Source organism: Streptomyces sp. NPDC052101, from assembly GCF_040680235.1.
GTDB lineage: Bacteria > Actinomycetota > Actinomycetes > Streptomycetales > Streptomycetaceae > Streptomyces.
The window spans coordinates 1-181184 of the sequence record NZ_JBFAWH010000015.1 but is presented as its reverse complement, the minus strand read 5'-3'; the positions used below and the strand labels follow the sequence as shown (position 1 = coordinate 181184).

General features: G+C 71.3%; 161 protein-coding genes, 2 tRNA genes, 2 pseudogenes and 1 riboswitch. Of the genes and pseudogenes, 97 read left to right on the top strand and 68 right to left on the bottom strand.

The window, feature by feature from the left end:
• A partial coding sequence (locus tag AB0L75_RS26290; RefSeq protein WP_365185234.1) for a DEAD/DEAH box helicase occupies positions 1-2018 on the bottom strand: 2018 nt, incomplete at its 3' end.
• 403 nt (positions 2019-2421) lie between these two features.
• Between AB0L75_RS26290 and AB0L75_RS26285 the strand changes: the two genes are divergently transcribed.
• Positions 2422-3159, top strand: coding sequence for a ferritin-like fold-containing protein (locus AB0L75_RS26285; RefSeq protein WP_365185231.1), 738 nt, complete (start codon positions 2422-2424; stop codon positions 3157-3159).
• A 126-nt stretch (positions 3160-3285) separates the two neighbouring features.
• On the opposite strand, the gene AB0L75_RS26280 is transcribed toward AB0L75_RS26285, so the two are convergent.
• From AB0L75_RS26280 to AB0L75_RS26265, 4 genes are all read right to left on the bottom strand, one after another.
• Positions 3286-3552, bottom strand: coding sequence for a hypothetical protein (locus tag AB0L75_RS26280; protein ID WP_365185228.1), 267 nt, complete (start codon positions 3550-3552; stop codon positions 3286-3288).
• Positions 3553-3724: 172 nt separating this feature from the next.
• Positions 3725-3952, bottom strand: coding sequence for a DUF3107 domain-containing protein (locus AB0L75_RS26275; protein WP_365185227.1), 228 nt, complete (start codon positions 3950-3952; stop codon positions 3725-3727).
• Between the two features lie 189 nt (positions 3953-4141).
• Positions 4142-4783: a TetR/AcrR family transcriptional regulator gene (locus tag AB0L75_RS26270; protein ID WP_365185224.1), complete on the bottom strand. Its 642-nt coding sequence runs from the start codon at positions 4781-4783 to the stop codon at positions 4142-4144.
• A 180-nt stretch (positions 4784-4963) separates the two neighbouring features.
• Positions 4964-5185: a hypothetical protein gene (locus AB0L75_RS26265; RefSeq protein ID WP_365185221.1), complete on the bottom strand. Its 222-nt coding sequence runs from the start codon at positions 5183-5185 to the stop codon at positions 4964-4966.
• Positions 5186-5479: 294 nt separating this feature from the next.
• On the opposite strand from AB0L75_RS26265, the gene AB0L75_RS26260 reads away from it, so the two are divergent.
• The 12 genes from AB0L75_RS26260 (at position 5480) to moeZ (ending at position 20654) form a co-directional block, all read left to right on the top strand.
• Positions 5480-6511, top strand: a complete 1032-nt coding sequence (locus AB0L75_RS26260; RefSeq protein ID WP_365185218.1) for an alpha/beta hydrolase — start codon at positions 5480-5482, stop codon at positions 6509-6511.
• Between the two features lie 7 nt (positions 6512-6518).
• On the top strand, positions 6519-8219 hold the full coding sequence (locus tag AB0L75_RS26255) for a DUF3152 domain-containing protein (protein WP_365185217.1): 1701 nt from the start codon (positions 6519-6521) through the stop codon (positions 8217-8219).
• A gap of 56 nt (positions 8220-8275) precedes the next feature.
• On the top strand, positions 8276-8371 hold the full coding sequence (locus AB0L75_RS26250) for an Ms4533A family Cys-rich leader peptide (protein ID WP_365185215.1): 96 nt from the start codon (positions 8276-8278) through the stop codon (positions 8369-8371).
• A 193-nt stretch (positions 8372-8564) separates the two neighbouring features.
• Entirely contained in the window at positions 8565-10283 is a 1719-nt protein-coding gene (locus tag AB0L75_RS26245; RefSeq protein WP_365185212.1) for an ABC transporter substrate-binding protein, read from the top strand.
• A gap of 4 nt (positions 10284-10287) precedes the next feature.
• Positions 10288-11346, top strand: coding sequence for an ABC transporter permease (locus AB0L75_RS26240; protein ID WP_365185209.1), 1059 nt, complete (start codon positions 10288-10290; stop codon positions 11344-11346).
• Positions 11343-12341, top strand: coding sequence for an ABC transporter permease (locus AB0L75_RS26235; RefSeq protein WP_365185206.1), 999 nt, complete (start codon positions 11343-11345; stop codon positions 12339-12341). The genes AB0L75_RS26240 and AB0L75_RS26235 overlap by 4 nt, the downstream gene beginning before the upstream one ends.
• Positions 12338-13930, top strand: a complete 1593-nt coding sequence (locus AB0L75_RS26230; RefSeq protein ID WP_365185204.1) for an ABC transporter ATP-binding protein — start codon at positions 12338-12340, stop codon at positions 13928-13930. Before AB0L75_RS26235 ends, AB0L75_RS26230 begins: the two co-directional genes overlap by 4 nt.
• Before the next feature lie 201 nt (positions 13931-14131).
• Positions 14132-15838, top strand: coding sequence for a DUF3492 domain-containing protein (locus tag AB0L75_RS26225; protein WP_365185202.1), 1707 nt, complete (start codon positions 14132-14134; stop codon positions 15836-15838).
• On the top strand, positions 15838-17316 hold the full coding sequence (locus tag AB0L75_RS26220) for a hypothetical protein (protein ID WP_365185199.1): 1479 nt from the start codon (positions 15838-15840) through the stop codon (positions 17314-17316). The genes AB0L75_RS26225 and AB0L75_RS26220 overlap by 1 nt, the downstream gene beginning before the upstream one ends.
• A gap of 393 nt (positions 17317-17709) precedes the next feature.
• Positions 17710-18675, top strand: coding sequence for an NAD-dependent epimerase/dehydratase family protein (locus tag AB0L75_RS26215; protein ID WP_365185197.1), 966 nt, complete (start codon positions 17710-17712; stop codon positions 18673-18675).
• Positions 18663-19412: a spherulation-specific family 4 protein gene (locus tag AB0L75_RS26210; protein ID WP_365185194.1), complete on the top strand. Its 750-nt coding sequence runs from the start codon at positions 18663-18665 to the stop codon at positions 19410-19412. Before AB0L75_RS26215 ends, AB0L75_RS26210 begins: the two co-directional genes overlap by 13 nt.
• Before the next feature lie 63 nt (positions 19413-19475).
• Entirely contained in the window at positions 19476-20654 is a 1179-nt protein-coding gene (gene moeZ, locus AB0L75_RS26205; protein ID WP_365185192.1) for an adenylyltransferase/sulfurtransferase MoeZ, read from the top strand.
• Positions 20655-20754: 100 nt separating this feature from the next.
• Here the strand turns inward: moeZ and AB0L75_RS26200 are convergent, their stop codons facing one another.
• The 3 genes from AB0L75_RS26200 to AB0L75_RS26190 all read right to left on the bottom strand — a co-directional run bounded on the left by AB0L75_RS26200 (position 20755) and on the right by AB0L75_RS26190 (position 27000).
• A complete protein-coding gene (locus tag AB0L75_RS26200; protein ID WP_365185190.1) occupies positions 20755-22314 on the bottom strand; it encodes an alpha/beta hydrolase in 1560 nt (519 codons plus the stop codon).
• 133 nt (positions 22315-22447) lie between these two features.
• The gene (locus AB0L75_RS26195; protein ID WP_365185189.1) at positions 22448-23992 is read right to left on the bottom strand and encodes an alpha/beta hydrolase; all 1545 of its coding nucleotides are present in this window, start codon (positions 23990-23992) and stop codon (positions 22448-22450) included.
• Positions 23993-24186: 194 nt separating this feature from the next.
• Positions 24187-27000, bottom strand: coding sequence for a lysylphosphatidylglycerol synthase domain-containing protein (locus AB0L75_RS26190; RefSeq protein ID WP_365185186.1), 2814 nt, complete (start codon positions 26998-27000; stop codon positions 24187-24189).
• A gap of 186 nt (positions 27001-27186) precedes the next feature.
• On the opposite strand from AB0L75_RS26190, the gene AB0L75_RS26185 reads away from it, so the two are divergent.
• The 6 genes from AB0L75_RS26185 (at position 27187) to AB0L75_RS26160 (ending at position 38199) form a co-directional block, all read left to right on the top strand.
• Positions 27187-27573 (top strand): MGMT family protein, encoded by a 387-nt coding sequence (locus AB0L75_RS26185; protein ID WP_365185184.1) that lies wholly within the window; start codon positions 27187-27189, stop codon positions 27571-27573.
• A gap of 257 nt (positions 27574-27830) precedes the next feature.
• Complete coding sequence (locus AB0L75_RS26180; RefSeq protein ID WP_365185182.1) at positions 27831-31280, top strand: ATP-dependent DNA helicase; 3450 nt, start codon at positions 27831-27833, stop codon at positions 31278-31280.
• A gap of 115 nt (positions 31281-31395) precedes the next feature.
• Positions 31396-35019, top strand: coding sequence for a UvrD-helicase domain-containing protein (locus AB0L75_RS26175; RefSeq protein WP_365185180.1), 3624 nt, complete (start codon positions 31396-31398; stop codon positions 35017-35019).
• A gap of 53 nt (positions 35020-35072) precedes the next feature.
• On the top strand, positions 35073-36476 hold the full coding sequence (locus tag AB0L75_RS26170) for a dipeptidase (RefSeq protein ID WP_365185177.1): 1404 nt from the start codon (positions 35073-35075) through the stop codon (positions 36474-36476).
• A gap of 153 nt (positions 36477-36629) precedes the next feature.
• On the top strand, positions 36630-37574 hold the full coding sequence (gene nudC / locus AB0L75_RS26165) for an NAD(+) diphosphatase (RefSeq protein WP_365185175.1): 945 nt from the start codon (positions 36630-36632) through the stop codon (positions 37572-37574).
• A gap of 10 nt (positions 37575-37584) precedes the next feature.
• Positions 37585-38199 (top strand): class I SAM-dependent methyltransferase, encoded by a 615-nt coding sequence (locus AB0L75_RS26160; protein WP_365185172.1) that lies wholly within the window; start codon positions 37585-37587, stop codon positions 38197-38199.
• A gap of 48 nt (positions 38200-38247) precedes the next feature.
• On the opposite strand, the gene AB0L75_RS26155 is transcribed toward AB0L75_RS26160, so the two are convergent.
• Positions 38248-38490, bottom strand: a complete 243-nt coding sequence (locus AB0L75_RS26155; protein ID WP_365185169.1) for a mycoredoxin — start codon at positions 38488-38490, stop codon at positions 38248-38250.
• A gap of 183 nt (positions 38491-38673) precedes the next feature.
• Between AB0L75_RS26155 and AB0L75_RS26150 the strand changes: the two genes are divergently transcribed.
• The 5 genes from AB0L75_RS26150 (at position 38674) to AB0L75_RS26130 (ending at position 42565) form a co-directional block, all read left to right on the top strand.
• Positions 38674-40869, top strand: coding sequence for an ATP-dependent DNA helicase UvrD2 (locus tag AB0L75_RS26150; RefSeq protein WP_365185167.1), 2196 nt, complete (start codon positions 38674-38676; stop codon positions 40867-40869).
• 164 nt (positions 40870-41033) lie between these two features.
• Positions 41034-41354: a hypothetical protein gene (locus tag AB0L75_RS26145; RefSeq protein ID WP_365185164.1), complete on the top strand. Its 321-nt coding sequence runs from the start codon at positions 41034-41036 to the stop codon at positions 41352-41354.
• 171 nt (positions 41355-41525) lie between these two features.
• Complete coding sequence (locus AB0L75_RS26140; RefSeq protein WP_103817702.1) at positions 41526-41894, top strand: WhiB family transcriptional regulator; 369 nt, start codon at positions 41526-41528, stop codon at positions 41892-41894.
• Positions 41891-42214 carry a hypothetical protein gene (locus tag AB0L75_RS26135; protein WP_365185161.1) on the top strand — a complete coding sequence of 108 codons (324 nt, stop codon included), beginning with the start codon at positions 41891-41893 and terminating at the stop codon, positions 42212-42214. The genes AB0L75_RS26140 and AB0L75_RS26135 overlap by 4 nt, the downstream gene beginning before the upstream one ends.
• Positions 42215-42352: 138 nt before the next feature.
• Positions 42353-42565 (top strand): hypothetical protein, encoded by a 213-nt coding sequence (locus AB0L75_RS26130; RefSeq protein WP_365185159.1) that lies wholly within the window; start codon positions 42353-42355, stop codon positions 42563-42565.
• Between the two features lie 157 nt (positions 42566-42722).
• On the opposite strand, the gene AB0L75_RS26125 is transcribed toward AB0L75_RS26130, so the two are convergent.
• The gene (locus AB0L75_RS26125; protein ID WP_365185157.1) at positions 42723-44078 is read right to left on the bottom strand and encodes an AarF/ABC1/UbiB kinase family protein; all 1356 of its coding nucleotides are present in this window, start codon (positions 44076-44078) and stop codon (positions 42723-42725) included.
• Positions 44071-45282 (bottom strand): TOMM precursor leader peptide-binding protein, encoded by a 1212-nt coding sequence (locus tag AB0L75_RS26120; protein ID WP_365185154.1) that lies wholly within the window; start codon positions 45280-45282, stop codon positions 44071-44073. The genes AB0L75_RS26125 and AB0L75_RS26120 overlap by 8 nt, the downstream gene beginning before the upstream one ends.
• Positions 45283-45707: 425 nt before the next feature.
• Between AB0L75_RS26120 and AB0L75_RS26115 the strand changes: the two genes are divergently transcribed.
• The 4 genes from AB0L75_RS26115 to AB0L75_RS26100 all read left to right on the top strand — a co-directional run bounded on the left by AB0L75_RS26115 (position 45708) and on the right by AB0L75_RS26100 (position 49687).
• The gene (locus AB0L75_RS26115; protein WP_365185151.1) at positions 45708-46304 is read left to right on the top strand and encodes a M48 family metallopeptidase; all 597 of its coding nucleotides are present in this window, start codon (positions 45708-45710) and stop codon (positions 46302-46304) included.
• A gap of 129 nt (positions 46305-46433) precedes the next feature.
• Entirely contained in the window at positions 46434-48221 is a 1788-nt protein-coding gene (locus AB0L75_RS26110) for a TerD family protein (RefSeq protein WP_365185149.1), read from the top strand.
• 12 nt (positions 48222-48233) lie between these two features.
• Complete coding sequence (locus AB0L75_RS26105; RefSeq protein WP_365185147.1) at positions 48234-48914, top strand: AIM24 family protein; 681 nt, start codon at positions 48234-48236, stop codon at positions 48912-48914.
• A gap of 17 nt (positions 48915-48931) precedes the next feature.
• Entirely contained in the window at positions 48932-49687 is a 756-nt protein-coding gene (locus tag AB0L75_RS26100; RefSeq protein WP_365185145.1) for an AIM24 family protein, read from the top strand.
• Positions 49688-49751: 64 nt separating this feature from the next.
• Here AB0L75_RS26100 and AB0L75_RS26095 read toward each other — a convergent pair whose 3' ends face one another.
• Positions 49752-50273: an NUDIX hydrolase gene (locus AB0L75_RS26095; protein ID WP_365185143.1), complete on the bottom strand. Its 522-nt coding sequence runs from the start codon at positions 50271-50273 to the stop codon at positions 49752-49754.
• Entirely contained in the window at positions 50270-51709 is a 1440-nt protein-coding gene (locus tag AB0L75_RS26090) for a zinc-dependent metalloprotease (RefSeq protein WP_365185141.1), read from the bottom strand. The genes AB0L75_RS26095 and AB0L75_RS26090 overlap by 4 nt, the downstream gene beginning before the upstream one ends.
• 191 nt (positions 51710-51900) lie before the next feature.
• Here AB0L75_RS26090 and AB0L75_RS26085 point away from each other — a divergent pair, with 191 nt between their 5' ends.
• The 4 genes from AB0L75_RS26085 (at position 51901) to AB0L75_RS26070 (ending at position 55038) form a co-directional block, all read left to right on the top strand.
• Positions 51901-53013 (top strand): SDR family oxidoreductase, encoded by a 1113-nt coding sequence (locus AB0L75_RS26085; protein ID WP_365185138.1) that lies wholly within the window; start codon positions 51901-51903, stop codon positions 53011-53013.
• Positions 53014-53126: 113 nt separating this feature from the next.
• Entirely contained in the window at positions 53127-53588 is a 462-nt protein-coding gene (locus AB0L75_RS26080) for a molybdenum cofactor biosynthesis protein MoaE (protein ID WP_365185136.1), read from the top strand.
• A 129-nt stretch (positions 53589-53717) separates the two neighbouring features.
• Positions 53718-53891 carry a hypothetical protein gene (locus tag AB0L75_RS26075; RefSeq protein WP_365185133.1) on the top strand — a complete coding sequence of 58 codons (174 nt, stop codon included), beginning with the start codon at positions 53718-53720 and terminating at the stop codon, positions 53889-53891.
• Positions 53892-53940: 49 nt separating this feature from the next.
• A complete protein-coding gene (locus AB0L75_RS26070) occupies positions 53941-55038 on the top strand; it encodes a PDZ domain-containing protein (RefSeq protein ID WP_365185130.1) in 1098 nt (365 codons plus the stop codon).
• A gap of 78 nt (positions 55039-55116) precedes the next feature.
• On the opposite strand, the gene AB0L75_RS26065 is transcribed toward AB0L75_RS26070, so the two are convergent.
• On the bottom strand, positions 55117-55659 hold the full coding sequence (locus tag AB0L75_RS26065; protein ID WP_365185128.1) for a PPA1309 family protein: 543 nt from the start codon (positions 55657-55659) through the stop codon (positions 55117-55119).
• 164 nt (positions 55660-55823) lie between these two features.
• Between AB0L75_RS26065 and AB0L75_RS26060 the strand changes: the two genes are divergently transcribed.
• The 4 genes from AB0L75_RS26060 to AB0L75_RS26045 all read left to right on the top strand — a co-directional run bounded on the left by AB0L75_RS26060 (position 55824) and on the right by AB0L75_RS26045 (position 61118).
• Entirely contained in the window at positions 55824-58757 is a 2934-nt protein-coding gene (locus AB0L75_RS26060) for a UPF0182 family protein (protein ID WP_365185386.1), read from the top strand.
• 41 nt (positions 58758-58798) lie between these two features.
• A tRNA-Met gene (locus AB0L75_RS26055) sits at positions 58799-58872 on the top strand.
• A 203-nt stretch (positions 58873-59075) separates the two neighbouring features.
• Complete coding sequence (locus AB0L75_RS26050; protein WP_365185125.1) at positions 59076-60896, top strand: tetratricopeptide repeat protein; 1821 nt, start codon at positions 59076-59078, stop codon at positions 60894-60896.
• A 148-nt stretch (positions 60897-61044) separates the two neighbouring features.
• Positions 61045-61118: transfer RNA gene (locus AB0L75_RS26045), tRNA-Met, on the top strand.
• A gap of 126 nt (positions 61119-61244) precedes the next feature.
• Here the strand turns inward: AB0L75_RS26045 and AB0L75_RS26040 are convergent.
• Entirely contained in the window at positions 61245-61661 is a 417-nt protein-coding gene (locus AB0L75_RS26040; RefSeq protein ID WP_365185122.1) for a Fur family transcriptional regulator, read from the bottom strand.
• Between the two features lie 155 nt (positions 61662-61816).
• Here AB0L75_RS26040 and AB0L75_RS26035 point away from each other — a divergent pair, with 155 nt between their 5' ends.
• Positions 61817-63268 (top strand): catalase, encoded by a 1452-nt coding sequence (locus tag AB0L75_RS26035; protein ID WP_365185121.1) that lies wholly within the window; start codon positions 61817-61819, stop codon positions 63266-63268.
• A gap of 167 nt (positions 63269-63435) precedes the next feature.
• On the opposite strand, the gene AB0L75_RS26030 is transcribed toward AB0L75_RS26035, so the two are convergent.
• Together AB0L75_RS26030 and hisN are read right to left on the bottom strand one after the other, a co-directional pair.
• Complete coding sequence (locus tag AB0L75_RS26030; RefSeq protein WP_365185119.1) at positions 63436-63840, bottom strand: CBS domain-containing protein; 405 nt, start codon at positions 63838-63840, stop codon at positions 63436-63438.
• A 145-nt stretch (positions 63841-63985) separates the two neighbouring features.
• Positions 63986-64786 carry a histidinol-phosphatase gene (hisN, locus tag AB0L75_RS26025; protein WP_365185116.1) on the bottom strand — a complete coding sequence of 267 codons (801 nt, stop codon included), beginning with the start codon at positions 64784-64786 and terminating at the stop codon, positions 63986-63988.
• A 186-nt stretch (positions 64787-64972) separates the two neighbouring features.
• On the opposite strand from hisN, the gene AB0L75_RS26020 reads away from it, so the two are divergent.
• Complete coding sequence (locus tag AB0L75_RS26020; protein WP_365185114.1) at positions 64973-65596, top strand: TetR/AcrR family transcriptional regulator; 624 nt, start codon at positions 64973-64975, stop codon at positions 65594-65596.
• A 60-nt stretch (positions 65597-65656) separates the two neighbouring features.
• On the opposite strand, the gene AB0L75_RS26015 is transcribed toward AB0L75_RS26020, so the two are convergent.
• From AB0L75_RS26015 to AB0L75_RS26000, 4 genes are all read right to left on the bottom strand, one after another.
• Complete coding sequence (locus AB0L75_RS26015; RefSeq protein ID WP_365185111.1) at positions 65657-65980, bottom strand: multidrug efflux SMR transporter; 324 nt, start codon at positions 65978-65980, stop codon at positions 65657-65659.
• Positions 65981-66064: 84 nt separating this feature from the next.
• Positions 66065-67075 (bottom strand): ribosome small subunit-dependent GTPase A, encoded by a 1011-nt coding sequence (rsgA, locus tag AB0L75_RS26010; protein WP_365185109.1) that lies wholly within the window; start codon positions 67073-67075, stop codon positions 66065-66067.
• Positions 67076-67085: 10 nt separating this feature from the next.
• On the bottom strand, positions 67086-68402 hold the full coding sequence (gene aroA, locus AB0L75_RS26005; protein ID WP_365185108.1) for a 3-phosphoshikimate 1-carboxyvinyltransferase: 1317 nt from the start codon (positions 68400-68402) through the stop codon (positions 67086-67088).
• Positions 68403-68477: 75 nt separating this feature from the next.
• Positions 68478-69200, bottom strand: coding sequence for a M50 family metallopeptidase (locus AB0L75_RS26000; protein ID WP_365185105.1), 723 nt, complete (start codon positions 69198-69200; stop codon positions 68478-68480).
• A gap of 49 nt (positions 69201-69249) precedes the next feature.
• Between AB0L75_RS26000 and AB0L75_RS25995 the strand changes: the two genes are divergently transcribed.
• The 10 genes from AB0L75_RS25995 to AB0L75_RS25950 all read left to right on the top strand — a co-directional run bounded on the left by AB0L75_RS25995 (position 69250) and on the right by AB0L75_RS25950 (position 79293).
• Positions 69250-70065, top strand: a complete 816-nt coding sequence (locus tag AB0L75_RS25995; protein ID WP_365185103.1) for an SOS response-associated peptidase — start codon at positions 69250-69252, stop codon at positions 70063-70065.
• Position 70066: 1 nt separating this feature from the next.
• Positions 70067-70696 (top strand): alpha/beta family hydrolase, encoded by a 630-nt coding sequence (locus tag AB0L75_RS25990; RefSeq protein WP_365185100.1) that lies wholly within the window; start codon positions 70067-70069, stop codon positions 70694-70696.
• A 256-nt stretch (positions 70697-70952) separates the two neighbouring features.
• Entirely contained in the window at positions 70953-71648 is a 696-nt protein-coding gene (gene sigR, locus AB0L75_RS25985; protein WP_365185098.1) for an RNA polymerase sigma factor SigR, read from the top strand.
• Positions 71645-71947 carry a mycothiol system anti-sigma-R factor gene (gene rsrA / locus AB0L75_RS25980; protein WP_365185095.1) on the top strand — a complete coding sequence of 101 codons (303 nt, stop codon included), beginning with the start codon at positions 71645-71647 and terminating at the stop codon, positions 71945-71947. Before sigR ends, rsrA begins: the two co-directional genes overlap by 4 nt.
• Before the next feature lie 131 nt (positions 71948-72078).
• Complete coding sequence (locus tag AB0L75_RS25975; RefSeq protein WP_365185093.1) at positions 72079-73377, top strand: HD-GYP domain-containing protein; 1299 nt, start codon at positions 72079-72081, stop codon at positions 73375-73377.
• The gene (locus tag AB0L75_RS25970; RefSeq protein WP_365185090.1) at positions 73374-74666 is read left to right on the top strand and encodes a metal-dependent phosphohydrolase; all 1293 of its coding nucleotides are present in this window, start codon (positions 73374-73376) and stop codon (positions 74664-74666) included. The genes AB0L75_RS25975 and AB0L75_RS25970 overlap by 4 nt, the downstream gene beginning before the upstream one ends.
• 100 nt (positions 74667-74766) lie before the next feature.
• Entirely contained in the window at positions 74767-75747 is a 981-nt protein-coding gene (locus tag AB0L75_RS25965; protein ID WP_365185088.1) for a hypothetical protein, read from the top strand.
• A gap of 151 nt (positions 75748-75898) precedes the next feature.
• Positions 75899-76549 carry a peptide deformylase gene (gene def, locus AB0L75_RS25960; RefSeq protein ID WP_365185085.1) on the top strand — a complete coding sequence of 217 codons (651 nt, stop codon included), beginning with the start codon at positions 75899-75901 and terminating at the stop codon, positions 76547-76549.
• A gap of 291 nt (positions 76550-76840) precedes the next feature.
• Positions 76841-77926, top strand: coding sequence for an epi-isozizaene synthase (gene cyc1, locus AB0L75_RS25955; RefSeq protein ID WP_365185383.1), 1086 nt, complete (start codon positions 76841-76843; stop codon positions 77924-77926).
• Positions 77923-79293 carry a cytochrome P450 gene (locus AB0L75_RS25950; protein ID WP_365185083.1) on the top strand — a complete coding sequence of 457 codons (1371 nt, stop codon included), beginning with the start codon at positions 77923-77925 and terminating at the stop codon, positions 79291-79293. The genes cyc1 and AB0L75_RS25950 overlap by 4 nt, the downstream gene beginning before the upstream one ends.
• 89 nt (positions 79294-79382) lie before the next feature.
• Here AB0L75_RS25950 and AB0L75_RS25945 read toward each other — a convergent pair whose 3' ends face one another.
• The 7 genes from AB0L75_RS25945 to nagB all read right to left on the bottom strand — a co-directional run bounded on the left by AB0L75_RS25945 (position 79383) and on the right by nagB (position 87367).
• Positions 79383-80396 carry a ribonucleotide-diphosphate reductase subunit beta gene (locus AB0L75_RS25945; RefSeq protein WP_365185080.1) on the bottom strand — a complete coding sequence of 338 codons (1014 nt, stop codon included), beginning with the start codon at positions 80394-80396 and terminating at the stop codon, positions 79383-79385.
• Complete coding sequence (locus tag AB0L75_RS25940; RefSeq protein WP_365185077.1) at positions 80396-82759, bottom strand: ribonucleoside-diphosphate reductase subunit alpha; 2364 nt, start codon at positions 82757-82759, stop codon at positions 80396-80398. Before AB0L75_RS25940 ends, AB0L75_RS25945 begins: the two co-directional genes overlap by 1 nt.
• Positions 82760-82883: 124 nt before the next feature.
• Positions 82884-83026: riboswitch (cobalamin riboswitch) on the bottom strand.
• Positions 83027-83061: 35 nt separating this feature from the next.
• The gene (locus AB0L75_RS25935; RefSeq protein ID WP_365185074.1) at positions 83062-83568 is read right to left on the bottom strand and encodes a GNAT family N-acetyltransferase; all 507 of its coding nucleotides are present in this window, start codon (positions 83566-83568) and stop codon (positions 83062-83064) included.
• Positions 83569-83641: 73 nt separating this feature from the next.
• Complete coding sequence (gene mctP, locus AB0L75_RS25930) at positions 83642-85261, bottom strand: monocarboxylate uptake permease MctP (protein ID WP_365185071.1); 1620 nt, start codon at positions 85259-85261, stop codon at positions 83642-83644.
• Positions 85258-85521 (bottom strand): DUF3311 domain-containing protein, encoded by a 264-nt coding sequence (locus tag AB0L75_RS25925; RefSeq protein WP_365185069.1) that lies wholly within the window; start codon positions 85519-85521, stop codon positions 85258-85260. Before AB0L75_RS25925 ends, mctP begins: the two co-directional genes overlap by 4 nt.
• A gap of 140 nt (positions 85522-85661) precedes the next feature.
• Positions 85662-86426, bottom strand: a complete 765-nt coding sequence (locus tag AB0L75_RS25920) for a GntR family transcriptional regulator (RefSeq protein WP_365185067.1) — start codon at positions 86424-86426, stop codon at positions 85662-85664.
• Between the two features lie 155 nt (positions 86427-86581).
• On the bottom strand, positions 86582-87367 hold the full coding sequence (nagB, locus tag AB0L75_RS25915) for a glucosamine-6-phosphate deaminase (protein ID WP_365185065.1): 786 nt from the start codon (positions 87365-87367) through the stop codon (positions 86582-86584).
• Positions 87368-87488: 121 nt separating this feature from the next.
• Between nagB and AB0L75_RS25910 the strand changes: the two genes are divergently transcribed.
• Complete coding sequence (locus AB0L75_RS25910) at positions 87489-88118, top strand: TetR/AcrR family transcriptional regulator (protein ID WP_365185063.1); 630 nt, start codon at positions 87489-87491, stop codon at positions 88116-88118.
• A 316-nt stretch (positions 88119-88434) separates the two neighbouring features.
• Positions 88435-89910, top strand: coding sequence for a PAS domain-containing sensor histidine kinase (locus AB0L75_RS25905; protein ID WP_365185060.1), 1476 nt, complete (start codon positions 88435-88437; stop codon positions 89908-89910).
• Positions 89911-90147: 237 nt separating this feature from the next.
• Here AB0L75_RS25905 and AB0L75_RS25900 read toward each other — a convergent pair whose 3' ends face one another.
• Together AB0L75_RS25900 and AB0L75_RS25895 are read right to left on the bottom strand one after the other, a co-directional pair.
• Entirely contained in the window at positions 90148-90405 is a 258-nt protein-coding gene (locus AB0L75_RS25900; protein ID WP_003992873.1) for a WhiB family transcriptional regulator, read from the bottom strand.
• Positions 90406-90738: 333 nt separating this feature from the next.
• Positions 90739-91707, bottom strand: coding sequence for a diacylglycerol kinase family protein (locus tag AB0L75_RS25895; protein ID WP_365185058.1), 969 nt, complete (start codon positions 91705-91707; stop codon positions 90739-90741).
• 151 nt (positions 91708-91858) lie between these two features.
• Between AB0L75_RS25895 and AB0L75_RS25890 the strand changes: the two genes are divergently transcribed.
• Positions 91859-92305 (top strand): hypothetical protein, encoded by a 447-nt coding sequence (locus tag AB0L75_RS25890; RefSeq protein ID WP_365185057.1) that lies wholly within the window; start codon positions 91859-91861, stop codon positions 92303-92305.
• 11 nt (positions 92306-92316) lie between these two features.
• Here the strand turns inward: AB0L75_RS25890 and AB0L75_RS25885 are convergent, their stop codons facing one another.
• From AB0L75_RS25885 to AB0L75_RS25875, 3 genes are all read right to left on the bottom strand, one after another.
• Entirely contained in the window at positions 92317-93468 is a 1152-nt protein-coding gene (locus AB0L75_RS25885; RefSeq protein ID WP_365185055.1) for an RNA polymerase sigma factor SigF, read from the bottom strand.
• Positions 93465-93881 carry an anti-sigma regulatory factor gene (locus tag AB0L75_RS25880; RefSeq protein ID WP_009190566.1) on the bottom strand — a complete coding sequence of 139 codons (417 nt, stop codon included), beginning with the start codon at positions 93879-93881 and terminating at the stop codon, positions 93465-93467. The genes AB0L75_RS25885 and AB0L75_RS25880 overlap by 4 nt, the downstream gene beginning before the upstream one ends.
• A 322-nt stretch (positions 93882-94203) precedes the next feature.
• Positions 94204-94464, bottom strand: a complete 261-nt coding sequence (locus AB0L75_RS25875) for a UBP-type zinc finger domain-containing protein (RefSeq protein WP_365185051.1) — start codon at positions 94462-94464, stop codon at positions 94204-94206.
• Between the two features lie 62 nt (positions 94465-94526).
• Between AB0L75_RS25875 and AB0L75_RS25870 the strand changes: the two genes are divergently transcribed.
• Entirely contained in the window at positions 94527-96122 is a 1596-nt protein-coding gene (locus tag AB0L75_RS25870) for a Na+/H+ antiporter (protein WP_365185048.1), read from the top strand.
• Positions 96123-96143: 21 nt separating this feature from the next.
• Here AB0L75_RS25870 and AB0L75_RS25865 read toward each other — a convergent pair whose 3' ends face one another.
• The gene (locus AB0L75_RS25865) at positions 96144-97043 is read right to left on the bottom strand and encodes a pyridoxal-phosphate dependent enzyme (RefSeq protein WP_365185046.1); all 900 of its coding nucleotides are present in this window, start codon (positions 97041-97043) and stop codon (positions 96144-96146) included.
• Between the two features lie 211 nt (positions 97044-97254).
• Between AB0L75_RS25865 and AB0L75_RS25860 the strand changes: the two genes are divergently transcribed.
• The 4 genes from AB0L75_RS25860 to AB0L75_RS25845 all read left to right on the top strand — a co-directional run bounded on the left by AB0L75_RS25860 (position 97255) and on the right by AB0L75_RS25845 (position 101100).
• Entirely contained in the window at positions 97255-98661 is a 1407-nt protein-coding gene (locus AB0L75_RS25860) for a family 2B encapsulin nanocompartment shell protein (RefSeq protein ID WP_365185043.1), read from the top strand.
• Between the two features lie 112 nt (positions 98662-98773).
• Entirely contained in the window at positions 98774-99913 is a 1140-nt protein-coding gene (locus tag AB0L75_RS25855; RefSeq protein WP_365185040.1) for a family 2 encapsulin nanocompartment cargo protein polyprenyl transferase, read from the top strand.
• A gap of 240 nt (positions 99914-100153) precedes the next feature.
• Positions 100154-100738: a dihydrofolate reductase family protein gene (locus tag AB0L75_RS25850; protein WP_365185039.1), complete on the top strand. Its 585-nt coding sequence runs from the start codon at positions 100154-100156 to the stop codon at positions 100736-100738.
• 29 nt (positions 100739-100767) lie between these two features.
• A complete protein-coding gene (locus tag AB0L75_RS25845; protein WP_365185036.1) occupies positions 100768-101100 on the top strand; it encodes a DUF952 domain-containing protein in 333 nt (110 codons plus the stop codon).
• Positions 101101-101117: 17 nt separating this feature from the next.
• On the opposite strand, the gene AB0L75_RS25840 is transcribed toward AB0L75_RS25845, so the two are convergent.
• The 3 genes from AB0L75_RS25840 to AB0L75_RS25830 all read right to left on the bottom strand — a co-directional run bounded on the left by AB0L75_RS25840 (position 101118) and on the right by AB0L75_RS25830 (position 102884).
• Positions 101118-101882: a VOC family protein gene (locus AB0L75_RS25840; protein ID WP_365185034.1), complete on the bottom strand. Its 765-nt coding sequence runs from the start codon at positions 101880-101882 to the stop codon at positions 101118-101120.
• A 146-nt stretch (positions 101883-102028) separates the two neighbouring features.
• On the bottom strand, positions 102029-102445 hold the full coding sequence (locus AB0L75_RS25835) for a VOC family protein (protein WP_031163324.1): 417 nt from the start codon (positions 102443-102445) through the stop codon (positions 102029-102031).
• Positions 102446-102485: 40 nt separating this feature from the next.
• Positions 102486-102884 carry a helix-turn-helix transcriptional regulator gene (locus tag AB0L75_RS25830; protein WP_365185030.1) on the bottom strand — a complete coding sequence of 133 codons (399 nt, stop codon included), beginning with the start codon at positions 102882-102884 and terminating at the stop codon, positions 102486-102488.
• A 158-nt stretch (positions 102885-103042) separates the two neighbouring features.
• On the opposite strand from AB0L75_RS25830, the gene AB0L75_RS25825 reads away from it, so the two are divergent.
• Both AB0L75_RS25825 and AB0L75_RS25820 read left to right on the top strand, forming a co-directional pair.
• Positions 103043-104197, top strand: a complete 1155-nt coding sequence (locus AB0L75_RS25825) for an inorganic phosphate transporter (protein WP_365185027.1) — start codon at positions 103043-103045, stop codon at positions 104195-104197.
• A 16-nt stretch (positions 104198-104213) separates the two neighbouring features.
• Complete coding sequence (locus tag AB0L75_RS25820) at positions 104214-104438, top strand: hypothetical protein (protein ID WP_365185024.1); 225 nt, start codon at positions 104214-104216, stop codon at positions 104436-104438.
• Positions 104439-104492: 54 nt separating this feature from the next.
• On the opposite strand, the gene AB0L75_RS25815 is transcribed toward AB0L75_RS25820, so the two are convergent.
• The 4 genes and pseudogenes from AB0L75_RS25815 to AB0L75_RS25800 all read right to left on the bottom strand — a co-directional run bounded on the left by AB0L75_RS25815 (position 104493) and on the right by AB0L75_RS25800 (position 106342).
• Positions 104493-104837, bottom strand: coding sequence for an ANTAR domain-containing protein (locus AB0L75_RS25815; RefSeq protein ID WP_365185022.1), 345 nt, complete (start codon positions 104835-104837; stop codon positions 104493-104495).
• Positions 104838-104931: 94 nt separating this feature from the next.
• Complete coding sequence (locus AB0L75_RS25810; protein WP_365185021.1) at positions 104932-105144, bottom strand: hypothetical protein; 213 nt, start codon at positions 105142-105144, stop codon at positions 104932-104934.
• A 176-nt stretch (positions 105145-105320) separates the two neighbouring features.
• Positions 105321-105635 (bottom strand): annotated as a pseudogene (locus AB0L75_RS25805) (GNAT family N-acetyltransferase); the annotation flags it as partial.
• Positions 105632-106342 carry a YbaK/EbsC family protein gene (locus AB0L75_RS25800; RefSeq protein WP_365185019.1) on the bottom strand — a complete coding sequence of 237 codons (711 nt, stop codon included), beginning with the start codon at positions 106340-106342 and terminating at the stop codon, positions 105632-105634. The gene AB0L75_RS25800 and the pseudogene AB0L75_RS25805, both read right to left, overlap by 4 nt.
• Positions 106343-106392: 50 nt before the next feature.
• On the opposite strand from AB0L75_RS25800, the gene AB0L75_RS25795 reads away from it, so the two are divergent.
• Positions 106393-107211, top strand: coding sequence for a class I SAM-dependent methyltransferase (locus tag AB0L75_RS25795; RefSeq protein ID WP_365185017.1), 819 nt, complete (start codon positions 106393-106395; stop codon positions 107209-107211).
• Positions 107212-107387: 176 nt separating this feature from the next.
• Here the strand turns inward: AB0L75_RS25795 and sodN are convergent, their stop codons facing one another.
• A complete protein-coding gene (sodN, locus tag AB0L75_RS25790) occupies positions 107388-107783 on the bottom strand; it encodes a superoxide dismutase, Ni (protein ID WP_020123534.1) in 396 nt (131 codons plus the stop codon).
• Between the two features lie 144 nt (positions 107784-107927).
• Here sodN and sodX point away from each other — a divergent pair, with 144 nt between their 5' ends.
• Positions 107928-108362 carry a nickel-type superoxide dismutase maturation protease gene (gene sodX, locus AB0L75_RS25785; protein WP_365185014.1) on the top strand — a complete coding sequence of 145 codons (435 nt, stop codon included), beginning with the start codon at positions 107928-107930 and terminating at the stop codon, positions 108360-108362.
• On the opposite strand, the gene AB0L75_RS25780 is transcribed toward sodX, so the two are convergent.
• The gene (locus AB0L75_RS25780) at positions 108266-108895 is read right to left on the bottom strand and encodes a CGNR zinc finger domain-containing protein (protein ID WP_365185011.1); all 630 of its coding nucleotides are present in this window, start codon (positions 108893-108895) and stop codon (positions 108266-108268) included. The genes sodX and AB0L75_RS25780 overlap by 97 nt on opposite strands.
• Positions 108896-108995: 100 nt before the next feature.
• Between AB0L75_RS25780 and AB0L75_RS25775 the strand changes: the two genes are divergently transcribed.
• Positions 108996-109754, top strand: coding sequence for a class I SAM-dependent methyltransferase (locus AB0L75_RS25775; RefSeq protein WP_365185009.1), 759 nt, complete (start codon positions 108996-108998; stop codon positions 109752-109754).
• Positions 109755-109867: 113 nt separating this feature from the next.
• On the opposite strand, the gene AB0L75_RS25770 is transcribed toward AB0L75_RS25775, so the two are convergent.
• The 3 genes from AB0L75_RS25770 to AB0L75_RS25760 are packed head-to-tail and all read right to left on the bottom strand — an operon-like array spanning position 109868 to position 112622.
• Positions 109868-110620 carry an amino acid ABC transporter ATP-binding protein gene (locus AB0L75_RS25770; protein ID WP_365185381.1) on the bottom strand — a complete coding sequence of 251 codons (753 nt, stop codon included), beginning with the start codon at positions 110618-110620 and terminating at the stop codon, positions 109868-109870.
• 50 nt (positions 110621-110670) lie between these two features.
• On the bottom strand, positions 110671-111621 hold the full coding sequence (locus tag AB0L75_RS25765) for an amino acid ABC transporter permease (RefSeq protein WP_365185007.1): 951 nt from the start codon (positions 111619-111621) through the stop codon (positions 110671-110673).
• 47 nt (positions 111622-111668) lie between these two features.
• Positions 111669-112622 (bottom strand): ABC transporter substrate-binding protein, encoded by a 954-nt coding sequence (locus AB0L75_RS25760; RefSeq protein ID WP_365185004.1) that lies wholly within the window; start codon positions 112620-112622, stop codon positions 111669-111671.
• Positions 112623-113182: 560 nt separating this feature from the next.
• Here AB0L75_RS25760 and AB0L75_RS25755 point away from each other — a divergent pair.
• The 4 genes from AB0L75_RS25755 to AB0L75_RS25740 all read left to right on the top strand — a co-directional run bounded on the left by AB0L75_RS25755 (position 113183) and on the right by AB0L75_RS25740 (position 116447).
• On the top strand, positions 113183-114406 hold the full coding sequence (locus AB0L75_RS25755) for an NADP-dependent malic enzyme (RefSeq protein WP_365185002.1): 1224 nt from the start codon (positions 113183-113185) through the stop codon (positions 114404-114406).
• Between the two features lie 166 nt (positions 114407-114572).
• Positions 114573-115538: a zinc-binding dehydrogenase gene (locus AB0L75_RS25750; RefSeq protein ID WP_365184999.1), complete on the top strand. Its 966-nt coding sequence runs from the start codon at positions 114573-114575 to the stop codon at positions 115536-115538.
• Positions 115539-115671: 133 nt separating this feature from the next.
• On the top strand, positions 115672-115881 hold the full coding sequence (locus AB0L75_RS25745) for a helix-turn-helix domain-containing protein (RefSeq protein ID WP_037674056.1): 210 nt from the start codon (positions 115672-115674) through the stop codon (positions 115879-115881).
• Entirely contained in the window at positions 115881-116447 is a 567-nt protein-coding gene (locus tag AB0L75_RS25740) for a Clp protease N-terminal domain-containing protein (RefSeq protein WP_365185378.1), read from the top strand. The genes AB0L75_RS25745 and AB0L75_RS25740 overlap by 1 nt, the downstream gene beginning before the upstream one ends.
• 82 nt (positions 116448-116529) lie before the next feature.
• Here AB0L75_RS25740 and AB0L75_RS25735 read toward each other — a convergent pair whose 3' ends face one another.
• A complete protein-coding gene (locus tag AB0L75_RS25735) occupies positions 116530-117615 on the bottom strand; it encodes a helix-turn-helix transcriptional regulator (RefSeq protein ID WP_365184996.1) in 1086 nt (361 codons plus the stop codon).
• A 1-nt stretch (position 117616) separates the two neighbouring features.
• Positions 117617-118558: a DUF4097 family beta strand repeat-containing protein gene (locus AB0L75_RS25730; protein WP_365184993.1), complete on the bottom strand. Its 942-nt coding sequence runs from the start codon at positions 118556-118558 to the stop codon at positions 117617-117619.
• A gap of 173 nt (positions 118559-118731) precedes the next feature.
• On the opposite strand from AB0L75_RS25730, the gene AB0L75_RS25725 reads away from it, so the two are divergent.
• The 8 genes from AB0L75_RS25725 to fxsT all read left to right on the top strand — a co-directional run bounded on the left by AB0L75_RS25725 (position 118732) and on the right by fxsT (position 130871).
• Complete coding sequence (locus tag AB0L75_RS25725; RefSeq protein WP_003992906.1) at positions 118732-118911, top strand: DUF6104 family protein; 180 nt, start codon at positions 118732-118734, stop codon at positions 118909-118911.
• A 114-nt stretch (positions 118912-119025) separates the two neighbouring features.
• Positions 119026-119457 carry a CU044_2847 family protein gene (locus AB0L75_RS25720; RefSeq protein ID WP_365184990.1) on the top strand — a complete coding sequence of 144 codons (432 nt, stop codon included), beginning with the start codon at positions 119026-119028 and terminating at the stop codon, positions 119455-119457.
• Complete coding sequence (locus AB0L75_RS25715; protein WP_365184989.1) at positions 119454-121697, top strand: trypsin-like peptidase domain-containing protein; 2244 nt, start codon at positions 119454-119456, stop codon at positions 121695-121697. The genes AB0L75_RS25720 and AB0L75_RS25715 overlap by 4 nt, the downstream gene beginning before the upstream one ends.
• A 185-nt stretch (positions 121698-121882) precedes the next feature.
• Complete coding sequence (locus AB0L75_RS25710) at positions 121883-122902, top strand: MoxR family ATPase (protein ID WP_365184987.1); 1020 nt, start codon at positions 121883-121885, stop codon at positions 122900-122902.
• Between the two features lie 7 nt (positions 122903-122909).
• Complete coding sequence (locus AB0L75_RS25705; RefSeq protein WP_365184984.1) at positions 122910-126152, top strand: SAV_2336 N-terminal domain-related protein; 3243 nt, start codon at positions 122910-122912, stop codon at positions 126150-126152.
• 91 nt (positions 126153-126243) lie between these two features.
• The gene (locus AB0L75_RS25700) at positions 126244-126522 is read left to right on the top strand and encodes a hypothetical protein (RefSeq protein ID WP_365184983.1); all 279 of its coding nucleotides are present in this window, start codon (positions 126244-126246) and stop codon (positions 126520-126522) included.
• The gene (locus tag AB0L75_RS25695; RefSeq protein ID WP_365184981.1) at positions 126519-127796 is read left to right on the top strand and encodes an HEXXH motif-containing putative peptide modification protein; all 1278 of its coding nucleotides are present in this window, start codon (positions 126519-126521) and stop codon (positions 127794-127796) included. Before AB0L75_RS25700 ends, AB0L75_RS25695 begins: the two co-directional genes overlap by 4 nt.
• Positions 127797-127871: 75 nt before the next feature.
• Positions 127872-130871, top strand: coding sequence for an FxSxx-COOH system tetratricopeptide repeat protein (fxsT, locus tag AB0L75_RS25690; RefSeq protein ID WP_365184978.1), 3000 nt, complete (start codon positions 127872-127874; stop codon positions 130869-130871).
• A gap of 176 nt (positions 130872-131047) precedes the next feature.
• Here the strand turns inward: fxsT and AB0L75_RS25685 are convergent, their stop codons facing one another.
• The 4 genes from AB0L75_RS25685 to AB0L75_RS25670 form a co-directional block, all read right to left on the bottom strand.
• The gene (locus AB0L75_RS25685) at positions 131048-134848 is read right to left on the bottom strand and encodes a multifunctional oxoglutarate decarboxylase/oxoglutarate dehydrogenase thiamine pyrophosphate-binding subunit/dihydrolipoyllysine-residue succinyltransferase subunit (protein WP_365184975.1); all 3801 of its coding nucleotides are present in this window, start codon (positions 134846-134848) and stop codon (positions 131048-131050) included.
• 303 nt (positions 134849-135151) lie between these two features.
• Positions 135152-136267: a HAMP domain-containing sensor histidine kinase gene (locus AB0L75_RS25680; RefSeq protein ID WP_365184972.1), complete on the bottom strand. Its 1116-nt coding sequence runs from the start codon at positions 136265-136267 to the stop codon at positions 135152-135154.
• Positions 136264-137004: a response regulator transcription factor gene (locus tag AB0L75_RS25675; protein WP_365184970.1), complete on the bottom strand. Its 741-nt coding sequence runs from the start codon at positions 137002-137004 to the stop codon at positions 136264-136266. The genes AB0L75_RS25680 and AB0L75_RS25675 overlap by 4 nt, the downstream gene beginning before the upstream one ends.
• 113 nt (positions 137005-137117) lie before the next feature.
• Complete coding sequence (locus tag AB0L75_RS25670; RefSeq protein WP_365185375.1) at positions 137118-137795, bottom strand: spermidine synthase; 678 nt, start codon at positions 137793-137795, stop codon at positions 137118-137120.
• A gap of 526 nt (positions 137796-138321) precedes the next feature.
• Here AB0L75_RS25670 and AB0L75_RS25665 point away from each other — a divergent pair.
• The 10 genes from AB0L75_RS25665 (at position 138322) to AB0L75_RS25620 (ending at position 148953) form a co-directional block, all read left to right on the top strand.
• Positions 138322-140547: a glycoside hydrolase domain-containing protein gene (locus AB0L75_RS25665; protein WP_365184968.1), complete on the top strand. Its 2226-nt coding sequence runs from the start codon at positions 138322-138324 to the stop codon at positions 140545-140547.
• 9 nt (positions 140548-140556) lie between these two features.
• Complete coding sequence (locus AB0L75_RS25660; RefSeq protein ID WP_365184966.1) at positions 140557-140964, top strand: hypothetical protein; 408 nt, start codon at positions 140557-140559, stop codon at positions 140962-140964.
• Complete coding sequence (locus tag AB0L75_RS25655) at positions 140961-141713, top strand: hypothetical protein (protein WP_365184964.1); 753 nt, start codon at positions 140961-140963, stop codon at positions 141711-141713. Before AB0L75_RS25660 ends, AB0L75_RS25655 begins: the two co-directional genes overlap by 4 nt.
• A gap of 57 nt (positions 141714-141770) precedes the next feature.
• Positions 141771-142298: a hypothetical protein gene (locus AB0L75_RS25650; RefSeq protein ID WP_365184961.1), complete on the top strand. Its 528-nt coding sequence runs from the start codon at positions 141771-141773 to the stop codon at positions 142296-142298.
• 217 nt (positions 142299-142515) lie between these two features.
• Positions 142516-143391 carry a rhomboid-like protein gene (locus AB0L75_RS25645; RefSeq protein ID WP_365184959.1) on the top strand — a complete coding sequence of 292 codons (876 nt, stop codon included), beginning with the start codon at positions 142516-142518 and terminating at the stop codon, positions 143389-143391.
• Positions 143392-143520: 129 nt separating this feature from the next.
• Complete coding sequence (lon, locus tag AB0L75_RS25640; protein WP_365184956.1) at positions 143521-145941, top strand: endopeptidase La; 2421 nt, start codon at positions 143521-143523, stop codon at positions 145939-145941.
• Between the two features lie 94 nt (positions 145942-146035).
• Positions 146036-146986, top strand: coding sequence for a serine/threonine-protein kinase (locus tag AB0L75_RS25635; RefSeq protein ID WP_365184953.1), 951 nt, complete (start codon positions 146036-146038; stop codon positions 146984-146986).
• A 191-nt stretch (positions 146987-147177) separates the two neighbouring features.
• Entirely contained in the window at positions 147178-147774 is a 597-nt protein-coding gene (locus AB0L75_RS25630; protein WP_365184950.1) for a hypothetical protein, read from the top strand.
• Positions 147775-147937: 163 nt separating this feature from the next.
• Positions 147938-148372, top strand: a complete 435-nt coding sequence (locus AB0L75_RS25625) for a hypothetical protein (RefSeq protein ID WP_365184947.1) — start codon at positions 147938-147940, stop codon at positions 148370-148372.
• A gap of 47 nt (positions 148373-148419) precedes the next feature.
• Positions 148420-148953, top strand: a complete 534-nt coding sequence (locus AB0L75_RS25620; RefSeq protein WP_365184944.1) for a hypothetical protein — start codon at positions 148420-148422, stop codon at positions 148951-148953.
• Position 148954: 1 nt separating this feature from the next.
• Here AB0L75_RS25620 and AB0L75_RS25615 read toward each other — a convergent pair whose 3' ends face one another.
• A complete protein-coding gene (locus AB0L75_RS25615) occupies positions 148955-151315 on the bottom strand; it encodes a SpoIIE family protein phosphatase (RefSeq protein ID WP_365184942.1) in 2361 nt (786 codons plus the stop codon).
• A 138-nt stretch (positions 151316-151453) separates the two neighbouring features.
• Positions 151454-152287 (bottom strand): lysozyme, encoded by an 834-nt coding sequence (locus AB0L75_RS25610; protein ID WP_365184939.1) that lies wholly within the window; start codon positions 152285-152287, stop codon positions 151454-151456.
• Positions 152288-152525: 238 nt separating this feature from the next.
• On the opposite strand from AB0L75_RS25610, the gene AB0L75_RS25605 reads away from it, so the two are divergent.
• A complete protein-coding gene (locus tag AB0L75_RS25605) occupies positions 152526-153017 on the top strand; it encodes a MarR family transcriptional regulator (RefSeq protein WP_365184937.1) in 492 nt (163 codons plus the stop codon).
• Positions 153018-153134: 117 nt separating this feature from the next.
• On the opposite strand, the gene AB0L75_RS25600 is transcribed toward AB0L75_RS25605, so the two are convergent.
• A complete protein-coding gene (locus AB0L75_RS25600; RefSeq protein ID WP_365184934.1) occupies positions 153135-153923 on the bottom strand; it encodes a protein phosphatase 2C domain-containing protein in 789 nt (262 codons plus the stop codon).
• Between the two features lie 500 nt (positions 153924-154423).
• On the opposite strand from AB0L75_RS25600, the gene AB0L75_RS25595 reads away from it, so the two are divergent.
• Genes AB0L75_RS25595 through AB0L75_RS25575 form a run of 5 tightly spaced genes read left to right on the top strand, consistent with a single transcriptional unit; the run spans position 154424 to position 161036 of the window.
• Entirely contained in the window at positions 154424-158206 is a 3783-nt protein-coding gene (locus tag AB0L75_RS25595; RefSeq protein ID WP_365184931.1) for a nitrate- and nitrite sensing domain-containing protein, read from the top strand.
• Positions 158203-158700 carry a roadblock/LC7 domain-containing protein gene (locus AB0L75_RS25590; RefSeq protein WP_365184928.1) on the top strand — a complete coding sequence of 166 codons (498 nt, stop codon included), beginning with the start codon at positions 158203-158205 and terminating at the stop codon, positions 158698-158700. Before AB0L75_RS25595 ends, AB0L75_RS25590 begins: the two co-directional genes overlap by 4 nt.
• The gene (locus AB0L75_RS25585) at positions 158697-159104 is read left to right on the top strand and encodes a DUF742 domain-containing protein (RefSeq protein WP_365184925.1); all 408 of its coding nucleotides are present in this window, start codon (positions 158697-158699) and stop codon (positions 159102-159104) included. Before AB0L75_RS25590 ends, AB0L75_RS25585 begins: the two co-directional genes overlap by 4 nt.
• Positions 159085-159747 (top strand): ATP/GTP-binding protein, encoded by a 663-nt coding sequence (locus AB0L75_RS25580; protein ID WP_365184923.1) that lies wholly within the window; start codon positions 159085-159087, stop codon positions 159745-159747. The genes AB0L75_RS25585 and AB0L75_RS25580 overlap by 20 nt, the downstream gene beginning before the upstream one ends.
• Positions 159748-159782: 35 nt before the next feature.
• A complete protein-coding gene (locus AB0L75_RS25575) occupies positions 159783-161036 on the top strand; it encodes a styrene monooxygenase/indole monooxygenase family protein (RefSeq protein ID WP_365184920.1) in 1254 nt (417 codons plus the stop codon).
• On the opposite strand, the gene AB0L75_RS25570 is transcribed toward AB0L75_RS25575, so the two are convergent.
• From AB0L75_RS25570 to AB0L75_RS25555, 4 genes are all read right to left on the bottom strand, one after another.
• Positions 161009-162058, bottom strand: a complete 1050-nt coding sequence (locus AB0L75_RS25570) for a C40 family peptidase (RefSeq protein ID WP_365184918.1) — start codon at positions 162056-162058, stop codon at positions 161009-161011. The genes AB0L75_RS25575 and AB0L75_RS25570 overlap by 28 nt on opposite strands.
• 99 nt (positions 162059-162157) lie before the next feature.
• A complete protein-coding gene (locus AB0L75_RS25565; protein WP_365184915.1) occupies positions 162158-162472 on the bottom strand; it encodes a hypothetical protein in 315 nt (104 codons plus the stop codon).
• A gap of 4 nt (positions 162473-162476) precedes the next feature.
• Complete coding sequence (locus AB0L75_RS25560; RefSeq protein WP_365184912.1) at positions 162477-163130, bottom strand: helix-turn-helix domain-containing protein; 654 nt, start codon at positions 163128-163130, stop codon at positions 162477-162479.
• A gap of 148 nt (positions 163131-163278) precedes the next feature.
• Positions 163279-164217, bottom strand: a complete 939-nt coding sequence (locus tag AB0L75_RS25555; protein WP_365184910.1) for a diiron oxygenase — start codon at positions 164215-164217, stop codon at positions 163279-163281.
• A gap of 122 nt (positions 164218-164339) precedes the next feature.
• On the opposite strand from AB0L75_RS25555, the gene AB0L75_RS25550 reads away from it, so the two are divergent.
• Both AB0L75_RS25550 and AB0L75_RS25545 read left to right on the top strand, forming a co-directional pair.
• The gene (locus tag AB0L75_RS25550; RefSeq protein ID WP_365184908.1) at positions 164340-165449 is read left to right on the top strand and encodes a ferritin-like domain-containing protein; all 1110 of its coding nucleotides are present in this window, start codon (positions 164340-164342) and stop codon (positions 165447-165449) included.
• 48 nt (positions 165450-165497) lie between these two features.
• Positions 165498-166316: a hypothetical protein gene (locus AB0L75_RS25545; protein WP_365185372.1), complete on the top strand. Its 819-nt coding sequence runs from the start codon at positions 165498-165500 to the stop codon at positions 166314-166316.
• Positions 166317-166339: 23 nt separating this feature from the next.
• Here AB0L75_RS25545 and AB0L75_RS25540 read toward each other — a convergent pair whose 3' ends face one another.
• The 5 genes from AB0L75_RS25540 to AB0L75_RS25520 form a co-directional block, all read right to left on the bottom strand.
• A complete protein-coding gene (locus AB0L75_RS25540; protein WP_365185369.1) occupies positions 166340-167797 on the bottom strand; it encodes a penicillin-binding transpeptidase domain-containing protein in 1458 nt (485 codons plus the stop codon).
• 23 nt (positions 167798-167820) lie between these two features.
• Positions 167821-169182: an FtsW/RodA/SpoVE family cell cycle protein gene (locus AB0L75_RS25535; protein ID WP_365184905.1), complete on the bottom strand. Its 1362-nt coding sequence runs from the start codon at positions 169180-169182 to the stop codon at positions 167821-167823.
• Between the two features lie 176 nt (positions 169183-169358).
• Positions 169359-170609 (bottom strand): HAMP domain-containing sensor histidine kinase, encoded by a 1251-nt coding sequence (locus AB0L75_RS25530; protein ID WP_365184902.1) that lies wholly within the window; start codon positions 170607-170609, stop codon positions 169359-169361.
• Positions 170606-171361 carry a hypothetical protein gene (locus AB0L75_RS25525; RefSeq protein WP_365184900.1) on the bottom strand — a complete coding sequence of 252 codons (756 nt, stop codon included), beginning with the start codon at positions 171359-171361 and terminating at the stop codon, positions 170606-170608. The genes AB0L75_RS25530 and AB0L75_RS25525 overlap by 4 nt, the downstream gene beginning before the upstream one ends.
• Before the next feature lie 126 nt (positions 171362-171487).
• Positions 171488-171997, bottom strand: a complete 510-nt coding sequence (locus tag AB0L75_RS25520) for a protein phosphatase (RefSeq protein ID WP_365184898.1) — start codon at positions 171995-171997, stop codon at positions 171488-171490.
• 97 nt (positions 171998-172094) lie between these two features.
• Here AB0L75_RS25520 and AB0L75_RS25515 point away from each other — a divergent pair, with 97 nt between their 5' ends.
• Positions 172095-172898, top strand: coding sequence for a nuclease-related domain-containing protein (locus tag AB0L75_RS25515; RefSeq protein ID WP_365184896.1), 804 nt, complete (start codon positions 172095-172097; stop codon positions 172896-172898).
• A gap of 40 nt (positions 172899-172938) precedes the next feature.
• Here the strand turns inward: AB0L75_RS25515 and ligD are convergent, their stop codons facing one another.
• On the bottom strand, positions 172939-173820 hold the full coding sequence (ligD, locus tag AB0L75_RS25510) for a non-homologous end-joining DNA ligase (protein WP_365184894.1): 882 nt from the start codon (positions 173818-173820) through the stop codon (positions 172939-172941).
• 62 nt (positions 173821-173882) lie between these two features.
• On the opposite strand from ligD, the gene AB0L75_RS25505 reads away from it, so the two are divergent.
• A complete protein-coding gene (locus AB0L75_RS25505) occupies positions 173883-174932 on the top strand; it encodes a Ku protein (RefSeq protein ID WP_365184893.1) in 1050 nt (349 codons plus the stop codon).
• Positions 174933-174986: 54 nt separating this feature from the next.
• On the opposite strand, the gene AB0L75_RS25500 is transcribed toward AB0L75_RS25505, so the two are convergent.
• Complete coding sequence (locus AB0L75_RS25500) at positions 174987-176246, bottom strand: MFS transporter (RefSeq protein WP_365184890.1); 1260 nt, start codon at positions 176244-176246, stop codon at positions 174987-174989.
• Between the two features lie 135 nt (positions 176247-176381).
• On the opposite strand from AB0L75_RS25500, the gene AB0L75_RS25495 reads away from it, so the two are divergent.
• The 3 genes from AB0L75_RS25495 to AB0L75_RS25485 all read left to right on the top strand — a co-directional run bounded on the left by AB0L75_RS25495 (position 176382) and on the right by AB0L75_RS25485 (position 178890).
• Positions 176382-176765: an ArsR family transcriptional regulator gene (locus tag AB0L75_RS25495; RefSeq protein ID WP_365185367.1), complete on the top strand. Its 384-nt coding sequence runs from the start codon at positions 176382-176384 to the stop codon at positions 176763-176765.
• 637 nt (positions 176766-177402) lie between these two features.
• A complete protein-coding gene (locus tag AB0L75_RS25490; RefSeq protein WP_365184887.1) occupies positions 177403-178035 on the top strand; it encodes a hypothetical protein in 633 nt (210 codons plus the stop codon).
• Positions 178036-178296: 261 nt separating this feature from the next.
• Positions 178297-178890: a hypothetical protein gene (locus tag AB0L75_RS25485; RefSeq protein WP_365184884.1), complete on the top strand. Its 594-nt coding sequence runs from the start codon at positions 178297-178299 to the stop codon at positions 178888-178890.
• 14 nt (positions 178891-178904) lie between these two features.
• Here AB0L75_RS25485 and AB0L75_RS25480 read toward each other — a convergent pair whose 3' ends face one another.
• A complete protein-coding gene (locus AB0L75_RS25480) occupies positions 178905-179894 on the bottom strand; it encodes a PIN domain-containing protein (RefSeq protein WP_365184883.1) in 990 nt (329 codons plus the stop codon).
• 354 nt (positions 179895-180248) lie between these two features.
• Here AB0L75_RS25480 and AB0L75_RS25475 point away from each other — a divergent pair, with 354 nt between their 5' ends.
• Positions 180249-180686 carry a hypothetical protein gene (locus AB0L75_RS25475; protein WP_365184880.1) on the top strand — a complete coding sequence of 146 codons (438 nt, stop codon included), beginning with the start codon at positions 180249-180251 and terminating at the stop codon, positions 180684-180686.
• A gap of 383 nt (positions 180687-181069) precedes the next feature.
• On the opposite strand, the pseudogene AB0L75_RS25470 reads toward AB0L75_RS25475, so the two are convergent.
• Positions 181070-181184, bottom strand: a pseudogene (locus AB0L75_RS25470) (IS5/IS1182 family transposase); the annotation flags it as partial.

The window sequence follows — 181184 nt, the reverse complement described above, 5'->3', positions numbered from 1 at the left end:
GTCGTGGCCGTCTTGCGGGTGCGGCGCGGCTTGGTCTCCGTGCCTTCGGCGGTGTCCACGGCGGCCTCGGCGGTCGCTGCGGTCGTGGCCGTCTTCCGGGTGCGGCGCGGCTTGGCCTCGGCTTCCGGAGCCTCGGCGGACTCGGCCGTGGCGACGGCCGTCTCCGCGGCGGGCGCGGCCGTCTTGCGGGTACGGCGGCGCGGCTTCGCCTCCGGTGCTTCCACGGTCGCGCTGTCCGACGCCGTCACGGCCTCCGCCACCGGCACGACCGTCTCGGCCACGGGCTCGGCGGCAGGCGCGACCACCGTCGGCTCCGCCGTCTTGCGGGTGCGGCGGCGGCGCGGCTTCTCCGGCGCGTCCAGCGCGGCCGGGTCCTCCACCGTCTCCACCGCGTCCACGGCCTTGTCCACCGTCTCGACGGCGGCCTCGGCGGCCGGCACCGGCTGTGCCGAGACCCCGCTGCGGGTACGGCGACGGCGGCGCAGGGTGCGGGGAGCCGTCGCGGACTCCTCCGCCGGGCCGGACTCGGCGTCCGGTGCCGGAGCCGTCGTAGCGGCCGGGGCGGTGGTGGCGTCCAGCAGGGCGCCACCGCGCGTGCGACGACGACGGCGCGGCGTACGGGACGAGGTCTCGCGCTCTGCAGTGGCGGCGCCGGACTCGGCGCGGCCACCGCGCCCACCACGGTCACCGCGGTCACCGCGACCGCGGCCACGAGCACCACGCCCGCCGGTCTCGCCCAGGTCCTCCAGCTCCTCCGCGTCCAGACCCGCACGGGTCCGCTCCGAACGCGGCAGGATGCCCTTGGTGCCCGCGGGGATGTCGAGGTCGGAGAAGAGGTGCGGGGAGCTTGAGTACGTCTCCACCGGGTCGTTGAAGTCCAGCTCCAGCGCCTTGTTGATCAGCTGCCAGCGCGGGATGTCGTCCCAGTCGACGAACGTGATCGCCGTACCCTTGGCGCCCGCGCGGCCCGTACGGCCGACGCGGTGCAGGTACGTCTTCTCGTCCTCGGGGGACTGGTAGTTGATGACGTGGGTCACGCCCTCGACGTCGATGCCGCGCGCGGCCACGTCGGTGCAGACGAGGACGTCCACCTTGCCGTTGCGGAAGGCGCGCAGCGCCTGCTCGCGGGCGCCCTGGCCGAGGTCGCCGTGGACCGCGCCGGAGGCGAACCCGCGGCGCTGCAGCTGCTCGGCGATGTCGGCGGCCGTGCGCTTGGTACGGCAGAAGATCATCGCCAGTCCGCGGCCGTCGGCCTGCAGGATGCGGGCGACCATCTCCGGCTTGTCCATGTTGTGGGCGCGGTAGACGAACTGCTTGATGTTCGCGACCGTCGCGCCCTCGTCGTCCGGCGCGGTGGCACGGATGTGCGTGGGCCGCGACATGTAGCGGCGCGCGAGGCCGATGACCGCGCCCGGCATGGTGGCCGAGAACAGCATGGTCTGCCGCTTGGCCGGCAGCATGTCGATGATCTTCTCGACGTCGGGCAGGAAGCCCAGGTCGAGCATCTCGTCGGCCTCGTCGAGGACCAGGCACTTGACGTGCTTCAGGTTCAGCTTCTTCTGGCCCGCGAGGTCCAGCAGTCGGCCCGGGGTGCCGACGACCACGTCGACGCCCTTCTTCAGGGCCTCGACCTGGGGCTCGTAGGCCCGGCCGCCGTAGATCGCGGTCACCCGCACGTTACGGACCTTGCCGGCCGTCAGCAGGTCGTTGGTGACCTGGGTGCACAGCTCGCGCGTGGGGACGACGACGAGGGCCTGCGGGGCGTCGGTGAGGGCCTCGGGGGCGGCGCGGCCGGCCTCCACGTCGGCGGGGACGGTGACGCGCTCCAGGAGCGGGAGACCGAAGCCCAGCGTCTTGCCGGTGCCGGTCTTGGCCTGGCCGATGACGTCCGTGCCGGACAGGGCGACGGGGAGCGTCATCTCCTGGATGGGGAAGGGAGTGATGATGCCGACGGCCTCCAGGGCCTCGGCGGTCTCGGGGAGGATTCCGAGTTCTCGAAACGTCGTAGTCAGGGTCATGCCTCTTCTGTGTACGCGGCGCGAGGCGAGCGAGGGGGTCATGACTGACCGTGCCGGGGACGTCGGCTGCCGTACGGGCGAACCACTCGGGCAAGCCGTAAAGCACGGGACCTCTGCCGACGCTCTAGCGCTCGTACCGCTGAGGGTCCCTCCTGTTGTCGTACGGTCGTCGCCGTACGGCCAGGGAGGGCTGTCGGGTCGGAGCCGATCGGGCCACCGACCGGGCATCCTCATGCGTGCGCCCTGTCGGGAGACGTCGAACACCGTCAACGCACTCTGGCAGGCGCATTACCACCATACCCCGGATTCACGCACATGCGATGGCCGAATTGGTCACGTCATGGTGGTCACACTGATCCACCAGCATCTTCCGAGGTCGCGCAAGCGGGCTATTGTGCGCCTCATGACTAGCTCTGACAAGCCTGAGAACACCTCCGCGGCGCCCACGGGTGTCGCCGCCCAGGACTGGGCGCAGGCCTCCGCCGACCCGCAGTACCGCGCCGCCGTCGTGGACCTGCTCGGCGCCCTCGCGTACGGGGAGCTGGCGGCGTTCGAGCGGCTCGCCGAGGACGCGAAGCTGGCGCCGACCCTCGCGGACAAGGCGGAGCTGGCGAAGATGGCCTCGGCCGAGTTCCACCACTTCGAGCGGCTGCGGGACCGGCTGACCGAGATCGGCGAGGAGCCGACGGCCGCGATGGACCCGTTCGTCGCCGCGCTCGACGGCTTCCACCGCCAGACCGCGCCCTCGGACTGGCTGGAGGGCCTGGTCAAGGCCTACGTCGGCGACTCGATCGCGAGCGACTTCTACCGGGAGGTCGCGGCCCGGCTCGACTCCGACACCCGGGAACTGGTTCTGGCCGTTCTCGACGACACCGGGCACGCCGGGTTCGCGGTGGAGAAGGTGCGGGCCGCCATCGACGCCGAACCGCGCGTGGGCGGCCGGCTGGCGCTGTGGGCGCGGCGGCTGATGGGGGAGGCGCTCTCGCAGTCCCAGCGGGTGGTCGCCGACCGGGACGCGCTGTCCACGATGCTCGTGGGCGGGGTGGCCGACGGGTTCGACCTCGCGGAGGTCGGGAGGATGTTCTCGCGGATCACCGAGGCGCACACCAAGCGGATGGCTGCGCTGGGCCTCGCGGCCTGAGAGCGGGGGCGCTCGGTGGGGGTGGGTGCGGTGAGTTGTGCGGCTGCGGGTCCGTTGGGTCCGGTCGCGGAGTTCCCCGCGCCCCTGGGGGTGTTGACCCTTGCGTCGGCCGCGAAGGTGCCGTCCCTACGCCGTGGCTGATCGGCGCAGGCGGCCTGACGGGCGCAGGAGCAGCGACAGGGACGCGGCGGAGATGATCGCGGCGCCCGGGAGGCTCAGCCAGGCGGGGCCGGGGCCGAGCGCGGTGTGGGTGACGAAGTCGCCGAAGAGGGCGCCCGCGACGCCCGTCGAGAGAACCAGCGGGCGGGCCGGAAGCCGGTGGGGCAGGCGGTACGCCGCCGCCCAGGCCAGGATCAGACCGAGCACTGCGGATCCGAGTGCTTCCAGGATCATGTCGGGGGTCCCTCCCACGGCCGGTCTGCCCAGATGCGGTCGTAGCCCGTCATACCCGTGACCTGCGGACTGCAATCCTCCGCTGTGCAGGAGTTGTGCTCCGTCTGTGTGCACAGTCCACACAGAAGGGCCCGGCGGCACACAGCCGCCGGGCCCCTCTCACGACCTCGGCCTACAGCGCGCCGAAACCCACCTTGCGGACAGTCGGCTCGCCGATCTCCACGTACGCCAGGCGGTCCGTCGGCACCAGGACCTTGCGGCCCTTCTCGTCCTCGAGGCTCAGCAGCTGCGTCTTGCCGGACAGCGCGTCGGACACCAGACGCTCCACCTCCTCGACGCTCTGACCGCTCTCCAGAACGATCTCGCGGGGCGCGTACTGCACGCCGATCTTGACCTCCACGGCTTTGTCCCTCCGACGGCCAGTGATGTGCGCGATCTTCCGCGCCGTACCCAGCACACATTAGTCCGGTGAGGGGACGTACACGCTGCGGGCAGGAACGCCGTCAGCGAACAGCGCACGGGAACAAATGGCCGTCGGTGGGGTCGTAGGTGTCGTAGGACCTGCCGTCTTTGGCGCCGTCCGGATGTGTCAGTGGTGTTCGCTGCCGTGCAGCGGGAAGCCGGCGATGCCCCGCCAGGCCAGCGAGGTCAGCAGTTGCACCGCCTGGTCGCGCGGCACGCTCCGGTCGCTGTGCAGCCAGGAGCGGGCCACCACCTGGGCGAGACCGCCGAGGCCGGAGGCGAGCAGCATCGACTCCGCCCGCGACAGGCCGGTGTCCTCGGCGATGACCTCGCAGATCGCCTCGGCGCACTCGTTGGTGACCTTGTCGACGCGCTCGCGGACCGCGGGCTCGTTCGTCAGGTCCGACTCGAAGACCAGCCGGAAGGCGCCGCCGTCGTCCTCGACGTACGCGAAATAGGCGTCCATGGTGGCCCGGACGCGCTGCTTGTTGTCGGTCGTCGACGCCAGTGCGCTGCGCACGGACTGGATCAGCGACTCGCAGTGCTGGTCCAGCAGGGCGAGGTACAGGTCGAGCTTGCCGGGAAAGTGCTGGTAGAGCACCGGCTTGCTCACGCCGGCCCGCTCGGCGATGTCGTCCATCGCCGCCGCGTGATAACCCTGCGCGACGAAAACCTCCTGTGCTGCACCCAGCAGCTGGTTCCGTCGAGCGCGGCGTGGCAGACGGGTGCCACGCGGGCGTGCCGCCTCAGTTTGCTCGATGGCTGTCACGCCGCCTCCCAAAGTCGTCCATATCGCGGTGTCAGCCGCGCGGCCATCGTACTTTTCGGTAACCGTGGTGTGCGCGGTGCGAGCGCAGAATTTCACGTACCGGACGGCGGCGAAAGCGGCAGTGCCCCCTCGTGCGGCCGCGGAGCGCCGTCGGGCTGCGGCCGTGGGACATCGTCGAGGTCAGCGGTAGTCGTCCTCGTCGATCGAGACCACCCGCGCCTGCTCGACCAGATCGGCCACGTTCGCACGGTCCGGGTCCACGTTCGTCAGCGGGTCGTCCTGGTCCGGTGAGAGGTCGGTGTGCTGTTCCGCGGCGTCCACCTCGGGGGCCTCGACGTCGATCTCGGCCGGGTCGGCCTCCGGGTCCTCGGTCGCGTAGGGCTCTGTGGGGTCATAGGCCATGGTGGGCTCCCTTCCTACGAACGTCCCTGGAAGCAGCAGGGGCCACTGCGGGTGCCCTGTGTACGAGCCTAGGAGACACCAGATCCGGACGCCATGCCGTCACGCCCGTTCGTTGCCCTTGTTCACCGATGTCTACCGATGTTCACCGTTGTCCACCGGTCTCCACCCGTCTCCGCCGGTGCTCACCGGTCGATCACGGTTCGCTCTCAGTCGTCCGGTTCACCCGTCACCCACGGTTCACTCTGTGACGGCCGACACACGGATCCCGGCGTGATCACCTCATAACATTGCCGCATGTCTTCGACCGAGTCGCCGTCCGTGCCGGCCGCCAGTGTGCTTCCGAGGGTGGCGCCCGTCCGGGTCGGCGAGGGCGAGCGGCTGCGGTCCGTGGGGCTGCCCGGAGTCACCCTGTCGATCCGTTCCCGCCGTCCCGCGCGCGAGGGCCTGCCGCCCGCGCTGTACGTCCATGGGCTCGGCGGTTCCTCGCAGAACTGGTCGGCGCTGATGGCCGAGCTGGACGACATCGTCGACAGCGAGGCGCTCGATCTGCCCGGCTTCGGCGACTCCCCGCCCCCGGACGACGGGAACTACTCCGTCACCGGGCACGCGCGTGCGGTGATCCGCTATCTCGACGCGGCCGGCCGCGGCCCGGTCCACCTGTTCGGCAACTCGCTCGGCGGCGCGGTCACCACGCGCGTGGCCGCCGTCCGACCCGACCTCGTCCGTACGCTCACCCTCGTGTCGCCCGCCCTGCCGGAACTGCGCATCCAGCGCACCGCGGCGCCGACCGCGCTGCTCGGTGTGCCCGGCGTCGCCGCCCTGTTCACCCGGCTCACCAAGGAGTGGACGGCCGAGCAGCGCGTGCGCGGCGTCACGGCGCTCTGCTACGGCGACCCCGCGCGGGTGTCGCCCGAGGCGTTCCAGGACGCCGTCGAGGAGCTGGAACGGCGGCTGCAGCTGCCGTACTTCTGGGACGCGATGTCCCGCTCCGCGCGCGGGATCGTCAACGCCTACACGCTCGGCGGACAGCACGGGCTGTGGCGCCAGGCCGAGCGCGTGCTCGCGCCGACCCTGCTCATCTACGGCGGCCGCGACCAGCTCGTCGGCTTCCGCATGGCAGCCCGTGCCGCCCGCTCCTTCCGCGACTCCCGCCTGCTGTCCCTGCCGGATGCCGGGCATGTGGCGATGATGGAGTACCCGGGCGTGGTGGCCACGGCGTTCGGTGAACTCCTCACGGACGCCGGGGAGTCGGGCACGGATGCCGAGAGCGACGTCACCGACGTTTCTGACGTCTCCGATGTCACGGCCCCGGGCGCGGGGGGCTGAGGCCCGCGTGGGACGCCACAGCCGCCGCGGTCCGGCCCCCAAGGACGACTCCGCGGACATAATCGCCAGGCGTACACGACAGCGGGGCCCCCGCGAGGGCGACGCCAGGGACATCTCCGGGAAGGGGAGCGGACCTGGGGCGCTGTACGGGGATGGGGCGTACGGCGAGGAGGCGTACGGCCAGGGACCGTATGGGCAGCGCACGCAGGGCCGGCAGGGGCCTGCGGGTGCTCCGGGTGCTCCTGGGGTTCCAGGCGCCATGTCCGCGCGAGGCGGGCAGCCGCTGTTTCCGGGGCAGCGACAGGCGCCGATGGGCGGTGCCGGTGCCGCCGGAGGTGCACCGCGTGGCCCGCAGGCGCCGTCGGCGTTCCCGGACGGTACGCCCGCTCACGGGGTACCGCGCTTCGCCGACGGCACTCCGGCACACGGCGTGCCCCGTCTTCCTGATGGCACGCCGGCGCGCGGCGTCCCGAGGCTTCCCGACGGCACCCCCGTGCACGGTGTGCCCCGAGTGCATGGCGGGGCCGGTGCTCGTGGTGGGCACCCCGAGGTGCGGGAAGCCGGTGGTGGTTGGGGCGAGTTCGCGGGGGCGGCCGGGGCCGGTGCTGTGCTTCCGCGGCAGCGGCCGGCGGGTCCGGGCCCGGGCCCGGGGCAGGGCCAGAAGCCGGGAGTCGGGCCTCGGCAGGACTACCTCGACGCCTTCACCGACGCGCACGACGGCGCTGTCGGCACTGTCGGTGCCGTCGGCGTCGATGACGACATCGACGTCTTCGCGCCCCGCACGGGCAGGCCCCGCCCCGGCGGGCAGCACCCGGCCGACGCGCCGGAGGCGGACGGCGCCGCCGCGCCCCCCGCCGGCCTGCCGGGGCAGCGTTCGGGCGGCCGGTCCGTGGAGCCCCCCGGCGCCCCGTCCGCGCAGCGCCCCGGTGGCAAGGGGCGGGCCTTCACCGGTATCGCGGCGGCCGCCGTCACCACCGTGCTCGCGGTGGTCGTCGCCGGGCAGGTGGCCGAGTCGCGGGACGGCGGCGGCACGCAGTCGCGGTCCGCGCCCGACCAGGCCCGTGACGCGGGCGGCCCGGCGCCGTCCGCCTCACCCGGCCCGGTCACGCTGTCGTACGAGCAGAAGATGGACCGGAAGTACCCGCTCGGCGTCACGCTGAAGGGCTCGGGGAAGTTCGACGCCGTCCCGGGCTTCGACAAGGCGCCTGGCAAGGGGCAGAAGTACACCTACCGCGTGGATGTCGAACAGGGACTGGGCCTGGACGGCGGGCTGTTCGCCGAGGCCGTGCAGAAGACCCTGAACGACGACCGCAGTTGGGCCCACGCCGGCGCCCGCACCTTCGAGCGGATCTCCTCCGGCAAGCCCGACTTCGTGATCACGCTGGCGAGCCCCGGTACGACCGCCACGTGGTGCGCCAAGTCCGGGCTGGACACCACGGAGGACAACGTCTCCTGTGACTCCGCTGCCACCGAACGAGTGATGATCAATGCATACAGGTGGGCCCAGGGCAGCAAGACATACGGGGACAAAATGTATGCCTACCGACAGATGTTGATCAATCATGAGGTCGGCCACCGACTCGGCCACGGCCATGTGACGTGCCAGAAGAACGGCGAACTCGCCCCCGTCATGCAGCAGCAGACCAAGTTCCTGGACCATGACGGAATCCACTGTCTACCCAACCCCTGGCCGTATCCCAAGAGTTGACAGACGCCGCTCACGTCACATTGACATGAGCCCTGAGTTCGTTCATATTTCTGCGCATGTGGTCTAGTCATGCCGTCAGTGAGAGCGCAGCCATCGAGCTGGCGCTCTTCGGTGTGACCGCACTCTGCGTGGCCGACATCGACTGTCGCTGACGCCGCCTCCTCGGCGTTCGCGTCGCGACCCTTTTCTCCTTTCCGTCCGTGACCGTGTCACGGGCTTTTCGACGACCCGGCGCCGGGGCCGACGTCTGCTCGCAGTCGTCTCACTCCTCGTCCACTTGTCTCATGTTCCGAGACATCCCTCCTCGAGAAATCCTCGACAGTTCCCCGAGAGGTCGTCATTCCGATGCGTCAACCGTCCGTCATAGCGCGCCGCGTGGCAGCGGCATCCGTCAGCCTGGTCGTGGCAGCGGGCGCCGCCGCCTGCGGCCCGAAGGACAGCGATGCCAAGGGCTCCGGTGGCGACTCCACGCCCCACAAGGGCGGCACCCTCACGGTGCTCAACTCCGAGCCGCAGACCGACTTCGACCCCGCCCGCCTCTACACCTCCGGCGGCGGAAACGTCCCTTCGCTGGTGTTCCGCACCCTCACCACGCGCAACCGCGAGAACGGCGCGGCCGGTTCCAAGGTCGTCCCCGACCTCGCCACCGACACCGGCCGGCCCGACAAGGACGCCACCGTGTGGACGTACACCTTGAAGAAGGGCCTCAAGTACGAGGACGGCACCCCGATCACCTCGGCCGACATCAAGTACGGCATCGAGCGCTCCTTCGCCCCCGAGCTGTCCGGCGGCGCACCCTATCTGCGCGACTGGCTGGTCGGCGCCGCCGACTACCAGGGGCCGTACAAGGACAAGAAGGGCCTCTCGGCGATCGAGACGCCGGACGCGCGCACCATCGTCTTCCACCTGAACAAGCCCGAGGGCGAGTTCCCGTTCCTCGCCACGCAGACGCAGTTCACCCCGGTGCCCAAGAGCAAGGACAACGGCACCAAGTACGAGGAGCACCCGATCTCGTCCGGCCCCTACAAGGTCGTCAAGAACGAGAACGACGGCGAACACGTCCTCCTCACGCGCAACAAGTACTGGTCGGCGGCGACCGACGACGAGCGCAAGGCCTACCCCGACACCGTCGACGTCCTCTCCGGCCTCGACTCCTCCGTGATCAACCAGCGGCTGTCCGCGTCTCAGGGAGTGGACGCCGCGGCCGTCACCACGGACACCAACCTCGGACCGGCCGAACTCGCCAAGGTCAGCGGCGACAAGGAACTCGCCGCGCGCGTGGGCACCGGCCACTTCGGCTACACGAACTACATCGCGTTCAACCCGACCGTGAAGCCGTTCGACAACCCGAAGGTGCGGCAGGCGATCGCGTACGCCGTCGACCGTTCCTCGGTGGTCAACGCGGCCGGCGGCAGCTCGCTCGCCGAGCCCGCCACCACCTTCCTGCCCAACCAGAAGTCCTTCGGCCACACGCCGTACGACCCGTTCCCGGCCGGCGCCTCCGGCAACCCGGCCAAGGCCAAGGAACTGCTCGCCCAGGCCGGTTACAAGAGCGGGCTCACCATCACGCTGACCCATTCCAACGCCAAGAACTTCGAGACCAGCCCGGAGATCGCGACCGCCGTCCAGGACGCGCTCAAGAAGGCCGGGATCACGGTCAAGCTCCAGGGCCTGGAGGACAACGACTACAAGGACAAGATCCACAGTGTGAAGACCGAGCCCGGCTTCTTCCTGGCGCACTGGGGTGCCGACTGGCCCTCCGGCGGTCCCTTCCTCGCCCCGATCTTCGACGGCCGGCAGATCGTCAAGGACGGCGCGAACTTCAACACGGGGCTGCTCGACGACAAGTCGGTCAATGACGAGATTGACGCGATCAACAAGTTGACCGACCTTGACGCGGCCGCCCAGCGATGGGGTGCACTGGACAAGAAGATCGGCGAGAAGGCCCTTGTCGTCCCGCTGTTCCACCCGGTCTACAAGCGCCTGTACGGCTCGGACGTCAAGCACATCGTCATCAGCGACTGGACCGGCGTGCTGGACATCTCCCAGGTCGCGGTGAAGTGACGCCGTGAGCGAGGCACTTGTCGCCGTCGAGGCCGCCGGGGCGGACACCGCCGCCCCGGCGGCCTCGGGGGCACGTCAGTTCTGGCGGCGGCTGCGCGCGCAGCGCGCCGCCCTGGTCGCCGCGGCCGTCGTCGCGCTGCTCGTCCTGATCGCGCTCGCCGCGCCGCTGCTCACCGCGCTGGAGGGCCAGGACCCCACCACCTACCACCCGTCCCTGATCGACTCGGCGCGCGGCGGCGTGCCCCTCGGCTCCCTCGGCGGCCTCGGCGCCGACCACTGGCTGGGCGTCGAACCGCAGACCGGACGCGACCTGTTCGCCCGGCTCGTCTACGGGGCGCGGGTGTCGCTGGGCGTCGCGCTCGGTGCCACGGTCCTCCAGGTGGTCCTCGGCGTCACCATGGGCGTGGCGGCCGGCCTGGGCAACCGCCGGGTCGACCAGGTCCTCAGCCGGATCACCGACATCTTCGTCTCGATGCCGCTGATGGTCATGGCGCTCGCGCTGCTGGCCGTCGTGCCGGGCGGCTTCCCGCGGCCCGTCCTCGTCGCGCTGATCATCTCCCTGGTCTCCGGCTGGAGCACGACGGCGAAGACGGTGCGCGCCCAGACCCTCACCCTGAAGAACCTCGACTACGTCGCGGCGTCCCGGCTCAGCGGCTGGAGCACCTGGCGCACCGCCGTACGCGAGCTGCTGCCCGGGCTCGCCGCGCCCGTCATCACGTACGCGGCGCTGCTGATCCCGTCGAACATCAGCGCCGAGGCCGCCCTGTCCTTCCTCGGCGTCGGCGTGAAGCCGCCGACGCCCTCCTGGGGGCAGATGCTCACCTCCGCCGACGTCTGGTACCAGGCGGCCCCGCAGTATCTGCTGCTGCCCGCCGCGGCCCTGTTCGTGACCGTGTTGGCGATGACCGTCCTCGGCGACGGCGTCCGCGTCGCCCTCGACCCCCGCGCGGCCTCCCGCCTGCGCATCGGCACCGGCCGCAAGCGCGAGGCCCGCGCGGAGACCGCCGTACCGCAGGCCGGCGTGGCGGACGCGGCCGTGAAGAACAAGGAGGACCGGGCATGAGCGGCCTCACCGGCTTCGTCCTGCGCCGCGTCATCGGCGCCGTGATCACCCTGTTCGCGCTCTCGGTGATCATCTACGTCGTCTTCTACGTCACCCCCGGCAACGTCGCCCAGATCACCTGCGGCCCGCGCTGCTCGCCGGCCCAGGTCCACCAGGTGGCCCAGCAACTGCACCTCGACGACCCGCTGTACGTGCGCTACTGGCACTTCCTGCAGGGACTCTTCGTGGGCCAGGACTTCTCCACCGGCACGTCCGTCGAGCACTGCACGGCGCCCTGCCTCGGCCAGTCGTACCAGACCGACCAGCAGGTCACCGCCATCATCCTGACCAAGCTGCCGGTGAGCTTCTCGCTGGTGCTCGGCGCGATGGTGATCTGGCTGGTGCTCGGCGTCGGCACCGGCGTGCTGTCCGCCTGGCGGCGTGGCCGCTTCACCGAGCGTCTGCTGACCGCGATCACGCTGGCGGGCGTCGCCACGCCCGTCTTCGTCATCGGACTGGTCCTGATGATCGTCGTCTGCGGCGAACTGCAGCTCCTGCCCTTCCCGCAGTACGTCCCCTTCACCGACGACCCCGAACAGTGGGCATGGAACCTGCTGCTGCCCTGGCTCTCCCTCGCCCTCGTCGAGGCGGCCAACTTCGCCCGGCTGACCCGGGCATCGATGCTGGAGACGCTGGCCGAGGACCACATCCGCACGTTCCGCGCATACGGCGTCGGCGAGCGGGCGGTGATCGCCCGGCACGCGCTGCGCGGCGCGACCGCCTCCGTCATCGCGCTCAACGCGGTCACCTTCGGCTCGGCCGTCGGCGGTGCCGTCCTCACCGAGACCCTCTTCGGCCTGCCCGGCGTCGGCCAGGAGCTGGTGCACGCGGTGAAGGTCGTCGATCTTCCGGTGGTCGTCGGCATGGTCCTGGTCATCGGCTTCTTCGTGGTCCTCGCCAACGCCGTCGCGGATGTCCTGTACGCGGTGGCCGACCGACGGGTGGTACTGGCATGAGCCTGGTCGAAGTCAAGGACCTGACGGTCGGGTTCGGCTCCCTGCGGGCCGTGGACGGACTCTCCTTCAGTCTGGCGGAGGGCGCCGCGCTGGCCCTCGTCGGCGAGTCCGGCTCCGGCAAGTCCACGGTCGCGGGAGCCCTGCTGGGCCTGCACCGGGGCACGGGGGCCCGGGTCACCGGCTCGGTGCGGGTGGCCGGCACGGACGTACAGGCGGCCCCGGACGAGGAGTTGCGGCGGCTGCGCGGGGCGAGGGCCGCCATGGTCTTCCAGGACCCGCTGTCCTCGCTGGACCCGTACTACGCGATCGGCGACCAGATCGCCGAGGTCCATCGCGTGCACACGCGCGTGTCCCGTCGCACGGCACGCGCGCGTGCCGTGGAGGTGCTGGAGCGGGTGGGAATTCCGGACGCGGTACGGCGGTCCCGGTCCCGGCCGCACGAGTTCAGCGGCGGCATGCGCCAACGCGCCCTGATCGCCATGGCGCTCGCCTGCGAACCGGATCTGCTGATCGCCGACGAGCCGACCACCGCCCTCGACGTCACCGTCCAGGCGCAGATCCTCGACCTGCTGCACACGCTGCGCGAGGACACCGGCATGGGCCTGCTGCTCGTCACCCACGACGTGGGCGTCGCCGCCGAGAGCGTGGACGACATCCTCGTCATGCGGCACGGCAGGGCCGTCGAGCACGGCCCCGTCGGCACGGTCCTCGCGGCGCCCGCCGAGCCGTACACCCGCGAACTCCTCGACGCCGTCCCGCGCGTGGACGCCCGCCGCACCGGCTCCAGGGCCACCGACGAGGTCGTGCTGGAGGCCACCGGGGTGCGGCGCGAGTTCGGGCGCGGCAAGCGGGCGTTCACGGCCGTGGACGACGTCTCGCTGACCGTCCGCCGCGGCGAGACCCTCGGCGTGGTCGGCGAGAGCGGCAGCGGCAAGACCACGCTCGGCCGGATGCTGGTCGGGCTGCTGGAGCCGACCGCCGGAGCGATCCGCTACGAGGACCGCCCGCACACCGGCGTGAACCCGGCCATCCAGATGATCTTCCAGGATCCCGTCTCCTCCCTCAACCCCCGCCGCAGCGTGGGCGAGTCCATCGCCGACCCGCTCCGCGCGCGTGGCGACCATGACGTGGAGCGCATCCGGGGGCGCGTGACGGAACTGCTGGAGCGCGTGGGGCTCGACAGGTCGCACTACGACCGCTACCCGCACGAGTTCAGCGGCGGCCAGCGCCAGCGCATCGGCATCGCCCGCGCGCTCGCCGCCGAACCGCGCGTCATCGTCTGCGACGAGCCGGTCTCCGCGCTCGACGTGACCACGCAGGCGCAGGTGGTCGAGCTGCTCGGCGAACTCCAGCGGGAACTCGGCCTCGCGCTGGTCTTCATCGCCCACGACCTCGCCGTCGTACGGCAGGTCAGCGACCGGGTCGCGGTCATGCGGCGCGGCCGGGTCGTCGAGTACGGGCCGGCCGACGAGGTGTACGACAGCCCGCGCGAGCCGTACACCGGACAACTCCTGGCCGCCGTACCCGCGCTCGACCCGGAGCTGGCGGCCCGGCGGCGCGCGGCCCGCCGTGAACCGGCCGTGGCGTAACGTTTTGTGCTCGGCCGATCGCCGTGTGAATCCCTAGCGCGGCCGAACGCGACCCGCACGCGAAAGTTACGTCCGTTCACCCCTTTTGGTGGCGCGATGGACAACCGTCCGTCGCGCCACCGCCTTGTCCCCTTACGTTCGTCCCGCTGTGAGCCGCCGGGACAACGGCGGCTCCCCAGACGGGAGATCGGGGGTGCACACGTGCGCATCGGACTGCTTACGGAGGGTGGCTACCCGTATGTGAGCGGTGACGCCGGACTCTGGTGCGACCGGCTCGTGCGCGGGCTCGAACAGCACGAGTTCGACCTCTACGCGCTCAGCCGCAGCCGGCGCCAGGAGGAGGACGGCTGGGTCCCGCTCCCGCCGCAGGTCGGCCGGGTGCGTACGGCGCCGCTGTGGACGTCCGAGGACGACGGGGTCGCATACGGGCGGCGCGCGCGCCGGCGCTTCGCCGAGTGCTACGGCGAACTCGTCGGGGCGATGTGCGCCGGGACCGGTGTCGATGCCTCCGCCGAGGGTGGGGCCACCGATCTGCCGGACCGTTTCGGCAGCGCGCTGTACGGACTCGCCGAACTCGCCCGCGAGCAGGGCGGACTGGTCGGCGCCCTGCGCTCGGACGCGGCCGTACACACCCTCGAACGCGCCTGTCGCGCCCCCGGCGCACTGCGCACGGCGCGCGAGGCGCGCGTACCCGACCTGCTCACCGTCACCGCACACCTCGAACGCGCCCTGCGCCCCCTCTCGCTCGACTGGTACGGCGACGACGGCCTCGGCGCGGCCGACCTCTGCCACGCAACCGCCGGAGGCTCCACCGCCCTCCCCGGGCTGCTCGCCCGGCACTTCTGCGACGTGCCGCTGCTCGTCACCGAGTACGGCGTACAGCTTCGCTCGCACTACCTGGCCCTCGGCCCCGACGCCGCCGCCCCCGCCGTACGCGCGCTGCTCGGCGCCTTCCACGGCCGGCTCGCCGCCGAGGTCTACCGGCGGGCCGAGATCCTCACGCCCGGCAACGCCCACGCCCGCCGCTGGCAGGAACGGTGCGGCGCCGACCGGGCCAGGATCCGCACCGTCCACCCGGGCATGGACGCCGCCCGCTTCGCCGAGGTCGGCGAGGCCCCGGACCGCGCCGCCCCGGACACCCTGGTCTGGGTCGGGCGCGTCGAACCCGCCAAGGACCTGATCTCGCTCCTGCATGCCTTCGCGGAGGTCCGCAAGGAGGAGCCGAGGGCGCGCCTCAGGATCGTCGGCGCCCCCTGCGGACCCGAAGGCGCGGCCTACCTCGGCCACTGCCGGGCGCTCGCCGCACAGCTCTTCCCGGACGAGGCGGAGGGCGTGCACGCCGTCGGCGACAACCCGGTCTCCTTCGAGGAGATCGGCAGCCCCGAGGCCCCCACGCTGCCCGACGCGTACGCCGCCGGCGCGGTCGTCGTGCTCTCCAGCGTCGTCGAGGGCTTCCCGATCGGCCTCATCGAGGCCATGTTCTGCAGTCGGGCCACAGTCTCCACCGACGTCGGCGCGGTGGTGGAGGTCATCGGGGGCACGGGGCTCGTCGTACCGCCGCGCAATCCGCGGGCGCTCGCCGAGGCGTGCGTGGCGCTGCTGCGCGACCCCGAGCGCCGTGAGCGCCTCGGCGCCGCCGCGCGCGCCCGCGCGCTCGAACTGTTCACCGTCGAGCAGAACATCGCGGCATTTCACGGCATTTACCTACAGATCGTTTCGCACTGTCCGGTCCGCCGGGTCGTCCTCGACGAGGCCGGCGCGCCCCTGCCGTTCGCCGCCCCCGCCGAGTCCCGCGTCCCCGGCCGCTGGACCGGCCCCACGGCCCGTGTCCTGCCCCGGACCGTCCCCGGCTGGGCCGCGGCCCCACCGGTACGCGCGACACCACTGGCCGCCGCGGAGGGGGCGTGATGAGCGTTCGGGACGACCGTGTCGACGGCAACCGCCTCGACGGAGACAGGGACAAGGGCCAGGACAGGTACAGGGGCGGAGACGGGAACGGCGCGGTGAGCGGCTTTAGCGAACGGGGCACGTCGGGCGCGCTGGACCTGCCCGGGATGCCGAGTGGCGCCGAGCCCTGGGACTCACGGCTGGGAGAGTGGGGCGAGAGGGAGCGGGGCGGCGAGGGGGTCGCAGAGGGGCAGCGACGGCAGGGCCCCGGACCGCTCGCCGCGCGCGTGGTAGCCGATGCGGAAGCGGAACCGTACGCCTCATGTCCGGTCAACTCACCATTCGGCAAGGGCGATTCGGGTGTCCCCGAGGCGGGCAAGCGACGCGTGGCCGCACCCCGGCGGGGGGCCGCCGACCCCGTGAAGGCGCTGCTGCACCGGCATCGTGAACTGTGCGAGCGGGCCGTGGACCCCTTGGAGATCGCCGCCGGACTGGAGGCGCACGGCGTCACCGACCGGACCGCCGCCCGCTTCCGCCATCGCGACGTCTTCTCGCTCGCCGAGGAGCTGTACGCGCGCGTGCCGCGGGGTGGCGAGCAGGGCGCCACCACCGAGCCCCTGCCCGTGCCTCGCGTCCGCGCGGACCGGATCCTGCTCACCCTCCTGCCCGGCGCCCTCGGCGCGGCCACCGTGGCCGGACTGCGTCTCACCCACGGCCACCCCCGTCTCCTGGTCGCCCTCGCCGGCGTCCTCGCCGTCGCCCTCGCCACGCGTGCCCCACTGCGCCGCGGCCCCCTCGCCGGCCTGCCCGGCACACACGCGTGGCGCACGGCGAACGGCACGCGCGCGTGCACTCTCTGGCTGCTCGGTTACGCCCTCCTCGGCGACGGCCTTCTGCGTGCCGTCGTGACGGGCGGCCCCGACGCGCTGCCGACCGGCGCCCCGGACGGCGCCTGGCCCACCGCCACCGCTCCCGTCCTGGCCCTCACGCTGGCCTGCGCCCCGGCCGCCTGGTGCGCCCAGCTGCTCACCGCGGGCGCCCGCCGCAGGCTCGCCGGCAGCCGGGGCTTGGAGGACTTCACGGCCGCCGCGAGGCCGTTGCTGTTCGGCACGTTCGCCCTGTTCCTGGGCGCGCTCACCGCACTGCTCCTGCTGTGCGGCACCGTCCTGCACGAACCCGTGGCCTACCCGCAGACCCTCGCCCTGGGCGCGCTGCTGCTGCTCGCCCGCCTGCTCACCGTGCACCACCACCGGCACGCCCCCGCCGTGGTGCTCGGGGCCGCGGCGGCCACGGAGGCGGTGGCCGTCGCGGCGCCGCTGGCCGCGAGGCTGCCTGGCTGCGCCGTCCTGGCGACCCCCGTACGGGCTCTCGTGAACGCCTGGGGCGAGGCCGCCGTCCCGGCCCTCGCCTGCGGCGTCGCGGCGCTGGCCCTGCTGCTCCACGCCGGCCGCACCCTCACCCAGGCCTCGGCACACGCGCCCACGGGAGCCTCCGAGTGAACCTTCCGCCACCGGCCCGAGCCAGCGCCGGACGCGACCGCACCACCCCTTTTGCGCGACCGCACCACCCTTTTGAAGGAGAAGCCAGATGACCACCTCCCGACCCGGAGCGTCCGGAGCCCCCGGAACCGCCGGCGCGTGCGCAGCCGCCGCAGCCGCGGGCGCAGGAGCCGCCGGGACCGCCGGAGCCGGAGTCCGGGGAATCACCGGATCCGCCGGCACCGTAAGAACGGGTGGACCCACCGCAACCGCCTGCCCCACCACACCCGCCGCCCCGGCGAGTCACACGGGCCCGGCCAGTCCCGCCAGTCCCCATGGCATCAGTCCCAGTGGCCCCGTCAGTCCCACCGGCCCCGCCGGTCACGCCCGTGCCCACACCCCGGGAGCCGTCCGATGAGGGTTCTGCTGATCGGAGCCAACGGATACATCGGCCGCTTCGTCGCCGACCGTCTGCTCGCCGACCCGGCCGTCCAGCTGACCGCGCTAGGCCGCGGCGACGACGCCGACGTCCGCTTCGACCTCGCCAGCGGCAGCCCCGGCGCGCTCACCCGCTTCCTCGACGCGGTGCACCCCGGGGTCGTGATCAACTGCGCCGGCGCCATCCGCGGCGGCGCCCGCGACCTCACCCGGCACAACACCGTGGCCGTCGCCACCGTCTGCGAGGCCCTGCGCCGCAGCGGCTGCGGCGCCCGTCTGGTGCAGATCGGGTGCAGCGCCGAGTACGGGCCGAGCCAGCCCGGCTCCTCCACCGCCGAGGACGCCGTACCGCGCCCCGGCGGCCCGTACGGCGTCAGCAAGCTCGCCGCGACGGAACTGGTCCTCGGCTCCGGTCTGGACGCCGTCGTGCTGCGCGTCTTCTCACCGGCCGGCCCCGGCACCCCGGCCGGCTCCCCGCTGGGCCGCCTCGCCGAGGCCATGCGCCGGGCCATGCAGTCCGGCGACGGCGAACTCAAACTCGGCGGCCTCGGCGTCCAGCGCGACTTTGTCGACGTACGCGATGTCGCCCGCGCCGTGCACGCCGCCTCGCTCTCCGCCGCCCAGGGCGTCATCAACATCGGCTCCGGCCGCGCCGTCCGCCTCCGTGACGCCGCCGCCGTTCTCGCGCGCGTGGCCGGGTACGGCGGCGCCCTCCACGAACTCGACGCCCCGCCCGGCCCGCTGCGCGGCGCCATCGGCCACCCGCGCCCCGACTCCGACCACGCGGCCCCGGTGGCGTACCCGTACCCGTACCCGGACGGCTGCGGCAGCTGGCAGCAGGCAGATGTGCGCACCGCGCGCGACCGGCTCGGCTGGCGGCCCCGTATCAACCTCGAGGAATCCCTGGCCGATATCTGGATGGAGGCGGCATGCCGCATCTGACCAGCACCACAGCAGGCGTCACCAGCACCGGCCTGCGCACCGCCCTCGGCGTCCCCGGCTACGCCCACCCGCTCGTCGCCCCCGCCCAGTGGGCCGAACTCGCCCGCCCGGGCACCCCGCTGGACTGGGTGGTCCTCAACGTGGCCGCGGGCCCCGGCACCCGCCCGGACCCGCACTGCCTGGAAGCCGCGGGCCGACTGCGGGGCGCGGGTGTCCGCGTCCTCGGCCACCTGGACCTCACCCATGGCGCCCGCGCCTTCGCCGACCTGCTGTCCGACGCCCACCGGTACCTCGACTGGTACCGGGTCGACGGCTTCCTGCTGGATCGTTGTCCCACCGGCCGCACCGCGCTCCCCGAGGTCCGCCGTGCGGTCACCACGCTCCGGGCGATCAGTGACACCGCCCACATCGTCCTCGGCCACGGCAGCCATCCGCACCCCGGGTACGCGGAGAACGCCGACCAGCTGGTGACCTTCTCCGGCCCCTGGTCCGACTACCGCTGGTCCCAGGTCGCCGAATGGACCGCCGACTATCCGCCGGATCGCTTCTGCCACTTCGTGCACAGCGTGCCCCGCGGCCATCTGGAGGAGGCGCTGCGCATCGCACGCTGGCAGGGAGCGGCGACGATCTACTTCACCGACCGCACGGATCGTGGCGGCCGCACCGACCCCTGGGAGACGATGCCCGGCTACTGGGACGAAATCGTCTCGCGTATCGGAACAGGTGTCTCGGAATGAAGAAGGCCGTGGCAGTGTTACGTGGAGAACAACTGTAGTGATTGACCGATCAACGGAGTCCCCGTGTCGCTGCCACCCCTGGTTGAGCCAGCTGCTGAGCTCACCGTAGACGAGGTCCGCAGGTACTCCCGCCACCTGATCATCCCCGACGTCGGGATGGACGGGCAGAAGCGGCTGAAGAACGCCAAGGTGCTGTGTGTGGGCGCCGGCGGCCTGGGCTCGCCGGCGCTGATGTACCTGGCCGCCGCGGGCGTGGGCACCCTCGGCATCGTGGAGTTCGACGAGGTCGACGAGTCGAACCTGCAGCGTCAGATCATCCACAGCCAGTCCGACATCGGCCGTTCCAAGGCCGAGTCCGCCCGTGACACCGTCAAGGGCATCAACCCGTACGTGGACGTGGTCCTTCACGAAGAGCGGCTCGAGGCCGAGAACGTGATGGACATCTTCAGCCAGTACGACCTGATCGTCGACGGCACGGACAACTTCGCCACCCGGTACCTGGTCAACGACGCCTGCGTGCTGCTGAACAAGCCGTACGTGTGGGGCTCGATCTACCGCTTCGACGGCCAGGCCTCCGTCTTCTGGTCCGAGCACGGCCCCTGCTACCGCTGCCTCTACCCGGAGCCCCCGCCCCCCGGCATGGTCCCCTCCTGCGCCGAGGGCGGCGTGCTCGGCGTGCTGTGCGCGTCCATCGGCTCCATCCAGGTCAACGAGGCCATCAAGCTCCTCGCGGGCATCGGCGAGCCGCTGGTCGGCCGCCTGATGATCTACGACGCCCTGGAGATGCAGTACCGCCAGGTCAAGGTCCGCAAGGACCCGAACTGCGCGGTCTGCGGCGAGAACCCGACCGTCACCGAACTCATCGACTACGAGGCCTTCTGCGGCGTCGTCTCCGAGGAGGCCCAGGAGGCGGCCGCCGGTTCGACGATCACTCCCAAGCAGCTCAAGGAGTGGATCGACGACGGCGAGAGCATCGAGATCATCGACGTCCGCGAGCCGAACGAGTACGAGATCGTCTCCATCCCGGGCGCCAAGCTGATCCCGAAGAACGAGTTCCTCATGGGCGCCGCCCTGGAGACCCTCCCGCAGGACAAGAAGATCGTCCTGCACTGCAAGACGGGTGTCCGCAGTGCGGAAGTCCTCGCGGTCCTGAAGTCCGCGGGCTTCTCCGACGCCGTCCATGTCGGCGGCGGCGTCATCGGCTGGGTCAACCAGATCGAACCCCACAAGCCGGTCTACTGAGCCGGTTCCCCGGTGCGGATGGCGGGGGCCTCGGGCGCGGACGGCGCCCGGGGCCCCGTCCGCGTCAGGGGCCCGGTCCTCGCCAGAACCCCCTCGCTCGTCAGGAGCAGACCGTGCCGTCTCTCGGTATCGTCCCGTCCAGCAGGTAGGTGTTCACTGCCGAGTCGACGCAGTCGCTGCCGTTGCCGTACGCCCCATGGCCCTCGCCCTTCCAGGTGAGTTCGATGCCGATGTCCTTGCCCAGACCGTCGGCCATTCTGCGGGCGCCCTCGTACGGCGTCGCTGGGTCGCCGGTGTTGCCGACCAGCAGGATCGGCGCCGCTCCCGGTGCACTGACCTGTGGGGTGTCGAACTGGCCGGGCACCGGCCAGTCATGGCACCAGCCGGCCGTGTCCCAGCCCAGGTAGTCCCCGAACACCGGCGAGAGCTGCTCGAACCGGGCCAGCCGCTGCTTCGTCTCGGAGAGGGTCGGCCGCTCCTTTTCGTCCAGGCACGAAATCGCCCGCTGGGCGTGGGACCTTGTGCCGTAGTGGCCCGAGGGGTCACGCTCGTTGTAGTCGCCCGCGAGCGCCAGCAGCGGTGAACCGTCGCCCCTCTCTGCAGAGTTGAGCGCGCCGGTCAGCCGCGGCCAGGTGGCCTTGCTGTACAGCGGCAGGATGATCCCGGTGACCGCGAGGCTCTCGGTCAGCTTCCGCCCGGACTCGGCCGGCAGTGGTCGCGCATCGATCCGCTTCAGAAGTGCTGCGATCTTCCGGGAGCCCTGTGCGGGGTCCTGGCCGGTGGATTTCAGGTAGTCGTCGAGGGCCCGTTGGAAGCCGCGGGTCTGGTTCTCGGCATGGCCCACCGTGTCCGCGGTCGGGTCGACCACCGCGTCGAGGATCATCCGCCCCACCCGCTGCGGGAACAAGTGGGCGTACACGCCGCCGAGTTCGGTGCCGTAGGAGATGCCGAAGTAGTGCAGCTTCTCGTCGCCGAGGACCTGGCGCATCAGGTCCATGTCGCGTGCGGTGTCGGTGGTGGACACATGAGCCAGCAGGTTTCCCGCGGCCTTCTGGCAGCCCTTCCCGAAGCCGGCGGCGTCCTGCAGGAACGCCTGCTCCTCCTGCGGCGTGTCCGGTGTGGCGTCCACGCCCTCGGCGGCCTCGATCTGCCGGTCGTCGCGGCAGCGGATGCCCTCGCTGGCGCCGACCCCGCGCGGGTCCCAGCTCACCAGGTCGTAGCGCTCATGGAGGTCCGCGGCGGTGTTCGCGTAGTACGGGAGCGTCGACACGCCCGAGCCGCCGGGGCCGCCGAAGTTGAACAGCAGCGAGCCGATGCGGTTCCCGCCCGTGGCCTGCGCGCGGATCAGCGCGAGGCCGATCGTCGCGCCGTCCGGCTCGGACCAGTCCAGCGGCACCTTGAGCGTTGCGCACCGCCACTCGCCGCTCGGTGCGGGGGAGCCTCCCGTGGCCTTGCAGCCTTGCCAGTCGAGGCGCTGGGAGGTGAGAGAGGCGGGCAGGTCTGTCGCCGGGACCGGCGGGGGAGCGGTGCTCGCCCCCTTGCCCTCGCCGCCCCCGCGTCCTTTTCCGCCGCCGCGCCCGTCGTCCGACGAGCCGCCGCCGCAGCCGGCCACCAGCAGCGCCGCGGCCACGACGGCCGTCCAGCGCAGGAATCGCCTCATACGCACCCCCCTCACAGGCCCCTCGCGTCGTGCCGCGCCGGGCGTTCAGGCCATGGTAGGTGCACCGGGCTGAGCCCGTTTCGGCCTGTGGATAACCTTCTGACCTGCGATTTCTTCACGGCGTTGGGGTGTTTCAGGAGCAGACCGCGCCGGCCTTCGGCGCCGTCCCGTCCAGCAGGTAGCCGTTCACCGCGCTCTGCACGCACTTGTTCTTGCTGTCGTACGCACCGTGCCCCTGGCCCTTGTACGTCAGCTCGACGGCGACGCCCTTGCCGAGTGCCTCGACCATCTTCTTCGCGCCCTCGTACGGGGTGGCCGGGTCGCCGGTGTTGCCGACGACGAGGATGGGCGCCGAGCCGGACGCGCTGACGTCGGGATGATCGGCGGCGCCTGGCACGGCCCAGTCGGTGCAGCTGACCATGCCCCAGGCCAGGTAGTCGCCGAACAGCGGGGAGGCGGCGCGGAACTCGGGCAGCTTCTGCTGGACGTAGTCGGCGGTGTAGCGGGGTTTCTCGTCGGCGCAGTTGATGGCGGTGTTCGCCGCGGTGATGTTGCTGTACTCGCCGTTCTCGCTACGGCCGTTCATCGAGTCGGACAGCAGCATCAGGATCTTGCCGTCGCCCTCGTAGGCCTGCTCCAGGCCCTCGGTGAGGTACTCCCAGAAATCCTTGGAGTACAGGGACTGTGCGATGCCGTTGGTCGCGGCGGTCTCGGTGAGCTGGCGCGGCGGGATGCCGGGAATCGGCTTGTTCTCCAGGCCGGTCAGCAGCTTCGCGATGCGGTTCTTCACATCCTGTGCGGTGCTGCCGATCGGGCATTCGGTGGTCTTCGAGGTGCAGTCCTGGGCGAAGTTGTCGAGCGCGAGCTGGAAGCCCTTGGCCTGTCCGAGCGCGCTCTGTTCGGGGTTCTGCGTGGGGTCCACGACGGCGTCGAGCACGGCCCGGCCGACGTTCTTGGGAAACAGGTGGGCGTACACGCCGCCGAGTTGGGTGCCGTAGGAGATGCCGAAGTAGTGCAGCTTGTCGTCGCCGAGGACCTGGCGCATCAGGTCCATGTCGCGGGCCGCGTCCGTGGTGGCCACGTGCGACAGGACCTTCTTGGAGTTCTTCTCACAGGCCGCGTTGAACTGCTTGGTGCGGTTCAGCAGCGCGGTGCGCTCGGCACTGTTGTCGGGGGTCGCGTCCTGCTGGAAGTACAGGTCCAGCTGCGAGTCGCTCTCGCACTCCACCGGCGCGCTGCGGCCGACCCCGCGCGGGTCGAAGCTGACCAGGTCGTAGCGGGTGCGCAGGGCGGCGTAGTCGTCGCTGAACGCGGGCAGCGTGCTGACGCCGCTGCCGCCGGGCCCGCCGAAGTTGAACACGAGCGAGCCGATCCGCTTGCTCGCGGGGCCGCTGGCCTTGGCGCGGATCAGGGCGATGCCGATCGTGTCGCCCTTCGGCCTGCTCCAGTCCAGAGGAGCCTTCATGGTGGCGCACTGCCATGTGCCGCCGCCCGGCAGCGGGGAGGGGGCGCTGCCGCCGCCCTCCGCCTCGGACGGGGCCGCGCAGTCCTTCCAGCCCAGCTTCTGCGCCGCCAGGTCGCCGTCCTTGGTGCCGTCGCCGCATCCGGCCAGCAGGGCGGACAGCAGCACGGCGGCGGCGGTCAGGGCGGAGGCGCGCAGCCGGGAGGGATTCGCCATGTCCCCATCGTGGGGGTGTGCACGCCGGTGCGCGCGGGGCGCGGGCCGTACGAGGTACGCCCACTGCTGCCGTGAGAAGGCGCGCACCGCTGCCCTGAGCAGGCGCGCGCACCTTCTGCCACGACCAGGCGCGCACCTCCTGGCACGACCTGGCGCATGCGCCCCCTGTCATGGGGATGGGCGCGCGCCCCTGCCTACAGGGCTCCCTTGCGGGTGAGGTGGTTGAAGGCCAGCCAGCCCGGGAGCACCGGCAGCCACAGTGTCAGCAGGCGGTACAGCAGCACGGCCGGGGCGGCGACTTCCTTGGGCAGGCCGAAGGCGATCAGACCGAGCGTGAGGCTCGCCTCCACCGCGCCCACGCCGCCCGGGGTGGGAGCCGCGGACCCGAGCGCGTTGCCGGCCAGGAAGACGACGGCGACGCTGGCGATGCTGAGTGAGGTCGTGCCGTCGCCGAAGGCCCGGATGGAGGCGTCCAGGCACATCACGAAGCAGGCCGTCAGCAGGAGCATGCCGCCGATGCCGGTGACGAGCTTCTGCGGCCGTTGCAGTACGTCGAGCATGCGCGGTACGACCCCGGCGAACAGTGACCTCACGCGCGTGACGACGAATTTCCGCAGGAACGGCACCGAGGTCACCACGAGCACCAGCACCGCCACCGTCAGCAGACCCGCGATGACCGTACGGGAAGGCGACAGCGACGGCGTCTTCTCGGTGCCGGTCAGATAGCCGAACGACAACAGCATCAGGATGTGGCAGCCGAGCCCGAACAGCTGCGACGCGCCGACGCTCGCCACCGCGAGCCCCGGGCGCACGCCGGTGCGCTGCAGGAAGCGCGTGTTGAGGGCCACACCACCGACCGCGGCCGGCGCCACGATCTTCACGAAGGACCCGGCGACCTGCGCCGCCGCCGTCCGCAGGAACGGCACCCGCTCCGGCACGAACCCCAGCAGCGCCATCGCGGCGGCGACGTAGCTGAGCGCGGAGAACAGCACCGCGGCGATCACCCAGCCCCACTGGGCCTGCGCGAACAGCGTGCCGAACTCGATGTGGGTGAGCTGGGTCAGCAGGTAGTACGCGCCGATCGCACCCGCGATGAAGCTGATGAGCGTGCGCGGCCGCACCCGCTCCAGCCGGGCCGGCTCCACGGGGGCCTGCGGCCTGATTCGCAGCACCTCGTGCCGGATCTGGGTGAGCAGGTCCTCCTCGCGGGCCTCTTCGAGGGCTTCGTCCATGGCCTGGCGCTCCGCGCGCTGCTCGGCGCGGACCGTCTGCTTGTCGGGCTTTTCGAGGGCGGGCCGGCTGGTCTCGGAGGCCTCCTCCGGACGGGCCTGCTTGGCCTGCCGCGACGCCTCCAGGACCGCTTCGCGTTCGCGTTGGGCGCGTTCCCGGGCCAGTCGGCGCAATGTCGCGCGCGTGGCGCGCGTCAGTGCGATCGGCTGGAGCATCGGCAGACAGTCGGCGACGGCGTCGGGGCCGAGCACGCCGACCGCCGAGGCCACCGCCCGCTCGGCACCCACCCGCAGGCCGAGCGTCGTGACCAGCTGTGCCACGTCCATGCGCAGCAGCAGCTCGCCGGCCGCGATCTCGCCGCCACGCAGCTCGGTGAGGATCACCCTGCCGGAACGATCCACCAGAATCGCGTCACCCGCGAGCCTGCGGTGCGCGATGCGCCGCGACTGCAGCGCCTGCACCTGGTGCCAGGTGTTGCGCAGCAGCTCGTCGGTGATGTCCTCGTCGGACAGCGAGTCCAGCGTGCGCCCGCCGGTGTGCTCGTAGACGAGCATCACGGCGTCGGGGCCGAGTTCGGAGGTGGCGATCAGCTTGGGCGCGTGGGCGCCGGCCGCGATCGCCGCGTACGCCAGCAGCGCCTCCTGTTCGAGCGCCTGGCGCAGCGACTGGAGGCTGGAGCGGGTGGCGAAACCGCGCAGGGTGAGATTGCGCCACGCGCGGTAGAAGAAGCCCTGGGCCTGCTGTTCCCGGTCCACGACCGTGACGTCCAGCGGCGGGCCGTCCTCCAGGGTGACGAAGTAGCGCCGGCCGCGGTCGCCGTTCTCCGTCTCCACGGCCTCCTCGCGGGCCGCGCTGACGGGGTGGAAGCCGACATGGCGCAGGCCCGCCATCAGGGTCTGCCCGGTGGGGCGGACGTTGGGGGAGCCGACCGCGTAGAGCGTGCCGTAGGCGACGGTCCAGCCGATCAGCACCGTCAGGATGATCGAGAACGGGGTCGTGTAGCCCGTGACCAGCATCGAGAACGCGTCGAGCAGCAGCACGATCCACAGCACCGCTCGCCATCTCGGTCTGCGGGACATGCCGACGGCCGTCATATAGGCGATGACGGGTGCCAGATAGCCGTGCACGGGGTCGGTCAGGACGTGGATGTCGCCCGGCGAGGGCTGGGTGAGCGCCTCCTGGATCGAGTCCGGGGCGGCTCTTGCGACCCACAGGTCGGTCGCGAGGGTCACTCCGTGGGCGAGAACGGCCGCGAGGACGCCGTCGGCGATGCGCAGTCCGTCTCGTTTGATCAGCCGTTCGATCGCGAAGGCGACCGGGACGAGCAGGATCGCGATGCTGGAGGCCAGTCCGGCGAACCTGATCAGCAGGTCGGGGGCCTGTCCGGTGCCCTTGTTGATGTCCTGTTCGAGGCCCGAGGTGGTGCCGTGCGCGAACGCGGCGATCGCGAGCAGTACGACGATGGCGAGCAGGCCCACCAGGCACCGCATGAGATCGGAAGGGCGGTGCACGCGCGCGGGGAGCAGCGGTTCGTCGCCCTCCACGGCCTCGGCGTGCGGATCGTCGTCCGCGCCCGGACCGTGATCAGGGGGCTTGTTCTCCTGGACGTGCGCCCCCTCGGTCTCGTCGTGGTCGTGCTCAGGGCTGTCGTGCCCACGTGGACCGGTGTCTTCCCGCCGCGTGTCGCCGCCTGTGCCCGGGCCGTCGGCGGTGTCGGGGCGCGCGGCGGCGTCAGGGGTGCCGGCTCCGCCCTCGGGGTGCACGCCCTGCTGCTTCATGGTCTCTTCTTGGTCTCGTATCACCAGTCACCGCCCGCACGATGGTGGCATGTCCCACCGACACACGCGGCCATCAGGGTGCGGATGCGCGGGCGCACAGTCTGCCGGAAGCGCCGTTCCGGGGCGAGAGGGCCGTATGTCGCGGTCCGCGCCGCGATGTCGGTGGGGTGCGGCAGGATGGGACGAATGAGCGAGCAGAGCCCTGCCGAGGACACCCGCGAGGAGTACGCGGACGCGCTGCCGGAGTACGCCGAGCGGGTCCTCGACGTGGCGGAGCGCATTCCGCCGGGGCGGGTCATGACATACGGCGATGTCGCCGAGTGGCTCGAGGAGGGCGGTCCGCGCCAGGTCGGCCGGGTGATGGCCCTCTACGGAGGCGCAGTCCCGTGGTGGCGCGTCGTACGAGCCGACGGGGTGCTGCTGCCCGGTCACGAGCTGAGAGCGCTCACCCACTACCGCACCGAGGGCACGCCGCTGAAGACGGCGGCCAGCAGTGCCGAGGGCCATCTGCCGCGACTCGACATGCGGCGGGCCCGTTGGGACGGCGGGGCGGGCGCGGAAGGTCACACCTGACAGCTTCCGCCATCGGATGCCCTCGGGGAGAGCCCGTGGCCCGTACGGGTGACATCGGGGACGTCCGTGGCATGACGTACGTTCGTGAGGTGTGGGATGCGCGTGGCGCGAGCGTCGTGAGGTAAGAAGCGGAAGCCCCGCTTCCGTCCGGTGCGGCGGCGTAGCGTCGGCGGCACGTGTCCCCCTCACCCCGCGGCCACCGTCACGCACGCGTGACCGCCCGCCCACCAGCACAACCACCAGGACCGGCCAACCACGTGAGCTCCTCTTCCTCCACCAGGCGCCTGCCGCACCCCCCGGTGCGGCAGGGGGGCCGTGGCGCTTACCGACTGGTCCGTACCCCGCCGGCCGCCATGGACCCCCCTCCTGTGGACGCGGCGCAGCGCACCGTGGTTGATCACCGGAGCGGACCCCTCCTTGTCCTCGCCGGTCCCGGCACCGGCAAGACCACCACCCTCGTCGAGTCCGTCGCCGCGCGGATCGCCCGCGGCGCCGACCCCGAACGCATCCTGGTGCTGACATTCAGCCGCAAGGCCGCCGTCGACCTGCGCGACCGCATGGCCCTGCGCATGGGCGCCGCCCGCGCCCCCCGGGCCACCACGTTCCACTCGTACTGCTACGCCCTGGTGCGCGCCCACCAGGACAGCGGCCTGTTCGCCGAGCCGCTGCGCCTGCTCTCCGGCCCCGAGCAGGACGTCGCCGTCCGCGAGCTGCTCGCCGGACACCCCGAGCTGGAGCGGCTCGGGCTCACCCCTGTGCGCTGGCCGGACGAGCTGCGCGCCTGCCTGACCACGCGCGGCTTCGCCGACGAGGTCCGCGCGGTCCTCGCCCGCAGCCGCGAGCTGGGCCTCGGCCCCGATGCCCTGGACGCCTTCGCCCGCCGTATCGGCCGCCCCGACTGGCGCGCCGCCGCCGCGTTCCTCGCCGAGTATCTCGACGTGCTCGACCTGCACGGCGTGATCGACTACGCCGAACTGGTCCACCGCGCGGTCCTGCTCGCCCGCCGCCCCGAGACCGCCGCACGACTCGCCGCCCAGTACGACGCCGTGTACGTCGACGAGTACCAGGACACCGACCCCGCCCAGGTACGGCTCCTGCACGCGCTGGCCGGCGGCGGACGCACCCTGGTCGCCTTCGGCGACCCCGACCAGTCGATCTACGCCTTCCGTGGTGCCGACGTGAACGGCATCCTCGACTTCCCGGCGGCCTTCCCGCGCCCGGACGGCCGCTCCGCTCCCGTCCAGGTGCTGCGCACCTCCCGCCGCTCTGGCGCCGCCCTGCTGGCCGCCACCCGCCTGATCACGCAGCGCATGCCGCTGCCCCGGCTGCCCGCCGACAAGGCCCGCGCCCACCGCGAGCCGGTCGCCGTACGGGACGGGGGCCGCGTCGAGGTCTACACGTACCCGACGGCTGGTACGGAATTGGACAACATCGCGGACATTCTGCGCCGCGCGCACCTGGAGGACGGCATCGCGTGGAGCGACATGGCCGTCCTCGTCCGGGCCGGATCCCGCACCCTGCCGACGCTCCGCCGCGCCCTCACCGCGGCCGGCGTCCCGCTGGACATAGACGGCGACGACCTGCCTCTGCGCCACGAGCCCGCGGTGGCCCCCCTGCTGACGGCCCTGCGCGCGGTGGCCACTGCGGAGGCCCGCAGGCACGAGGAGAGCGCAGGCGCGCTCGCCTCAAACGCGGGCGCGCTCGACTCATCTGAGGAAGTCATCCCTTCCGGGGCACTTGAGAGAACCACCACCTCCGAAGAGGCTGCCGCCGCGGACGCCGTTCCCGAGGATGCCGCCCCTCAAGACGCCGCAGAGCCGGTCCCGGACACCTCCTGGCTCGACACCGAGACCGCGCTCACCCTGCTCGCCTCCCCCCTCGCCGGCATGGACCCGGCCGATCTGCGCCGCCTCGGGCGCGCCCTGCGCGAGGAGGAGCGCGCGGCGGGCAACCCGTTGCCGCCCCCCTCCGACGCGCTGCTCGCGCAGGCGCTCGCCGAACCCGAGCGCCTGGCCGTGCACGACCCGGCGTACGCGCGCGGGGCGCAGCGCCTCGGCGCGCTGCTCCGCACGGCCCGCCGGTGCCTGGCCGGCGGCGGTACGGCCGAGGAGGCGCTGTGGGAGCTGTGGCAGGGCACGCCGTGGCCCGCGCGTCTGGAGCGGGCCGCCCGGCGCGGCGGCGCGGCCGGCCGCAACGCTGACCGGGACCTGGACGCCGTGTGCGCGCTGTTCGCCACCGCCGCCCGCGCGGAGGAACGCACCGGAGGCCGTGGCGCCCTGAACTTCCTGGCGGAGACCGAGGCCGAGGACATCGCCGCCGACACGCTCACGCGCCGCGCGGTACGCCCGGACGCCGTCCGCCTGATGACCGCGCACCGCTCCAAGGGCCTTCAGTGGCGGCTGGTCGTCGTCGCCGGCGTCCAGGAGGGCCTGTGGCCCGACCTGCGCCGCCGCGGCTCCCTCCTGGAGGCCGACCGCATCGGCAGGGACGGACTCGCCGAACCGCTCACTCCGGGGGCGCTGCTCACCGAGGAGCGCCGCCTGTTCTACGTCGCCGCCACGCGCGCGTGCGAACGCCTCGTCGTGACCGCTGTGAAGGCGCCTGCCGACGACGGTGACCAGCCCTCCCGCTTCCTGACCGAACTCGGCGTCGAACCCCGGGACGTCACCGGCCGCCCCCGGCGCCCGCTGTCCGTGGCCGCGCTCGTCGCCGAGCTGCGCGCCACCACGGTCGACCCGCGCGCGTCCGCCGCGCTGCGGGAGGCCGCCGCCCGCCGGCTGGCCCGGCTCGCCGCCCTCGCCGACGAGGACGGCCGCCCGCTGGTGCCGTCCGCGCACCCCTACCGCTGGTGGGGCATGTACGACCCGACCGAGAGCAAGGTGCCGCTGCGTCACCGCGACCGTCCGGTCGTGCTCTCCGGCAGCGCCCTCGACCAGCTCGCCAACACCTGTGCGCTGCAGTGGTTCCTGGGGCGCGAGGTGAAGGCCGACGCCCCGGCCACGACCGCGCAGGGCTTCGGCAACGTCGTCCACGTCCTCGCCGACGAGGTCGCCTCCGGCCGTACCCCGGCCGACCTCGACGTCCTGATGGAACGGCTGGACTCGGTGTGGAACGCGCTCGCCTTCGACGCGCCCTGGAAGTCGCAGCAGGAGAAGGACAACGCGCGCGTGGCGCTCGAACGCTTCCTGAACTGGCATGTGCTGGACCGCACCGGGCGCACCCCGGTGGCGAGCGAGCAGGACTTCGACGTCACCCTCGGGGCGGGCGACTACGAGGTGCGCATTCGCGGTCAGATGGACCGCGTGGAGGCGGACGGCGAGGGCCGTGCCTACGTGGTCGACTTCAAGACCGGCAAGCAGGCTCCCAGCGCCGCCGAGGTGGCCCGCCACCCCCAGCTCGCCGTCTACCAGCTCGCCGTTCACGAGGGCGCCGTCGACGAGGCCTTCGACGGCGTACGTCCCGAACCAGGCGGCGCGGACCTGGTGCATCTCAGGCAGGGCGCCGCCAAGCGCGACGGAGGCGACGTTCTGCCCAAGGTGCAGACCCAGGAGCCGCTGTCGGGGGAGTGGGTCGGCGAGCTGCTGGCCACGGCCGCCGGCAAGGTCCTCGACGAGCGGTTCGCGCCGAACACCGGCCAGCACTGCACGCACTGCGCGTTCCGCGCCTCCTGCAGCGCCCGGCCGGAGGGGCGGCACGTGGTCGAGTGAGCCACCGGCAGGTGCCGAGTGACGTACGGCACCACAGCCGCTGACCTGCGCTTCTGCCACCCCGGACGGCCGATGTGGGCTCGGCTGTCAGTCCTCGCCGCTAGCCTTTTCCGACATGCCCGCCCGTATCACCGACCCCGAGCAGCTCAAAGAGCTTCTCGGCATCCCGTTCACCCCGGAGCAGACGGCCTGTATCACCGCGCCGCCCGCCCCGCAGGTGATCGTGGCCGGAGCCGGATCGGGCAAGACCACCGTGATGGCCGCGCGCGTGGTCTGGCTGGTCGGCACCGGCCAGGTCGCCCCCGAACAGGTCCTCGGCCTGACCTTCACCAACAAGGCCGCCGGTGAGCTGGCCGAACGCGTCCGCAAGGCACTGATCAAGGCCGGCGTCACCGACCCCGACGCCATCGATCCGGACAACCCGCCCGGCGAGCCGGTCATCTCGACGTACCACGCCTTCGCCGGCCGGCTGCTCACCGACCACGGCCTGCGCCTCGGCCTGGAGCCCACGTCACGGCTGCTCGCCGACGCCACCCGCTACCAGCTCGCCGCGCGCGTGCTGCGCGAGGCCCCCGGCCCCTACCCCGCGCTGACCCGCTCCTTCGCCGATCTCGTCAGCGATCTGCTGGCCCTCGACTCCGAACTCGCCGAACACCTCGTCGACCCCGAGGAGCTGCGCGCCTGGGACGCGGACCTGCTGCGCACCCTCCAGAACGCCAAGCTCACCAACGCCGACCTGCGCAAGGTGCCCGAGACGGCCGCCGCCCGCCGTGAACTGGCCGACCTCGTCCGGCGCTACCGGGCCGCCAAACGCGAGCGCGACCTGCTCGACTTCGGCGACCAGATCGCCCTGTCCGCCCGGCTCGCCGGTATCCCCGAGGTGGGCCGGCTGCTGCGCGAGGAGTTCCGCGTGGTGCTCCTGGACGAGTACCAGGACACCTCCGTGGCCCAACGCGTCCTGCTGGCAGGCCTGTTCGGCGGTGATACGGGCCATTCGGTGACCGCGGTCGGCGACCCCTGCCAGGCCATCTACGGCTGGCGTGGTGCCTCCGTCGCCAACCTGGACGACTTCCCCGCGCACTTCGCGCACGCCGACGGCCGCCCCGCCACCCGGCAGGCGCTCAGCGAGAACCGCCGCAGCGGCGGCCGCCTCCTCGACCTCGCCAACGGGCTCGCCGAGCCGCTGCGCGCCATGCACGCGGGCGTGGAGGCCCTCCGCCCGGCTTCCGGCGCCGAGTACGACGGCACGGTCCGCTGCGCCCTGCTGCCCACCCACGCCGAGGAGATCGACTGGATCGCCGACTCTCTCGCCCACCTCGTGCACACCGGCACGGCCCCCGGTGAGATCGCCGTACTGTGCCGCACGGCGACCGACTTCGCCGAGATCCAGGGCGCCCTCGTGGCCCGCGACATCCCCGTCGAGGTGGTCGGCCTGTCCGGGCTGCTGCACCTCCCCGAGGTCGCCGACCTCGTCGCCGTCTGCGAGGTGCTCCAGGATCCCGGCGCGAACGCCTCCCTGGTGCGGCTGCTGACCGGCCCGCGCTGGCGCATCGGCCCCCGCGACCTCGCCCTGCTGGGCCGCCGCGCCCGCCTGCTGGTCGCCCACGCGCGCGTGGACGACACCGACGACCCGGACCGCCGGCTCGCCGCCGCCGTCGAAGGGGTCGACCCGGCCGAGGTGATATCGCTCGCGGACGCCCTCGACACCTTCCTGGAAACGCCCATGGACGGCGAGGGGGATGACGACGGGCTGCCGTTCTCGCCGGACGCGCGCGTGCGCTTCGCACGCCTGGCCGCCGAGCTGCGCGACCTGCGCCGCGCGCTGTCCGACCCGCTGATGGACGTCCTGCACCGCGTCCTCGCCGTCACCGGCCTGGAAGTGGAGCTGTCGGCGTCCCCGCACGCCCTGGCCGCCCGCCGCCGCGAGACCCTGTCCAACTTCCTGGACGTCGCCGCGTCCTTCGCGGCGAGCGACGCCGAGGCCACCCTGCTCGCCTTCCTCGGCTTCCTGCGCACCGCCGCGCAGTACGAGAAGGGCCTCGACAACGCGCTGCCCGGCGGCGAGAACACCGTCAAGGTGCTCACCGCCCACAAGTCCAAGGGCCTGGAGTGGGACGTCGTGGCCGTGCCCGGACTCGTCAGGGGCACGTTCCCCAGCGCACAGGGCCGCGAGAAGTGGACCGCGCAGGCCAAGGTGGTGCCGCACGCCCTGCGCGGCGACACCGACACGCTGCCCGACGTCGACGGCTGGGACGCGCGCGGCATGAAGGCCTTCCACGAGGCCATGAAGGACCACCAGCACACCGAGGAGCTGCGCCTCGGCTATGTCACCTTCACCCGCCCTCGCTCCCTGCTGCTCGGCTCGGGCCACTGGTGGGGGCCCAGCCAGAAGAAGCCGCGCGGCCCCTCCGACTTCCTCAAGGCCCTGCACGACCACTGTGCCGCCGGACACGGCGAGATCGAGGCGTGGGCCGAGGAGCCCGCCGAGGACGCGGAGAACCCCGCCCTGCACACGGCCGCCGCCGACGAGGTGTGGCCGCTCCCGCTGGACCCCGCCGCCCTGACCCGCCGCCGCGCGGCCGCCGAGACCGTTCTCGCCCACCTGGACGCCCTCGCCGCCGAGGACACCGGCCGGCCGCCGGCCGCCCACGACCCCGCCGCCCTCGACGACCCTGACTGGCCCGCGCCCCCGGGCGACACCCCCTACGGCGACGAGGCGTACGACGAGCCCGACGCGGACTTCCCGTACGACCACGGTCACGACGCGGACTTCCCGTACGACGAGGACCCCTTCCGCGACGAGGAACCGTACGACGACGGCCGCCCCTTCGGCGACGAGGAACCGCCGTACGACGCGAACGCCCTCACCCAGGACACCCTCGGCCAGGACACCCTCGGCCAGGACGACCCCGCCTCGGACGCGCCCGCCGACTGGGACACCTGGAGCGCCGACCGGCCCACGGTCCCGCACCAGGCCCCCGCCCCGCGGCACCGCCCCCGCCCCGCCGAACCGCAGCACCCCACCGACCTCACCCCCGAGGAAGCCCGCACCATCGCCTCCTGGGACCGTGACCTCGACGCGCTCACCGGAGAGCTGCTGCGCGCCCGGCAGGCCGTCACCGACGTGCCGCTGCCCGCCACACTGACCGCGTCCCAGCTGATGCGCCTGGCGGAGGACCCGGACGGGCTCGCGCAGGAACTCGCGCGCCCCATGCCGCGCCCCCCGCAACCGGCCGCGCGCCGGGGCACCCGATTCCACGCGTGGGTGGAAGCCCGTTTCGAGGAAATGACACTGCCCCTGCTGGAACCGGACGAGCTGCCCGGCAGCGACGCAGAGATCGCGGACGAACACGACCTGGAAGCCCTGAAGGAGGCCTTCGAACGCAGCGACTACGCCCGGCGCACCCCCTACCGGGTCGAGGCCCCCTTCCAGCTCACCCTCGCCGGCCGCGTCGTACGGGGCCGTATAGACGCTGTCTACAAGCACGGCGACGGCGACGCGGCGACGTACGAGATCGTCGACTGGAAGACCGGCCGCACCGGCACCGCCGACCCGCTCCAGCTCGCCGTGTACCGGCTCGCCTGGGCCGAGCAGCAGGGCGTGCCGCCCGAGTCGGTCACGGCCGCCTTCCTGTACGTCCGCAGCGGCGAGGTCGTACGACCGACGGACCTGCCGGACCGGGCCGCTCTGGAACGGCTCCTCACGGAAGACTCCGAAGTGGCACACCAGACACCCTGAGTGTGACGAACCGCCCGCCGAGGTTGTCGGTGCGGGCCGATAGGCTCGTGAGCATGAGCCAGACCCCGGACAGCGCCGTCCGCACGTACATCGAGCAGCACCGCGCCGCCTTCCTCGACGACCTCGCGGCATGGCTGCGCATCCCCTCCGTGTCGGCCCAGCCCGACCACGCGCCCGACGTACGCCGCAGCGCCGACTGGCTCGCCGCCAAGCTCAAGGAGACCGGCTTCACGACCGTCGAGGTCTGGCAGACCCCGGGCGCCCCGGCCGTCTTCGCCGAGTGGCCCTCGGACGACCCCGAGGCGCCCACCGTCCTCGTCTACGGCCATCACGACGTGCAGCCCGCCGCCCGTGAGGACGGCTGGGACAGCGACCCCTTCGAGCCGGTCGTCCGCGGAAACCGCCTCTACGCGCGCGGGGCGGCCGACGACAAGGGCCAGGTGTTCTTCCACACACTCGGCGTCCGCGCCCACCTCGTCGCCACCGGTCGCACCGCCCCCGCGGTCCACCTGAAGCTGCTGATCGAGGGCGAGGAGGAGTCCGGCTCCCCGCACTTCCGGGGCCTGGTGGAGGAGCGGGCCGGGCGGCTCGCCGCCGACGCCGTGATCGTCTCCGACACCGGCATGTGGTCCGAGGACACCCCGACCGTCTGCACCGGCATGCGCGGCCTCGCCGAGTGCGAGATCCGGCTGTACGGCCCCGACCAGGACATCCACTCCGGCTCATTCGGCGGCGCCGTACCCAACCCGGCCACCGCGGCCGCCCGCCTGGTCGCCGCCCTGCACGACGAGCACGCACGCGTGGCGATCCCCGGCTTCTACGACGGCATCGTGGAGCTGACCGAGCACGAGCGCGAGCTGTTCGCCGAGCTGCCCTTCGACGAGCAGCGCTGGCTCGGCACCGCCAAGTCCCGCGCCACCCACGGCGAGGCCGGCTTCAGCACCCTCGAACGCATCTGGGCCCGCCCCACCGCCGAGGTCAACGGCATCGGCGGCGGCTACCAGGGCCCGGGCAGCAAGACGATCATCCCGTCCTCGGCCATGGTGAAGCTGTCCTTCCGGATGGTCGCGGGCCAGGAGCCCGAGCACATCGAGAAAGCCGTGCGCGCCTGGGCCGAGGAGCAGGCGCCCGCCGGGATCCGGCACGAGATCAGCTTCGGCGCGGCCACGCGCCCGTGCCTGACCCCGCTCGACCACCCCGCGCTGCAGTCCGTGGCCCGCGCCATGGGCCGCGCCTTCGAAAAGCCGATCCGCTTCACCCGCGAGGGCGGCTCCGGACCCGCCGCCGACCTCCAGGAAGTCCTCGGCGCCCCCGTGCTCTTCCTGGGCATCTCCGTCCCCTCCGACGGCTGGCACGCCCCCGATGAAAAGGTCGAGCTGGACCTCCTCCTCAAGGGCGTCGAGACCAGCGCCTACCTGTGGGGTGACCTGGCCGAGCATTGGCGTCCCACGCCCTGACCGGCAGGCGCCGTACGGAAGGGCACGGCGCGCGGGGCACACTGGACGGACCGCCCCGCCCGCCCCGACCCGCCCGGCCCGGTGCCTCCCGCCGTACGTCCTGCCGAACCGCCCGTCGAACGAACCGCTGCACTGGGGGAGTTGGAAGCACCCGTGACCACCTGGACCGACGACACAGCCGATCGACCCATCTCGCTGACCGCCCCGAGCGGCATCGACCGCGCCGCCCACCACCGGCTCGACGAGGCCTGGCTCGCGGCGGCGTGGAGCCACCCCACGACCCGCTGCTTCGTGGTCTCCGGCGGCCAGGTACTCATCGACGAGACACCGGACGGCCGGACCGAACTCGTCATGACCCCTTCCTTCGAGGCCCCGCTCACCGAGGCGCACCGCTACTTCCTCGGCATCGACGACGAGGGCGTCAGCTACTTCGCGTTGCAGAAGGACTCGCTGCCCGGCCGCATCGACCAGTCGGCGCGCCCCGCGGGGCTGCGGGAGGCGGGCCTGCTGCTCTCACCGCGCGACGCCGGGCTCATGGTGCACGCGGTCGGCCTGGAGAACTGGCAGCGCACCCACCGCTTCTGCTCCCGCTGCGGCGAGCGCACGGTCATCGCCGCCGCCGGCCACATCCGCCGCTGCCCGGCCTGCGGCGCCGAGCACTACCCGCGCACCGACCCGGCCGTGATCATGGCGGTGACCGACGCGGACGACCGCATCCTGCTCGGCCGCCAGGTCCACTGGCCCGAGGGCCGCTTCTCCACGCTCGCCGGTTTCGTCGAACCCGGCGAGTCCATCGAGCAGGCCGTGCGCCGCGAGGTCGCCGAGGAGGTCGGCGTGACCGTCGGTCCCGTGGAGTACATGGCCAGCCAGCCCTGGCCGTTCCCGTCGAGCCTGATGCTCGGCTTCACCGCCCGCGCCACCTCCACCGAGATCGACGTCGACGGCGACGAGATCCACGAGGCCCGCTGGTTCTCCCGCGAGGAACTCCACGAGGCCTTCGAGTCCGGCGAGGTGCTGCCGCCCTACGGCATCTCCATCGCCGCCCGCCTGATCGAGAGGTGGTACGGCAAGCCGCTTCCGACGCGCAGCTTCGTCTGAGGCGGCCCGGGTGGCGGGCGACCCGTACTGGAACCACAACGTCCACTACCACCGGGCCGTGCTGGCCGCCGTACCCGACGGCTGCCGCACGGCCCTGGACGTCGGCTGCGGCGACGGCCTCCTGGCCCGCAAGCTCGCGACCAGGGCGGCAACGGTCACCGGCGTGGACCGCTCGCCGGAAATGATCCGCCAAGCCCGCACCCGGCAGCCCGCGAATGTCACCTACGTGGAGGCCGACTACCTGGACAGCGCCGTGCTGCCTGAGGGGGCCTATGCGTTCGTCAGCGCGGTCGCGGTCGTGCACCACACCCGGTTCGAGGACGCGATCAGAGCCCTGACCAGGCTGGTCGCGCCCGGCGGCCGACTGGTCGTGGTCGGCCTCGCGTACAACCACACCGTGCTCGACTGGCTGATCAGCGGCTGCGGGCTGCCCGTGAGCAGGCTGCTCACGCGACTGCGTGGCGGCAAGCGCGGCCCGGCCGGCATGCCCGTGGAGGACTCGACCATGCACTGGGCCGAGGTCCGCGAGGCCGCCCACCGCCTGCTGCCCGACTCCCGCTTCCGCCGTCGGCTGCTGTGGCGCTACGTGGTGGTGTGGGACAAGACACGGCAGGGCGGCCCCTGAGGGATCAGGGGCCGCCCTGCCGTGGTCACCGCGGAAACCCGCGGAGCGTCACGCGGCGAGCTTCTGCTTCACCTGGGCCAGCGACGGGTTCGTCAGCGTCGTACCGTCCTCGAAGAGCACGGTCGGCACCGTCTGGTTTCCGCCGTTCGCCTTCTCCACGAAGGTGGCGGACTCGGGGTCCTGCTCGATGTTGATCTCGGTGTAGGCGATGCCCTCCCGGTCCAGCTGGCTCTTCAGCCGCCGGCAGTAGCCGCACCAAGTCGTGCTGTACATCGTCACAGTGCCCTGCATGTCTCTCGCGCTCCTCAGGCAGCTCGAAAACGTCGTCCGGGGAAAGAACGTACGCGACCCGTCCGACATTCCCGCCCGGGGTATCCACAGGTGGCTGTGACACCTGCCGCATTCGTACGACTATCGGTGCCCGCCTGTGGACAACCGACACGGCGGTCCCAGGCGACCTGGCAGCATGGCGGTGTGACAGCAGCAACGCACTCCACCCTCTTCCCGCAGGCACCGGACTCGGCCGACGCGGTGCTCGAAGGGCTCGACCCCGAGCAGCGCGCGGTCGCCACCGCCCTGCACGGCCCGGTGTGCGTCCTGGCCGGAGCGGGCACCGGCAAGACCCGGGCGATCACGCACCGCATCGCCTACGGAGTGCGCGCCGGCATCCTCCAGCCGTCCAGCGTGCTCGCCGTCACCTTCACCAACCGCGCCGCCGGGGAGATGCGCGGCCGCCTGCGCCAGCTCGGTGCGCAGGGCGTCCAGGCCCGCACCTTCCACTCCGCCGCCCTGCGTCAGCTGCAGTACTTCTGGCCGAAAGCAATTGGTGGCGGCATGCCTCGGCTCATCGACCGCAAGATCCAGCTCGTCGCCGACGCGGCCGCGACCCTCGGCACCCGTCTCGACCGGGGCGAGCTGCGAGACGTCACCGCCGAGATCGAATGGTCCAAGGTCACCCAGACCATCCCCGCCGAGTACCCGTACGCGGCTGCGAAGGCCGGCCGCGAGGCCCCACGCGACCCGGCCGAGATCGCCCACCTCTACGCCGCCTACGAAGACCTCAAGCGCGCCCGCGCGGTGATCGACTTCGAGGACGTCCTGCTGCTGACCGTCGCCATCCTGCAGGACCGGCACGACATCGCCGAACAGGTCCGCGCCCAGTACCAGCACTTCGTCGTCGACGAGTACCAGGACGTCAGCCCGCTGCAGCAGCGGCTGCTGGAGCTGTGGCTCGGCGACCGCGACAACCTGTGCGTCGTCGGCGACGCCAGCCAGACCATCTACTCGTTCACGGGAGCAACGCCCGACCACCTCCTCGACTTCCGCACCAGGCACCCCGGCGCCACCGTCGTCAAACTCGTCCGCGACTACCGCTCCACCCCCCAGGTGGTCCACCTCGCCAACGGCCTGCTCGCCCAGGCCCGCGGCCGCGCCGCCGACCACCGGCTGGAACTGGTCTCCCAGCGCGCCCCCGGCCCCGAGCCGGTCTACACCGAGTGCGCAGACGAGCCCGCCGAGGCCGAAGGCGCCGCCCGCCGCATCCGCGAGCTGATCGACGCGGGCGTCCCGGCCGCCGAGATCGCCGTCCTGTTCCGTACGAACGCCCAGTCCGAGACCTACGAGCAGGCTCTCGCCGACGCCGGCGTCCCCTACCAGTTGCGCGGCGCCGAGCGCTTCTTCGACCGGCCCGAGGTACGCAAGGCCGGCACCGCCCTGCGCGGCGCGGCCCGCTTCGGCGGCAACGACTCCCTGCTCGACGAAGCCGTGGATCTCCCCTCCCAGGTGCGTGCCGTGCTGTCCGGTGAGGGCTGGACCACCGAGCCCCCGGCCGGCTCCGGCGCCGTCAGAGAGCGCTGGGAGTCCATCGCCGCCCTGGTCAACCTCGCCCACGACCTCGCCGCCGCCAAGCCCGGCGCCACCCTCGGCGACTTCGTCGCGGAACTGGACGAGCGGGCGGGTGCCCAGCACGCCCCGACCGTCCAGGGCGTCACCCTCGCCTCCCTGCACGCCGCCAAGGGCTTGGAGTGGGACGCCGTCTTCGTCGTCGGCATCGCCGAGGGCATGCTGCCCATCACCTATGCCAGGACCGACGAGCAGATCGAGGAAGAGCGCCGCCTCCTCTACGTCGGCGTCACCCGCGCACGAGAACGGCTCCAGGTCTCCTGGGCCCTGTCCCGCTCGCCGGGCGGCCGCCCCAGCCGCCGGCCGAGCCGCTTCCTCGACGGACTGCGCCCCGGCACCACCCCCACCGTCGGCCGCGCCGGCACCGGCGCCACCGGAGGCGTCGAGCGCGGGACCCCCGGCGGCACCGCAGCCGTTCCCCGGCGCGCCCAGCGCGTCCCTGCCCGCTGCCGGGTCTGCGGCCGCACGCTCACCGACGCGGGCGAGATGAAACTGATGCGCTGTGAGGACTGCCCCTCGGACATGGACGAAGGACTCTACGAACGACTGAGGGAGTGGCGGGCGGTGCAGGCCGCGCAGAGCGGACAGCCGGACTTCTGCGTCTTCACCGACCGCACCCTGATGGCCATCGCGGAGGCGCGGCCCGAGAGCCCCGCCGACCTCTCCCGCATCCCCGGCGTCCTCAGCCGCAAGCTGCGCAGCTACGGAACCGACGTTCTGGCCATCTGTGCAGGTCAGGAAGGTGGGGAAGCCGATGAGGACGACTGATGCGAACTCGTCGAAAAAATAGTTTGCGCATGCCCCGGCAATCCCCATAGGTTCTAGGCACGGAAGCAACGGCCTTCTCCAAGGCCCCGATTCCGTGTTCTACTTGCATATCCGAACGGACTGGCTCACCCCAGTCCCCAAGACGCCGAGAGGAGGCGAGTCCAGTGATCAGCATCAACACCAGCACCATCAGCACGGCCAAACTGACCGATCGCTCGACCGTCTCCACGTGCATGCTCGGCGCCTCCCACCAGGGCACCGGTCTGTCCGGCATTCGTGCCGTCCGTCCGGCGTCCTCCCTTGCTCTCTCGGGCCTTCCCGTCCTGGAGCGCAATGAGCGACCGACCAAGGCACTGGAAGCGGTAGGGGCACAGGCACAGGCCTATGCCTTCGCGGCGGCCGGTGCCGGATTCCGGAAGCAGACGACGCAGCACCACCTGATGTGGGCCTTCCGTGGGCCAAAACCCTGGAGTGATCCAGCCTGATCCGATCAGGCCGGCGCCTTCAGGGCCGCGGAACCCCATCCGGGATCCGCGGCCCTTCTGTTTTCCCTCAACAGGGACGACGAAGCGAAGGGGCCTCGGGACAAGAAAAGAACCCGGTACCAGCCGACACCCGGTCAACCGGCCGGAACGACCAGACGAGGAAGACCAACCGTGCAACTCGAAGCGCACGCCCCGTCCGTACCGCCTTCACAGACGATCCCCCCGCCCGGCCTCACGGAGGACTCCACCTTGACCCCCCTCACCGCGCTCACCGCGCTCGACGACGCCATCGAGAACCTCGGCGTACCCGTCCCCTGCCGCTCCTACGACCCGGAGGTCTTCTTCGCCGAGTCGCCGGCGGACGTCGAGTACGCCAAGTCCCTCTGCCGCACCTGCCCGCTGATGGAGGCCTGCCTCGCCGGCGCCAAGGAGCGGCGTGAGCCCTGGGGCGTCTGGGGCGGCGAGCTGTTCGTCCAGGGTGTCGTCGTCGCCCGGAAGCGGCCGCGTGGTCGCCCGCGGAAGAACCCGGTCACGGCATGAACACCGCAGGAACGATCGATCGCCCCCTCACGCACGACCCCAAGAAGCAGGCCCCGATGAAGCCGTCCACCAGCGAGCCCGCCGGCTCCGCGACTCCAGACGTCACCACCACCGGCGCGACCGAAGCGCGCCAGAACAGGACCCGAGAGATGCAACTCATGCAAGAAGCCCTGGCTCGTGCGCATATGCACGAGCGACTCCATGACTCCGAGCGGGAACGCCGGGCCGTGCGCCTGGTGGTCGCCCAGCGGATGCAGCGCCGGGCCGAGCGCGCCTCGCTGCGCGCCCGCCGCGCGCTCGCCATGGCGGTCATGCAGTAACGATCAGACCAAAAGAAGCAGTGGCCTCCCGGCCCGGGAGGCGAAGCTTTCCGCGTGGGGGCCGGTCCGGCCGAACGGACCGGCCCCCACGGTGCGTTGTGCACGGCGATCCGCCGTCGGCGGAGTTATCGTCACCAGGTGACGAGTCTTCCCGGAGGAAGTGATCAGGGCGGCTCCACCGCGGAGCGCCGCGTGCTCGTGTGTGCCCGCTGCGGCACCCCCGCCGACGACCCCCAGCCGGCCACCTGGACCTGCTCCGTGGAGAACGGCACCCGCCAGTACTTCTGCGATGTCTGCTCCCGCGAGAATCTACGGGCGATCGAGGGGCGGCTGGACTCGGCGTGGTGGTGAGCCGCTTCTCCGGGGCCCTCCCCCTCCCCCCCCCGCCCCACCCCTCCCCACTTTCAAGACACCGCAGCGCACGCTTCAAGGCGCCCCGGCCCATAGCTCCCCGGCACCCGAGCCGTAGTTCCCCGGCACCCGAGCCGTAGTTCCCCGGCGCCCCGGATCACGCCTCCGCGGCTGTCTCCTCCTCCGCGACGAAGCCCGGTAGCCACTCCTCCAGTTCCTCGCGCAGGCGTACCGTGGCGCTCAGCTGGCACAGGACGCCGATCGTGCTCAGTGTCACCCGGTGTATCAGCAGGTAGGCCGGCGGCAGGTTGAGGCGCTTGCCCAGCTGGTAGGCGGGGGAGCGGGGGTCGGCGATGCGGGTGGCCTGGCTGCGCATCCAGGTGCGGGTGAAGGTGAACGCCTCGACCCGGGCCGGTTCGATGATCGGCAGCAGGTAGTCGAGGACCGCGTCCGGGTCCAGCTCTATGGACTCCTTCACGAAACCTTCGGCACAGAGGAGTTCGTAGACCGTCTCGGCCTCGCCGTCCAGCGTCATGCGCAAGGAGGTGCCGATCGGCGTCGGCAGACCGCCGGGCAGCCGGTCGACTGTACCGAAGTCCAGGACGCCGAGGCGCCAGTCGTCCTCGCCGTCGGGGCCGCCGGGCAGCAGCCGGAAGTTGCCGGGGTGCGGGTCGGCGTGCAGCAGGCCGGTGCGGGCCGGTCCCGAGAAGAGGAACCGGGCCAGGAGCTGTCCGGCGCGGTCGCGCTGCTCCGGGGTGCCGTCCGAGATCACCTCCGACAGGGGGATGCCGTCGATCCACTCGGTCACCAGGACCTGCTCGCACTGGTGCACGACCGCCGGGACCACCACGTCCGGGTCGTCCGCGAACTCCTCCGCGTGAGCGGACTGGGCCTGCGCCTCCAGTGCGTAGTCCAGCTCCTCGGAGACGCGGTCCTTCAGCTCCGAGATGAGCGGCTTGATGTCCATTCCGGGAATCAGCGGCCCCAACAGGCGGGCAAAACGGCTCAGTTGGCCCAGGTCGGAGAGGAGGGCCTCGCCGGCGCCCGGGTACTGCACCTTGACCGCCACCTCCCGGCCGTCGTGCCACACGGCCCGGTGCACCTGTCCGATCGAGGCCGCGGCGGCCGGTTTGTCCTCGAACTCCTCGAACAGATCGTGCCAGTCCGGACCCAGCCGCTCCTCGAGCACCGCGTGCACCGTGCGGGTCGGCATCGGTGGTGCCGCTTCCTGGAGCTTGGTGAGGGCCGCGCGGTAGGGACCGGCGACCTCCTCGGGCAGCGCGGACTCGAAGACGGACAGGGCCTGCCCGAACTTCATCGCACCGCCCTTCAGCTCGCCGAGCACCTTGAACAGCTGCTCCGCCGTGCGCTGTTGCAGCTCTCGGCCGACGATCTCCGCGGACTCGCCCACGATCCGCTTGCCCAGCCCCCAGGTCGCCCGGCCGGCGATGCCGAGCGGGAGCGCGGCGAGCTTGGCGGTACGGGTGACCGCCTTCCGGGGAAGATCAGACATGCGCCCTCCAAGTCCCAGTCGGCCGCGCCGGGCCTGCCTTGCATCGCTCCGTCGACGGCCGTTGCACCGCCATTGTCTCGCGCGGTTCGCCGTCGGTTGAGGAGTGCTCCGCTTTCCCTCTCTCCGCTGCTCCGCACCCGCATCCCGGATGCGGCCGGACCGGTCGCGCGCGCCAGTCCAGGCCGGGCATGGACACCTCCCAGCGGGTGCCCGCGCTGGACGGCGACCGGCCGTCGAGGAAGGCCAGCGCATGCGCCGCGACCAGCCCTGCGACCGCGGTGGCCAGCGTCAGATCGCAGGCCCCGACCCGGCGGGCCCTGGAGCACCGCCACTGCGCGGTGAGCCGTGGCCAGGCCGGGTCCTGGTCCCCGCGGTCGAGCCGCAGACAGCCGGCGCACGCCGACTCGCCGGGCAGGACGAGCGGACCGACCACGCCGGTGCCCTCGACGACACCGGCGTAAAGGTGCGGTGTTCCGGAGGCCAGGAGCGGCTCGGCGTCGGCCGGGTCGGGTGCGTGCACGCTCACGTCGTCCCGGGGAGTGAGGATCACCAGGGAGAGTCCGGCGTCCCGGGCGCCGGACCCGGGGGAGTGGGCGTGGCGCGGTGGGCGGTCGGGTGCCGCGCGGCGCACGGCGGCCTGCGCCGCGGCGTCCCGGCGCTCGCCTACCGACTCGGCGGGCAGTCCGCCCGGGGCCACGTCCCACGGTTCCACGCGTCCCGTGTCGCGCACGTCGACCTCGCCGACGCTGGCGCCGGACAGCACCGACGCCAGCACGGCGCCGACCCGTCCCGCGCCGCGCACCTGCACGCGCAGTGCGCGGCGGGCGGCCAGCCGGGCGAGCGCGCCGCCCGGCTCGGCGGTGGTCAGGGTCAGTGCGGCGAGGTCGGGGCGCAGCCGCTCAAGGACGTGGTCCTTCGTGCGCAGTGCGTCCGCGGCCGGGCCGCCGCCGCGCGCATCGTCGACCAGGCCCGCGTGGGTCAGCCGCTCCAGCAGGGCGTCGACCCGGTCGGCCGGCAGGTCCATGCGGCGGCCCTCCTCGCGCAGCAGCGGCAGTCCGCGCGTGCCGTTGAGCAGGTCCAGGAAGCCGCGCGTCGCCGGGTCCATCGGGCCCAGCGTCACCGCGTGCGCCGGGGTCATCCCGAACTGCACGGTGTCGCGATCACGCCAGCCGCGCCGCAGCGCGGGCTTCATCACCGGATGCATGACTGTCCCCCGTATCCGTTGACAGCATCCTCGGAACATTCGGAACAACTCGTCGTCGGTGGAGCCGGTCATGCTCCGCCGACGCCTGCCAGCATGCCGTGCCTGCCGGTCCGGTGCCGAGAGTTATCCACAGCCTGGGGGTATTTGTCATATAAGTCGGTCGGATAAAGCCCGACAAAGCGGTTGGGGTGGACCGGTGAGTCGTTCGAGCGAAGTCGACAAATCGGCTGCGCCGGCGGCATATCGGTGGGCGGAGTTGAGGTGCCGAAAGGGTAAAGGGCGACCAAACCGGTCGAGCGGAGCCGGGTAAACCGGATGTGCGGATCAGTCGGAGGAATCATAGGAATCAAACGCATGGTGGGGGATCGGCATCGAACCGTTCCGGAGCCGGGACTTTGGCCGTGCCCAGCGGGTAACGTCGGGGCGTGCCCGCCGACCCACCGCACCGCGCCGGAGATCCGCAGCGCAGCACGACGAGCCAGCCGCCCGGCGGCTCGCGGGCGAGCGCGATCGAGGTCCGCAGGAGTGCCCGGCGCCGCCGGACGGTCTCCGCGTACCGCGAGGGCGATCGCACCGTCGTGCTGATCCCCGCCCGGATGTCGAAGGCGGAGGAACAGCGCTGGATCACCGTCATGCTCGACAAACTCGCTGCCCAGGAGAGCAGGCGGGTGCTCGGCGACGCCGAACTGGCCGAACGGGCCGAGCGGCTGTCGGCCCAGTACTTCGACGGCCGGGCGCGCCCCGCCTCCGTGCGGTGGGTCACCAACCAGAACACCCGCTGGGGTTCGTGCACCCCGGCCGAAGGCAGCATCCGGCTCTCGCACCGGCTGCAGGGAATGCCCGAGTACGTCGTCGACTACGTCCTCTGCCATGAGCTGGCCCATCTGCTGGTCCCCGGTCACGGGCCCGACTTCTGGCGGCTGCTGGAGGCGTACCCGCGCACCGAACGCGCCCGCGGCTACCTCGAAGGGGTCGTCGCCGCGGAACGTCTGCCGCATCTGCCCGGTGCGCGCGCGGAGTGAGCCCGCCGCCGTCCGTCCGCCTCCGGGCGCGGTTGTGTACCGGGTCTGTACCGGCTGCGCCCGATGTCGGACTTTGCCGTTAGCCTGGCGCGACGCACTCACATTCGGGATGGGGGACGGTCGTAACGCATGGCCAGGGAATTCCAACGCGGCCACAAGGCCAGGATCAGTGACCTGACGGCGGGCACGGATCTGTACGTAGGCGTGCAGATCTCCGCCCCCGGGCTGACCTTCGACATCAGCTGCTTCGGTCTGGACGCCGACGAACGCCTCTCGGACGACCGGTACTTCGTCTTCTTCAACCAGCCGAAGTCGCCCGAGGAGTCCCTCCAGTTGCTGGGTACCCAGGCGGGCGACACGGAGTCGTTCCGGGTCACCCTGGACCGGATCCCCCCGCACATCCGCAAGTTGTCCTTCACGGCGACCGTCGACGGCGCCGGGCAGATGTCCCAGATCGCCCCCGGCTATCTGCGGATCGTCGCGGGCGGCGAGGAGGTCGCGCGCTACTCCTTCAACGGCGCGGAGTTCTCCACCGAGCGGGCCGTGATGCTCGGCGACATCTACTTCAAGGACGCGTGGCGGTTCGCCGCGGTCGGGCAGGGCTTCGACGGCGGTCTGGAGGCGCTGCTGAAGAACTTCGGCGGCGAGGTGCTGGAGGAGGAGGCGCCCGCCGCCCCGCAGCAGCCGCAGGCCGGCGCCGCGCCCGGCTTCGCCCCGCCCGCCCAGGCCACGGCCCCTCCCGCGTTCGCCACGCCGGCCGCCCCGGCCCCGGCCCCCGCGCCTGCACCCGCCCCGGCGCCCCAGCCCCCCGCCCAGGGCTTCGCCCCGCCCGCCGGTGGTACGCCTCCGCACGGCTATGCGCCGCAGCCGGGTGCCACGCCCCCGCAGGGCTTCACGCCGCATCCCGGCCAGACCCCGCCCGGCCAGACTCCGCCCCTGGCCCCCACGCCGAACGTGCACGCCGCGCCGACGGTCATCGCCCCCCTGGCCCCGCCCGCCGGCGGCACCGTCCATCCGCCCGCCCCGGCCCCCGCGCCGTACGGCCAGCCGCCCCAGCAGCCCCACTCGCCCTACGGCCAGCCGCCCCAGCAGCCGTCGTACGGCGGCCAGCCCGGCGCGCCGATGCCCCCGGGCTACGGCCAGCAGCCGCCGCCCTACGGCGGCCAGCCCGCCGCGCCGATGCCGCCCGGCTACGGGCAGGTCCCCGGCCAGCAGCCCGCCGGCTACGGAGCGCCGCAGGGCGCCCCGCAGGGCGGTGCCGGAGTGGGCGTCGCGCTGGAGAAGTTCAAGGAGAAACCCACCGGGCAGCGCTGGACGCCGCAGAACAAGAAGCTCATCCGCGTCGACCTCGGCATCGGAGGGCAGCCCGTGCTGGCCAAGCAGGGCAGCATGGTGCTCTACCAGGGCAAGGTCGACTTCAGCTACAAGGGCGCCGGTTTCGCGGGGCGGATCGTCGGCAGCGCCACCGGCCAGGAGATGCAGCTGATGCGCTGCACCGGCAACGGACAGGTGTTCCTCGCCGAGAACTCCACCCACCTGCACCCGGTCGAGCTTCAGGGCGACGCGATCTGCGTGTCCGCGGAGAACGTCCTCGCCTTCGACGAGAGCCTGCAGTACGAGGTCCGCCGTATCGAGGGCCACGGCATCCCCGGTGGCGCGCTGTTCACCATGCAGTTCCAGGGCACCGGCACCATCGTCGTCAAGACGCACGGCACGCCCGTGGTCCTGCCGGTCACGCCGACCACCTTCGCCGACTGCAACGCCATCGTCGCCTGGTCGGCCGCCTCCCAGGTGATCGTCTCCAGTCAGGTCCGCATGCGCCGCAACGCCTACCCGGGCGACACCGGCGAGAGCGTCAACCTCCAGTTCCGGGGCGCACCCGGCAACTTCATCGTCGTCCAGCCGTACGAGGTCTAGAGGGAGCCCGTCATGAACCAGCCGCTCGCGGGCTACGCCCCCGCACCCGTCACCGCCCGCATGGACAACCACGGCAACAACATGCTGAAGGTCGCCATGCAGACCGGAAACGACCTCCTCGCGCGCGTGGGCTCGATGGTCGCCTACGAAGGCTTCATCCAGTACGAGCCCAACCCGCCGGCCGTCCGCCAGATCGCCCGCGACTGGATCACCGGCGAGGGCGCGCCCCTGATGAAGTGCTCCGGCGACGGCCTGCTCTACCTCGCCGACTACGGCGCGAACGTCGTCGTGATCAACCTCAACGGCGACGGCATCTCCGTCAACGCCACCAACCTGCTCGCCTTCGACGCGCACCTCAGCTGGGGTGTGGAGCGGGTCAAGGGGCTCGCCAAGTTCGCCGGGCAGGGCCTGTGGAACACGAGGATCTCCGGGCAGGGCTGGGTCGCGCTGACCTCCCGGGGCACGCCGATCGTCGTCGACTGCGGCGGCGGCGAGGACGAGACATACGTCGACCCGGACGCGCTGGTCGCCTGGTCGCCGAACCTGAAGGTGAAGGGCAAGCGCAGCTTCAAGGCGCAGTCGCTGATCGGCCGGGGCAGCGGTGAGGCCTACCAGATGGCCTTCTCCGGCCAGGGCATCGTCGTCGTCCAGCCCAGTGAGGACAGCACCGACCGCATCCGGATCCGGGGCTGAGGGGGAGCCAGAAAGCCATGCAGAGCCCGCTTTTCGCGCACAACGACGTCCAGACCCAGGAGCGCTGGAGCCTGCAGAACGCGCAGCTGCTCCGCGTCACCCTGGAGGGCCATGACGACATCCTCGCCCGCAAGGGCACCATGGTCGCCTACCAGGGCCTGGTCGAGTTCGACGCCGAGTACCGCAGCAACAACCAGGCACGCGCGCAGGCGTACACCGGCGAGGGCCTGGACCTGATGCGCTGTCACGGGCAGGGCACGGTGTATCTCGCCAACCTCGCCCAGCACGTGCACCTCATGGACGTCGAGCAGGACGGGCTGACCGTCGACAGCTCCTACGTCCTCGCGATGGACTCCTCGCTGCACTACGAGGTCGTCGCCGTCGACAGCCTCTACGGCATCTCCGGCTCCGGGAAGTACCAGCTGAACATCACCGGGCGCGGCCGAGTCGCCCTGATGACCTCGGGCGCGCCGCTGCTGATGCAGGTCACCCCCGACCGGTACGTCAACTGCGACGCGGACGCGATCGTCGCCTGGTCCACCGGGCTGCGCGTCCAGATGCAGGCCCAGACACATTCCTCCGGAGTGTGGCGCCGGCGTGGGAACACCGGTGAGGGCTGGGAGCTGAGCTTCATGGGGTCCGGGTTCGCGCTCGTCCAGCCCAGTGAGCTGCTGCCGCCGCAGAACGCGGTGATCGGGCAGGGCCTCGCCGCCCAGTTCGGCATGGGCCAGCACGGGGCGCGGGCGCAGAACCAGGGGAACGTCTGGAGCTGAGCGTCCAGTAAGCCAACGTAAGGGGCGCCCGTCCAGGCGGGCGCCCCTTACATATGCCTCGGGGTCACAGGCGCGCGCGGGTCGCTTCCAGCAGGCGTACGACCGACTCGTCGGCTACGTCCGCCACCTCGTCGTAGGCGAACCAGCGCAGGTCGAGGGACTCGTCGCTGATCGCCTGCTCGGCTCCGGCCGGGGCCAGGACCGCGTACTGGACGTCGTAGTGCCAGTGGCACGGTGCCGGGATCGGATGCCGGTCCAGGCGCACCGGGCCGCCGGGCAGCAGCGTCAGCCCGGCGATCCCGGACTCCTCGGTCGCCTCACGCAGCGCCGCCGCCTCCAGCGTGCCGTCCTGCGGCTCGCAGTGGCCGCCCATCTGCAGCCACATCCGCAGCTTCCTGTGGAGGGTCAGCAGCACCCGCTCGCGCGAGGGATCGATCACCAGGGCGCTCGCCGTGACATGGCCCGCGTGGCAGGCCTTCCACATGCCGTCCGGGTGGGCCGCCAGATGATCCAGATAGGCCTGGCGCAGCTCGTCCTGGCCCTCGTACCCCTTCAGCACGAGGACCGCGTCGTCGTACAGGCTCACTCGGCTTCGTCGCCCTTTGACTCGTCGTCCTTCTTCAGGTTCGGCTTCTCGGCGGAGCCGCTCGCGGCCTCGCCGAGCATCTTGTCCAGCTCCGAGAAGTCCAGCTGCTCGCGGTGGACGAAGCCGTCCGGGTCGTCCAGGTCGCCGGCCGTCGGCAGCATGTCCGGGTGAGCCCACAGGCCGTCCCGGCCGTCGACACCGCGCGCGTCCGTGAGCGAGGCCCACAGACGGGAGGCGTCACGCAGCCGGCGCGGGCGCAGCTCCAGGCCGATCAGCGTGGCGAACGTCTGCTCGGCGGGGCCACCGGTGGCGCGGCGGCGGCGCAGGGTCTCGCGCAGGGCGTCGGCGGACGACAGACGCGGCTTCGCGGCTGCGTGGACCACCGCGTCCACCCAGCCCTCGACGAGCGCCAGAGCGGTCTCCAGACGGGCCAGGGCAGCCTTCTGCTCGGGCGTGTCCTCCGGCTGGAACATGCCCTGCTGGAGGGCGTCCTGCAGCTGCTCGGGGTTCTGCGGGTCGAACTGGCCGACCACGTCCTCCAGCTTGGCCGTGTCGACCTTGATCCCGCGCGCGTACCCGTCGACCGCGCCGAACAGGTGCGAGCGCAGCCACGGCACATGCGTGAACAGGCGCTGGTGGGCCGCCTCGCGCAGGGCCAGGTAGAGCCGGACCTCCTCCTGCGGCACGCCGAGGTCCTTGCCGAAGGCCTCCACGTTGGCCGGGAGCAGCGCGGCCTTGCCGGCCGGGCCGAGTGGCAGGCCGATGTCCGTGGAGCCGACGACCTCGCCCGCGAGCACGCCGACGGCCTGCCCGATCTGGGTGCCGAACATGGCGCCGCCCATCGAGCGCATCATGCCGATCAGCGGGCCCGCCATGGCCTGCATCTCCTCCGGCAGGACGTCGCCCATGGCCGCGCCGACCCGCTCGGCGACCGGGTCGACCAGCTCCTGCCAGGCGGGCAGGGTCGCCTCGACCCACTCCGCGCGGGACCAGGCCACCGCCGAGGCGGAGCCCGACGGCAGGGACGTCGCATCGTCCAGCCACAGGTCGGCCAGGCGGACGGCCTCCTCGACCGCCTTGCGCTCGGTGGGGCCGACGCTGGCGTCCTTCGTGCCGTCCGGGGTGCCCTGGGCGACCGTCTGGCGGGCGATCTGCTTGGCCATGTCCCAGTTCACCGGACCGCCCTCGTAGGAGAGCATCTGGCCGAGCTGCTGGAACGCGGCGCCCAGGTCGGTGGGGTTCAGGGAACCGAACATCGCTGCGAGCGGATTGTCGGCGCCGGGGCCGCCCATCCCTCCGGCTCCGGGCAGGCCGCCGAAGCCGAACGGGTTGGCCGGTCCCTGCCCACCACCGCTCTGCTGGTCCTTCTTCTTGCCCTCGTCGCCGTCCTCCGGCTCCTCCGGCGGAAGGCCGAAACCGAATGGGGTGTCACTCACGGGATTCCTCGGCTGGTAAGGCCGCCGGTTCTCTCCGGCGGCGCGGCTGCCCGACAACACCACCAAGCGTAGACACCCGGACCCGATCGGGCCTCGGTGCTTCGCCCACGCAAGGCCTGCGGCAGGATGGATGCACCTGGTACGTACGCGTCACTCGCGCTCGTACTGAAGACAACCGCTGGAGACGCCCGGTGAGTTCCCCAGATCCGCAGGTTCGCGCAGCGCGAAACCCTTCAACCCCGCCCGCCCTGCGCGGACCCGTCGTCGCGGTCACCGGCGCCGCCACGGGGGTCGGCGCCCTGCTCACCGAGCGGCTCGCCGCCTGCGAGGAGATCAAGCAGGTCGTCGCCATCGACGAGCGGCGCGGGGAGTGCGCCGCCGCCGCATGGCACATCCTCGACGTGCGCGACCCGGCCATCGCGGACAAGCTACGGGGCGCCGACGTGGTCGTCCACCTCGCGCTCGACCTCGACCTGGAGACCGACCCGGCGGCTCGCACCGCGTACAACGTCCGGGGGACGCAGACCGTCCTCACGGCCGCCGCGGCGGCCGGCGTGCACCGGGTCGTGCTGTGCACCTCGGCGATGGTCTACGGCGCGCTGCCGGACAACGAGCTGCCCCTTTCGGAGGACGCCGAGCTGCGCGCGACCGCCGAGGCGACCGGGGTCGGGGACCTGCTGGAGATCGAGCGGCTGGCGCGACGGGCGCCGCGGGCGCATCCGGGGCTGAACGTCACCGTCGTACGGCCGGCCGTGCTGGTCGGAGGCACGGACACCGCGCTGACCCGGTACTTCGAGTCGCCGCGGCTGCTCGTCGTCGCCGGGTCGCGGCCCGCGTGGCAGTTCTGCCACGTCGAGGACCTGTGCAGCGCTCTGGAGTACGCCGTCCTGGAGAAGGTCGACGGAGAACTGGCCGTGGGCTGCGACGGGTGGCTGGAGCAGGAGGAGGTCGAGGAGCTGAGCGGGATCCGGCGGATGGAGCTGCCGTCGGCGGTCGCGCTGGGCGCGGCGGCCCGGCTGCACCGGATCGGGCTCACGCCGTCTCCGGCGGGAGACCTGGCCTACACGATGTATCCCTGGGTGGTCAGCGGGAGCCGGCTGCACGACGCCGGGTGGCGGCCGCGGTGGACCAACGAGGAGGTGCTCGCGGAGCTGCTGGAGGAGGTCTCCGGACGGCACACGGTCGCCGGGCGGCGGCTCGGCCGCAAGGACGCCACGGCGGCGGGCGCCGCGGGAGCGACGGTCGCCCTGCTGGGCGCGGCGGCCGTCGTACGCCGGGCTCGCAAGGCCCGGCGGCGGGCCTAGGCCGACAGGACGGTGCCCGTAGAAGTGCCTGTAGAAGACTCCAAACACGTCCACGCGCGTGCCTGGTGAATCTCGTATTCCCCGCTGTCACACGCGTGCGGCACGATGGGGGCATGGCACAAGCGAACGAGCACCCCGGTGAGCAGGCGGCGCAGGACCCGATCAAGCTGATCGGAGTCCGGGAGACCGCGCTCTCCGTGGACGAGGTGTTCCAGGCCGTCGGGGACGACGCGGCGGGGGGCATCGCGCTGTTCGTGGGGACGGTGCGCAACCACGACGCGGGAGCCGACGTGGACGCGCTCGGGTACTCCTGCCATCCCAGTGCCGAGGCCGAGATGCGGCGGATCGCCGAGAAGGTCGTGGCCGAGTACCCGGTGCGGGCGCTGGCCGCGGTGCACCGGGTGGGAGACCTGCGGGTCGGGGATCTCGCCGTCGTCGTGGGCGTTTCCTGTCCGCATCGCGCGGAGGCCTTCGACGCCTGCCGCAAGCTGATCGACGACCTCAAGCACGAGGTGCCGATCTGGAAGCACCAGAAGTTCTCCGACGGCACCGAGGAATGGGTCGGGGCCTGCTGAAGTCCGTCACCCGGAGCACTCCCGTCCCCCCGGTTGCGTAACCGGCCCCCTCGCGTGAGCGTTGTCAGTGCGGATTGTTAATCTGCTGATCAGTCAGTTGCGGACGCTCACGGCGTTGGGAGGTCGGCAATGGGGGCGCTTGTCTGGCTGCTGATTCCGCTTGTGGCCGCGATCGGCGGCGGGCTGTGGGGCAGCTGGGCCAACCGGACCCGCAAGGTGCGCGGCGACGGTCCCGAGCTGGACGGCTATGCCCGGTTCCGCGAGGCCATGGAGAAGTCCCGCACGGGTGCCGGCGGCGCGTGACGGGGTGCCCTGACGGTGCGCTGACAGAGGCGTCCCGTACTGTCGTGGCATGCCACGCCGCACCGCGACGATGCTCGCCTCCACCCTGATGCTGATCGCGCTCCTGTGCGCCGGAGTGCTCATCCCCGTGCCGTACGCGGAGATGTCTCCCGGCCCGACCGTGAACACACTGGGCAACCACGAGGGCGAGCCGGTGCTGCAGATCACCGGGCACCAGACGTACAAGGCCGACGGCAACCTGAACATGACGACGGTCCGGGTGACCAGCGCGGACTACCGGATGAACCTGGTGGAGGCGGTCTACGGCTGGCTCGACCACGACGCCAAGGTCATCCCCCACGACACGCTCTACCCGAACGGCACGACGGAGGAGCAGTCCACGCAGCAGAACGCCGAGGAGTTCAGCCAGTCCCAGGAGAGCGCCAAGGTCGCCGCCCTGAAGGAGCTGGGCATCCCGGTGAAGTCCTGGGTGATCGTCTCCACCGTGGTCAAGAACTCACCCGCCGAGGGCAAGCTGCACGCCGGTGACGTGATCAAGGCCGTCGACGGTACGGCCGTGAAGCAGCCCTCCGACGTCGCCAAGTTCGTCACCAAGCACAAGCCCGGCCAGAACGTCGTCTTCACCGTCGTCCCCGCCAAGGAGCAGGCCGCCGCCGAGAAGGCGCACAGGACGGCGACGAAGACGCAGGACGTCACCCTCACCACGACCACCTCCGACGACAGCGGCGCCAAGCGCGCCATCGTCGGTATCTCCGCCGGGACCGACCACACCTTCCCGTTCACCATCGACATCAAGCTCGCCGACGTCGGCGGCCCGAGCGCCGGCCTGATGTTCGCCCTCGGTATCTACGACAAGCTGACCCCGGGCAGTCTGACCGGCGGCAAGTTCATCGCCGGTACCGGCACCATCGACGACAACGGCACCGTCGGGCCGATCGGCGGCATCGAGATGAAGACCGTCGGCGCGCGCGACCAGGGCGCCCAGTACTTCCTGACGCCGGCCGACAACTGCGCGGCCGCCGCCCAGGACACCCCGAGCGGTCTCCGGCTGGTGAAGGTCAAGACGATCAAGGACGCGCTGGACGCGCTGAAGGACATCCGCAGCGGGAACACCGCGGCGCTGCCCCAGTGCACCACCAAGGGCTGAGCGGCCCATGACACGGCTGGGGGCGCCCCTTGGTGCAGGGGCGCCCCCAGCGCCGTGTCCCAGGGCAAGGGCCGGTCGTCAGGCCTCGAACGTCGCCGCCAGGGCCTGGGCCAGGCCGGGCACCAGGTCCGGGCCCGTCAGGACCTCCGTCGGGGAGTCCTTCTCACGCAGCCGCAGCGCCGACTCGCGGCCGCCGTCGCGCAGCACCGCGACCGTCATGCGCACCTCCTGGCGCTCGGGGTGCTCGGCCACCCACTTGGCCAGCTTGGCCTCGCTGAGGTTCTGCGGGACCTGCGCCTCGGCGGACGGCGGCAGCATCATGCGCTCCACCGAGAGCGCGCAGCCGGCCACCGCGTCGGGCCAGGCGATGGTGCCGAGGAACTCGTCCAGCGGCTTGCCGGACGGTAGCTCGTCCTGCTCGATCGGGGTGAGACCGGCGGACTCGGACCCGGCCTCAAGGCCCAGCTGGGCCGCGAGCGCGGGTTCCTGAGCCCGCAGCCGTGCGGTGTCGACAAGGGCGAAGAGGCGAGCGGGCTGGTCCCAGCCGAGGCCGGAGACGTACTCGTCGATCTCGAGTACGGCCCGGGTGAGCGGGCTCGCTGCCATGGGAGTGTTGGACATGGTCACAATCCTGCCTCGTTCACCGCCGTAATCGGGAACCGAGCACAGCGTGAGTAAGTTGCATAGGTGTGGGTCCGCGATCACGGGGGGCCACGGCGGGTCCGCGAACACGAGGGCCTGACGGATCGACAGCGAACTTCGAGGTGCGCACCTTGGCTTTCCAGATGCCGGACCGCGGCGGAGGCCCGACGGGGCCGCGGATCAGAGCGGGCCGCCCGTCCCGGCGGGTCAGGTCCCTGCTCATGACACTGGGTGTCCTGGCCGTCCTCGGCATGGCGTTCACCATGTTCGCGGGCTTCTGGACGGACTGGCTGTGGTACCGGTCGGTGCACTACTCGTCCGTGTTCACGACCATGCTGTGGACCAAGATCGGCCTCTTCTGCGTCTTCGGCCTGCTGATGGCGGTCGCGGTGGGGGTCAACATCTGGCTGGCGCACCGGCTGCGGCCCCCGTTGAGCGCCATGTCCATGGAGCAGCAGAGCCTCGACCGCTACCGGATGGGCATCGCGCCGTACAAGAAGTGGCTGCTGCTCGCCGTCACCGCGCTCGTCGGCCTGATCGCGGGTGCCTCGGCGGCCGGCCAGTGGCGGACCTGGCTGATGTGGGTCAACGGCGTGCCCTTCCACCAGAAGGACCCCCAGTTCCACCTCGACATCTCGTTCTACGCCTTCGACCTGCCCTGGTACCGCTTTCTGCTCGGCTTCGGCTTCGCCGCCGCCGTCCTGTGCCTGATCGCCGCCGCGCTCACGCACTATCTGTACGGCGGGCTGCGCGTCACCAGCCCCGGCGCGCGGGCCACCGCCGCCGCGACCGGGCATCTGTCGGTGCTGCTCGGCATCTTCGTCGCCCTGAAGGCGGTCGCCTACTGGCTCGACCGGTACGGCCTGGCCGTCAAGTCCAGCGACTTCAAGGCGACCGGCGAATGGACCGGCCTGCGCTATGTCGACGCCAACGCCTATCTGCCGGCGAAGACGATCCTGTTCTGCATCGCCGTCATCTGCGCGCTGCTCTTCTTCGCCACGCTGTGGCGGCGCACCTGGCAGCTGCCGGTCATCGGCTTCGGCCTGATGGTCCTCTCGGCGGTCCTGATCGGCGGCCTGTACCCGGCGATCGTGCAGAAGTTCCAGGTCCAGCCCAACGAGCAGGCCAAGGAAGCCCCGTACGTCCAGAAGAACCTGAAGGCGACCCGTGAGGCGTACGGCATCGACGACGCCAAGGTCACCGAGTACTCCGGTCAGTCCACGACGAAGGACAAGACCAAGCTGCGCGACGCCGCGAACGACGCGGCGAGCATCCGGATCCTGGACCCGAACATCGTCTCGCCGACGTTCCAGCAGCTGCAGCAGATGAAGAACTACTACGGCTTCCCGACCAACCTGGACGTCGACCGGTACACCAAGGACGGCAAGGACCAGGACACGGTCATCGGCCTGCGCGAGCTGAACCTGGACGGCATCCCGAAGAACAACTGGATCAACGACCACTTCCGCTACACGCACGGCTACAGCGCGGTCGCCGCCAAGGGCACCGAGGCCGACGACCAGGGCCAGCCGGTCTTCACCGAGTCCGACATGCCGTCCACGGGCGACCTGCCCCCGTACGAGCAGCGGATCTACTACGGCGAGAAGACCACCACGTACTCCATCGTCGGCGGCCCGCAGAAGGAGATCGACTACTCCGACAACAACGGCGAGAAGACCACCAGCTACACCGGCAAGAGCGGGGTGAACCTCGACAACCCGCTGAACCGGGCCGCGTACGCGGTGGCGTTCAACGAGCCGCAGATCCTCTACTCGGGCGCCATCGGCAAGGGCTCGCGGATCCTGTACAACCGCACGCCCAAGGAACGCGTCGAGGCCGTCGCCCCCTGGCTGACCATCGACGGCGACGCCTACCCCGCGGTCGTGAAGGGCCGCGTCCAGTGGATCGTCGACGCGTACACGACGTCGAACAGCTACCCCTATTCCTCCCGTACGACCCTGGGCGACACGACCGCCGACTCGCTGACCGCCGCCAACAACAACCGCGCGGTGGTGGCCCAGCAGAACCAGGTCAACTACATCCGCAACTCGGTGAAGGCGACCGTCGACGCGTACACCGGCGACGTCAGGCTGTACCAGTGGGACACCCAGGACCCGGTGCTGAAGACCTGGATGAAGGCGTTCCCGGGCACGGTGAAGCAGAAGAGCACCATCTCCCCGGAACTGCTGGCCCATCTGCGCTACCCGCAGGATCTGTTCAAGGTCCAGCGCGAGCTGCTCACCCGCTACCACGTGACGGACGCGCAGACCTTCCTCACCGGCAGCGAGGTGTGGCAGGTGCCGGACGACCCGACGAACAAGTCGGGCAACGCGGTGCCGCCGTACTACCTGAGCATGAAGATGCCCGACCAGCCGGCGCAGGCGTTCTCGCTGACCACGACGTTGACGCCCAACGGCCGGGACAACCTCAGCGCCTTCATGGCGGTCGACTCCGAGGCGGGCACCAGCGACTACGGCCAGATCAGAATCCTGAAACTGCCGACGAGCAAGACCGTGGGCGGCCCCAAACAGGTGCAGAGCCAGTTCAACTCCAACTCGCAGCAGAACATCGCCGAGTTCGTCCGGCTCATCAGAGGCGGCGACTCGGAGATCGAGTACGGCAATCTGCTGACCGTCCCGCTGGACGGAGGACTGCTCTATGTGGAGCCCGTCTACGTGCGCGGCGGTGAGCTGAAGTATCCGCTGCTGCGCAAGGTCCTGGTGACCTACGGCGGCACCACCGCGTTCGAGAACACCCTGGGCGAGGCGCTCGACAAGGTCTTCGGAACATCGGGCAGCACCACCTCGCCACCGGAGACCGGAACCACCAATCCGCCCACGTCCACCAATCCGACCGTCCAACAGGCCCTGGACGACGCCCAGAAGGCGTTCGACGCCGGCCAGAAGGCCCTGCGGGGGCCGGACGGGCCGGACTGGACCGCGTACAGCAAGGCCCAGAAGGACCTGAAGGACGCCCTGCAGCGGGCACGGGACGCGCAGGCCAAGGCCGGCCAGTCCGGCAGCGGCAAGAACGCCGGCGGCGGCTCCGGGAAGGGCAGCGGCCAGAAGGGGAATTGATCAAGCACATGCCGCGCCGTGGTACTGTTATCAGGCAACGGCGCGGGGTGGAGCAGCTCGGTAGCTCGCTGGGCTCATAACCCAGAGGTCGCAGGTTCAAATCCTGTCCCCGCTACTGCGATCGAAGGCCCGGATCCCAAGGGATCCGGGCCTTCGTGTGTGCGAACTCATGTACAGAGAGGAGGGACGGCCACGCCGCCGTGGGGAGTTGAGGGGTGTGTGTTTGACTTGTCTCCCTGTGGGCATGTCGACAAAACGCTGAAGTGACCTCACGGGCTGCGGTATACCGGGTGTACCCAGGTTGCAGGTGGTGCGACGATGGACGTTATGGGGGACAAGGCAACTCTGTTCGAGTCGGGGCGATTTGTGCAGCCTTCCGATGAGGAGCCGACCCGGGACGAGTTGAGCGACATGGCGGACGCCGCCGAAGAGGTACGCCTCGGGCTCGCCGCGCAGAGCGGCGACGCCGAGGCGGCGAGCGTCCTCGGAGCCATGCTGCTGCGCCGTGGCGACCTCGACGGAGCCGAAACCCATCTGCGGGCCGCCACCGCGGCCGGTGACCGGGCCGCCGCCAACAACCTCGGTGTCCTTCTGCATCAGCGCGGCTACCCCGAGGAGGCCGCCGGCTGGTGGCGTATCGCCGCCGTCGCCGGCTCGGCCGCCGCCGCGCACGCGCTGGGCCGCTACCACCGCGAGCGCGGGGACGAGCCCGCCGCCGAGTACTGGCTGCGCCAGTCCGCCGAGCAGGGCCATGTCCTCGGCGCCTACGCGCTCGCCGACCTGCTGGAGCACCGTGGGGACGTCGGCGCCGAGCACTGGATGCGGGTGGCCGCCGAGCGCGGACACCGGGAGGCCGCCTACCGGCTGGCGCGCGCGCTCGACCGTCAGGCCGGACCCGAGGACGAGAGTGGCCCTGACAACGCTGTCGCCGAGGCCGAGCAGTGGTACCGGCAGGCCGCCGCGCGCGGCCACCGGCGTGCCGCGCTGCACCTCGGCGCGATCCTGGAGAAGCGCGGGGAGCTGAAGGAGGCCGGGCGCTGGTACCTGACCTCCGCCAAGGACGGCGAGGCCCGCGCCGCCTGCGCGCTCGGCTTCCTGCTGCGCGACGCCGGGGACACCGAGAGCGCGGCCGTGTGGTGGCTGCGGGCCGCCCAGGACGGCGACGGCAACGCGGCCAACGCGCTCGGCGCGCTGCACGCCGAGCGCGGCGAGACACAGACCGCCGAGCGCTGGTACCGGGCGGCGCTGGACGCCGGCGACGACAACGGCGCCTACAACCTCGGGCTGCTCTGCGCCGAGCAGGGGCGGACCGCGCAGGCCGAGCAGTGGTACCGGCGGGCGGCCTACGCCGGGCACCGGGAGGCCGCCAACGCGCTCGCCATCCTGCTGCTCCAGGGCGGCGACACCACCGGCGCCGAGCCGTGGTTCTCCAAGGCCGCCGAGGCCGGCAGCGTGGACGCCGCGTTCAACCTCGGGATCCTCTACGCCGGGCGCGGCACCGGGCCGGAGGCGGAGATGGCGCTGCGCTGGTACGAGCGGGCGGCGGCCGCCGGGCACACCGAGGCTGCGCTCCAGGTCGGCATCGCCCGGCTGCGCGAGGGGGACGAGCAGGAGGCCGAGCGGCATCTGCGGTGTGCCGCGGGCGGCGGCAGCGCGGAGGCCGCGTACCGGCTGGCGACGCTGCTCGACGCGCGCAGGCCACCGGAGCCGGCGCATGAGCTGGGCGAGATCGTGCACGAGAAGACCGAGTGCGAGGAGTGGTACGAGCGCGCGGCCACGCAGGGGCACCGGCGGGCGCAGGTGCGGGTCGGCATGCTCGCGGCGGCCCGGGGGGACGTGGTCGAGGCGGCGCGGTGGTACCGGGCGGCCGCGGAGGCCGGCTCGCGCAACGGCGCCTTCAACCTCGGGCTGCTGCTGGCACGGGAGGGCAGCGAGCCGGAGGCGGCGGTGTGGTGGACCCGCGCCGCGGACGCCGGGCACGGCCGGGCCGCGTTGCGGCTGGCTCTGGTCTACGCGCGTCGTGGAGAGCTGGCGGAGGGACAGCGGTGGGCCGACAGGGCCGTCGCGCTCGGGCCGGCGGAGGTCTCTGAGCGGGCGGGGCGGTTGCGGGACGCGCTGCGGGAAGAGCTGTCGGCGTGACGCCGCGCTGGGCCTCGGCGGATTCTTTCCCACCCGCCCACCCGCCCACCCGCCCACGCGTCTCGCTCGGTCACAAGTGACCCTGGCCACGTGGCCCCCAACTGATTTGCTTCCCTGTGCCGCCCTCGCGTAATGTTCAGTTCACCGACGCGGGGTGGAGCAGCTCGGTAGCTCGCTGGGCTCATAACCCAGAGGTCGCAGGTTCAAATCCTGTCCCCGCTACTGAAGGCCTAGGGCCGGAATCCAGAAATGGGTTCCGGCCCTAGGTGCATTCAGGAGCAGATGCGTTCAGGGGCAGAGGAAGAGCAGAAAAAAGGGGGGCTTGCGCCCCCCTCGTTCAGCAGCCTGTCATGAGCCCGTGCAGTTCGGGCACAGGCCGCGGTACGTGACCTCGACATCCGACACCGTGAAGCCGAAGCGCTCCGTGTCGGGGAGGTCGGCGAGCGGGTTGCCCGTGGGATGGACGTCGCGGATCGCGCCGCAGCGGGCGCAGACCAGGTGATGGTGCGGCCGGTGCGCGTTCGGGTCGTAGCGCTTGGCGCGTTTGTCCGTCGCGACTTCCAGCACCTCGCCGAGCGAGACCAGCTCGCCCAGGGTGTTGTAGACGGTCGCCCGGGAGATCTCGGGCAGCTTCGCGACAGCCCGTGCGTGGACCTCGTCGGCCGTCAGATGGACGTGCTCGCCGTCGAGGACCTCCGCTACGACGCGCCGCTGCGCGGTCATCCGCCATCCGCGTCCACGCAGCCGTTCCAGAAGGTCGCTCATGGCTACCAGCCTAACAGCAAGGGGGACCAGGACGGGAATGGGTGTGAGATTGGATCTGCATTTGACTTAGAACTTGTCCAATGTAGGATCCAGAACGGCTTTGGCCATAGGGCAGGACTGGGACAGGACAGTCAGCAATGACGCAGGAGGCGCACGTGACGCAGGGACCGCTCACCACGGAGGCCGGTGCACCGGTCGCCGACAACCAGAACAGCGAGACGGCGGGCGTCGGCGGGCCGGTCCTCGTCCAGGACCAGCTGCTGCTGGAGAAGCTGGCCCACTTCAACCGCGAGCGCATTCCGGAGCGGGTCGTGCACGCCCGTGGCGCCGGCGCGTACGGCACCTTCACGGTGACCGCGGACGTCACGCCGTACACCCGCGCGGCCTTCCTCTCCGAGGCCGGCAAGGAGACCGAGGTCTTCCTGCGCTTCTCGACGGTGGCCGGCAACCTCGGCGCGGCGGACGCCGTCCGTGACCCGCGGGGCTTCGCGCTGAAGTTCTACACCGAGGAGGGCAACTACGACCTCGTCGGCAACAACACTCCGGTGTTCTTCATCCGGGACGCGATCAAGTTCCCGGACTTCATCCACACCCAGAAGCGCGACCCGTACACGGGCAGCCAGGAAGCCGACAACGTGTGGGACTTCTGGTCGCTGTCGCCGGAGTCGACCCACCAGGTGACCTGGCTCTTCGGTGACCGCGGCATCCCGGCGTCGTACCGGCACATGGACGGTTTCGGCTCGCACACCTTCCAGTGGAGCAATGAGGCCGGCGAGGTCTTCTGGGTCAAGTACCACTTCAAGACCGACCAGGGGATCAAGAACCTCACCGCGGAAGAGGCCGAGGCGCTCGCCGGCAAGGACCCCGACTCGCACCAGCGGGATCTGCGTGAGGCGATCGAGCGGGGCGAGTTCCCGAGCTGGACCGTGGGTGTGCAGATCATGCCGGCGGCCGACGCGGCGACGTACCGCTTCAACCCGTTCGACCTGACCAAGGTGTGGCCGCACGCGGACTACCCCGTCATCGAGATCGGCAGGCTGGAGCTGAACCGCAACCCGCGGAACGTCTTCGCCGAGGTCGAGCAGTCGATCTTCAGCCCCGCGCACTTCGTGCCGGGCGTCGGCCCCTCGCCCGACAAGATGCTCCAGGGCCGGCTCTTCGCCTACGGCGACGCGCACCGCTACCGCGTCGGCATCAACGCCGACCATCTGCCGGTGAACCGTCCGCACGCCACCGAGGCGCGTACGAACGCGCGGGACGGCCACCTCTACGACGGCCGACACGGCGGGGCGAAGAACTACGAGCCGAACAGCTTCGGCGGGCCGCGGCAGACCGGCCGTCCGCTGTGGCAGCCGACCGGCGTCGACGGCTGGACAGGCAACCACCCGACACCCGTGCACGCCGAGGACGACGACTTCGTGCAGGCGGGCAACCTCTACCGGCTGATGTCCGAGGAGGAGAAGGAGCGTCTGGTGGCCAACCTCGCGGGCGCGATGGCGCCCGTCTCGCGCGAGGAAATCGTCGAGCGCGCGATCGGCAACTTCGCGGGCGCCGACGCCGACTTCGGCAAGCGGCTGGAGGCGGCGGTGCGGGCGCTGCGCGGCTGAGCCGGCGGTAGTCAGCAGCGAGCCTGCGACACACCCGTGCCCCCGGTGCCTCAAGGGCCTGGGGCCCCGGGCCGGACCCCACGGTGCTCAGGGGTCCGGCCCGTCCGTCTGCTCATAACCGGCTCATAACCGGCTCATAACCGGCTCAGAACCTGCTCAGGGCTGGCTCAGGACCGGCTCAGCGCCGGTGCGGGCTCGCGGGCCGGGGCCCAGCAGCGGATGATGTCGCGCACCGAGACGATTCCCGCCACCTCGCCGCGGTCGAGGACGACCAGATGCCGGAAGCCGCCGTGGGCCATGGCGCGGGCGGCCTGCTCCAGGGTCCAGGTGGGGGCGGCGAAGACGACGTCGGTGGTGGTGTGGGCGTGGGTGCGTTCCGTGTCCGGGTTCTGGCCGAGGCCGACGGAGTTGAGGATGTCGCGTTCGGTGAGGATGCCGATCCCGCCGGCGTCCGGGTCGAGGACGACGGCGGCGCCGATGCGGCGGGCGGACATCAGGGCGGCTGCCTGGCGGAGGGTGTGGGCGGGTCCGACGGTGAGGACCACCGTGCTCATGGCGTCACGTACCAGCATGGATGGGGCCACCTCCTCGGAATCCACGGAACCCGCGGATTCACAAATTCACAAGTGGGGGTGGGCTCAGAGTGCCAGGTAAAGGACGGGTCAACAAGGGGGCGCGCAGTGCCAGTTGAGGGCGTATCGGGAGTACTCCCGTGTCTCAGCGCCCCTGGTTGAGATACCCCAGCAACTTGTCGTGCAGCAGGCCGTTGGACGCCGCCGCGTTGCCGCTGTGCGGACCGGGGGTGCCGTTGAGGCCGGTGAAGGTGCCGCCGGCCTCCGTGACGATGATCGCGTTGGCCGCCATGTCCCACAGCGACAGCTCCGGTTCCGCGCAGATGTCCACGGATCCCTCGGCGACCATCATGTACGGCCAGAAGTCGCCGTACGCGCGCGTGCGCCACACCTGGCGGGTGAGGTCGAGGAAACCGCCCAGACGGCCCTGCTCCTCCCAGCCGGAGAGGGAGGAGTACGCGAAGGAGGCGTCCGCGAGTTCGCCGACGCGGGAGACATGGATGCGGCTCGCGGAGGTCAGACTGCGGCCGGTGAACGCGCCGTGGTCCTTCGCGGCCCACCAGCGGCGGCCGAGGGCAGGGGCGGAGACGACACCGACGACGGGCTGGAAGCCGTCCTCGCCCGCCTCCATCAGGGAGATGAGCGTCGCCCAGACCGGGACGCCGCGGACGTAGTTCTTGGTGCCGTCGATGGGGTCGATCACCCAGCGGCGGGGGCCGGTGCCCTCGACGCCGTACTCCTCACCGAGGATCGCGTCCCTGGGGCGGGCGCGCTGGAGCTGGCCGCGGATGAGTTCTTCCGCGGCCTTGTCCGCTTCGCTCACCGGGGTCATGTCCGGCTTCGTCTCCACCTTCAGGTCGAGGGCCTTGAAGCGGTCCATGGTGGCGGCATCGGCGGCGTCCGCGAGGACGTGGGCGAAGCGCAGGTCGTCGAGGTAGTCCGGCATGAGGGCACGGTATCTGCCTGGCGGGTGCGGGAGCCACCAGGCGGGGTGTGTCGCCTGCCCGTGCATGCGGGGTGCCGCTGTCCGCGCCGCTCTCGGCGTAAAGCGCGCCCCCGAGCCACGCGAACCCTTGACAGTGCATACAAGCGCGTCAAATCTGGGCGCAGAGTCGCTCTGTCCAGGGAGGCGATGATGCCTGCAGCCCGGGAGTCCCTGCTGGACGCCGCCTATACGGCCCTCGTGCGCCGGCCGTGGTCCGCGGTGCGGATGGTCGATGTCGCCGCGGCGGCCGGAGTGTCCCGGCAGACCCTGTACAACGAGTTCGGCAGCAAGGACGGGCTGGCCCGGGCGCTGGTGCGGCGGGAGGCCGACGGCTATCTGACCGGGGTCGAGCGGGCGCTCGCCGCTCCGGGGGAGCCGGGGGAGCGGCTCACGGCCGTGGTCGAGTGGACCAGCTCCGCCGCCCGGGAGAACGCGCTGGTACGGGCCATGCTCACCGGTTGCTGGACCGAACGGCTGCCCGCCCCGCCGCTCGCCGCCGTGCCGTCCGCCTCCTCGGTGCCGGCGCAGCGCCGCGCGGACGGGCCGCTGCCGACGCCCCGCGACTTCGTGCGGATGGTGCGGGACCGCGCGGTCAGCGCCCTGACCGGTCCCACCGCCACCCCCGTCGACACCGCCGAGCTGACCCGCCCCTGCGAACTGGTCGTACGTCTCGCGCTGTCCTGTGTCGCGGCGCCACCGGCGGAGGGCGGCGGCATGGCGGACCTGGTCAAAGCGGTCGTCCCCGCGGTCGCCCCTCCTCGGACGGCGTGATCCACGCGCTGTCCCCGGCCCCCGTATCCGCTGCTTAACCAGCCGGCCCACCCGTCGGGCCTAGTGCGTCGAGCCCGACAGCTGCAGTCCGATCACGCCGACGATGACCAGGCTGATCGAGACGATCTTCAGGGTGGAGACCAGGTCGCCGAGGAAGACCATGCCGTAGATCGCGGTGCCGGCCGCGCCGATGCCGGTCCACACCGCGTAGGCGGGACCGACGTCGAGCTTCTTCAGGGACAGGGTCAGCAGGCCGAAGCTGCCGAGGGCGAACGACGCGAAGGCGATCGTCGGCCAGAGCCGGGTGAACCCGTGCGAGAGCTTCAGGCACACGGCGAAACCGGTCTCCAGAACTCCGGCCACGATCACCAGCAGCCACGCCATGCGCTGTCCTCCCGTTGATCCGGATCTCCGGTTCGGTGCGATTATGCACTTACCGGCGTGTCACCCGGCCAAACAACGCGATGGTCAGTCGCCGTCCCTGCGCTCCCGCGTGGCCAGCAGCCGGCGCAGCGAGTACAGCCGCGCGGGATCCGCGTGCCCCTCCTCGACCCACGCGTCCAGCGCGCAGTCCGGCTCGTCGTGGCTGCACGCGCGCGGGCAGCCCTCCGTGCCGGGTTCGAGGTCGGGGAAGGCGTGGATGACCCGCGACGGGTCGATGTGCGCGAGGCCGAAGGAGCGGACGCCCGGGGTGTCGATGGCCCAGCCGTCCGTGCTCGTGAGCGGCAGCGCGAGAGCCGAGGTCGTGGTGTGGCGGCCGCGGCCCGTCACCGCGTTCACACGGCCCGTCGTACGCCGTCGGTCCTCGGGGACCAGCGCGTTCACCAGCGTCGTCTTGCCGACGCCGGAGTGGCCGACGAACGCGGTGATACGGCCGTCCAGATGCTCCCGCACCCGGTCCGCCGCGTCCCCGTTCTCCAGCTCGTCGCGGCTGGTGACGACGTACGGGATGTCGAGGGCGCCGTACAGCTCCAGCATCTTGTCCGGCGGGGCCAGGTCCGACTTGGTCATCACCAGCAGCGGCTCCAGGCCGCCGTCGTAGGCGGCGACCAGACAGCGGTCGATGAGGCGGGGGCGCGGCTCGGGGTCGGCGAGCGCGGTCACGATCGCGAGCTGGTCGGCGTTGGCGACCACCACCCGCTCGTACGGATCGTCGTCGTCGGCCGTGCGGCGCAGCACCGAAGTGCGCTCTTCGATCCGGACGATCCGGGCCAGGGTGTCCTTCTTGCCGGACAGGTCGCCGACCAGGGCCACCCGGTCCCCGACCACCGCCGCCTTGCGGCCCAGCTCGCGGGCCTTCATCGCGATCACGATCCGGTCCTCGACCAGACAGGTCAGCCGGCCGCGGTCGACCGTGAGGACCATGCCCTCGGCCGCGTCCTCGTGCTTGGGCCGGATGCTCGTACGCGGCCGGTTGCCCTTGCGGTTGGGACGGGTGCGGATGTCGTCCTCGTCGGTGTGCTTGCCGTAGCGGCGCATGGCGTGTCCCCTACTGCCCGAGCATCCCGGTCCACAGTTCGGGGAAGTCCGGCAGGGTCTTCGCCGTCGTGGCCACGTTCTCGATCCGGACACCCTCGACGGCCAGGCCGATGATCGCGCCGGCGGTCGCCATGCGGTGGTCCTCGTAGGTGTGGAAGACACCGCCGTGCAGCGGGCGCGGGCGGATGTGCAGGCCGTCGGCGGTCTCGGTGACATCACCGCCCAGCTCGTTGATCTCCTTGGTGAGCGCGGCCAGCCGGTCCGTCTCGTGCAGCCGCAGATGCGCCACGCCCCGCAGGGTCGAGGGAGAGTCGGCGAGGGCCGCGACGGCCGCGATGCCGGGGGTCAGCTCGCCGACGTCGCCCAGGTCCACGTCGATGCCGTGGACGGCGCCCGAACCGGTGAACTCCAGCCCGTACTCGGTGAGTTCGCAGATCCCGCCCATCTCGGTGAAGATCTCCCGCAGCCGGTCACCCGGCTGGGTGGTGCGCTCCGGCCAGTCCGGGATCAGCACCTTGCCGCCGGTGACCAGGGCCGCCGCCAGGAACGGCTGGGCGTTGGACAGGTCCGGCTCGATCGTCAGGTCCCGGCCGAGCAGCGCGCCCGGCGTCACCCGCCACACGTTGGGCTCGCCGCCCGACTCCGGGGTGTCCACCTGGGCGCCGACCGCGCGCAGCATGTCCACGGTCATCCGGATGTGCGGCAGCGAGGGCAGGGACGCGCCGGTGTGGCGGACCTCGACACCCTGGTTGAACCGCGGGCCGGACAGCAGCAGTGCCGACACGAACTGGGAGGACGAGGACGCGTCGATCGACACCGGCCCGCCGTCCAGCGCCCCGCCGCCGTGCACGGTCAGCGGCAGCGCGCCCCGGCCGTCGTCGTCGATCCGGGCGCCGAGTGTGCGCAGCGCGTCGATCACGCCGTTCAGCGGGCGCTCGTACGACCGCGGGTCCCCGTCGAACCGGATGGGGCCGTCGGCCAGCGCGGCCACCGGGGGCAGGAAGCGCATCACCGTGCCGGCGTTGCCGACGTCGACCGTGGCCGGGCCGCGCAGGCCCGTCGGCAGCACCCGCCAGGCCTCGCCCGTGCCGTCGGGGCCCACCCCTTCCTCGATCTCCACGCCCATGGCCCTGAGGGCACCGGCCATCAGCAGGGTGTCGCGGGAGCGCAGCGGGCGGCGCAGCCAGCCGGGCTCGGAGGCGAGGGCGGCCAGCACCAGCGCACGGTTGGTGACCGACTTGGACCCGGGCACGTGGACCGTCGCGTCGACGGCTCCGCTCGCGTGCGGGGCGGGCCAGAGAGCGGGAGGGGCGGTATTCGGGGCCATAGGGCCACTTTATAAGGAGGGCCGGGGGGCCGTTTTTGTCTGCGGCCGAGTGGGGGCCGGTCGCTCCCCCGAGTGTCATGCCTGCAGCAGCCAGCCGCCCCCGCCGATCAGCGAGCACAGGGTCACCGCGTGGAACAGGAACAGCCACAGTCCCGCCGGTACATGCGTGAGCCGGGACAGCTGGTCCGCGTCCGAGTCGCCGGCGCCGCCCCGGGACCGCTTCATCTGCAGCTCGAACGGCGGCCGTACCCCGCCGAACAGCAGGAACCACACCACCGCGTACGCGAACGCCGCCTGCACCTGGGGTCCCGCCAGCCAGGACACCAGCAGGAACGCGCCCCCGGCCAGCACCACGGTCAGGACGCCGTACGCGTTGCGGATCATCACCAGCATCGCCACCAGCAGGGCCGTCGCCGCCCACAGCAGCAGTGTGATGCGGCCCGCGGCCAGCAGGGCGGCGCCGCCGAGGCCCAGCAGCGAGGGCGCCGTGTAGCCGGCCGCGGCGGTCAGGATCATGCCCAGCCCGTACGGCTTGCCCCGGCTGAGCGTGAGGCCGCTGGTGTCGGAGTGGAGCCGGATGCCGGTGAGCTGCCGGCCGGTGAGCAGCGCGATCAGTCCGTGGCCGCCCTCGTGCGCGATGGTGATCGCGTTGCGGGATATGCGCCACACGGTGTGCGGGACCACGACGGCGAGCGCGGCGGCCAGCGTGGCGAGCACCACCCACAGATCGGGGTCGGGCTGGGTGCCGGTGAGCCGGTCCCAGAGGTCGGGCAGCGCGAGGGCGGCGAGGCTGTCCATGTCCGGTATGGCTCCCTGTTGTCGTACGGAGTCTGGCAGTGTGACATGTATGTGCGGACGGTATGCATCCAGTCGTAGGCCCGAGGATCTCGCAGGAGTCTTCGAGATCGAGAAGTGGGAGCCCGAGGAGACCCTGGAGCCCGACTACAACGTGGCTCCGACCAAGGAGGTCTACGCCGTCCTCGACCGTCCCGTGAAAGACGCGGACTCCCCGCGTCCGGTTCGCCAGCTGCGCAGACTGAAGTGGGGCCTGGTGCCCTCCTGGGCCAAGACGCCCGAGGGTGGCGCCCGGATGATCAACGCGCGCGCCGAGACCGTGCACGAGAAGCCCGCCTACCGCCGTGCCTTCGCCGCCCGGCGCTGCATCCTGCCCGCCGACGGCTACTACGAGTGGGTCACCGGCAAGGACGAGCGCGAGCTGGAGGTCGAGGGCAAGAAGAAACGGCCGCGCAAGCAGCCGTACTTCGTGCTGCCGGCCGACGGCTCGGTGTTCGCGATGGCCGGGCTGTACGAGTTCTGGCGCGACCGGACCCTGCCCGACGACCACCCGCAGGCCTGGTGGGTCACCTGCACGGTGATCACCACGGAGGCCGAGAAGACCCCGCTGGCCGTCGCCCCCGCCGAGGGCCCGCACGTCCTGGCCGACATCCACCCCCGGATGCCGCTGATGCTCACCCCGGACCGCTGGGACGCCTGGCTCGACCCGGGCCGCACCGACCCCGACGAGCTGCGCGAGCTGCTGGCCCCGCCGCCGCCCGGCCTGATGCGCGCCTACCCGGTCGCCACGGCCGTCAGCAACGTCCGCAACAACGGCCCGGAGCTGCTGAAGGAGCTGGCGGCGCCGGAAGAGGGCACACTCTTCTGACGTGACCACAGAGATCGTCGGTACGGACGCGGGGGATGCCCGCATCACCTGGCACCGGGCGCGCAAGGCCCGGCTGGTGCTGGCCGCGGGCCATGGCGCCGGCGGCGGCATCGAGGCCCGTGACCTGCAGGCCCTCGCCCGGACGCTGCCCGCGCACGGGGTGAGCGTCGCCCTCGTCGAGCAGCCCTGGCGGGTCGCGGGCAAGAAGCTCGCGCCCGCGCCGAAGACCCTGGACACCGGCTGGCGCGGGGTGTGGCCGGCGCTCGCGAAGCCGGGGCTGCCGGTGATCTCCGCCGGCCGCAGCGCGGGGGCCCGGGTCGCCTGCCGTACGGCGGCCGAGCTGGGCGCGCACGCCGTGCTCGCGCTGAGCTTCCCGCTGCACCCGCCGGGCAAGCCGGAGAAGTCCCGCGCCGGGGAACTGCTCGGGGCGGGGGTGCCCACCCTGGTCGTACAGGGCGGCAACGACCCCTTCGGGAAGCCGGCGGAGTTCCCGGCGGGCGACTTCGAGTTGGTCGAGGTGGCGCACGGGGATCATGGCTTCGCCGTGCCCAAGCGCGCGGAGATCACCCAGGAGCGGGCCCTGGAGATCATCACCGAGGGTGTCGCGGAGTGGATCGTGTCACTCGGGTGACGGCAGGGAATGCTCCGCGGCGGACCACTGTTGTGGCGGACAGAAGTGCTGAGGCCTCGGCACCGACGTCGTAGGGAAGGAAGTCCGCCGCATGGGTTCGACCGTCTGCCCGAGCCGCAGCAGCCGCCTTGACCTGGACTGGTCGGTACTGCACGCGCCCAAGACCGCGCCAATTCGAGGGGCGGCGGGCACGGGTCGTGTTCTATCCTCCGAATCGAGTGGGACCGGTCTCGGTCCTGCCCGGGATCTTGAGGAGGTGGGTCCGGTCACCGGTACCGACGCAGGGACCGACAACGGCCAGGCGGAGCAGCCCGAGGGCCAGGGTGTGAGCGCGGAGGCGACTTCCGAGTCCACCGCGGAGCGCAGTGCGCGCTTCGAGCGGGACGCGCTCGAATACCTCGACCAGATGTATTCGGCCGCGCTGCGCATGACGCGCAACCCGGCCGACGCCGAGGACCTGGTGCAGGAGACCTACGCCAAGGCGTACGCGTCCTTCCACCAGTTCCGCGAGGGCACCAACCTCAAGGCGTGGCTGTACCGGATCCTCACCAACACCTTCATCAACTCCTACCGCAAGAAGCAGCGCGAGCCGCAGCGCTCCGCCGCGGAGGAGATCGAGGACTGGCAGCTCGCCCGCGCCGAGTCGCACATGTCGACGGGTCTGCGCTCCGCCGAGTCGCAGGCGCTCGACCACCTGCCCGACTCGGACGTGAAGGAAGCGCTGCAGGCGATCCCCGAGGAGTTCCGCATCGCCGTCTATCTCGCGGACGTAGAGGGCTTTGCGTACAAGGAGATCGCGGACATCATGGGGACACCCATCGGTACGGTGATGTCCCGGCTGCACCGGGGCCGCCGTCAACTGCGCGGCATGCTGGAGGACTACGCCCGTGAGCGCGGGCTGGTACCGGCGGGCGCCGGAGAGTCGAACGAAGCGAAAGGTTCGGGCTCATGAGCTGCGGAGATCCGCACGAGACGGACTGCAGTGAGGTCCTCGACCACCTGTACGAGTTCCTCGACAGCGAGATGCCGGACGTCGATCGCGACAAGTTCCAGCACCACTTCGAGGAATGCTCTCCGTGCCTGGAGAAGTACGGCCTGGAGCAGGCCGTGAAGAAGCTGGTCAAGCGGTGCTGCGGGCATGACGACGTGCCCTCTGACCTGCGCGCGAAGGTCATGGGGCGGATCGACCTGATCCGCTCCGGCCAGGCCGTGCCGGAACACGACGTCACCGCCACCTCCCCGGAGGCGTGACCGCCGCGCCTCGGGGCAGCCGACCGCCGGGTCATCACCCGAATGTGCTAATCCTCAGGTCATAAGCCCCATGGCCCCCGATCCCCGCCCTAGGCTCCGAGCCTCGACAGGGACGGTCGGGGAGGGGCGCGATGGAGGCGGTACCGGCGCGGGCACGCGGCTATGTGGCCGGAGTCTCCCTGCTGGCCCTGCTCTGCCTCCTGCCACTGCCGACACTGCGCACCCCGTGGTGGGCGCTCGGCCTGCTCTGCGCGCTCTACGCCGTCTGCGAGCACGTCGTACGCCGCCGCTTCGGCGGCACCTTCTACCCCGTCCTGCTCGCCGGGGCGTTCCTGCTGCCCCCGCCGGCCGCCGCGCTCGTCCCGCTGCCCGCGGCCCTGCTCTCCCCGGTCGGGCACGGCCCCGCGCTGCCGCGGCGCATCTGGCGGGCCGCACGGCTCGCGCTCGCCGTATGGGGCGCGGCCCGGGTGCACTGGGCGTTCGGCGGCCGGGACGCGGTCGTCGGCTGCGACTTCCCGTACGCGCTGCTGCCCGCCTGCGCGGCCGTCCTCGCCTTCTGCCTGGTCCTCACCGCCCTCGACGGCGGCATCCGCGCGGTCGCCCAGGGCGTCCCGCCGCGCCGGGCCTGGCGCGGGCTGCTGTCCCGCTCGCTCGCGCCGGTCGCGGTGCACGGACTCGCCGGGCTGATGATGGCCGTGCTGTGGCGCAGCCCGTACGGCCCGGTCGCAGCCCTGCTCGTGCTGCTGCCGATGTGCGTGTCCTGGTGGATCTTCGCCCAGTACCACCGCGAACGCGCCGCCCACCAGGCCACCATCCGCGCCCTCGTGCAGGCCGTCGACATCAAGGACGGCTACACCCGCGGCCACAGCGAACGCGTCGGACAGGCCTCGGTGATGATCGCCCGGGAACTCGGCATGGACGACGACCGCGTCGAGACGCTCCGCTTCGCCGGCATCCTGCACGACGTCGGCAAGCTCGGTGTCCCCACCCGGCTGCTGCGCAAGGACGGCCCGCTCACCCCCGAGGAACGCCGGATCATCGAACTGCACCCCGAGTACGGCCATGAGATGGTCCGCGGGATCTCCTTCCTCGGCGAGGCCCGCGCCGCGATCCTGCACCACCATGAGCGCCTCGACGGCAGCGGCTACCCGTACGGCCTGGTCGGCACCCAGATCCCCGAGTGCGCCCGCATCGTCGCCGTCGCCGACGCCTTCGACGCCATGACCTCCACCCGCTCCTACCGCAGGGCCCGGCCCGTCGAGGCGGCCGTCACCGAGCTGGAGCGCTGTGCGGGCTCGCAGTTCGACCCGCGGATGGTCGGCGCGCTCGCCCGTGCGCTCGGCCGCTACGGCTGGCATCCCGCGGTCACCGCCGACGAGCCCCCGTACGAGGCGCAGGGCCGGCAGCCGGCCACCGGGGCATCCCGGTGACCGCCCTGCGGATCGTCCACGGCGCCGCCGCCCTCGCCGCGGCCGGCGCCCTCGCCATCACCCTGTGGACCGGCCTGGAGGACCGGGGCGTCGCGCTCGCCTTCGGGGTGCTCACCGCCGTCGGCGAGCTGACCCGGTGGAACGGCGCCCAGGTACGGCAGGCCGCGCCCCTCGCCACCGCCGGCTCGCTGTCGTACGCCCTGCTCGGAGCGGACGGCGGGCGGCCCGCGCAGCACGCCCCGGCGCAGATCGTCACCGTCGTCCTCGCCGCCGCCCTGCTCGGCGCCGTGCCGCACATCTGGTCCGGGCGCACCCCCACCCTCGATCACCTGGCCCGCCGCGTGCTCACCGTCGGTTTCACCGCCGTCTGCTTCCAACCCCTGTACGACCAGGGCCTGTTCGCCTCCTGGGGCGGCCCCGCCTACGCCCTCCTCCTGGTCACCCTGCTCGGCCTCGCCGCCCTGTGCGACGCGGTCCTGGCCGCCGTGCTCGCGCACTCCCGCACCCGCTGGCCCTTCGGCCCGCTGCTGCGCGAGGAGCTGCGCGGGCTGCTCGGCATCGGCTCCGCGGTCTGTGCGACCGGCGCGGTGATGGCGCTCGCGGTCGCCGTCGCCGGGCTGTGGGCGCTGCCCGTGTTCTGTCTGCCGTTGCTGCTCACCCAGTGGTCCGTGCGGCGTTACGCGGCCGTCCGCGCCACCTACCGGCAGACCATCGCCTCCCTCGCCCGCGCCACCGAGATCGCCGGCTGCACCCCCGCCGGGCACGCCCGCCGCGTCGCCGTGCTCAGCCTCGCCGTCGGCCGGGACCTCGGTCTGACCGAGGGCGAACTGACCGTCCTGGAGTACGCGGCGCTCATGCACGACATCGGCCAGCTCAGCCTGGTCGACCCGGTCCCGGCCGGCGCCACCGCCGGCCTGCCGCCGGCGCAGCAGCGGCGGATCGCGCTGCTCGGCGGGGCCGTCGTCCGGCAGACCGGGGTGGCCGCGGCCGTCGCCGTGATGGTGGAGCGGCAGGCGGACCCCTACCGCGAACAGCCCCTCGCCGCACGGATCATCCGGGCTGTGAACGCCTACGAGGAGAAGAGCCGGGACGCCGGCCCCGAGGGGCCCCTGCGGGCGCTGGAGGAGCTGCGCCTCGGCACCGCCGATGACTACGCCCCGGGAGTGGTGGAGTCCCTCGCCCGGGTGCTGGCCCGGCCACGGTCCTGGCGGGAGAGCGCGCCGGTGGTGGGCGACGGGAGAGGCACGCCACTGTCTGACCCCGCCCGCCGCTGGGTAACCCATGGGTAATGAGCGCCTTTCCCGCCGTACGTGGTTGGATGCGAGGGAGAGGGTGTCCGGGGGCACAAGCCAGCCCACTGTGCGGAACTGGAACTGGCAGGCGGGAATCGTGAGGATCTTCGGCAAGGGACGGCACCGGCCCTCCGCCTCCTGGCGGCAGGCCACCGACCGCGCGTTCACGCTGATCGGCGACGGCCGGTACGAGGACGCGGGCGAGCTGCTGACACGGGCCGCCGACCTGGAGCCCTGGCTGTCGGAGTCCTGGTTCAACCTCGCCCTGCTGCACAAGTTCCGGCACGACTGGGAGCAGGCCCGCGCGGCCGGGCTGCGCGCGGTCGCGCTGCTCGACCGGGAGACCGGGGCGCCCGACTGGTGGAACGTCGGGATCGCCGCCACCGCGCTGCAGGACTGGCCGCTGGCCCGCCGTGCCTGGCAGGCGTACGGGCTGAAGGTGCCCGGAGGCGCCACCGTCGCCGCGGAACCGGCCGGCATGGAGCTGGGCAGCGCGGCCGTACGGCTCTCCCCGGAGGGCGAGGCCGAGGTCGTCTGGGGCCGCAGGCTGGACCCGGCGCGGATCGAGGTGCTGTCCATCCCGCTTCCCTCGTCCGGGCGGCGCTGGGGCGAGGTCGTGCTGCACGACGGCGTCCCGCACGGCGAGCGCACGACGTCCGCCGGACACGCCTACCCGGTCTTCGACGAGATCGAGCTGTGGGCGCCGTCGCCGGTGCCGACCTGGGTGGTCCTGCTGGAGGCGGCCACGGAGGCGGACCGGGACGCACTGGAGCAGCTGGCGGCCGACGCCGGGTTCGCCGCGGAGGACTGGTCCTCCTCGGTGCGGCTGCTGTGCCGGACGTGTTCGGAGTCCCGGATGCCCTCGGACGAGGGCGACGGGGTGCACCTGGATCCGCACGACCACAGTGAGCCCGGGCATCCCGGGCCGCTGGGGCACCGCACGGACGGGCAGCTGTGGGTGCCGGAGCGGGAGTGCGGGGTGGCGGCGCCGGCTTCGCTGGTTCGTGGGTTGCTGGATGGATGGGTTGCCGACAGCCCGGACTCGCGTGATTGGCGGGATCTCGAAGAGGTGTGCTGAGGCCGTCTGCCGACTGCGGGTGCGTTGGGGCTGGTCGCGCCCACGCGGCGGAGCCGCATATCGACACAGCCCCGCGCCCCTTCAGGGCGCGCCCCGTACCCTGTATCAGCAACTTCACCACCTGTTTTTCTGAGGAAGGCGTACGTCGGTCATGGCGCAGCAGGACACCGATCAGCAGCACCCGGGCGTGCTCCCCGTCGACGACGAGGGCTATGTCGTCGACACGGAGGACTGCGAGGAGCGCGAGGAGGCCTGGCGGGAGCGCGGGACCTCGCGGCCGATCACGGTCGTCGGCAACCCGGTGCTGCACAAGGAGTGCAAGGACGTCACCGAGTTCGGTGAGGAGCTGCGGCAGCTGGCCGCCGATATGTTCGCCTCGCAGCGCACCGCCGAGGGCGTGGGCCTGGCCGCCAACCAGATCGGTGTCGACCTGAAGGTCTTCGTCTACGACTGCATGGACGACGAGGGCGTCCGGCACGTCGGCGTCGTGTGCAACCCGAAGCTGGTCGACCTGCCCGCCGACAGGCGCCGGCTGGACGACAGCAACGAGGGCTGCCTGTCCGTGCCGACGGCGTACGCGCCGCTCGCCCGTCCCGACTACGCCGAGGTCACCGGCCAGGACGAACAGGGCAACCCGATCAAGGTCCGCGGCACCGGCTACTTCGCTCGGTGTTTGCAGCACGAGACCGACCACCTCTACGGCTACCTGTACATCGACCGGCTGTCCAAGCGTGACCGCAAGGACGCGCTGCGTCAGATGGCCGAGAACGAGCCACGTTACCCGGTGGTCGCCAACGACTAGCCACCACAGGGCACTTGGGGCGCCCGGCCGGGATCACCCCCGGTCGGGCGCCCTTCGTATGCCGCCGTCTCGCTCGCTCGTGCGTCGTACAAACAGTCCCTTCTGTGTGCGTTGTGATCCTTAATCGGTCAGCCAAGGGGAGATTCTCGGCACCTTGGGGTAGTGAGTGAAGCAAATCCGTTCCCATGGCGGTCAGTTGTGGTGCTGAATGGGGAGGGCGGGGATACGCAACGGCGCACGCCCGGCACACCGGAGGGGTGTGCGCTCCAGGCGGCTGAGAGGGGTTTGTCCGTGCAAGCTTTCCCACACAGCACCACCGCGACGCCGACGGCGGGCGTAGTGCCACCCTCACTGGCACTCCCGGTGATCGAGTCCGCCTTTCCTCGGCAACTGCACCCGTATTGGCCGCAGCTCCAGGAGAAGACCCGTCTGTGGCTGCTGGAAAAGGGGTTCATGCCGGCGGACAAGGTGCATGAATATGCCGACGGACTTTGCTACACGGACCTCATGGCGGGCTACTACCTCGGCGCCTCCGAGGAGGTCCTGCAGGCCATCGCCGACTACAGCGCATGGTTCTTCGTCTGGGACGACCGCCACGACCGCGACATCGTCCACGGCAGGGCGGGCGAGTGGCGGCGGCTCAGGCACCGCCTGCACGCGGCCCTCGACGCACCCCGGCACCATCTGCACCATCCCGACCCGCTGGTCGCGGGGTTCGCGGACAGCGTGCTGCGGCTCTACGGCTTCCTGCCGCGCACCTGGAACCAGCGGTTCGCCCGGCACTTCCACACGGTGATAGAGGCCTACAACCGCGAATTCCGCAACCGCACCGCGGGATACATACCCGGCGTCGAAGAATATCTCGCCCTGCGCCGGCACACCTTCGCGCACTGGATATGGACGGACCTGCTGGAACCGAGCGTCGGCTGCGAACTCCCGGATGCTGTACGGAAAACACCGGCCTATCGTCGCGCGGCTCTGCTCAGCCAGGAATTCGCCGCCTGGTACAACGATCTGTGCTCGCTGCCGAAAGAAATAGCGGGCGATGAGGTCCATAATCTCGGAATCAGCCTCATCACTCATTCCGGGCTGAGTCTCGAAGAAGCGGTGGACGAAGTGAGGCGCCGCGTCGAGGACTGCATCAGTGAATTCCTCGAAGCCGAGCAGGACGCCCTGCGATTCGCCGACGATCTCGCCGACGGCACGGTCCGCGGAAAGAAACTGAGCGCCGCGGTGCGCGCCTGCGTCGGCAATATGCGCAACTGGTTCAGCTCCGTCTACTGGTTCCACCACGAGTCCGGCCGCTACATGGTCGACACCTGGGACGACCGGTCCACGCCCCCGTACGTCACCAACGAAACGGCTGGTGAGAAATGACCGTCGAGTCTGTGCAGCCCCTGCCCCCCGAGGCCACCGAACTGCGTGAACCGCCCCTGGCCGGCGGCGCCGTGCCGGGTCTGGGCCACGGCCTGAAGCTGGTCCGAGATCCGCTCGCCTTCATGTCCCGGCTCCGCGAGCACGGCGACGTCGTACGCCTCAAGCTCGGCCCCAAGACGGTGTACGCCGTCACCACACCCGCGCTCACCGGCGCACTCGCGCTCAGCCCCGACTTCAAGATCGACGGACCCCTGTGGGAGTCCCTGGAAGGGCTGCTCGGCAAGGAAGGCGTGGCCACCGCCAACGGGCCCCGGCACCGGCGCCAGCGCCGCACCATCCAGCCCGCCTTCCGGCTCGACGCGATCCCCGGCTACGGGCCGATCATGGAGGAGGAGGCCCATGCGCTGACCGAGCGCTGGCGGCCCGGCGAGACCATCGACTGCACCTCCGAGTCCTTCCGTATCGCCGTCCGTATCGCCGCCCGCTGCCTGCTGCGCGGCGACTACATGGACGAGCGCGCCGAACGGCTCAGCATCGACCTCGCCACCGTCTTCCGCGGCATGTACCGCCGGATGGTCATCCCGCTCGGGCCGCTGTACCGGCTGCCGTTCCCGGCCAACCGCGAATTCAACCGGTCCCTGGCCGATTTGCATCTACTGGTCGACGAGATCGTCGCCGAGCGGAGGGCATCTGGTCAAAAGCCGGACGATTTGCTGACGGCATTGCTGGAGGCGAAGGACGACAATGGCGACCCCATCGGGGAACAGGAGATCCACGATCAGGTCGTCGCGATACTCACCCCCGGCAGCGAAACAGTGGCGTCCACGATCATGTGGCTGCTCCAGGTTCTCGCGGAACACCCGGAACACGCCGAGAAGGTACGGACCGAGGTCGAATCCGTGACGGGTGGTCGACCGGTCGGATTCGAGCACGTCCGCGCGCTCAGGCACACCAACAATGTCGTCGTCGAGGCCATGCGGCTCAGGCCCGCCGTATGGATATTGACGCGGCGCGCGGTGACCGACACCGAACTCGGTGGCTATCGCATTCCGGCTGGGGCGGACATCGTCTACAGCCCGTACGCGATCCAGCGCGACACCCGCTCCTACGACCGGCACCTCGACTTCGACCCCGACCGGTGGCTGCCGGAGCGGGCCAAGGAGGTACCGAAGTACGCCATGAGCCCCTTCAGCGTCGGAAACCGCAAGTGCCCCAGCGACCACTTCTCCATGACCCAGCTGAGCCTGATCACCGCCGCGATCTCGGCGAAGTACCGCTTCGAGCAGGTCAGCGGGTCGAACGACACGACCCGCGTGGGCATCACACTGCGCCCCCACGACCTGCGGCTGCGGGCGATGCCCTGGTAGGCCACCTGTTACCGGCGCGTGCTCAGGAGGCCTGCGGGCCCCGGAACACGCGCCGGTAGGCGTTCACGGCACGGTGTACGGAAGGCGACTCAGAAGTCCTCGTCCAGGTCGACCGTGCCCTCGACCGCGACCTGGTACGCCGACGGGCGGCGCTCGAAGAAGTTCGTCAGCTCCTGAACGCCCTGCAGCTCCATGAAGGAGAACGGGTTCTCCGAGCCGTACACCGGGGCGAAGCCGAGACGGGTGAGCCGCTGGTCGGCGACGCACTCCAGGTACTGCCGCATCGACTCGGTGTTCATGCCCGGCAGACCGTCGCCGCACAGGTCGCGCGCGAACTGCAGCTCGGCCTCGACGGCCTCCTTCAGCATGTCGACGACCTGCTGCTGGAGCTCGTCGTCGAAGAGGTCCGGCTCCTCCTTGCGCACGGTGTCGACCACGTCGAACGCGAAGGACATGTGCATGGTCTCATCGCGGAACACCCAGTTGGTGCCGGTGGCGAGACCGTGCAGCAGACCCCGGCTGCGGAACCAGTAGACGTACGCGAACGCGCCGTAGAAGAACAGACCCTCGATGCACGCGGCGAAGCAGATCAGGTTGAGCAGGAAGCGACGCCGGTCGGCCTTCGTCTCCAGCCGGTCGAGCTTCTCCACCGAGTCGATCCACTTGAAGCAGAACTCGGCCTTCTCACGGATGGAGGGGATGTTCTGGACCGCGTCGAAGGCGGCGGCGCGGTCGTCCGGGTCCGGGAGGTAGGTGTCCAGCAGGGTCAGATAGAACTGGACGTGCACGGCCTCCTCGAAGAGCTGCCGGCTCAGGTACAGCCGCGCCTCGGGGGAGTTGATGTGCTTGTACAGCGTCAGGACCAGGTTGTTCGCCACGATCGAGTCGCCCGTCGCGAAGAAGGCCACCAGTCGGCCGATCAGGTGCTGCTCGGCCGGGGTCAGCTTCGCGAGGTCGGCGACGTCCGAGTGGAGGTCGACCTCCTCCACGGTCCAGGTGTTCTTGATCGCGTCCCGGTAGCGCTCGTAGAAGTCCGGGTAGCGCATGGGGCGGAGAGTCAGCTCGAAGCCCGGGTCGAGCAGATTGGCGTTACGGGTAGTCATTACTGGCAGGCCTCGCAGGACTCGGGGTTTTCCAGGGAGCAGGCGACGGCGTCGGGCTCGGCGACCTGCTGGACGGGGATGGCGGCGGGAGTCTGCGCCTGGGCGGCACGAGCGATCCGGGTCGCCGGGCGGGAGCGCAGGTAGTACGTCGTCTTCAGGCCGGACTTCCAGGCGTACGCGTACATCGAGGAGAGCTTGCCGATGGTCGGCGTCTCCAGGAAGAGGTTGAGCGACTGCGCCTGGTCCAGGAACGGGGTGCGGGCCGCCGCCATGTCGATCAGGCCGCGCTGCGGGATCTCCCACGCCGTGCGGTACAGCGCCCGCACCTCCTCGGGGATCCACGCGAAGTCCTGCACCGAGCCGTTAGAGTCGCGCAGCGCCTCGCGGGTGCGCGCGTCCCACACGCCGAGGTCCTTCAGGTCCTGCACCAGGTACGAGTTGACCTGCAGGAACTCACCCGACAGGGTCTCGCGCTTGAACAGGTTCGACACCTGCGGCTCGATGCACTCGTACACGCCCGCGATGGAGGCGATGGTGGCCGTCGGGGCGATGGCCAGGAGCAGCGAGTTGCGCAGGCCCGTGCCGGCGATGCGCCTGCGCAGGGCGTCCCACCGCTCGGGCCAGGTCAGCTCGACGCCGTAGTGGTCGGGGTGCAGCACACCCTGGGCCGTACGGGTCTTCTCCCAGGCCGGCAGCGGGCCGTTGCGCTCGGCGAGGTCGGCGGAGGCCTCGTACGCGGCGAGCATGATCCGCTCGGCGATCCGGGTGGACAGGGCCTTGGCCTCGGGCGAGTCGAAGGGCACACGCAGCTTGAAGAAGACGTCCTGCAGCCCCATCGCGCCGAGGCCCACGGGACGCCACTTGGCGTTGGACCGTCCCGCCTGCTCGGTCGGATAGAAGTTGATGTCCACGACGCGGTCGAGGAAGGTGACGGCGGTGCGGACGGTCTCGTCCAGCCGTTGCCAGTCGATGTCCCCGCCGGCCACGAAGGAACCGAGGTTCACCGAGCCCAGGTTGCAGACCGCGGTCTCCCCGTCGTCCGTGACCTCCAGGATCTCCGTGCAGAGGTTGGAGGAGTGGACCACATGGCCCGGCAGGGCCGTCTGGTTGGCGGTGCGGTTGGCGGCGTCCTTGAAGGTCATCCAGCCGTTGCCGGTCTGTGCGAGGGTGCGCATCATCCGGCCGTACAGCTCACGGGCCGGCAGGGTCTTCTTCGCGAGGCCCGCTGCCTCGGCCTTGCGGTAGGCGGCGTCGAACTCCTCGCCCCACAGGTCCACCAGCTCCGGCACGTCGGCGGGGGAGAAGAGCGACCACTGCCCGTCGGCGTTGACCCGACGCATGAACTCGTCCGGGATCCAGTGCGCGAGGTTCAGGTTGTGCGTACGGCGGGCGTCCTCACCGGTGTTGTCCCGCAGCTCCAGGAACTCCTCGATGTCGGAGTGCCAGGTCTCCAGGTAGACGGCCGCCGCTCCCTTGCGCCGGCCGCCCTGGTTCACGGCGGCCACCGAGGCGTCCAGGGTCTTCAGGAACGGGACGATGCCGTTGGAGTGCCCGTTGGTGCCGCGGATCAGCGAACCGCGGCTGCGGATCCGGGAGTACGACAGACCGATGCCGCCGGCGTGCTTCGAGAGCCGGGCCACCTGGTGGTAGCGGTCGTAGATGGAGTCCAGCTCGTCCAGCGGGGAGTCGAGGAGGTAGCAGGACGACATCTGCGGGTGCCGCGTGCCGGAGTTGAAGAGCGTGGGGGAGGACGGGAGGTAGTCGAGGCGGCTCATGAGCCCGTAGAGCGCCGCGACCTCGTCGACGGAGCGAGGGGTGTCGTCCTCGGCCAGGCCGCTCGCGACCCGCAGCATGAAGTGCTGGGGCGTCTCGATGACCTTGCGGGTGAAGGGGTGCCTCAGGAGGTAGCGGCTGTGCAGCGTGCGCAGGCCGAAGTAGCCGAAGCGGTCGTCGGCCGCCCGGTCGACCAGGGCGTCGAGGCGGGCCGCGTGCAGCCGCGCGAACTCCGCGGTGCGGTCGGCGATCAGGCCCTCGCGGTGGCCCACCGCGACGGACTCGGTGAAGGACGTCACGCCCTGCGAGGCGGCCTCGGCGCGGATGGAGGTGGTCAGCAGCCGGGCGGCCAGCTTCGAGTAGGCGGGGTCCTCGGAGATGAGCCCGGCGGCGGCCTCCGTGGCCAGCTCGCGCAGCTCCGACTCGTCCGCGCGCGCCGACCGGCCGCGCAGCGCGGCGGCGGCGACCCGGCCGGGGTCGGCGTCGGGGAGGTCGGCGGTCAGCTCGGTCAGGGTGCGCAGCAACGCGGCACCGGGACCGTCGGTGTCCAGGCCGCTGGCTGAAACCGGATCTGCTGGCGCGATGGTCACGTGGGGCTCTCCCTCGCTCGGCACGGGGGCCTTGCGGAGGGCAGGGGGCAGTCACGAGCGCACGCGGCGTCGCGTCCACCGGCCCACTCCACGAGGCCCGGACGTCAGGGCACACCGGCCGGACGGCCGGGTGCGCGCTGTCGGCAGGTCCTCGGACTGACACGAGCGTGCGGATGCACGCAAGTACACCGTTGCGGGACAGTTCCGGATTCGCACCGGATTCCCCTGCGGCGACAGCGAGGACGAGCATACATCTAGTGCCGGGCTGTCGTGTCACCCCCAGATGTTGTGTCGCACTGGTCTCAGAGCGTCAACTCATAGGTGAGCAGAGTGATGTCGGGCTGCCCGGGCAGCGGATTCCAGTCCCGCCCGGGAGTACGAACGAAGCCGAGGCGTTCGTAGATGCGGTGGGCCGCGTGCATGGTGCGCTTGGTCGACAGAACGATCCGTACGCAGCCGTCGACGGACCGCGCCCTGTCGACGCAGGCTCGCACGAGGCCCTCGCCGACTCCCCGGCCGCGCGCTGCCCGGTCGACGGCCAGCATCCGTATCTCGGCCTCTTCGGGGCGGGCGATGTCGGCCATGGGACCGCCCGACGGCACGAAGGTCACACCGCCGAGCGCCCTACCGTCCTCGACGGCGACCAGCACATCCGCGTCGGCGGCGCGCTTCGCCACGTCCCTCAGCTTGCCGAGGTACCAGTCGCTCTCCCCGAAGTCGAGGAGGCCGTCCCGGAGGTAGGCCTGGGCGGTGATCTTGCCCAGGGTCTCGTAGTCGTCGGGGGTCACCTGCCTGATCACGAAGTCCATGGCACCGAGTGTGCCGGACAGGCACGACAACGGGCCGCCGGATCAGCCTCCGACGGCCCGTGATCAGGACACCTCAGTGGCCGGCGCCCACCGGCAGCTCGGTCGTGACTCCAGGGTCGCCCACGTCCGCCGTGTAGTCCTCCGGCTTGGTCTCGTCGATGCCCTCGGGGGCGTTCGCGGCCTTCAGGACGAAGGTCAGGACCACCGTCACCGCGGCGTTCAGCACGAACGCGGTGAGGCCGATGTAGCCGATCTCGCCGATGCCGGGGATCTGCTTCGCCGAGCCGCCGAAGTGCTTCTGGGTCGGGGAAGCGACGCCGTACGCGGCGATGGTGCCGTACGCCATGCCGACCGCCCAGCCGGCGAGCAGCGCCCAGCGGTGGAACCAGCGGGTGAACAGGCCGCCGACCAGGGCCGGGAAGGTCTGCAGGATCCAGATGCCGCCCAGCAGCTGGAAGTTGATCGCGACCGTCTTGTCCATGGTGAGGACGAAGACCAGGGCGCCGACCTTCACCAGCAGCGAGACCAGCTTGGAGACCTGGGCCTCCTGCTTCGGCGTGGCGTCCGGCTTGATGAAGTCCCGGTAGATGTTGCGCGTGAAGAGGTTCGCCGCCGCGATCGACATGATCGCCGCCGGTACGAGGGCGCCGATGCCGATCGCCGCGAACGCCACGCCCGCGAACCAGTCCGGGAACATGTCCTCGAACAGCTGGGGAATCGCCAGCTGCCCGTTGGTGACCTTCACGCCGGCCGCGATCGCCATGAAGCCCAGCAGGGCCAGCAGGCCGAGCATCAGGGAGTACAGCGGCAGGATCGTGGTGTTGCGGCGGATCACGTCACGGCTCTTGGAGGAGAGGGTCGCGGTGATCGAGTGCGGGTACATGAACAGCGCGAGCGCGGAGCCCAGCGCCAGCGTGGCGTACGTCCACTGGCCCGCCTCCGGCGGCACGAGCGCGCCGCGCGGCTTGCCGGTCGCCGGGTTGACCTGGCTGAAGGCGTGGCCCGCCTTGGCGAAGATCTCGTCGAACCCGCCCAGCTTGATCGGGATGTAGATGATCGCCACCGCGATGACGATGTAGATCAGCGCGTCCTTCACGAACGCGATCAGGGCGGGGGCGCGCAGACCGGAGGAGTAGGTGTACGCGGCCAGCACACCGAAGGCGATGAGCAGCGGCAGGTCCCGTACGAACCAGTTGCTGGCGCTGTCCCCGCCGACCCCCATCACGTCCAGCACCGCCTGGATGCCGACGAGCTGGAGCGCGATGTACGGCATCGTCGCCAGGATGCCGGTCAGGGCCACCGCGAGCGACAGGCTCTTGGAGCCGAAGCGGCCGCGCACGAAGTCCGACGTCGTCACATAGCCGTGCTTGTGGGACACCGACCACAGGCGGGGCAGGAACGTGAAGATCAGCGGGTAGACGAGGATCGTGTACGGCACCGCGAAGAAGCCGGACGCGCCCGCCGCGTAGATCGCCGCCGGTACGGCGACGAAGGTGTACGCCGTGTACAGGTCGCCGCCGAGCAGGAACCAGGTGATCCAGGTCCCGAACGAGCGTCCGCCCAGGCCCCATTCGTCCAGCGAGTGCTCGTTCTCGGCCCTGCGCCAGCGTGCGGCGAGGAAGCCCATGACCGTGACGGCCAGGAAGAAGAAGATGAAGACGCCGAGCGCGACGCCGTTGACGCCGTTCTTCACCGCGCCTCACCGCCCTTCCGGGGGCCGCGGGCGCGCTGGTCGCGCTGCCACAGCTTGTACGCGGTCATGGTGAGCGCGGTGGAGATCAGCACCCAGAGCATCTGGTACCAGTAGAAGAACGGGATCCCGATGAACGCGGGGTCCGTCTTGGCGTAGGAGCCGACCCAGAGCATCGCCACGAAGGGCGCGACGAGACACAGGCCGATGATCACGCGGACCGGTGTCACCACCGGTGGTCTCACTTCAGGTGCTTCGGACATGCCACGGCTCTCCGTCCCCTCGCTGATCACCTGGGTAATGCGCAGGCAATCTAGGTGACGGTGTCGCGACAGCGGAAGACCTCGTCCGTATATCGGTATATCGATTCAGCGAACGCCACCGGCCCTGCCCGTCGCGGGACTTACTCGGTCGGCCGCTTCAGCCGCGCGACGAACTTGTAGCGGTCCCCCCGGTACACGGACCGCACCCACTCCACCGGCTTGCCCTCGCGGTCCAGGGAGTGGCGGGAGAGCATCAGCATCGGTAGGCCCACGTCGGTGCCGAGCAGGCCCGCCTCGCGGGGGGTGGCCAGCGAGGTCTCGATGGTCTCCTCGGCCTCGGCGAGATGGACGTCGTAGACCTCGGCGAGGGCGGTGTAGAGGGACGTGTACTTCACCAGGGAACGGCGCAGGGCCGGGAAGCGCTTGGCCGACAGATGGGTGGTCTCGATCGCCATCGGCTCGCCGTTGGCCATGCGCAGTCGCTCGATGCGCAGTACGCGCCCGCCGGCGCTGATGTCGAGCAGCCCGGCGAGCCGGTCGTCGGCGGTGATGTAGCCGATGTCCAGCAGCTGCGAGGTCGGCTCCAGGCCCTGGGCGCGCATGTCCTCGGTGTAGGAGGTGAGCTGGAGCGTCTGGGAGACCTTGGGCTTGGCGACGAAGGTGCCCTTGCCCTGGATGCGTTCGAGCCGGCCCTCCACGACCAGTTCCTGCAGGGCCTGGCGGACGGTGGTGCGGGAGGTGTCGAACTCGGCGGCCAGGGTGCGCTCGGGCGGGACCGGCGTGCCCGGAGCCTGCGTCTCCGTCATGTCGAGCAGGTGCTTCTTCAGGCGGTAGTACTTGGGCACGCGCGCCGTACGGACGGTCGTCCCGGCCTCGTTCTCCGCACTGCTGACGTCGGTGCTCATGCTCCGCCTTCCCGGCTCCGGATGCCGAAAGCGACCGACTGGCATCGGCCACGGCTCACATCGTGGCACGGCTTCGGGGCTCAGGAGTCCACCCGCACGCTCCGTGATCTCCTCTGTATACCGTTGCCACCAGGGTTGGTCTAGTCCATCTGGGACTAGATCCCCTGCCAGTCCGGCTTGTTGTCGTAGGTGTGGCGGAAGTAGTCGGCCAGCTTCAGCTTGGACGCGGCCGCCTCGTCGACGACCACCGTGGCGTGCCGGTGCAGCTGGAGCGCGGAGGCCGGGCAGACGGCCGCGACCGGTCCCTCGACGGTCGCCGCGACCGCGTCCGCCTTGCCCTCGCCCGTCGCCAGCAGCACCAGATGCCGGGCATCCAGGATGGTGCCGATGCCCTGGGTGACGACGTGGTGCGGCACCTGCTCGATGTCGCCGTCGAAGAAGCGGGCGTTGTCGACGCGGGTCTGCTCGGTCAGCGTCTTGATCCGGGTGCGCGAGGCGAGCGAGGAGCACGGCTCGTTGAACCCGATGTGCCCGTCGGTGCCGATCCCGAGCAGCTGCAGGTCCACCCCGCCGGCCTCGGCGAGCGCCCGGTCGTACGCCTCGCACGCCGCCTGGATGTCCTTTGCGGTGCCGTCGGGTCCGAGGAACGCGTCCATGCCGATGCCGAGCGGCTCCAGCACCTCCCGGCGCAGCACCGAGCGGTAGGACTCGGGGTGGTCGGCGGGCAGTCCTACGTATTCGTCCAGCTGGGCTATGCGGGCCCGCGTCACGTCCACGGCGCCGGAGCGCACCTTCGCGGTCAGCGCCTGGTAGATGGGCAGCGGGGTGGAGCCGGTGGCCACACCGAGCAGGGCGTCGGGCTTGCGTCGCAGCAGCTGGGCCATGGCCTCGGCGATCAGCTCGCCGCCCGCCTCGGCGTCCGGAACGATGACAACTTCCACGCTGGGCCTGCCGTTCTGAAGTGGGCTCTGTGCGTCTCTATGTGGTTTAGACCAATCTAGCAGAATCGGGTTCACGCGGCGCCCTTCCTTATTTCCCTAAGGGTCGCTATAAAATGGCTGCATGGTGAGCGGTCAGGACATGAGTACACGGGCCGGAGTCTCCAGGACGCGCGGCCGGCCGCGCTCCTTCGATCGGGCCACGGCGCTGGAGAAGGCGCTCATGGCCTTCTGGGAGCACGGCTACGAGGCCACCTCGGTCTCCGACCTCACCCGGATCATGGGCATCGGCGCCCCCAGCCTGTACGCGGCCTTCGGTGACAAGCGGACCCTGTTCGAGGAGGTCGTCCGGGTCTACACCGGTACGCACGGCGCCTTCGGGGACCGCGCGCTCGCCGAGGAGCCCACCGCCCGGGCCGCGATCGAGCGCACGCTGCGCGAGGCCGCCGCCGAGTACACCGACCCCGCGCACCCGTACGGCTGCCTGGTCGTGCACGCCGCCACCAACTGCACCAGCCCCGAGGTGGAGCGGCTGCTGCGCGAGCGGCGCAACGCGAGCATCGCCGCACTGGAATCCCGTATCAGGGCGGATGTAGCGGCCGGACTGCTCCCCTCCGGTACCGATGCCGCCGCCCTCGCCCGGCATGCCGGCGCCATGATCCAGGGCATGTCCCAGCAGGCGCGCGACGGAGCGAGCAGGGAGGAACTGGAGGCACTCGCGGAAATTGCCATGTCCATCTGGCCCCGTGGCTGACCGAGGCGGGCTAGGCTGCGTGGCATCGGGTGCCATCACTCGTACATGCCGACAAGGCCGTGGACACACCCTTGTGGTCTAGTCCACAATCAAAGTGAACAAGCCTCCGTCTTCCCCGCACAGGAAGGCGGATCGAGGAACCGGCGCTCTCTGCCCTGACTGCCCCGGCTCCTCGACCTTCGGCCGACCGGGACCGCACACCCCGCGGCCGATGATGCTCCGGGCTGCGGTGCCGGGAGGGTTGAGGGTCCCTTCCAGGCGCCGCGGCCCGCGGGTGTTTTTCCAGCCATCCGCGGCCCGCGGGTACGCTCGCAGCGTGCCCTCCATGAACGAGCTGGTCCGCCAGCACACCGCCCTCGACGACTCCGACCTCGAGTGGCTCCATCTGCTGGTCTCGGAGTGGCAGCTGCTCTCCGACCTCTCCTTCGCCGACCTCGTCCTGTGGGTCCCCACCCGCGACGGCACCCGGTATGTCTCGGTCGCCCAGATGCGCCCCAACACCGGCCCCACCTCCTACCAGGACGACATGGTCGGCCACCTGGTCCCGCGCGGCCGCCGGCCCATGCTGGACGCGGCGCTGGACGAGGGCCGGATCGTGCGCGAGGGCGACCCGGAGTGGCGCGAAGAGGTCCCCGTACGGGTCGAGTCCATCCCTGTACGGCGCGAGGGCCGGGTCCTCGGGGTGATCGCCCGCAACACCAATCTGCTGACCGTCCGCACCCCGAGCCGGCTGGAGCTGACCTACCTCCAGAGCGCCTCGGACCTCGCGCAGATGATCGCCGCAGGATCGTTCCCCTTCCCCGACCAGCAGGTCGACATGGACGCCTCGCCGCGGGTCGGCGACGGCCTGATCCGGCTGGACGCCGACGGCGTCGTCCAGTACGCCTCCCCGAACGCGCTGTCCGCCTATCACCGGCTCGGCCTCGCCGCCGACCTGGTCGGCCAGCACCTCGGCCAGACCACCGCGGAACTCGCCCCGACCCGCGGCCCGGTGGACGAGGCGCTCGTCAAGCTCGCGAGCGGCTGGGCGCCGCGCGAGTTCGAGATCGAGGGCAACGACGGGGCGATCCAGTTCCGGGCGATCCCGCTCAAGCCCAAGGGCACCCGGATCGGCTCGCTGGTGCTGTGCCGGGACGTCACCGAACTGCGGCGCCGCGAACGCGAGTTGATCACCAAGGACGCCACCATCCGGGAGATCCACCACCGGGTGAAGAACAACCTCCAGACGGTTGCCGCGCTGCTGCGGCTGCAGGCCCGGCGCATCGAGTCCGAGCGCGGCCGGGAGGCCCTGGAGGAGGCCGTGCGCCGGGTCGGCTCGATCGCGATCGTGCATGAGACGCTGTCTCAGAACCTGGATGAGCGGGTGGAGTTCGACGACATCGCCGACCGCGTGCTGGCGATGGTCGCCGAGATCTCGCCGGGCAAGGTGACCGGACGGCGCACCGGCCGCTTCGGGATACTCGACGCCGAGGTCGCCACCCCGCTGTCGATGGTCCTCACGGAGATCCTGCAGAACGCCCTGGAGCACGGCTTCCGCGAGGGCGACACCGGTACGGTCGAGGTCTCCGCGGTCCGTGGCGGCACCACCAAGGAGGCCCGCCTCCTCGTCACCGTCCAGGACGACGGCGTAGGCCTGCCCGAGGACTTCGACCCGCACCGCTCGGGCAACCTCGGCCTGCAGATCGTACGCACCCTGGTGGAGGGGGAGTTGGGCGGTTCCTTCGACATGGTCCCGGCACCGGGGCGAGGCACCCGGGTGATCCTCGACATTCCGGTTCGGGCGCAGAAGTAGACTTCGGGCGCAGAAGCAGGCAAGTCCTCTCCTGCAAAAGGCAAAGCCCTTTACGCCAAAGGGGTTTGAGAACAGCAAAAAGCCCCGGACCGTCATTGGTCCGAGGCTTGTGCTCGTTGCTGCTCTGCTTATATCGCTAAGCGCATCGGGGGATACTGCGCGCTGCGGCTCGGGGGCGGGAGATGCGTGCGTGCTGCACGCGCCGCCAAGCTCAGGCTGTCAGCAGGGGCGGGTATGTCAGGCGGAGGCCTGACGGGCCCGGTTGCGGGCGGCGCGGCGCTTCATGGCGCGGCGCTCGTCCTCGCTGAGACCACCCCAGACGCCGGAGTCCTGGCCGGACTCGAGCGCCCACTGCAGACACTGCTCGATCACCGGGCAGCGACGGCAGACGGCCTTGGCTTCCTCGATCTGCAGCAGCGCAGGACCGGTGTTGCCGATGGGGAAGAAGAGCTCGGGGTCTTCCTCGCGGCAAACGGCGTTGTGACGCCAGTCCATGGCTGCTACCTCTCCTTGATTCTTCTGTACGTATGACGTGCAGGTTGCTTGTGAATGTGAACGCTTTCACGAATCCCTCAACAAGTGAAGGGCCGACCGCCGAGTCTTCACCCGGCGTGGTCCTTGGTTTGAAGAGGGGTTCCGGTGATCAGTGGAGGCCGGTCTTGCGGGCCGTCCCGATCGCCACGTAGAGACTCGCAAACCTCAGCGACGGATACAACCCCTTCCGGAAAGTTTTTTTTGATTCCTCGGTGTCGACTAGGTCACAGCCGTACTTCCATGGGGTGGATCCTGGCCTAAACGTTCGAGTGAAAGGACTTTCGCCCGTTCCGCTCACACAATCACACGCAGTGCACGGCGTACGCCTGTGAACGTCACGCTCCTACGCAGCCCGAGGTGGTCGCCGTCCATCTGCAGGGGCAAGGGAGCCTTCGAATGCAAGGTGAACTGGTCCTGATCGTGCAGGGAGACCACATGCCTGCCATGGGGTCCGCGCTCGGGGGACGAAGTGAGCAACTGGGTGCCATACCGGGCAACCGCGGCCGTCGACAGCCGGGTCAGACCCAGGACGTCGACACCGGTATCGAACGAGGCCTTAGGTGATGTGTACATGGGGCGATTGCCGAGATACGTCCAAGGCGACGTGTTCGAGACTATGGCCACCACAAGATCATCGATCGGGTCCTCGCCGGGCCGCTCCAGCGTGATCGAACCGTGCCGCCGGTTCTGCTCGCCGAGGAACTGCCGGATCACCTGTCGTACGTACAGCCCATGTGTCGACCTCTTGCCGCGCTCGCGCTGCTGCTCGACCCGGCCGACCACGCCCGCGTCGAAACCGAGCCCGGCGTTGAAGGTGAACCAGCGGTCGGGGACCGCCTCGTCCTCGGTGCCGGGCACGCCCGAGGTCAGCCCCAGCCCGACGTTCCGCTCCCGGCCCTCGCGCAGCGCGTCCAGCAGGGCGCCGGTGGCCTCCACCGGGTCGTTGGGCAGGCCCAGGGCGCGCGCGAAGACGTTCGTGGAGCCACCGGGCACGACGGCGAAGCCGGGCAGGCGGTCCAGGGCCGGGCCGGCGTGCAGAAGGCCGTTGACCACCTCGTTGACGGTGCCGTCGCCGCCGAGCGCGACCACGAGGTCGATGTCGTCACTGTCCGCCGCCTGCCGGCCGAGGTCGCGCGCGTGGCCGCGGTACTCGGTGGTGACCGCCTCCAGCTTCATCTCGCTCGCCAGCGCGTGGATCAGGACATCGCGCCTGCGTGCGCTTGTGGTGGTTGCCGCCGGATTGACCACGAGAAGTGCACGCATGGAGGGCAGCGTACCTACTGGGTGGTACTCGGCCCAGACCGAGGTAGGGATCAGGTAAGAGGAAAGGGGTCGAGTCCGGGCATTTGGGGCGCGGAGTCGCCGTAGCCGCACCCCTCCGCCACCTTCGGGGCCCGGCGGCTACCCTGCTGGGGTGAGCAGCGAGCAGAACCCCGCCCCGGACGACACCGCCGAAGCAGCAGGTCCCCGTCCTCGTCGGCTGACGTATGCCGCCCTGCTGGCCGCCCTGGAAGGCCTCGCGCTGGTGGCCGGCGGCCTGTGGGTGTTCGTCCTCGGGCTCACCGGAGACCCGGACGACCGGCAGCAGGCCGTGACCCTCGGCATCACCCTGGCCGTGCTCGCGCTGCTGCCGCTGCTCGCCGCGCGCGGGCTGCTGCTGCGGCGCAGCTGGAGCCGCGGACCTGCGGTGATCACTCAGCTCGTGGCCCTGCCGGTGGCCTACAACCTGCTCCAGGCCGACAGCATGGCCATCCCGGCCGGAATCGCCGTCGCGGTGGTCGCCGTCGCGGCACTGGTGCTGCTCGTGAACGGCGAGACGACCCGGGCCCTCGGCATCAAGGGGCCGGGCCGCGCCGAGTAGAGACGGGCGCTCTACTCCTCGACGAGCAGCTTCTCCCGCAGCTGGGCCAGCGTGCGGGCCAGCAGCCGGGAGACATGCATCTGGGAGATGCCGACCTCCTGCGCGATCTGCGACTGGGTCATGTTCCCGAAGAAGCGCAGCAGCAGGATCCGCTTCTCGCGCGGCGGCAGGTCCTCCAGCAGCGGCTTGAGGGACTCGCGGTACTCGACGCCCTCCAGCGCCTCGTCCTCCGCGCCGAGGGTGTCGGCGACCGCGGGTGACTCGTCGTCGGTGTCGGGGACGTCCAGGGACAGCGTGGAGTACGCGTTGGCGGACTCCAGGCCCTCCAGGACCTCCTCCTCGGAGATCGCGAGCTTCTCGGCCAGCTCGTGGACCGTGGGGGAGCGGCCGTGCAGCTGGGACAGCTCGGCCGTCGCCGTGGTCAGCGCGAGCCGCAGCTCCTGCAGCCGGCGCGGCACGCGCACCGCCCAGCCCTTGTCGCGGAAGTGCCGCTTGATCTCGCCGACCACGGTCGGGGTGGCGTACGTGGAGAACTCCACGCCACGCTCCGGGTCGAACCGGTCGACGGACTTGATCAGACCGATCGTGGCGACCTGTGTGAGGTCGTCCAGCGGCTCGCCTCGGTTGCGGAACCGGCGCGCCAGGTGCTCCACGAGGGGGAGATGCATGCGGACCAGCTGGTTGCGCAGCTCCGCGTACTCCTGGCTGCCCGCGTTCAGCTTGCGCAGCTCGACGAACATCGCCCGCGCACCGCTGCGGTCCGCCGGGTCGTGCTGTGCGGCCTGCGGGGCCTGCACGGCCTGCACGGTCTCCGCGCCCGGCGCGTCGTGCTCGGCGTCTCGCTCGTGCTCGCTCATCGTCCCGCCCGTAGCCCTTCCCGGAGCCCTGGCCCCCGCGCGGACGGCGGGTCCGGCGCCGCCGGCCTTCTCCGGCCCCGCGCCCTGCACGGCGCCGTCACCTTCGGCGGGCGCGGAGTCGTCCACCGGGTGTGGCCTGGCCTGCTCGGGGATGCCGTCGATGCCGTCCGCCATGCGCCGGGAACCGTCCCGGGGGGCCTCCCCGGAGATCTCGTCCGCGCTCGGCCAGGGGGCACCCCCGTCCCCGGCCGGCAGCTCGCGTGTGCCGCGCTCTTCGTCCCGCACCGGACCGTCCCCGTTCCTCACGCCGGGCCGGGGCCCGCGCCGCGCTGTTTGTAGAGGCTGATCGACACGGTCTTGTCCTCGTCGACGGCGGACGAGACCTTGCCCGCGAGGGCCGACAGCACGGTCCAGGCGAAGGTGTCCCGCGAGGGGGCGTGACCGTCCGTGGTCGGCGCCGAGACAGTGACCTCCAGCGAGTCGTCGACGAGCCGGAAGACACAGCTGAGCACGGAGCCGGGCACGGCCTGTTGGAGCAGGATCGCGCACGCCTCGTCCACGGCGATGCGCAGGTCCTCGATCTCGTCCAGGGTGAAGTCCAAGCGGGCCGCGAGACCGGCCGTGGCCGTCCGCAGCACCGACAGGTAGGCACCCGCGGCCGGCAGCCGGACTTCCACGAAGTCCTGATTCGCCGCGGGCTCGCCTGCGATCTGGGACACCCTCACCTCCATGGTGGTACAAGCTTTACGGGGCCGAGGGTCGCCCCCCGGGGTAACGCGTACGTGGTTCGGCGGTGACGCTATCGCGCTCCGAACGTTCCTGTCCCGGGACCCCAACCCCCCTGGCGTCACTCACAGTAAAGCTGTGTATACGCTCCGTGTCTAGAGGGTTTGCGGGCCCAAATGGGAAGAGCGCGCGCCGGGTTGACGTACCCAGACGTCCGACGCTCGAACCGTCGTGCGGCCGCCGCCGCATGCAGTGTCACACGAGAACGCGCTCGGACGGGAATGCGACCACGCGGGAACCCGCTGAGGAGAGGGCTCAGACGAGCACGTGGTCCACGAAGCACCACCGCCACTCCTCGCCGGGCTCGAAGGACCGCATGACCGGGTGACCGGACGTCTCGTGGTGCTGTGTCGCGTGCCTCCCGGGCGAGGAGTCGCAACAGCCGACGTGACCGCAGCTGAGGCACAGCCGCAGCTGCACCGGGTGCGTGCCGTCCCGCAGGCACTCCGGGCAGGTCGCGTTCAGCGGGTCCGGTTCCGGGTGCGGCAGCGCGTCGGCGTGCGTGCACTGTTTCATGATTGCCAGATTACGACGGGTGTGCGGGTGGCCGCGCGGAAGAACGAGGGCGGGCGAGGACCATGGACGTGATGCCGCTGCTGTTGCTGGTGGCGGGCAGTGCGGCGGTCGCGGGGGCCGCCCGGCGCACTCCCGTGCCGGCCCCGCTGCTGCTGGTCGCCGTGGGCCTGGCCGTCTCGTACCTCCCCGGAGTCCCGCACTACACCCTGGACCCGGACGTCGTCCTGCCGCTGGTGCTGCCCCCGTTGCTCTACAAGGAGGGCACGGAGAGTTCGTACCTCGATCTGCGCGCCCAGATGCGGCCCGTGGGGCTGCTGTCGATCGGGTACGTGCTCTTCGCGACCTTCGTCGTCGGCTGGGTCGCCTATCTCGTCGTACCGGGGCTGCCGCTGACCGCCGCGCTGGTGCTGGGCGCTGTCGTCGCGCCGACGGACGCGGTCGCGGCCGCGGCGATCGCACGCCGGGTGGGCCTGCCGTCCAGGATCACCACCATCCTGCAGGGCGAGTCCCTGCTGAACGACGCCACCGCGATCACCGCCTACAAGGTGGCCCTCGCCGCGGCCGTCGGCGAGGGCGCCACCTGGGCGGGCGGGATCGGCGAGTTCCTGCGGGCCGCCGTGGGCGGTGTCGTCGTCGGGCTGGTGCTCATGGTGCCGATCCACTGGCTGCGCACCCACCTGAAGGAGGCGCTGCTGCAGAACACCCTCTCCCTGCTGATCCCGTTCGTCGCCTACGGCGTGGCCGAGCAGTTCCACGGCTCCGGCGTCCTCGCGGTCGTCGTGGTCGGCGTCTACCTCGGGCACCGCGCGTGGGAGGTCGACTTCGCCACCCGGCTCCAGGAGGACGCGGTGTGGCGGATGGTCGCCTTCCTGCTGGAGTCGGCCGTCTTCGCGCTGATCGGCCTGCAGCTGCCGACCGTTCTCAAGGGGCTGGGCGCGTACGAGGGGGCCGACGCGGCCTGGTACGCGATCGCGGTCTTCGGCGTGGTCGTCACGGCCCGCTTCGTCTGGGTCTACCCCGCGGCCTTCCTGCCCCGCACGCTCTCCCGCCGCATCAGGGAGCGCGAGGACAACCCCACCTGGCGGGCGCCGATCGTGACGTCGTGGGCCGCCATGCGGGGCGTGGTGTCGCTGGCCATCGCGTTCTCGATCCCGCTCACGGTGCACGGCGGCGCCCCCTTCCCGCAGCGCAACCTGATCCTCTTCCTGACCTTCACCACGGTCATCGGCACGCTGGTCGTGCAGGGCCTGACGCTCGCGCCGCTGATCCGCCTGATGCGCTTCCCCGGCCGCGACCGGCAGGCCGAGACGCTCGCCGAGGCCAACGCCCAGGCGCAGGCCTCCCGGGCCGCCGAGCACCACCTCGACGACCTCCTCTCCGACGAGCACAACGCCCTGCCCCCGCCGCTCGCCGACCGCCTGCGCACGGTCCTGGAGCGCCGCCGCAACGCCGTCTGGGAGCGCCTCGGCCAGACCAACCCGGTCACCGGAGAGTCGGTCGACGACACCTACCGCCGCCTCTCCCGCGAGATGATCAGCGCCGAGCGCGAGGTCTTCGTCAAGCTCCGCGACCTCCGCCACATCGACGACGAGATGCTGCGCGCGCTGCTCAGACGCCTGGACCTGGAGGAGGCGGCGGCCTACCGGGAGGCGGGTTAGGGCCCGTCCTGCGGACCGGCTCTAGTCCTCGGGGAACGGCCGTCCGGTGACGACGGCGGCGATCGTCGTCCCGCGCCCGAAGGCGCCCTCGTCCGCGAGGGTGACGAGTCCGTAGAGCAACTTGGCGACATAGAGACGTTCCACGGGCAGTCCATGGCGGTCCTCGAAGTCCCGTGCGAACGCGTGCAGTTCGGGTGTCGTACGGGCGTAACCGCCGAAGTGGAAGCGCTCGTCGAGGGACCAGGAGCCGGTACGGCCGCCGAAGGCACGCTCCTGCAGCGCCTGTATGTCGCCCTCCAGGAACCCGCCCCTGAGCACCGGCACGCCGAGCGCCCGCTGCCCGGCGCCCAGGCCGGCGGCCAGCCCCGCGAGCGTGCCCCCGGTGCCGCAGGCCACCGCGACGACATCGGCCTGCCCGCGCAGTTCCCCGCCCAGCGCCCGGCAGCCCCGTACCGCCGCGCCGTTGCTGCCGCCCTCGGGCACGACGTACGCCTCCTCGGCGCCGGCCCCGCGCAGGATCGCCGCCAGTGTCTCCGGCTCGGCCTTGCGCCGGTACGTCGATCTGTCGACGAAGTGCAGCCGCATGCCGTCCGCCGCGCACCGGGCCAGGGAGGGGTTGAGCGGCCGGCCGGCCAGCTCCTGGCCGCGGACCACGCCGACGGTCGGGAGCCCGAGCAGGCGGCCCGCGGCGGCGGTGGCGCGCAGATGGTTGGAGTAGGCCCCGCCGAAGGTGACCAGCGGCCGGCCCCGCGCCGCCTCGACGTTCGGCACGAGCTTGCGCCACTTGTTGCCGATGAGATGGGGGTGGATCAGGTCGTCACGCTTGAGGAGCAGCCGCAGACCGTGCCGTTCGAACCGGTGGTCCCGCACCTCCTGGAGGGGTGACGGGAGACGGGGCGCGAGCGGGTCGGGGCTGGTCACCGCTCCATTGTCGCCCGGTGCGGTCCCACGAGGGCGCGGGGAACCGCACATCACGTCCACCGAAACGGTCCTTCTCTCTGCCCGCTTATCCGATGATCCATTCCCGCTCTTTCGGGTAATGGCGCGGCCACGATCCGTGATGGAAGGCTCGGGTGCCGAGACCGGTGCTCCCTGCGATTCGGCGCCGGGCATACCTGGGAGGCAATTCTCTATGTCGGTAGGCGAAGAGGTCCGCACGGATCAGGGCAAGCCGCAGCAGTCCCTCGGGACGGCGGCAGCGCGGAACCTGGCCACCACCACCAAGTCCGTTCCGCAGATGCAGGAGATCAGCTCCCGCTGGCTGCTGCGCACACTCCCGTGGGTCGACGTACAGGGCGGCACATACCGGGTGAACCGGCGACTGGCGTACACCGTCGGCGACGGTCGGATCACCTTCGTGAAGACCGGGGACCAGGTCGAGGTCATCCCGGCCGAACTCGGCGAGCTGCCGGCCCTGCGCTCGTACGAGGACGAGGAGGTGCTGACGGAGCTGGCCCGGCGCTGCCGTCAGCGCGACTTCGCGCCCGGCGAGGTGATCGCCGACTTCGGCAACCAGACGGGCGAGGTGTACCTGCTGGCGCACGGCAGGGTCGAGAAGGTCGGCACCGGCCCCTACGGCGACGACGCCGTCCTCGGAGTCCTCGCCGACGGCGCCTACTTCGGCGAGCAGGCACTGCTGGACCCGGACGCCATCTGGGAGTTCACCGTCCGTGCGGACACCGCGACCACGGTGCTCATCCTCAGCCGCCAGGACTTCCAGCAGGTCGCGGAGCGCTCGGACACCCTGCGCGCCCACCTGGAGCAGCTGCGCTCGGTCCCGGAGCAGCGGACCAACAAGTACGGCGAGAAAGAGGTCGAGCTGGCGGCCGGCCACTTTGGCGAGCCCGACATCCCGCACACCTTCGTGGACTACGAACCCCGGCCCCGCGAGTACGAGCTGAGCATCGCCCAGACCGTGCTGCGCATCCACTCGCGCGTGGCCGACCTGTACAACCAGCCGATGAACCAGACCGAGCAGCAGCTGCGGCTCACGGTCGAGGCGCTCAAGGAGCGCCAGGAGCACGAGCTGATCAACAACCGCGACTTCGGCCTGCTCCACAACTGCGAGTACGACCAGCGGACCCAGCCGCACGACGGCGTGCCCAGCCCGGACGACATGGACGAGCTGCTCAGCCGCCGGCGGAGCACCAAGCTGTTCCTGGCCCACCCGCGCGCGATCGCGGCGTTCGGGCGCGAGCTGAACAAGCGCGGACTGGTCCCGGAGTCCGTCGAGATCGCCGGCAACCGCATCCCGACCTGGCGCGGAGTGCCGATCTACCCCTGCAACAAGATCCCGGTCACCCCGGAGCGCACGACCTCGATCATCGCGATGCGTACCGGCGAGCAGGATCAGGGTGTCATCGGCCTCAGGCAGTCGGGCATCCCGGACGAGATCGAGCCGAGCCTGTCCGTCCGGTTCATGGGCATCAACGAACAGGCCGTCATCAAGTACCTGGTGACGGCCTACTACTCGGCGGCCGTGCTGGTGCCCGACGCGCTCGGCGTGCTGGAGAACGTCGAGATCGGCCGCTGGAGGTGACGTTTCCGCACGTCGCGGCCGTGTCCCCGCTCGCCCGGGAGGGTAGACCCTCGGAATATGCGTCCGGCCGGGCCGGCGACGCCGGTGTCCGCGGACCTGGCGAGGGGGAGACATGGCCGAGTTCATGACGGAGACCGAACAGCGTTCCCCCTCCGCGCCGCACCCCGGCACGGAGGGGGAACGACGGGGGAGGACCGGCGACGGCGAGGCCGGTCCGCTCGACGGGCAGGAGGCGGCTGTGCTGCTGGAGCGCACCCGCGCCCTGGTCGACCCGGAGCTGCGCGCGGCCCTGGAGTCGCTGCCCGGCTCCATGCGCCGTATCGCGCTCTACCACTTCGGCTGGCAGCACGCGGACGGCACCCCGGCGCGGGGCAACGCCGGCAAGGCGATCCGGCCCGCGCTCGTCCTGGCGGCGGCCACCGCCCTCGGCGGACCGGCGGCCCGTACGGCGGCGGTCCGGGCGGCGGTGGCGGTCGAACTGGTCCACAACTTCACGCTGCTGCACGACGACGTGATGGACCGGGACACCTCCCGCCGGCACCGGCCCACGGCCTGGACCGTGTTCGGCGACGCCGATGCGATCCTCGCCGGTGACGCCCTTCAGGCGCTGGCCCTGCGACTGCTCGCCGAGGACCCGCGCCCGGCGTCCCGCCCCGCCGCGGCCCGGCTCGCGGACTGCGTCATGGAACTGTGCGCCGGCCAGCACACCGACACGGACATGGAAGGCCGCGCCCCGGACGAGGTCACCCTCGACGAGGTGCTCGCCATGGCCGAGGCGAAGACCGGCGCGCTGCTGGGCTGCGCCTGTGCCCTCGGCGCGCTGTACGCGGGCGCGGGCCACGAGGAGGTGGCGGCGCTGGACGGCTTCGGCCGCCAGGCCGGGCTCGCCTTCCAGCTGATCGACGACGTCATCGGGATATGGGGTGACCCGGGGCGCACCGGGAAGCCCGCCGGCGCGGATCTCGCCGCCCGCAAGAAGTCGCTGCCCGTGATGGCGGCCCTGTCCTCCGGCACGGAGGCGGCGGCCGAACTCGCCGAGCTGTACGGCAGCCCGCATGTCTCCGGTGACGCCGAAGGCCTCGCGCGCACGGCGCTGGCCGTGGAGCGGGCCGGCGGCCGGGACTGGGCGCAGGCCGAGGCGGCCGACCGGATGGCCCGCGCCATGCAGGCGCTGGCCCGCGCGGTTCCCGCCCCCGAGACGGCGGGCGGTCTGCTGGCGCTCGCCGAGTTCGTCACCCGGCGCAGCAGCTGAGCCCCGCCGGCCCCGCCGGCGCGAAAGAACCCGGAGACCCTGCCTGTGCGGTTCCTGACCCCGCACGGGCACCGAGGCTCCGGCCAGGCGGGCCTCGCGCATCCCCACAGTGTGCGGGGCCCGCCGCTGCGCAAGGGCGCCCGAAAACCACTCAAATCTACTTGGGACTTGAACCACGACATCTGAAGTACTATGAATAAAGCACTACAGTCGAAGTGATTTCACGGAAAAGAGACCGGCTTGCGCAAACTCACCTACTTCGTCGCCTGCTCGCTCGACGGCTTCATCGGCGACGAGCACGGTGACGCCTCCGCGATACACCGCTTCCTGGACGAGGAGTACTTCGCCTACCTCGGAGCGGAGTTCCCGGAAACCCTGCCCACCCATGTCCGCCGGCGGCTCGGCTTCGACGGCCTGCCGGGCAAACGGTTCGACACCGTCGTCCAGGGCAGGGCCAGCTACGAGCTGGCCCTCAAGGAGGGCATCACCAGCCCCTACGCCCATCTGCGCGAGTACGTCGCCTCCCGCACCATGGGAGCGTCCCCCGACCCGCACGTCGAGATCATCTCCGCCGGCCTGGCCGACAGGGTCCGCGCGCTGAAGGCGGAGGAGGGCGGCCTGGACATCTGGCTGTGCGGCGGTTCGCGCGTCGCCGGAGAGCTGCTGGACGAGATCGACGAACTCGTCATCAAGACCTACCCGCTCGTCTACGGCGCCGGCATGCCGATGTTCGGCAGCGGCCTCGACATCAAGGAGTTCACCCTCGGCGAGGTGCGGACCCTGGCCAACGGCGTGCTCGTACGGACGTACACGAGGAAGGCCTGAGCCCGCCGCCGAGGCCGTAGCGTGGCCGTATGCCGAAACTCCCCCGCATCTTCCACATCACCGAGCGCTCCCTCTGGCAAGCGGCCCGCGAGCGCGGCACCTACGAGGTGTCGACGCGTGGCCGCACCCTGCAGGAGGAGGGCTTCCTCCACTTCTCCACCCGTGAACAGCTCCCGCGCATCGCCGAGTTCCTCTACGGCGACTACGACGGCCCGGACGAGCTGGTCGTCCTCGTCGTGGACCCGGCCCTGGTCGGCGTGCCGGTGAAGTACGAGGCCGCGGAGCCGGGCGGGGAGGAGTTCCCGCACGTGTACGGCCCGCTGCCGGCCGGCGCCGTGGTGGACGTGGAGCCCTGGGGCTGACCGACGAGCGCCGGCGCCTAGGCGCCGGCCGTGTCCCGGTCGGCGTCCGGCAGGCCGCCCGTCTCCGGATCCCGGCCGGTCAGGCAATAGGTGCCGCCGGCCGGGTCGCGCATCACCGTCCAGTGCGGGCCGTGGTGCACCGGGACGGCGCCGTACTCCTCGTGCCGGGCGCGGACGGCGGCGATGTCCGCGCAGGCGAGGTCGAGATGGGCGGAGGCGGGACGCTCGTCGCCGAGCCGCTGGAGCAGGATCCGGACGGGAAGTCCCGCCGGCGGCTTCAGCACCTCGAACTCCGGCCGCGAGCCGGTCAGTCGCTCCCAGCCGGTGAGCCCGGCCCAGAAGGCGGACTCGCCGGCATACGCGGACGGCGGGATGTCGAGGCACACCTGGTCCAGCCGGCTGCCCGCCACCACCGGCGGCCGTACCGTCTCCCCGTGCCAGGGCACGGCACAGAACGACTGACCCGCCGGAGACCGCAGTACGGCCCAGTCGCCGTGGTCCGCCACCAGCTCCGCGCCGAGTTCCCGGGCCGCCCCGACCAACTCCCGTACGTCCTCCACGCAGAGGTCGAGGTGGGCGCCGCCGTCGCCCTCGCCGACGCCCTGGAGCTTCACGCACGCGTCCGTCCCGGCCGCCGCGTCGGGCAGCAGGGTCATGAACTCGCCCTGTCCACCGCGGGGTTCGGACGCATGGGTGCCGGTGACGGCCGTCCAGAAGACGCGCGCCTCGGACAGCCGCGCGGCGGGCCGGTCCACGAAGGCGTACGTCCAGCGAATGATCATGCGGAGAGTGTAGGCGGGAACTCCTCGGCGGGGCCGGGGAATTCACGCGGGCTGCCGGGGGACTTCGGCGCGGGCCGTTCAGGGAATTTCGCGCGGACCGTTCAAGGAATTTCATGCAGGCCGTTCAGGATTTTCACGGGGGCGGCTCACTCCGCGGGGCGCTGGAGGAACCGGAGCTGGTTGCCCGCCGGGTCCCGGAAGGCGCAGTCGCGCACCCCGTACGGCTGGTCCGTCGGCTCCTGGAGCACATCGCCGCCGGACTCCCGTACCCGCTCGTACAGCGCGTCGCAGTCCTCGGTCGTGAAGATGACACCCCGCAGCATGCCCTTGGCGAGCAGTTCGGCCATCGCCTGCCGGTCGGCGGGAGAGGCGTCCGGGTTCGCGCCGGGCGGCTCCAGCACGATCTCGACGTCCGGCTGGAGCGGTGAGCCCAGGGTCACCCAGCGCATGCCCTCGAAACCCACGTCGTTGCGGACCTCCAGACCGAGCACGTCGCGGTAGAAGGCGAGCGCCTTGTCATGGTCGTCCACCGCGATGAAGCACTGCTTGAGTTTCACGTCCATGGGCTCACGCTAGGCCCATTCGGGCCATGGCGCGCGCGAGTCACCAGGGCCGGCGGCGCGGGCGGGTGAACGTACGGGCCACACAGGACGGGATCACGGCGCTCTCCTCGTGGTCGCCGGCCCGGTAGGCGCTCGGCGTCCGGCCGACCAGCTCGGTGAAGCGGGAACTGAACGAGCCGAGCGACGTGCACCCCACGGCCAGGCAGACCTCGGTCACGGTGAGGTCGCCCCGGCGCAGCAGCGCCTTGGCCCGCTCGATCCGGCGCGTCATCAGATAGCTGTACGGCGTCTCGCCGAAGGCCTTGCGGAAGCTGCGCTGGAAGTGGCCCGGCGACATATGGGCGCCGCGGGCCAGCTCGGCCATGTCGAGCGGCTCGGCGTACTCGCGGTCCATGCGGTCGCGCACGCGCCGCAGCCGTCTGAGGTCCTCCAGGGTCACGTGCCCAGCGTGGCACAGGGCACTGACATCGAGGGACCCGCCCGACAGCGCCGGACAGAACGAATCCGCACAGGAATGCACAACAGGCTCCCCCATCTTCGACACTCCGTTCGCCTCCGGTTCGCCGTGCATTGGCCTGCCCTTGCTTGCCTTGGGGAATGGACCACATCACGTTCCTCGTGGCGGTCGTCATCGTCACGGGACTGGCGTTCGACTTCACGAACGGGTTCCACGACACCGCGAACGCGATGGCGACCTCCATCGCCACCGGCGCGCTCAAGCCGCGCACCGCGGTTCTGGTCAGCGGGATCCTCAATATCGTCGGCGCCTTTCTGTCCACCGAGGTGGCCAGGACGATCTCCGGCGGGATCGTGGACGACACACGGGTCAGTTCGGCCATGATCTTCGCCGGACTGGTCGGGGCGATCCTGTGGAACCTGGTGACCTGGCTCGCGGGCCTGCCCTCCAGTTCCTCCCACGCCCTCTTCGGCGGACTGATCGGCGCCGTCTGGGTCGGAGCGGGCTCCGACGGCGTGCACTTCGACAAGGTTGCCGAGAAGGTGCTGATCCCGGCCGTGGCCTCCCCGGTGGTCGCCGGTGTGGCCGCCCTGGTCGCCACCTACCTCGCCTACAGGCTCAGCGCCCGCGCCCGCCAGGACTCGGTGACCAAGGGCTTCCGGCTCGGCCAGATCGCCTCCGCGTCCCTCGTCTCCCTCGCGCACGGCACCAACGACGCCCAGAAGACCATGGGCGTCATCACGCTGACGCTGATCTCGGCGGGGGCGCTCGGCCATGACGCGGGCCCGCCGGTGTGGGTGATCGGCGCGGCCGGCCTCGCCATCGGTCTCGGCACCTATCTGGGCGGCTGGCGGATCATCCGCACCATGGGCAAGGGGCTGGCGGAGATCCAGTCGCCGCAGGGCTTCGCCGCCGAGACGGCCTCCACGACGGTGATCCTCACCTCCGCCCACCTCGGCTTCGCGCTGTCCACCACGCAGGTGGCCTCGGGCAGCATCCTCGGCGCCGGTCTCGGCCGCCGCCTCGCGGAGGTCCGCTGGGGCGTGGCCGGCCGCATGGTGCTGGCCTGGCTGATCACCCTGCCGGCCGCCGCACTGGTCGGCGGCCTCGCGGCGAGCGTGGTCAAGCACGGCGGCAACGCCGGTACGGCGGTCATCGCCCTGGTCGCCCTGGCCCTCGCCGCCGTCATCGTCGTCGCGTCCCGCCGCAACCCGGTGCGCGCCGACAACGTCAACGACCACCACGAGGTCACCGTCCGCAACCCGGCGCCGACCGACGTCGGCACGGCCGCCTGAACCTCCGGGAGCCCCCATGCATGTCGACTGGTCCGCCCTCGGCAAGGTCGCCGCGGTCAGCCTCGGTGTCACGGTCGCCGTGGTCGTCGTCTTCACCTTCGGCGTCCTCGGCCTGTCCCGAGCCGAGGCCGACCGCTCCGGATCCGCCACCGCGGGCCGGGCCCAGGCCGCCCTGTGCTTCCTCGCCTGCGCGGCAGTGGTGGCGTACGGGATCTATCTGATCGTGCCGCAGTTCCACTGACGGCCGGTACGCACGCGCGGGGGCCCGGCCGGGGAAACCGGCCGGGCCCCGCTGTCAGCGGCCCGCGCTCAAGTGCGCGAGTCGGTCCTTCAGGCGCGCGGAGAGCGTACCGCGGATTTCCGGTGCGAGCTTGCCGGTCTCACCCCAGGCGAGCGTCAGCTCGGCCACGCGACGCAGCTTGATGTTGGCGCTCATGGACGTCTCGCGGAGGATGTCCCACGCCTCCGCGGCCGTGACCCTGCCCACGGCGACGATCACGCCGATCGCCTGGTCGATCACCGCATGGGAGCCCACGGCCCGCTCGAGCTGGGAGACGGTGATCTCCAGCTGCCGGATACGGTCGTTCGGGGCCGGCAGCGTCTGCCCCGTGCCGGGGATTCGGTCCGCGTGCTCTTCCATCTCGTCTCCGCCGTGTGGATACGGTCGTCCCTCTCGTGCCCGGCCATACGCTACGTAAGCCTGCCGAGGCGCTGCGCCGCTCGCGCTCGGGGTTTCAGGGTTTCCACACCTCCGGGCCTCCGCCGTGCCACTCGATCAGGGGATGGTCGGCCACCTCCACCTCGTCCAGCGGATGCAGGCCGGCCTGCTCCAGGAACAGCAGCAGATCGTGCAGGCAGTGCGCGGTGCCGAGGAACTCCACGTCCACGCGCACTCGACGGCCACCCAGCTCGTCGGGCGCGTACACCACCACCCGTCGCTCAGCCACGGCTCCATCCTCCTCCACTTCCCTCGCGAGAGCGACGCATGGGCAGGAAGGGTCATCCCCGGGTATCGGACCACTTGAGGTGGACGGCGGTCTCGTGGAACCCCAGACCGCGATAGAAGTCGGCCGCCCTGCGCGTCGGCACGGTCACCTCGACGTCCTGTGCCTGCCGGGGCTCTTTCCTGGGCGGCCCGGACCAGCGCGGAACCCGTACCGCGTCCGCGCAGGGGCGCGTCCACGGTCAGTTCCAGCAGTTCGAGGATCGTTCCGCCGGCGAAAAGGGTGGGCATGCGCAGCGCGAGCAGGTATCCGACGACGCGCGAGTCCTGCTCGGCGACGAGGAACTCGGCGCTGCCGGCTGCGGCGGCAGCGATGATCCGGGGGAAGGTGACGTCGTCGAAGACCGCGCGGTCGGGCCGGTAGCTCGTCACGAAGCCGCTCAGCAGACGGTAGACGTCGTCGGCGTCCGAGGGTGCGGCGGCGCGGACGGTCATGCCGGCTCGTCTGCCGGGAGACCGGCGATCTGTGCCGTCCTGGCGGCCGGAACGGCGGCCAGGAGCTGCACCGCTTCGATCTCGATGCTGCTGTCGGCCCGGCCGCTGCCGCAGTGCACATGTCCCAGACGGCTGACGGTCTCGTCGAACACCACCACCGCGGCCCGGTCCGCGGACACCGGGCACACCCCGCCCGGCTGCATCCCCGCCCGCGCCAGCCGCCCGGCGTCGGCGGGGGACAGGTCGGCCCGGCGCAACCCGGCCGCACGGGCGAGGGCGCCGTACCGCAGCCGCGCATGGCCGGGAAGCGCCGCCAGCAGGAGACGGTCCTCGGGGGTCACGAACGCCAGGGTCTTGACGGTCCGCTCCAGCGGAACGCCCAACGCGGCGCACACCTCCACGGGGACGACCACGTCAGGATGCTCATGCAGCCGGAACGACACACCGAGCGCCGCGAGCACCTCCGGTGGACTGATGGGTACGGAAGCGTTCACCTCGCCGAGATTACCGCGTGGGGACGGGAGTTGATCGCCCTTCGCGTATTCCACATGCTCCTGGACGACCTCGACGGCTTCGTGCTCGACGCGCCTGTGGAGCGCGTGTCGGCGAGCATCGTACGGAGGCTGGTTGCTCTCTGACGGGAGCCGGGCGGACAGCCGTACGGTGAAGGCGTGCAGGTGTCCCAACTGCGCGAGCGCATCCAGCACACGGCCGTCCTCGCGGCCCCTCCCGCCGCCCGTCCTCCGGAGCTGCCGACGTGACCGAACTCTCCGCCGCCCAAGACGCCGCTGTGACCGACCGCTCCCGGCTTGCCGGGAGCGCCTACAACGGTGACCGGGACCTCGCCGCCCGGCAGTCCCTCTACCGGTGGCAGACGCCTCGCCATGACCTGCCCGGCATCGTCACCGAGCAGCTGAGCACCGTGCGCGGGCGGGTCGTCGACGTCGGCTGCGGGAACGGCAAGTTCCTGGAGCGGCTGGGGCGAGAGCGACCCCATCTGGAGCTTCTGGGCCTGGACATCGCGCCCGGCATCCTCGCCGATGTGCCCGGCGCGGTCGCGGTGGCGGACGTGTCGAGGCTGCCGCTGGGAACGGCGAGCGTGGACGCGGCCTTGGCGCTGCACATGCTCTACCACGCCTCGGACATCGCCCGGGCGGTGCGCGAGCTGTCCCGGGTGGTGACCCCCGACGGTCTGCTGGTTGCCTCCACCAACAGTGACCGCGACAAGGCCGAGTTGGACGAGCTGTGGATGCGGGCGGCCGGTGATGTCCTCGGCACCGGTCGGGGCCCGGCGCGGATCTCGCTCAGCGCCAGGTTCTCCCTGGAGAAGGCGCCGGCCTTCCTCGGCGAGGAGTTCGGCCGCGTCGAGACGATCGAACTGCCCGGCACCATCACCGTCCGCGACGCCGAACCCGTGGTTGCGCACATGGCCTCGTACCAGGCATGGGCGGACCAGCACGACGTGCCCTTCGAGGCCACGATCGAGCGGGCCCGCACCCTCGTGGACGAACACATCGCCCGGCGGGGGGCGTTCGAGATCCACTGCCGGGGAGGCATTCTCGTCTGCCGCCGTTAGCGGCGGGGGCACGTTCCGCGTGACATCACGCCGCGGATCTGCGCCCACCTGAGGCTGGGCCGAGAAGACCGCACCCGGACCGCCATGGACGCCGTGCTCGGCGGCCTGCGGACCGGGTGCGGACAGGGGGGACACTGCAATCAAGGAAATTGCAGGTCAGAGGACATGATCCAAGATCAAGCCTTCTTGGTCTCCCAGAAGATCTTGTCGATCTGGGCGATGTAGTCCAGGGCCTTCTGGCCCGTCGCCGGGTCGGTGGACGCCTTGGCGGCCGAGAGGGCCTTCAGGGCGTCGTTGACCAGCTGGTGCAGCTCCGGGTACTTCTCGAAGTGCGGGGGCTTGAAGTAGTCGCTCCACAGGACGGAGACGTGGTGCTTCGCAAGCTCCGCGCGCTGCTCCTTGATGACGGTGGCGCGCGCCTGGAAGTGGGGGTCGTCGTTGGCGGCCATCTTCTCCTGCACGGCCTTGACCGACTCCGCCTCGATGCGGGCCTGGGCCGGGTCGTAAACGCCGCAGGGCAGGTCGCAGTGGGCGCTGACCTTGACCTTGGGGGCAAACAGGCGGGAAAGCATGGAGCATTCCTTCCTCGTGATCGTCTTCTCAGGTGCGACATTACTCCCTGAGGAAGGCGATTTCTCGGGTGCCCCCTAGGGCTTAGGACAAAAGTCCAGGGTCAGACTGAGACTGGTGGAGGAACGGACCGGGGAGGTGCCGGGATGCCGGAGCTGTCGCAGGAGACCGAGCGGGGGAGGGCCGTGGCGCCGTTCGGGCTGGCCGAGGTGACCGGCCCGTCCATGGTGCCCACGCTCCTCCACGGGGACCGGCTGCTCGTGCAGTACGGCGCCTCGGTCAGGGCGGGGGACGTGGTGGTCCTGCGTCATCCGTTCCAGCAGGACCTGCTCGTCGTCAAGCGTGCCGTGGAGCGGCGCGACGGCGGCTGGTGGGTGCTCGGGGACAACCCGTACGCGGGCGGGGACAGCACCGACTACGGGGTCGTACCGGACGAGCTGGTGCTGGGCAGGGCGCGCTTTCGGTACCGGCCGCTGCGCGCCGGTCAGCGCTCGCCGCTTGCGCTGGCCCGCTGGGCGCTGTCGGCCGCGAGGCCGCTGCTGCCCGACCGGTCGGCCTCCAGGCGCTTGCGGGCCCGGTAGGCGGCCACGTTGGCGCGGGTCGCGCAGCGGTCGGAGCAGTAGCGCCGGGAGCGGTTGGTGGAGGTGTCGAGGTAGGCGTTGCGGCAGGGGGCGGATTCGCACAGGCCCAGTCGGTCGACGCCGTACTCGGTGAGATGGAAGGCCAGGCCCATCGCCGCGATGGCCGCGTAGCCCGCGGTGGCGTTGGAGGGGTGGTCGGCCAGGTGCATGTGCCACAGGGGGCGGCCGTCCTCGTCCCGGAAGTCGTGGCCCGAGATCTGCGGCGACACCGGGAACTCGAGCAGCAGTGAGTTCAGCAGGTCCACGGCGAGCGTCTCGTCGCCCTTGTCGGCCGATTCGAAGACCGCGCGGAGCCGCGCCCTTACCGAGCGGAAGCGCGTGACGTCGGCGTCCGTGGCGCGGCGGCCCGCGGAGGAGTTGGCGCCGAAGAGGTCGCGGACGGCCTCGACCGAGGTCAGCGAGTCCTTGCCCCGGGCCGGTTCCTCGCTGTTGACGAGACGTACGGCGTAATCCGAGTAATAGGCCAGTTCCACTTGTAGTCCTTACGGGGGCGCTTTATGGTCGTGTGTGCGGTCGGGTAACAGCCGGTCGTGCTTCCAGGGTATTACGCGTTGTGAGGGGAGAGGGGGTTCCATGACCACGAGTACCGGAACCGACTGGGCGGCCTGGCAGGAGAGCTGGGACCGGCAGCAGGAGTGGTACATGCCGGATCGCGAGGAACGCTTCCGGATCATGCTCGACATGGTCGAGGTCCTCGTGGGCACGGCCCCGCGCGTCCTCGACCTCGCCTGTGGCACCGGCAGCATCACCGCTCGGCTGCTCGCCCGGTTCCCGCGGGCCATCAGCACCGGCGTCGACCTCGACCCGGCCCTCCTCGCCATCGCGCGCGGCACCTTCGAGGGGGACGAACGGGTCTCCTTCCTCACCGCCGACCTCAAGGACCCCGACTGGCGGGCGAAGCTGCCGTACGACTCCTACGACGCCGTCCTGACCGCCACGGCCCTGCACTGGCTGCACAGCGAACCCCTCGCGGCCCTCTACGGTCAGGTCGCGGAACTGGTCCGCGACGGCGGTGTCTTCATGAACGCGGACCACATGATCGACGACAGCACGCCCCGGATCAACGCGGCAGAGCGGGCACAGCGCCACGCGCGCATGGATCAGGCCAAGCGGGACGGTGCCCTGGACTGGGCCGAATGGTGGAAGGTCGCGGCCAAGGACCCGGTCCTCGCCGAGCCCACCGCCCGCCGCTTCGAGATCTACGGCGAGCACGCGGACGGGGACACGCCCTCGGCGGGCTGGCACGCGCGCGTGCTGCAGGAGAAGGGGTTCGCCGAGGCGCGGGGCGTATGGGCGTCGCCCTCGGACACCTTGCTGCTGGCACTGAAGTGAGCCGGGAATGAGGGAGAGGGGCGGTACGGAGTTTCGTACCGCCCCTCTTGCTGTGAAGCGTCAATCGCCCGTCTCGCAGGGAAGCGTCGAACGTCCCTCGTGCGGCGAAGTGATCAGAGCACCTTGGACAGGAACGACTGCGTCCGCTGGTGCTGCGGGTTCGTCAGGACGTCGCGTGGATGGCCCGATTCGACCACCACGCCCTCGTCCATGAACACCAGGCTGTCGCCCACCTCGCGGGCGAAGCCCATCTCATGGGTGACGACGACCATGGTCATACCGGACTCGGCGAGGTCCCGCATGACGTCCAGGACGTCACCGACCAGCTCCGGGTCCAGGGCCGAGGTCGGCTCGTCGAACAGCATCAGCTTCGGGTCCATCGCCAGGGCCCGGGCGATCGCCACCCGCTGCTGCTGGCCGCCGGAGAGCTGCGAGGGGTAGTACCCGGCGCGGTCGGCCAGGCCCACGCGCTCCAGCAGCTGCACAGCCCGCTCCCGGGCCTGCGACCTGGCCACGCCCTTGACCTGCACCGGCGCCTCCATGACGTTCTCGACGGCCGTCATGTGCGGGAACAGGTTGAAGCGCTGGAAGACCATGCCGATGTCCCGGCGCTTCCTGGCGACCTCGCTGTCCTTCAGCTCGTACAGCTTGTCGCCCTTCTGGCGATAGCCCACCAGCTCGCCGTCCACGTACAGCCGGCCGGCGTTGATCTTCTCGAGATGGTTGATGCACCGCAGGAACGTCGACTTGCCGGAGCCGGAGGGGCCGATCAGGCAGAACACCTCGCCCGGCTTCACCTCCAGGTCGATGCCCTTGAGCACCTCGACATGGCCGAACGACTTGTGGACGCCCTGCGCCCTGACCATCGGCACCGAGCCCTTGGGCGGGGTGTCCTGTGTCTTGCCCAGCTTGTCGGTCATGCGCTCACCGCTCCCCTCGGCCGGCCCAGGGAGAACATGTTGGCCTTCACCTTCTGCCACGGCGTCGGAGGCAGCTGGCGGCTGGAACCGCGGGCGTAGTAGCGCTCGATGTAGTACTGGCCGACGCTCAGCACCGAGGTCATGATCAGGTACCAGGCCGCGGCGAGGAAGTACATCTCCACCGGGGCACCGGAGTTCTGGCCGATGTCCTGGGCGTAGCGGAACAGTTCGGGGTACTGGACGGCCGCCACCAGGGAGGTCGTCTTCAGCATGTTGATGACCTCGTTGCCCGTCGGCGGCACGATCACGCGCATCGCCTGCGGGATGATCACCCGGCGCAGGGTCCTGGCGTGGCTCATGCCGAGCGCGTGGGCCGCCTCGGTCTGGCCCTCGTCCACCGCGAGCAGGCCCGCCCGGCAGATCTCGGCCATGTACGCCGCCTCGTTCAGGCCCAGGCCGAGCAGCGCCGTCAAAAGCGGCGTCATGAAGTTCGACCAGTAGTCCTTGTAGAACGGCATCAGGTTGATGTACTCGAAGACCAGGCCCAGGTTGAACCACAGGAACAGCTGGACCAGGACCGGGGTGCCGCGGAAGAACCAGATGTAGAACCAGGCGATCGACGAGGTCACCGGGTTCTTCGACAGGCGCATGATCGCGAGGATGATGCCGAGCGCGATGCCGATCAGCATCGACAGGACGGTCAGCAGCAGGGTCTTGCTGACACCGGTCATGATGCGGTGGTCGAAGAAGTACTCCGGTACCGCATGCCAGTTGATCTTGCCCTGGCCGAAGGCGTAGACGATCGCGACGAGGACCGCGATGGCGACGAGGGCGGAGACGTAGCGTCCGTAGTGCCGGACAGGGATGGCCTTGATGGCCTCCGGGCCGGCCGGGGGAACGGTGTTCTCCCCGGGGTCCTCTCCGGCCCTCTTCTCTATGTCAGTCAAGGGTGTTGCCTCTCAGTGGCCGCTTCTGCTTCGTCTGCTTCCGCGGGTCACTTGCCGCCGTTGATCGCGGACTCCTTGACGGCGCCGTCCTGGGCGCCCCACTTCTCGAGGATCTTCTGGTACTCGCCGCTCTTGATGATCGCGTTCATCGCGGCCTGCAGCGCGTCACGCAGCTGCGTCTCCTTCTTGGCCACGGCGATGCCGTACGGGGCCGCCTCGACCTGCTGGCCGACGATCTGGAAGTCCTTGCCGCCGCCGGAGGTCTTCACCGCGTACGCGGCGACCGGGAAGTCGGAGGAGGCCGCGTCCACACCGCCCGAGCGCAGCCGGGTCTGGGACTGCTGGTCGTCGTCGAACGGCTCGATGGTGAGCTTCTTGCCGCCCGTACACTTCTTGGCCTCCTGCTTGGCCAGGTCGTTCGAGACGGTGCCGCGCTCGACGGCGATCTTCTTGCCGCACAGGTCCGACCAGCCGTTGATGCCCTGGGTGTCGCCCTTGCGGGTGTAGATCGAGACACCGGCGGTCAGGTAGTCGACGAAGTCGACGCCCTCGCCGACCTTCTTGCCCGTGTCCGGGTCGACGCCCTCCTGGCGGTTCTTGTTGTCCGTCATCGCCGACATCGCGATGTCGTAGCGGCCGGAGCGCAGACCGGTGAGCAGACCGTCGAAGGTGCCGTTCTGGAACTCCAGCGTCACGCCGAGCTGCTTGCCCATGGCCGCCGCGAGGTCCGGGTCCAGACCGACGGCCTTGCCGGAGGAGTCCTTGAACTCCACCGGGGCGTACGCGATGTCCGAACCGACCTCTATCTTGCCCTTGTTCTGGATGTCCTTGGGGAGCTTGCCGGCCAGCGGGGCGCTGCCGACGCTGCCGGATCCCTTGTTCTTGTCCTTGGTCTGGTCACCGCAGCCGGTGAGCAGCAGGGCGCCCGCGACCGCGATCGCGCCGACCGCTGCCAGACGGGAGCGTGCGGCGGTTGTACGACGGGCGGAGCTTGCGGTCATCGTGATTCCTCCGGCTGATGGGAAGACGTGCCGATGCGGCCGACGAGAACGCACACCTTCGGGTGCCGCGACCTCGTGGGTTTACGGCATCTTGCCATTCGGACTACGCCATTCAGGGGCGTCGCTATGTCAAAATCGCATAACGGGTGACCCCCCGAACCGCATCAGGTCGGTACATCCTTGGTCCATCGCCACCGAACCATGTGCGGGAATCCAGCGTTCCGGCCGGAAAACCTTCGGCGCGTCTCACGATGTGGTCAGCACGTGTGTCCCCGCACCAGCGTCTTCGGGCGCCCGGCGCGGTTGTCAGTCGCGTGTCATCTCGCTGTGGCTTTCTGGTTTCGAGATGTGACCTTGCACCTAATGGACTCGTCGTGGGCGCCGTCTATCCGGTAGGAAGGTTCTTTACACCCCTCATCCGGGGCTCAGGGCGCGTGTGCGGCGCGCCCGTCGCGTATGTGCTCGGCCGTATCAGCAAATCGGGCCGTACGCGGTGCCCGCCCACCCCTCACCAGGAGTGGTCGACCCTCAAACCATGCATACCTAAGGGGTACAACAAAGTGGCAGCGGAGATCGTCAATCCTCGCAGCGACAGCCATACGGACCAGGACGGCGGGGGCGAGCCCCTCGATTCCTTCGATCCGGTGTTCGAGCTGCACCGCGGCGGCAAGATGGCCGTGCAGGCCACCGTGCCGGTCCGCGACAAGGACGACCTTTCCCTCGCGTACACGCCCGGCGTCGCGCGCGTGTGCACCGCGATCGCGGAGCAGCCGGAGCTGGTCAACGACTACACGTGGAAGTCGTCCGTGGTCGCCGTCGTGACCGACGGTACGGCCGTGCTCGGACTCGGGGACATCGGTCCCCAGGCCTCCCTCCCCGTGATGGAGGGCAAGGCGATCCTGTTCAAGCAGTTCGGCGGCGTCGACGCGGTGCCGATCGCGCTCGACTGCACGGGCGTGGACGAGATCGTGGAGACCGTGGTCCGGCTCGCTCCCTCCTTCGGCGGAGTGAACCTGGAGGACATCTCGGCACCCCGGTGCTTCGAGATCGAGAAGCAGCTCCAGGAGCGCCTGGACATCCCGGTCTTCCACGACGACCAGCACGGTACGGCCGTCGTGACGCTCGCGGCGCTGCGGAACGCGGCGCGGCTCAGCGGCCGGGAGATCGGGCAGCTGCGGGCCGTCATCTCGGGCGCCGGCGCGGCCGGTGTCGCCATCGCCAAGATGCTGGTCGGGGCCGGCATCGGGGACGTGGCCCTGACGGACCGCAAGGGCGTCATCTCGGCCGACCGGGAGGACCTCACCCCGGTCAAGCGGGAGGTGGCCGGCTTCACCAACAAGGCCGGCATCACCGGCTCGCTGGAGGACGCCCTCGCGGGCGCCGACGTCTTCATCGGCGTCTCCGGCGGTACGGTCCCGGAGGAGGCCGTCGCCTCCATGGCGGAGGGCGCCTTCGTGTTCGCGATGGCCAACCCGAACCCCGAGGTGCACCCGGATGTCGCCCACAAGTACGCGGCGGTCGTCGCGACCGGGCGGTCCGACTTCCCGAACCAGATCAACAACGTGCTGGCGTTCCCGGGCATCTTCGCGGGCGCGCTGCAGGTGCGGGCCTCTCGGATCACCGAGGGGATGAAGATCGCCGCCGCGGAGGCGCTGGCCGCTGTCGTCGGCGATGACCTTGCCGCCGACTATGTGATTCCGTCGCCGTTCGATGAGCGAGTCGCTCCCGCCGTCACGGCGGCGGTGGCTGCGGCTGCTCGGGCCGAAGGGGTCGCACGCCGGTAAGTCGAGTGGCCCCGTTCGTCCGAGCGGGGCCATTTCCTTCCCTCCCGCTTCTTTCCCACCCGCCCGGTCGGCCGGGGTGCGGAAAAGGTGCCCTTCAAGGCAAGAGGGCATGTGTCACAGGGGCGCCTGGTTCCGTCTCGTGATCAGCGCACCTATCGTCGGCTGCATGTTCGCTGTCTACGCCGCCCGAATCGACCGCGACCAGCCGCTCAACGGCCTTGAGTTGGGGGAGCGACCGGCTCCCGAGGCCCGTCCCGGCTGGAGCACCATCGATGTACGGGCCGCCTCCCTCAACCATCACGACCTCTGGTCCCTGCGCGGCGTCGGCCTCCCGGAGGACCGGCTGCCGATGATCCTCGGCTGCGACGCCGCCGGCATCGACGAGGACGGCAACGAGGTCGTCCTGCACTCCGTCATCGGCCAGACCGGCCACGGCGTCGGCCCGAACGAGCCGCGCTCCATCCTCACCGAGCGCTACCAGGGCACCTTCGCCGAGCAGGTCGCCGTGCCGACCTGGAACGTGCTGCCCAAGCCCAGGGAACTGTCCTTCGCCGAGGCCGCCTGTCTGCCGACGGCCTGGCTGACGGCGTACCGGATGCTGTTCACCAACGCCGGGGTACGGCCCGGTGACTCGGTCCTGGTGCAGGGCGCGGGCGGCGGTGTGGCCACGGCCGCGATCGTGCTCGGCAAGGCGGCGGGCCTCCGTGTCTTCGCCACCAGCCGGGACGAGGCGAAGCGCAAGCGGGCCCTGGAGCTGGGGGCCGTGGAGGCGGTGGAGTCCGGGGCGCGGCTGCCGCAGCGGGTGGACGCCGTCATCGAGACCGTGGGTGCGGCGACCTGGTCCCACTCGGTGAAGTCGCTGCGGCCGGGCGGCACGATCGTCATCTCCGGTGCCACCAGCGGGGACCGGCCCTCGCACGCCGAGCTGACCCGGATCTTCTTCCTGGAGCTGAAGGTCGTCGGCTCCACCATGGGCACCAAGGAGGAGCTGGAGGACCTGCTCTCCTTCTGCGCGGCGACCGGCGTACGGCCCGTCATCGACGAGGAGCTGCCGCTGGACCGCGCCCGTGAGGGCTTCGAACGACTCGCGTCCGGCGAGCAGTTCGGGAAGATCGTGCTCACCAACTCCTGAGGTTTCCGAACTCCCCGGGCTTGCTGCGGGAGGGTCGTCGCGGGGCGGGTCCGGGTGTCCGGGCCCGCCCTTTGCGTGCCCGGGATGTCAACTTCGGTTGACATAAGCGGGTGCGTCAACGTAAGTTGACATCATGACCGAGGCAACCGATCTCGCCGAGCGCGCCGGTGACCGTGATCCGCGGGTCGGACTGCGGGCCGTGGCCGCGCTGCGCAGGCTGCTGGAGCAGCTGGAGGCGGTACAGGTGCGCAGTGCGCGCCATCAGGGCTGGTCGTGGCAGGAGATCGCCGCGGAGCTGGGTGTCAGCAGGCAGGCCGTGCACAAGAAGTACGGGAGGCAATGATGTTCGAACGCTTCACCAAGGACGCGCGTGACGTCGTGCACGGCGCGACCGAGCACTGCCGGCGCTCGGGATCGCAGTCCGTCGACGCCGGGCATATGTTGCTCGCCCTCCTCGACCGCGAGGGCAGCCGGGCCTCCTTCACGCTGGCCGCGCTGGGGCTCGCGGAGCGCGGGGAGTCGGTGCGCGGGGCCCTGGAAGAGGCGCGGCGGCGTGCCGGGCTGACCCGGGCCGAGGCGGACGCGCTGGCGGGGCTCGGGATCGATGTGTCGGAGATCGTGGCCCGGGTGGAGGAGGTGCACGGCGTCGGGGCGATGTCCGGTGACCGGAAGGACGAGCGCTGGCGGTCGGGGCGGCGGCCCGCCTTCGGCCGGGATGCGAAGGACGTGCTGGAGAAGTCCCTGCGGGTCGCCCTCGCCCACCGCGACCGGTACATCGGCGATGAGCACCTGCTGCTGGCGCTCACCGTCCTGCCGGGTGTGGCGGCCGAAGTGCTGGCCGACCACGGGGTCACCTATGAGTCGGCGACCTGGGTGCTGTACGGCGAGGGGCAGGCGAAGGCCGGCTGAGGCCGGTTGGGCCGGTTGGGGCTGGCTGAGGCCCCGGCCGGCCTCGGCCTGCCCGCCTCCGCCAGGCCTCCGCCAGGCCCCGTCAGACCTTCGGCGACCGCAGAAGTGCCCCGATGCGAGCCGCTGTCGTCGACAGATGGCGGCGGGCGTCGCGGAGTTGGTCCGGGGTGACTCCGTGGTCGCGGGCCGCGTCGCGGATGTCGTCGCGGAAGCGGTCCAGCAGGCGGTCCAGGTCGCGGGCCGGGTCGCCGGTGGGGTCCTCGTGGGCCCAGGACGGTTCGTACTCCGCGGGGAAGTCCTCGGCCGGGAAGTGCTCGGTGGGGAAGTGTTCGCCGGGGAAGTCCTCGGCGGGCGAGACGTGATGCGGGCCCGCGGGGGCGGCGGCGGGCTCGCGGGCCGGTTCCCCGGGGGTGCGGGGGGTGCTCCAGTTCTTGCCGAAGTCGCCCAGTTCCCTGGCCAGTTCGGAGAGGCCCTCGCGGACGCCCGTCGGCCAGTCGCCGTGTGTGAAGTGGTCCTGGACGCGGTCCTGGACCTGGCGGGCGATGCGCTGCATCTCCTCCTGCGCCTGGGCCCGCGCCCGCGCCTGCGCCTCCTGGGCCTGGTGGCGGGCCCGCTGGGCCTCCTCGCGGGCCCGGCGGCTCTCGTCCTTGGCCCGGCGGGCCTGCTCCTTCCACTCCTGCCTGACCCGGCGCATCTCCTCCTTGGCGGCCCGCCAGGCCTCCTTGTCGGTGAGGTCGCCGTACTCCCCGGAAGCGCCGGCCGCGCCCGCCTTCGCGCCGTGGCGGGCCTCGGACGCGGCCGCGCGCATCTCACGGCGCAGATCGCCGGCCGCGCCGCGCACATCGGCCTTGATCTCGGCGGCCAGTTCCGCGACCGACTCCCGGATCTCCAGCTCCAGGTCGGCCAGCTCGCCGCTGCGGTCGGCCAGTTCGGCGCGCCCGGCGTCCGTGATGGCGTACACCTTGCGGCCGCCCTCCGTGGTGTGCCTGACCAGGCCCTCGGTCTCCAGCTTGGCCAGACGGGGGTAGACCGTGCCCGCCGAGGGGGCGTACAGCCCCTGGAAGCGCTCCTCCAGGAGCCTGATCACCTCGTAGCCGTGGCGCGGGGCCTCGTCGAGCAGCTTGAGCAGGTACAGGCGCAGGCGCCCATGGGCGAAGACGGGAGGCATGTCAGAGCACCTTCTTGTCGGTCGTGCCGGCAGCCTGGTTGCTCGTGCCATCGGCCGGGGCGTCGGTGGTGGGGGTGGTGCCGGGGGCCGGTGAGGGCTCGGCGGGCTCGGCCTCCCACGGGGTGCCCGGCTCGTCCTCGCGCGGCGGCCGGCGCAACAGGGCGATCGAGCCGGAGACCGTGGTGGCCCGGAGCCGGCCGGTGCCCGCGCCGAGGCGGCCGCTGATCTTGTGGGCGCCCCACTGGCCGTGCACCCGCAGTCCGTCGAAGGCGTTGGAGATCGTACCGCTCGCCGTGTTCGCCTCCACCTCGGCGTCCGCCGGGTGGGGCAGGCGGATGGCGATCTCGCCGGAGACGCTGGTCAGGCCGACCTCCGTGGGGCCGTCCGGGTCCAGGTCGACGATCATGGAGCCGCTCACGGAGTCGGCGCGGACGGAGCGGCCGGATCCCTCGACCACCGTCAGGTCTCCCGAGACCGAGTTGAACCGCAGGTCGCCGGTGACGGCCTGGGCCTCCAGGCTTCCCGAGACGGTGTCCGCGCGGACCGGGCCCGAGACGCCGACCAGGGTCGTGTCACCGCTGACTCCCTTGACCACCGCGGGGCCGCGGATGCCGGAGACGACCGCGGCGGCGCTGACCACGCCCACCTCCACGCGGGTGTCGGCGGGGACCGCCAGGGTGACGACGGCGCTGCGCCTCCAGCCCTTGCGGTCGAGCCACTTCAGGAACCCCTTCCAGGGCAGATCCTCATAGGCCACGGTGAGGGTGCCGCCCGTCTGGGTGACCACCAGCGGTGGGCCCTCGATCTCCGAGACCTCCAGGCGGGCGGAACCTTCGTCCGTGCCCACCACGTTCACCGTTCCGTTGACGATGCGGACCTGGAGGTCGCTCACGGGGGTGTCAAAGGTCAGCTTCTGGGGCTCGGCGACGGACCACTCGGGCATGGGGGACCTCCTCGGCAGGCGCGGCCGCGACACGCCATATCGCGTCCTGTGTGAAACACGATATATCGTGGCTGCCGGAAGTCAAGGCACCTTTTCGCGGTGCGGCCCCGGGGTTGCATAGGCTGTCCCCGAAGCCATCACCAGCACGGATGTTCACGCAGGAGACGCACCCCATGTACTTCACCGACCGCGGTATCGAGGAGTTGGAGAAGCGGCGCGGCGAGGAGGAGGTCACCTTCGAGTGGCTCGCCGAGCAGCTGCGCACGTTCGTGGACCTCAACCCCGACTTCGAGGTGCCCGTGGAGCGGCTGGCCACCTGGCTCGCCCGGCTCGACGACGAGGACGACGAATAGCCCCCAGGGGCGATCGCCGGACGACGGGCGATCATCGGCCGTATCCCTTCTTGCCCCTCCCCCTCCCTTTCCCCGGGAGTTAGCCTTCTCCTCCCATCGGCGAACGGGGACGTCATGGCTGGCGGAGTCGAGCGGATACGGCTGGACGACGGGACCGTCGTCTGGGCCAGGGTCGGTGCGGCCGACGAGGGCGCGCTGTACGGGGGGTACGGCGGGGGATACGACGAGGGGTACCAGGACACCGGGCTCGGGGAGCGGGTCATCGACATGGCCGGCGGGCTGGCCGGCACGGTCGGCGGGGTCGTGCGCTCCCTGCGCGCCGGTCTGGACACACCGGCCTCCGTCGAGGTCTCCGTCAGCTTCGGGATCGAACTGACGGCGCAGGCCGGCAAGATCGTGAGCGCCATCGCGGAGGGTGGCGGCAAGTCCTCCCTCACCGTGTCCCTGACCTGGACCGAGCCGGCCACCACCGCCGGCGGTGCGGATCCCGCGGCACCCGGCGCGGGGGGCGTACCGCCGCGGTCGCCCGCCTCCGGCGCCGTATGAGCGCCTTCGCCCTGATGGTGCGCCCCTCGCTCGCACGCATCGGCGCACCGGGTGACGGGTATGCAACGGACCGTGACCCGTACTGGGGATCGGGCTTCTTCGTAGCCCCGGGCTGGCTGCTGACCTGTGCCCATGTCGTGGGCATGGGCGGCGCCGCGGTGTGCCGAGGGGAGAGCGCCATGAGCGTGACCTGGCTGGAGCGCGCCTCCGCCGGCGGCTGGGCGGAACGCACCGGCACCGGCACCGCCCGGCTCCTCGCCCCCCGCCCCGAGGCCGCGCGGGCGGTGCCGGGCCGCTGGCCGTTCCCGGATCTCGCGCTCGTCCGGGTCAGCGGCGCCGACGACGTGCCCTGCCTGTGGCTCGCCGACCGAGAAGCGGGCCCCCGGACCCCGGTCGGGCTCTACGGCTGGTCCGTGCGGACGGGCGAGCTGGGCATCCGGCACGGCGACGGAGAACTCGTCGGCGCCGACGCCCGGGCCCTGCTGCTCGCCGGGAACCTGCCGGTCGGCGGGCTGTCCGGTGGCCCGGTGCTAGACCTGCGGCACGGATCCGTCATCGGCGTGATCAAGGGGCGGGGCGCGGAGGACGGTGTCGCCGTCCCGGTCACCGCGCTGTACGAACTCCTCGACCTGCGGGACGGGGGCGGGGGCGCGACGGTGCGCGAGGTACTACGCGCACACGACCTGCACCATCAGCGCCGCCTCGACGACGCCTCCGCGGCCCCCTCCGCCGTCCCGCCGTACCCCGACTGGACCTCCTTCCAGGCCGAACTGCCCGGGCAGGCGCCCTCGGTCTCCGGGATCGGGGTGGAACTGCGCACCCGGCTCTACGGCCACCTCGCGCAGCTGCCGCCGCCGGCCGGTGCGGGCGAGGTCGTCCATCTGGTGGAGGACGTGAAGGAACAGGTGCGCGGCGAGCGCCTGTTGTCGCTGGTGCTGCCGCACGCGCGGACCTGGCGCGAGGGCGCCGGGCTGCTGTGCGGGCTGCGCACGCTGCAGCCGGGCGGCGGCGGCACGCTGGTCGATCTGGACGCCGTCCTGCTGTACGCGGCGAAGGTGGCTCGCAGGACAGCCCGGGAGCACGCGGACGAGGTGGATGCGGCGCGGCTGGGCGCGTTCACCGCCTGGATCGCCGGGCAGGCCGCCGGGCACCGGAACTGGGCGGTCGGCGAGGCCATCCGCGCACTGGTCGAAGGCATCGACAGCCCCCAGGGTCCACCGGGTGCCGGGAGTACCGAAGGCGGCACGGGTGGCGAGGGCGGTGCGGGCGGCGAGGCCGGGCCGCGTCCCTCCGCGCCGTCCGCCCCGGCCCCCACGGCCCGCACCGACGTCCTGGTCAAGGTCGGCGCGGCCATGTACGACGGCCGTTACCCCTGGAGCGTGCAGCTGATCTACGACGGCCGGGACATCACCCCGGTCGCCGCGGACGACCGGGGCGTGCGCGCCGACGAGCTGGTGCGGGTGCTGCGCGAGCCGCTGGCGCGGGCGCTGAGCCAGGGCGACCACGGCGAGCATCTGGCCGCGATCGAGGTGTTCCTGCCCCGCAGGCTGTTCGATCTGCCGGTGGACGAGTGGCAGCTGCTGCCCGAGCCGCCCGGCGGCGGACCCGGCGAGCACGACCGCGGCCCCTACGTGGGCGACGACGAGGACGACGAGGACGACTTCGTGGACGAGCGGGCCCTGCCGCTCGGCATGCGGCGGACCGTCGTGGTCCGGGACGGACGGCGGGGCGGCCTGCCGCCCTCCCCGGAGTGGCGGCGGCGCTGGAAGGGCGTGCGGCGCGGCCCGTTGACGCCCGGGACACTGCACGGGCGGCCGGCGGTCGAGGGGCATCCGCCCGGCGCCCGCCCCGGCGGCCGCTTTCCGTACTACGGCGCCCTGTCCGGGATGGACGACGCCTGCGTACCGGTCTACTGCGGACCCGTCGGCAGCGGAGAGGGGCTGGCCGCGATGAAAGACGCGTTGCGGGCCGGGCATTCGGTGGTGCTGTGGCGCAGGGACGGACACGATCACGAGGAGTGCGCGGCGTTCCACCGGCAGGCCGCCGGCCTGCTCGAGGCCGCCGGGCAGGCGAGCGGGCTGCACGGCCCGGTGCGTGATCTCCGGATCCGCCTCGCCGACCCGGACACCGCCCGAGCGCACGGACTGCGCGGGCAGCTCGCCGTGCTGTTCGACCCGCCGGACCGGCCGCCGCTCGGCGCGGAGGCGATGCGGCCGCCGCCGGCCGCGCCGGGCGGCTGACCCGGCGTCCGGGCCGGCCGGGTCCGGACACCTCGTCAACCTCCTTGATCCGTAAGGGCGTTCGCCAGGCCGGAAGTGAACGCCTCACGCCCTGAAGCTCGGCAGGCACGGCCCGCTGGCGGTAGCCTCGTAGGCCGGACGACCGGGACCCGCTGCATGATCACCAGAGCCGGGAGGAGCCCAAGGTGAACGACTGGCGGATCTACCGCGGAGTGGGTCAGCCGCACGACGGCGTACGGCGGTTGCCGGCGCCGCCGCCCTGGCGTGACTTCGCGGCGTCCCGGGAGAGCGGGGAAGAGGCGGGCCCGGAGGACCCGAGCAGCGCCCGCCGGCTCGGTGTGCGCCGTCGGCTGGTCGAGAGCTATGCGCCCCGGCCCGCCGAGGTCGACGCCGTCAACGCGGCCCTCTATCTGCGCCGCCCGCTGCTGGTGACCGGCAACCCGGGCACCGGGAAGTCGACCCTGGCCTACGCGATCGCCCATGAACTGGGCCTCGGCCGGGTGCTGCGCTGGCCGATCGTCAGCCGTACCGCGCTCCAGGACGGCCTGTACCGCTACGACGCGATAGGCCGCCTCCAGGACGTCCAGCTGGAGCGCGCCCGGGGTGGGACGGAGGGCGGGGCGGGCGCCTCGGGGATCGGCTCGTACATCCGGCTGGGGCCGCTCGGCACCGCGCTGCTGCCCGCCGCCGAGCCGCGCGTCCTGCTCATCGACGAACTCGACAAGAGCGACCTCGACCTGCCCAACGACCTGCTCAACACCCTGGAAGAGGGCGAGTTCTCGATTCCCGAGCTGGAGCGGCTGGCCGACCGCGAGCCCCTCGTGGAGGTGCTCACGGACGACGGCGAGCGGGTGGCCGTACGCGGCGGACGGATCGCCTGCACCGCCTTCCCGGTGATCGTCCTGACCTCCAACGGCGAACGCGACTTCCCCGCCCCGCTGCTGCGCCGCTGCGTCCAGCTGGAGCTGGAGGCGCCCGGCGAGGAGCAGCTCACCGCCATGGTCGAGGCGCATCTGGGCCCGGAGGGCGTCGCCGCGGGAACCGAGCTGATCCGGCGGTTCCTGGCGCGCGACCCGGGCGAGGTCCTCGCCGCGGACCAGCTGCTCAACGCCCTCTTCCTCACCCGGCACGACCCGCGCGCGCAGAGCCTCACCCGGGAGCGCATCGCCGAGATGCTCATGCAGCCGCTCGACCGTACGAGGTGATGGCCGGATGGCCGGCATGGGTCTGGACGAGCTGATCGGCAAGCTGCGCCAGGGCGGGCTCGACCTCACGGCCGAGGACGTGGCGGACGCGCTCTGGCTGGCCCGGCGGCTCGGCGCGGGCCCGGCGCGCGACGCCCCCGGGCCGTCCGCGGCCGGAGCCGGAACCGCGTCCGTCCGCCCGTCCGCAGCCGGCTCCCCGGCGCCGCAGCCGCCCGCCCCCGCCGCCCCGCCGGACGCCCCGGCAGGCACCCTCCCGCCGCACCCGGAGCCCTCCGCCCCGCCCGTTCTGCTGCACACGCGCACCGTGAGCCCCGATTCCGGGCGCCCGTCCGCCGAGGGCGGCTCCGCCGCGTTCCCGGTCCGCGCCCCCGCCGCCGGTGCGCTGCCCGGGCTGCTCGGCCTGGAGAAGGCGCTGCGCGCGCTGGGCCGCTACCACTCGGCCGCGCCCCGCGGCCGGGACGAGCGGATCGACGAGGAGGCCACCGCCGACCGCGCCGCCGCCAGCGGCATCCTGCTCCCCGTCACCCGGCCCGGCCGCCGCCGGCGCTGCGACGTCCAGCTCCTGATGGACACCGGCCCCGCGATGGCCGTCTGGGGGCGGATGGTGGAGGAGCTGCGCCAGGCCTGCCAGCAGTCCGGCGCGTTCGCCTCCGTCCGCGTCCACCATCTGTACGGAGAGGCTGGAGACGCCGGGTCCGCCGGGGCGTCCGGCATCCCGCTCGTCGGTACGACCGCCGGTCCCGGCCGGCACACCCGGCTGCGCCCGGCCGACGAGCTGCACGACCCCACCGGCCGCCGGATCACCTTCGTCATCAGCGACTGCGTGGGCCCGCTCTGGCAGAACGGCAGCGCCCAGCGGCTGCTGCACGCATGGCCACGCGGCGCCCCGCTCGCCGTCGTCCAGCCGCTGCCGCCGCGCCTGTGGGGCCGTACCGCGCTGCCCGCCGAACCCGGAGTGCTGGTGCGCGGCGCCGAGACCGGCGGACGGCTGGCCTTCGTCCCCGACGACGAGCCCTGGGAGGAACCCGCCGCGGACGCCCGGCCGGTGCCCGTGCTGCAGCCCACCCCGGACGCCTTCGGCGCCTTCGCCCGCCTGCTCGCGGGCACCGGCCCCACCAGCGAGCGCGCCTGGGCCGCGCTCACCGGCCCCGGTACGGCCCCGCCGCCCGCCCCGGCCGCCGCGGGCCCGTCCGGCGACGACGACCTGCTGCGCGCGTTTCGCGCCGGAGCCTCGCCGGGTGCGCTGCGGCTCGCGGTCTATCTCGCCGCGGCCCCGCTCACGCTGCCCGTGATGCAGCTCGTGCAGCGGGCCATGCTGCCCGACACCGGGCCCATGGAGCTGGCCGAGGTGCTGCTCGGCGGCCTGCTGACCCAGCTGCCCGGCACCGCCGACCAGCCCTGCTTCGCCTATCCGGGCCGGGTGCAGGACCTGCTGCTGGCCTCCCTCGACCAGGACACCGCAGGGCTCGTCCTGAAGCACTGCTCGGCCTATGTGGAGCGGCACTTCGGCCGGGGCACCCGGAACTTCGCCGCGCTCGCCGCCGCCCGGCTCACCGACCGCGACCCGGACGGCGGCACGGGGCCGCTGCCCGAGGACAGCGGGGCGCAGGGCGAGGGCGGCAGCGCCGAGGCCGAGCTGTTCGCCCGGGTCCCGGCCCGTGTGCTGCGCTTCTACCAGCCCGAGAACCCGGCCCGCGACCCGCTCACCGAGGCCGGCCGGCTGTTCGAGGAGTGGCGGCGCCACGGCGACCCCGAGGTGCTGCGGCGGGCCCGCGACCTCGCCCGTACGGCGGCCGCCGAGGCCGGCGAGGGGACCGCCGGGCCGGCCCGGCTGCTGCTCGGCCGGGTGCTGCGGGCCGAAGCGGGTACGGCGGCCGTGCGCACGGCGGGCCGGCGCGAGGAGCTGCTGCGCGCGGCCGTCACCGAACTCGCCGCCGCCCACGCGGCGGCCGCCGCCGACAGCCGCGAACACGCCGAGTCGGCCCTTGAACTCGCCTCCGTTCGCCGGGAGTTGTGGCAGTCGACGGCCGAGGCCGGCCAGCTCACGGCCGCGCTGGAGGTGCTCGATCCGGACCGTGCTCCCTGGCCGGGCCCGGCCGGCGGCGCACGCGCGTGGGCCCGGTCGCGGCAGCGGCACGACAGCGGGCCGGACAGCGCAGGGGTGCCCTGGGCCGTCGGTGCGCATCGGGCCCGGCTGCTGCTGCGTGGCCGGATCCTGCTGGAGCTGCGGCGTGCCGCTGCCGCCGCGCCCGAACTGACGGAAGGCTGCGCCCTGTTGGACCTCGAAGAGGCCACCGATGCCATGCGGGCTTCCGCGGCGCTCGATCTGGCGCGGGCGCTGCGGGCCGCCGGGGCGGACGACGCCGAGACGCGCCGGGCGCTGGAGCGGGCCGAGCAGGCCGCCGGGGACGATCCCGCCCTGCTGCTGCCCGTCCTGGCCGCGCTGGCCGCGTTCCACGACGAGACCGGGCACAGCCGCCGGGCCGACGCGCACTACGAGCGGGCCGTGCTGCTCGCCCCCGCCGACAGCGCCCTGCGCTGCCGGCTGCTGACCGCCTGGGGCGAGTCGCTGCTGCGCCGGGCCTCGGCGGGGGACGGCGCGGGGATCGTGGACCGCGCCGAGTATGTGCTGCGCGAGGCGCTGAAGGTGCTGCCGGCGCGTTCGGCCCAGCGCGGCCGGCTGCAGGGGCTGGTCGGCAGCGCGCTCGCCCAGCGGTTCCGCCATCTCGGCTTCCTGCCGGATCTGTTCGAGAGCCGTCATCTGCTCGGCCAGGCCCTGCGTGCCGCCGCCGACGCGGCCGTACGCGCCGAGGTGTGGCTGCAGTTGGGGCGGGTGCGGCTGGAGGGCTGGTACCGCGCGGGGGCGCCGGGGCTGATGGAGGCGCTGCAGGCCTACGAGAGTGCCGAGCGGGAGGCGCTGGCCGCGCACGGCGGCGAGCCCGGCTCGGTGACCGCGGCCAGGGCCTGGCACGGCAGTGGCACGGTGCTGGCCCTGCTGGGGCGGCCGGGGGCGGCGCGGGGCGCCTACCGGGCGGCCCGGGAGCAGTGGCAGCGGCTGTCCGGGGCGCTGCGGGAGGTGGACTGGGCGGACGTCGAGGAGACCAGGCGGGCGGAGACGGTCCTCGGCGCGGAGGGGGTGCGGTGGGATGACGTACGGGGGATGCCGGAGGCGGAATGGGGCCGGCTTGCGCCCCCTTGGTATCCATGGACCGAGGAATGGTCCAACTGGTCCGATTGTGACCGGAGTTGATCGATTCGGTGTTTCCTCCTCCCTTGCGTCGGGAAGAACTGGGCAGCCGCTGTGGCCGTGCGGGGCGGGTACCGGCAGGGAGGAGCCGAGGGTGGCGGAGCAGAGGAAAGGAGCGGCCGGTCCCGGTGCGGACCGCGAACGGACCGCACTCCTGTCCGGCCTCACCGACATCGACCTGCGGACATTGCGTGCCATGGACGATCCGGGCCTCATGACGGCGGTGGGTGACGTCCTGGGTCGGGCCCGGGAGTTCGGCGAGGTCTGGTACGTCGGCGAGGAGGGCACCGGGAAGCACCGGCCCCCGCCCGGCGACCGTACGTTTTTGGCCCAAGTGGCCGCGCGCGACCCCGGTGAGGACGACCGGGGATGACCCCGGCGCCGGTCTCCGCCGGGGCCATCCGGGAACTCGCGACGACCCGGCCCGCGCCCGCGGGCACCGCGGCACTGCGTGCCGCACTCCACGCGCGTCGCATGCTGCTCCTGAAGGCCGTCCTGGTGACGGCCGAACGGGCGCGGCCCTCGCTCGCGCCGTCCGTCCGGACCCGCTTCGAGGCCGACTGGGTGCTGCTGGAGCGGGCGGAGCGGACCGACCCGGCGGCCGTCCGCGACCTCGTCGACTACCCCATGACCGGCGCCTGGCTCGGCGCGGTCCTCGCCGCCGGCGAAGGCCCGGACCTGGCCGGGCAGTTGCCCTACCTCACCGGACTGGCCCTGGCCGCCGCCGTGCGCGCGGGCTGTCCGGCCCGGGGGGAACGTCCGGCGCCCTCGGGCCGCCTGGTGCTGCCGGGGCTCGGCGTGCTGAGCTGCCCCTCCGGCCGCGCCCTGCTCGGCGGCCGGCCCGGACTGATGCGCATCACGGACGCCGCCGGCGCCGCCGAGGTGCTGCTCACCCGCCCCGCGGCGGGCGCCCGCCGGCCGGCCCGCGGCGGCACCGGCTGGCTCGGCCTGCGCACGCTGCCCGGCAGCGCCGTACTCCTCGACGACCTCGACCCCTACCGGGTGCCCGCGCACGGCATCGGACCCGCGGCCCTGCCCGCCGCCCGGCGACCGCACTCCACGCCCGCCGCGTGGGCCGCGCGCTGGCGCGCCGCGCGGGCGCTGCTGACGGAGGCCGATCCCGCCCGGGCCGCGGAGACCGGATCCGTGCTGCGTGCGGTGGTCCCCCTCGCACCGTCCGGGCGTCCGGGCGGCCCCGTGATGAGCGCCACCCTGCGCGCCGCCCCCGGCGCGCTGCTCAGCCAGCTGCCCGAGGACGCGGGCGACCTGGCCGAGACCCTGGTCCACGAGACCCAGCACACCAAACTGGCCACCCTGCACGAACTGGTCCCGCTGTACCGGCCGGGCGGCGCCCGGTACCGGGTGGGCTGGCGCCCCGACCCGCGTCCGGTGCCCGGCGTGCTCCAGGGCGTCTACGCCCACCTCGCCCTCGCCGACCTGTGGCGCCGGGCCGGGAACGGGCCCCGGCTCGGCCACGGCTGGCGCGATCGCGCCGAGCGTCTGTTCGACACCCGCTGGGATCAGGTGGGCCAAGCCTTGTCCATCCTCCGAGAATCCGATGAACTGACCTGTGCGGGGCGGGAGTTCGTCCAGGAGATGGAACGGCACCACGCGAGTCTCGGCGTGGCGGCCCGAAGCCCGGGGTGACAGCTCGTACATGGTGGGTTGCGCTAGGTTAGGCGGGCGCTCGTCCGGAGGTCGGGCACGGGAACAGGAGCGGCGATGGCGGAACAGCGGCGGTCGGACACGGACGGTGCGGCACAGCACTTCCTGGTGGTCTTCCCCGGTTACCACCGCTCATGGGCGGCGTGGATCGCGCAGACCCTCGAACGCCACGGCCACCGGGCCACCCTGCAACGCTGGGACCCGCCACGCGAGGTACCGCTGGAGGACTCGCTCGGCGATCTGCTGCTGTCCAGCGGCCGGGTGCTGCTGGTGCTCAACGACTGGTTCTTCGAGCTGGGCCCCCGCGCGGCGGGTGAATGGAACGACGTCCTGCGCGGTTTCGTCGCCCACCACGCCGACCGCTTCGCCGCCGTCAACCTCACCAACCGTCCGCTGCTGCCGGCCACCGCCGTCCTCGAACCGGCCAGCCTCTGGGCGCTCAGCGAGGAGGCCGCCGAGGAACGCCTGCTCAGCCGGCTCGGCCTGGACCGCCGGCGCACCCCCCGCAGCCTCCCCGGCGGCCGGGTCCGCTACCCGGAGAACCGCTCCGACGTCTGGGGCGAGGTCCCCCGCCGCAACCCGCGCTTCACCGGCCGCGACGATCTGCTGGGCGAGATCCACCAGCGGCTGTCCGACGCCGAGCGCGGCGCCTCCGCCTGCACCCTGCTCGGCATGTCCGGCATCGGCAAGACCCAGCTGGCCGCCGAGTTCGCGCACCGCTTCAGCACCGACTACGACCTGGTCTGGTGGGTCAACTCCGACGACCGCAACATCCAGCGCGACCGCTTCGGCGAACTCGCCGTGGAACTCGGCCTGCCCATCGGCAGCGAGCCCGGCGAACGCATCCGCGCCGTCCGCGACGCGCTGCGCCGGGGCGAGCCGTACGCCAACTGGCTGATCATCTTCGACGGCTGGGACGACTCCGAGGGCATCAACACCCTGCTCCCGCAGGGCCCCGGCCATGTCCTGGTCACCTCCCGCAACCGGGCCTGGAGCGAGTACACCGACGTCCTGGAGGTACCGGCCTTCCTGCGCGCCGAGTCCACCGGCTACCTCATGCGCCGCGCCCCGCACATCACCGCGACCGAGGCGGACGAGGTCGCCGCCGAGTTCGGCGACGTACCGCTGCCCCTGGTGCAGGCCGCCTCCTGGCTCGGCGAGTCCCACATGGAGGTGCCCGAGTACCTGCGGATGGTGCGCGAACGCCGGCTGTCCACCGTCGACGAGCCCGCCACCGGCGAGGGCTTCCCGCAGTCCTCCATGACCTCCTGGTCGATACTGCTCAACCGGCTGCGCCGCTCCCAGCCCCAGGCCATCGACGTCCTCGGCCTGTGCACCTCTTTCGCCCCGGGACGCATCCCGCTCGGCCTGATCCGCGCCTACCCGCAGACGGACCTCCCCGAGGAACTGCGCTGGATGGCCACCGACCTGCCCGCCTGGACCCGGGCCCTGGACACCCTCGTCAACTACTCCGTCCTCACCCGGGAGTCGCGCGGCCCGCTGGGCGCGGACATGGGCCCGCACCAGGAGTCCGTGCACATGCACCGGCTCGTCCACGACATCGTCTCCAAGCTGACCAGCGAGGAGAACCGGGCCATCCACCGCCGGGCGGTGCGCACCCTGCTCGCCGAGGCCGACCCCGGCAACCCGGCCGACAGCCGCAACTGGCCGCGCTACGCCGAACTGCTGCCGCACCTCGAACCCTCCGGCGCGCTGAGCAGCGGACAGGCCCGCGTCCGGGCCACCGTCCTGAACTGCCTCCAGTACTGCCGCAGCAGCGGCGAGTACAACAGCGGCCTCGAACTGGCCCAGAAGATCCGCGACCGATGGTCGGGCACCCTGGACCCGCTGGAGCCGGCCATGCTCGACCTGACCCGGACCGAGAGCTTCATCATGCGGGCCAGCGGCCGGTTCCGCGACGCCTACGATCTGGACCGACGCTTCCTGGAGCGGGTGCAGTCCGCCCCCCGGCGCGACGAGCTGGCCGAGCTGATCACCCAGGGATCCGTCTCCGGCGACCTGCGCTTCCTCGGCCGGTACGAGGAGGCGTACACCCTGCAGCGGCAGGTCCTGGAGGGCCATGAACGGCTCCTCGGGACCGACGAGGCCGCGACCCTCGTCGCCCGGCACAACCTCGGCGTCGGCCTGCGCCTGCTCGGCCGCTACGCCGAGGCCTACGAACTCGATCTGGAGACCCTGTCCCTGCGGGAGAACGTGCTGCGCGCCCGGCACATCAGCACGCTCAACTCCGGCAGCGCGGTCGGGCACGACCTCAGACTGCTGGGCCGGTACCGGGACGCGCTGTCCCGCCAGGAGCCGCTGGTCCGCCTCCATGTGCAGGTACTCGGCCCACAGCACCCGCAGACCCTGGAGGCCCGCGTCCAGCTCGCCCTGTGCCGGCGCCGCGAGGGCGGACCCAGCCAGGACGTCAGCGCCGGCATGGCCACACTGCTCGACCAACTCGCCCAGCTGCACGGCCGCGAGCACTACCGCACGCTGTCCTTCCTCACCGCCTACGGCAACTATCTGCGCGAGCACGGGGATCTGAGCCGGGCCCGCGAGCTGATCGACGAGGCCGAGGCCGGCTACCGTTCCCTGCTCGGCCCCGCCCACCCCATCGCCACCGGCATGCTCTCCAACACCGCGCTCGTCATGCAGGTGGCCGGCGAGCGGGCCGAGGCACTGGCCATGCAGGAGGCCGCGCTGGCCGGGCTCACCTCCACCCTCACCGCCGACCATCCCTGGGTCCTCGGCTGCGCCCTCAACACGGCCGCCGCGCGCAACATCAACGGCCGGATCACCGAGGCCACGGAGCTGAGCCGGGAGACCCTGCGCCGGGCCCGGCACACCCTGGGCCACGAGCATCCGCTCACCCTGTCCTGCCAGGTCGCCCTCGCCGCGGACCTGCGGGCCGTGCACGAGCAGGAAGAGGCCGGAAAGCTGGAGGAAGACGCCCTGCTCACCCTCACCCGCACCCTGGGCGCCCAGCACACCCACACGATCTCGGCCCGCCAACGGGTGCGGCCCTACTGGGACTTCGAGGCGTACCTGGGCTGACGGCACGATCACGGGCGCGGTCGGCTGCAACCCCCTGGGGGCGCGGGGAACTGCGCGACCGGCCAGGACGGACCGGCAGCCGCGAACGGTCTCAACCACCCCCTGGGTAGGCGAAGGGCCCGGTACGAGTGAGAACTCGGTACCGGGCCCAGACGTTCGGCCGAACCGCCGGAGGCCTACGCCTCGAAGACCTCACGCACCAGCTGCTCCTGCTCGGCCTGGTGCCGCTTGGCGGAGCCGACGGCCGGGGACGAGCCGTGCGGGCGCGAGATGCGGCGCAGCCGCTCGCCGTGCGGGACGTCCGCGCCGACCGCCAGGTCCAGGTGGTCGATCAGGTTGAGCGCGATGAACGGCCAGGCACCCTGGTTCGCCGGCTCCTCCTGCGCCCACAGGTACTTCTCGGCGTTCGGGTACTTCTTGATCTCCGCCTGCAGCTCGGCACCCGGCAGCGGGTACAGCCGCTCGATGCGGATGATCGCCGTGTCCGTGACGCCGCGCTTCTGACGCTCGGCCTCCAGGTCGTAGTACAGCTTGCCGGCCACGAAGACGACCTTGCGGACCGCGGCCGGGTCCACCGTGGCGTCCCCGATGACGGGACGGAACTGACCCGACGTGAACTCCTCCGTCTTCGACGCGGCGGCCTTCAGGCGCAGCATCGACTTCGGGGTGAAGACCACCAGCGGCTTGTGGTGCGGGTTGTGCACCTGCCACCGCAGGAGGTGGAAGTAGTTCGACGGCAGGGTCGGCATGGCGACCGTCATGTTGTTCTGCGCGCAGAGCTGGAGGAACCGCTCGACACGGGCCGAGGAGTGGTCCGGGCCCTGGCCCTCGTAGCCGTGGGGGAGGAGGAGGGTGACGCCGCTCGTCTGGCCCCACTTCTGCTCGGCCGCCGAGATGTACTCGTCGACCACCGTCTGGGCGCCGTTGACGAAGTCACCGAACTGCGCCTCCCACATCACGAGCGCGTCGGGGCGGGCCAGCGAGTAGCCGTACTCGAAGCCCATGACCGCGTACTCGGACAGCAGGGAGTTGTAGACGTTGTAGCGCGACTGCTCCTCGGCGAGGTACTGCAGCGGGGTGTACTCCTCGCCCGTCTCGCGGTCGATGAGGACCGCGTGGCGCTGGCCGAAGGTGCCGCGCTGGGAGTCCTGGCCGGACAGCCGGACCGGGATGCCCTCAAGGAGCAGGGAGCCCACAGCCAGCGTTTCGCCCATGCCCCAGTCGATCGTGCCGTCCTCGACCATCGTCGCCCGGCGCTGCAGCTGCGGCAGCAGACGCGGGTGGACGTGGAACGAGTCCGGGATGTTGACCTGGGACTCGGCGATGCGCTTGACGACCTCCGAGGAGATCGCGGTGCTCACGGCGACCGGGAAGTCCGCCTGCGGGTCCGCCACCGGGCCGGTGGACTGCTGGGCCGTGACGGCCTCGCGGACCTCGGTGAAGACCTTCTCCAGCTGGCCCTGGTAGTCCTGCAGGGCCTGCTCGGCCTCTTCCAGGGTGATGTCGCCGCGACCGATCAGGGACTCGGTGTAGAGCTTGCGCACCGAGCGCTTCTTGTCGATCAGGTCGTACATCAGCGGCTGGGTGAAGGCCGGGTTGTCCGACTCGTTGTGACCGCGGCGGCGGTAGCAGATGAGGTCGATCACCACGTCCTTGTTGAACGCCTGGCGGAACTCGAAGGCCAGCCGCGCGACGCGGACCACGGCCTCCGGGTCGTCGCCGTTCACGTGGAAGATCGGGGCCTCGATCATGCGGGCCACGTCCGTCGCGTACATGGAGGAACGCGAGGACTCGGGGGCCGCGGTGAAGCCGACCTGGTTGTTGATGACGATGTGGACCGTGCCGCCGGTGCGGTAGCCGCGCAGCTGCGACATGTTCAGGGTCTCGGCCACCACGCCCTGGCCCGCGAAGGCCGCGTCGCCGTGCAGCGCGACCGGCAGGACCGTGAAGTCCGTGCCGCCCTTGTTGATGATGTCCTGCTTGGCGCGGGCGATGCCCTCGATGACCGGGTCGACCGTCTCCAGGTGGGACGGGTTGGCGGCCAGCGAGACGGTGATCTGCTCGCCGTCCAGGCCGGTGAAGGTGCCCTGGGCGCCCAGGTGGTACTTCACGTCGCCGGAGCCGTGCATCGACTTCGGGTCGAGGTTGCCCTCGAACTCGCGGAAGATCTGCGCGTACGACTTGCCGACGATGTTCGCAAGAACGTTCAGCCGGCCACGGTGGGCCATGCCGATGACGACCTCGTCCAGCCGGGACTCGGCCGCGGAGTCGATCACCGCGTCCAGCAGCGGGATGACCGACTCGCCGCCCTCCAGCGAGAACCGCTTCTGGCCGACGTACTTCGTCTGCAGGAAGGTCTCGAAGGCCTCCGCCGCGTTCAGCCGGCGCAGGATCCGCAGCTGCTCCTCGCGCTCCATCTTGGAGTGCGGGCGCTCCACCCGGTCCTGGATCCACTTGCGCTGCTTGGGGTCCTGGATGTGCATGAACTCGATGCCGGTGGTGCGGCAGTACGAGTCGCGCAGGACGCCGAGGATGTCGCGCAGCTTCATCATCGACTTGCCGGCGAAGCCGCCGACCGCGAAGTCGCGCTCCAGGTCCCACAGGGTGAGCCCGTGCTCGGTGATGTCCAGGTCGGGGTGCTTGCGCTGCTTGTACTCCAGCGGGTCGGTGTCGGCCATGACGTGGCCGCGGACCCGGTAGGAGTGGATCAACTCGAAGACGCGGGCGGCCTTGGTGACGTCGTCGTCGTGCGAGGCGTCGATGTCCTTGAGCCAGCGGACCGGCTCGTAGGGGATGCGCAGGGCCTCGAAGATGTCGTCGTAGAAGCCGTTCTCGCCCAGCAGCAGGTTCGCGACCTGGCGCAGGAACTCGCCGGAGGCCGCGCCCTGGATCACCCGGTGGTCGTAGGTCGACGTGAGCGTCATGACCTTGGAGACACCGAGCTTGTTCAGGGTGTCCTGGCTGGTGCCCTGGAACTCGGCCGGGTAGTCCATGGAGCCGACGCCCATGATCACGGACTGGCCGGGCATCAGACGCGGCACGGAGTGGACGGTGCCGAGGCCGCCGGGGTTGGTCAGGGAGACCGTGACACCGGTGAAGTCGTCCATCGTCAGCTTGCCGTCACGGGCGCGGCGGACGATGTCCTCGTAGGCCTGCCAGAACTCGAAGAAGTTCAGCGTCTCGGCCTTCTTGATGGCGGCCACGACGAGCTGGCGGTCGCCGTTGGGCTTCACCAGGTCGATGGCCAGGCCGAGGTTGACGTGGGCCGGCTTGATGAGGGTCGGCTTGCCGTCCTTCTCGCCGAACGCGTAGTTCATCGGCGGCATGGCCTTGATGGCCTGCACCATCGCGTACCCGATCAGGTGCGTGAAGGAGATCTTCCCGCCGCGGGCGCGCTTGAGGTGGTTGTTGATGACGATGCGGTTGTCGAACAGCAGCTTCACCGGGACCGCGCGGACCGAGGTGGCCGTCGGCAGCTCCAGCGAGGCGTTCATGTTCTTCGCGACCGCGGCGGCCGGGCCGCGCAGCGTGACCAGCTCCGGGCCCTCCGGGGCCGCGGCGGCCGGGGCGGGCTTGGCGGCCGCCGGCTTCGGCTGAGCGGGCGCCTGTGCGGGCTGCGCCGGCTTGGCCGGGGCCTTCGCCGCGGGAGCCGGAGCCGCGGCGGGCTTCGGCGCGGCCACGGGAGCCGGGGCGGCGGCCTGGGGGGCCGGGGCCGCGGGCTGGGCCGGCGGGGCCGTGGTGGTGGTCCCTGCGGCCCCCGCGGCCGCAGTACCCGCCGCAGCCGGGGTGGCAGGAGCGCCCGGCTTGTAATCGGCGAAGAAGTCCCACCAGGCGCGGTCTACCGAATTCGGGTCCTGGAGGTACTGCTGATAGATCTCGTCGACGAGCCACTCGTTCGGACCGAACGCGGCAGCGGGGTTCTTCCCGGCTTGGTCGTCGGTCGAGACGCTCGGGTTACTGGGGGACTGTGGCGACACGGCGGCAACCGCCCTCTTCCGCTTCACAAGGTGATGGACAGCGGGAATAAAGGCTACGCCTCCACAGCCGGGAAGGTCAGGTCGGGCAAGGTCATCGTCGCGTAAGTCACATCGAAAATCTTGTTTCAGGGCTTGATATGGCGGGAAACAAGCGTGGTTCCGCAGATGAGAGGGTGCGCCGACTCCGGCCCGCAGCGCCGTCCTTCCACGGATCGCCCGGGCCTGCCCCTGATCACACGTGTCCAGCTGCGCGACTACGGCGCGGACGCTCGTGGATCTTGTGCTTCCGGAGCGAACTTTACGTCAACTTGGGACGGAAGACAGTCCCGGAAGGGTGACGATGATCCGGCAGCCCCGCTCGGATTCGGCCACACCGATCCGGCCGCCGTGCAGATCCACCGCCCAGCGGGCGATCGCCAGCCCGAGCCCGGTACCGCCGTCGCTGCCCGGACCGTGCGGCCGCGTCACCGCGCCCCGGTTGAACCGCTCGAAGACCCGGTGCCACTCCGACCGCGGGATGCCGGGGCCCTCGTCCAGGACCTCCAGCTCCAGCGACTCCGGCTGCGGTCCGCGCCGCGCCTTCACCGTCACCCGGCCGTGCGGCGGGCTGTGCTTGACCGCGTTGTCGATCAGATTGGCGACGACCTGGTGGATGCGCTCGGGATCCGCGTGCGCGGTCAGCTCCGGCGGGGAGACGTCCAGGTGCAGATGGACGTCGGTGCGCGTGTGGCTGCCGGAACCGGAGGCGATGCCCGCGCGTGCCGAGGCCACCATGTTGGCCTCCTTCAGCACGCCCGAGAGATACGGCCACACCTCGAAACGGCGCATCTTCAGCGGTACGACGCCGTTGTCGAGCCGGGACAGGTCCAGCAGGGTCTCCACCAGCCGGCCGAGCCGCTCGGTCTGCTTCAGGGCCGTCCGCATGGTCTCCTGGTCGGCCTCGGTGACCCCGTCGACGATGTTCTCCAGGACCGCGCGCAGCCCGGCGATCGGGGTGCGCAGCTCATGGGAGACGTTCGCCACCAGCTCTTTTCGCTGGCGGTCCTGGGCCTCCAGCTCGTCCGCCATGACGTTGATCGTCTGCGCCAGGTCACCCAGCTCGTCCCGGCGGCCCTCGCTGACCCGGCGGGTGTAGTCGCCCTGCGAGATAGACCGCGCCACCGCGTTCATCTCGTCCAGCGGCATGGTCAGCGAATGCGCCACGAACTGTGTGATCAGCAGCGTGGCGATCATGGAGAAGACCGTGATGAAGCGCAGCTCGGTCTTGGTGTGCACCGCGACGATCGACAGTCCGGTGGTGATCAGCACCGCGATGACGACGAGCGCGCCCAGCTTGGTCTTGATCGAGAACGGGCGAACGCCGCCCCAGGGATCCTCCCCGGGGCTCCTCCGTGCGGCCTGCCGCCCGTCGATGGTCATGGCGTGGGCGTCTCCAGCGCGTAGCCGACGCCGTGCACGGTGCGGATCCGCTCGGCGCCGATCTTCCGGCGCAGTGCCTTGATGTGGCTGTCGACCGTACGGGTGCCGGAGGCGTCCGCCCAGTCCCACACCTCGGCCAGCAGCTGCTCACGGGAGAGCACCGCGCGCGGGGTGTTCGCCAGGCACACCAGCAGATCGAATTCGGTGGGCGTCAGATGGACGTCCTCGGACTTCACCCGCACGCGGCGCTGCGCGTGGTCGATCTCCAGCTCGCCGAGGCGCAGTATGCCCGAGCGCGGCGTGGCGGCGGCCAGCGCCGCCCGCTCCACCCGGCGCAGCAGCACATGCACCCGCGCGGCCAGCTCCCGCATCGAGAACGGCTTGGTCATGTAGTCGTCCGCGCCGACCCCGAGACCGACGAGCATGTCCGTCTCGTCGTCGCGCGCGGTCAGCATCAGCACCGGCACCGGCCGCTGCGCCTGCACCCGCCGGCAGACCTCGAGGCCGTCGAAGCCCGGCAGCATGATGTCGAGGATCAGCAGGTCGGGCTGCCAGGCCTCGGCCGTGTCGACCGCCGCCGGGCCGTCCGACGCGGTCTGCACGAGAAATCCCTCGGCGCGCAGCCGGGCCGCGATGGCGTCGACGATCGTGGGGTCGTCCTCGACGACCAGCACCCGGCGCTGTGCGCCCTGGGTGGTCGTCGCCGCGCCGCTCTGGGAGGTGTGTGTCTGCTCCATCGCCCGCCCCTGCTTGTTGCTTTCCGGAACCCGTGGGGTGATCCCATGTCTGCGATTGACGCTTGAATGATCCGCGTCAGGGCAGCACATTACGGGGATCCACCGTGCTGTCGCTATCCAGGTCGGACGCCGAGGTGAACCGCGTCCGGAACGCCCCGGGCAACGGGCACCTCTTCGGTACGCACCTGACGGAACCCGGCATTCCGCAAGGTTCCTTCAAATTCCGGAGAGGGCTCGGCGGACCACACCGCGAGCACCCCGCCGGGTCTCAACACCTTTGCACAGGCCGCGAGTCCGGCCGGTGAGTAGAGGGTGTGATTGTCGTCCGTGACCGTCCATCCGGGGCCATTGTCGATATCCAGGCAGAGCGCGTCGAACGTGTCGGAAGTCTCATAGAGGAACTTTACGAGATCGTCCTCCACGATCTCGGTGCGCGGATCGTCGAGCGCCCCGGCGGACACCTGCGCCAGCGGCCCGTCCCGGTGCCAGTCGACCACGGCCGGCTCCCGCTCGACCACGGTGATCCGCCCCCACCTGCCGTCCGCCGCGGCATGTGCGAGTGAGAATCCCACGCCCAGCCCGCCGATCAGCACGTTCGGCTCCTGCCGCCCGTCCAGCGCGTCGTACGCGGCGTCCACCAGCAGCCGCTCCGAGCGGCCGTCGGAGGTGTCCATCAGGAAACATCCGTTGGCGATGATCTGCAGCAGCGCTCCGTGCCGGCGCAGCACCACCTCGCCGTGCGGTCCGTCACGCCGGTCGAGGATCACGGGGGAGTTGGACATGGCCGTCATGGGCCCATTCTGGCCGGACTCCGCATGACCTTCACCGGAAATTCCACGACGTGACACATCAGCGGAATCCGGCCATGCGCGCGCGTCTGACGCGCCTGCGATCACCTTCTGCTTCACATGGTCGGCACAGGATCCTCACTGGTTGTGCCGCCGGAGAGCACATTCCGGTTCGGTCCCGCCGCACCGTTCCTTTCAAGTCAGCTGCTTCAACAGCTCTTTACCCGGCCATGGGGCTTCTGCCTATGGTGTGCGCCGTCCGGCAGGCCTGACCAACCCGCCGAACCATCGATCAGCGACCGGAGACCACCGGACGCACACGGGGGAGGACTCAGCCATGCCTTCATGCCGCCGTCGGCGCATGCCCTGACGCGGGCTGCCCTCACCCAGGTGGACGCGGCAAGCGCTCCTCATCGCCGATGAACACGCGCTTCGCCGGCTCTCCTCCGGCCTTCACCCGAAGTCTGCCCTGCCCTGCCCTTTGCTCCCCCCTTGCCGAACGGCGCCCAGTGAAGGAGAAGCCGCCCCCATGGCCGACGAGATGGTACGCAGAGCCCAGATGTTCGTGAACGCCGCCTACCAGGGCAAGCTGGGCATCGACCGGATACCCGAGGACGGGAAGACCGGGTGGGGCATCATGTTCGCCCTGACCCGGGCCCTCCAGTACGAGCTGGGCATCACCACCCTGTCGGACACCTTCGGCCTGACGACGCTCGGCACGCTGCAGTCGAAGTATCCGCGCCTCGACAGCGGCACCGTCCCCAGCGAGAACTTCTGCCGGATCATCCAGTCCGCCCTGTACTGCAAGGGGTACGACGGCGGCGAGATCGACGGGAAGTACAACGACCGCGTCCGCACCTCGGTGATCAAGCTGAAGCAGGACATGGGCGTCGACTTCGCCTATCCCGGCGGCGACGTGACACCGAAGGTGTTCAAGGGCCTGCTCAACATGGACGCGTACGTCACCGTCAACAGCGGCTCGGACGCCATCCGTGCGGTGCAGCGCTGGCTCAACGGCGAGTTCGTCAACCGCAAGGACTTCTTCGTCATCCCGTGCGACGGCCACCACTCCCGCGACGTCGCCAAGTCCATGCTCTACGCGATCCAGTACACGATGGGCATGGCGGACGGCACCGCAAACGGCGTTTTCGGCCCCGGTACGCAGGCGGGTCTGAAGGAGAAGGCCACCGTGGGTGTCGGCTCCTCCAGCACCTGGGTCCAGTTGTTCTCCGCGGGCATGGTCCTCAACCAGCGGCCCGTCTCCTTCACCTCGACCTTCAGCGGCGCGCTGTCGGACGCCGTCAAGCAGTTCCAGGTGTTCGCCCACCTTCCGGTCACCGGCAAGGGCGACTTCTCCACCTGGGCCTCGCTTCTCGTCTCCTACGGCGACCAGGACCGCCAGGGAGCGGCCTGTGACGGCGTGACCCGGATCACCCCCGCGCGTGCGGCCACGCTGAAGGCACAGGGCATCACGTACGTGGGCCGCTACCTCACCAATCCGTCCGTCTCCTCGCTGCCGGAGAAGGCGATCCAGGCCGGCGAACTCCAGACGATCGCCGACAACGGGCTGCGCTGCTTCCCGATCTACCAGACCTACGGGCGCGGCACCGACGACTTCAGCTATCCGCTCGGGCGTGCGGCGGGGCAGGCCGCGGTCAACGCCGCGCTCGACCACGGCTTCAAGGCGGGCACCAGGATCTTCTTCTCCGTCGACTTCGACGCCCTCGACCAGGACGTCACCAACAGCGTCCTGCCCCACTTCAAGGGGATCCAGGACGCCATCGCCGACGACGGAAACCGTTTCGCGATCGGCGTGTACGGGCCGCGCAACGTGTGCACGCGCGTCTCTGAAGCCGGGCACGCCTCGGCGTCGTTCGTGTCCGACATGTCCTCCGGCTTCTCCGGGAACTTCGGCTACCCGCTGCCGGAGAACTGGGCCTACGACCAGATCGTCACCCGCAAGCTCGGCTCCGGTGGCGGGCAGATCGAGATCGACAACAACATCGCCTCCGGGCGCGACACCGGCCAGGGCTCCTTCGACAAGCCCCGCGCCGCCAAGCCCGACGTCCGGCTCGACGCGGACGTCGTCTCCGCGATGCAGACGGACGTCGGCAAGTACATGGAGTCCCTCGGGTACCCGCTGGACGGCGGAACGCGCAGCTACCAGCACTGGAAGTGCTTCCAGTCGGCCGTGGCCGACCACGACGACGTGATCACGATGCTGTCGAACAAGTACAACATGCGCAAGGCGCTGATCCAGACCTCCTGTTACTGGGAGATGCGGCACATCACGCCCGAGGACGAAGCGGCCTGGGAGGCCGTGATCCTGGCGTTCAACACGACGGGCAAGTACATCAGGGACACCTCGACCGGCATCGCCAAGCAGCGTGCGATGACCCTCTGCGGAGCCTGGAACTGGGCCCTGGACAAGGGCTATGTGACCGGGCAGCCCTACCGCGACGTGTCGAAGGACGCCGACAAGTACAACGTGTGGAAAAAGGCGCACGACGACGAGGCGTTCGCCCTCACCAGCGTCGCCATGATCCACATGTGGGACATCGACGGAAAGCCCGGTGGCGACGACAACTCCAAGGCGCTGCGCAAGCCGAGTCTGGACTACACCGACTACGAGATCTACGAGGTGCTGCGCCGCTACCAGGGGCCCGCCGTGGAGCCCGCGCTGTCCGAGGCGAAGAAGCGCCTGGGCCTGTACTACGTGATGGAGAAGTACAACTCCATCTCCCGCAACCTCTGAAGGCGCACCATGCTCGTACTCTTCGCCCTGACGGCCGGAGTCATCGGCACGCTTGCCCTCGCCGTGAAGGGGATCAGGGCGACGGCCGCATCCGGCGCGCGAGGACTCGCCGTTCTCGGCTTCGCGGCGGGACTCGGCCTGTACACCTGGGGTCTGTTCTTCGTCATGCTCGCCGACGGGGGGAACGGCGGGGCCGACTCGGTCCCCCCGCCCAGCTGCCGCAACGATTCCCGCGCACCCCATGTCACCGGCACCGACGTCAGCTTCCTGCCGCTCCGCGTCGAGTGCCGGCTCGCATCGGGCGGACGGTACAGCTCCGAAGACGTACCCGCATATGTCAATCCGGGAGCGTTCGGAGCCGTCCTGGCCGCCACTGTCGCCGCCGTACTCGTCAAAGTCCGTGAGGAGAAGCGTTGACGTACATATCCCGCCGCACGGCCCTGCGCCGTGCCGGCTTCATCACCGCAGGCACTGTTCTCGGCTCACAACTGCTGACCACTCCCGGACACGCCGCGTCCGGACGTCCCGACCCGCACCAGCTGCGCGAGGCCGTACGCAGAGCCCAGGAGCGCGCCCGGCAGCGCAGGGACCATGCCGGAACCGGCACCCCGTCCCAGAACGGCTGGGAGCTGGAGAAGGTCGCCGACGACCGCGGCAACGTCTACACCCGGCCCGTCCCCGGAACACCGCTCAGGGTCCAGGTCCGCATGGGCGACGCCGAGACCGTCCTCGTCCATGTCATCCGCCGCTTCCACTACGACATCGACCCGCTCGGCGTCCGAGGGGAGCCGCGCGCGGTCGAGGGCTGGGTGCCCGCGTCGGAGGTCCGCGACCGGCACCTCCCGGAGTCGAACCGGGCGTCCGGGACGGCGATCGTCATCCGGCCGGGCTCGTATCCGCCGGGCCTGCGCGGCAGCTTCACCCCGGCCCAGGAACTGCTCATACGGGACATCCTCGCCGACACCGAGGGCGTGGTGCGCTGGGGCGGTGACGACATGCGCCCTTATGAGGGCCTGTTCTACGTCGCCGTACGCCCCGGCGACCCACGTCTGGCGCAGGTCGCCGCCAAGCTCCGTTCCTGGGACGCCGCCCCGGGCCAGGGCGCCGGAGTCCTCGCCGACATGGCACAGCCGGCACGGCGCCGCCGGGCGGCCCGCTACCAGTGACCGGCTGTCAGCGACCCTCCATGACCGACATGTTCGTCAGTGAAAGGAACCACCGTCATGCGTAGATTCATCACTTCCCTCGGGCTGGGGGCCTCGGCCGCGGGCGTCTGCATGCTGCTGGCCGCGCCGGCGTCGGCCGCGGGGCTCACGTCCAGCTCCACGTTCGATGTCACCTACCCCGACAAGAGGCCGGCGCAGAGCTACTACGTGTACAACACCGCCGAGCTGAAGAACGGCATGGTGACGGGCAAGTCGTTGCTGAGCTGGCAGATCCTCGACGATGTGGTCGTCGACTCCTCCAAGCGGTTCACCAGCTTCAAGATCACGTCGCGGATCGAGGAGCGGCTGACCAAGACCGGCGAGGACCACGTGGTCACCTCGAAGACGTGTGACATGACCAAGCTCGTCAACGACAACGCCACCTGGTTCCGCGACGAGCCGGTCAACAACTGCGTTCCCGAGTCCTCCCTCTACGACGGCGAGGTGTTCTGGTCGACCGACTCCACGATCGTCTACGACATCGAAGGGGACGGAAAGGGCCCGATCACACAGCAACTCACCGGCTCGCCGTTGATCCACGGCTGAGAATCCGGAGCAGCTGGACCCTGCCGTCAGCAGGGGCACGGGGTGCTCCGGAGGCCGTTCGGCGGGGACGCGGCCGAGTCGGGCTTCATGACCGGTGCGGAGGCGGACGCGATCGGAGTGTGAGAGGTTGCTGTGAATCGGCTCGCGCGTGGCGTCGGTCATAGACAGCGGCCCTCGGAACCCGAAGGGTTGGGCGCGACGGAAGGAGTTCCGCAACGTGGAACGGATCGCGACGGGCCCTGTGGTGGCCGCGTCCCCGCCCCCGCGGGGCATGCCCCTGCCCGACGGCACCGCCGCCGTCCCGGCCCCCGCGCTCGCGGACCTGCTGGACGGCATGCCGCGCCAGCGGCATGCCACGGTCCCCGCACTCGATCCCGATCCCGTGCCTGTTCCTGTTCCTGTTCCTGTTCTCGTCTCCGTCCCCGCCTCTGCCGCGGCCTCCGCCTCCGTCTTCGTCGAGGCGCGCCCGGCCGTACGGATCCCGCGCCTGTGGCGGTTGCTTCCCACCCCGGTCGGCACCCCGTTCACCTTCGCCTACATGGCCGTCCTCGCCGTCACCTCCGTGGTCGCGGCCGTGGCCGATCCCGGCCTGGTGCACGCCCTCTACCAGGACTCCAGCACGGACGTGGCCCATCTGGCGCGCACGCCCGTCCTGGTGCTGCTGATGAGCGCGCTGTGGATCGCGGGCGGCGTCCTGTCGCCGTACGCGCTCGCCTTCGTACTGGTGCTCACCGCGCTGGAGCGACGCATAGGAGGCGCCCGGACCGCCTGTGTCTTCCTGGCGGGCCATGTCCTCGCCACACTCGCCACCGAGGTCCCGGTGGGCCTGGCCGTCCTGTTCGGCGACCTCCCCGCCACCTCGCTGCACCGGCTCGACTACGGCATCAGCTTCGGCGTCGCCACGAGCATCGGCTCCCTGGCGGGCCTTCTGCGCCCCTGGCTGCGCTGGCCCGTGCTCGCCCTGACGGCCGGCCTCCTGCTGAACGACCTGATCGCCTTCCTTGACCCCATGACGAACTGGGGCCACCTCATCGCCCTGGCGATCGGCGTCTCGACCTGGCCTCTGGTCCGACGCTGGCAGCAGCAGGCCTGAAAGCGAACGCCCCTTTCTGGGCACCCCCTAGGCGCAAGTGATCGCTCAGAGCGAACAAGCCAGGGGAACACCAGCCCACCCCCAACGGTTGAGTCGGCATAGCTCAACTTGACTGCCGAAGGGGAGATCATGGCTGCTGAGTCCACGGCGTTCACGCTCGTACTGCCCGTGCTGCCGCTCGACGACGAGGTCGTGCTGCCCGGCATGGTGGTTCCGCTGGACCTGAGCGACACCGAAGTGCGGGCCGCGGTGGAGGCCGCGCAGGCCGCCGCCCGGTCGGAGCCGGGCAAGCCCAGGGTGCTGCTGGTGCCACGCATCGACGGCACGTACGCGAAGACCGGTGTGCTGGGCACGGTCGAGCAGGTCGGCCGGCTGGCCGACGGGGACCCGGGGGCTCTGATCCGCGGGCGGAGCCGGGTGCGGATCGGCGCGGGCACCACCGGTCCCGGCGCGGCCCTGTGGGTCGAGGGCGCGCAGGTCGAGGAGACCGTGCCGGACCCGCTGCCCGGGCACGTCGCCGAACTCGTCAAGGAGTACAAGGCCCTCGCCACCAACTGGCTGAAGAAGCGCGGCGCCTGGCAGGTCGTGGACCGTGTCCAGGCCATCGACGGCGTCTCCGCGCTCGCCGACAACTCCGGCTACTCGCCGTTCCTCGCCATCGAACAGAAGGTCGAGCTGCTGGAGACCGCCGACCCGGTGGCCCGGCTCAGGCTCGCCGCACAGCAGCTCCGCGACCACCTCGCCGAGCAGGACGTGGCCGAGACCATCGCCAAGGACGTCCAGGAGGGCGTCGACAAGCAGCAGCGCGAGTTCCTGCTGCGCCGCCAGCTGGAGGCCGTCCGCAAGGAGCTGCGCGAGCTGAACGGCGAGCAGGACGGCGAGGAGTCCGACGACTACCGGGCCCGCGTGGAGGCCGCCGACCTGCCGGAGAAGGTCCGCGAGGCCGCGCTCAAGGAGGTCGACAAGCTGGAGCGGTCCAGCGACCAGTCCCCGGAGGGCTCCTGGATCCGCACCTGGCTGGACACCGTCCTCGAAATGCCGTGGAACGAGCGGACCGAGGACGCGTACGACATCCAGGGCGCCAAGGCGATCCTGGACGCCGAGCACGCCGGCCTGGAGGACGTGAAGGAGCGCATCACCGAGTACCTCGCGGTGCGCAAGCGGCGCACCGAGCGCGGCCTGGGCGTGATCGGCGGGCGGCGCGGCGGTGCCGTACTGGCCCTGGTCGGCCCGCCCGGTGTCGGCAAGACCTCGCTCGGCGAGTCCGTCGCGCACGCCATGGGCCGCAGGTTCGTCCGCGTCGCCCTCGGTGGCGTCCGGGACGAGGCGGAGGTCCGCGGCCACCGCCGTACGTACGTCGGCGCGCTGCCCGGCCGGATCGTGCGGGCCATCAAGGAGGCCGGTTCGATGAACCCGGTGGTCCTGCTGGACGAGATCGACAAGGTGGGTTCCGACTTCCGCGGCGACCCGGCCGCAGCCCTGCTCGAAGTCCTCGACCCCGCGCAGAACCACACCTTCCGGGACCACTACCTGGAGGTCGAACTCGACCTGTCGGACGTGGTGTTCCTCGCCACCGCCAACGTCCTGGAGGCCATCCCGGAGGCGCTCGCCGACCGTATGGAGATCGTCCGGCTGGACGGCTACACCGAGGACGAGAAGGTCGTCATCGCCCGCGACCACCTGCTCCCGCGTCAGCTGGAGCGGGCGGGGCTCGGCAAGGACGAGGTCACCCTGGACGAGAGTGCCCTGCGCAAGCTGGCCGGCGAGTACACGCGCGAGGCGGGCGTGCGCACCCTGGAGCGCTCGATCGCCCGACTGCTCCGCAAGGTCGCGGCCCAGCACGAACTCGGCGAGCGGAAGCTGCCGTTCACCGTCCGGGACGAGGATCTGCGCGCGCTGATCGGACGTCCGCGCCATGTGCCCGAGTCCGCCCAGGACCCGGCCGAGCGGCGCACGTCCGTCCCCGGTGTGGCGACGGGCCTCGCGGTCACGGGAGCGGGCGGCGACGTCCTCTTCGTGGAGGCGTCGCTGGCCGACCCGGAGACGGGCGCGGCGGGCCTGACCCTGACCGGCCAGCTCGGTGACGTGATGAAGGAGTCGGCGCAGATCGCGCTGAGCTTCCTGCGCAGCCACGGCGCCGAGCTGGAGCTGCCGGTCGGCGACTTGAGGGAGCGGGGCGTGCACATCCACTTCCCGGCGGGCGCGGTCCCGAAGGACGGACCGAGCGCGGGCATCACGATGACCACCGCGCTGGCCTCGCTGCTCTCCGGCCGCCTGGTGCGCACGGACGTGGCGATGACCGGCGAGGTCTCGCTGACCGGCCGGGTGCTGCCCATCGGCGGCGTGAAGCAGAAGCTGCTCGCCGCCCAGCGCGCCGGGGTGACCACCGTGATCATCCCCAAACGCAACGAACCCGACCTGGACGACGTCCCGGCCGAGGTGCTGGACAAGCTCGACGTCCACGCCGTGACCGATGTCCGCCAGGTCCTGGAGCTGGCGCTGGCCCCCGCGGTGAACGGGGCGGCGCCGGAGGTTCCCGTGGCGGCGTGACGGACGCTCCGGGAGAGGCGGGGCCCGGGTCCCATGAGGGGGATCCGGGCCCTCGCCATGCGCTCATATCGGTATGGGTCGGTAGAATTCAGGCGTGAGTTGGCCCCCCAAAACTCCCTCTGGGCTGATCGGGGCCGTGATCGCGGGGTATCGCGTGGAGTGCGAGCTGGGCCGCGGCGGCATGGCCGTCGTGTACCGCGCCAAGGATCTGCGGCTCGGCCGGACGGTGGCCCTGAAGCTGCTCGCCCCGGAGTACACCCGTAACGAGGGCTTCCGCCGGCGCTTCGCCCAGGAGTCGCGGGTGGCGGCCGCCATCGAGCATCCCAACATCGTTCCCGTCTTCGAGGCCGGCGAGACCGACGGCATCCTCTACATCGCCATGTGCTTCGTCGCCGGACTCGATCTGCGTGCCCTGATCGAACGGGAGGGCCGGCTGCCCGTGCCGGCCGTGCTGCGTATCGCGGCCCAGCTGGCGTCCGCCCTGGACGCGGCCCATGCGCGCGAGCTGGTCCACCGGGACGTCAAACCGGCCAATGTCATGGTCGCCAAGGGCGTCGACAGCGACCACCCCGAGCACGTGTATCTCACCGACTTCGGGCTGGCGAAGAAGTCGCTGTCGCTGACGGGGTTCACCACCGCGGGCGAGTTCGTCGGCACCCTCGACTACGTGGCGCCCGAGCGGATCGCCGGGCGCCCGGTGGACGGCAGGTCCGACCTGTACAGCCTGGCCTGTGTGGTCCACGAGATGCTCGCCGGCGCCCCGCCCTTCCGGCGCGAGGACCAGCTCGAACTGCTCTGGGCCCACCAGTACGACCCGCCGCCCGTGCTCAGCGAGGAGCGGCCGGACCTCCCGGCGGCCGCCGACGAGGTGCTCGCACGCGCCCTGGCGAAGGCCCCGGACGACCGCTACGAGTCCTGCCTGGAGTTCGTCGCGGCCCTGCGCGACGCGGTCGCCGACTCCGTGCCCCGCGGCCGTACGCCGACCGTGGTGGACCGCGTTCCGCCGCCGGAGCCGCCGTCCTGGGCCCGGCCGTTCCTCATCTGACCCCAGGCCGCCCTTGTGCTTATGCGGGCTTTACCCGATCCCTGTGGTGCCGTCAAGTCCCGAGTCCTCGGAACATGACCTGGATTTCGTCTTCGGGCCTACTTGAAGTGCGGCCTCACCGGAAAGGAAATGAGGCGGCACGGAGAGTGGAAATTGTCTCCGGAATTCCTTGCATCCATGGGAGAAAGCTCATGACTCGTAACGTTCACACCCACGACGAGATCCGCCCGAAGCGCCGAGGTCTCCGGCTGGCGACCGCCGTCGCCTCCGCCGCACTGGTCACCGGCGGTGTCCTCCTGCCCGTGTCCAGCGCGATGGCGGCCCCGATGCCCACGTCGACGGTGGCCTTCGTCCATGGCGGCGGCGCCGGTGGTGCCGGTGGCGACGGAGGCTCCGGTCTGGTCGGTGGCGGCGGTGGCGCCGGCGGCTCCGGCGGCGGCAGCGTCCTCGGCACCGGCGGTGACGGCGGCACCGGCGGCAACGGCGGCGACGGCATCCTCTCCGGTGGCGGCGGCGGTGGCGGCGGTGGCGGCGGTGAGGGCGTCATCGGTGGTAAGGGCGGCGACGGCGGCAACGGCGGCGCCGGGATCCTCTCCGGCGGTGGCGGCGGCAGCGGCGGTGGCGGCGGCGACGGCGTCCTCGTCGGCGGTGGCGGCGGCAACGGCGGGAAGGGCGGCAACAGCATCTTCCAGGGCGGCAACGGCGGCAAGGGCGGCAAGGGCGGCTTCGGCGGCCTCTTCGGCGGCGCCGGCGGGAACGGCGGAGCCGGTGGCTTCAGCCTCTTCTGAGCCCCCTCCTCCGACTGTCTCCGCACGTCTCTGACCGTCTCTTCTGACCGTCTCCTGTGACCGTCTCCTGTGACGGTCGACGGGGTGGAGGCCGCCCCAGGCCTCCACCCCCCCCGCATCCAGAACCCCTCATCTCACACCCCGCTCCGAAACGGAGACCCCGATGTCCACCCACCTCTGGCAGCGTCCCGTCCTCCTCGCGGCGGCCTCCGCGGCGCTCGTCACCATCACCGCATGCGGCGCCCAGGCGGCCACTCACGCGGCCCCCGCCCCCGCCGGCTACTCGGCCCTGGCCCACCAGTCGTCGCACTGCGGCGAAGGGGGCGAAGGCGGCAAGGGCGGCGCGCCCGGCCAGCCGGGTCAGCCGGGTCAGCCGGGCAAGGCGGGCTGCTTCTCGCTGGACGACCTGCCCGACAAGCCGAAGTCCGAACTGTCCCAGCTGGACAAGGCGCGCATCGCGCTGACCGTGCTGACCGGCCGGGTGACCCAGGCCGACGCGGCGAAGAAGTACAAGATCTCGGAGAAGGAGATCAGTGACTGGGAGCGTCAGCTCCTGAAGGGCGACTGGCTCGAATTTCTGCAGCAGGAATCCCCCTGAGGAATCGAGGAACTGAGGAATTGAGGTTGAGGAGAGAGGGGAATTCCATGCGCAGGCACTCCTGGAAATTCGGTCTCGGACTCGCGGTCTCGACCGTGGTGCTCGCCGGAGGCGCGATGGCGCCGGCCGCGATGGCCGACACCGGCCCCGTCGGCAGCGGGGCGGGCAGCAGCCCCGCCGGCATCGGCAGCATCCATGTGGGCAGCGGCAACATCCATGTGGGCAACGGCAGCGTCCGCGTCGGCGACTCGATCTGCGCGGGCAACTGCAACGGCACCGTCAACGGCACCGCCGGACACAACGGCGGCATCTGCGCCGGGCTCTGCAACGGCAGCGCCAACGGCGGCGCCGGCACCGACGGCGGACCGGGCCAGGAGGGCTCCAAGGGCGGCAACGGCGGGATCTGCGCCGGTGTCTGCTCGGGCAGCGTCAACGGCGGCGCCGGCGGGAACGGCGGCGCCGCGGCGGGCACCGGCGACGGCGGCGACGGCGGTCGCGGCGGCAACGGCGGGATCTGCCTCGGCGTCGGCTGCGAGACCAGCGGTCAGGGCGGCCGTGGGGGCGACGGTGGCAGCGGCTGACTCACCCCGTGGCCCTGGAGAGCGACTGCTCCGCCCACACCGTCTTGCCGACCCGGTCGTGCCGGGTGCCCCAGCGGTCGGCCAGCTGGGCGACCAGCAGCAGGCCCCGGCCGCCCTCGTCGAAGATACGGGCGCGCCGCATGTGCGGGGTGGTGCCGCTGGAGTCGTACACCTCGCAGATCAGGTTCGCGTCCTGGTGGATCAGCCGGAGCTGGATGGGCGGGCGGCCGTAGCGGATGGCGTTGGTGACCAGCTCGCTGACCATCAGCTCGGTGGGGAACGCGGCCTCCGAGATGCCCCACGCGACCAGCTGGTCACGGACGAGGTGGCGGGCGCGGGCGACGTCGGTGGGGTCGTTGGCCAGCTCCCAGTCGACGACCCGGTCCTCGTGCAGCACGCGGGTGCGGGCGACGAGCAGGGCGATGTCGTCGTCCGGGCGGTGGCTCAGCAGCGCGGTGAGCACATGGTCGCAGACCGCGTCCAGCGACTTCGCGGGCCGGCCGAGCGCGGCGAACAGCTTGTCCAGCGCCTCGTCGATGTCGTGCTCGCGGGCCTCCAGCAGCCCGTCGGTGTAGAGGACGAGCAGGCTGCCCTCGGGCAGATCGGCCTCGACGGCCTCGAAGGGCAGCCCGCCGAGCCCGAGCGGCGGCCCCGCGGGCACGTCCAGGAACCGCACCGCGCCGTCCGGGGTGACCACGGCGGGCGGCGGATGCCCGGCCCGGGCCAGGGTGCAGCGGCGCGCGACCGGGTCGTAGACCGCGTACAGACAGGTGGTGCCGATGCCGCCGGCGGTCTCGGCGGCCGGGTCCGCGCTGCCCTCGTCGGCGGCGAGCCGCAGCACCAGGTCGTCGAGGTGGGTGAGGAGTTCGTCGGCCGGCAGGTCGACGTCGGCCAGGGTGCGCACCGCGGTGCGCAGCCGGCCCATGGTGGCCGCAGCGCGGATGCCGTGGCCCACCACATCGCCCACGACCAGCGCCACCCGCGCCCCGGACAGCGGGACCACGTCGAACCAGTCGCCGCCCACCCCGGCCCGGGTCGCGGCGGGCAGATAGCGGGTGGCGATCTCCAGAGCCGCCTGTTCGGGCAGTGTGTGCGGGAGCAGGCTGTGCTGCAGCGCCATGGTGGTGGTGCGGGCCCGCGCGGAGGAGCGGGCCTGCCGGATGCCGGCGGCCGCCCGGTCCGAGTACTCCTGCGCCAGCCGCAGATCCTCCGGGTCGAAGGGCCCCCGGCCGGGGCGCCGGCCGAAGACCGCCACCCCGAGCGTGCTGTCCTGGGCGAGCAGCGGCACCGCCAGCAGCGAGCGCGCCGAGGACGCCCGTAGCCACGCCGCGCCCGGGTCCGCCGCCGCCCACTCGGTGACGACCGGGTCCGTCGTGTCGTACAGCAGCGGCCGGCCCGCCGCCAGGCACTGCGCCGGCGGGGAGTCCGCCGGGCAGACGATCGCCTCGCCCACGCCGGTGCCGTAGGCGGGTCCCTCGCCGTCCGGGACGGCGCGCAGGGCGGCACGGCGCAGCACGACCGGGCCGGGGGCGAGGCGGTCGTCGGCCTCGCGGGGCGAGTCGAGCAGGTCGACGGCCATGACGTCGGCGAGCCGGGGGACCGTGACCTCGCCGAGTTCCTGCGCGGCGCGGGCCTGGTCCGCGGCCAGGCCGACACGCGAGCCGCCCTCGCCCGCCGGGCCCGGCCGCCCGGCGGAGTCCGGGGCGGGCACCTCGGTGGACAGGCAGACGGCGCGCACCCGGCCGCCGGCGTCCTTCAGCGGGGTGAGCACGGCGGTGCTCCCGAGCTGCTCGCCGAGCCGGGCCCGGGCCTCCTGCGGCCGCCCGGACTCCAGCGCGTCCCGCATCGACCGGTCGGCCTCGTCGCTCGCGGCGCCGGGCACGATGTGCGGCAGCCGCAGTCCGCGCATGGCGGCCTCGGGCAGGGCGAGGGCGTGCTCCATCCGGCGGTTGGCGCGGACCAGCCGCAGGTCGGCGTCGAAGATCGCCAGCGGGAAGGGGGACTGCAGGAACGTCCACTCCTCCAGGGGCTCGCCCCGGGGCGGCTGCGACCGGACCGACACGGCGCTCACCACGAGCCAGTCGGTGACGCCGGTGGCGGAGGTCCGGCGGTGCGCGAGCACGCCCAGCTCCAGCAGCCGGCCGTCGCGGTGCCGCAGCGGGATCGTGCCGTTCCAGCGTTCGCGTCCGGCGACGATCCGCCGGGCCGTCGAGCCGTCGGCGGCGAGCAGCGCGGTGGCCGGCCGTCCCACGACGGCCGGGGAGTCGTAACCGAGCAGCCGCTCCGCGCCTTCGCTCCAGCTGGTGAGGATGCCGTGCTCATCGATGGTGGCCGTGGCCGTGTACGTCGAGTGTCGCTCCATCGCCGCTCATCTCGCCCTTGCTCGGCAGGCTCTCCTGACCAGCATGATCCCGGCCGGCGCGGAGCACCAACGCAGCGAAACGGCGGCCGCCCCCCAAGAGACGGCCACCGCGCACGGACCGGCACGGACCAGCAGGGACTAACCGTTGGCCAGGGCCTGCACCCGGTCCAGGGCGCCATTGAACTTGTCGTGGTCGCCGACGGCCGGGCCGGAGGAGGTGTACTGCCACATCGTGTAGTACGACCAGCCGGCCGGCAGCGTCCCCGGGTCCGAGGCGTAGCGGGCGATCCACAGCGGGTCGCCCGACGCGAAGCCGCCGTAGTCGCCGGTGCAGTCGCTCCACCAGCTGGTCGCCGTGTAGATCACGGGGTAGCGGCTGGTGAGTGACCTGTAGGTGGAGATGAAGTCGGCGATCCAGCTGACCATCTGGCTCGCGCTCTTGCCGTAGCACTCGGCGCCGTACGGGTTCCACTCGATGTCGAGCGCGCCCGGCAGGGTCTTGCCGTCGCGGGACCAGCCGCCGCCGTGGCTGACGAAATAGCTCGCCTGGGCTGCGCCGCCGGCGGTGTCCGGGGTCGCGAAGTGGTAGGAGCCGCGGATCATGCCCACGTTGTACGAGCCGTTGTACTGCTGCGCGAAGTAGGGGTTCGTGTAGTACGTGCCCTCCGTCGCCTTGGAGTAGGCCCAGCGCACCCCGCTGCTCCACAGGCTCGACCAGGCGACATTGCCCTGGTAGGCGGAGACGTCCACGCCCTCGGTCTGGGTGACGAGGCCGGAGGCGGGGGCGCCGTGCCCGCCGTCGTGCGTGAGGACGCCCATGCCCATGTGGGCGGAGCCGCGCGCGGGCGTGGTCGCGGCGTGGGCGGAGGTGAGGGGGAGGGTGAGGGGGAGCGCCGCGAGCAGGGCCGTGACGAGGACGGCGAGGGGGCGCGGTCGGACGGGGCGGTCGGAGCCGGGTCTGTGCACGGACATGACGTGTCTCCGGGGAGTGGGGTGGGGGGAACGTGGCAGTGACCGTGTACCGAAGTGCCGCACTGGCGTGGGCATGCCATGGATGGCCTGATAAAGAAGCTACGCACGTAGATGACGGCGTGGGAAGGGGGTCCGGGCTCCGCCGTTGGTCTACGCCTGCGAAATACTTACAGAGCTGCGGCAATGACGACTTTTGGCAGAAACTTTCACGACCGCGAAACCGAGCAGGGGTGCTGACGTGCACGAGGACGGAAACGGCGACGCACGACGCGGCGCCCACGAGGTGACGCCCAGTGGCGCGGACCAGGAATTCCTGGCACTGGAACGGGAGTTGACCGTGCTGCTGCGGCGAGCGCGGGCCAACCAGGGCGAGATGGCCCGCGAGGTCCATCCCGACCTGGAGTCCTCCGCGTACGGCCTGCTCATCCGCCTGGACGAGTGCGGCGGCCAGCGGGCCACGGAACTCGCCGCCTACATCGGCGTCGGCAAGGCCACGATGTCCCGCCAGCTGCGCGCCCTGGAGGACCTGGGCCTGATCGCCCGGGAACCCGATCCCGCCGACGGCCGTGCCTGGCTCGTCACCCTGACCGACGAGGGACGCGGTCGGGTGGGGAAGGTGCGCGAGGCACGCCGCGCCCGCTATGTCAGCCAGCTCGCCCACTGGGACCGCAGCGAGGTCGCGGAACTGGCCCGGCTGCTGAACCAGTTGAACGGTGTCATGGAGAGGTAAGCCCCCCAGGAGGCCCAGGAGGCCCAGGAGGCCCAGGAGGCCCAGGAGGCCCAAGAGCCCTAGGAGTGCCAGGAGCCCCAGAAGCGCCAAGAGCCCCCGAAGTCGTTCGGCGGGGGCTCACAGCTCCGCGTAGACGACCGTCGCGTCGTCGTGCGTCTTGCTGCGCCGCAGGAACGCCCGCTCCTCGCGGTCCGCCGTCTCCAGCTCCCGCACCCGGTCCACCAGCGACCGCGCGCCCTCCTTCGCGACCACCTCGAACAGGGCCTGCCAGTCGCCCTCGCGGAACTTCTCCGTCCAGCGGGTCGCGCCGTCCGTCAGCGCGGCCAGGGCGTGGACCTCGCGGCGGGCCACGGTGCCGGCGACCGCACGGCCGGCCACCGAGGGGTCGGCGGCCGCCGTGAAGAAGCCGCCCTCCTTGTTGCGCAGGGTGGCGTCCACCAGGGCCTCGGTGGCGAGCGCGGGGCGCGGGATCCGGTCCAGGCGGTCGTCCAGGACCGGTGTGACCGTCCCGTCGGGCGCCTGCAGCAGCAACGCGGCGTCGGACAGCACCAGGTACTCGACCGTGTCGGCGGACCAGCGCGCCAGGGCGACGGTTGCCTGGGGTGTACGCGGGTGAGAAAGTTCACAGGTCCGCGCATGGGCCTCGGCGGTGCGGCCGATCGCCCTCGAGAGAATCTCCGGGAGCGTCAGATCTCTCCCCGAAACGGTCAGTTCGGTCAGTGCGCCACCGAGCCGTGCGGTGAACCACGGGACGGAATGCAGACACCCCGTCTCGCCCCGCGGCGGAGTCACTCCGTCCAGGACGATCACGCAACCTCCCTGTCCGGAGGCGGGTAGTCCGACACCGGCGAAGTCCTCGTTGGGTCGGTGCGCGTCGCCGGGTTCCGAGACGAGATCAGTTCGCATTCGGCCAGTCTGCACGAGCCCTTCACAGGATTCGCCAAAGGCTGGCAAGCGCCCTCGAATTGATACGACCTCGCAGGCCAGCCGCCTGTTTTGGGAGGGAATGAGGCACTCCGGAAGGGCGCGGTGGCGAATACTGTCAAAGCCTGCCGCGCGCGTCCAACCGGCGTGCCGCTCGGGACCTCCGCGCGCGCCACGGGAACTTGCCCGTCAACTCTCCTCCGATGTTCACTCCTTCAGGTGGCGGGTCAGGTGATGCGCGACCACTGCCCACCGGCGCTGGGAGGGTCGGGAATCGTACGAACCGGGTGTACGCACCACTTGGCGCCGAGATGACGGGGCGCCACCCGGGCCCTGGGTAGACGACTTCAGGAATGCGAGCACCGGTGCAGAAAAAGCGGCCTCGGCGCACAGGCAGGCAGACGGACCCCACGGGGACCGCCCAGCAGAGTCCTGCGGGGACCGCCCAGCAGACCTCCCCGGGGACTGTCCACCAGAGCCCCGTGGGCACCGGCCGCCCCACCCATGTGCGCACCCGGCTGATCGTCGCCGTCGCCGTGGTGGCCGCCGCCGTCGCGGCAGCCGGCGCGCCCTCCCTGCTCACCGCCTCCCAGGACGTCAGCGACTCCCAGGACCTGGTGACCCTGGCCGCTCACACCCAGGACGCCCTCGCCCTCGCGCATTCCCTGGCCGACGAGCGGGACGACGTCACCTCCTACGTCGCGGCAGGACGGCCCAAGTCCAAGGCCCCCTCCGAGGACCGCAGCGCACGCGTCGACCGGCAGGTGGAGGACCTGCGCGCCGAGGACGACACCCCGGCGGGCCTGCGCAGCGAACTCGACGGCATCGACGCCGTGCGCCGGGCCGCCCTCACCGGCAAGACCACGGCCCTCCAGACCCACCAGGCCTACTCGGAGGCCATCACCGAACTGCACCGGGTCGCCGAGCAACTGGCCGACCAGTCGCCCCCGCGGGCCGGCTCCGGCGCCCACGCGCTGGCCGAACTCGACACCGCCGTACAGCAGTCCGCCGCCGCCCGCGGCCTGCTGCTGGCCGCGCTGAACGTGCCGTCCGCCACGCGAACGGTGATCAACCCCGTCACCGGCCTCGCCACCACGACCTCCACCGGCTCCGAGGCCGACCGGAAACAGCGCGACGAACTGACCGCCGCCGCCCAGCAGGCCCGGCTGCGCGCCGACACGGCCCTCGCCGACTTCCGTGCCACCGCCCCCAAGACGGCCGTCGACTCCTACGACTCCACGGTCACCGGCGGGGACGTCAACTCGGCGGAGAAGTACCTGGCCACGCTCACCGACCAGCCGACGTTGGCCGACAGCGAGCTGACCACCAGCACCAAGAAGCTGGACGCGGCCCTGTCCGCCCGTGTCGACCTGATGCGCGGCACGGAATCGGCCCTCTACGACCACCGCACCAAGGACCTGGCGAAACTCCGGGACGACGACGTCACGGCCCTGGAGATCCGCATCGCCGTGCTCGGCGCCCTGATGCTGGTCGCCGTGGGCCTCGCCACGGCCATGGCCCGCACCCTCACCCGCCCCCTGTCGGTGCTGCGCCGGGGCTCGGCCCGCCTGGCGGAGTCCGGCCACCCGGCCACCCAGGAACCGATCGCCTTCACCGGCCGCAACGATGAGTTCGCCCAGGTCGTCCGCTCGGTCAACGCCCTGCACGCGCACGCGGCCGCCCTGTACGAACAGACCGTCGCCGTCGGCGAGCGCGTCACCACGCTGGAGACGGACCGCAAGCACCTGGTCGGCCAGCGCCAGAAGATGGCCGACGCCCGCGAGGCCCTCCACGCCGAGCTGAACGAGGCCGCCGCGCGCCTGGAGCGGTTGCGCACCAGCATCGGCGGCACGTTCGTGAACCTCTCGCTGCGCACCCTCGGCCTGGTGGAACGCCAACTCGCGGTCATCGAGGACCTGGAGGAGCGCGAGCAGGACCCGGACCGCCTCGCCACGCTCTTCAAGCTGGACCACTTCGCCACGGTCATGCGCCGGCACAGCGAGAACCTGCTGGTCCTGGCCGGCGCCGAGCACGTCCAGCAGCACCACGGGGCGGTCCCGCTGGTCGACGTGGTCCGGGCAGGCGTCAGCGAGATCGAGCGCTACGAACGTGTCCGCATCGCCGCCCTCCCCCCGCACGCCCATGTGGCGGGGTTCGCCGCCGACGACCTCTCCCACCTGCTGGCCGAACTCATGGAGAACGCCTCCTCGTTCTCCCCGCCGGACCTGCCGGTGGTGGTCTCCGGCTGGCTGCTGGAGAGCGGCGAGGTGATGCTGTCGGTCCAGGACGAGGGCATCGGCATGCAGACCGACCGCCTGGACCGCCTCAACACCCGCCTGTCGGACTTCGACCCCGAGTCGCCGTACGACCAGGAGACCGAGGACGGTCTCGGTCTCGGCCTGTACGTCGTCGCCCGCCTCGCCCACCGACACGGTGTCCGCGTGCAGCTGCGCGAGCAGAAGCAGGGCGGCGTCGCCGCGGTGGTCGTCCTGCCGGCCACCCTCCTCACCGAGGCCCCGCAGCCCACGTCGATGAGCGGCACCGGCACCTTCTCCCTCCCCGGCGCCGACGCCGAGGCCAACTCCAACGTCCTCCACGCCCGCACCAAGCCCACCGACCCCCTGGTCGCCCTGGCGGAACGGGCCGTCGAGGACGCGACGGATGCCTCCGGCGGTCCGGCTGAGGAGGCGGTGGTTGTCTCCGGTAGTTCGGCTGGGGACGCGGGGGATGTGTCCCGTGGTTCGGCTGAGGGCACGGTGGATGTCTTCGGTGGTTCGGCTCAGGGCGCGGGGGATGTGTCCGGTGGTTGGGCTGGGGACGCGGGGGATGTGTCCGGTGGTTCGGCTGAGGACGCGGCGGATGTCTTCGGTGGTTCGGCTGAGGGCACGGCGGATGCCTCCGGCGGACCGGCTGAGGACGCGGTGCGGGATGCCTTCGGCGATCCGGCGGAACACGCGGTGCGGGGCGCCTTCGACGGTATGGCGGAACACGCGGTGCGGGACGCGGCCGGCGACTCCGCGGAGCAGCCGGTCCACGAACAGACCGCTCCGGACGCCGATGACATGGCGACCCGCCCGAAGGCCCCGGCGGAGACGTACGCCGAATCGACGATGGAGCTGCTCCTCCCAGACCTCGCGACGGACCTCACGCCAGACCTCGCGACGGGGCCGGCGCCGGACCTCGCCATGGCCCCCGGGCCGGACCTGACGAGGGACCCTGCGCCGGACGCGCCGGATCACGCGAGGGCCCTGACGAGGAACCCCGCGCCGGACCGCACGACGGACCCTGCGACGGGCCTGACGGGGAGCCCCGCGCCGGACGTCACGCCGGGCCATGCGCCGGATCCGGCGGCGGGCTTCGTGCCGGACCGCACGACGGACCCTGCGACGGGCCTGACGGGGAGCCCCGCGCCGGACGTCACGCCGGGCCCCGCGCCGGACCCGGCGGCGGGTCTCGCGGCGGACCGCGGGCCGGGCGGCACGCCGGACCCCGCAACACACCTCGCGTCGCACCGCAGGCCGGACAGCACGCCGGACGTCACGCCGGGCCACGCGCCGGACCCGGCGGTGGGCCTCGCGCCGGACCGCAGGCCGGATGTCACGTCGGACCCTGGAACACACCTCGCGTCGCACCGCAGGCCGGACAGCACGCCGGACGTCACGCCGGGCCCCGCGCCGGACCCGGCGGTGGGCCTCGCGCCGGACCGCAGGCCGGATGCCACGTCGGACCCTGGAACACACCTCGCGTCGCACCGCAGGCCGGACAGCACGCCGGACGTCACGCCGGACCCGGCGGCGGGTCTCGCGGCGCACCGCAGGCCGGACAGCACGCCGGACGGCACGCCGGGCCCCGCAGCGCGCCTCGCCGTGGACACGCGTCCCAGCGCGGGGTTCACGGCGGGTCGGGTGGAGGTGCCGCAGGCTCGGCGGGTTTCGGACGCGGCGGTCGCCGACGGTGGGCGCGCCCCGCAGGGGCCACCCGCAGGCGACGACGAAAGTGGTACGGGTGGTGCGGGTGGGAGCCAGGGCGCCGAAGGCGAAGCCGAGGCGGTCACGGCCAAGGGCCTCCCCAAGCGCACCCCCCGGATCACCGCCCCCGCCGCCCCACCCCGCCAGCGCACCACGAGCGTCGACGCCGAAGCCCTCCGCAGAAGGCTCGGCGGCTTCCGCAGCGGCGCACAGGCCGGCTACCGCGCCGTAGCGGCAGAGATCGCAGAACGTACGGAAGACACCACGGGGGGCACTGTCGAGGAGGCAAGCAGTTGACCGCGCCCAGTACCTTCGGACTGAGCAGTGAGGCCCGCAACCTGCACTGGCTGCTGACCAACCTGGTCGAGGAAGTCCCCGGCATCCAGTCCGTCGCCGTGGTCTCCTCGGACGGCCTGCTGCTCCTGTCGTCCGACCCCGGACACACCGAGCAGTCCCGTCGGGCCCGCCCGGCCAAAGGGCCTCGCGGCTCCTCCGCCGACCTCGCCACCATCGTCTCCGGCATCGGCAGCCTCACCGTGGGCGCCGCCCGGCTGATGGAGTTCGGCACGGTCAAGCACACGATGATCGCGATGGAGGAGGGCAGCCTGTTCGTGATGTCGATCAGCGACGGCTCGCTGCTCGGCGTGCACGGTTCCGCCGAATGCGACATGAGTGTGGTGGCGTACCACATGGCGCTCTTCGTCGGCCGCGCCGGCCACGTGCTGACCCCCGAACTCCGCACCGAACTACGAAAATCCCTGGAGGCCGAGTCCGCGGGGAGCGCCCGATGAGCGGCACACCCAAACTCCCCGTGCGCGGCGGCGCCCGCAAAACCGCCCGCGTCCGCCCCTACTCGCTCACCGGCGGCCGTACCCGCTTCGGTCATGTCCTCCTCGTGGAGACGTTCGTCGCGGCGCTCGAAGCCCCGGAGGAGCGCAAGGAACTGACGAAAGGTTCCCTCGCCACCCGGGTCATGCCGGAGATGCGGGCCATCGTCGAACTGTGCCGCCGTATGCGCACGGTGGCCGAGATCGCCGCACTGCTGAAGATGCCGCTCGGCGTGGTCCGCGTACTCCTGAGTGACCTCGCGGACCAGGGAAAGATCCGTGTGTACGGCACCGGAACCGGTCACGGCACCGGCCGCCCGGACCGCGCTCTGCTGGAAAGGGTGCTGAGTGGACTCCGCCGTCTCTGACGTCGCCTCCTCCGCCGTCGTCGGAGGCGCCCCTCTCGTCGCCGGACTCACCGAGCCCGACGAGGATCTGAAGGCCTGGCAGACGGACCGCACCCGGGCCCCCATCGCCACGAAGATCGTGGTGGCCGGGGGTTTCGGCGTCGGCAAGACCACGCTGGTCACCGCCGTCTCGGAGATCACGCCGCTGCAGACCGAGGCGCTGATGACCGAGGCGAGCGAGGAGACCGACGACCTGACCGCCACACCGGGCAAGCTGACCACCACCGTGGCCATGGACTTCGGCCGGATCACGCTCGACGACGACCTGGTGCTCTACCTGTTCGGCACGCCGGGCCAGCAGCGGTTCTGGTTCATGTGGGACGACCTGGTGCGTGGCGCGATCGGCGCGGTCGTACTGGCCGACACCCGCCGGCTGAAGGACTGCTTCCCGGCGCTGGACTACTTCGAGAGCTGCGGGCTGCCGTACGTCGTGGCGGTCAACCACTTCGACGGAAGCGAGCTGTTCGAGCCGGAGGACGTCCGGGAGGCGCTGACGATACCCGCGCACATCCCTGTCATGATCATGGATGCGCGACGTCGAATTTCGGCCATCGAAGCCCTTCTGGCCCTGGTCGGCCACGCGCTGGACGAAACCCCCGAGTAGTCCCCGAGCAGTACCCGTTAGGAGTCCCCACCCGCATGCGGAAGATACTCGTCGTCGGAGCCGGCCAGTCCGGTCTCCAGCTCGCCCTCGGCCTGCAGTCGCACGGTTACGAGGTCACCCTGATGTCGAACCGGACCGCGGACGAGATCCGCACCGGCCGGGTCATGTCGACGCAGTGCATGTTCGACACGGCACTGCAGCACGAGCGCGATCTCCAGCTGAACTTCTGGGAGTCCCAGGCCCCGAAGATCGAGGGACTCGGCGTCTCGGTCGCGGCCCCCGGCTCGCACGACCCGGGCCCCACCCAGCGGGCGATCGACTGGGTGGGCAGGCTGGACGGGCACGCGCAGTCGGTCGACCAGCGGGTGAAGATGGCCGGCTGGATGGAGACCTTCGCCCGGCGCGGCGGCCAGCTGGTCATCCACGGCGCGGCGGTCGGCGACCTCGACTACTTCTCCCGCACCTACGACCTCGTCCTGGTCTCGGCCGGCAAGGGCGAGCTGGTCCAGATGTTCGGCCGCGACGCCTCGCGCTCCCCGTACGGCGAGCCGCAGCGCGCCCTCGCCGTCGCGTACGTCCACGGCCTCGGCCCGCGCCCGGAGCACCCCGAGTTCGACGCGGTCCGCTGCAACCTGGTCCCCGGTGTCGGCGAGCTGTTCATCATGCCGACGTTCACCACCTCCGGCCGCGCGGACATCCTGTTCTGGGAGGGCATACCCGGCGGCCCGCTCGACGTCTTCAACGGCGTCAAGGACCCGGCGGAGCACCTCTCCCTGACCCTGGAACTCATGGAGAAGTTCACGCCCTGGGAGTACGCGCGGGCGACGAAGGCCGAACTGACCGATGCCGGCGGCACCTTGGCGGGCCGCTACGCCCCGACCGTCCGCAACCCCATCGGCCGTCTCCCCTCCGGCGGCCTGGTCCTCGGCGTGGCTGACGTCGTCGTCGCCAACGACCCGATCACCGGCCAGGGCTCCAACTCCGCCTCCAAGTGCGCCGCCGCGTACCTCGCGTCGATCCTGGAGCACGGCGACAAGGAGTTCGACGAGGCCTGGATGCAGGCGACCTTCGACCGCTACTGGGCGACCGCCCAGCACGTCACCAAGTGGACGAACGCCATGCTGGCGCCGCCGCCGGAGCACATCCTGAACCTCATCGGCGCGGCCGGCCAGCTCCAGCCGGTGGCCGACCGGTTCGCCAACGCGTTCAACGACCCGGCCGACTTCGAGAACTTCTTCTACGACCCGGAGAAGACCGGCGCCTACCTGGCCTCGGTCTCCGGGGCCTGATCCGGCCGTACGGCACCGAGCACCGGATAGGACGCCAGAGGGGACACCTCGACGCTCGCTCCGGGGCGCGGTGCCTGTACGACCCTGCCGTCCCCCACGTACATCGCCACATGCGTGGCCTCGGGGTAGTACACGACCAGGTCACCGGGGCGCAGATCGGCGAGCGTGATCCGCTTCAGCCGCCGCCACTGCTCCTGGCTGGTGCGCGGGATGGCGGTGCCCGCGTGGCCCCAGGCCTGCGAGGTGAGGCCCGAGCAGTCGTACGCGGCAGGGCCCTGCGCGCCCCACTCGTACGGCTTGCCCAGCTGGTCCATGGCGTAGCGGACCGCGCGGTCGCCCTCGGCGGAGGCGGGGCGGCCGGCGGGGAGGGCGCCCGCGGCGGTGAGCTGCTGCTGGGCCGCGGTGACGCCCTGCTGTTCCAGCGCGGCGACCGCGGCCAGCTGCGCCGGGGTGAGGGTGGCCAGCAGGCGTTCCACGTCGGCCAGCTTGCTGCGGACGTCGTCGCGCTGCTTCCGCTGCTGGTCGGCGAGGGTGAGCTGGGTGTCCAGGGCCGTGCGGGCGGCCCGGGCCAGGGCGTCCTTGCGCTGCTCCGCGGTGGTCAGCCGGGTCACCGTCCGGGCCTGCTCGCGCGCCAGCTCGCCGATGACATGCCCCTCGTCCAGCGCGTGCTGCGGGTCGGGGGCGAGGAGCACCCGGACGTAGGGCCCGAGGCCGCCCGTGCTCTGGTACTGCCGGCGGGCCAGCCGGCCGGCGTCGGCCCGGCTGCCCTGCAGGGCGAGCCGGGCGCGGGCCAGTTCGCCGTCGAGCCGGGACACCTTGGCCTGCTGCCGCCTCAGCTTCTCCGCGGTGGCGTTGTAGGTCTCGGTGGCCTGCTCGGCCTGCCGGTACAGCTGCTGAAGGTCCGTCAGCAGCTGGGCCACGGAGCGCTGCGGGTCCGGCGCGGCCGCGGCGGGTACGGGCACGAGGACGGCCTGGGCCGCCAGCGCGGCCGTACAGGCCAGGCGCGGAAGCGTTCCTGACACGTCATCACCTCGGGTGCGGGGAGGGCGGGCTGTTCGCCTCCTATGGCACCGCGATAATCAGATGTAATCCGTGCGGGGCGCGCGCCTGGCGTACGCCTGTCACCCGTTTGCGTCGTCCGGCTTGCCGGATGGCGGAGTGGCTGGTGGGGCGGCCGGCTTCGACCAGGGCCACCTGAGCCCTCCGCCGGAGGTGTCGTCCGGGTCGTACTGGTACTTCCAGCCCTGGATCAGACCCAGCCGCTTGCTGTGCCCGCGCGGCACCCGCCGGTAGACGAGCACCGTGGGCGGCCCGCCCTCCGGGTCCGGTACGGGGATGCGGTACGTCTTCGGGGGGTGCCCGGTGGGCCCGACCATGACCGGCAGCACCCGCCCGTCCATGGGTCCGCCCTCGAAGGGGGTGTCCTGACTCTTCACCGTCTCAGTCTCGGCCATCCTCGGCGAGCGCGCCGACGACCGCGGCCGTCTGCGGGTCCCGGGCGGCGGTGACGGTGAGTACGGCCACGAACTGCTCGACCAGCCAGTCGCGCAGCTCCGCCACCGGGGGCTGCTTGTCCTCGTCCAGCCAGATCAGGGAGGCCGCCTCGACGGACGTGATCCAGGTCCGTACGGTCATGCGCAGCCGTGGGCCGGGTTCGGCGACGCCGAGGTGGCTGTAGATGTGCTCGGCGGCGGCCCGGCGGACTCCGTCCACTATGGCCGTCGTCCGCGAGGTCTCCACCACGCTGCCGCCCTGGAGCAGCGCGCTGAACCCGGTGTCGTGCTCGTCGACGAAGCCCAGATAGCGGTCCAGGGCGCGGGACAGGCGGGGCAGCAGGGGGCCTTCGAGGGGCTCGTCGAAGCAGTGCCGCAGCTCCTCGGCGGCGGAGCGCAGAGCGGCCTCGTACAGCTGCTGCTTGCCGCCCGGGAAGTACCGGTACACGAGGGGACGCGAGACTCCGGCCGCCTCCGCCACGTCGTCCAGCGACACATCCTCGGGCGCGCGGTGCGCGAAGAGTTTCAGGGCGGCTTCGAGGAGCTGACTTCGTCGCTCCTCGACGCTCAACCTGCGGTAGGCAGGGGCGGCGGGGGTCATGGGGTTCAGCGTAGTCGCCCCGGCTGCGGGTCCGTTGTGGCTGGTCGCTCCCCCAAGTTCTCGGCTTCGCTCGAACCCGGGGGGACCCCCATCGCGGCGGAGCCGCATGTCAGGCACGGCCCCGCGCCCCTTTGGTGGGACGCTTCACCTACGCCAGCAGGCCCGACGACCTCCACAGCCGCCGCCCCACACCCCTGAGCACACCGATGTCGTCCAGGAAGTCCGTCAGCCGCTTCGCGCCCGTCTGCATGACCTCCCGCCGGTGGCCGCTCGCCTTCACCTGGGCCATGGCCTCCCGCTTGTCCAGCCCCACGTTCGTGTACACGTCGGGGTTCACGAAGGCGATCGAGAAGATCCGGGCGAACTCACCCGACGTGACCCGGGTGAACTCCTGCGACCACTTGGGCGCCGTCATCATCTGGCGCCGCAACTCCTCGCGGGCGTACCGGACATGGCGGGCCTCCTCGACCACATGGATGCGGGTGACGCCGCGGATCAGGGGCTGGACCCGCTCGTCGGGGAACGTCAGCCGCTGCATCCAGTCCAGGATCTCCTCGCCGAGCAGCGTGGCGGTGAAGGAGCCGGGCGTGGTGGAGACGGTCTTGAACACGCGGCCGAGGTTCAGGTGGACCCTGCTGACCGGGTACCAGGGCGTGCCGCCGTGCGAGATCAGCCGGGCGAACATCTTCGAGTGCCGGCACTCGTCCTCGATCTCGGTGAGCGCGTAGCGGACGTGCGCGCTCGTCGCCGCCTTGTCGTAGATGTGCCGGACGAGCAGCTGCATCAGGATGATCTCGAACCAGATGCCGAGCGAGGCCAGCGCCGCCGCCTCGTGCTGGGAGAGCAGGATCCGCTGCTCCTCGCTCATCCGCTTCCACATCGGCGTGCCGTACAGCGACACCAGCTCCGGCGGCCAGAACCACTTGCCCTCCTCGAAGGGCGCGTCCCAGTCCAGCTCCCTGTCCGGGTCGAAGGAGTGCTTGGCGGAGGAGGCGAGCAGCCGCTCGGCCACCTGCTCCCGGTCCTTGAGCAGGCCGAGCGCGTCGCGCAGACCGTCCAGCGCGTCCGCTTCCGTCACGGTCGTCATGGCTCCCTCACCTCGTTACCGCGGGGTACATCGTCCACCCTTATGAGACTGCCTGTCAGCAAGGCCGTCAATCCCCTGCACGTGACTTGTTGACTTCGCGTCTACGTGTGAGCCTGCGGGGTATGCCGACCCACGACCTGTACGCCAACGACCCCGGTGCCTCCCCCTGGCAGGTGCCCGCGAGCGGCGCGGCCCGCTTCAGCTGGGAGTACGACGAAGGCCGCGACCGACTGCTCGCCCTGTACCAGAGGGGCAAGGACAAGCAGTGGGACGGGCAGCAGCGCATCGACTGGGACCTGGAGGTCGACCCGTACGACGCGCTCGGCACGCCCGACGAGGCGATGTCCCTGTACGGCACCAGGTACTGGGACAAGCTGACCGAGAAGGACAAGGGAGAGCTGCGGCTGCACTACGCCTCCTGGCAGTTCAGCCAGTTCCTGCACGGCGAGCAGGGCGCGATGATCTGCGCCGCGCGGATCGTGGAGTCGGTGCCCGACCTGGACGCCAAGTTCTACTCCGCGACCCAGACGATGGACGAGGCCCGGCACGCCGAGATCTACGGCCGGTTCCTGCACGAGAAGCTCGGGCTCGTCTACCCGATCAACGACAATCTGCAGTCGCTGCTCGGCGACACCCTGCGCGACAGCCGCTGGGACATGCCGTACCTGGGCATGCAGGTCCTCATCGAGGGCCTGGCGCTGGCCGCCTTCGGGATGATCCGGGACACCACCACCAAGCCGCTGCCCAAGCAGATCCTCACCTACGTCATGCAGGACGAGGCCCGGCACGTGGCCTTCGGCCGGCTGGCCCTGAGGGACTACTACAAGCAGCTCACCGACGCCGAACTGCGCGAGCGCGAGGAGTTCGTCATCGAGGGCTGCTATCTGATGCGCGACCGGCTGCGAGGGGTGGAAGTCCTGGAGAACTTCGGCATACCCAAGGCCGAGGCGGAGGCGCTGAGCGAGCGCTCCGAGTTCCTCCAGCTCTTCCGCAAGCTGCTGTTCAGCCGGATCGTGCCGTGCGTCAAGGACATCGGCCTGTGGGGCAAGCGGCTGCAGGAGGCCTATGTCGACATGGGCGTCTTCGAGATGGGCGACTCCAGTCTGGACCTGCTCATGGCCCAGGACGAGGAACTGGCCGAGCAGCTGGACGCCGAGCGGTTCGCCGCCGAGGAACGGGACCGGGTCGCGGAGGTGCGGGAGGCGATCGAATCGGGGGCGGAGGAGGGCTGAGGCGGCACCGGGCCGTTCACCCGGGTGCAGTAGCCTCCGGGCGTGTCCATGCCCCCGCCGCCGCAGCCGTACCCCAACGGCCCCCAGCAGCAGCCGTACCCGTACCCGTACGGCCAGCAGCCTCCGCAGCCCGCCCCCGGTCCCTACGGCTCCCCGTACCCGCCCCAGCAGCCCTATCCGCCCCAGCCCTACGGCCGGCAGCCGTACCCCTGGGGCGCGCCGCCCATGGCGCCACTGCCGAAGAAGCGGCGGATCGGGCTGATCATCGGGATCGTGGCCGGAGCCGTCGCGGCGGTCGTCGCGGCGCTCGTCGTGCTCGGGATGGCGGTCGAGAGCGGCTTCCCGGAGGCGAAGAACAAGCTCACGCTGCCCCAGACGCTGCTCGACGGGAAGTACCGGCTCGGCCAGGACCTCTCCGCCACCGAGGGCAAGAAGATCGAGGACGAGGCCGACGGGGCCTGGGACGCCAAGGACCTGCACGGCGTGGTCGGCACGTACAACGTGGACGGCGAGGCGACCAAGGGCACCCTGGTGGTGTCGGGCATGTACGGCCGGTTCAAGAACACCGAAGCGGCCCGCAGGAACATGATGAAGGGCGCCGCCGAGGGCGCAAACGCCAAGGTCGCGGTCCCCTCGAAGGACTTCGACCTGAGCGGCGTGACGATCAGCTGCGAGGTGGTCACACAGGAGCAGATGGGCACGGAGTTCACCATGCCCATGTGCGCCTGGGCCGACGGCAACACGGGCGCCACGGTCGCCACCGTGAACACGCCGCTCGCGTCGCAGAACCCGTCGGACATCGACCTGGAGGCAGCCGCGAAGAACACCGCCGAGATCCGTTCCGAGGCGGTCAAGCCGATCGGCTGACCACCGGGCCCCTGGGCCGGTGCTCACCGGCCCAGAACCGCCCGCATCACATCCCGTGCGATCGGCGCCGCGTCCCCGCCGCCGCTGATCTCGCCCCGGTCCGCCGAGGCGTCCTCCACCACCACCGCGACCGCCACCTGCGGCTGCAGTGAGTCACCGGCCTGCGCCCAGGAGACGAACCAGGCATACGGCACACCGGAGTTGCCGACCCCATGCTGCGCGGTGCCGGTCTTGCCGCCGACCAGGGCACCGCGGATGGCCGCGCGCCGTCCGGTGCCCTCCCGGACCACGTCCGCCATCAGCTCCTTCAGCCGTACGGCCGTCGAGGGGTTCATCACCTGCCGCAGCCCGTGCGCCCCGCTCCCGGCGAGCGTCTCACCGCCCGGCCCGGTCGTCCGCTCCACGAGATACGGCGTGCGCAGCTGCCCGCCGTCCGCGACGGCCGCCGCCACCATCGCCATCTGCAGCGGCGTGGCCCGCGTGTTGTACTGCCCGATCGACGACAGTGCCAGCTGCGCCCGGTCCACATGGGTGTCGAAGGTGCTGGGCGCGACCGAGAAGGGGATGCGCAGCCGGGTGTCGTTGAACCCGAACGCGGCCGCCGCGCCGGTCATGTCCCGCACCCCGACGTCCACGCCGAGCTTGGCGAACACCGTGTTGCAGGACCACTCGAACGCCGACCGCAGCGAGGCGTCCCCGCAGCCGTCGCCCTCGTTGGTCAGCCGGGTCGTGGTGCCGGGCAGCCGGTAGGGGTCGGGGGAGTCGGTGGGCGCGTCCAGGTCGGTGACCACGCCCGCGTCCAGCGCCGCCGCCGCGGTGACCACCTTGAACGTCGACCCCGGCGGATAGGTCTGCCGCACCGCCCGGTTGAGCATCGGCTTCTCCGGGTCGCTGTTGAGCCGCGCCCACGCAGAGGCCACCGCCTCGCCGTTGCCGGACAGCTGCCCGGGGTCGTACGACGGACTCGACACCAGCGCCAGGATCCGGCCCGTCGCCGGCTCGATCGCGGCCACCGCGCCCTTGCGCCCGGCCAGCCCCCGGTACGCCGCCTGCTGCGCGTTCCGGTTCAGCGTCGTGACGACGTTCCCGGCCCGGCCCGGAGAGCGCGTCACACCGCTCCACAGCGGCAGCGGCGACAGCATCGGATCCGTGCCGGAGAGCACCCCGTCCCCGGCGTGCTCCAGGAACGTCGTGCCGTACGACTGCGAGGCGAAGCCGGTGACCGGGGCGTACAACGGGCCGTCCTTGTAGGCGCGTTCGTAGCGCAGCTGCTCACCGGTGTCCACGGAGGCGGTGACCGGCTCGTCGCCGACCAGGATGTCGCCGCGCGGCCGGCCGTACCGGGCGATCGCGCCGCGCCGGTTGGCCGGACTGTCGTCGTAGACCCGGGACTGCACCACCTGCACGCGGGCTGCGTTGACCAGCAGCGCCGCCAGCAGCAGCACGCAGAACGCGCAGGCGTGCCGGATGTACCGGGTCATCGGCCGCCCGCCGCCGTAGTCGCTCACGGTGCCTCCTGCCCGTTGTACTGGCTGCGCGCCGAGTCGCTCACCCGGATCAGCAGCGCCACGATCGCCCAGTTGGTCACCACCGAGGAGCCGCCCTGGGCGAGGAACGGCATCGCCATGCCGGTCAGCGGGATCAGCCCGGTGACCCCGCCCGCGATCACGAACACCTGCAGCGCCAGCAGCGAGGCGAGCCCGACCGCGAGCAGCCGGCCGAAGGGCTCCCGCAGGGCGCGGCCCGCCCGGTAGCCGCGCTCCACCAGCAGGGCGTACAGCAGGAAGATCGCCGCGAGCCCCGCGAGCCCCAGCTCCTCGCCGGCCGTGGCCAGGATGAAGTCCGACTTGGCGGCGAAGCCGATGAGGATGGAGTGCCCGAGCCCGAGCCCGGCGCCGAGTACCCCGCCCGCCGCGAAGGCGAACAGCGACTGGGAGAGCTGGTTGGGGCCCCGCCCGGCCTCGATGGTGGCGAAGGGATGCAGCCAGTCCTCGATCCGCTGGTTCACATGCGGCTCCAGCCGGCCCACCGCGAAGGCCCCCAGCACGGCGAGCAGCAGACCCACCGCGATCCAGCCCGTCCGCCCCGTGGCGACGTACAGCAGCACCACGAACAGCCCGAAGAACAGCAGCGAGGTGCCCAGATCCCGCTCCAGGACCAGCACCCCGACGCTCAGCAGCCAGATCGTCACGATCGGGCCCAGCACCCGCCCGGTCGGGAACTGCAGCCGCCACAGCCTGCGGCCCGTGTACGCCAGCGCATTGCGGTTGGCGGCCAGATAGGCGGCGAAGAACACCGCGAGCAGCACCTTCGCGAACTCGCCCGGCTGGATGGAGAATCCGGCGACCCGCAGCCAGATGCGGGCGCCGTTGACGGCCGGGAAGAGGATCGGCAGCGCGAGCAGGCCGAGTGCGGAGGCCACCCACACATACGAGTACCGCTGCAGCGCCCGGTGGTCGCGCACCACCAGCACGACGGCGATGAACAGCGCGACCCCGAGCGTGGACCACACGAGCTGGGCCGGGGCCGCCTGGTCGTTCGGGGTCTCCAGGTCCAGCCGGTAGATCAGGACCAGCCCCAGCCCGTTGAGCAGCACGGCGATCGGCAGGAACAGCGGGTCGGCGTACGGCGCCCGGATGCGCACCGCGACATGCGCGAACAGCGCGAGCACGCCGAGCCCGGCGCCGTAGCCGGCGGCGCCGGGCGGGACGGTGCCGGTCCGTGCCAGCCCCACCGCGCAGTACCCGGACACGGACAGCAGCACGGCCAGCACGATCAGGGCGAGTTCGATGCCACGGCGCCGGGGGAGGCGTACGGCGGGTGCGGGAGCCTGCGCCGCCGCCGCGGTGGTTCCGGCCTTGGTCATGCCCGGAACCTACCCAAACGGGGTGACTTGTGCGCAGGCCCTGGCACCCGCGTGGCGCGGGCCCGGCGCGCGGGCATGGGGGCACCCCCGGGAAACGGGCAGATCTGACCGATCGCCAGGTTATGGGCGGTCAGATGGGGGGATGCCCCCCTCCGAGTGGTCCGCTCGGGGGCGCCCTACCGCCGCTCCACCAACGGCAGCACCAGCGTCGCCACGGCCCCGCCGTCGATCGCGTTGGCGAAGAACAGCCTGGCCCCCAGGACCTCCGCCTGCCCGAGCGCGATGGTCAGCCCCAGCCCGTGCCCGGTGGCCCCGCCCTCCGTGCGGAACCGCTGCGGCCCATGGGCCACCAGGTACTCCGGATAGCCGCCCCCGTGATCCCGCACGGTCACCACGGCGCCGTTGACCGTCACCACCACCGGAGGGCCCCCGTGCTTGTGCGCGTTGGCCACCAGGTTCCCCAGCACCCGCTCCAGCCGCCGCCGGTCGGTCTCCACCCGCGCGTCGGCGAGGACGCGCACCTCGGTGTCGGTGCCCGAGGCCCGTACCACCCGCTGGGCCAGTGCGCCCAGCTCCTCGGTGTCCAGCTCCAGCTTCTCCCGGCCGGTGTCCAGCCGGGAGATCTCCAGCAGGTCCTCGGTGAGGGTGCGCAGCGCCGCAACCCGGTCCCGCACCAGCTCCGTCGGCCGGCCCGGCGGCAGCAGCTCCGCCGCCGCGTGCAGCCCGGTCAGCGGGGTGCGCAGCTCATGCGCCACGTCCGCGGTGAAGCGCTGCTCGCTCAGCAGCTTGCTCTGCAGGGTCGACGCCATGGTGTCCAGCGCCGCCGCCACCGCGGCCACCTCGTCCTGCGGACGGGACGGGTCCTTGGTCCGCGGGTCGTCGACGCGTGCGTCCAGATCGCCCCCGCTGATCCGCCGGGCCACCCGCGCGGTGCCGTGCAGCCGCCGGGTCACCCGGGTCACCGCGAACACGCCGACCAGCACCGTCGCCCCGATCGCGAGCCCCGACGACCACAGGATCGACTGGTCGAGGCCGGCGATGGTGCGGGACTGCTGCGAGTAGTCGATCGCCACGGCGAGCACCCGGTGCCCGGCCACCGGGCCCGCCGCCCACATCGTCGGCCGCCCGTCGTGCGTGGAGACCATCGTGCCGCGCTGACCGGCCGCCGCCAGCGCGCGCAGCGGCCCGGGCAGCCCCTTGGGGTCCACCCCGGCGTTCGGCATCAGCGTGTCCCCGGCCTCGTAGTCCAGGGTGGTGTCCGCGAGCCGGGACAGTGCCAGGTTGCGGGCCTGGCCGACGGTCTGGTTGGTCACCGAGACATGCACCAGGATGCCGAGCAGCGCGGCCAGCGCACAGCACATCACCATGATGAACGCGGCGGCCTTCACCGCGAGCGGCCCCGCCCAGCGGGGGAGTACGAGCCTCATCCCGCGCTCGCGGAGGACGTGGCGGAGGGCGTCGTGGAGGGCGTGGCGGACGGGGTCGGCGAGGGCTTGGCGTGCCGGCCGTGACCGGTGTGCAGATACTCGTCGCGGGAGAACACCATCGCGCGCTGCCCCGAGTCCCACACCCAGGTCGTGCGGTACTCGTAACCGGAGATGTCGGCCGGCGAGCGCTCGATCAGCGACCGTCCGGCCAGCTCCACCCCGAGGATCGCGTCGTTGTCCGCCAGCACCTGCACCAGCCTGTGCTTCTCGACGGTGTAGACCCGTACGGCCGTCTGGTTGGTCGGGTAGAGCCGGAAGCCGAGCGTCATGTCGTCCCGGCCGTCGCCCGTGAGGTCCCGGTAGTACGGCTTCAGCAGCGGGCAGCGGGCCTCGTCGCCGCCGGGCCGGCAGTCCTTCAGCCGGTCCACGGTCGCGTGGTACGCCCCTTTGGAGCCGTAGTCGTCCGGATGCGCCTTGATCTCGGCCTCGACCACGTCCACCGCGTTCACCCGGTGGATGTCGTCGCCGGGGACCGTGATCCCCTTGACGACCTCCCGGGTCGCCACGTCGTAGGGGTACGCCGGACTGGACGCCGGGCGCAGGTCGGGCCAGAGCTTGGCGGGGCTGACGGCGGTCGGGGTCGCGCCCGCGCCCCGCAGCCCGCCGGCGTCCCCACAGGCCGCCGCGGTCGCCGCGAGCAGGGCGACGGCGGCCGCGGTGAGGGCGATGCGCAGGGGACGGCGGGCTGGCACGGTGCTCCTGGGGCGTCGGGGTCGGACAGGGCCCCGTACACCTTATTCGTAGTCGAAGAATGTCGTATGTAAGTCCTTTTTGCACCCGTCAGGGTGGTGCTGGCCGGGGCGGCGCCTGCCGAAGGGCTACTCGGCCAGCTCCTCCAGCAGCCGTACCGTCGGCAGTCCCGCGCGCAGGTACTCCACGAACAGCTCGTTGTGCAGCGCCCACGCCGAGCGCCGGGCCCGGATCAGCTGGATCACCTCGTCCGGCGACGCCTGCCCCCGCTGGACCAGCGCATGCCCGACGACCAGGCCCGAACGGTTGTACCCGTGGTAGCAGCGTACGAGCACCCGGCGCCCGGTATCCAGTGCCTCGTTCGCCGCGCGGGCCAGCCGGATCACCCCGGCGAGCTGCGTCCCGTCCAGCGGACCGTCCGGAATCGGCCACACATGATGCTCGACCCCCGCACCGGGGCCGTACCCCGGCAGCCGCAGCAGCGTCTGCACCACATCGAACTCATCGCGTACGACGGCCGGCTCCGGCCGTCCCGAGCCGCCCCGGAACTCATGCCCGCCCATCCACAGTCCGGGCACGATCTCGCTCCACGGACTTTGCGGAGCCGGTACGTCGGGCTGCCTCCCGCGGATCCGCAACGGCGCCTCCCCAACTCCCCCAGGGCCTGTCCGACACGGTAACCGGTCTTGCCCCGGGAGCACCCCGCCTGTTCCCATGGTCGAGGGGTGATGGCGCATGAGCGCACTGCGCGTGGTGCCGGCCGGCCGGCACGGCCGGGAGCGGCTGTACGTCTGCCGCCCGGACGGATCCAACGTCGCCTGGTACGACCGTGAGACCGGCCGGGTCAACCTGCTCGGCGAGGACAGCAGAGACGACGTGCTCCAAGCCCTGAAGCCCTTCCTGACCGGCCCGGTGACCGTCGGCCCGCCACCGGTCCCGACCCCCGCGGAACTCGCCCGGCTGACCCTGCACCCGGACGACGACCTGGCCCCCAACCGCCCGGGCGAGGCCCTGCTCGTCGCCCTCGACCGCGACCCCGGCGCCGCCCACCGGCTGCGCCCCGACCCCCGCCGGCGCGCCCTGACCGCCGAGGAGACCGTGGGCGCGGCCCTGGACGCCCTGGAGGGCGGCGGCTGGCACACCCTCCATTCCATCCCGCTGCCCGGCGCCGACCGCATCCACCATCTGCTGCTCGGCCCCGGCGGCCTGTTCGCCGTACACGCCCTGTACGCCCGCAAGGCCCGGGTCCTGGTCGCCGACCCCATGGTCACCGTCGGCCGCCGCGAGCCCGAGCCGCTGCTGCGCCGGCTGCGCGCCCTCGCCGACCGCGCCTCCTACGCCCTGACCGCCGAGGTGCGCCCGGTCCTGGCCCTGGCGGGCCCGGCCGAGCTGACCGTGACCGCCCCGCCGCGGGCGGTACGGATCCTCAAGGACACCGAGCTGGCGGGACTGGCCCGGCTCGGCGGGGTGCTGAAGCCGGCGGACGTGGAGGCCCTGCACGCGATGGCCCGGGACCGGAACACGTGGGAGAGGCTGTAGCGGGGGGAGGGGGTGCCGCCTCAGGCAGGAGGCCGTTGCTTCAGGGGAGGGGGGCTGCCGTCTCCGGGTCCAGCAGGGGTGCGGTGAGATCCCCGAGGTCCTGCAGCCGCGGCGCGATGTCGCCCGCCTGGAACTCCAGCTGAGCGGGACTGCGGCAGTCCGCGACCTCCTCCCACGTCACCGGCGCGGACACCAGCGGGACCCGGCGGGCGCGCAGCGTGTAGGGCGTGGCCGTGGTCTTGCGGGCAGCGTTCTGGCTCCAGTCGACGAACACCTTCCCCGGCCGCAGGCTCTTCGTCATCCGGTGCACCACCAGCCGCGGCATCGCACGCTCGGCCTCCACGGCGAGCGCCTTCGCGTACTCGCTCGCCCGTTCGGGTGAACCGCCGCGCACCGCCGCCAGCAGATGCAGCCCCTTCGACCCGGCCGTCTTCGGGTACGCCTCGATCCCGTCCGCCGCGAGCCGCTCGCGCAGCCACAAGGCCACCTCGCAGCAGTGCACGAGGGTCGCGGGCGCCCCCGGATCGAGGTCGAAGACCAGCCGGTCGGCCTCGTCCGGGTCCTGCACCAGCCACTGATGCGTATGGAACTCGGTGACGAGATTCGCCGCCCACACCAGACTCGGCAGATCCTGTACGACGACCATCCGGGCCGGCCCCTCCGACCGCGCCACCTCGGCGGTCGCGACCCACTCGGGCGTACCCGGCGGCACGTTCTTGGTGAAGAACAGCTGCCCCTCCGGGCCGTCCGGGTAGCGCAGGAAGGACACGGCCCGGTCACGCAGATGGGGTAGCAGCACATCGGCGCTGGTCGCGTAGTAGTGCACCAGCTCCGCCTTGGTGAAGCCGGTCTCCGGATACAGCACCTTCTCCAGATTGCTGAGCGCGACCCGCCGCCCCTCCACCTCGGTGATAGGCGTCATACCATGACAATCCCAGACATTGGCTTATGTAACACCGGCAACCAGAAGCAAGGGTGCGGCACGTGCGATCCATATGGAACGGCGCCATCTCCTTCGGTCTCGTCAGTATCCCGATCAAGCTGGTGAACGCCACGGAGAGCCACGCGATCTCCTTCCGCCAGATCCACACCGAGGACAACGGACGCATCCGCTACCGCAAGGTGTGCGAACTGGACGACCGCGAGGTCACCCAGGCCGAGATCGGCAAGGGGTACGAGGACGCGGACGGCACGATCATCCCGATCACCGACGAGGACCTCTCCCACCTGCCCATCCCGACCGCCCGCACGATCGAGATCGTGGCCTTCGTGCCGGGCGAACGGATCGACCCGCTCCAGATGGACGCGGCGTACTACCTGGCCGCCGGCGGCGTGCCCGCCGCCAAGCCGTACGTCCTCCTGCGCGAGGCCCTCAAGCGCAGCAACAAGGTCGCCATCGCCAAGTACGCGCTGCGCGGCCGGGAACGGCTCGGCATGCTGCGGGTGGTCGGCGACGCCATCGCCATGCACGGCCTGCTGTGGCCGGACGAGGTCCGCGCCCCCGAAGGCGTCGCCCCGGACACGGACGTCACCGTCCGCGACAAGGAACTCGACCTCGCGGACGCCCTGATGGACACCCTCGGCGAGGTCGACCTGGAGGATCTCCACGACGAGTACCGGGCGGCGCTGGAGGAGGTCATCGCCGCGAAGGCCTCCGGCGAGGCACCGCCACAGGCGCCCGCGCCGGCCGCCGGGGGCAAGGTGCTGGACCTGATGGCGGCGCTGGAGAACAGCGTGCGGGCGGCCCGGGAGTCGCGCGAGGCACCGTCCGGCGGTGAGGCCGAGGTCAGACCCCTGCCACGGCGGGCCGCGCCGAAGGCGGCGGGAGGCAAGAAGTCGACATCGACGGCGAAGAAGACGGCCACCGCGAAGAAGGCGGCGGAGCCGAAGAAGTCGACCGCGCAGTCGACGGCGAGGTCGACTGCGAAGGCGACAGCCAAGTCCACGGCGAAGTCCACGGCGAAGAAGACGGCGGCGAAGGCCGGGGCGAAGACGGAGGCGAAGAAGGCCGCGCCCCGCAAGCGGACGGCGTGAGGGCGCGTTCCGAGCGCAGTTGGGCTGTCCCCGAGCCGTTGCGCCGCCTGCCCCCTAGGGGGTTGCGGTGCTCGTCCGCCGGCTCAGCAGCAGCACCAGCGCACCCCCGCCGACGGCCAGAGCCGCCAGCACCGCGCCGAAGGCCGTCGTACCCGTCGTGAGCCCCACCACGTCACTCAGATAACCGGCGCTGACCGGAAGGAGGGCGGCGGGCAGATAGCCACCGACATTGAGGGCCGCGTTGGCCTCGGCGAGACGGTTCGCCGGCACGGCCGAGTTCAGCAGGGACAGGCCCCCCAGCTGGCCCATGCCCTGCCCCGCGCCGGCCAGCAGCGCGGCGGCGACCAGCGCGGCCACCGACCCGGCGTGCACGGCGGTGATCAGCACGAGCATCCCGAGCGCGGTGGCACTCGCACCGGCGACCAGGACCGTACGCAGGCCCCGCCGCCGTACCGCGAACTGCACACCCGTGGCGCACAGGAACATCACGAACGCCAGCGCCCCGGAGACGATCCGGCTGCTCGTGCCCAGCAGGCCCGCCAGCAGCGAGGGACCGAGCGAGAGCACGAACGACGTGGCGGTGATGCCGGGCGCGAAGACGGCGACACCGAGGGCGAGTTGCCGCCCGGCACGACGCGGCACCCCCGGCACCCGAACCCAGGCCCCAGCTCCGGCCCCGCCCTCGTCCGCGGCGGGCCGCGGCACCGGCATGCGCAGCACCACCACGACGGCCGTGACCAGCAGCACCGCCTCCACCGCGAACACGGTGACCGTGGGCGCGGGCAGCGTCTCGGACAGCACCCCCGCGAGCAACGGACCCGTCCCCGCCCCCAGCACCATCGCGCAGGAGGCCAGTAGCGCCGCGAGCGGCCGACGCCCGGGCCCGGCGACATCCGTCACCGCGGCCATGCCGGCCGAGACCACCGCCCCGACCGCGATGCCGGTGCACAGCCGGGCGGCGATCAGCGCGGTCACCCCGCCCGCGGTCGCGAAGACCAGGCAGGCCACCAGGGCCAGCCCCAGCGCGGGCAGCAGGACGGGCTTGCGCCCGACCCGGTCGGAGACGACACCGGACACCAGAAGGGAGCCCAGCAACCCGGCGATGTAGCAGGCGAAGACGACGGTCAGGGTCCCCCTGCCGAACCCCATCTGCCGCTGCCACACCACATAGAGCGGGGTGGCCGCGTTCGACAGCACGAACACGGCGGCCACAGGCCAGGCGGCGAGCCAGATCCAGCGCACGGGCGCTTCGGCGGCACGCCGGCACCGGGCTGCTCCGACGGCCGTTCGTCTGCGGGTTCCGATTCCGGGCATGGCGAGTCCCCTCTCGATGACTGTACGGTCAAAGTCGTACTTGTACGAGCGGAGCCGAACTTAGCATGCAGTACGATCGGAGTCGTACAAGAATTCCCCGGAAGGGAGCCGCAGTTGACCCCGAACAGGCCCGCCATCACGGGAACCGAGCCGGACGCCCCGGAGGTCAAGGTGCTGCCGGACCCCCCCGGCCTGCCCGATCCGCTGCCCGAGCCGCCGGTCGAGGAACTGCGCCTGGAGACGGTCCTGGGCGCGCTCAGCGACCCGCTGCGCCTGCAGATCGTCCGCAAACTGCTCCTGGAGTCGGAGGAGTACGACCACACCTGCGGCTGGTTCGGGCTGGACCGCCCCAAGTCCTCGCTGACCCACCACTTCAGGGCCCTGCGCGAGGCCGGTGTCACCCGGCAGCGCCAGTACGGCCTGGAGCGCCGCAGCCACCTCCGGGTAGCCGACCTGAACGCCCGCTTCCCCGGCCTGCTGGCCCTGGTGGCCGCCTGGACCCCACCGGACACCCCCTGACAACGAGGGAGCGGGACCCAGTGAACTGGGTCCCGCTCTCTCGTATCGGCATCCGCCCTGACCAGCGCATAAAGTTCGCTGATCTTCGGCGAGTGCCCCCGGCAGGATTCGAACCTGCGCACACGGCTCCGGAGTGAATGCCTAGATCAGCTGGCGTGGCCTTCTGGCCTGCGGCGGAGTCCCTCAGCGAGTTTCAGCGGTACCGAGTGTGTCGGAGGTGTGTCGGACGCCCTCGCTATGCCCGCGCCGTCAAGCCGGTGAACCTGCGTCAGGTCTACTCGCTCCGCCGGCCGTTCAAGGCAGCCTCGCCCGTGTCTGCGCCCACCTCACGCTCTTGTGCGCCGTTGTCACCGCGCCTGCGCCTGGGTAGCCTGCACCTTGCCATGCGGACCTGGGCTGAAGTGCTGGGGCCGACAGCAACCCGCCGTTGACCATGCGAACGGGCAAGTAGCTCGTGCGACACGTCAATTGGCAGGACTTCCCATTACTTGTGGCCACATCGGCGCGCGTTTGTGCTGGTGCGGCTTCTGAGACGTGATGTGAGACAAAAGTGATTTATTCGTTCATCGCGCACACGAGTCCGGGGCGGAGCAGAGTGTTCGCCCTTGTCAAAGGTCCTCGCGAAGAGTTGGAGGCAGTGACCACGCTGGGAGCCGGCGATCTCCACCTGACCGAGGAACTGGTCGACGCGCTCAACGGATTCCTGGCCGATCGGGACGACACGGCTCTCGAAGTAGTCCTGAACCGAGTCCCGAAGCCTGTGCGCATGGCCACGCAACAATACCTCAAGGAGAAGTGCCCGCCGGTGCTCGGAGCCTTTACTGGGTTCGGTCCGATCGACGTGGTTCGCCCTGCTGTCTACTTCAGAGACATCGATGATGAGCTGGAGGAGTATCTCGAGGGTGCATACATGATCGGGCTCGGTATTCGCATGTCGAACGAGCGGGACAGCGAAGGTGACGTCGAGTGGGTTATGCAGTTGCTCAGCGATGAAGTCTCCGTGCCAGCCAGCGCCGAGCCTCGCACATGGGAGCTTCCCGCAGAAGCGAAGCTCCTGCAGACCTGGACGAGTAAGCAACGCACCGGCCCTGTCGGCCCCGTTCGCGGCGCGCTCAATGTGGCGGAGGAAGCAAGCGGCCAGGGGCGTTGGGTAAGGATCCATACGTTGCTTCACAGCGACCGCGATGTCGACTTCGAGGGCAACGGAACTTCGGAGTTCGTCGTCGACGTCTTCGATGCGCCTATCCCGCTGCAGCGCTTGGAGGGGTAGTGGGTGGTCCTGCCGCGCTCGGCAGTCACGGCTGTTGAGCGCGGCAGCACGGCTGCCACAGTCGCCGGAAGCTTCGCGGCCCAGCGAACAGGTCTTGTGGGTCTGGCACGTCTGCACGGACGCTTGCGGCGGCTGAGCCTGCGTCAGGCCATGTGGGCCTTACCAGGTCGGTGGTTATGCCGGATCTGCCGATGAGCCCGCCAGCTTGGGCACAGACTGTCAATACTGGGAATAGCTGCCCCGCTATGCAAACCTCTCCACATGGGCCTGACTCCTGAGCAGCAGACAATCGTGGTTGAGGAAGCGAAGCAAGTGGCTGCGATGATTCAATCGAAGTACACGAGCCTCGGCCAAATTGGAGCTCTGGCACTCGTGGTCGTAACTGCCGTGGCGGGCATTGCCAAGACAGGTGGCGTAGGACCCATTTTCCTCGCGGCCCCACCAATGCTGTGCATTGCTTTGGCGACTATGACGCACTTCTATGCGGACGCTTTGGCCCTAGGAGTGTATCTAGAAAAGCTACAGTCTGCACTCAATGAGGACCTGCCGGGCGAAGTCAAGCTCGAATACAACAAGCTCCTGCATCGTCGTCGATATCTAGGGCTTATTCCAATTCAAGGGACATTTTTGCTACTCATTTGTGCCGCCTATATCGCGGCCGGTGAGATCGCGTATAATCTTGCGCGCCATGGGGGCGCGTCTCAAGTGTTTTATTGGACAAGTTTGGTGCTGGGTTCTGCGTGTCTAATCCTGGCTGCAGTCGATGCACTGCGCTCCGAACGAGTAGCAGCGCAACTAATTGGAATCCCCATTGAGCAAGTCGCAGGATCAGGGGGTCCGCTTGGTTTGCGCTAGGGAGGCCGCTTGCGTCAGGTGTCGAGGAAATCCCATTCCTCGCCAAGCACCCAGCGCAGAGCCGAGAGTTTCCCGTGCATGAATCCCCATTCCCAATCACTCACCGGTGGAAGCTCATCTTCTCCGTATTTGGCCTCGATGCGTTCTCTCGCGGAGGCGATTGTCTGCCTTAGTGAGTCTGATAGCTCTGGATTTATCTTCCCTTCTTCGGTATCCCTCATCAGGCTTCGCCCATACCAAATCTTGTCGAAGTACTCCTGCTCGGCAGCAAGGATGTCAGACAAGGATCTAGTCTCAGACGCATCTTGAATGAACTCTACTTCCTCTGCCTCATCAAGGTAGTCACTCCCTAGCCTTTCCCCCAGGATTGTAATGAGCCCGTCGACGTCATACACGTAGTGAGAGTTCTCGGCGTTGAAGAGGTCTGCAATGTCTGGGTGTGGCTCTCGACGGTCGCCTTTGGGGACCGAGAAGTCGGTGTAGTTTGAGGTTGCGAAAACGTAATTATCCTGTGAGCTGCCGTCCCTGACGGCCGACGTATATTGTTCAATAATCAACGCGTCTGCGATGCTGTTCTTGTTCTCTAGGTGTAGTGGCGCCTTTCTTGCCAAGCCGCGCTTTACGATCGCCGCGTACTCGGAATCACCCGGCCGCAAAGCTGTTCCAGATCGCAGCAAATCGGAGATCTCTGAGAAATTTTGGAGAGAGCGCGTGCTGACGTGCGGTATGTGGTGAGCCATCTCCGCGACCCACTGTTGGGCTGCGTCATCCCCGTAATCCTGCAAATCTTGACGCAGAAGCCTGAATCGCTCGCGTACGCTGCTAGAGGTGGCGGCCTCTGCCCGAGGTCGGTTTCGTTCAAATTCTTCTGCAATTATGGAAGGGATCAAGAGGTCTAGCTTCTTTTGGAAGAATAGAACCCTCAGAGGGACGATGATCTGTTGGCCGTCCCGGCGTTTCGCGATGTTCAACCAAACCGACGTGTCAATGAGCAAGCGCAGCATAGTGGGGATGGTACGGAGACCCTGGCGCTTCGGTGGTGGCTTTTGGTGAGACCGCAACGGATCTCCTGTCCTTGACGTGCACCAGCTGGTTGCAGCTGGACACACAAGCCGACCGCCCGATGAGGAGGTAGGACGCCCTCATGAGCCAGGCCAGACCGGAAGTCGCCTCCGGCTCCTACGCGCATTGGCGTCCGGCTTCGCCGGCAGCTGTAACATGCGGGGGGCGCCCCGGGATGTTACAGCCTCTCGGAGCCGGGCAGGGCGTTCGATGCCGTCCCATGGATGTGGCCGCAGCACGCCCTTGCTCTGTCAGTCGAGCGACGTACGGTCTACTCAGGCGGACATGGAGGTTAAATGCCTGAGCAGGTAGGCGAGTTCAGATGGTGGTGGATCAAGTTATGCAACCCGAGGGATGCGCGGTTCTTCCTGTACTACCCCAACAGCGGGGCTGCGGACGCTCAGGTTCTGCGGGTATGCGATCGAGACGGCCTTGATCACGCGGTCTTGATCTGGAACATCTGTCATGGCTGCCGATGTGGTCTGATCGCGAAGATCTCGATGATCCCTGAATGGCAGCGCCAGGGGCTGGGACGTCGGCTCGTGCGATGGGCTCTGCGTGAGGGACCGGGCTACGACTGGGTCACGTCAAGCCAGTCGCCTGACGGCCAGCAGTTCTTCCCTGTGCTGGCACGCGAGACCGGCGCAGCGCTCACCAACAAGGGGAAGACGTGCGCGCACATCGACGTGGCGAACCGGGCCTTTCCTCGACCTCGACTCGTACGCGATGTCTGAGTGCGTCCGTCCCGATCCGGACACCCCGGACAGCCTCCATTCAGGCTGTCCGGGGTGATAGCGCAGGTGAGAGCCATAACCGGACAGCCGGACAGCGCGGACACCTCCCAGCACGGTTGCATCGGACCCGGACAGTCCGTCCGGGTCCTCTCCCGTTCACTGCCGCACGCTGGTCATGGTCGTGGAAGGGCTGAGATCGCTTAACCGTTCCTTGCCGCCTCGGTACCGTGAAAGGCGCCCCTACTCAGCAGCGGGAGGCAACACCCCATGCGTGGTCTTGGAGATCACCTCAGCATCGGCGAGCGCATCGCGTTCTATCGGAAGCGCCGCGGCTACACGCAAGAGGTGCTGGCCGGCCTGGTGGGTCGGAGCACTGAGCTCTTTCAGCGTTGCCGCTCCAGCGTGAGGACGGCAGCGGCGATTGACGTCATTCGATTCGGGCTGCACCGGGATCGGCGGAAGATGCGCCAGGACTTCAAGCGTGCGACCCCGCGCTCG

Excerpts from the sequence above, each read along its gene's own strand:
- AB0L75_RS26285 (WP_365185231.1), top strand. The coding sequence starts at position 2,422 with ATGACTAGCTCTGACAAGCCTGAGAACACCTCCGCGGCGCCCACGGGT.
- AB0L75_RS26280 (WP_365185228.1), bottom strand. The coding sequence starts at position 3,552 with ATGATCCTGGAAGCACTCGGATCCGCAGTGCTCGGTCTGATCCTGGCC.
- AB0L75_RS26265 (WP_365185221.1), bottom strand. The coding sequence starts at position 5,185 with ATGGCCTATGACCCCACAGAGCCCTACGCGACCGAGGACCCGGAGGCC.
- AB0L75_RS26260 (WP_365185218.1), top strand. The coding sequence starts at position 5,480 with ATGTCTTCGACCGAGTCGCCGTCCGTGCCGGCCGCCAGTGTGCTTCCG.
- AB0L75_RS26250 (WP_365185215.1), top strand. The coding sequence starts at position 8,276 with ATGTGGTCTAGTCATGCCGTCAGTGAGAGCGCAGCCATCGAGCTGGCG.
- AB0L75_RS26245 (WP_365185212.1), top strand. The coding sequence starts at position 8,565 with ATGCGTCAACCGTCCGTCATAGCGCGCCGCGTGGCAGCGGCATCCGTC.
- AB0L75_RS26235 (WP_365185206.1), top strand. The coding sequence starts at position 11,343 with ATGAGCGGCCTCACCGGCTTCGTCCTGCGCCGCGTCATCGGCGCCGTG.
- AB0L75_RS26230 (WP_365185204.1), top strand. The coding sequence starts at position 12,338 with ATGAGCCTGGTCGAAGTCAAGGACCTGACGGTCGGGTTCGGCTCCCTG.
- AB0L75_RS26220 (WP_365185199.1), top strand. The coding sequence starts at position 15,838 with ATGAGCGTTCGGGACGACCGTGTCGACGGCAACCGCCTCGACGGAGAC.
- AB0L75_RS26215 (WP_365185197.1), top strand. The coding sequence starts at position 17,710 with ATGAGGGTTCTGCTGATCGGAGCCAACGGATACATCGGCCGCTTCGTC.
- AB0L75_RS26210 (WP_365185194.1), top strand. The coding sequence starts at position 18,663 with ATGCCGCATCTGACCAGCACCACAGCAGGCGTCACCAGCACCGGCCTG.
- AB0L75_RS26200 (WP_365185190.1), bottom strand. The coding sequence starts at position 22,314 with ATGAGGCGATTCCTGCGCTGGACGGCCGTCGTGGCCGCGGCGCTGCTG.
- AB0L75_RS26195 (WP_365185189.1), bottom strand. The coding sequence starts at position 23,992 with ATGGCGAATCCCTCCCGGCTGCGCGCCTCCGCCCTGACCGCCGCCGCC.
- AB0L75_RS26190 (WP_365185186.1), bottom strand. The coding sequence starts at position 27,000 with ATGAAGCAGCAGGGCGTGCACCCCGAGGGCGGAGCCGGCACCCCTGAC.
- AB0L75_RS26185 (WP_365185184.1), top strand. The coding sequence starts at position 27,187 with ATGAGCGAGCAGAGCCCTGCCGAGGACACCCGCGAGGAGTACGCGGAC.
- AB0L75_RS26175 (WP_365185180.1), top strand. The coding sequence starts at position 31,396 with ATGCCCGCCCGTATCACCGACCCCGAGCAGCTCAAAGAGCTTCTCGGC.
- AB0L75_RS26170 (WP_365185177.1), top strand. The coding sequence starts at position 35,073 with ATGAGCCAGACCCCGGACAGCGCCGTCCGCACGTACATCGAGCAGCAC.
- AB0L75_RS26155 (WP_365185169.1), bottom strand. The coding sequence starts at position 38,490 with ATGCAGGGCACTGTGACGATGTACAGCACGACTTGGTGCGGCTACTGC.
- AB0L75_RS26135 (WP_365185161.1), top strand. The coding sequence starts at position 41,891 with ATGAACACCGCAGGAACGATCGATCGCCCCCTCACGCACGACCCCAAG.
- AB0L75_RS26125 (WP_365185157.1), bottom strand. The coding sequence starts at position 44,078 with ATGTCTGATCTTCCCCGGAAGGCGGTCACCCGTACCGCCAAGCTCGCC.
- AB0L75_RS26120 (WP_365185154.1), bottom strand. The coding sequence starts at position 45,282 with ATGCATCCGGTGATGAAGCCCGCGCTGCGGCGCGGCTGGCGTGATCGC.
- AB0L75_RS26110 (WP_365185149.1), top strand. The coding sequence starts at position 46,434 with ATGGCCAGGGAATTCCAACGCGGCCACAAGGCCAGGATCAGTGACCTG.
- AB0L75_RS26105 (WP_365185147.1), top strand. The coding sequence starts at position 48,234 with ATGAACCAGCCGCTCGCGGGCTACGCCCCCGCACCCGTCACCGCCCGC.
- AB0L75_RS26100 (WP_365185145.1), top strand. The coding sequence starts at position 48,932 with ATGCAGAGCCCGCTTTTCGCGCACAACGACGTCCAGACCCAGGAGCGC.
- AB0L75_RS26080 (WP_365185136.1), top strand. The coding sequence starts at position 53,127 with ATGGCACAAGCGAACGAGCACCCCGGTGAGCAGGCGGCGCAGGACCCG.
- AB0L75_RS26075 (WP_365185133.1), top strand. The coding sequence starts at position 53,718 with ATGGGGGCGCTTGTCTGGCTGCTGATTCCGCTTGTGGCCGCGATCGGC.
- AB0L75_RS26070 (WP_365185130.1), top strand. The coding sequence starts at position 53,941 with ATGCCACGCCGCACCGCGACGATGCTCGCCTCCACCCTGATGCTGATC.
- AB0L75_RS26065 (WP_365185128.1), bottom strand. The coding sequence starts at position 55,659 with ATGTCCAACACTCCCATGGCAGCGAGCCCGCTCACCCGGGCCGTACTC.
- AB0L75_RS26060 (WP_365185386.1), top strand. The coding sequence starts at position 55,824 with ATGCCGGACCGCGGCGGAGGCCCGACGGGGCCGCGGATCAGAGCGGGC.
- AB0L75_RS26050 (WP_365185125.1), top strand. The coding sequence starts at position 59,076 with ATGGACGTTATGGGGGACAAGGCAACTCTGTTCGAGTCGGGGCGATTT.
- AB0L75_RS26040 (WP_365185122.1), bottom strand. The coding sequence starts at position 61,661 with ATGAGCGACCTTCTGGAACGGCTGCGTGGACGCGGATGGCGGATGACC.
- AB0L75_RS26030 (WP_365185119.1), bottom strand. The coding sequence starts at position 63,840 with ATGCTGGTACGTGACGCCATGAGCACGGTGGTCCTCACCGTCGGACCC.
- hisN (WP_365185116.1), bottom strand. The coding sequence starts at position 64,786 with ATGCCGGACTACCTCGACGACCTGCGCTTCGCCCACGTCCTCGCGGAC.
- AB0L75_RS26020 (WP_365185114.1), top strand. The coding sequence starts at position 64,973 with ATGATGCCTGCAGCCCGGGAGTCCCTGCTGGACGCCGCCTATACGGCC.
- AB0L75_RS26015 (WP_365185111.1), bottom strand. The coding sequence starts at position 65,980 with ATGGCGTGGCTGCTGGTGATCGTGGCCGGAGTTCTGGAGACCGGTTTC.
- rsgA (WP_365185109.1), bottom strand. The coding sequence starts at position 67,075 with ATGCGCCGCTACGGCAAGCACACCGACGAGGACGACATCCGCACCCGT.
- aroA (WP_365185108.1), bottom strand. The coding sequence starts at position 68,402 with ATGGCCCCGAATACCGCCCCTCCCGCTCTCTGGCCCGCCCCGCACGCG.
- AB0L75_RS26000 (WP_365185105.1), bottom strand. The coding sequence starts at position 69,200 with ATGGACAGCCTCGCCGCCCTCGCGCTGCCCGACCTCTGGGACCGGCTC.
- AB0L75_RS25995 (WP_365185103.1), top strand. The coding sequence starts at position 69,250 with ATGTGCGGACGGTATGCATCCAGTCGTAGGCCCGAGGATCTCGCAGGA.
- rsrA (WP_365185095.1), top strand. The coding sequence starts at position 71,645 with ATGAGCTGCGGAGATCCGCACGAGACGGACTGCAGTGAGGTCCTCGAC.
- AB0L75_RS25975 (WP_365185093.1), top strand. The coding sequence starts at position 72,079 with ATGGAGGCGGTACCGGCGCGGGCACGCGGCTATGTGGCCGGAGTCTCC.
- def (WP_365185085.1), top strand. The coding sequence starts at position 75,899 with ATGGCGCAGCAGGACACCGATCAGCAGCACCCGGGCGTGCTCCCCGTC.
- AB0L75_RS25950 (WP_365185083.1), top strand. The coding sequence starts at position 77,923 with ATGACCGTCGAGTCTGTGCAGCCCCTGCCCCCCGAGGCCACCGAACTG.
- AB0L75_RS25945 (WP_365185080.1), bottom strand. The coding sequence starts at position 80,396 with ATGACTACCCGTAACGCCAATCTGCTCGACCCGGGCTTCGAGCTGACT.
- AB0L75_RS25935 (WP_365185074.1), bottom strand. The coding sequence starts at position 83,568 with ATGGACTTCGTGATCAGGCAGGTGACCCCCGACGACTACGAGACCCTG.
- AB0L75_RS25925 (WP_365185069.1), bottom strand. The coding sequence starts at position 85,521 with ATGTCCGAAGCACCTGAAGTGAGACCACCGGTGGTGACACCGGTCCGC.
- AB0L75_RS25920 (WP_365185067.1), bottom strand. The coding sequence starts at position 86,426 with ATGAGCACCGACGTCAGCAGTGCGGAGAACGAGGCCGGGACGACCGTC.
- AB0L75_RS25910 (WP_365185063.1), top strand. The coding sequence starts at position 87,489 with ATGGTGAGCGGTCAGGACATGAGTACACGGGCCGGAGTCTCCAGGACG.
- AB0L75_RS25900 (WP_003992873.1), bottom strand. The coding sequence starts at position 90,405 with ATGGACTGGCGTCACAACGCCGTTTGCCGCGAGGAAGACCCCGAGCTC.
- AB0L75_RS25895 (WP_365185058.1), bottom strand. The coding sequence starts at position 91,707 with ATGCGTGCACTTCTCGTGGTCAATCCGGCGGCAACCACCACAAGCGCA.
- AB0L75_RS25875 (WP_365185051.1), bottom strand. The coding sequence starts at position 94,464 with ATGAAACAGTGCACGCACGCCGACGCGCTGCCGCACCCGGAACCGGAC.
- AB0L75_RS25870 (WP_365185048.1), top strand. The coding sequence starts at position 94,527 with ATGGACGTGATGCCGCTGCTGTTGCTGGTGGCGGGCAGTGCGGCGGTC.
- AB0L75_RS25860 (WP_365185043.1), top strand. The coding sequence starts at position 97,255 with ATGTCGGTAGGCGAAGAGGTCCGCACGGATCAGGGCAAGCCGCAGCAG.
- AB0L75_RS25855 (WP_365185040.1), top strand. The coding sequence starts at position 98,774 with ATGGCCGAGTTCATGACGGAGACCGAACAGCGTTCCCCCTCCGCGCCG.
- AB0L75_RS25845 (WP_365185036.1), top strand. The coding sequence starts at position 100,768 with ATGCCGAAACTCCCCCGCATCTTCCACATCACCGAGCGCTCCCTCTGG.
- AB0L75_RS25840 (WP_365185034.1), bottom strand. The coding sequence starts at position 101,882 with ATGATCATTCGCTGGACGTACGCCTTCGTGGACCGGCCCGCCGCGCGG.
- AB0L75_RS25835 (WP_031163324.1), bottom strand. The coding sequence starts at position 102,445 with ATGGACGTGAAACTCAAGCAGTGCTTCATCGCGGTGGACGACCATGAC.
- AB0L75_RS25825 (WP_365185027.1), top strand. The coding sequence starts at position 103,043 with ATGGACCACATCACGTTCCTCGTGGCGGTCGTCATCGTCACGGGACTG.
- AB0L75_RS25820 (WP_365185024.1), top strand. The coding sequence starts at position 104,214 with ATGCATGTCGACTGGTCCGCCCTCGGCAAGGTCGCCGCGGTCAGCCTC.
- AB0L75_RS25815 (WP_365185022.1), bottom strand. The coding sequence starts at position 104,837 with ATGGAAGAGCACGCGGACCGAATCCCCGGCACGGGGCAGACGCTGCCG.
- sodN (WP_020123534.1), bottom strand. The coding sequence starts at position 107,783 with ATGCTTTCCCGCCTGTTTGCCCCCAAGGTCAAGGTCAGCGCCCACTGC.
- sodX (WP_365185014.1), top strand. The coding sequence starts at position 107,928 with ATGCCGGAGCTGTCGCAGGAGACCGAGCGGGGGAGGGCCGTGGCGCCG.
- AB0L75_RS25775 (WP_365185009.1), top strand. The coding sequence starts at position 108,996 with ATGACCACGAGTACCGGAACCGACTGGGCGGCCTGGCAGGAGAGCTGG.
- AB0L75_RS25770 (WP_365185381.1), bottom strand. The coding sequence starts at position 110,620 with ATGGTCAGGGCGCAGGGCGTCCACAAGTCGTTCGGCCATGTCGAGGTG.
- AB0L75_RS25760 (WP_365185004.1), bottom strand. The coding sequence starts at position 112,622 with ATGACCGCAAGCTCCGCCCGTCGTACAACCGCCGCACGCTCCCGTCTG.
- AB0L75_RS25750 (WP_365184999.1), top strand. The coding sequence starts at position 114,573 with ATGTTCGCTGTCTACGCCGCCCGAATCGACCGCGACCAGCCGCTCAAC.
- AB0L75_RS25745 (WP_037674056.1), top strand. The coding sequence starts at position 115,672 with ATGACCGAGGCAACCGATCTCGCCGAGCGCGCCGGTGACCGTGATCCG.
- AB0L75_RS25740 (WP_365185378.1), top strand. The coding sequence starts at position 115,881 with ATGTTCGAACGCTTCACCAAGGACGCGCGTGACGTCGTGCACGGCGCG.
- AB0L75_RS25735 (WP_365184996.1), bottom strand. The coding sequence starts at position 117,615 with ATGCCTCCCGTCTTCGCCCATGGGCGCCTGCGCCTGTACCTGCTCAAG.
- AB0L75_RS25730 (WP_365184993.1), bottom strand. The coding sequence starts at position 118,558 with ATGCCCGAGTGGTCCGTCGCCGAGCCCCAGAAGCTGACCTTTGACACC.
- AB0L75_RS25725 (WP_003992906.1), top strand. The coding sequence starts at position 118,732 with ATGTACTTCACCGACCGCGGTATCGAGGAGTTGGAGAAGCGGCGCGGC.
- AB0L75_RS25720 (WP_365184990.1), top strand. The coding sequence starts at position 119,026 with ATGGCTGGCGGAGTCGAGCGGATACGGCTGGACGACGGGACCGTCGTC.
- AB0L75_RS25715 (WP_365184989.1), top strand. The coding sequence starts at position 119,454 with ATGAGCGCCTTCGCCCTGATGGTGCGCCCCTCGCTCGCACGCATCGGC.
- AB0L75_RS25705 (WP_365184984.1), top strand. The coding sequence starts at position 122,910 with ATGGCCGGCATGGGTCTGGACGAGCTGATCGGCAAGCTGCGCCAGGGC.
- AB0L75_RS25695 (WP_365184981.1), top strand. The coding sequence starts at position 126,519 with ATGACCCCGGCGCCGGTCTCCGCCGGGGCCATCCGGGAACTCGCGACG.
- fxsT (WP_365184978.1), top strand. The coding sequence starts at position 127,872 with ATGGCGGAACAGCGGCGGTCGGACACGGACGGTGCGGCACAGCACTTC.
- AB0L75_RS25680 (WP_365184972.1), bottom strand. The coding sequence starts at position 136,267 with ATGACCATCGACGGGCGGCAGGCCGCACGGAGGAGCCCCGGGGAGGAT.
- AB0L75_RS25675 (WP_365184970.1), bottom strand. The coding sequence starts at position 137,004 with ATGGAGCAGACACACACCTCCCAGAGCGGCGCGGCGACGACCACCCAG.
- AB0L75_RS25670 (WP_365185375.1), bottom strand. The coding sequence starts at position 137,795 with ATGACGGCCATGTCCAACTCCCCCGTGATCCTCGACCGGCGTGACGGA.
- AB0L75_RS25665 (WP_365184968.1), top strand. The coding sequence starts at position 138,322 with ATGGCCGACGAGATGGTACGCAGAGCCCAGATGTTCGTGAACGCCGCC.
- AB0L75_RS25660 (WP_365184966.1), top strand. The coding sequence starts at position 140,557 with ATGCTCGTACTCTTCGCCCTGACGGCCGGAGTCATCGGCACGCTTGCC.
- AB0L75_RS25650 (WP_365184961.1), top strand. The coding sequence starts at position 141,771 with ATGCGTAGATTCATCACTTCCCTCGGGCTGGGGGCCTCGGCCGCGGGC.
- lon (WP_365184956.1), top strand. The coding sequence starts at position 143,521 with ATGGCTGCTGAGTCCACGGCGTTCACGCTCGTACTGCCCGTGCTGCCG.
- AB0L75_RS25630 (WP_365184950.1), top strand. The coding sequence starts at position 147,178 with ATGACTCGTAACGTTCACACCCACGACGAGATCCGCCCGAAGCGCCGA.
- AB0L75_RS25625 (WP_365184947.1), top strand. The coding sequence starts at position 147,938 with ATGTCCACCCACCTCTGGCAGCGTCCCGTCCTCCTCGCGGCGGCCTCC.
- AB0L75_RS25620 (WP_365184944.1), top strand. The coding sequence starts at position 148,420 with ATGCGCAGGCACTCCTGGAAATTCGGTCTCGGACTCGCGGTCTCGACC.
- AB0L75_RS25615 (WP_365184942.1), bottom strand. The coding sequence starts at position 151,315 with ATGGAGCGACACTCGACGTACACGGCCACGGCCACCATCGATGAGCAC.
- AB0L75_RS25610 (WP_365184939.1), bottom strand. The coding sequence starts at position 152,287 with ATGTCCGTGCACAGACCCGGCTCCGACCGCCCCGTCCGACCGCGCCCC.
- AB0L75_RS25600 (WP_365184934.1), bottom strand. The coding sequence starts at position 153,923 with ATGCGAACTGATCTCGTCTCGGAACCCGGCGACGCGCACCGACCCAAC.
- AB0L75_RS25585 (WP_365184925.1), top strand. The coding sequence starts at position 158,697 with ATGAGCGGCACACCCAAACTCCCCGTGCGCGGCGGCGCCCGCAAAACC.
- AB0L75_RS25575 (WP_365184920.1), top strand. The coding sequence starts at position 159,783 with ATGCGGAAGATACTCGTCGTCGGAGCCGGCCAGTCCGGTCTCCAGCTC.
- AB0L75_RS25560 (WP_365184912.1), bottom strand. The coding sequence starts at position 163,130 with ATGACCCCCGCCGCCCCTGCCTACCGCAGGTTGAGCGTCGAGGAGCGA.
- AB0L75_RS25555 (WP_365184910.1), bottom strand. The coding sequence starts at position 164,217 with ATGACGACCGTGACGGAAGCGGACGCGCTGGACGGTCTGCGCGACGCG.
- AB0L75_RS25550 (WP_365184908.1), top strand. The coding sequence starts at position 164,340 with ATGCCGACCCACGACCTGTACGCCAACGACCCCGGTGCCTCCCCCTGG.
- AB0L75_RS25545 (WP_365185372.1), top strand. The coding sequence starts at position 165,498 with ATGCCCCCGCCGCCGCAGCCGTACCCCAACGGCCCCCAGCAGCAGCCG.
- AB0L75_RS25540 (WP_365185369.1), bottom strand. The coding sequence starts at position 167,797 with ATGACCCGGTACATCCGGCACGCCTGCGCGTTCTGCGTGCTGCTGCTG.
- AB0L75_RS25535 (WP_365184905.1), bottom strand. The coding sequence starts at position 169,182 with ATGACCAAGGCCGGAACCACCGCGGCGGCGGCGCAGGCTCCCGCACCC.
- AB0L75_RS25530 (WP_365184902.1), bottom strand. The coding sequence starts at position 170,609 with ATGAGGCTCGTACTCCCCCGCTGGGCGGGGCCGCTCGCGGTGAAGGCC.
- AB0L75_RS25515 (WP_365184896.1), top strand. The coding sequence starts at position 172,095 with ATGAGCGCACTGCGCGTGGTGCCGGCCGGCCGGCACGGCCGGGAGCGG.
- ligD (WP_365184894.1), bottom strand. The coding sequence starts at position 173,820 with ATGACGCCTATCACCGAGGTGGAGGGGCGGCGGGTCGCGCTCAGCAAT.
- AB0L75_RS25500 (WP_365184890.1), bottom strand. The coding sequence starts at position 176,246 with ATGCCCGGAATCGGAACCCGCAGACGAACGGCCGTCGGAGCAGCCCGG.
- AB0L75_RS25485 (WP_365184884.1), top strand. The coding sequence starts at position 178,297 with ATGGGCCTGACTCCTGAGCAGCAGACAATCGTGGTTGAGGAAGCGAAG.
- AB0L75_RS25480 (WP_365184883.1), bottom strand. The coding sequence starts at position 179,894 with ATGCTGCGCTTGCTCATTGACACGTCGGTTTGGTTGAACATCGCGAAA.
- AB0L75_RS25475 (WP_365184880.1), top strand. The coding sequence starts at position 180,249 with ATGCCTGAGCAGGTAGGCGAGTTCAGATGGTGGTGGATCAAGTTATGC.